Origin of the sequence: Janthinobacterium sp. FW305-128 (assembly GCF_020858135.1) — a bacterium.
Classification (GTDB): domain Bacteria; phylum Pseudomonadota; class Gammaproteobacteria; order Burkholderiales; family Burkholderiaceae_D; genus Janthinobacterium.
Genome location: NZ_JACYMK010000011.1, coordinates 1 through 230,686, shown reverse-complemented (window position 1 = coordinate 230,686; position 230,686 = coordinate 1). Strand labels below are relative to the sequence as shown.

193 protein-coding genes, 15 tRNA genes and 1 pseudogene (1 of these 209 cut by a window edge) are annotated in these 230,686 nt (G+C 63.3%); 80 read left to right on the top strand and 129 right to left on the bottom strand.

Annotated elements, in window-relative coordinates; all coding sequences use genetic code 11:
• From IGS60_RS22405 to IGS60_RS22385, 6 genes are all read left to right on the top strand, one after another.
• On the top strand, positions 1-91 hold the final stretch of the coding sequence (locus IGS60_RS22405) for a ribonucleoside triphosphate reductase (RefSeq protein ID WP_099408749.1). Its footprint begins 1,658 nt before the window's first position; 91 of the gene's 1,749 nt are visible here — the last part of the coding sequence; its start codon lies beyond the left edge, outside the window; it ends in the stop codon at positions 89-91.
• The gene (nrdD, locus tag IGS60_RS28410) at positions 88-285 is read left to right on the top strand and encodes an anaerobic ribonucleoside-triphosphate reductase (RefSeq protein WP_070218300.1); all 198 of its coding nucleotides are present in this window, start codon (positions 88-90) and stop codon (positions 283-285) included. Before IGS60_RS22405 ends, nrdD begins: the two co-directional genes overlap by 4 nt.
• Positions 278-982, top strand: a complete 705-nt coding sequence (locus IGS60_RS22400; RefSeq protein ID WP_230506243.1) for an anaerobic ribonucleoside-triphosphate reductase activating protein — start codon at positions 278-280, stop codon at positions 980-982. The genes nrdD and IGS60_RS22400 overlap by 8 nt, the downstream gene beginning before the upstream one ends.
• Before the next feature lie 148 nt (positions 983-1,130).
• Positions 1,131-5,186, top strand: coding sequence for a Pls/PosA family non-ribosomal peptide synthetase (locus IGS60_RS22395; protein WP_230506242.1), 4,056 nt, complete (start codon positions 1,131-1,133; stop codon positions 5,184-5,186).
• A gap of 21 nt (positions 5,187-5,207) precedes the next feature.
• Complete coding sequence (locus IGS60_RS22390) at positions 5,208-5,723, top strand: 4'-phosphopantetheinyl transferase superfamily protein (protein ID WP_230506241.1); 516 nt, start codon at positions 5,208-5,210, stop codon at positions 5,721-5,723.
• 198 nt (positions 5,724-5,921) lie between these two features.
• Entirely contained in the window at positions 5,922-6,830 is a 909-nt protein-coding gene (locus tag IGS60_RS22385) for a LysR family transcriptional regulator (RefSeq protein ID WP_070289800.1), read from the top strand.
• Here IGS60_RS22385 and IGS60_RS22380 read toward each other — a convergent pair.
• Positions 6,827-7,504: a phosphoribosylanthranilate isomerase gene (locus IGS60_RS22380; RefSeq protein WP_230506240.1), complete on the bottom strand. Its 678-nt coding sequence runs from the start codon at positions 7,502-7,504 to the stop codon at positions 6,827-6,829. The two genes, IGS60_RS22385 and IGS60_RS22380, sit on opposite strands and share 4 nt — an antisense overlap.
• Before the next feature lie 126 nt (positions 7,505-7,630).
• Here IGS60_RS22380 and IGS60_RS22375 point away from each other — a divergent pair, with 126 nt between their 5' ends.
• On the top strand, positions 7,631-7,858 hold the full coding sequence (locus IGS60_RS22375; protein WP_070218305.1) for a hypothetical protein: 228 nt from the start codon (positions 7,631-7,633) through the stop codon (positions 7,856-7,858).
• Positions 7,859-7,931: 73 nt separating this feature from the next.
• On the top strand, positions 7,932-8,345 hold the full coding sequence (locus tag IGS60_RS22370) for a hypothetical protein (RefSeq protein ID WP_070218306.1): 414 nt from the start codon (positions 7,932-7,934) through the stop codon (positions 8,343-8,345).
• A gap of 80 nt (positions 8,346-8,425) precedes the next feature.
• Here IGS60_RS22370 and IGS60_RS22365 read toward each other — a convergent pair whose 3' ends face one another.
• The 7 genes from IGS60_RS22365 to IGS60_RS22335 form a co-directional block, all read right to left on the bottom strand.
• Positions 8,426-9,460: an RNA methyltransferase gene (locus IGS60_RS22365; RefSeq protein ID WP_230506239.1), complete on the bottom strand. Its 1,035-nt coding sequence runs from the start codon at positions 9,458-9,460 to the stop codon at positions 8,426-8,428.
• Between the two features lie 68 nt (positions 9,461-9,528).
• Complete coding sequence (locus IGS60_RS22360; RefSeq protein WP_070218308.1) at positions 9,529-9,870, bottom strand: zinc ribbon domain-containing protein YjdM; 342 nt, start codon at positions 9,868-9,870, stop codon at positions 9,529-9,531.
• Between the two features lie 91 nt (positions 9,871-9,961).
• Positions 9,962-10,933 carry a CDF family Co(II)/Ni(II) efflux transporter DmeF gene (gene dmeF, locus IGS60_RS22355; protein WP_230506238.1) on the bottom strand — a complete coding sequence of 324 codons (972 nt, stop codon included), beginning with the start codon at positions 10,931-10,933 and terminating at the stop codon, positions 9,962-9,964.
• A 10-nt stretch (positions 10,934-10,943) separates the two neighbouring features.
• Entirely contained in the window at positions 10,944-11,219 is a 276-nt protein-coding gene (locus tag IGS60_RS22350) for a metal/formaldehyde-sensitive transcriptional repressor (RefSeq protein WP_070218310.1), read from the bottom strand.
• Between the two features lie 76 nt (positions 11,220-11,295).
• Entirely contained in the window at positions 11,296-12,120 is an 825-nt protein-coding gene (locus IGS60_RS22345; RefSeq protein WP_070289813.1) for a TlpA disulfide reductase family protein, read from the bottom strand.
• 70 nt (positions 12,121-12,190) lie between these two features.
• On the bottom strand, positions 12,191-12,730 hold the full coding sequence (locus IGS60_RS22340; RefSeq protein ID WP_230506280.1) for a DUF2325 domain-containing protein: 540 nt from the start codon (positions 12,728-12,730) through the stop codon (positions 12,191-12,193).
• Positions 12,731-13,004: 274 nt separating this feature from the next.
• Entirely contained in the window at positions 13,005-13,610 is a 606-nt protein-coding gene (locus tag IGS60_RS22335) for a hypothetical protein (RefSeq protein ID WP_230506237.1), read from the bottom strand.
• Between the two features lie 278 nt (positions 13,611-13,888).
• On the opposite strand from IGS60_RS22335, the gene IGS60_RS22330 reads away from it, so the two are divergent.
• The 3 genes from IGS60_RS22330 to IGS60_RS22320 are packed head-to-tail and all read left to right on the top strand — an operon-like array spanning position 13,889 to position 16,750.
• Positions 13,889-14,752, top strand: coding sequence for a PoNe immunity protein domain-containing protein (locus IGS60_RS22330; RefSeq protein ID WP_230506236.1), 864 nt, complete (start codon positions 13,889-13,891; stop codon positions 14,750-14,752).
• A 16-nt stretch (positions 14,753-14,768) separates the two neighbouring features.
• On the top strand, positions 14,769-15,644 hold the full coding sequence (locus tag IGS60_RS22325; RefSeq protein ID WP_230506235.1) for a PoNe immunity protein domain-containing protein: 876 nt from the start codon (positions 14,769-14,771) through the stop codon (positions 15,642-15,644).
• On the top strand, positions 15,641-16,750 hold the full coding sequence (locus IGS60_RS22320) for a hypothetical protein (RefSeq protein WP_230506234.1): 1,110 nt from the start codon (positions 15,641-15,643) through the stop codon (positions 16,748-16,750). The genes IGS60_RS22325 and IGS60_RS22320 overlap by 4 nt, the downstream gene beginning before the upstream one ends.
• A gap of 57 nt (positions 16,751-16,807) precedes the next feature.
• Here IGS60_RS22320 and IGS60_RS22315 read toward each other — a convergent pair whose 3' ends face one another.
• From IGS60_RS22315 to cysS (IGS60_RS22285), 7 genes are all read right to left on the bottom strand, one after another.
• Positions 16,808-18,412 (bottom strand): methyl-accepting chemotaxis protein, encoded by a 1,605-nt coding sequence (locus IGS60_RS22315; RefSeq protein WP_230506233.1) that lies wholly within the window; start codon positions 18,410-18,412, stop codon positions 16,808-16,810.
• Between the two features lie 378 nt (positions 18,413-18,790).
• Positions 18,791-18,883: transfer RNA gene (locus IGS60_RS22310), tRNA-Ser, on the bottom strand.
• Positions 18,884-18,993: 110 nt separating this feature from the next.
• Positions 18,994-20,241, bottom strand: coding sequence for an aspartate kinase (locus IGS60_RS22305; protein ID WP_070221317.1), 1,248 nt, complete (start codon positions 20,239-20,241; stop codon positions 18,994-18,996).
• A gap of 196 nt (positions 20,242-20,437) precedes the next feature.
• Positions 20,438-21,856, bottom strand: a complete 1,419-nt coding sequence (gene tilS / locus IGS60_RS22300; RefSeq protein ID WP_230506232.1) for a tRNA lysidine(34) synthetase TilS — start codon at positions 21,854-21,856, stop codon at positions 20,438-20,440.
• 206 nt (positions 21,857-22,062) lie between these two features.
• On the bottom strand, positions 22,063-23,037 hold the full coding sequence (locus IGS60_RS22295) for an acetyl-CoA carboxylase carboxyltransferase subunit alpha (protein ID WP_034784047.1): 975 nt from the start codon (positions 23,035-23,037) through the stop codon (positions 22,063-22,065).
• A gap of 54 nt (positions 23,038-23,091) precedes the next feature.
• Positions 23,092-23,805, bottom strand: coding sequence for a DNA-3-methyladenine glycosylase (locus IGS60_RS22290; protein WP_070221359.1), 714 nt, complete (start codon positions 23,803-23,805; stop codon positions 23,092-23,094).
• On the bottom strand, positions 23,805-25,199 hold the full coding sequence (cysS, locus tag IGS60_RS22285; RefSeq protein ID WP_070221315.1) for a cysteine--tRNA ligase: 1,395 nt from the start codon (positions 25,197-25,199) through the stop codon (positions 23,805-23,807). The genes IGS60_RS22290 and cysS (IGS60_RS22285) overlap by 1 nt, the downstream gene beginning before the upstream one ends.
• A 278-nt stretch (positions 25,200-25,477) precedes the next feature.
• Here cysS (IGS60_RS22285) and IGS60_RS22280 point away from each other — a divergent pair, with 278 nt between their 5' ends.
• The 7 genes from IGS60_RS22280 (at position 25,478) to IGS60_RS22250 (ending at position 30,678) form a co-directional block, all read left to right on the top strand.
• Positions 25,478-26,107: a peptidylprolyl isomerase gene (locus IGS60_RS22280; protein ID WP_175444739.1), complete on the top strand. Its 630-nt coding sequence runs from the start codon at positions 25,478-25,480 to the stop codon at positions 26,105-26,107.
• Positions 26,108-26,180: 73 nt separating this feature from the next.
• Entirely contained in the window at positions 26,181-26,672 is a 492-nt protein-coding gene (locus tag IGS60_RS22275) for a peptidylprolyl isomerase (RefSeq protein WP_070289832.1), read from the top strand.
• Between the two features lie 86 nt (positions 26,673-26,758).
• The gene (locus IGS60_RS22270) at positions 26,759-27,514 is read left to right on the top strand and encodes a UDP-2,3-diacylglucosamine diphosphatase (RefSeq protein WP_230506231.1); all 756 of its coding nucleotides are present in this window, start codon (positions 26,759-26,761) and stop codon (positions 27,512-27,514) included.
• Positions 27,515-27,583: 69 nt separating this feature from the next.
• Complete coding sequence (locus tag IGS60_RS22265) at positions 27,584-28,300, top strand: DUF72 domain-containing protein (RefSeq protein ID WP_230506230.1); 717 nt, start codon at positions 27,584-27,586, stop codon at positions 28,298-28,300.
• A gap of 130 nt (positions 28,301-28,430) precedes the next feature.
• Entirely contained in the window at positions 28,431-28,811 is a 381-nt protein-coding gene (locus IGS60_RS22260) for a GntR family transcriptional regulator (protein ID WP_070289838.1), read from the top strand.
• Entirely contained in the window at positions 28,808-29,680 is an 873-nt protein-coding gene (locus tag IGS60_RS22255; RefSeq protein ID WP_230506229.1) for an ABC transporter ATP-binding protein, read from the top strand. Before IGS60_RS22260 ends, IGS60_RS22255 begins: the two co-directional genes overlap by 4 nt.
• Complete coding sequence (locus tag IGS60_RS22250) at positions 29,677-30,678, top strand: hypothetical protein (protein ID WP_230506228.1); 1,002 nt, start codon at positions 29,677-29,679, stop codon at positions 30,676-30,678. Before IGS60_RS22255 ends, IGS60_RS22250 begins: the two co-directional genes overlap by 4 nt.
• 88 nt (positions 30,679-30,766) lie before the next feature.
• Here the strand turns inward: IGS60_RS22250 and udk are convergent, their stop codons facing one another.
• The 6 genes from udk to rnr all read right to left on the bottom strand — a co-directional run bounded on the left by udk (position 30,767) and on the right by rnr (position 36,935).
• A complete protein-coding gene (udk, locus tag IGS60_RS22245) occupies positions 30,767-31,408 on the bottom strand; it encodes a uridine kinase (protein ID WP_070221308.1) in 642 nt (213 codons plus the stop codon).
• 48 nt (positions 31,409-31,456) lie between these two features.
• The gene (locus tag IGS60_RS22240; RefSeq protein ID WP_230506227.1) at positions 31,457-31,960 is read right to left on the bottom strand and encodes a DUF2199 domain-containing protein; all 504 of its coding nucleotides are present in this window, start codon (positions 31,958-31,960) and stop codon (positions 31,457-31,459) included.
• Between the two features lie 13 nt (positions 31,961-31,973).
• Positions 31,974-32,672 carry a YceH family protein gene (locus tag IGS60_RS22235; RefSeq protein WP_070221306.1) on the bottom strand — a complete coding sequence of 233 codons (699 nt, stop codon included), beginning with the start codon at positions 32,670-32,672 and terminating at the stop codon, positions 31,974-31,976.
• A 10-nt stretch (positions 32,673-32,682) separates the two neighbouring features.
• A complete protein-coding gene (gene cysE, locus IGS60_RS22230; RefSeq protein ID WP_034784004.1) occupies positions 32,683-33,432 on the bottom strand; it encodes a serine O-acetyltransferase in 750 nt (249 codons plus the stop codon).
• A gap of 194 nt (positions 33,433-33,626) precedes the next feature.
• Positions 33,627-34,370: a 23S rRNA (guanosine(2251)-2'-O)-methyltransferase RlmB gene (gene rlmB, locus IGS60_RS22225; RefSeq protein WP_058048541.1), complete on the bottom strand. Its 744-nt coding sequence runs from the start codon at positions 34,368-34,370 to the stop codon at positions 33,627-33,629.
• Positions 34,371-34,385: 15 nt separating this feature from the next.
• Positions 34,386-36,935, bottom strand: a complete 2,550-nt coding sequence (gene rnr, locus IGS60_RS22220) for a ribonuclease R (RefSeq protein ID WP_230506226.1) — start codon at positions 36,933-36,935, stop codon at positions 34,386-34,388.
• Positions 36,936-37,343: 408 nt separating this feature from the next.
• Here rnr and IGS60_RS22215 point away from each other — a divergent pair.
• The 5 genes from IGS60_RS22215 to IGS60_RS22195 all read left to right on the top strand — a co-directional run bounded on the left by IGS60_RS22215 (position 37,344) and on the right by IGS60_RS22195 (position 39,382).
• Positions 37,344-37,428: transfer RNA gene (locus IGS60_RS22215), tRNA-Leu, on the top strand.
• 190 nt (positions 37,429-37,618) lie between these two features.
• A tRNA-Leu gene (locus IGS60_RS22210) sits at positions 37,619-37,703 on the top strand.
• Between the two features lie 182 nt (positions 37,704-37,885).
• Complete coding sequence (locus tag IGS60_RS22205) at positions 37,886-38,950, top strand: NF038122 family metalloprotease (RefSeq protein ID WP_230506225.1); 1,065 nt, start codon at positions 37,886-37,888, stop codon at positions 38,948-38,950.
• A 187-nt stretch (positions 38,951-39,137) separates the two neighbouring features.
• Positions 39,138-39,222: transfer RNA gene (locus tag IGS60_RS22200), tRNA-Leu, on the top strand.
• Between the two features lie 75 nt (positions 39,223-39,297).
• A tRNA-Leu gene (locus tag IGS60_RS22195) sits at positions 39,298-39,382 on the top strand.
• Positions 39,383-39,475: 93 nt separating this feature from the next.
• Here IGS60_RS22195 and IGS60_RS22190 read toward each other — a convergent pair.
• Positions 39,476-40,327 carry an SDR family oxidoreductase gene (locus IGS60_RS22190; protein ID WP_230506224.1) on the bottom strand — a complete coding sequence of 284 codons (852 nt, stop codon included), beginning with the start codon at positions 40,325-40,327 and terminating at the stop codon, positions 39,476-39,478.
• Between the two features lie 114 nt (positions 40,328-40,441).
• On the opposite strand from IGS60_RS22190, the gene IGS60_RS22185 reads away from it, so the two are divergent.
• The 4 genes from IGS60_RS22185 to phaP all read left to right on the top strand — a co-directional run bounded on the left by IGS60_RS22185 (position 40,442) and on the right by phaP (position 44,151).
• The gene (locus IGS60_RS22185) at positions 40,442-40,870 is read left to right on the top strand and encodes a helix-turn-helix domain-containing protein (RefSeq protein WP_070218077.1); all 429 of its coding nucleotides are present in this window, start codon (positions 40,442-40,444) and stop codon (positions 40,868-40,870) included.
• A 91-nt stretch (positions 40,871-40,961) separates the two neighbouring features.
• Positions 40,962-43,202 (top strand): ATP-binding protein, encoded by a 2,241-nt coding sequence (locus IGS60_RS22180; protein ID WP_070310502.1) that lies wholly within the window; start codon positions 40,962-40,964, stop codon positions 43,200-43,202.
• A 47-nt stretch (positions 43,203-43,249) separates the two neighbouring features.
• Complete coding sequence (locus IGS60_RS22175; protein ID WP_070310501.1) at positions 43,250-43,444, top strand: hypothetical protein; 195 nt, start codon at positions 43,250-43,252, stop codon at positions 43,442-43,444.
• Between the two features lie 107 nt (positions 43,445-43,551).
• Complete coding sequence (phaP, locus tag IGS60_RS22170; RefSeq protein ID WP_070310500.1) at positions 43,552-44,151, top strand: TIGR01841 family phasin; 600 nt, start codon at positions 43,552-43,554, stop codon at positions 44,149-44,151.
• Positions 44,152-44,321: 170 nt separating this feature from the next.
• Here the strand turns inward: phaP and IGS60_RS22165 are convergent, their stop codons facing one another.
• Complete coding sequence (locus IGS60_RS22165) at positions 44,322-45,551, bottom strand: MFS transporter (protein WP_230506223.1); 1,230 nt, start codon at positions 45,549-45,551, stop codon at positions 44,322-44,324.
• 157 nt (positions 45,552-45,708) lie between these two features.
• Here IGS60_RS22165 and IGS60_RS22160 point away from each other — a divergent pair, with 157 nt between their 5' ends.
• From IGS60_RS22160 to IGS60_RS22150, 3 genes are all read left to right on the top strand, one after another.
• Complete coding sequence (locus IGS60_RS22160) at positions 45,709-46,413, top strand: SMI1/KNR4 family protein (RefSeq protein WP_230506222.1); 705 nt, start codon at positions 45,709-45,711, stop codon at positions 46,411-46,413.
• Between the two features lie 95 nt (positions 46,414-46,508).
• On the top strand, positions 46,509-48,161 hold the full coding sequence (locus IGS60_RS22155; protein WP_230506221.1) for a VRR-NUC domain-containing protein: 1,653 nt from the start codon (positions 46,509-46,511) through the stop codon (positions 48,159-48,161).
• Positions 48,158-50,422 carry an ATP-dependent DNA helicase gene (locus tag IGS60_RS22150; RefSeq protein ID WP_230506220.1) on the top strand — a complete coding sequence of 755 codons (2,265 nt, stop codon included), beginning with the start codon at positions 48,158-48,160 and terminating at the stop codon, positions 50,420-50,422. Before IGS60_RS22155 ends, IGS60_RS22150 begins: the two co-directional genes overlap by 4 nt.
• Here the strand turns inward: IGS60_RS22150 and IGS60_RS22145 are convergent.
• The 14 genes from IGS60_RS22145 to pstS form a co-directional block, all read right to left on the bottom strand.
• Positions 50,408-51,136 (bottom strand): LytTR family DNA-binding domain-containing protein, encoded by a 729-nt coding sequence (locus IGS60_RS22145; protein ID WP_230506279.1) that lies wholly within the window; start codon positions 51,134-51,136, stop codon positions 50,408-50,410. The genes IGS60_RS22150 and IGS60_RS22145 overlap by 15 nt on opposite strands.
• 11 nt (positions 51,137-51,147) lie before the next feature.
• Positions 51,148-52,224: a sensor histidine kinase gene (locus tag IGS60_RS22140; RefSeq protein ID WP_230506219.1), complete on the bottom strand. Its 1,077-nt coding sequence runs from the start codon at positions 52,222-52,224 to the stop codon at positions 51,148-51,150.
• A gap of 6 nt (positions 52,225-52,230) precedes the next feature.
• Positions 52,231-53,052, bottom strand: coding sequence for a DUF5668 domain-containing protein (locus tag IGS60_RS22135; RefSeq protein WP_230506218.1), 822 nt, complete (start codon positions 53,050-53,052; stop codon positions 52,231-52,233).
• Complete coding sequence (locus tag IGS60_RS22130) at positions 53,042-53,425, bottom strand: DUF5668 domain-containing protein (RefSeq protein ID WP_070218057.1); 384 nt, start codon at positions 53,423-53,425, stop codon at positions 53,042-53,044. The genes IGS60_RS22135 and IGS60_RS22130 overlap by 11 nt, the downstream gene beginning before the upstream one ends.
• Positions 53,426-53,817: 392 nt before the next feature.
• Entirely contained in the window at positions 53,818-54,732 is a 915-nt protein-coding gene (locus IGS60_RS22125) for an NAD-dependent epimerase/dehydratase family protein (RefSeq protein WP_070290775.1), read from the bottom strand.
• 228 nt (positions 54,733-54,960) lie between these two features.
• Positions 54,961-56,907: a UvrD-helicase domain-containing protein gene (locus IGS60_RS22120; protein ID WP_230506217.1), complete on the bottom strand. Its 1,947-nt coding sequence runs from the start codon at positions 56,905-56,907 to the stop codon at positions 54,961-54,963.
• A 33-nt stretch (positions 56,908-56,940) separates the two neighbouring features.
• Positions 56,941-58,137, bottom strand: coding sequence for a selenoneine synthase SenA (gene senA / locus IGS60_RS22115; protein WP_227742142.1), 1,197 nt, complete (start codon positions 58,135-58,137; stop codon positions 56,941-56,943).
• A gap of 76 nt (positions 58,138-58,213) precedes the next feature.
• The gene (phoR, locus tag IGS60_RS22110) at positions 58,214-59,530 is read right to left on the bottom strand and encodes a phosphate regulon sensor histidine kinase PhoR (protein WP_070218053.1); all 1,317 of its coding nucleotides are present in this window, start codon (positions 59,528-59,530) and stop codon (positions 58,214-58,216) included.
• 11 nt (positions 59,531-59,541) lie between these two features.
• A complete protein-coding gene (locus IGS60_RS22105) occupies positions 59,542-60,231 on the bottom strand; it encodes a response regulator (protein WP_034755074.1) in 690 nt (229 codons plus the stop codon).
• A 5-nt stretch (positions 60,232-60,236) separates the two neighbouring features.
• Positions 60,237-60,947: a phosphate signaling complex protein PhoU gene (gene phoU, locus IGS60_RS22100; protein WP_070218051.1), complete on the bottom strand. Its 711-nt coding sequence runs from the start codon at positions 60,945-60,947 to the stop codon at positions 60,237-60,239.
• A gap of 48 nt (positions 60,948-60,995) precedes the next feature.
• Entirely contained in the window at positions 60,996-61,790 is a 795-nt protein-coding gene (gene pstB / locus IGS60_RS22095) for a phosphate ABC transporter ATP-binding protein PstB (RefSeq protein ID WP_034755069.1), read from the bottom strand.
• Positions 61,791-61,816: 26 nt separating this feature from the next.
• On the bottom strand, positions 61,817-62,713 hold the full coding sequence (gene pstA, locus IGS60_RS22090) for a phosphate ABC transporter permease PstA (RefSeq protein WP_070218049.1): 897 nt from the start codon (positions 62,711-62,713) through the stop codon (positions 61,817-61,819).
• Positions 62,710-63,681 (bottom strand): phosphate ABC transporter permease subunit PstC, encoded by a 972-nt coding sequence (gene pstC, locus IGS60_RS22085; protein ID WP_227742171.1) that lies wholly within the window; start codon positions 63,679-63,681, stop codon positions 62,710-62,712. The genes pstA and pstC overlap by 4 nt, the downstream gene beginning before the upstream one ends.
• A 344-nt stretch (positions 63,682-64,025) precedes the next feature.
• On the bottom strand, positions 64,026-65,075 hold the full coding sequence (pstS, locus tag IGS60_RS22080; RefSeq protein ID WP_230506216.1) for a phosphate ABC transporter substrate-binding protein PstS: 1,050 nt from the start codon (positions 65,073-65,075) through the stop codon (positions 64,026-64,028).
• A 282-nt stretch (positions 65,076-65,357) separates the two neighbouring features.
• Between pstS and ppk1 the strand changes: the two genes are divergently transcribed.
• The 3 genes from ppk1 (at position 65,358) to IGS60_RS28405 (ending at position 68,876) form a co-directional block, all read left to right on the top strand.
• Positions 65,358-67,451: a polyphosphate kinase 1 gene (gene ppk1 / locus IGS60_RS22075; RefSeq protein WP_230506215.1), complete on the top strand. Its 2,094-nt coding sequence runs from the start codon at positions 65,358-65,360 to the stop codon at positions 67,449-67,451.
• A gap of 25 nt (positions 67,452-67,476) precedes the next feature.
• Positions 67,477-67,935 carry a phosphohistidine phosphatase SixA gene (sixA, locus tag IGS60_RS22070; RefSeq protein WP_070290771.1) on the top strand — a complete coding sequence of 153 codons (459 nt, stop codon included), beginning with the start codon at positions 67,477-67,479 and terminating at the stop codon, positions 67,933-67,935.
• Between the two features lie 812 nt (positions 67,936-68,747).
• Positions 68,748-68,876, top strand: coding sequence for a hypothetical protein (locus IGS60_RS28405; protein ID WP_256267160.1), 129 nt, complete (start codon positions 68,748-68,750; stop codon positions 68,874-68,876).
• A gap of 96 nt (positions 68,877-68,972) precedes the next feature.
• On the opposite strand, the gene IGS60_RS22065 is transcribed toward IGS60_RS28405, so the two are convergent.
• From IGS60_RS22065 to IGS60_RS22025, 9 genes are all read right to left on the bottom strand, one after another.
• Positions 68,973-70,088 (bottom strand): polyamine ABC transporter substrate-binding protein, encoded by a 1,116-nt coding sequence (locus IGS60_RS22065; protein ID WP_230506214.1) that lies wholly within the window; start codon positions 70,086-70,088, stop codon positions 68,973-68,975.
• Positions 70,089-70,412: 324 nt separating this feature from the next.
• Complete coding sequence (gene clpB / locus IGS60_RS22060) at positions 70,413-73,019, bottom strand: ATP-dependent chaperone ClpB (protein ID WP_230506213.1); 2,607 nt, start codon at positions 73,017-73,019, stop codon at positions 70,413-70,415.
• Between the two features lie 121 nt (positions 73,020-73,140).
• On the bottom strand, positions 73,141-73,614 hold the full coding sequence (moaE, locus tag IGS60_RS22055; protein ID WP_070290768.1) for a molybdopterin synthase catalytic subunit MoaE: 474 nt from the start codon (positions 73,612-73,614) through the stop codon (positions 73,141-73,143).
• Positions 73,611-76,223: a DUF349 domain-containing protein gene (locus IGS60_RS22050; protein ID WP_230506212.1), complete on the bottom strand. Its 2,613-nt coding sequence runs from the start codon at positions 76,221-76,223 to the stop codon at positions 73,611-73,613. The genes moaE and IGS60_RS22050 overlap by 4 nt, the downstream gene beginning before the upstream one ends.
• Before the next feature lie 147 nt (positions 76,224-76,370).
• Entirely contained in the window at positions 76,371-77,036 is a 666-nt protein-coding gene (locus IGS60_RS22045) for a hypothetical protein (protein ID WP_230506211.1), read from the bottom strand.
• 116 nt (positions 77,037-77,152) lie between these two features.
• The gene (locus IGS60_RS22040) at positions 77,153-79,819 is read right to left on the bottom strand and encodes a bifunctional acetate--CoA ligase family protein/GNAT family N-acetyltransferase (RefSeq protein ID WP_070290766.1); all 2,667 of its coding nucleotides are present in this window, start codon (positions 79,817-79,819) and stop codon (positions 77,153-77,155) included.
• A 113-nt stretch (positions 79,820-79,932) separates the two neighbouring features.
• Positions 79,933-80,925, bottom strand: coding sequence for a DUF2804 domain-containing protein (locus tag IGS60_RS22035; RefSeq protein ID WP_230506210.1), 993 nt, complete (start codon positions 80,923-80,925; stop codon positions 79,933-79,935).
• Positions 80,922-82,205: a winged helix-turn-helix domain-containing protein gene (locus IGS60_RS22030; RefSeq protein ID WP_230506209.1), complete on the bottom strand. Its 1,284-nt coding sequence runs from the start codon at positions 82,203-82,205 to the stop codon at positions 80,922-80,924. The genes IGS60_RS22035 and IGS60_RS22030 overlap by 4 nt, the downstream gene beginning before the upstream one ends.
• A 73-nt stretch (positions 82,206-82,278) precedes the next feature.
• On the bottom strand, positions 82,279-83,643 hold the full coding sequence (locus tag IGS60_RS22025) for an ATP-binding protein (RefSeq protein WP_230506208.1): 1,365 nt from the start codon (positions 83,641-83,643) through the stop codon (positions 82,279-82,281).
• A gap of 166 nt (positions 83,644-83,809) precedes the next feature.
• Between IGS60_RS22025 and IGS60_RS22020 the strand changes: the two genes are divergently transcribed.
• Positions 83,810-85,954, top strand: coding sequence for a TonB-dependent receptor (locus IGS60_RS22020; RefSeq protein ID WP_230506207.1), 2,145 nt, complete (start codon positions 83,810-83,812; stop codon positions 85,952-85,954).
• A 30-nt stretch (positions 85,955-85,984) separates the two neighbouring features.
• Here IGS60_RS22020 and IGS60_RS22015 read toward each other — a convergent pair whose 3' ends face one another.
• Together IGS60_RS22015 and IGS60_RS22010 are read right to left on the bottom strand one after the other, a co-directional pair.
• Entirely contained in the window at positions 85,985-86,653 is a 669-nt protein-coding gene (locus IGS60_RS22015; RefSeq protein WP_070221401.1) for a response regulator, read from the bottom strand.
• An 18-nt stretch (positions 86,654-86,671) separates the two neighbouring features.
• Positions 86,672-87,043, bottom strand: coding sequence for a YajD family HNH nuclease (locus IGS60_RS22010; RefSeq protein WP_034755042.1), 372 nt, complete (start codon positions 87,041-87,043; stop codon positions 86,672-86,674).
• A gap of 273 nt (positions 87,044-87,316) precedes the next feature.
• On the opposite strand from IGS60_RS22010, the gene IGS60_RS22005 reads away from it, so the two are divergent.
• The 4 genes from IGS60_RS22005 to IGS60_RS21990 all read left to right on the top strand — a co-directional run bounded on the left by IGS60_RS22005 (position 87,317) and on the right by IGS60_RS21990 (position 96,232).
• Positions 87,317-90,337: a PAS domain-containing protein gene (locus IGS60_RS22005; RefSeq protein ID WP_230506206.1), complete on the top strand. Its 3,021-nt coding sequence runs from the start codon at positions 87,317-87,319 to the stop codon at positions 90,335-90,337.
• A gap of 171 nt (positions 90,338-90,508) precedes the next feature.
• Positions 90,509-91,735, top strand: coding sequence for an exonuclease SbcCD subunit D C-terminal domain-containing protein (locus IGS60_RS22000; protein ID WP_230506205.1), 1,227 nt, complete (start codon positions 90,509-90,511; stop codon positions 91,733-91,735).
• 57 nt (positions 91,736-91,792) lie between these two features.
• Positions 91,793-92,434: a hypothetical protein gene (locus tag IGS60_RS21995; RefSeq protein WP_070290759.1), complete on the top strand. Its 642-nt coding sequence runs from the start codon at positions 91,793-91,795 to the stop codon at positions 92,432-92,434.
• Between the two features lie 39 nt (positions 92,435-92,473).
• Positions 92,474-96,232 (top strand): AAA family ATPase, encoded by a 3,759-nt coding sequence (locus tag IGS60_RS21990; protein ID WP_230506204.1) that lies wholly within the window; start codon positions 92,474-92,476, stop codon positions 96,230-96,232.
• Between the two features lie 4 nt (positions 96,233-96,236).
• On the opposite strand, the gene IGS60_RS21985 is transcribed toward IGS60_RS21990, so the two are convergent.
• Entirely contained in the window at positions 96,237-96,404 is a 168-nt protein-coding gene (locus IGS60_RS21985; RefSeq protein WP_162835746.1) for a hypothetical protein, read from the bottom strand.
• A 178-nt stretch (positions 96,405-96,582) separates the two neighbouring features.
• Here IGS60_RS21985 and IGS60_RS21980 point away from each other — a divergent pair, with 178 nt between their 5' ends.
• The 5 genes from IGS60_RS21980 (at position 96,583) to IGS60_RS21960 (ending at position 99,305) form a co-directional block, all read left to right on the top strand.
• Entirely contained in the window at positions 96,583-96,792 is a 210-nt protein-coding gene (locus IGS60_RS21980; RefSeq protein WP_034755039.1) for a hypothetical protein, read from the top strand.
• A 61-nt stretch (positions 96,793-96,853) separates the two neighbouring features.
• Complete coding sequence (locus IGS60_RS21975; RefSeq protein ID WP_230506203.1) at positions 96,854-97,714, top strand: hypothetical protein; 861 nt, start codon at positions 96,854-96,856, stop codon at positions 97,712-97,714.
• A gap of 58 nt (positions 97,715-97,772) precedes the next feature.
• A complete protein-coding gene (locus IGS60_RS21970) occupies positions 97,773-98,951 on the top strand; it encodes a class I SAM-dependent methyltransferase (RefSeq protein ID WP_230506202.1) in 1,179 nt (392 codons plus the stop codon).
• Between the two features lie 56 nt (positions 98,952-99,007).
• A tRNA-Met gene (locus IGS60_RS21965) sits at positions 99,008-99,084 on the top strand.
• Between the two features lie 144 nt (positions 99,085-99,228).
• Positions 99,229-99,305: transfer RNA gene (locus tag IGS60_RS21960), tRNA-Met, on the top strand.
• A 70-nt stretch (positions 99,306-99,375) separates the two neighbouring features.
• Here IGS60_RS21960 and IGS60_RS21955 read toward each other — a convergent pair.
• The gene (locus tag IGS60_RS21955) at positions 99,376-99,990 is read right to left on the bottom strand and encodes a hypothetical protein (RefSeq protein ID WP_139143036.1); all 615 of its coding nucleotides are present in this window, start codon (positions 99,988-99,990) and stop codon (positions 99,376-99,378) included.
• Positions 99,991-100,268: 278 nt separating this feature from the next.
• On the opposite strand from IGS60_RS21955, the gene IGS60_RS21950 reads away from it, so the two are divergent.
• The 6 genes from IGS60_RS21950 (at position 100,269) to dbpA (ending at position 108,160) form a co-directional block, all read left to right on the top strand.
• A complete protein-coding gene (locus IGS60_RS21950; RefSeq protein ID WP_230506201.1) occupies positions 100,269-100,787 on the top strand; it encodes a sigma-70 family RNA polymerase sigma factor in 519 nt (172 codons plus the stop codon).
• A gap of 1 nt (position 100,788) precedes the next feature.
• Positions 100,789-101,796: a FecR domain-containing protein gene (locus IGS60_RS21945; RefSeq protein WP_230506200.1), complete on the top strand. Its 1,008-nt coding sequence runs from the start codon at positions 100,789-100,791 to the stop codon at positions 101,794-101,796.
• A 102-nt stretch (positions 101,797-101,898) separates the two neighbouring features.
• Complete coding sequence (locus tag IGS60_RS21940) at positions 101,899-104,400, top strand: TonB-dependent receptor (protein ID WP_230506199.1); 2,502 nt, start codon at positions 101,899-101,901, stop codon at positions 104,398-104,400.
• A 116-nt stretch (positions 104,401-104,516) separates the two neighbouring features.
• Positions 104,517-106,181: an acid phosphatase gene (locus IGS60_RS21935; protein ID WP_070223819.1), complete on the top strand. Its 1,665-nt coding sequence runs from the start codon at positions 104,517-104,519 to the stop codon at positions 106,179-106,181.
• Positions 106,182-106,386: 205 nt separating this feature from the next.
• Positions 106,387-106,623 carry a hypothetical protein gene (locus IGS60_RS21930; RefSeq protein ID WP_099408811.1) on the top strand — a complete coding sequence of 79 codons (237 nt, stop codon included), beginning with the start codon at positions 106,387-106,389 and terminating at the stop codon, positions 106,621-106,623.
• 112 nt (positions 106,624-106,735) lie between these two features.
• Positions 106,736-108,160, top strand: a complete 1,425-nt coding sequence (dbpA, locus tag IGS60_RS21925; protein WP_230506198.1) for an ATP-dependent RNA helicase DbpA — start codon at positions 106,736-106,738, stop codon at positions 108,158-108,160.
• Here the strand turns inward: dbpA and IGS60_RS21920 are convergent.
• The 4 genes from IGS60_RS21920 to IGS60_RS21905 all read right to left on the bottom strand — a co-directional run bounded on the left by IGS60_RS21920 (position 108,147) and on the right by IGS60_RS21905 (position 112,067).
• Positions 108,147-108,689 carry a hypothetical protein gene (locus IGS60_RS21920; protein WP_230506197.1) on the bottom strand — a complete coding sequence of 181 codons (543 nt, stop codon included), beginning with the start codon at positions 108,687-108,689 and terminating at the stop codon, positions 108,147-108,149. The two genes, dbpA and IGS60_RS21920, sit on opposite strands and share 14 nt — an antisense overlap.
• Positions 108,682-109,260 (bottom strand): hypothetical protein, encoded by a 579-nt coding sequence (locus IGS60_RS21915; protein ID WP_230506196.1) that lies wholly within the window; start codon positions 109,258-109,260, stop codon positions 108,682-108,684. The genes IGS60_RS21920 and IGS60_RS21915 overlap by 8 nt, the downstream gene beginning before the upstream one ends.
• A 42-nt stretch (positions 109,261-109,302) precedes the next feature.
• Positions 109,303-110,679, bottom strand: coding sequence for a cysteine--tRNA ligase (gene cysS / locus IGS60_RS21910; RefSeq protein WP_230506195.1), 1,377 nt, complete (start codon positions 110,677-110,679; stop codon positions 109,303-109,305).
• 236 nt (positions 110,680-110,915) lie between these two features.
• Positions 110,916-112,067, bottom strand: a complete 1,152-nt coding sequence (locus IGS60_RS21905; RefSeq protein WP_070223830.1) for an MFS transporter — start codon at positions 112,065-112,067, stop codon at positions 110,916-110,918.
• A gap of 228 nt (positions 112,068-112,295) precedes the next feature.
• Between IGS60_RS21905 and IGS60_RS21900 the strand changes: the two genes are divergently transcribed.
• Complete coding sequence (locus IGS60_RS21900; RefSeq protein WP_070289885.1) at positions 112,296-113,123, top strand: helix-turn-helix domain-containing protein; 828 nt, start codon at positions 112,296-112,298, stop codon at positions 113,121-113,123.
• A gap of 153 nt (positions 113,124-113,276) precedes the next feature.
• Here the strand turns inward: IGS60_RS21900 and aqpZ are convergent, their stop codons facing one another.
• The 12 genes from aqpZ to lhgO all read right to left on the bottom strand — a co-directional run bounded on the left by aqpZ (position 113,277) and on the right by lhgO (position 122,206).
• Positions 113,277-113,966, bottom strand: a complete 690-nt coding sequence (gene aqpZ, locus IGS60_RS21895) for an aquaporin Z (RefSeq protein WP_070223703.1) — start codon at positions 113,964-113,966, stop codon at positions 113,277-113,279.
• Between the two features lie 214 nt (positions 113,967-114,180).
• Positions 114,181-114,591 (bottom strand): GNAT family N-acetyltransferase, encoded by a 411-nt coding sequence (locus IGS60_RS21890; protein ID WP_230506194.1) that lies wholly within the window; start codon positions 114,589-114,591, stop codon positions 114,181-114,183.
• A complete protein-coding gene (locus IGS60_RS21885) occupies positions 114,591-115,049 on the bottom strand; it encodes an Ivy family c-type lysozyme inhibitor (protein WP_162995609.1) in 459 nt (152 codons plus the stop codon). The genes IGS60_RS21890 and IGS60_RS21885 overlap by 1 nt, the downstream gene beginning before the upstream one ends.
• Positions 115,050-115,114: 65 nt before the next feature.
• Positions 115,115-115,525 carry a hypothetical protein gene (locus IGS60_RS21880; protein ID WP_070223698.1) on the bottom strand — a complete coding sequence of 137 codons (411 nt, stop codon included), beginning with the start codon at positions 115,523-115,525 and terminating at the stop codon, positions 115,115-115,117.
• A gap of 35 nt (positions 115,526-115,560) precedes the next feature.
• On the bottom strand, positions 115,561-116,700 hold the full coding sequence (locus IGS60_RS21875; RefSeq protein WP_070289890.1) for an amidase family protein: 1,140 nt from the start codon (positions 116,698-116,700) through the stop codon (positions 115,561-115,563).
• Between the two features lie 158 nt (positions 116,701-116,858).
• Complete coding sequence (locus IGS60_RS21870) at positions 116,859-117,434, bottom strand: elongation factor P (protein ID WP_070223695.1); 576 nt, start codon at positions 117,432-117,434, stop codon at positions 116,859-116,861.
• A gap of 135 nt (positions 117,435-117,569) precedes the next feature.
• On the bottom strand, positions 117,570-118,739 hold the full coding sequence (gene earP, locus IGS60_RS21865; RefSeq protein WP_230506193.1) for an elongation factor P maturation arginine rhamnosyltransferase EarP: 1,170 nt from the start codon (positions 118,737-118,739) through the stop codon (positions 117,570-117,572).
• Between the two features lie 95 nt (positions 118,740-118,834).
• A tRNA-Glu gene (locus tag IGS60_RS21860) sits at positions 118,835-118,910 on the bottom strand.
• A 70-nt stretch (positions 118,911-118,980) separates the two neighbouring features.
• Positions 118,981-119,056 (bottom strand) — tRNA-Glu (locus IGS60_RS21855).
• A 122-nt stretch (positions 119,057-119,178) separates the two neighbouring features.
• Positions 119,179-119,254 (bottom strand) — tRNA-Glu (locus IGS60_RS21850).
• A 328-nt stretch (positions 119,255-119,582) separates the two neighbouring features.
• Positions 119,583-120,896: an MFS transporter gene (locus IGS60_RS21845; RefSeq protein ID WP_227742140.1), complete on the bottom strand. Its 1,314-nt coding sequence runs from the start codon at positions 120,894-120,896 to the stop codon at positions 119,583-119,585.
• Positions 120,897-121,000: 104 nt separating this feature from the next.
• The gene (lhgO, locus tag IGS60_RS21840) at positions 121,001-122,206 is read right to left on the bottom strand and encodes an L-2-hydroxyglutarate oxidase (RefSeq protein WP_070290416.1); all 1,206 of its coding nucleotides are present in this window, start codon (positions 122,204-122,206) and stop codon (positions 121,001-121,003) included.
• Between the two features lie 204 nt (positions 122,207-122,410).
• Here lhgO and IGS60_RS21835 point away from each other — a divergent pair, with 204 nt between their 5' ends.
• The gene (locus IGS60_RS21835) at positions 122,411-123,346 is read left to right on the top strand and encodes a LysR family transcriptional regulator (RefSeq protein WP_230506278.1); all 936 of its coding nucleotides are present in this window, start codon (positions 122,411-122,413) and stop codon (positions 123,344-123,346) included.
• Positions 123,347-123,765: 419 nt separating this feature from the next.
• Here the strand turns inward: IGS60_RS21835 and IGS60_RS21830 are convergent.
• The 7 genes from IGS60_RS21830 to IGS60_RS21800 form a co-directional block, all read right to left on the bottom strand.
• Positions 123,766-123,841 (bottom strand) — tRNA-Ala (locus tag IGS60_RS21830).
• A gap of 46 nt (positions 123,842-123,887) precedes the next feature.
• A tRNA-Glu gene (locus tag IGS60_RS21825) sits at positions 123,888-123,963 on the bottom strand.
• Between the two features lie 37 nt (positions 123,964-124,000).
• Positions 124,001-124,076, bottom strand: a tRNA-Ala gene (locus IGS60_RS21820).
• A gap of 134 nt (positions 124,077-124,210) precedes the next feature.
• Positions 124,211-124,286: transfer RNA gene (locus IGS60_RS21815), tRNA-Glu, on the bottom strand.
• 54 nt (positions 124,287-124,340) lie between these two features.
• A tRNA-Ala gene (locus IGS60_RS21810) sits at positions 124,341-124,416 on the bottom strand.
• A 124-nt stretch (positions 124,417-124,540) separates the two neighbouring features.
• Complete coding sequence (gene gltX, locus IGS60_RS21805; RefSeq protein WP_070219742.1) at positions 124,541-125,947, bottom strand: glutamate--tRNA ligase; 1,407 nt, start codon at positions 125,945-125,947, stop codon at positions 124,541-124,543.
• A gap of 70 nt (positions 125,948-126,017) precedes the next feature.
• Positions 126,018-126,929 carry a LysR family transcriptional regulator gene (locus IGS60_RS21800; protein WP_230506192.1) on the bottom strand — a complete coding sequence of 304 codons (912 nt, stop codon included), beginning with the start codon at positions 126,927-126,929 and terminating at the stop codon, positions 126,018-126,020.
• A 144-nt stretch (positions 126,930-127,073) separates the two neighbouring features.
• Between IGS60_RS21800 and lysA the strand changes: the two genes are divergently transcribed.
• Both lysA and IGS60_RS21790 read left to right on the top strand, forming a co-directional pair.
• The gene (gene lysA, locus IGS60_RS21795; protein WP_230506191.1) at positions 127,074-128,324 is read left to right on the top strand and encodes a diaminopimelate decarboxylase; all 1,251 of its coding nucleotides are present in this window, start codon (positions 127,074-127,076) and stop codon (positions 128,322-128,324) included.
• A gap of 63 nt (positions 128,325-128,387) precedes the next feature.
• Positions 128,388-129,953, top strand: a complete 1,566-nt coding sequence (locus IGS60_RS21790) for a phospholipase D family protein (protein ID WP_230506190.1) — start codon at positions 128,388-128,390, stop codon at positions 129,951-129,953.
• Between the two features lie 122 nt (positions 129,954-130,075).
• Here IGS60_RS21790 and IGS60_RS21785 read toward each other — a convergent pair whose 3' ends face one another.
• The 3 genes from IGS60_RS21785 to apbC all read right to left on the bottom strand — a co-directional run bounded on the left by IGS60_RS21785 (position 130,076) and on the right by apbC (position 133,608).
• Complete coding sequence (locus IGS60_RS21785) at positions 130,076-131,755, bottom strand: alkaline phosphatase family protein (protein ID WP_230506189.1); 1,680 nt, start codon at positions 131,753-131,755, stop codon at positions 130,076-130,078.
• A gap of 137 nt (positions 131,756-131,892) precedes the next feature.
• Positions 131,893-132,300, bottom strand: a complete 408-nt coding sequence (locus IGS60_RS21780) for a DUF4399 domain-containing protein (RefSeq protein WP_070312351.1) — start codon at positions 132,298-132,300, stop codon at positions 131,893-131,895.
• A gap of 219 nt (positions 132,301-132,519) precedes the next feature.
• Complete coding sequence (apbC, locus tag IGS60_RS21775) at positions 132,520-133,608, bottom strand: iron-sulfur cluster carrier protein ApbC (protein WP_070219730.1); 1,089 nt, start codon at positions 133,606-133,608, stop codon at positions 132,520-132,522.
• A gap of 160 nt (positions 133,609-133,768) precedes the next feature.
• On the opposite strand from apbC, the gene metG reads away from it, so the two are divergent.
• The 5 genes from metG (at position 133,769) to panC (ending at position 138,585) form a co-directional block, all read left to right on the top strand.
• Positions 133,769-135,925, top strand: coding sequence for a methionine--tRNA ligase (metG, locus tag IGS60_RS21770; RefSeq protein WP_230506188.1), 2,157 nt, complete (start codon positions 133,769-133,771; stop codon positions 135,923-135,925).
• 19 nt (positions 135,926-135,944) lie between these two features.
• Positions 135,945-136,424 carry a GNAT family N-acetyltransferase gene (locus IGS60_RS21765; protein ID WP_070219744.1) on the top strand — a complete coding sequence of 160 codons (480 nt, stop codon included), beginning with the start codon at positions 135,945-135,947 and terminating at the stop codon, positions 136,422-136,424.
• A 107-nt stretch (positions 136,425-136,531) separates the two neighbouring features.
• A complete protein-coding gene (locus IGS60_RS21760; protein WP_034778041.1) occupies positions 136,532-136,741 on the top strand; it encodes a DUF3460 family protein in 210 nt (69 codons plus the stop codon).
• Positions 136,742-136,758: 17 nt separating this feature from the next.
• Positions 136,759-137,691, top strand: a complete 933-nt coding sequence (locus IGS60_RS21755; protein WP_230506187.1) for a ScpA family protein — start codon at positions 136,759-136,761, stop codon at positions 137,689-137,691.
• A 54-nt stretch (positions 137,692-137,745) separates the two neighbouring features.
• On the top strand, positions 137,746-138,585 hold the full coding sequence (gene panC / locus IGS60_RS21750; RefSeq protein ID WP_070219724.1) for a pantoate--beta-alanine ligase: 840 nt from the start codon (positions 137,746-137,748) through the stop codon (positions 138,583-138,585).
• Between the two features lie 161 nt (positions 138,586-138,746).
• On the opposite strand, the gene IGS60_RS21745 is transcribed toward panC, so the two are convergent.
• A complete protein-coding gene (locus IGS60_RS21745; protein ID WP_141750004.1) occupies positions 138,747-139,199 on the bottom strand; it encodes a hypothetical protein in 453 nt (150 codons plus the stop codon).
• 281 nt (positions 139,200-139,480) lie between these two features.
• Between IGS60_RS21745 and IGS60_RS21740 the strand changes: the two genes are divergently transcribed.
• Positions 139,481-140,233, top strand: coding sequence for a glucose 1-dehydrogenase (locus tag IGS60_RS21740; RefSeq protein WP_230506186.1), 753 nt, complete (start codon positions 139,481-139,483; stop codon positions 140,231-140,233).
• Positions 140,234-140,396: 163 nt separating this feature from the next.
• Here IGS60_RS21740 and IGS60_RS21735 read toward each other — a convergent pair whose 3' ends face one another.
• Positions 140,397-141,191, bottom strand: a complete 795-nt coding sequence (locus tag IGS60_RS21735) for a hypothetical protein (protein ID WP_230506185.1) — start codon at positions 141,189-141,191, stop codon at positions 140,397-140,399.
• A 445-nt stretch (positions 141,192-141,636) separates the two neighbouring features.
• Here IGS60_RS21735 and IGS60_RS28400 point away from each other — a divergent pair, with 445 nt between their 5' ends.
• A complete protein-coding gene (locus tag IGS60_RS28400; protein WP_268994162.1) occupies positions 141,637-141,765 on the top strand; it encodes a hypothetical protein in 129 nt (42 codons plus the stop codon).
• Positions 141,766-141,876: 111 nt separating this feature from the next.
• Here IGS60_RS28400 and cheY read toward each other — a convergent pair whose 3' ends face one another.
• The 14 genes from cheY to flhD form a co-directional block, all read right to left on the bottom strand.
• On the bottom strand, positions 141,877-142,275 hold the full coding sequence (cheY, locus tag IGS60_RS21730; protein ID WP_026132837.1) for a chemotaxis response regulator CheY: 399 nt from the start codon (positions 142,273-142,275) through the stop codon (positions 141,877-141,879).
• 147 nt (positions 142,276-142,422) lie between these two features.
• Positions 142,423-143,493 (bottom strand): chemotaxis response regulator protein-glutamate methylesterase, encoded by a 1,071-nt coding sequence (locus IGS60_RS21725; RefSeq protein ID WP_035826603.1) that lies wholly within the window; start codon positions 143,491-143,493, stop codon positions 142,423-142,425.
• Positions 143,494-143,601: 108 nt separating this feature from the next.
• A complete protein-coding gene (cheD, locus tag IGS60_RS21720; RefSeq protein ID WP_034758343.1) occupies positions 143,602-144,210 on the bottom strand; it encodes a chemoreceptor glutamine deamidase CheD in 609 nt (202 codons plus the stop codon).
• 9 nt (positions 144,211-144,219) lie between these two features.
• Positions 144,220-145,092 (bottom strand): CheR family methyltransferase, encoded by an 873-nt coding sequence (locus IGS60_RS21715; protein ID WP_070219720.1) that lies wholly within the window; start codon positions 145,090-145,092, stop codon positions 144,220-144,222.
• Between the two features lie 71 nt (positions 145,093-145,163).
• Positions 145,164-146,885, bottom strand: a complete 1,722-nt coding sequence (locus tag IGS60_RS21710) for a methyl-accepting chemotaxis protein (RefSeq protein ID WP_230506184.1) — start codon at positions 146,883-146,885, stop codon at positions 145,164-145,166.
• A 318-nt stretch (positions 146,886-147,203) separates the two neighbouring features.
• The gene (locus IGS60_RS21705) at positions 147,204-147,710 is read right to left on the bottom strand and encodes a chemotaxis protein CheW (RefSeq protein ID WP_034758356.1); all 507 of its coding nucleotides are present in this window, start codon (positions 147,708-147,710) and stop codon (positions 147,204-147,206) included.
• 30 nt (positions 147,711-147,740) lie between these two features.
• On the bottom strand, positions 147,741-149,942 hold the full coding sequence (gene cheA, locus IGS60_RS21700; RefSeq protein WP_230506183.1) for a chemotaxis protein CheA: 2,202 nt from the start codon (positions 149,940-149,942) through the stop codon (positions 147,741-147,743).
• Between the two features lie 43 nt (positions 149,943-149,985).
• Complete coding sequence (locus IGS60_RS21695) at positions 149,986-150,351, bottom strand: response regulator (protein WP_034758362.1); 366 nt, start codon at positions 150,349-150,351, stop codon at positions 149,986-149,988.
• Positions 150,352-150,434: 83 nt separating this feature from the next.
• Positions 150,435-150,983, bottom strand: a complete 549-nt coding sequence (locus IGS60_RS21690; protein ID WP_070219714.1) for a chemotaxis protein — start codon at positions 150,981-150,983, stop codon at positions 150,435-150,437.
• Positions 150,984-151,029: 46 nt separating this feature from the next.
• Positions 151,030-152,007: a flagellar motor protein MotB gene (gene motB, locus IGS60_RS21685; RefSeq protein ID WP_046684787.1), complete on the bottom strand. Its 978-nt coding sequence runs from the start codon at positions 152,005-152,007 to the stop codon at positions 151,030-151,032.
• 58 nt (positions 152,008-152,065) lie between these two features.
• The gene (motA, locus tag IGS60_RS21680) at positions 152,066-152,926 is read right to left on the bottom strand and encodes a flagellar motor stator protein MotA (protein ID WP_070219712.1); all 861 of its coding nucleotides are present in this window, start codon (positions 152,924-152,926) and stop codon (positions 152,066-152,068) included.
• 218 nt (positions 152,927-153,144) lie between these two features.
• A complete protein-coding gene (locus tag IGS60_RS21675; RefSeq protein ID WP_070288863.1) occupies positions 153,145-153,906 on the bottom strand; it encodes a class I SAM-dependent methyltransferase in 762 nt (253 codons plus the stop codon).
• A gap of 105 nt (positions 153,907-154,011) precedes the next feature.
• Entirely contained in the window at positions 154,012-154,572 is a 561-nt protein-coding gene (gene flhC / locus IGS60_RS21670) for a flagellar transcriptional regulator FlhC (RefSeq protein ID WP_070219809.1), read from the bottom strand.
• 108 nt (positions 154,573-154,680) lie between these two features.
• The gene (gene flhD / locus IGS60_RS21665) at positions 154,681-154,998 is read right to left on the bottom strand and encodes a flagellar transcriptional regulator FlhD (RefSeq protein WP_010396649.1); all 318 of its coding nucleotides are present in this window, start codon (positions 154,996-154,998) and stop codon (positions 154,681-154,683) included.
• A 606-nt stretch (positions 154,999-155,604) separates the two neighbouring features.
• Here flhD and kynU point away from each other — a divergent pair.
• The 5 genes from kynU (at position 155,605) to IGS60_RS21640 (ending at position 161,511) form a co-directional block, all read left to right on the top strand.
• Complete coding sequence (gene kynU, locus IGS60_RS21660) at positions 155,605-156,855, top strand: kynureninase (protein WP_230506182.1); 1,251 nt, start codon at positions 155,605-155,607, stop codon at positions 156,853-156,855.
• Between the two features lie 20 nt (positions 156,856-156,875).
• A complete protein-coding gene (kynA, locus tag IGS60_RS21655; RefSeq protein WP_070312344.1) occupies positions 156,876-157,748 on the top strand; it encodes a tryptophan 2,3-dioxygenase in 873 nt (290 codons plus the stop codon).
• 14 nt (positions 157,749-157,762) lie between these two features.
• A complete protein-coding gene (locus IGS60_RS21650) occupies positions 157,763-158,308 on the top strand; it encodes an alpha/beta hydrolase (protein WP_070219811.1) in 546 nt (181 codons plus the stop codon).
• Positions 158,309-158,377: 69 nt separating this feature from the next.
• Positions 158,378-160,483 carry a toxin-antitoxin system YwqK family antitoxin gene (locus tag IGS60_RS21645; protein ID WP_230506181.1) on the top strand — a complete coding sequence of 702 codons (2,106 nt, stop codon included), beginning with the start codon at positions 158,378-158,380 and terminating at the stop codon, positions 160,481-160,483.
• A gap of 2 nt (positions 160,484-160,485) precedes the next feature.
• Positions 160,486-161,511: a hypothetical protein gene (locus IGS60_RS21640; RefSeq protein ID WP_230506180.1), complete on the top strand. Its 1,026-nt coding sequence runs from the start codon at positions 160,486-160,488 to the stop codon at positions 161,509-161,511.
• A gap of 14 nt (positions 161,512-161,525) precedes the next feature.
• Here IGS60_RS21640 and IGS60_RS21635 read toward each other — a convergent pair whose 3' ends face one another.
• Positions 161,526-162,563 carry a hypothetical protein gene (locus tag IGS60_RS21635; RefSeq protein ID WP_230506179.1) on the bottom strand — a complete coding sequence of 346 codons (1,038 nt, stop codon included), beginning with the start codon at positions 162,561-162,563 and terminating at the stop codon, positions 161,526-161,528.
• A gap of 143 nt (positions 162,564-162,706) precedes the next feature.
• Here IGS60_RS21635 and IGS60_RS21630 point away from each other — a divergent pair, with 143 nt between their 5' ends.
• Positions 162,707-163,438, top strand: a complete 732-nt coding sequence (locus tag IGS60_RS21630; protein WP_230506178.1) for an alpha/beta fold hydrolase — start codon at positions 162,707-162,709, stop codon at positions 163,436-163,438.
• Here the strand turns inward: IGS60_RS21630 and IGS60_RS21625 are convergent.
• The gene (locus tag IGS60_RS21625) at positions 163,415-163,780 is read right to left on the bottom strand and encodes a hypothetical protein (protein ID WP_230506177.1); all 366 of its coding nucleotides are present in this window, start codon (positions 163,778-163,780) and stop codon (positions 163,415-163,417) included. The two genes, IGS60_RS21630 and IGS60_RS21625, sit on opposite strands and share 24 nt — an antisense overlap.
• Before the next feature lie 167 nt (positions 163,781-163,947).
• On the opposite strand from IGS60_RS21625, the pseudogene IGS60_RS21620 reads away from it, so the two are divergent.
• The 4 genes and pseudogenes from IGS60_RS21620 to IGS60_RS21605 form a co-directional block, all read left to right on the top strand.
• Positions 163,948-165,042 (top strand): annotated as a pseudogene (locus IGS60_RS21620) (alkene reductase); the annotation flags it as partial.
• 21 nt (positions 165,043-165,063) lie between these two features.
• Positions 165,064-165,609, top strand: a complete 546-nt coding sequence (locus IGS60_RS28395; protein WP_268994174.1) for an OsmC family protein — start codon at positions 165,064-165,066, stop codon at positions 165,607-165,609.
• Positions 165,610-165,672: 63 nt separating this feature from the next.
• Positions 165,673-166,005, top strand: coding sequence for a carboxymuconolactone decarboxylase family protein (locus tag IGS60_RS21610; protein WP_121668995.1), 333 nt, complete (start codon positions 165,673-165,675; stop codon positions 166,003-166,005).
• 61 nt (positions 166,006-166,066) lie between these two features.
• Positions 166,067-166,768, top strand: coding sequence for a DsbA family oxidoreductase (locus tag IGS60_RS21605; protein WP_121668994.1), 702 nt, complete (start codon positions 166,067-166,069; stop codon positions 166,766-166,768).
• Here the strand turns inward: IGS60_RS21605 and IGS60_RS21600 are convergent.
• Positions 166,765-167,394 (bottom strand): TetR/AcrR family transcriptional regulator, encoded by a 630-nt coding sequence (locus IGS60_RS21600; protein WP_230506176.1) that lies wholly within the window; start codon positions 167,392-167,394, stop codon positions 166,765-166,767. The two genes, IGS60_RS21605 and IGS60_RS21600, sit on opposite strands and share 4 nt — an antisense overlap.
• Positions 167,395-167,474: 80 nt before the next feature.
• Between IGS60_RS21600 and IGS60_RS21595 the strand changes: the two genes are divergently transcribed.
• On the top strand, positions 167,475-167,891 hold the full coding sequence (locus tag IGS60_RS21595) for a hypothetical protein (RefSeq protein ID WP_162995607.1): 417 nt from the start codon (positions 167,475-167,477) through the stop codon (positions 167,889-167,891).
• A 15-nt stretch (positions 167,892-167,906) separates the two neighbouring features.
• Here IGS60_RS21595 and IGS60_RS21590 read toward each other — a convergent pair whose 3' ends face one another.
• From IGS60_RS21590 to IGS60_RS21580, 3 genes are all read right to left on the bottom strand, one after another.
• Positions 167,907-168,470 (bottom strand): TetR/AcrR family transcriptional regulator, encoded by a 564-nt coding sequence (locus IGS60_RS21590; protein ID WP_121668991.1) that lies wholly within the window; start codon positions 168,468-168,470, stop codon positions 167,907-167,909.
• Positions 168,471-168,687: 217 nt separating this feature from the next.
• Complete coding sequence (gene htpG / locus IGS60_RS21585; protein WP_230506175.1) at positions 168,688-170,607, bottom strand: molecular chaperone HtpG; 1,920 nt, start codon at positions 170,605-170,607, stop codon at positions 168,688-168,690.
• A gap of 89 nt (positions 170,608-170,696) precedes the next feature.
• Positions 170,697-172,115: a PLP-dependent aminotransferase family protein gene (locus IGS60_RS21580; RefSeq protein ID WP_230506174.1), complete on the bottom strand. Its 1,419-nt coding sequence runs from the start codon at positions 172,113-172,115 to the stop codon at positions 170,697-170,699.
• Positions 172,116-172,256: 141 nt separating this feature from the next.
• On the opposite strand from IGS60_RS21580, the gene IGS60_RS21575 reads away from it, so the two are divergent.
• The 3 genes from IGS60_RS21575 (at position 172,257) to IGS60_RS21565 (ending at position 176,191) form a co-directional block, all read left to right on the top strand.
• Positions 172,257-173,171, top strand: a complete 915-nt coding sequence (locus IGS60_RS21575; protein ID WP_230506173.1) for a DMT family transporter — start codon at positions 172,257-172,259, stop codon at positions 173,169-173,171.
• A gap of 176 nt (positions 173,172-173,347) precedes the next feature.
• Positions 173,348-174,541, top strand: a complete 1,194-nt coding sequence (locus IGS60_RS21570) for a PLP-dependent aminotransferase family protein (protein WP_070288853.1) — start codon at positions 173,348-173,350, stop codon at positions 174,539-174,541.
• A gap of 291 nt (positions 174,542-174,832) precedes the next feature.
• A complete protein-coding gene (locus IGS60_RS21565) occupies positions 174,833-176,191 on the top strand; it encodes a diguanylate cyclase (protein ID WP_230506172.1) in 1,359 nt (452 codons plus the stop codon).
• Positions 176,192-176,307: 116 nt separating this feature from the next.
• On the opposite strand, the gene IGS60_RS21560 is transcribed toward IGS60_RS21565, so the two are convergent.
• From IGS60_RS21560 to IGS60_RS21540, 5 genes are all read right to left on the bottom strand, one after another.
• A complete protein-coding gene (locus IGS60_RS21560; protein ID WP_230506171.1) occupies positions 176,308-178,569 on the bottom strand; it encodes a TonB-dependent hemoglobin/transferrin/lactoferrin family receptor in 2,262 nt (753 codons plus the stop codon).
• Positions 178,570-178,810: 241 nt separating this feature from the next.
• On the bottom strand, positions 178,811-180,388 hold the full coding sequence (locus IGS60_RS21555; protein WP_230506170.1) for an FGGY-family carbohydrate kinase: 1,578 nt from the start codon (positions 180,386-180,388) through the stop codon (positions 178,811-178,813).
• Between the two features lie 3 nt (positions 180,389-180,391).
• Positions 180,392-180,820 (bottom strand): hypothetical protein, encoded by a 429-nt coding sequence (locus IGS60_RS21550; protein ID WP_070312332.1) that lies wholly within the window; start codon positions 180,818-180,820, stop codon positions 180,392-180,394.
• The gene (locus IGS60_RS21545; RefSeq protein ID WP_230506169.1) at positions 180,744-182,312 is read right to left on the bottom strand and encodes a glycerol-3-phosphate dehydrogenase/oxidase; all 1,569 of its coding nucleotides are present in this window, start codon (positions 182,310-182,312) and stop codon (positions 180,744-180,746) included. The genes IGS60_RS21550 and IGS60_RS21545 overlap by 77 nt, the downstream gene beginning before the upstream one ends.
• Positions 182,309-183,919 carry an FAD-binding oxidoreductase gene (locus IGS60_RS21540; RefSeq protein ID WP_230506168.1) on the bottom strand — a complete coding sequence of 537 codons (1,611 nt, stop codon included), beginning with the start codon at positions 183,917-183,919 and terminating at the stop codon, positions 182,309-182,311. Before IGS60_RS21540 ends, IGS60_RS21545 begins: the two co-directional genes overlap by 4 nt.
• A gap of 139 nt (positions 183,920-184,058) precedes the next feature.
• Here IGS60_RS21540 and IGS60_RS21535 point away from each other — a divergent pair, with 139 nt between their 5' ends.
• The 3 genes from IGS60_RS21535 to IGS60_RS21525 all read left to right on the top strand — a co-directional run bounded on the left by IGS60_RS21535 (position 184,059) and on the right by IGS60_RS21525 (position 187,018).
• The gene (locus tag IGS60_RS21535; protein WP_230506167.1) at positions 184,059-185,147 is read left to right on the top strand and encodes an AraC family transcriptional regulator; all 1,089 of its coding nucleotides are present in this window, start codon (positions 184,059-184,061) and stop codon (positions 185,145-185,147) included.
• 71 nt (positions 185,148-185,218) lie between these two features.
• A complete protein-coding gene (locus IGS60_RS21530; RefSeq protein ID WP_230506166.1) occupies positions 185,219-186,001 on the top strand; it encodes a 3-hydroxybutyrate dehydrogenase in 783 nt (260 codons plus the stop codon).
• A 129-nt stretch (positions 186,002-186,130) separates the two neighbouring features.
• Positions 186,131-187,018, top strand: a complete 888-nt coding sequence (locus IGS60_RS21525) for a DUF2071 domain-containing protein (RefSeq protein WP_230506165.1) — start codon at positions 186,131-186,133, stop codon at positions 187,016-187,018.
• Here IGS60_RS21525 and IGS60_RS21520 read toward each other — a convergent pair.
• The 4 genes from IGS60_RS21520 to IGS60_RS21505 all read right to left on the bottom strand — a co-directional run bounded on the left by IGS60_RS21520 (position 186,990) and on the right by IGS60_RS21505 (position 191,394).
• Entirely contained in the window at positions 186,990-188,591 is a 1,602-nt protein-coding gene (locus IGS60_RS21520; protein WP_230506164.1) for a PAS domain-containing methyl-accepting chemotaxis protein, read from the bottom strand. The genes IGS60_RS21525 and IGS60_RS21520 overlap by 29 nt on opposite strands.
• A gap of 145 nt (positions 188,592-188,736) precedes the next feature.
• Entirely contained in the window at positions 188,737-189,993 is a 1,257-nt protein-coding gene (locus tag IGS60_RS21515; protein WP_230506163.1) for an HD-GYP domain-containing protein, read from the bottom strand.
• 377 nt (positions 189,994-190,370) lie between these two features.
• Positions 190,371-190,967 carry a hypothetical protein gene (locus IGS60_RS21510; RefSeq protein ID WP_230506162.1) on the bottom strand — a complete coding sequence of 199 codons (597 nt, stop codon included), beginning with the start codon at positions 190,965-190,967 and terminating at the stop codon, positions 190,371-190,373.
• 61 nt (positions 190,968-191,028) lie between these two features.
• On the bottom strand, positions 191,029-191,394 hold the full coding sequence (locus IGS60_RS21505; protein ID WP_230506161.1) for a helix-turn-helix domain-containing protein: 366 nt from the start codon (positions 191,392-191,394) through the stop codon (positions 191,029-191,031).
• Positions 191,395-191,506: 112 nt separating this feature from the next.
• On the opposite strand from IGS60_RS21505, the gene IGS60_RS21500 reads away from it, so the two are divergent.
• On the top strand, positions 191,507-192,214 hold the full coding sequence (locus IGS60_RS21500; protein WP_230506160.1) for a glutathione S-transferase family protein: 708 nt from the start codon (positions 191,507-191,509) through the stop codon (positions 192,212-192,214).
• Between the two features lie 118 nt (positions 192,215-192,332).
• Positions 192,333-194,423, top strand: coding sequence for a S9 family peptidase (locus IGS60_RS21495; RefSeq protein WP_230506159.1), 2,091 nt, complete (start codon positions 192,333-192,335; stop codon positions 194,421-194,423).
• A gap of 102 nt (positions 194,424-194,525) precedes the next feature.
• Here the strand turns inward: IGS60_RS21495 and IGS60_RS21490 are convergent, their stop codons facing one another.
• From IGS60_RS21490 to IGS60_RS21455, 8 genes are all read right to left on the bottom strand, one after another.
• Complete coding sequence (locus tag IGS60_RS21490; RefSeq protein WP_230506158.1) at positions 194,526-196,580, bottom strand: esterase-like activity of phytase family protein; 2,055 nt, start codon at positions 196,578-196,580, stop codon at positions 194,526-194,528.
• A gap of 71 nt (positions 196,581-196,651) precedes the next feature.
• Positions 196,652-197,578 (bottom strand): AraC family transcriptional regulator, encoded by a 927-nt coding sequence (locus IGS60_RS21485; RefSeq protein WP_230506157.1) that lies wholly within the window; start codon positions 197,576-197,578, stop codon positions 196,652-196,654.
• A gap of 55 nt (positions 197,579-197,633) precedes the next feature.
• Positions 197,634-198,539, bottom strand: coding sequence for an AraC family transcriptional regulator (locus IGS60_RS21480; RefSeq protein WP_070312312.1), 906 nt, complete (start codon positions 198,537-198,539; stop codon positions 197,634-197,636).
• A 15-nt stretch (positions 198,540-198,554) separates the two neighbouring features.
• Positions 198,555-200,030 carry a mannitol dehydrogenase family protein gene (locus IGS60_RS21475; RefSeq protein WP_230506156.1) on the bottom strand — a complete coding sequence of 492 codons (1,476 nt, stop codon included), beginning with the start codon at positions 200,028-200,030 and terminating at the stop codon, positions 198,555-198,557.
• The gene (locus IGS60_RS21470) at positions 200,030-201,079 is read right to left on the bottom strand and encodes an ABC transporter ATP-binding protein (protein ID WP_230506155.1); all 1,050 of its coding nucleotides are present in this window, start codon (positions 201,077-201,079) and stop codon (positions 200,030-200,032) included. The genes IGS60_RS21475 and IGS60_RS21470 overlap by 1 nt, the downstream gene beginning before the upstream one ends.
• Before the next feature lie 18 nt (positions 201,080-201,097).
• The gene (locus IGS60_RS21465) at positions 201,098-201,916 is read right to left on the bottom strand and encodes a carbohydrate ABC transporter permease (RefSeq protein ID WP_070219870.1); all 819 of its coding nucleotides are present in this window, start codon (positions 201,914-201,916) and stop codon (positions 201,098-201,100) included.
• A 10-nt stretch (positions 201,917-201,926) separates the two neighbouring features.
• A complete protein-coding gene (locus IGS60_RS21460; RefSeq protein WP_230506154.1) occupies positions 201,927-202,787 on the bottom strand; it encodes a carbohydrate ABC transporter permease in 861 nt (286 codons plus the stop codon).
• Positions 202,788-202,913: 126 nt separating this feature from the next.
• A complete protein-coding gene (locus tag IGS60_RS21455) occupies positions 202,914-204,119 on the bottom strand; it encodes a sugar ABC transporter substrate-binding protein (RefSeq protein WP_230506276.1) in 1,206 nt (401 codons plus the stop codon).
• 416 nt (positions 204,120-204,535) lie between these two features.
• Here IGS60_RS21455 and IGS60_RS21450 point away from each other — a divergent pair, with 416 nt between their 5' ends.
• Positions 204,536-205,804: a carbohydrate porin gene (locus tag IGS60_RS21450; protein WP_070308472.1), complete on the top strand. Its 1,269-nt coding sequence runs from the start codon at positions 204,536-204,538 to the stop codon at positions 205,802-205,804.
• Between the two features lie 109 nt (positions 205,805-205,913).
• Here the strand turns inward: IGS60_RS21450 and IGS60_RS21445 are convergent, their stop codons facing one another.
• The 14 genes from IGS60_RS21445 to IGS60_RS21375 form a co-directional block, all read right to left on the bottom strand.
• Positions 205,914-208,304, bottom strand: coding sequence for a glycosyl hydrolase family 18 protein (locus IGS60_RS21445; protein WP_306798513.1), 2,391 nt, complete (start codon positions 208,302-208,304; stop codon positions 205,914-205,916).
• 102 nt (positions 208,305-208,406) lie between these two features.
• Positions 208,407-209,870 carry a glycoside hydrolase family 19 protein gene (locus IGS60_RS21435; RefSeq protein WP_230506153.1) on the bottom strand — a complete coding sequence of 488 codons (1,464 nt, stop codon included), beginning with the start codon at positions 209,868-209,870 and terminating at the stop codon, positions 208,407-208,409.
• Between the two features lie 290 nt (positions 209,871-210,160).
• Positions 210,161-211,003, bottom strand: a complete 843-nt coding sequence (locus IGS60_RS21430; protein ID WP_070312010.1) for a sulfotransferase — start codon at positions 211,001-211,003, stop codon at positions 210,161-210,163.
• Between the two features lie 153 nt (positions 211,004-211,156).
• Positions 211,157-218,923 carry a YDG domain-containing protein gene (locus tag IGS60_RS21425; protein WP_230506152.1) on the bottom strand — a complete coding sequence of 2,589 codons (7,767 nt, stop codon included), beginning with the start codon at positions 218,921-218,923 and terminating at the stop codon, positions 211,157-211,159.
• 32 nt (positions 218,924-218,955) lie between these two features.
• Positions 218,956-220,614 carry a ShlB/FhaC/HecB family hemolysin secretion/activation protein gene (locus IGS60_RS21420; RefSeq protein WP_230506151.1) on the bottom strand — a complete coding sequence of 553 codons (1,659 nt, stop codon included), beginning with the start codon at positions 220,612-220,614 and terminating at the stop codon, positions 218,956-218,958.
• Positions 220,615-221,259: 645 nt separating this feature from the next.
• Positions 221,260-221,877 (bottom strand): c-type cytochrome, encoded by a 618-nt coding sequence (locus tag IGS60_RS21415; RefSeq protein ID WP_230506150.1) that lies wholly within the window; start codon positions 221,875-221,877, stop codon positions 221,260-221,262.
• 10 nt (positions 221,878-221,887) lie between these two features.
• The gene (locus IGS60_RS21410) at positions 221,888-223,120 is read right to left on the bottom strand and encodes a molybdopterin-dependent oxidoreductase (protein ID WP_230506149.1); all 1,233 of its coding nucleotides are present in this window, start codon (positions 223,118-223,120) and stop codon (positions 221,888-221,890) included.
• Entirely contained in the window at positions 223,113-224,546 is a 1,434-nt protein-coding gene (locus IGS60_RS21405; RefSeq protein WP_070219219.1) for an amino acid permease, read from the bottom strand. Before IGS60_RS21405 ends, IGS60_RS21410 begins: the two co-directional genes overlap by 8 nt.
• A gap of 292 nt (positions 224,547-224,838) precedes the next feature.
• Positions 224,839-225,633: an ABC transporter permease subunit gene (locus tag IGS60_RS21400; protein WP_070219225.1), complete on the bottom strand. Its 795-nt coding sequence runs from the start codon at positions 225,631-225,633 to the stop codon at positions 224,839-224,841.
• Positions 225,634-225,712: 79 nt separating this feature from the next.
• Positions 225,713-226,528, bottom strand: coding sequence for a taurine ABC transporter ATP-binding protein (locus IGS60_RS21395; protein ID WP_070219220.1), 816 nt, complete (start codon positions 226,526-226,528; stop codon positions 225,713-225,715).
• A 71-nt stretch (positions 226,529-226,599) separates the two neighbouring features.
• A complete protein-coding gene (gene tauA, locus IGS60_RS21390) occupies positions 226,600-227,661 on the bottom strand; it encodes a taurine ABC transporter substrate-binding protein (RefSeq protein ID WP_070290386.1) in 1,062 nt (353 codons plus the stop codon).
• Positions 227,662-227,775: 114 nt separating this feature from the next.
• On the bottom strand, positions 227,776-229,215 hold the full coding sequence (locus IGS60_RS21385) for an FAD-binding oxidoreductase (protein ID WP_230506148.1): 1,440 nt from the start codon (positions 229,213-229,215) through the stop codon (positions 227,776-227,778).
• Positions 229,216-229,240: 25 nt separating this feature from the next.
• On the bottom strand, positions 229,241-229,648 hold the full coding sequence (locus IGS60_RS21380; protein WP_070219222.1) for a nuclear transport factor 2 family protein: 408 nt from the start codon (positions 229,646-229,648) through the stop codon (positions 229,241-229,243).
• Positions 229,649-229,942: 294 nt separating this feature from the next.
• A partial coding sequence (locus tag IGS60_RS21375; protein ID WP_230506147.1) for a thiamine pyrophosphate-dependent enzyme occupies positions 229,943-230,686 on the bottom strand: 744 nt, incomplete at its 5' end.

Genomic DNA, 230,686 nt, shown 5'->3' with positions numbered 1-230,686 from the left:
CGGGAAACATGAATTCTGCCCCACCTGCGACGCGGAGCTGATCGCCCGCAAGCAGGCCCACATTGCTCCATCACTTGAGGAAACGCCATGAATGCACGTCCCGACTTCACTCCCGCCATCACCCTGCTCGACAGCGAACGCCAGCGCTGCGAAATCTGGACGCGCGTGATGGGCTATCACCGCCCCGTCGCCTCGTTCAACATCGGCAAGCAGGGCGAATTCCACGAGCGCCAGTATTTTACGGAAGCGAGCGCCCGGGTTGGCCAGCCGGCCTGCCATGGCTGAGTTGAAAGTGGGCGGCCTGACGCCCTTTTCCGCCACCGACTACCCGGGCAAGCTGGCTGCCGTGGTGTTCGTGCAGGGCTGCCCCTGGCGTTGCGGCTATTGCCACAATCCGCATTTGCAGGCGCGCACGCCCGAAGGCGCCATGCCGTGGCAGGACGTACTGACCTGGCTGCGGCGCCGCGTGGGCCTCGTCGACGCCGTCGTCTTCAGCGGCGGCGAGGCATGCATGGACCCGGCGCTGGCGCGCGCCATGCTGGACGTCAGGGCGCTGGGTTTCGGCATCGGCCTGCACACGGCCTGCATCTATCCGCAGCGCCTGCAGGAAGTGCTGCCCCTGGTCGACTGGGTCGGCTTCGACATCAAGGCGCCGTTTGCCGACTATCGTCATGTGACCCGCGTGGAGGGCAGCGGCGACCCGGCGCGCGCCTGCCTGGACGCCATCCTCGCCAGCGGCGTCGCCTACGAATGCCGCACCACCACCCATCCGGACTTGCTGCCGGACGCACAGCTGCTGTCCCTGGCCGCCGCCCTGGCCGCGAAAGGCGTCGATAACTACGTGCTGCAGCAGTTCCGCGCCGAAGGCTGCGCGGACGCGGCGCTGTCCGGCCGCCCCCTGCACGGCTATCCGGCGGCGGCTACTGTGGCGCAAATCGGCGCCATGTTTCCCCGTTTTACATTCCGTAATCATGGCAGTTGATCGTGCAGCCACATAATTATTGAAAGTCCCGCAAAATTCCCCGTTCTGCAACGCTGAAATGTCTTGCGTGCTGTAATGTATCAACTGTGCCGCGCACCATGCGCAGCCCGTCAGATTCCTCACACCGCATTACAGATAAGCGTCATCCATGAACGATTTCACCGCAGTCAGCCCAGGCATCCCTTCCACCCACGCCGACATCCTGTACGGCCCGCCGCGACCGGATCTGCTGCGCGAGGAAGTGCTGGCCGACCTGCTGGAAGCGACGGCGCGCCGCTGTCCCGAACAAATCGCCCTGATCGATGGCGCGCGCCGCATCACGTATGCCGAACTCGATGCGCAGGCGGGCCTGGCGGCGTCGCGCCTGATGGCGGCCGGCGTCAAGCCCGGCGACATCGTGGGACTGTGGCTGCCGCGCGGCGCGCATCTGCTGCTGATGCAGGCGGCCATCGCCAAGGCGGGAGCCGCCTGGCTGCCCGTCGATGAAGACACGCCCGTCGAACGCCTGCAGGTGTGCCTCGATGACGCCAATGGCTTTGGTGTCGTCAGCTGCGCGCAGTTCGCGCCGCGCCTGGAGCAGGCTGGCGTCGAGCGTCCCGTGTGGACCGCGGAAAGCCTGCTGGCGCCCGCCGCGCCGGGCGAACTGCTGCCCGCGCGCGGCACAGTCTTGCCCGAACACCCCGCGTACGTGATCTACACGTCCGGCTCCACGGGCAAGCCCAAGGGCATATTGATCAATCAGCGCAGCATCTGCCACTTCCTGCGCAGCGAAAACGCCGTGCTGGAAGTGACGCAAAGCGACACCGTCTACCAGGGCTTTTCCGTCGCCTTCGACATGTCGTTCGAGGAAATCTGGATCGCCTACCTGGTGGGCGCCACCCTGTGGCTGGGTCCCAAGGAGATCTCGGGCGACCCGGAAGCCTTGCCGCGCGCGCTGGCCGCCAACCACGTCACCGTTCTCCATGCCGTGCCTACCCTGCTGGCCCTGTTCGCCGAAGAAGTACCGAGCCTGCGCCTGATCAACCTGGGCGGCGAGATGTGCCCCGAGTCCCTGGTCGAGCGCTGGTCGCGCCCGGGCCGCGCCATGTTCAACACCTATGGCCCGACAGAGGCGACCGTCTCGTGCAGCCTGGCGCGGCTGCGCCCCGGCGAACCCGTCACCATCGGCACGCCGCTGCCCAACTACGGCTTGCTGGTGCTGCAGGTGGCCGAGCACGGAGAAAACCGCCCATTGACATTGCTGGCGCGCGGCGAAACGGGGGAACTGTGCATCATCGGCCCCGGCCTGGCCGAGGGCTACCTGGGCCGGCCCGATCTGACGGTGGAAAAATTCCTGCCCAACCCGTGGGCGACCAGCGACGATGACGCGCGCCTGTACCGCACGGGCGACCTGGCCCGCATCGATGCGGACGGCCAGGTGCTGTGCCTGGGCCGCGCCGATGACCAGGTGAAGATACGCGGCTTCCGCGTGGAGCTGGGCGAGATCGAAGCCGTGCTGGCGCAGCAGCCGGGCGTGGGCACGGTGGCCGTCCTGCTGCGCAAGGATGACGGCATCGACCAGCTGGTGGCCTACATCGTCGGCAGCGACGAGGCGCCCGGCGACGCCCTGGCGGCGAAAACCCTGCGCGCGGCCCTGAACCTGCATTTGCCGCCCTACATGGTGCCGGGCCGTTTTGAATTGCTGCCGCTGATGCCGCGCCTCACCTCGGGCAAGATCGACAGGAAGGCCTTGAAAGCCATGCCATTATCCGCGCCGCAGGCCGGCGAGGCGGGGATCTCGGACGTGCCGGAAACGCCGGCCGAAGCGGCCCTGTTCGCGGCCCTGGCCAAGCTGTTCCCCGGTCAGGCCATCTTGCGCCAGCTGGACTTCTTCAGCGACCTCGGCGGCCACTCCTTCCTGGCCGCCCGCCTGGCATCCGCCCTGCGCGCCGATCCGGCCTACGCCCACATGACGGTACGCGACATTTACCAGAACCGGCAGATCGGCAAGATCGCCGCCGTGCTGAACGAAGCGCCCGCGCTGGCCACGCCGGAAGCGGATTGGACGCCGCCGTCGGCCTGGAAGCGCTGGGTCTGCGGCGCGGCGCAGGCGGCGGCCGTGCCGGGCCTCGTCACCCTGCGCATGGCGCAGTGGATGGCGCCGTTCTTCACCTACCACTTCTTCACGGGCGACACGGGCGACACCGTGCCGCGCGCCATCGCCGCCTCGATCGGCGTGTTCTTGCTCGCGACCCTGGCCGAATTTGCCATTGCGATTGCCGGCAAGTGGCTGATCGCCGGGCGTCTGAAACCGGGCAGCTATCCGCTGTGGGGCGTCACCTATTACCGCTGGTGGCTGGCCGACCGCCTGGTCGAATCGGCGCCCGCGTATCTGCTCAGCGGCTCATCCCTGAACAGCTGGTGGCTGCGCGCGCTGGGCGCGAAAGTGGGCAAGGAAGTCGTCATCGGCTCGATGACCCTGCGCGCGCCCGACTTGCTGTCCATCGGCGACAACGTCAGCGTGGGCAATGCCGTCAACTTTGAAAACGCCCGCGTGGAACGGGGCCGTTTGCTGCTGGGGCAGATCAGCATCGGCGACGATGCCTGCATCAGCTCTTACGCTATCCTGGAAGGCAATACGCAAGTGGGCGCCTTCGGTCACCTCGAGGGCCAGTCGGCACTGGCCGACGGCGCTTCGGTGCCGGCAGGGCGCGTCTGGACGGGGTCGCCCGCGCGCGACATCGGCCCCTATGACCGGGCCAGCCAGCCGCCGCGCCCTGCCGTCTCGCGCCTGCGCCTGACGGGCGAAACCCTGTTCTTCTGCTTCGGCATGGTCCTCATCGCCGTGCTGTTCTTCATGCCCGTCTTCCCCAGCTTCGTGCTGATCGACTGGTTCGACGAGCGCGAAATGATGCCGTGGCTGCAGGGGCGCGACGTGACGACCCAGCTGGCCCGCTACTTCCTGCTGGCCTTCCCCGCCAGCGCCGTGCTGATCGTGCTCACGGCCCTGCTGTCGGCCGCCATCCGCTGGGGCGCGCTGCCGCGCCTGAAGCCGGGCAGCTCGCCCGTGCACAGCAATATCTATTGCGCCAAGTGGCTGGTCAGCCATATCCAGGAATCGAGCCTGAACGTCCTGCACGGCATCTACGCCACCGTGTACGCGCCCTACTGGTACCGCCTGCTGGGCGCCAAGGTCGGCAAGGGCGCGGAGATTTCCACGGCGCTGGGCGTCGTGCCCGACATGCTGACCCTGGGCGACGACACCTTCATCGCCGACGCCGTCATGCTGGGCGATGAGCAGATCGACGGCGGCTGGATGACCATGCGCCCCACCGTCGTCTCGCACCGCAGCTTCGTCGGCAACGGCAGCTATATCCCGGACGGCACCGTGCTGCCCGAACATGTGCTGATCGGCGTGCACACGCACGCGCCGCGCAATGAGCAGATGCACAGCGGCGATACCTGGCTCGGTTCCCCGCCCATGCATTTGCCCGCGCGCGAACAGGTCAGCGGCTTTGCCGAGCACCTGACGTTCAAGCCGTCGCTGCTGCGCCGCCTGGGACGCAGCCTGATCGAAGCGTTCCGCATCGTCGCGCCGCACGCCGTGGTGATTGCCGTCGGCTACACGCTGGTGCTGGACGTGATGCCGATCGCGGGCGCAGGGCGCTGGGGCGAAGTGGTGGGCGACCTGGCCATCGCCGGCCTGGCCTACGGCATCGGCAATTTTTTGGTGGTCGTACTGTTCAAGTGGCTGCTGCTGGGACGCTACCGCAAACATGCGGCGCCCATGTGGACGCCTTTCGTGTGGATTTCGGAAGGCGTCACGAACCTGTATGAAGGCATCGCCGTGCCCAACTTCATGCGCTACCTGCGCGGCACGCCGTGGCTGCCGCTGGCCTTCCGCCTGTTCGGCTGCAAGATCGGCCGCGGCGTCTACATGGATACGACGGACATCACGGAATTCGACTGCGTGCACATCGGCGACTACAGCGAATTGAATGCGCTCACCTGCCCGCAAACGCATCTGTTCGAAGACCGCGTGATGAAGATCGACCACGTGGAGATCGGCCAGCGCGTCTACATGGGGCCGCGCAGCTCCGTGCTGTACAGCGCCAAGGTGGGCGACAATGCGCGCCTGGGACCGCTGACCTTGGTGATGAAGGGCGAGCACATCCCCGCCGGCAGCAACTGGGCGGGATGTCCGGCCGCGCCTTTGCGTAGCTGATTGCAGCTGATGGATTTTACGGTGCTTTGGGCGGACGACGGCGTGCTGGCGATCGGCATCGTGCCGCCGCCATCCCGCGTGGAAGCGCGCGCGCACCTGCGCCAGGCCGTGCGCGAAGCGGCGGCGCAGTGGCAAAACCTGGACATCGGGGCGATTACAGTGGAATCGACGCCGGGCGCCCCTCCCCGTTTGCTGCTGGCAGGACGCGCGGCCGGCCTGTCGTTCAGCCATGACGAGGGACTGTCGCTGGCAGCCATCGGCCTGCACGGTCCCGTTGGCATCGACGTGATGCGCGTGCAGGACATTGCCGACTGGTTCCATCTGGCACGCGACTATTTGGGGCCGCAAGTGGCAGCTAAGCTGGCCGACTGCCCTGCCGATCAGCGCCCGCGGCGCCTGGCGCAGGCATGGACGGCGCGCGAGGCGGCGCTCAAGTGCGCGGGCAAGCAGTTGGCGGAGTGGGATGGGGCCGCACCGGCCTGCCGCCTGAAAACGCTGGCGTTGTCGGCACCGTATGTGGCGACGCTGGCATATTAGTCCTCCTTGCCCTCGGCCGCGCCGCCGATCTGGACGAAAATCAGTTTTACGATAATACTGACGAGCAGTCCCAGCACCCCGATCAATTCCAGCATGGTCTTTCCTTTGCAGTGACAGCAGACCAGGCCACTGTAGCGCGAACGCCGGGGCCAGGCCAATATCAAATCAGGCAGTCTCCGATCTCGAAAAGGCATACGATTGATTTCCATCAGACAGTTCCGCTACTTTGTCGAAGTCGTCGATGCGGGCAGCTACTCGCGCGCGGCGGAAAAGCTGTATATCGCGCAGTCGGCCCTGAGCCGGCAAATCAAGGAGCTCGAGGGCGAGGTGCAAGCCCTGCTGCTCACGCGCGACGCGCGCCATATCGAGCTGACGCCCGCGGGACAGCTGTTTTATGAACGCGCCAGGCGCATCCTCGACGACATCGAGGAAACCGTGCGCCAGACGCGCCACGTGGGACAAGGCGCGCAAGGCATCATCCGCCTGCTGCATTCGAGTTCCGTCACTCTCACGCCCGCCATCGGCGCCGTGCTGAACCGGCTGCTGGCGCAATTCCCCGGCGTTTCGCTCGACGTGTCGAAAGGCTCGTCGGAAAACCAGGCGTTTGATATCGAAGAAGGCCGCGCCGACCTGGGCCTCGTGCGCCTGCCCACCCTGCGCAAGCACGCCAACATCGTCGTGCGCGAACTGTACGCGGAAAAACTGGTGGTGGCCGTGTCGGCGATGTCGCCGCTGGCGGCGCTGGAGCGCACGACGATCGCCGCCCTGCGCGACGAAGCGTTCGTCTCTATCCCGCACAAGGACCGGGGGGGCCTGAGCTACCTGGTGGCGGGCCTGTGCCTGGCGCAGGGCTTCTTCCCGAAGGCGGCGCGCGCCCTGTCGCGCAAGACGTCGCAGCTGAACCTGATCGAGGCCAATATGGGCATCGCCATCGTCCCCGACAGCATGCGCCTGGTGGCGCCGCCCGGCGTGCGTTTTATCGCCCTGCCGGACGAGGAATCGCACTCCGTCGTGGGCCTGATCTCGCCGCGCGCAGCCAGCGGCATGGTGGCCGCGTTTACGGAAGCGTTCGTGCGCGAGATGAACGCATCGGCAACTACGGCTTAGCCTTCCGCATACAGCGCCGCATCCGCGTCGCGCACGGCCGCCATCAGCAAGGCCAGCTTCATGACATCGAGCTGGCCGTCCGTGCGCACGCGCGAGCACAGGTCGATGCCGTAGGGGCGTACCTGGCGCAGCGCCTCCATCACGTTGTTCGCATCGAGGCCGCCGGCCAGGAAGACGGGACGGGGGCTGGCGCGCACGAAGCGCGCACTGACGGACCAGTCGTGCGTGCGGCCCGTGCCGCCCAGTTCCGGCACAGCCGCGCCGGGGCGTCCCGAATCGAGCAAAAAAGCGTGGACATGGGGCGCGTAGGCGGGGATCAGCGCCAACGCCTCCGGTCCCTCCACGTGGATCACCTGCACGCGCCGCACGTGCGGCAGCAAGCGCGCCAGCTGCGCCACTTCGCCGGGATCGATATGGCCGACGATCTGCACGGTGGACGGCTGCGTGGCGCGCACGTGTTCGGCGATGGCTGCCGCCGTCGTCTCGGACGTCAGCAGGAAGGTGGCCACGGGAGGCGGCGTCCAGGCGGCGATCTGCGCGATGCGCGCGTCGGGAATCGGGCCGGGGCCGGACGGCATGACGGCCACCAGGCCCAGCGCGTCGGCGCCGGCGGCAATGGCCAGTTGCGCTTCGTCGATGGAAGCGATGCAGCAGATCTTGATGCGGGTTCTCATGGCCTTGCGTGTTCAAATGGGATGAGCAACATTACAACACAGGGCGGCACACGCGCCAAGACACGCGGTCAAGGCCGCGCACGATTGTGTGCCAGAATGGGGACCTGCCCACATCCAGAGGAATCCATGGCCGACTACAAAAACCCCAGCTACGTGGCGCGCTCCATGCACCCGCGTTTCGATGAACTGACCTCGCCAGGCGAAGCCGTGCCGTATTCGGGCATCTACCGCTGCGACGGCTGCGCGCACGAGATCGTCTCGACGGAAGGCCACGTCATGCCGCCGCAAAACCACCACCAGCACAGCAGCGAGCAAGGCGCCATCCGCTGGCGCCTGATCGTCAGCCCCCGCTGATTGACATGCGCCAGGCGGGGGACGATACTTGATTGATCCCGGATCGCCATTGGAACGTCACTGGAACACCAGCATGCGCATCGTCGATTTTGAAGTCCGCAAGGAGTGCCCGCCGCAGCTGTGCGACTGCGAGCGCGAGCGCCTGCTCGACGATCCGCAGGCGGACCTGTCCATCCTGCGCCTGAACCTGACGGAAGAAAAGCGCCTGCTGGCGCACATCGAGGGCATCGCCACGTATGCACAGCTGCAGAAGCTGCAGCGGCTGTTGAAGAGCAACCTGGGCGTGGAATTGCAGATCGTGCCGGGCAGCGGCGAAGTGCGCACCGTGCGCGGCTTCCAGATCCGCCTGCTGGAGCGGCCCGGCCTGTGCCGCAAGACGCGCGCCGCCATTCCCGCCGCCGTGCGCCGCTGCCTGGCCGCGCATCCCGAGATCGCGTTTGCGATATTGAATGAAAACGATTTGCTCGGTGGGATGCGGGGCGAGTAGGTCGGATTAGCGGGCACCGCGTAATCCGACATCATTGTTGGCGTATGGGCGAATGTCGGATTACGCTCCGCTAATCCGACCTACGCCGTCACGCTGGCACGGATGGGAATGACCTTGCCCTTCGCTTCGCGCGCCCGCAACTGCCCGCAGCCGCCCTCCACGTCCTGCCCGGCCGAATCGCGCAATTTGGTCAGCACGCCGCGCGCGTGCAGGGCGGCGGCGATGGCCCGCGCCTTGTCCCAGCTGGGACGCCTGAACGGCAAGTCATCGATGGTGTTATACGGGATCATGTTGAGCACCGCGTACTTGCCCTGCAAGAGCGCGACGATGCCGTCCATCTCGTCGTCGCCATCGTTGACGCCCTCCATCAGCGTCCACTGGTACTGCACAGGGTAGCCGGTCAGGCGCGCATACGCTTCGCCGAAGTCCACCAGCTCGCGCGGGGTGAGCCTGGGTGCGCGCGGCAGCAGCTGGTCGCGCAGCGCCGGCTTCGTCGTGTGCAGCGACAGGGCCAGCGCCGGCTTGACGCGCCCCTGCGGCAGGCGTTCGAAGGCACGCGGGTCGCCCACGGTGGAAAACACGAGGTTCTTGTGGCCGATATTGCCCTCCGTGCCCAGCAGCTCGATCGCTTCCATCACATTGTTCAGGTTATGCGCCGGTTCGCCCATGCCCATGAAGACGACTTTTTTCACCGGGCGCAAGGTGCGCGCCAGCACCACCTGGGCGACGATCTCGCCGCTGGTGACTTGCCGGATCAATCCGTCACGGCCCGTCATGCAGAACTGGCAGCCGACGGCGCAACCGACCTGGCTCGACACGCACAGGCCGTCGCGCGGCAGCAGCACGCTTTCCACCGTCTGGCCGTCGTGCAGCCCAACCAGCAGGCGCGCGGAACCGTCGGCACCCGGATGGGTGCTGAGCAGTTTCAGCATGCCCTGCAGTTCGAGGTCGAGCGCAGGCAAGGCGTCGCGCACGGGCAGCGGCAAAAAGTCTTCGGCGCGGCGCCGGCCCTGGTCGTGCGGCTGGCCCTGTATCCAGTCGCGCAGCACGCGCTGTTCGTGCAGGGGCTTGGCGCCCAGGGCGCGCAGGCGCTGGCGGAGATGGTCGATTTGCATGGGGTCTGAAATAAAAAACGGCGCGCCGGCAACAATGCGAGGCGCGCCGCGAATGGCAAGGAAAAGTCCTACACTTTCTTGACGAATTCCGTCTTCAAGCTCATGGAACCGAAGCCGTCGATCTTGCAGTCGATGTCGTGGTCGCTGTCGACCAAACGGATGTTCTTGACCTTCGTGCCCATCTTGACGACACCGCCGCCGCCCTTCAATTTCAAGTCCTTGATGACGCTGACCGTGTCGCCGTCCTGCAGGATATTGCCGGCCGAATCGCGGTACACACGGGCACCCTCTTCCACGGCTTCGCCAGCCGTGGCCGACCATTCATGCGCGCACTCAGGGCAGATCAACTGGCTGCCGTCTTCGTACGTGAATTCGGATTGGCATTGCGGGCATGGTGGTAATGTGCTCATTTTCTTCTCTGTCTGGTGAACAGCGCGTGCTGTAAAAGCCGACATTATACGGCCTACGCCCCGCATCAACGGGCTTTTTTCCCCATCATTATCAAGGCCGGCGAATAATCTCGATGGTGCTGTGGACGATTTCCTCGTGGATGCCGATGCGCGCGCGCAGTTCGGCGGCCGTCAATGCGGCGTCGCGGCTGACGACGGACAAGGCGCACGAATACAGCTGCTTGCCGACTCGCCACACGTGCAGGTCGACGATGCGCGGCGTGTCGCCGGCGCTTTCCATTTCCACCGCTTCGCGGATTTCATCCACCACGGGGTGGTCCATCTCGCGGTCCAGCAAGACCTTGCCCGTGTCCAGCATCAGCTTTTTCGCCCACAGCGCCACCAGCACGGCGCCCGCGATACCCATCACGGGATCGAGCCACTGCCAGCCGTAAGCCCACGCGCCGGCCAGCGCCACGATGGCCAGCACGGACGTGGCGGCGTCGGCCAGCACGTGGATGTAGGCGGCCTTCATGTTCAGGTCTTCGCCATGGCCATGGTGGTCGTGGTGCCCATGATGGTCATGGTGATCGTGGCCATCATGGTGGTCATGGTCGTGGTGCCCGCCGAGGATCAGCGCGCACACGAGGTTGACCGCCAGGCCGAAGGCCGCCACCGCCATCGCCTGCGGATAGTGGATGGGCTGCGGCGAGAACAGGCGCTCGACGGAAGCGGCCACCATCAGCACAGCCACGCCCAGCAGCAGGATGGCGCTCGTATAGCCGGCCAGCACCTCGATCTTCCACGTGCCGAAGGCAAAGCGGGGGTCGCGCGCATAGCGGCGCGCCGCCGCATACGCAAATGCGGCCAGGCCGATGGCCAGCGCGTGCGAACTCATATGCCATCCATCGGCCAGCAGGGCCATGGAGTTGTACCACCAGCCGGCGACGATTTCCAGCACCATGGTGGCCAAGGTGATCCACATGACGATGCGCGCGCGGCATTCCGCCTTGTCGCTGGCGGCACCGAAGACGTGTTCGTGCTGCCAGGCGGAGAGGTCTTCGCTGAGGGATTGCGTTTTCATGACGTTCTCCTTATTTGAGGTAGGTGCGCAGGATGCCCGCGATGTCGTCGGCGCCCCTGGCCCGCTCTTCGCCGGAGAGATCGGGACTGGCCACGTGCTCGCGCAAATGCTCTTCGATGACTTCGGCCATCAGGCCATTGACGGCGCCGCGCACGGCGGCGATCAGCTGCAGCACTTCGCCGCAGTCGCGGCCCTCTTCCAGTCCCCGCTCCAGGCCTTCCACCTGGCCGCGGATGCGCTTGACGCGATTGAGCAGCCTGGTCTTGTTGTGTGCCGTGTGGCCCATGATTCACTCCGATAAATACTATAGGGGGGTATACTATCAGAAAGCGCCATGGCTGAGTCAACAAGGCATACCCGCCTCAGGGAACGGGTGCGATCTTCTGCAGCTTGCTGGCCAGCGAAGCGTCGGACAATTCACCCAGATGGGTGTCGGCAAGACGCCCCTGCGCGTCATAGAACAGGGTGGTGGGCAGGGCCGAGGAACCGGCCGCCTTGCCCAGCGCCGCTCCGCTGTCGAGCACCACATTGCGCAGGGTCGTGCCGCTCCTGTCCAGGAAAGCGCTGGCCGCCGCCGCATCCTCGCGCTGGTTCGCGTACACGAAGACGATATCGGCGCGCGCCTGCTGTGCGGCGGCCAGCACGGGCATCTCGCGCCGGCATGGCGGGCACCAGCTGGCCCACAAGTTGACCACCATGGGCTTGCCACCGGCCAGCGCCGCCAGGCTGGTGGAGGTGCCGTCGAGCGCATGCAGGGCCACGGCCGGCAAGGCCGCCGGCTTGTCGTACGCCAGCCCCAGCCCTGCGCTCAACACGCCCCAGGCCAGCGCACCGCAGGCCACGCTGATGGCCAGCGGCCGGCGCATGAGCGCCATGGCTGGACGCCGGCAGCGCCACGCGGCGATGGCCAGCGCGGCCGCGATGCCAGCCGGCGCCAGGAAGCCGCCGTCGCGGATATTGAGGATGGACGCGGGCGCGGCCAGATACTGTTCGTGCCAGCGCAGCACGAACGCCACGCGCGCCCCCAGCAGGCCGGCGATCAGCATGTCGGAAACGAGGGGGCCGGCGTCCGGCAGCCGGCGGTGCTTCCGCAGCCACCACGCCGCGCCGTAGGCGACGCACAGGGAAACGAACAACAGGACCAGGCCCGTGGGCAGGGCCAGGGGACCGATTTGCAGGGACAGCATGGGCGCTCGCTATGACATCGAATGGATGTCCATTCTGCCCCATGCGGATTAAGCAGGCGTTAATCCGGCATCAAAAATCGGCCAGCGCCTCCTTGCGCACGAAATGCATGGCTTGCGGCTGGTCCACCAGCACGCACTGCTTGCCCGTGCGCTTGCAATGGTCATGCACGCGCCAGTAGGCATCGTGGCTGACGCAGCCCGTCTGGCAAATCACCAGGTCGGCCGCCACCAGACCGGCTTCCAGCGCCGCCGCGTCGTCGGCGCCGTCATCGCCGCCAGCGTGATGCAGGAAGCGCCCGCCGGCCTGCTCGATGGCCAGCTGCGCCACGTTGGCGCCAGCCGCGTGCTGTCCCGGCGCCAGACTTGAATAAGTGCCCACATACAGCACGGCTTTTTCGCGCACGTCGGCCTGCAAGGATGGCGCCGGCAGCCACTGCAGGCGCAGCAGCTCGCGCATCAGGTCCTGCACCCGCTCGCTGAGCCACTCGACCCGGCGGGCCAGCCGGGCTCGCGTCGGCAAGCCCGGCACGCTGGCCGCCAGTTCGGCCAGTTCATCGCGCGCCAGCGCCAGCCTGGAATCGCGGATCACCACCTGCGCCCGCGCGCGCATCAATTCCGACTCCAGCTGCGCGATGCGGGCCGCCTGCGCCGCCAGCTGCGCACTGCAACGCGCCTGCGCCCGCCCATATTCGCCCATCAGTACGCGATGCTCGTGCGCGATCGCGTCCTCGTTGCCATACACACTGCCCATCATGCCCTCCTTCACTACCCGTGGCGCCATGGCGCCAGCCCATTGCACCCCCATAGCGCTGAATTATAAATGAGAATCATTATTATTTGTGTATGCACGTGCACGCAGCAGGGATATGCGAAGGCGACCGGCTTCACGCGGCCGGCGGGCAGGACAGCATGCGTTTCCAGACATCGCCCTGCACTTGCCGCACCTGCCGCAGGGCATCGGGGCCGCGATAAATATCCAGCGTGCTCGGCCACGCGATATCGATGAACAACTGCCGTGCCGGATCGATCAGCAGCGACTGCCCCACATAGTTTCCCTTGATCTCGCCCTTGTTGACGGCCAGCAGGCGCGCGCCGCCCGCAAGCGCCCGCTCGTCCAGCGCTACGCCGCTGCGCTCGGCCACGTCGCGCAGCCAGCGCTCGCGCCAGCGCGCCTGCTCCGCGAACTGTCCCTGCGGCGGCCGGTCCAGCTTGACGACAGCCGCCACGGGACCGCCTGTGCCCGCCTGCAGCGAAAAGCCCATGCGTTCCTGCAGTTCGACCGTGTAGGCCTCCCCCTTGACGTCGATCTGGTAGCGCCCCGCCCCGTCCTGTACCAGCAGGTCGGCCTGATGGTAGGCAGGTTTGACGCAATTGGCGTACTGATAGGCGAGCACATCGAGGAATGGTGGTGCGGCCGGGGTGGACGCCGCCATGGCGGGCGACAGGCTGGCCCATAAGGCCGCTGCGGCCGCGTATTTGATCTTGCTCATGCTTGCTCCGGTTCACGTAAAAGACGATGACGGCCGAAAAATACCTGCGGCACGCCATCGAGCCGCTCATGGTAGCTATTTTGAATATTTCTTTCTGGCACAAGATTCAATTGAATCGCGCTTGTTGAATCACTATTTCTATTATGTAATCTTGCAAACAAGTCATTACATCAACTACCAGTACGTTTCCCTGATCACACGGAGTCCCAGGCAATGTCCGCATTTTTCCATGTAAACGCATCTTCCTTACGCGTCGATCACGACGGCAGCCAGACAAGATGAACAATCGCCCATTCACCGAGCGGCGCCGCCAGCAATTTCTGGATGAAGAACTGTATGTCAAAACGCGCAGCAATCAATTTGCGCTGATTGCAGGAGGACTGGAAAACAAAAAGGTCGCCGACTCAGCGCAGGAAAATGCTTCCGTCCATCATTTTTTGTATTTAGAAGAACTCTGGATCTGGATGCTCGACTATACGGCTGGCGAGCCGATTGATGCGCTGGCGCCGCGCATCGCGGGCATCGTGGATAAGTTTGAAGAATGGAATGCGGTCGACCAACTCTATCAGCAGGATGCGGCGCTTGAGTTTCCAGAGTTTGGACCCTACGAATATGAGGGAGCACCAGAGTTTTACATCCTGTCCGACTATGAGGACACCTTGCAGCTGCTCAGCATTGCCATCCTCCTGCGCGATCACCGTTCGGTGCTGCGCATCATCCACGTGCTGCGCAGCCACCGTGGCCGCGATGGCCTGTTCGAGCAATTGATCGACGGATATGTGGAGGATGGACAAGCACTCGACGCCTGCATCATCGCCAGGCCCTATGACACCCTGCTGCAAGTGTTCTATGAGGAGGATGAGGACGCTACCTTGGCCCTGCTCCAGAAATACCTGAAACAGTGGTATCCGGCCATGCGACATCATCCGCGCTGGTACAACGAGCATCTCAATATCAGCGAGGAAGGCTATGCCGGCTACTACGGCTACTGGGCATTCGAAGCGGGAGCGACGGTTTTCCTGCTCGACCTGGACGATAGCCAGGCCGCGCATCTGGTGTACCCCAGGGATCTGGTCGACTATGCGCGACGGCTACGCAAGGAAGGCCGCTACACCAGCGAAGTTACATGGCCGCAACCATAATCAGCAAGGGGCAAGGATGCAGACGCTGAACGAGCGGAATTTTTTGGCCCGGCGCAGGGAAGCGCGGCTGTCCTATGCCATCTACCTTGAAAGCAAGGAAAGCCAGGATGAGTGCTACGACATGGTGGCAGCCGGCTTGCAACAGCCGGCGCACGTGCTGCAACATATTCCACCAGAAAATTTCATGACGGCCACGCGCCAGCGGGCCTGGGATGGCGTCGACCAGCTAGCCCTCGCCTACAGCGCCGGTCACGCGCTGGATGAGTTGCGCGCCGCGTACTCCACGATACTCGCTTACTGGCTGGCGTTTGCCCGCTATGACATGGCATTTGACGCTCAGGCCGACGAAGCCGAACAGGGATTTCCCCACTTCGCCCTGCCCGGCGACGGCTACGAGCAGGTCAACCGCATGGTCTGCCTAGGCATTTTGCTGGGCTGCGGCAGTTTGCTGCCCCGGCTGGCGCCCGTCATCGATTTCAATAACCATGAAAAGGATGGCTTGCTGGAGCGGCTGCTGGCATGCTTCGTCGCCGGCAGGGATGCAGCCTGGCCAAAGTGCACGCGCCATCTGCCCTACGTCAATACACTCAAGATATTCGCGGCAGAAAAAGATGCCCGTCCTGCGCTGATGCACGCTTATCTGCAGCAATGGTATGCAGCCAGCTGCCGCGAGCCCTATTACGACAGCCACCGGCGCGACACCTCGTTCTGGGGCTACTGGTCCTGGGAAGCGGCCGCCATCACCTGCGTGCTCGATATCGATGACAGCGGCTATCGCGGCGCGCCCTTCTATCCGGCCGACCTCGTGGCGTTCTGCCGGATGAAAGGGATCGCCCCCGGCGCCACTGCGGCAACGCAGGACACGCAGCAACAACGACTGGACGAAGCATGAAAACCAGCACTGCCATCGCCACCGGCATCGCCATCGTTGCCGGACTCTGCTTTGCCATGCCCACGCTGTGGCGTGTCGCCACCAATCCCTTTCCGGGCATTTATTCCATCATCGACCCCGTCACTGGCGAGACCAAGGATGTCCTGAAAGTAAAATCGCTGCTGGGCGAGTATGTGGTACTCGCGCGCTTTGGCGGCCATGGTCCATGGACGGGCCCCATCTACGCCAAAGTCATGGGCAACGGCGACAGCTACGCGTCACCGCCACTGTTTCAGCAAGACCGCATGGTCAGCGCACTATCGCTGGACGAGATCGGCTACCTCTACCACACGCCGGGCAACAGCGACTCGCGCGTCGGCCCGTCCGATACCGGCTATATCAGCAGTATCGCGAGCTTCGGCATTACCCCCCTGTTCCACCGGCCCCTGCTTGCGGGCGGCAACGAGCGCGGTGAGCGGGGCTTGCACGCGTACACGCCCGGCGCCGGTGAGCGCAAGGTATCGGTCAGTACCTTGAACTACAGTCCGCGCATGATACAGGTGGGCATCAGTTTCGTCGGCGATCCCGACAACGCTGTCGATACCGATCCACTGAGTCCTTACATGAGCAGCGCCGCCAGCTGCTGCTTCTACCTGCCGGCGCAGGCCGCAGCGCCGTTGCAGGTCAAGCTCGAATATCGCTGGCTGCCCAAGGGCAAGCCTGAAGTGCTGGCCGTGACCTTGCCAGCCAACAGCGACGCCGACGAACTGCTGATACTGGTGCAGGCGGATGGAACAATGGGCGTGGAATTTCGCGCCCCCGGCAAGGACCTGGATCTGACGCCCGAGGGCGTCAGATCCATCAATGGCAAGCCGTATCCGCTGCCACCGGCCGCCGAGCGCAAGGCGCGCCTGGCTGCGGAACTGGCGCGAAGAAAACGCTTCTTGAAAGATATGTACAGGCTGCGGGACAAAGGCACGGGCGAATCTGTCGAGATGGCATATCAGCTACGCTACCTGATCGACGAGTACGAGAAAACCATCACTTATCTGGAAACGTTTTCCGCATGCACCGGCAGCCTGGCGACGTGCGACAAACAAGCCACGGCAGCGGCGCGCGCGCCATAGCGCAGCCACGCCCAGGAAACGCCAAGCTGAACGGCGTCCTGACCGCCAGCCAGCCTGTCAGCGGCCCGGTTGCGCGGGCGCCGCCAGCGCGCTGGCAGCGCCGCCCGCATCGAGCTTGAACACCCCCACTTCCCGCACCAGGCTGGCCGCCTGCTCTTCCAGGCTGCCGGCGGCGGCCGCCGCTTCCTCGACCAGGGCGGCATTCTGCTGCGTGACCTCATCCATCTGCGTGATGGCCTGGTTGACCTGTTCGATGCCCAGGCTCTGCTCCTGGCTGGCGGCGGCGATTTCGCTCATCAAGTCGACCACCTGCTTCACGGATGCCACGATCTTGTCCATCGTGGCGCCCGCCTCGTCCACCAGCTTGCTGCCCGCGTCGACGCGCTCGACCGAATCGCCGATCATGGCCTTGATTTCGCGCGCGGCACTGGCCGAACGTTGCGCCAGGCTGCGCACTTCGCTGGCGACGACGGCGAAGCCGCGTCCCTGCTCGCCCGCCCTGGCAGCCTCTACCGCTGCGTTCAAGGCCAGGATATTCGTCTGGAAAGCGATACTGTCGATCACGTCGACGATATCGACGATCTTGCGCGAGCTGGCATTGATGGCGCCCATGGTATCGACCACGCGCCCGACCACCTGTCCACCCTGCACGGCAAATTCCGACGCCGACACCACCAGCTGATTGGCCTGCCGCGCATTGTCGGCATTCTGCTTTACCGTGCTGGTCAGCTCCTTCATCGCGGAAGCCGTTTCTTCCAGCGAACTGGCTTGCGCCTCCGTGCGCGACGACAGATCGAAATTGCCGGCCGCGATTTCGCGCGAAGCAATAGTGATGCTTTGCGTGCTGCTGCGCACCTGGCCCACGGTGTGCGACAGGCTGCCATTCATCGCTTCGAGGGCCTGCAGCAATTGACCAGGCTCGTCGGAAAAGCGCTTGTCGACACGATTGCTCAAGTCGCCGGCCGCCACCCTCTGCGCGGCCAGCAACGCCTCCTGCAAGGGGCCGGTAATGCTGCGGCTGATCAGCACGGCGCCGGCGATGCTGACGCCCAGCGATGCCAGCAGCAAGCCCGCCAGCAGCACGGTTGCCGAGCGTGCCTTGTCGGCCGATTCGGTCTCGAACGCGGCCGAGCGCTTGCTGGTCATGTCCACCACGCGGTTGATGGCCGCCAGATGGCTGTCGTAGCTGGCGGCCATGGCCGCCATGGCAGTGGCCACGCCCGCCTTGTCCTGCCCCTGCAGCGCCGGGACGAAGCGCGTGAATGCCGTCTCATAGAATGCCACGGCAGGGGCATGCGCCTGCGTCAGCAAGGCTTCGGCGATATCGTGATCGAGATCCTGGGTACGCCAGAACTGATGGCGCGTGTCGTACTCGGCCTTCAAGGTTTTCAGGCGTTCGACCAGCTTGTCTTGCGCGCTTCTATCTTCGGACGCCATCAGCTGGAAGGCGACCAGATACGATTCGAGGATGTATTCCGGCGGCGGCAGCACGTCGGCCACCAGGTCCTTGCCCTGTACGATGCGGTGATATACGGGGCCGTTGACCTTCAGTTCGTGCAGCACGCGCAGCGACCAGCCGCCATACACGATCAGGCCCAGCGAAAAGATGGCGACCAACAAGGCCAGCCGGCGCGACAGTTTGACTTGGCGAAGCAGCTGCATGTGCGTACCCCCTCGTTTATCCGGACCATGCCTCAATGCTGCCGGCATAGGCCGCGCCGGCCAGTATGAAATTTCTGCGCGGCATTTGTGGATTATGCAACTTTTTAAGGGGATTGGGCTGAATGCGGTGAAAAAGAATCTCTTGCTGAGCAAAGGCTGGCGCAGGCGCCCGCAGAGGCCGGCGCATGCGCTTGCCGCTACTGCCTGAGATGAGGGGACGGCGTTGGCCGCTGCGCGGCCAACGGGGCCGCGCGGGGCGCGGCAGATGGGCGATTCGGAGAGCCTGCGCGCCCTTCAGGGCGCTCCGTCTTCGAATCCCACCGTTCCGTCCAGACAAATAAAAAAGCCTCCCGCAGGGGAGGCTTTTTTATTTGATTCTGGCGGAGACGGTGGGATTCGAACCCACGATACAGGTATAAGCCGTATGCATCCTTAGCAGGGATGTGCCTTCGGCCACTCGGCCACGTCTCCTAGCTGATTACTCAACTATGTCTCTGTAGCTAACTGCGCTGCAGCGACGAACGTCATAATATCGATTGCCCCCCCTTTGGTCAAGGGCGTGGGGCAATATTTTTGGATATTTAAGCTTTTTCCAGCTCGAACGCTTTATGCAGCGCGCGCACGGCCAGTTCCATGTACTTTTCATCGATCAGCACGGAGATCTTGATCTCGGAAGTGGAGATCATCATGATGTTGATGCCCTCTTCCGACAAGGTACGGAACATTTGCGATGCGACGCCCACGTGGCTGCGCATGCCCACGCCGACGACGGACAGTTTCGACACTTTCGCGTCGCCCGTGATGCTGGCCGCACCCAGTGCTTCGCGGTTCGCTTCCAGCACGGCCAGCGCGCGCGTGTATTCGCCGCGCGAGACGGTGAAGGTGAAGTCCGTTTTACCGTCGACCGACTGATTCTGTATGATCATGTCGACTTCGATATTCGCGTCCGCCACCGGTCCCAGGATGTGGTACGCCACGCCTGGACGGTCGGGCACGCCGAGCACGGTGATTTTGGCTTCATCGCGGTTGAAGGCGATGCCGGAGATGACTGCTTGTTCCATGTTTGTATCTTCCTCAAACGAAATCAGGGTGCCTGAATTGGCTTCTATTTCCAGCGGCAACATCGGGTCGGTCAGCGACGACAGCACGCGCGTGGGCACGCGGTAGTTGCCGGCGAATTCCACCGAACGCGTTTGCAGCACTTTGGAACCCAGCGAAGCCAGTTCCAGCATTTCTTCAAAGGTGATGGTCTTCAGGCGGCGCGCCTCGGAAACCACGCGCGGGTCGGTCGTGTAGACGCCGTCGACGTCCGTGAAGATCAGGCATTCGGACGCCTTCATGGCGGCGGCGATCGCCACGGCCGAGGTATCGGAACCGCCGCGGCCCAGGGTCGCGATGTTGTCGTGTTCGTCGACGCCCTGGAAACCGGTAATGATGACGATCTTGCCCGCATCGAGGTCGCGTTTGACTTTTTCGTCATCGATCGACTGGATGCGTGCCTTGGTAAAGGCGGAATCGGTCTTGATCGCGACTTGCCAGCCAGCATAAGATACGGCTTGTTTGCCGATCGCCAGCAGTGCCATCGACAATAGGCCGACGGACACCTGTTCGCCTGTCGAGGCGATCATGTCAAGTTCACGGGGATCGGGTTGATCCATGATTTCCTTGGCCAGTCCAATCAGGCGGTTGGTTTCGCCCGACATGGCGGATGGCACCACCACGATTTGATGCCCGGCGTCGTGCCACTTGGCAACGCGCTTGGCGACATTCTTGATACGGTCAGTCGAGCCCATCGACGTACCGCCATATTTGTGGACGATTAAAGCCATAAGAGTGAAGTTTCCGCTCAAGAAGAATAAAAAAGGAGGGCTTTACTCTACATGCCGCAATGCAAAATAACAAGCTAAAAAGCGCATTAGCTCATACCAATTGTACATATGGAAATAACCAATCCATACAGTCCAGCTGGCTGGAGCAGCCACTTGGCGATCACCGCGAGAGTGGCCGTGGAGGCTGCCCCTGCGCTCAGCAGGAGAGCCAGCGCAAAGTCACGCGAGGACGGTCCAGCAGACTCAGACAATGGCAGTCGAGGCCGATACCGGCCGCGTACAGCAATTGTTGCGCCGCACAGACAAGCGGCAGGCGCTCACGCTCCCAGGCGGGCACGTCGAACGCCTGGTAATGGTATTTCAAGCTCTTGGTGGGACGGTTCAAGGCCAGCTTCAGGCGCTCGCCCCCCTGGCGAAAATCGATGGTCAGTGTCTGTGCTTGCAGCCAGGCAATATCGATACCCCGGCCGCCGTCTTCCACCGCATCGAAATGCAGCACGCCGCCATACGCGGGGAACGCCAGGCTCGCTTCGCCCTGCCAGCTAAATTGCTGGCCGGCCTTTTCCAGGCCGGGAATACCCGCGTCGTCACGCTCGCGCATGCCGGCAAGGTCATTCAGCTTGGGCGTCAGGTACAGCCGGTCGCGATGGCGCCGCACGTGGCATTCGGGATGCGTGACCAGCAATTGCGCATCGGGCCGCGCTTCCAGCAATTGCGCCAGCATTTCCGCCAGCCATGCCGTCGACGGCATGCGCAAGCCGCGCGTGCCGAACCAGTGGCGCAGCAGGTTGTAGCAGCGGTCCGCGCTCAGCGCGCGCAATTTCGCCAGTTCGATGCAGTCGCCATCGAGGCACATTGCCAAATCCTGCGTCGCCAGCTCCGTCAGCAGGCGCTGCGCCGATTGCGCGTGCTGGGCGCTGCGGGCGAAGCGTTCCTGGAAACCGGGAAAGGCCTGCGCCAGCACGGGCATCACCTGGTGCCGCAGGGCATTACGGGCAAAGCGGGGATCGTCGTTCGACTCGTCGTGGATGTGCGCGATCGCATGCTTCGCCACGTACGCTTCGAGTTGTTTGCGCGACACGGAAAGCAGCGGGCGCGCCATCACCAGGTCCGGATTGCCCAGCAGCTCGGGCGCGCCGTTGGCGCCATCCATACCGGACAGGCCTGCCGTGCCCGAGCCGCGCAGCAATTGCAGCAGCACCGTTTCCGCCTGGTCATCCTGGTGATGGGCCGTCAGCAGCAGGCGCACGCCGTGCGCGGCGCACAATTCACCCAGGGCCGCGTAACGGCGCTTGCGGGCCGCCTCTTCCGTGCCCGTCTTCGCATTCTTTTCCAAGGTGACCTTGCGTGCCTCGAAGGCGATACCCATGCCGGCGCACAACTGCGCGCAGTGGGCCAGCCAGGCATCCGCGTTCGGGCTCAGGCCATGGTGCACGTGAAACGCGTGCAAGGCCACGCCGTGCTCTTGCGCCCAGGCATGCGCCAGGTGCAGCAGGGCCGCGGAATCGAGGCCGCCGCTCAGGGCGATGCCGACGGTGCTGCCGGGTGCAGGTGCGCAGGCGTCCAGCGCGCGGGCGAAGATGTCGGGCACGGTGGCGGTTTGTTGCTTTTTCATTCGGACTCCGGGAATGCAAAGAGGGACAGGCGGCTAAACGGATGGTGTCGTTTAGCGGACTGTCCCTGGTAACTCTTGATATTTTGTCGGATTACGTCTTGTCGGATTACGTCTTGTCGGCTTACGTCTTGTCGGCTTACGCTGCGCTAAGCCGACCTACGCCGACCTACGCCGACCCACGTCGACCGGAGCCGACTTGCGCTGGCTTACTCGCTCGGCGTGGTTTCCTTGAACTTGCCGTAGCTCAGCAGTTTTTCGTGGCGCGCGGCCAGCAAGTCCTTGGTTTTCATGCCCTGGAACTGGCGCAGGGTGTCGGCCAGTGCGCGTTTGAGCAAGGTGGCCATCTGTTTCGGATCGCGGTGGGCGCCGCCCAGCGGTTCGTTGATGATCTTGTCGATCAGGCCCATGGCTTTCAGGCGGTGGGCAGTCAGACCCAGCGCTTCGGCCGCGTCGGAGGCGCGCTCGGCGCTCTTCCACAGGATCGAGGCGCAGCCTTCCGGCGAAATCACGGCGTAGGTCGAGTATTGCAGCATCAGCACGGCGTCGCCCACGGCGATGGCCAGTGCGCCGCCGGAACCGCCTTCACCGATGATGGTGGCGATCAGCGGCACTTTCAGTTCAGCCATCACGTACAGGTTGTGGCCGATGGCTTCCGACTGGCCGCGCTCTTCCGCGTCGATGCCGGGGAAGGCGCCTGGCGTGTCGACGAAGGTGAAGATGGGCAGGTTGAACTTTTCCGCCACTTTCATCAGGCGCATGGCCTTGCGGTAGCCTTCCGGTTTCGGCATGCCGAAATTGCGCATGGCGCGCTCTTTCGTGTCGCGGCCCTTCTGGTGGCCGATGACCATGCACGGCTGACCGTTGAAGCGGGCCAGGCCGCCGACGACGGACAGATCGTCCGCGTAGCTGCGGTCGCCATGCAATTCGTGGAAATCGGTAAAGATTTCATTCACGTAATCCATGGTGTAGGGGCGTTGCGGGTGGCGCGCGATCTGCGCCACTTGCCAAGGGGTCAGCTTGGCGTAGATATCCTTGGTCAGCTGCTGGCTCTTCTTGGCCAGGCGGTCGATCTCTTCCGAGATGTCGACGGCCGAATCGTCTTGCACGAAGCGCAACTCTTCGATCTTGGAATCGAGTTCCGCGATCGGCTGTTCAAAATTGAGGAAAGTCGTTTTAGTCATTGTACCTCCAGGTTTTACCGGCCACGGCGCCAGGGCGCGCGGCGTCATCTATGTTTATTTTACCGTACCGGCTGGTGCGCCGGGGGCTGTATCGGATGCGGCAGGGGCGGCTGCAGGGTCGAGACTGCGCCACAAATACCACGTCGCCACGGTGCGCCACGGTTCCCAATTGGCAGAAACTTCGCGCGCATCGCTGCGGGAAACGGGTTCGCCGGAGAAATAATTGACGCTGATGCCCTGGATCAAACCAGGGTCGTCAAGCGGCAAGACATTCGGCCGGAGCAGATTAAATATCAGAAACATCTCGGCTGTCCAGCGGCCGATGCCGCGGATCTGCACCAGTTCGGCGATGACGGCTTCGTCATCCATCTGGTCCCACTGGCTCGCGTGCACGCGCTTGGCCTTGAAATGGTCGGCCAGGTCGAGGATGTATTCGGTCTTGCGTTTGGACAAACCGCAGGCGGACAATTGCTCGGCGCCTGCCTTCAATACTTGCGAAGGCGTGCATTTCGGGCAAGCCAGCAGCAGCTTTTTCCAGGCGGCATCAGCCGCCTTGGGCGTGATCTGCTGGCCCACCAGCGAACGGGCCAGGGTGGTAAACGGGTCGCTGTGGCCGACCAGGTGCAGGTCGCCAAATTGCGGGATGAGTTTTTTCATGATGCGGTCGCGCTTCATCAGCTCGATCTTCGCCTCTTCCCAGTAGTGCGGCACCTGGATCACCTGCGCAGCGATTACTGGCGCTTCCCCGTTTTCCCTGGACGTCGCCATCATGCGCGGCGCCAGTTGGTCGAGCCGTCAGGCTTGTCTTCAAGAATGATGCCTGCGGCCAGCAAGTCGGCGCGGATCTTGTCGGACTGGGCAAAGTCGCGCGCCTTTTTCGCCGCACTGCGCGCCGCAATCGCCGCTTCGATGCCGGCCGCCTCGTCCTGGCCGCCGGCGGCGCCGACGGTCGCCTGCAGGAATTGCTGCGGCGTGCGTTCCAGCAAGCCGAATACGCCCGCCAGGCCCTTCAATTGACGCGCCAGGGCGGGCGATTTGCTCTTGTTGACTTCCGTTGCCAGGTCGAACAGGGCCGCCACGGCCAGCGGCGTATTGAAATCGTCGTCCATCGCTTCGCGCACGCGCACGGCATGGGCTTCGTTCCAGTCGATGGCGCCCTCTTCCACCGCCACGTCGGCCAGCGCCGTGTACAGGCGCGTCAGCGACAGGCGCGCATCATCGAGGTGCACGTCCGAGTAATTCAGGGGGCTGCGGTAATGCGCGCGCAGGATGAAGAAGCGGATCACTTCGGCATCGAACTTTTGCAGCACTTCGCGGATGGTGAAGAAATTGCCGAGCGACTTGGACATTTTTTCATTGTCCAGGCGCACGAAACCGTTATGTATCCAGTAATTGACGCTGGTGTGGCCGAACGCGCCTTCGGATTGGGCGATCTCGTTTTCGTGGTGCGGGAATTGCAAGTCCGCGCCGCCGCCATGGATGTCGAATTGTTCACCGAGCAAGGCGCAGGACATGGCCGAGCACTCTATATGCCAGCCCGGGCGGCCCTTGCCCCACTTCGAATCCCATTTGACTTCTTCCGGCTCGGACTCCTTCGACGACTTCCACAGCACGAAGTCGAGCGGATCGCGCTTGCCCGTGTTGACGTCGACACGCTCGCCCGCGCGCAGGTCGTCGAGCGACTTGCCCGACAGCTTGCCGTAGTGGGGGAAATTGCGCACGGCGTAATTGACGTCGCCGTCGGCCCCCTGGTAGGCCAGGTCCTTCGCTTCGAGCTGCTCGATCAGGCGCAGCATCTGCGGCACGTACTCGGTGGCGCGCGGCGTGTGGTCGGGCGTCAAAATGCCCAGCGCGGCCGTGTCTTCATCCATGTACTGGGTGAAACGCGTCGTCAGCTGGGAAATCGTCTCGCCGTTTTCCACGGCGCGGCGGATGATCTTGTCGTCGATGTCCGTAATGTTGCGCACATAGGTGACGTCGAAACCGGACGCCTTCAGCCAGCGGTAGATGACGTCGAAGGCCATCATCATGCGCGCATGGCCGATATGGCAATAATCGTAGATGGTCATGCCGCAGACGTACATGCGTACCTTGCCCGCTTCCATCGGGACGAATACCTGCTTCTCGCGAGCCAGGGTGTTGTAAATCTTTAGATTGCTCATCGTACTTTGCAAGTGAAGCGGCCGCCAGCCTGGCAAAACGACAGACAGGCGCGGACACCGGGGGTGCCGCGCCACTGAACTGCCGTGTGCGCCGAAAACTGTCGACCCGCTATATTGTTGTTCTTGTTTGTTAGAATTGGGGCGTTAGCGGTCAAGTATAACATTGATAAAAACCATACTGGCCCGATATGAATCAGGTTTTTACGATGTTCAACCGAATTTTCAGCTCTTTACAATTAAAGCAAGTTTAGAGAAAAATAACGATCAAGGACGCCTTCATGCAAGAAACCAAATCAAAACGCCTGTCTTTCCTGGCCCGCTTTTGCACCCTGTTTGCCGGCCTGACGCTGGGCAGCGCCGTCGTGGCGGCCGCTCCGGCGACCGCCCTCGACCCCACGCCCCATGTGGCCCTGAAAACCAGCATGGGCGAAATCGTGCTGGAACTGAATCAGGAAAAAGCGCCGCAAAGCGTGGCCAATTTCTTGCAGTATGTCAAAAGCGGTTATTACAAGGGCACGGTGTTTCACCGCGTCATCGACGGCTTCATGATACAGGGCGGCGGCTTCGACAAGAACATGAAGCAGAAAGCCACCAAGGCGCCGATCAAGAATGAAGCGCAAAACGGCTTGCAAAACGTCACCTACAGCATCGCCATGGCGCGCACGGGCGATCCGCATTCGGCCACCGCGCAATTCTTTATCAACGTGAACGACAACGGCGCGCTCGACTACCCTGGCCGCGACGGCTTCGGCTACACGGTGTTCGGCAAAGTCATCAAAGGCATGGACGTGGTCGACAAGATCAAGGCCGTGCCCGTGGCAGACAAGGGACCGCACCAGAACGTGCCCGTCACCCCCGTGGTGATCGAATCGGCGACTTTACTCAAGTCCGCGCCCGCAAAACTGTAAAATAGCGTTTTTGCGGCGCCGGCCTGCCTGGCGCCGCTGAATCAATTATTCATCCAATTTATTAAGGATCATCATGACCTCCGTCATCATCACCACCAATCTGGGCAAGATCACCGCTGAACTGGACGCCGAAAAAGCGCCGAAAACGGTTGCCAACTTCCTGGCCTACATGCAAGCCGGCCACTACGACAACACGATCTTCCACCGCGTCATCGACGGCTTCATGATCCAGGGCGGCGGTTTCGAGCCAGGCATGAAACAGAAGCCTGCCGACACCACCGTGGAAAACGAAGCCAAGAACGGCCTGAAAAACGATACCTACACCCTGGCCATGGCCCGCACGTCGGACCCGCACTCGGCATCGGCCCAGTTCTTCATCAACATCAAGAACAACAGCTTCCTCGACTACCCAGGCCAGGACGGCTGGGGTTACGCCGTGTTCGGTAAAGTTACCGACGGCAAGGAAGTCGTCGACGCCATCCGCGCCGTGAAAACCTCGCGCGCCGGCATGTTCGCCGACGTGCCAGTGACCGACGTCATCATCGAGAAGGTTGAAGCCGCGTAATTCGGCTCTGGCATCATGAATCACAGGCATTGCCGCGTTGGCGCCTCTCCATCTACATCACTTTTTGGGAGCGTTGAACGATGACAATGCCTGCCGCCCTCTTTATTTCCGACCTGCATCTGCAGAGTTCGCACCCGCGCACCAGCGCGGCGTTTCTTTCTTTCCTGGAACACCATGCGCAATATGCGCAAGCGCTGTATCTATTAGGCGACCTGTTCGAATACTGGGCCGGCGACGATGACCTGGAAGACCCGTTCAATGCGCGCATGACGGCCGCCATCCGCGCCGTCAGCGATGCCGGCGTGCATGTCTACTGGATCGCCGGCAACCGCGACTTTCTTGTCGGCTCCGGCTTTGCCGCCGCCGCCGGCGCCACCCTGCTCAGCGAACCGCACGTGGCCACGATTGCCGGCCGGCGCATCGTCTTGCTGCATGGCGACGCCGAATGCACGAAAGACGTCAAGTACATGGAGTTTCGCGCCATGGTGCGCCAGCCCGCCTGGCAAAAACAGTTCCTGTCCATGCCGCTGGCGCAGCGCAAGGCCATCATCGATGGTTTGCGCCAGAGCAGCCGCGAGCACAATGGCGAAAAATCCATGGACATCATGGATGTCACCCCCGATGCTGTCGCGCAAGTATTTGCCGAACACGCGAGCACCGTCATGATCCACGGCCATACACACCGCCCTGCCGTGCACCAGGTCGACAATACCTTGCGCTATGTCCTGCCCGACTGGGAATGCGACGTGACGCCGCCACAACAGCCGCGCGGCGGCTGGATCGCCATCGATACGCGCGGCAACATCACGCGCCATGACCTGAACGGCGAGATCATCGACTAGGCTTGCGCCGACGGCCGCACGGGCGTTTGTCCGATAGCCGCGCCCGCCTGGCCTTGCTGTAATGGCGCCATGCACACTGTTCACATCGGCACGGCCGGCTGGAGCATTTCCAGCGCCGCCGCCAGCCGCTTTCCCCTCGATGGCAGCCACCTGCAGCGTTATGCCCAGGTGCTGGACTGCGTGGAAATCAACAGCTCGTTCTACCGTCCGCACCAGCCGTCAACCTACGCACGCTGGGCCGCCAGCGTGCCCGAGCATTTCCGCTTCAGCGTGAAATTACCGCGAAGCATCACACACGAACGGCGCTTGCGCGACTGTGCGGCCGAACTCGACCGTTTTGCGGGAGAAGTCATGCAACTGGGGAATAAACTGGGCTGCGTGCTGGTGCAGCTGCCGCCCAGCCTGCGTTTCGAGGCCGACGTGGCCAGCGCATTTTTCCATGCGCTGCGCCAGCGCTTCGACGGCATGCTCGCCTGCGAAGCGCGCCACCCCAGCTGGTTCGAGGCGGGCGCGACCGAACTATTGACGCTGCAAGGCATCACGCGCGTGCGGGCCGATCCGCCTGCGGGACAGCCGGGGCCGCACATACCGACGACCAGCGTGGCCTACCTGCGCCTGCACGGCAGCCCAAAGATTTATTACTCGGACTACCCGGGCGACTACCTGGCGGCGCAGGCCGCCGACTTGCACACATCGGCGCAGGCGGGCAGCTGGTGCATCTTCGACAACACGGCGGCCGGCGCAGCCCTGTTCAATGCGCTGGACCTGCATGCGCGGCTGGCCTGAAAATACGTGTTGATTTTTTGAGACTTAGTGTTATAGTTAACTACAACACCGATCAACTACATCACGGAGCTTCGATGCCTACAGCATTTTTCACGCGCCGCACGGCCCCGCCCTTGTGGGAGCGCATCCCATGAGCACGGAATGGAATGACAATAGCCCCATCTACCGCCAGCTCAAGGCCAGGGTGGTGGGCATGATGCTCGATGGCGTGCTGCAGTCCGGCGACGCCCTGCCGTCGGTACGCCAGGTGGCGGCCGATTATCAATTGAACCCCATCACGGTTTCGCGCGCCTATCAGGAACTGGTCGACGATGCCCTGGTGGAAAAACGCAGAGGACTCGGTATGTATGTCTTGGAAGGCGCCCGCGACAAATTGCTGGCCAGTGAACGCGAGCGCTTCATGCGCGAAGAATGGCCGGCGATGCTGGAACGCATCACGCAACTGGACCTTAACCTCGAGCAACTACTGCAGGCGAGCCGCGACAGTGGCGCACACGGAGAGAGCGCATGAATGCATTGAACAAGGACAGCCTCATCAGCGCCCGCGGCCTGCGCAAGCAGTATGGCAAACAGGTCGCCATCGACGGCATCAGCTTCGATATCGCGCCGGGGCGCATCGTCGGCTTGATCGGGCCGAACGGTTCCGGCAAGACCACCACGCTGAAAGCCATCCTGGGCCTGACGGGCTTCGAAGGCCAGCTGTCGGTGCTGGGACGCGATCCGCGCCTGCAGCGCGACGCGCTGATGGACGACGTATGCTTCATCGCCGACGTGGCCATCCTGCCGGGCTGGCTGCGCGTGGCCGACGCCATCGATTTCGTTGCCGGCGTGCATCCACGTTTCGACCGCAGCAAGGCCGAGCGCTATCTGGCCCACACCAAGCTGGCGCCGAAGATGAAGGTCAAGGCCATGTCGAAAGGCATGGTGGTGCAGCTGCACCTGGCGCTGGTGATGGCCATCGACGCCAAACTGCTGGTGCTCGACGAGCCGACCCTGGGGCTGGACATTCTGTACCGCAAGCAGTTCTACCAGAACCTGCTGCAAGACTATTTCGATGAAAACAAGACCATCGTCATCACCACGCACCAGATCGAGGAAGTGGAACACATCCTGAGCGACCTGATGTTTATTCGCGACGGCAAGATCGTGCTGGCATCGAGCATGGAAGAGGTGGGCGAGCGCTACATCGAGGTGATGGTGGGCCCGCAGCACGTCAATCCGGCGCGCGCGCTGCAGCCGATCAGCGAACGCAGCGTGTTCGGCAAGTCGGTGATGCTGTTCGACGGCGTCGCCCGCACCCAGCTGGCGGCCCTGGGCGAAGTCCGCACGCCCAGCCTGGCTGACCTGTTTGTCGCGACCATGAAAGGATCGTACCAATGAGTATTTCCCCTGCAAACAAGATGCAATGGCTGATCCGGCGTGAATTGTGGGAACACAAGGGCATGCTGGTTTGGACGCCCGCCCTGATCGGCGTCGTCATGACCGTACTGGGCGCCCTGGTGACGATAGCCACCATCGCCAAGACCAAGATGCGCACGGCGCTGATCGTCAATGGCGAAGAAGTGTCCTGGAGCACGGTCTTCAATACCCGCACCTTCGGCCCGCGCCGCACGGAAATCATCGACGCCGTCGCCAACAACTACACGTACGCGGCCGCGCCGCTGTTCCTGGCACTGGGCTTTCTCGTGTTTTTCTATTGCCTGAGCGCCCTGCATGAAGACCGCCGCGACCGCAGCGTGCTGTTCTGGAAATCGCTGCCCATCTCGGATGCCCAGACGGTGCTGTCGAAAGCGGCCATCGCCCTGCTCGTCGCGCCGCTGATCGTGGCCGCCGCCGCCAGCCTGACCTCGCTGCTCCTGGTGCTGATCCTGAGCGGCGTGCTGGCGGTCAACGGCATCCATGTGTTCGCCGAACTGCTCGCCACGCCCGGCCTGTATCTGGGACCGCTGCGCGTATTCGGCTTGCTGCCCGTGTATTGCCTGTGGGCCTTGCCGACGGTCGGATGGCTGCTGATGGTGTCGAGCTGGGCCAAGTCGAAAGTCTTCCTGTGGGCCGTCGGCGTGCCGCTGCTGCTGCTCATCCTGGCCGTCTGGGCCGGCAAGCTGACGCAGACGGAAAGCGGCGTCGACTGGATACAGATGAACGTCATCGGACGCGCCCTGCTGGGCACCCTCCCCGGCAGCTGGTATCTGTTCGAGCCGGACCTGCTGCCGCAGATGCACGCGCTGGCAGAGGGGGGATCGCACGCGACGCGCACTGATGTGTTCAGCAACTCCTGGTCCAGCCTGGCCTCGCCAGCCGTGTGGCTGGGTGCGGCGGCAGGCGCGGCGCTGATTTACGCCGCCATCCGCCTGCGCCGCTGGCGCGAGGAAGGCTGAGCCCCCTCTTCCATGGGCGGATTTGGGCGGCGCCCTGCACGCGTAACGCGTATGCCGGCCCGGCATACGCGCAGCGGACCGGCGGGGATCAGGCCCGCGTCAACCGGCCGATCACGCTGGCCACCTTGGCCGTGATCATGTCGACCGCGGGACCGTTGGCGCCGTGCGGCAAGATCACATCGGCATTGCGCTTGGTCGGTTCGATGAATTGCTTGTGCATCGGGCGTACCGTTTCCAGATACTGCTCGATGACGCTTTCCACGGAACGGCCGCGTTCCGTGATATCGCGTTGCATGCGGCGGATGAAGCGCACGTCGGAAGCCGTGTCGACAAAGATCTTCAGTGACATCATGTTGCGCAAGTCTTCGTCATACAAGGCAAACAGGCCTTCGATCACGATCACCGGCGCCGGCTTGACGGGAATGGTCCTGTTGGAGCGGTTGTGCAGCGTGAAGTCGTACTCCGGCATCTCGATCGCTTCGCCATTGCGCAAGGCCTGGATGTGCTGCACCAGCAATGGCCACTCGAACGCCTGCGGATGGTCGTAATTCTGCTGGCGCCGGACTTCAGGGGAGAGATGGGTTTGGTCGCAGTAATAGTCGTCCTGCATCACGACCGAGACCATGTCGGCACCGAACGACGCCAGCACCTGCTGTGATACGGTTGACTTGCCACTGCCGCTTCCGCCAGCGACACCAATAACAAACGGTTGGAAGGAAATATTATTCATGCCGAATGATACCGGAAACGCGGGCGGACTGACAGGGAGCGGCTCCTGTCACGCGTCATGCACGAGCCGCACATACAGCTCGGCCACCCGCTCGGCCGTGATGCCGTCGCGCTGTTCCACCGCCAGCGGATGGCCGGTCGGCTCCAGCTCGAGGTACGGACGCATGCCGTCGTCGCGCAGGTGTACACGGGTTTTCAGGTTCAGGGTAGCCGGATACACGGGCAGCTGCGTGCTGAGCCAGCCGAAGAAGGGGCCGATGTGCGTGCGCCTGGCGTCATTGAAACAGGCATCCCACGCATCGAAGCTCTCGCTGCTCAGCGACACCCACACGCCCCAGCTGAATGGTTCATCCGAGCCATGCACGGGGATGTCGATGGTGGCGCGCACGAAGCAGTGTTTTTCGTCGACGATGCAGGCGTCACTGTCGAGCTGGCAGCGCGTTTCGCGCTCGGCGGGCGCCATCTGCTCAACCAGCCACGGCGCGTCGGCGCCGAAGCTGGGCATGCCCGTGTGGGTCTCGCCGCAGGCGCGGCACAGGAAGGAAAAACGCATGCGTGAAGGCTGCTTATTCGAATTGCTTGCGGAACGCCTCGAACTGCGCCGCCAGGCCATCGAAGTCGCTGCGCAATTGCAGCACTTCCTGTTCCAGCTGGGCCACCCTGCTGCCCTGCTGCGGCGCGCTGACGGCACCAGCGTAACCTGCCGCCGTCTCGATCTGCGCCAGCGCTTCCTCGCCGCCCAGCAAATGGCCGTAGCGCGGCTCCTTGGCGCCGGGTGCGACGGCCAGCTTGGCCACCAGCGGCGGATATTTGTCGATCAAAAACTGCAGGCCGGATTCCACCTCGGCGACGGACTTGAATTCATGTACGCGGCCGCTGCGGCTGCGGATTTCGCCCGCCGTCTGCAAGCCGCGCAGCATCAGGATCGTCAGGATGGCCAGCTTGTCCTGTTCCAGCGACCACTTGATGCGCATACGGTGTTCGTACTTGGCGACCCGCGCGCCGGCCTGCGTGATGCCGTTGACGAACTTGCGCTGCATCAGGCGCTGCAGCACGTCGTAGACGGTTTCTTCGGACAGGGCCATGACGGGGTCGCGGCTCGACAGCTGGTTGCAGCCGTTCGTCAGCGCGTTGAGCGAGAGCGGGTAGCTGTCCGGCGTCAACGCTTCCTTTTCAGCCAGCACAGCCAGCACGCGGATCTCGAAGGGGTCGAGCAGATTCGGATTGTCATTGCTTTTTTCGCCTGCCGTCACATCAGTATTCATGCCTGTATCCTTAATCAACCAGCTTGTTCATTTGCTCGGAATCGAATTTATCACACTCGGGCACGCCCTGGCAGCAGATGCCCGCCGCCTTCAGGGTGGCGAGGATGGTTTCGATGCGCTGCTCCTGCGCCACGGCGTGCGTGATCAGGCCTTGCAGGGCTTTCGACAGCGGATCGTCGCCGTTGGGCGTGACGCCGTACGCGGCAAACAAATGCGCCGTGCTGCCTTCGCGCAAGGCGCTGACATCCTTTTGCACGATGTGCGCGGGGTTGCCGACGGCCGTCGCGCCGGACGGCACGGGTTTCAATAGCACCGCGTTCGAGCCCACCTTGGCGTATTCGCCCACCGTGAAGCTCCCCAGCACCTGCGCGCCGGCGCCGACGATGACGCCGCGCTCCAGGGTCGGATGACGCTTGGCGCCGCTGTGCAGCGAAGTGCCGCCCAAGGTGACCCCCTGGTAAATGGTGCAGTCGTCGCCGACGACGGCCGTCTCGCCGATCACCACGCCGAAACCATGGTCGATGAAGACGCGCCGGCCGATGACGGCGCCCGGATGGATCTCGATGCCCGTGATGATGCGGGCGATATACGAAATGAAGCGCCCCACCCATTTCATGTGCCGCGTCCAGCACCAGTGCGCCCAGCCGTGCATGACGATGGCGTGCAGGCCCGGATAACAGGTCAGCACCTCCCAGCCATTGCGGGCGGCCGGGTCACGTTCAATGATGCTGTTGATATCTTCGCGCAGGTGGTGGAACATAATGAAAATGGATAAGGTGGAATGCAAATGGTAGCGTATTCGGCGACGTGCTGCCGGAGAGGCAGATAAACAACCGCCGCCTCAAGGGCGGCGGCTGATTTTCTGGAAGCGCTACAAAACGTTCAGGGCAAGGCGCATTGCCGAAGACAGTACGAATGTACGGCGAGGCAATGCAACGCCGCCATGGACGTTTTTTAGGCTTCCAGCGCGATGCGCTGGCGGCGGGCTTCGTAGAGGCACACACCGGAAGCCACGGACACGTTCAGGCTCTCGACGGAGCCGAACATCGGGATGCTGACGAGGATGTCGCATGTATCGCGCGTCAAGCGGCGCATGCCTTCGCCTTCGGAACCCATGACGAGGGCCGTCGGGCCCGTGAAATCGGCTTCGTACAAGCCTTTTTCGCCATCGTCCGAGGTACCGATCAGCCAGATGCCGCGGTCCTTCAGTTCGCGCATGGTGCGCGCCAGGTTCGTCACCGTGATGTACGGGACGGTTTCGGCGGCGCCGCTGGCAACCTTGGCGGCCGTGGCATTCAAGCCCACGGCGCGGTCCTTCGGCACGATGACGGCATGCGCGCCGACACCGTCGGCCACGCGCAGGCAGGCGCCCAGGTTGTGCGGGTCAGTGATGCCGTCGAGAATCAACAGCAGCGGCGGGCCATCGATGGCGTCCAGCAACTCGTCGAGATTGCGCGCCAGCGACAGCTGCGACGCAAACGCGATCACGCCCTGATGGCGGCGCGTGCCGACGATTTTATCGAGACGCGACGAATCGACGGGCATGACGCGCACGTTGGCCGCCTTGGCGGCGGCGATCATGTCCTTCATGCGGCCGTCGACGCGGCTGGCATCGACGAAAATTTCTTCCACGGACGACGCTTCATGACGCAGACGCGAAGTGACGGCGTGGAAGCCGAAAATCATTTTATTCTTCATTTGTTATCGTTTCTTTTATCGCTTGTTCTTGCTTGATTTTGATACAGTTTTTGCTGCTCGTGGTGCCGCCGCAGCGGGTGCCGCGGCTGGTTTCTTGCTGCGCTTCGGCGCGGCGGCCTTGGGGGCTGCTGCTTGCGGCGCTGCCTTGGTTTGCGCCTTGGCGGCAGGTTTGGCGCCATTGGCACGGCCGCCGGAACCATTGCCGGATTTGCCGCCGTTGTTGCCGCTGGCCTTGATTTCATGGCGCTGCTCGGTCGCGGGACCGGGCTTGACCATCGACTTCTTTTCGCCCTTGCGCTTGCCGCCAGACTGCTTGGCCGGCGCTTCGTCGCCCGCCAGTTCCGCATCGGTCACCAGACGCAGGTCGATCTTGCGCGTTTCCAGGTCGACACGCGCCACTTGCACCGTCAAACGGTCGGTCAGCTGGTAGCGCTTGCCCGTGCGTTCGCCGCGCAATTCATGGCGCGCATCGTCGTACTGGAAGTAATCGGTACCGAGCTCGGTGACGTGCACCAGGCCTTCGACAAACAGGGTGTCGAGTTGCACGAACACGCCGAAGGTGGTCACGCCGGTGATGGTGCCGGTGAACTCCTCGCCCAATTTGTCTTGCATGAAGTAGCACTTGAGCCAGGCTTCCACGTCGCGCGACGCTTCATCGGCGCGGCGCTCGTTGGCCGAGCAATGCACGCCCAGCGCGTCCCAGATGGTCAGGTCCGTCTTCTTCGGCTTGCCGTCGGCCTTGTCCTTCGCCTGCTGCTTGCGCGTGGCGTTCGACACATTCGTGTTCAGCACGACCTTATCGGACAGTTTCGGCTCGTATTTCTTGCCTTGCAGAATCGCCTTGATGGCGCGGTGCGTCAGCAGGTCGGGATAGCGGCGGATCGGGCTGGTGAAGTGGGCATACGCCTCGTAGGCCAGGCCGAAGTGGCCGATATTGTCCGGGCTGTAGACGGCTTGCTGCATCGAGCGCAGCAGCATCGTCTGCAGCAGGGCCGCGTCGGGACGCTGCTTGATCTGCTGCATCAGGGTCTGGTAATCGGATGCCGACGGCGTGTCGCCGCCCGTCAGGTTCAAGCCAACCTGTTTCAGGAAAGTACGCACTTGCGTGAGCTTTTCCTTGGTCGGGCTGGCGTGGATGCGGTAGGTGCCTGGATGCTTGTTACGCAGCAACAAATCGGCTGCGCAGACGTTGGCCGCCAGCATGCACTCTTCGATGATCTTGTGCGCTTCGTTGCGCGTGCGGGGGATGATCTTTTCGATCTTGCCCGCGCTGTTGCAGACGATATACGTTTCCGTCGTCTCGAAGTCGATGGCGCCCCGCTCCGTGCGTGCTTTCAGCAAGGCGCGGTAGACGGCTTCCAGGTTCTGCAGGTGCGGCAGGATGTCCGCGCGGCGTGCCGCTTCGGGTCCCTTGGTGTTGCCCAGCACGGCAGCGACTTCGTCATACGTGAGGCGCGCGGCCGAATGGATCACGGCTGGGTAGAACTGGTAAGCCTTCAGTTCACCCTTGTCGCTGACGACCGCGTCGCAGACGAGGGTCAAACGGTCGACGGCCGGGTTCAGCGAGCACAGGCCATTCGACAGTTTTTCCGGCAGCATCGGGATCACGCGGCGCGGGAAGTAGACGGACGTGCTGCGTTCGAGCGCGTCGATATCGAGCGCGTCGTTCGGTTTCACGTAATGGCTGACGTCGGCAATCGCCACGATCAGGCGGAAGCAGTTGGCGCGGCCGACCTTGACGGGTTCGCAATACACGGCATCGTCAAAATCGCGCGCGTCTTCGCCGTCGATGGTGACGAGCGGCACGTCGCGCAGGTCGACGCGGTCTTTCAGGTCGGCGGCGCGCACTTCGAACGGCAGTTTTTCAGCTTGCTTGAGGGCGGCGGCGGAAAAGATGTGCGGCACGTTGAATTTACGCACGGCAATTTCAATTTCCATGCCGGGATCATCCAGGGCACCGAGCACTTCGACGATCTTGCCGACCGGCTGCTTGAAGCGCATCGGTTGCTCGGTCAGCTCGACGCTGACGATCTGGCCGGCCTTCGCCTTGCCCACCGAACCGGTGACGAGAATGTCCTGGCCGATGCGCTGGTCTTCCGGCGCCACGACCCAGGTGCCGTTTTCCTGGATCAGGCGGCCGATGACGTGGGTATTGGCGCGCTGCGTGACTTCAACGATCGTGCCTTCCGGGCGGCCGCGGCGGTCCGTGCCGACGATGCGGGCCATGACCTTGTCGCCATGCAGAACTTTCTGCATTTCTTTCTCTGGCAGGAACAGGTCGGCGCTGGCGTCGTCGGGAATGACGAAACCGAAGCCGTCGCGGTGGCTCATGACGCGACCGGCGACAAGCGCGCTCTGGTCGGCCAGGCTGAAAACACCGCTGGCGTCAGACTTGAGCTGGCCGTCGCGCTCCATCGCCTTCAGGCGACGGACCAGGACATCCATGGAATCGGCATGCACTTGCAGCGTTTTCCCGAGAGACTGCGGGTCGAGAGGCGCGTTGACGCTGCGGAATATGCCGAGAATGTCCTCCCGGCTGGGGATGGTGTGGGTATTTTGGCTCAAAAGTATTTCTATAGTTGTTATTGACAGTGATCAAACGGAAGACAAAGACCGATGACATCACCGTCAATATTGACACGGTGATGTGCGGTAGTGTACCGGAGGACGCCTTGGTTTGCCTAACGCACAGCGTAGCGGAAACCGAACAAGTGCCCCGCCGATGAAAAAAAGGAGAAAAGCTGCGCAATGCATTTGACTTCGGCAAATATTGCTCTATAATCTCGGTCTCTTGCAGCAACAAACCTTCACGGGAATGCAGTTGCAGGAAAGCGGTACAGGGTTGATGTGCAGTATGGAGCGAAAGCTCATCTGGCGCAAAACTCTTCAAGTCGCTATAATAGCAGAATTGCTGTAAAGTTATTTTGCAACAAGTACTCGAGCAGTAAAGTAATAAGTCACAGCAGCATCAGTGCCCACGTGGCGGAATTGGTAGACGCGCATGGTTCAGGTCCATGTGCCTTCGGGTGTAGGGGTTCGAGTCCCTTCGTGGGCACCATTACCTAATTCGCAAAAAAGCCGCAAACTTTCACGAGTTTGCGGCTTTTTTCATTGCAGCTCCCCTGCCGGAGTCTGCCCCGCATTTATTTACCACTTTCCATATTTTTTCATTGACCTCCACGCTGGCAGCCTCTATGATCCTGCCTTCTCTGCAGAACACGCAAAGAAAGCAGCAAAGCAGCATCAGTGCCCACGTGGCGGAATTGGTAGACGCGCATGGTTCAGGTCCATGTGCCTTCGGGTGTAGGGGTTCGAGTCCCTTCGTGGGCACCATTACCAAAATTCGCAAAAGAGCCGCAAACTTTCACGAGTTTGCGGCTTTTTTCATTTCCAGCCCCAGCAAACCCTGTCGGCATTCTTGACAGTTGACGGCTGCGCACGCGCCAAGTCCTTGATTTTACGAGTGAGCACGCTTCTTGCCTGCACGATGGCATCGCCATTGCCGGAGCGCCGCCATGAAAAGCCTCGTCGCCGTCCTCGCCTTGATGTTACCTATCAGCACTATCGCCTCGCCCCTGTTCAATCTGCAATACGTACCCGGCACTTCGCTGCAGGCGCAGCAGGGATTCCAGGCGGCGGCCGCGCGCTGGTCGCGCGTCCTGAAAGACAATGTCACCATCGAGTTGACGGTGGGCTTCAATTCGCTGGGCGGCAACATCCTGGGGCAAACGGGCTCGTCGGAAGCGTTTTACCGCTACAGCGACTTTCGCGGCGCCCTGGCCGCCGACGCCACGTCCACCATCGACCAGCGGGCGCTGACGCACCTGCCAACGGGCGACAGCTTCGGCATGCTGATCAACCGCACGGCCAACAGCCCCAACGGACCCGGCAGCGCCCTGCCCTATCTCGACAACAATGGCGACGCCAACAATCAGTATTTATCCCTGAGCAATGCCGAAGCCAAGGCCGTCGGCCTGGCGCCGCCGCCGCAATCGCTGGACGGCTGCATCGGCAATTGCGACGGCTTCATCCAGTTCAACAGCGATTTCAACTTCGATTTCGATCCCGGCAATGGCATCGGCGCCCACAGCATCGACTTCATCGGCGTGGCCATGCATGAAATCGGCCACGCACTGGGCTTTCTCAGCGGCGTGGATATCCTCGACTACAACTCGCCGCCGCTGGGCGGCCCCTATGACGACACGGAATTTACCTACGTCTCGGGACTGGACCTGTTCCGCTACTCGGCAGAAAGCGCCGCGGCCGGCGTGATCGACTTGACGGCCGACAACCGCGACAAGTATTTCTCGCTCGATGGCGGCGCGACGCGCGGTCCGCTGTTTGCCAACGGCAGCTTTCACGGCGACGGCGACCAGGCCAGCCACTGGCGCGACAATTTAGACCTGGGCATCATGGACCCGGCGGTGGCATACGGCGAATTATTGCGCCTGCGCTGGGACGACTTGATCGCCCTCGACGCCATCGGCTGGGATATCGCCCCGAACGCCATCCCGGCGCCGAGCACCTTCCCGCTGTTATGTCTGGCACTGATGCTGCTGGCATGGCAGCAACGACGCTGACTACGCTAAAAAAACAGGCAGCTTTACGCCATTTCTCATAGGGAAAACCCTTTTTTCAGCGGAAAAGGGGATTTCTTGAAGAAAAGAGCAAAATGTTCATTGACCGAATCGCCGCCAACCCTTATTATTTTGTCCGTCGCTGCAGAACACGCAGCAGACAGCAAGCAGCAGCAAAACGCAGCACAATGCCCACGTGGCGGAATTGGTAGACGCGCATGGTTCAGGTCCATGTGCCTTCGGGTGTAGGGGTTCGAGTCCCTTCGTGGGCACCACCAGCAACGAGTTGTTTTCGTTGTAGTCCGCAGTACAGTAGTGAGATACAGCAGTAAGCAACAAGCAGCATCAGTGCCCACGTGGCGGAATTGGTAGACGCGCATGGTTCAGGTCCATGTGCCTTCGGGTGTAGGGGTTCGAGTCCCTTCGTGGGCACCATTACCTAATTCGCAAAAAAGCCGCAAACTTTCACGAGTTTGCGGCTTTTTTCATTGCAGAACGCCATGTGTTGCCATGGCGCCCTCCCTCCCCTTATTTGCCCAGCGCCGCCTTCACGGCGTCAAGCAGCGTCGTCGTCGGACGGCCTGTCAGCGCGCTCAATTGCTTGCCATGGTCTTCCAGGCCGCCCTTGGCCGCGCCCGCGTCGGAATCGGCCAGCAACTCGGCAAACCCTTCCGGCACGCCCACGCCCACCAGCGCCGCCTTGAAGTCCGCCTGCGGCAAATCCTTGTAGACGATCGCCTTGCCCGACTGGCGCGCCACTTCGGCCGCATACTCGGCCAGGGTAAAACCGTTGTCGCCAGCCAGTTCATAGATCGCTTGCGGCTGGTCCGCCGTCAGCACGGCAGCTGCGGCCGCCGCATAATCAGCGCGCGCAGCGGACGAGAAGCGGCCGTTTTGCGCCGCGCCCAGCACGACGCCATGCTCGAGCACGGGCGCCAGGTGCTCCGTATGGTTTTCCAGATACCAGCCGTTGCGCAGGAACGTGTACGGCAGGCCGGACGCGCGGATGGCCGCTTCCGTGATCACGTGCTCGGCGGCCAGGCCCAGCGGCGACGTATCGGCGCGCAAGACACTGGTATAGGCCAGCAGGGAAACGCCGGCGCGCCTGGCCGCATCGATGACGTTCTGGTGCTGCTGCGCGCGCTGGCCCACTTCGCTCGACGAAATCAGCAAGATTTTCGTTGCACCCTTGAAGGCCGCATCAAGGCTGGCGCCGTCGTTGTAATCGGCCTGGCGTACCTGCACGCCCCGGGCGGCCAGGCCGGCGGCCTTGGCCGGGTTGCGCACGGCGGCAATGATGTTGGCTGCGGGGACGGATGCGAGCAGGCTGGCGATGACGTGCTGGCCCAGATTGCCTGTGGCGCCGGTGATGACGATCATGATTTCTCCTTGGAGGGTGGCTGGTAAAACCCTATAATAGGACTATTACTTACTTATTGTAAGTACGTACCTTTTGGTAAGTATGGATTACCCTCACATTGAAGACCAACTATCATGCCCACAGACACTCCCGGCGCCAGCCTGCGCGCCGCCCTCGCCCGCCAGAACCAGGAGGCGCACCTGCTGGCGGCCACCTGCCCGTCGCGCGCCGTGCTCAGCCACCTGACCAGCCGCTGGGCCGTGCTGGTGCTGGTACTGCTGCTGAGCGGCACGCGGCGCTTTAGCGAACTGCGCCGCGAAGTGGGCGGCGTCAGCGAAAAAATGCTGGCGCAAACCCTGGAAGCGCTGGCGGGCGACGGCTTCGTACTGCGCCAGGCGTATCTGGTGATCCCGCCCAAGGTGGAATACAGCCTCACGCCGCTGGGGCGCGAGGCGGCCGAACGCCTGGCCGTGCTGGTCGACTGGATCGAAGACAATTACCCGCGCATCGAACAGGCGCGCGCGGCCCTGGATGCGGCACCGCCAGCGCAAAATGCGGCTTGAGCAGATTGCTTTTGATCATCAAGAATTATCGTTTACTCCTACTTGCCTTGATGTAATACTAGGCCCATGAACCGCGTAAGGGCGCGACACCATGAATCAGTTGATTTCTTCCATCACCGACCGGGCCAATGTACTGCTGGTCAGCAATTCGCCGAACGAAGTGCGCGAACTGCTGTATGTGCTGGACCGGCATAACCTGGGCACGGGGCTGGCGGGCGATATCGACGAAGGCGTGGAACTGGCGGCAGGCGGCACGGACCTGATCCTGCTCGACGCGGCTCTGGCGGGCTCGAATATCGGCGCCACCTGCATGCGTCTGCGCAATGCGGGCGGACGCCACAGCGTACCCCTGCTGCTGATGTCGGCCACGCCCAGCGCCGAGGAGCAGGGCCGCAGCGTGGGCGCCGGCGCTTCCGACTACATCAAGATGCCCTTCAATGCGCGCGACGTGGCGGAAAAAATTCTCATGGAACTGGCCTTGCACAAGGCCGAAGCTTCCGCGCCGCATGCCGCCACGCCGCCGCGCCCCGTGCATCCGCAAACGCTGGAAGTCAATTACCACTCGATATTGGCCGGTTCACCCGACGCCGTGCTGCTGTTCGATATCGACAACGAGCTGCTGATCGACGCCAACCACCTGGCCGAAGAACTGTTCGGCATGCCGCTGGCCGAGTTGCTGCAAGGCGGCATGGAGCCGCTGTTCCCCAAACATCAGAGCGATGGCCGCGCCTCGCCGCAGCTGCTGGAAGAAAAGATCCGCGATACCCTGCAAGGCAAGATCGTCGTCTTCCGCGCCAGCTGCTGCCACCGCGACAGCCACCCGATCGCCTGCGAAATCCGCCTGATGCGCCTGTCCGTGCCGGGCCGCCAGCTCGTGCATGCGCGCATCATCGACTTGACCGAACGCAACCTCGCCGAAGCGATGCGCTCGGGTCAGAGCGCCCTGCTGGAAATGGTCGCCAAGGGCGCGCCCCTGATCCCCACGCTGAACCAGCTGCTGCTCTTGATCGAAGGCCAGTCGCGCGGCGTGCTGTGCTCCATCATGCTGCTCGACGACGACGGCACCCACATGCACAGCGCGGCCGGCCCCAGCCTGCCGGCCGAGTACATGGCCCTGCTAGAAGGCGTGGCCATCGGCCCCGGCGTGGGCTCCTGCGGCACCGCCATGTTCCTGCGCGAACAGGTGGTGGTCAGCGACATCATGCGCGATCCGCTGTGGGCGCCCTACCGCGAGCTGGCCGCGCCGTTCGGCTTGCGCGCGTGCTGGTCGCAACCCATTTTCGGCCAGGATGGCGCCGTGCTCGGTTCCTTCGCCATGTACTACCGCGAAGTACGCCAGCCCGATGCGCGCGACCTGGAACTGATCGACACGGCCACCGACCTGGCCGGTATCGCGATTGGCCGGATGCGCCATGAACGCGAGCTGCAACGCCACCGCACCCACCTGGAAGAGCTGGTGGCCGAACGCACGGCGGCCCTGACGCAGGCCAAGGAACATTCGGAGCAGACGAACCGCGAGTTGGCCGCCGCGCTGGAAAACCTGTCCATCACGCAGGAAGAACTGGTGCGCCGCGACAAGTTGGCCGCGCTCGGTGCGCTCGTCGCCGGCATCGCGCATGAACTCAATACGCCGATCGGCAACGGTCTGGTCGTGGCTACCACCATGGCCGAACGCACGCGCGAAATCCAGGCCAGCTTTCTCGATGGCCTGCGCCGCTCCGAACTGGGCGCCTACCTGACCCAGGCCAGCGAGGCGGACGCCATCATGCTGCGCAACCTGCAGCGCGCGGCCGACCTCGTTTCGAGCTTCAAGCAGATCGCCGTCGACCGCGCCAGTTCGCAACGCCGCCACTTCCTGCTGCGCCAGTTCGTAGCCGAGCTGATGCTGCCCCTGTGCACGCAGCTCAAGGCCGCCGGCCTGAGCCTGACGCAGGACGTGCCGGAGGGCCTGGCGATGGACAGCTATCCCGGTCCGCTGGGCCAGGTGCTGAGCAACCTGCTGGAAAACTGCCTGCGCCACGCCTTCGAGGGCCGCAGCGGCGGCACCATAAACGTCAGGGCGCGCGGCAGCGACGACGGGAAGACGATCACCATGTCCATCGCCGACACGGGCGTGGGCATCGCCGCCGACGACCTCGTGCACGTCTACGACCCTTTCTTCACGACCAAGCTCGGTTCCGGTGGTTCGGGCCTGGGCTTGCATGTGGCGCACAACATCGTCACGGGCGTGCTGGGCGGGCATATCGACGCCACCAGCAGCATCGGCGACGCCAGCGGCACCACCTTCACCCTGCAGCTGCCCGCCGTGGCGCCGCAATCGCCCGCCCCCTGAACGGCAGGCACGCTACAATGCCGGCAGGCTTTTCTTTCGGAGTACTTATGAAATACCTGATCGCCACGGCTCTGCTGGCCGCCTGCGCGTACGCCTCTGCCGGACCGGCGCCCTGGTACAAATGGCGCAGCAAGATCGACGGCACCCTGTCGTGCGCCCAGTCCACCCTCGGATTTGGCTGGGAACTGGCCTCGGGACCGTACAAAGATAGCCGTTGCGAAAAACCGGCGCTTGTTAAATAATGGGGCCATGACCACACGGGGCACCGGCTTGAGATCAAGCGATGGCAATGCGGCGTCGAAAGAGTATGGAACGATAAGAACGTATCTATTCAAACCGAGGAGACCACATGTTTACGAATCCCGAACAATTCGCATCGGCCACCAAGGCCCTGTTTGAATTCCAGCTGATGACCTTCAACACCCTCACTTCCAAGGCCGTGCAAGGCGTGGAACAGGTGCTGGCATTGAACATGGCCACCGCCAAGTCCGGCATCGAGGATGGCCTTGCCGCCGGCAAGGAAATCAGCCAGGCCAAGGATCCGAAGGCCGCCATGGCCGCCGCCGCCGCCCAGCTGCAACCGGGCGTGGCCGGCGCAAAAGCGTATAAACAGCAACTCGACGACATCATCAAGGAAATCCACACGGAATTCACCACGGCCGCCGAAGCCCATGTGGCCGAAGCGAAAAGCAATCTGAGCGCCCTGATCTACGACGTCACGAAAAACGTGCCGCCAGGCTCGGAAAACGCCGTCGCCATCGTCAAGGCCGCCATCGACAACGCCTTCCTCGGCTACGAGCAAGTGACCAAGGCCACGAAACAGGCCGTGAAGACCGTGGAAGAGCAGATCGCCAAGGCCAGCGCGCAAGTGGCGCAGGCCACGGAAAAAGCCACGGCCGCACCTGAAAAAGCAGCACCGGCGGCCAAACCGAAGGCTGCCAAAAAGTAAGCCGTAGGTCGGATTAGCGCGGCAAGGCCGCGCGTAATCCGACGCACTGCTGGCGCTCATGGTGATGTCGGATTACGCGCTTGCGCGCTAATCCGACCTACCCGACCTACAAGAATTCACCGGCAGGGTCCGGTATTCGCCCCCTCCCACACCCCAGAAATAGCCTGAGCCTAGCTGCAGAAATCCTGGCGAGCCTTCGCCTCGACGGTTCCGGCCAGCTGGCGGCGCCAGGCCGCCATGCGCCATGCGGCCCAGGCGGCGGACAAGGCGCCCGCGACGAGGATCAGGCGCGTGTCGATCAGGGTCAGCACGGAGCCGCTGAGGGCCACGACGATGTTGGCGATGCAAAAGGTGGTGGCCAGCAAGCCCATCACGGCGCCCTGTCCGTGCGCACTGAAGCGCTCGGCGCACCAGCCCTGTATCACCGTGTTGTACAGCGCATTCGGAATGCCGAACAGCACGATGGCGGCGATGCCCACCCAGATATTGCCCATCGCCAAAATCCCCACGGCCAGCGCCACGCCGCAGGCATACCAGCAGGCGCGCAGCAGCGGCGCATGGCGGCTGGGACCGCCCGCCAGCAAGGACGTGACCGTCATCGTGCCGCACAGGCCCACATTCACCCAGGCAATCTCCTGCGCATGATAATGGGCCGTCTCGACCAGCCACAGCGGATAGAACTCATAAAAACTGGCCACGCCGCAGGTGAACGCCAGTTGCACGATGAACAGGGTGCGCAGCTCCTCATGGCGCAGCAAATTGAGCGAATGGCGGTCGCGCGCCACTTGCCACCACGACGTCGTCAATAGCGAGGGCGTTTCGCGCGGCAAGCCGACGGCCACCAGCACGGCGACGAGCATCAGCGCGGCGGCGGCGATCCAGAACGGCACCGTCACGCCCCAATGCAAGGTGGCGCCCGCCAGGATCGGGCCCACCAGCCAGCCCAGGTAAAACGCGCCGTTCAGCCACGACATGGCGCGCAGGCGCAGCGGTCCCGTCAGCTGGTCCGCCAGCATGGCGCGCGCCACGGCGCCATTACCCTCCAGCAAACCCGTGATGAAACGGGCGACGATGAACAGCGGATAGGACTGGATCACCAGTGCCCAGGCCGTGATCGCGTGGCCGATGGCGGCGCCCACGGCCGTGCGCATCAGCAAGGGGCGGCGGCCGTAGCGGTCCGACAGGGGCCCCAGCAGGGCCGAGCCGATCAGCAAACCCAGCGGGTTGATGGTCAGCGCCAGGCCGAACAGCAATTTGGACGGCAAGCCGAGGAAATTGTTGAAGGCATTGGGCGCCTCGGCCGCGAACAGGGGCGGCAGGATCGGGTATGGCAAGGAGGCGCCGATGGTCGACAGCAGCGCCAGCAAACAGGCGGCGGAAATCAAGATGATGTTTTTCATGCGGGCTCAGCGAATTTTAGTCTGGCAAGCATACGTTGACCATGCCACACAAGCAAACTTAAATATCTATTAATCATGCTCATCCTTGCCGCCGTGAAGCGTGCCAGGCATCGCCTCGACTATCATGCCGCCATGACCCACGTTGAACAGGACAAACATGACACTGTCAGAAATTGAAAGCAAACACGGCTTTATCTATCCTGCGCTGTACCGGCAGCTCGAGCGCGACGGCATGCTCGCCGTGGGTGAATATGGGCCCGACTGGTACAAGCTGGTCTATCCCACCTTGACGGAGCGCCCTACCCTGCTGTTGCATGCCGATGATTTCGAATTGCTCAACATCAAGGCCGTGGCCGAAGAGGCGGACACCTTGCGCGACGCGGACGATTACCGGCAGATCGATCCCGCCTTCCGCTTCATCCCGTTCGCGCAAACGGGCGCGGGCGACCACTACTGCTTTTTCGCCTACGGCCAGCAGGACGGCGACATGCCCGTCGTGCTGCTGTGGCATGACCAGAATGAAGCGCAGTACCTGGCGAAAAACCTGCAGGATTTCGTGTTCCACATGTTGTTGAACAGCATGGCGGATCAGGATACCTATAACGAGGTCACCGACGAGGCATTCAGGGAACAGCTGGCCAACACCCTGGGCACGCATGCGCGCTACCTGACGGCGCGGCAAGCCGACGTGCTGCAAACCTTGCTGGCCAGGGACATCCTCGATTACGAGGTGGCGTTGCCGAAAGGACGCAAGCAGGCGCACCGGGGCTTGCTGACCGACATCGAACTGGCCAGCCTGCGCGCCGAACTGATTCCCTACGAAAAGTTTGATACCTGTTTTGCCTACAGCGCGGCTGGCTGAGCATAAAATCGCTGGGCAAGCGGCGGCTGAAGGTTTAAACTGTATATAAACACAGTAAAACCGATCATCTTGCATCTTGCCCTATTGCCATCCCCATGTTGAGAGTCCTGGAAAATCCCCTGTACTATCTGGATAATTTCCAGGACGTGCTGAGCTGGATCAGCGCCCGTTACGCCGATCTGCTGAGCCCTGAAGAAACGCGCTTCATCGCCGACTTCGGCGCACTGCCGCAGCCGTCGCGCGCCCTGTTCGTGCGCCTCGTCATGCGCAAAGGCTGCCTGTTTCGCGCCAGTAAGCTCAAGTATCCGGAAATCGGCGACACGCGCGCGGCCGCCCTGCCCTTGCTGGCCCTGGCATGGGTGGAAGCCGATCCCGTCATTGCGCTCGACGAGCTGTTCGACTTGCTGCTGAAAGCGGAAATCGCCCAGGCTTTCGATCTCGCCCCGTCCCTGAAGGCGGCGCGCAAGGCCGAGCAGCTGGAGGTCTTGCGCGAACAGCATGGGGAACACAGACCGTTTTCCGACTGGCATCCGGCCTGCAGCGACGTGCTGTACCGCATCGGTTTGCAGCCCCTGTGCGACCGCCTGCGCCTGATTTACTTTGGCAACTATCATCAGGACTGGTCGGAATTCGTGCTGTCCGACCTGGGCGTGTATCAATATGAAAGAGTGGAATTTTCGCCCGAGTCGCGCGGTTTTCGCACGCGCCAGGATATCGAGCACTATGAAGTGCTGCACCAGTGCCGGGAACGCTACAACGACAGCGCACCGGCGGACGAAGTGCTGCAGGAACTGGCGGCGCTGCCATTGCCAGAAGACAATACCTGGCTGGCCAGCCGGCGCGACAAGCTGCGTTTCCAGATCGCCCAGCACCTGGAAAAATGCCAGGACTGGCCGGCCGCCTACCGCGCCTATGCCGATTGCCGCTATCCGGGCGCCCGGGGCCGCGCCATCCGCGTGCTGGAAAAAGACGAGCAGCCGCAAGCGGCCTATGAACGCCTGATGATTGCCCTGGCGGCGCCGGAAAGCGAGGCGGAACAACAATTGCTGCTGCGCATGGCCCCCCGCTTGCGGCGCAAGCTGGGCCATGCGAAGCAGGCGGCCAGCGCCCCCGCCGCCGTGGACCGCATCGACCTGCTGCTGCCGTATCCAAGCGAGGCGTACTACGTGGAAGGCGTGGTGCGGCAGCACCTGATGCAGGACGAGGCCCCCGTGTACTACGTGGAAAATACCCTGATCAACTCGCTGTTCGGCCTGCTGTGCTGGCCCGCCATCTTCAAGGCCATGCCGGGCGCTTTCTTCCACCCGTTTCACCGTGGCCCGGCCGACTTGCACAGCGCCGATTTTTACCAGCGCCGCAGTACGGACTTCGCCGCCTGCCTGGCGCAACTGGACGACGACAGCTACCACGCCACCATCCGCGCCACCTTTGCCGCGAAGCACGGCATCGTTTCGCCCTTCGTCAGCTGGGAGGCGCTGGACGACGGCTTGCTGGACCTGGCGCTGGCCTGCATGCCCGCCGCGCACCTGAAGAAGGCGTTCGAGCGCATCTTGCTCGATATCAAAAGCAACCGCAGCGGCTTGCCTGATCTGATCCAGTTCTGGCCGGCGGAACGGCGCTACCGCATGATCGAAGTCAAGGGTCCGGGCGACCGCCTGCAAGACAACCAGCTGCGCTGGATCGCGTATTGCGCCCAGCACGCCATGCCCGTCAGCGTGTGCTACCTGCAATGGCAGGCGGCGGCATGAACGCCAGGAGGTACACGATCGCCGTGCGCGCCCTGTGCGAATTCACGGCCAAGGTGGGCGACCTGGACTTGCGTTTCACGCCCTCGCCCACGGCCCAGGAAGGCATGGCCGGCCATGCCACCGTCACGGGCCGGCGCGACGACGACTACCAGCGCGAAATCAGCGTGTGCGGCGACTTCGGCCCCCTGCACGTGCGGGGCCGCGCCGATGGCTACGATCCGGCGCGCCGGCAGCTGGAAGAAATCAAGACCTACCGGGGCGATCTCGACGCCATGCCCGCCAACCACCGCCAGCTGCACTGGGCGCAGGCGCGCATCTACGGCCATTTGCTGTGCCAGCAGCTGAACTTGCCCATGCTGCGCGTGGCGCTCGTGTATTTCGACATCGCCAGCCAGAAGGAAACGCTCATGCACGAAGAGTGTACGGCCGAGGCGCTGCGCATTTTCTTCGAGCAGCATTGCGCGCTGTTCCTCGACTGGGCCGAGCAGGAAATGGCGCACCGCGCCAGCCGCGACGCGCAGCTCACGGCCATGGCCTTTCCCCACGCGAACTTCCGCCCGGGACAGCGGCAATTGGCCGAGGCCATGTACAAGGCCAGCAGCCGCGGCTGCGGCTTGCTGGCGCAGGCGCCGACCGGCATCGGCAAGACGGTGGGCAGCCTGTTTCCCATGTTGAAAGCGACGGCCGCGCATGGCCTCGACAAACTGTTTTTCCTGGCTGCCAAGGTGCCGGGCCGGCAAATGGCGCTCGACGCCTGCGCCATCCTCAAGGAGAGCGCGCCGCTGCTGCCCTTGCGCGTGCTGGAACTGAGCGCCAAGACCAGCGCCTGCGAACATCCCGACAAGGCTTGTCACGGAGAATCATGTCCGCTGGCCAAGGGTTTTTACGACCGCCTGCCGCTGGCGCGCGAGGTGGCGCTGGCCAGCGGTTTGATATTGGACAAGGAAGCCGTGCGCGCCGTCGCCTTGCAGCAGGGTATTTGCCCGTATTACCTGGGCATGGAATTGGCACGCTGGAGCGACGTCGTCATCGGCGACTACAATTATTATTTCGACCTCAGCGCCATGCTGTATGGCATGACATTGGCCCACGACTGGAAAGTCAATGTGCTGGTCGACGAAGCGCACAATATGGTGTCGCGCGCGCGCAGCATGTATTCGGCCGAACTGGCGCAGATCGACCTGAAAATGCTGCGCAAGTTCGCGCCCGAAGGGCTGAAAAAGCCGCTGGACCGCCTCTCGCGCCAGTGGACGGCCTTGTTGAAAGAGCAGGATGGCGATTACCTCGTGCATGCGGCCTTGCCCGATAAATTCTTTGGCGCCCTGCAAGGCGTGGCCACGGCCATCGGCGACTACATGGCCGAGCATGCTACCGCGCTCGATGAAGACTTGCAGCGCTTCTATTTCGACGTGCTGCTGATCAACCGCCTGGCGGAAAGTTTCGGCGAGCACTCGCTGTTCGACGTCAGCAAGACGGAGACGGGTTCCACCGTCTGCATTCGCAACATCGTGCCGGCCCCCTTTTTGAAAGAGCGCTTCGCGGCCAGCCACAGCACGGCCCTGTTTTCCGCCACCCTGAGCCCGTGGAATTACTACAGCGATACCTTGGGCATGCCGGCCGACACGGCCTGGGTCGACGTGGAATCGCCATTCCAGGCGGAACAACTGTCCGTGCGCGTGGCCGATACCATTTCCACGCGCTACCAGCACCGCGCCGCCTCGCTGCTGCCCATTGCCCAATTGATGGCAAAGCAATACGCGGAAACGCCGGGCAACTACCTGGCCTTCTTCAGCAGCTTCGATTACATGGAAAAGACGGCCACCCTGTTCGCCCAGCATTACCCCGACGTGCCCATCTGGCAGCAGCCGCGCCGCATGGATGACGGTGCACGCGCGCAATTTCTGGGCAGCTTCGGCCTGGAAACACGCGGCATCGGCTTTGCCGTGCTCGGCGGCGCCTTCGGCGAAGGCATCGACCTGCCCGGTGCCCGGCTGATCGGCGCCTTCATCGCCACCTTGGGTTTGCCACAGATCAATCCCGTCAACGAGCAGATCCGCCAGCGCATGGGCGACATCTTCGGCGCCGGCTACGACTACACGTATCTGTATCCGGGCATGCAGAAGGTGGTGCAGGCGGCAGGCAGGGTCATCCGCACGCAGTCGGACAAGGGCGTCGTGTACCTGATCGACGACCGTTTTTCACGCCCGGAAATACGGCAACTCTTGCCCACGTGGTGGGATGTACAGCTAGCCAACCAGTAACTTCAGCTTCTGATACCCCGCCTTGCTCACGGGTATCCTCGTCTCGTCGCGCAGAATGGCCACGTGGCTGTCCTTGGTGGCCGCCTCGATGCGGCGGATGCCGTCGATATTGAGCAGGTACGAGCGGTGCACGCGCAGGAACTTGGCGGGATCGAGCTGGGTTTCCAGTTCCGCCAAGGTCTGGCTTTTCAGGTAGGACTTGCCCTCGGAACGGATGCTGATGTAATCGTCCTGCGCCTCGATATAGTCGATCCGGGCGCTGGCGATCACGTGGACCTTGGCGCCGTCGCGTATCAGCACGCGGTCCAGGGGCGCGGCGCGCGCGGCCGCCTCGCGCGCCAGCGTTTGCACAGTTTCGGGCAAACTGCGGTTGGCGCGCGCATGGGCCAGCGCCTGCTCGAAGCGCTGTTCGCTGAACGGTTTGAGCAGATAATCGAGCGCATGGCATTCGAACGCTTTCAAGGCGTACTGGTCGTAGGCCGTGACAAAGATCAACTTTGTCTTCGCGCCGATCAGCTCGGCCACTTCGAAACCGTCCAGGCGCGGCATCTGGATGTCGAGGAATACCAGTTCCGGTTCCAGTTCCGCGATGGCCTTGACGGCGTCGAAGCCATTGGCGCACTCGGCCACGATGTCGATATCGTCGTGGCGCGCCAGGTATTCGCGCAGCACGCTGCGCGCCAGTAATTCATCATCGACGATGGCCACCCGCATTCTTGCCTGCATCATGCTTCCTCCGTGCCGCCGGTCTGCGCCGGCATCGATAAGGTTACTTCAAACGTCGCGCCGTGCCGCGCCCAGTGCACGCAGGCCTCGTGGCCATACGCGCCGGCCAGGCGCTGGCGCACATTTTCCAGGCCCACGCCATTGCCGCGGGCTGGCCCCTGATCCGCATCAACAGGATTGCGCACGGCAATCTGCAACAGGCTGCCCGCGCGCCGGACTTCGATGGCGATCAGGCCGCCCTCCGTCAAGCCGCAGATGCCGTGTTTGACGGCATTTTCCACTAGCGGCTGTATCAGCATGGGCGGCAGCAAACACGCCAGCGCGGCAGTGTCGATGCTTTCCGCCACTTGCAGGCGTTCGCCGAAGCGCACTTGCTCGATGGCGAGAAAGTGGCGGATCAGCACCAGCTCCTCTTGCACGGTAATGTGCTTGTGCGCTTCCAGGCTCAGGCTCTGGCGAAAGAAACTGGCCAGCTGCACCGTCATCTGGCGCGCGCCCGCCGCATCGATAGACGTCAGGGCGCTGATGGAGTTCAGGCTGTTGAACAGGAAATGCGGATCGATTTGCGTGCGCAGCATGCGCAGTTGCGCTTCTTGCGCCATCAGCTGCGCTTCCAGGCCCCGTTGCTCGGCCATGCTGGCGCGCACGAATTCGAGCAGCAGATAATGCACGGCGGCGGCCAGGCAATACAGCAGCGCGCCCAGGCCGAAGAACAGGGCCAGCAGCGACTGCGTCAAGTCCACGCCCAGCCAGCGCACATCCGGCAACAGGCTGACGCTGTTCAGAAATTGCAGCAGGGTTGCCCACAGCAAGCCCGCGAACAGCGCCGCCACGCCCATCACGCCGGCAATGGCGAGCGGATGGCGCGCGTGCAAGGGGTAGGCGCGGCACAGGTAAAACGCGGAAAAGCCCGAACCGATCGCATACACGAGCGTGGCGGGCACCACCAGCAGGACGGCATTGAGCCAAGGCGCGTGCGCCACCCTGGCCAGGAGGGAGGCCAGGGCCAGGCCCAGCGCGATGCAGACCAGGAACACCACCACGGCGCCACGCCGCTTCGACAAGGGTCCGGACATGTGCGCCTAGTTGCGGATTTCCAGGCCGCCCATGATGGCGTAACCCGTCACGTACAGGCGCTTGTTCTGGTTTGGCGGCACGATGGTCTTTTCCTCGAAGCCGCCAAGGATGGGCGTGCCCTGCAGCACGACGCTCCAGTCGGGCGGAATCTTGATGGTGACGCCGCCGCACAGGGCAAACACGTTGAGCACGGCTTCGCCGTCGATCGATGCCTGGCGCAAGTCGATTTCGCAGCCGGCCATGATGACATTGATATCGCCGCCCCTGAAGCGCTGCGACGACACGCGCCGCACGTAGCCGCCGAGGATGGCCGTCACTTCGATGATGCTGTCGTCGTCGGCCTGGCCGCCCGTGCCGGGTGCTGCAGTGGCATCGGCATCGGCGGGTTCCTTGTCGAGCGACACGGCGCCATTCCTGGGCTGGACGAAGGCATCAGGCGCAGCGCTGCCATCGGGCGGCGCGGCAAAATGCCGGCGGCGCTGCCGCTGCTGTGCGCCAGGCAAGGATTTCGACACCACGGCCACGCCGGCGGCGATGATGAGCAGCGGCCACAGCATGCTCCAGTTGATATAAAACAAGCCCATGGCTTTCAGGGTCCAGCTCAAGCCCAGCAAGACCATCACGCCGCCGAGTATGTAGCCGGAGCGGTTATGGCTTTGCGATATTTTCAGCAAGCCGAAAATGATCAGGATGGTGGGCCAGAAGCGGAAGGTGTAGCGCACATTGATGAAGCCCAGGTTATCGAGCAGGAACAGCAGCCCCAGGACGATGACGATGACGCCCAGCACGATCTGCGATGGCGAGTGCAGCGGCGGTCTATTTTTCATGCTCGGACTCCCGATAGGCAATAAAATGTTTGTTCAACAGCGGCTCCAGCACGAGGCCCACGCCCCAGGCGATCAGCAAGGCTGGCCAGCTATTGTAGAAATTCAAGTTCCACAGTTCTTCATACGACACATACCACCAGGCGGCGAAGAAGATCAGCCACAAGCCGCTCAATACCTGCTTGGCGGACACGGGCGCGACCAGCTTGTTAAGGCCGAAGACGACCAGTATCAGCGGCCAATAATGCCATAGTGCATAGTAATCATGGAGATGGATCACATCGAGCCGGTCCAGCAGGATCACGGCGCCGATGGCGATCAGCAGCACGCCCCACAACAGCTGGGTACGGCGGTAGTACGCTGGTTCAGGTTTCACGGTCGCCCCTTGAAGTGAATTGATCGTAAAGATACGCGGATTTCAGCCGCGCGAAAACAGCGCTTCGGCGAATGGCGGACGGGCAGCGGTGAATGGCGCGGCGGCGGGAATAACGGGCAAAAAACAGGCAAAAAAAAGACCGGCTAGGCCGGCCTTGAAGGGGTTCGCAGTTCACACCGCGACCTGGAGTTGCAGTGCATGGCCGCCTGGCGCAAGCGCGCCGGCAGCGGAAATCTGGTGCCGATCCTTGAGGCGACCGGCTGACCTGCTGGAAGATCGAACATGCCGCCAACTTCACGGCAGTGCGTCTCAACCAAGCAAAGGCATCATACTCCCGATCGGGCAAAAGCACCGTTCGCTAGCGCACACAGATGCGGATTTGCTGAGCTGCATCAAGCAGCCGTGGCGTGCGGCGAACGCAGCATGTCGTTCCCGATCCATTCCAGCACGGACGGCCCCTGCGGCTGCCAGCCCAGCAGCTTGCGCGACCGTTCCCCGCGCACGCGGCTGTTGGAACCAAGGCCGTACGACGCCATCTCATAGCCCCATTCGGCAATGGCTTCCGGCAGCGGCCAGTCCTGCGCGGGACCCAGGTCCAGTGCCTGGGCGATGGCGGCCGTCATGTCGCGGAAGGCCGCTTCGCCCGACTCGACAAAGTAAAAGGTGCCGGCGGGCGACTTTTCCAGCGCCAGCAGATACAGGCTGACGACGTCGTCGATGTGCACGTTGGACCAGATATTGCGGCCCGGCCCCACGTGGCGCACGATGCCGCTCTTGCGCGCCTGTTTCAATAAGCGCGGCAATTGCACGCTGTCGCGCGGCAAGGCGCCGTGGCCGTAGATCAAGGTGTTGCACAACACGCTGGCGCGCACGCCCTTGTTTGCGCTGGCCAGCACCAGCTCATCGATGGCGACCCGAGCCGCCTTGTCGGCCGTGGGCGCCGGCAGCTTGTCTTCGTAATAAATCTGTTCCGTGCCCTCGCCGCCCGACGCGTCGCCCACGATGGACGAGCCGCTGGTATGGAGGAAAGGCTTGTTGCTGACGGCCAGCGCTTCAATGATCGCTTCCACGGCGCCCCGGTGGTCGCTGCTGGCCGCATTGATGACGGCGTCCGCCGCCTTCGCTTGCTCGATGATCAGCTCGCGGTCGTTCAAGGTACCGACGATACCCTGCACGCCGATAGTGGCCAGCTCGGCCACCTGCTCCGGCTTGCGCACGAGGCCCGTGACCTGATGGCCGGCGCGCACGAGGCCCGCCGCGATGGAACTGCCGATGAAACCTGCCGCACCTGTCAAAAATACTTTCATACAGTGGACGCCAAACAAAACCTACTGCGCGTCGCGCTTTGCGGCCTGCGATGCTCACCGTGCTCCAGCACGGTTGCGCTTCTTAGCCACAAATCATCGCCGCTCGCTACGGTTTTGTTAGGCGTCGTTCCTCCTTGGTTAGCTTTGTTAATTCAGATCAAAAGCGATCACATGAACAAAGTATGCGCGCTTTCGTCTTTCGCAAAAAGCGGCCGCGCGGCAAAAGATTTATGACTTGGACGCAACAATCTTCTGCTTGAGCTGCAGGGCGGCGATGTAGCGGCTCCGGTAGACGGGGTCTTCCGGCGTCAGCAAGCTGAGCCTGTCGCGTGCGCGCGTGGCGGCCACATAAAAACGGTTCTCTTCTTCCAGCGGATCAGTCTTGCTGCGCGGGAATTCGTCGACGGCCAGGTAAGGCAGGATCACGTGGTTGTATTCGAGGCCCTTGATCTGGTCGATGCAGGCGATGACCAGCTTGGCCTTGCCAGTCGAGACCGTCACGGCGTCTTCCATCTCGCCCAGCCAGCCGGCGAAGCCGCCCAGCGCCACGCCCGCTTCGCGGCACACGGCGATAAAGCCGTGCAGGGAACGGGCGACGACCCGCGCCTGGGCCGGGTCGACATAGATGCGGCGCGCCGTCTGTTCCAGCTGCATCAGGCCAAAGATGTGCTGCAGCGCGTCGCCGGCCAGGGCGTCGGGGGGCAGCGCGCGCAGGTAGTCGACGGCGGCCAGGGTCAGCGCCGCCTTGTCCTGGTTCTGCGACTTGGCCAGCTGGTTCGTCAAGAAGCCTTCCAGCAAGTCCGGGTAGTTGGCCACATCGGCCTTGGCTTGCTGCAATTCCGCGCGTGTAAACGGGATTTCCGCGAAGGCCACCAGGGCTTCGAGGATTTCGCCGCGGCGCGGGCCGCTCTTGATCGCGTGCAAATCCTTGCGGGCGATGGCGACCATGCCGCGCAGCATCAGCACTTCCAGGCTCAGCAGATAACTGTTCATGTCCACCAGGCCATACGCGATGCCGCTCTGGAACAGGGCCGTTTCCACGCGGATCGCCTGGTCGCGGTCGCGCAGCAAGATGGCCGTCGTGCCCGCATGCGCGTGTTCGAGCGCGGCGATCAGCTGGGCGCTGCACGCTTGCGGCTGCGCATGGTCATACTCGAGCAGTTCAATGTGGGTGGCGCGCGACAGGGCCGACACGCTGGGCTTGTTTTTCAGCACGCCCACGGCCTGCGCCAGTTGCGGGCCGTAGCGGTAGGACGCCGTCAGCGGCAGGCGCTGCAAGGCGGGAAATTCCTGCTCGAAGCGCTGGCGCAGGAAGCGGTGGTCAGCGCCTGACCACGTGTAGATCACTTGATCCTTGTCGCCGGCGCCACAGAAAAAGGCGTTGCCGCGGCGTATCAGCATGGTCAGCAGGCGGAACGACGCCTCGTTCAAGTCGTGCAATTCATCGGCCACGATGATCTGGAAGGCCGGCAATTGCTGGCGCAGCGGCTCGTCGCCGTCGAGCATGCGCACGAGGTCGTAGGTGGCGTCGAAGGGCGCGCGGAACTGGATATCGCCCGTGTCGGCGCCGCGCAAGCCTTCGTATTCGCGCAGCCACAGATAATGCGTGCGCGACATGCCCAGCATTTCCAGGTTGTCATCGAGCGAGTTGCTCTCGAAGTCGGGATTCTGGAAATCCAGGCGCGCCTTGGTGCGCAATTGCAGTTTCAGGAATTCGGCGATGGCGCCATTCGTCGTGTTGATTTCCAGCGGATAGCGGTGAGCGTATTTCTCGGAGACCACTTCCAGCGCTTCCCAGGCCACGGGGCGCAGCTCTTCATCGCTGCGCATGGAGGCCACTTGCATGTTTTCCAGCTGCAACAGCACCTTGGCGGCAAAGGCGTCGAAGGTGTCGACCGTCAGGCGCTTGACGACACCGAGCGGCACGCCCACTTCCAGCAGGCGCTGGCGCAGGGCCACGCGCGCCGCTTCCGTGAAGACGAGGGCCAGCATGCGTTCGGGCGCGCGGCCCCGGTGCAGGGCTTCGGCCAGGCGCAGGGCCAGGGTCGTCGTCTTGGCCGCGCCGGCATTGGCGTCGATCAAGACCACTTTCTTTTGCGCCGTCTGGATGGCGACCTGCTCCGGCGTGGGCGTGATGCGTTTGGGAATGAACTGCGGGGCGTTATCTGTACTCAAGGGTATCCTGAAATGATGTCTGTTCTCGGCGCGCTACCAGGCGCAGGTGCGCAAGCCGGCAAAGATGTCGCCCCGTTCGGGCGCATGGAAGGCGCGCATGCGGGCCGAATGCAGGCGCGGCGGCGTGGCGAAGGAGGCGCCGCGCAGTACCTGGTGCTGCATGAAATACGGCGCCGAATATTCGCGCCAGGCATCCACCGCAAAGCCCGGATACGGCTCGAACGGCGTCGCCGTCCACTCCCACACCTGGCCCCAGTGAAAGCGCGGGTGGCCGGACAGCGCAGCATACTCCCATTCCGCCTCGGTCGCCAGGCGGCGCCCCGCCCAGGCGCAATAGGCCTGCGCTTCATACAGGTTGATGTGGCGCACGGCTTCGTTCGGCGGCAAGGTCGTGCGCTGCCCGAAACGCATGGTGCGCCACTGCGTCGCTTCGCGCAGCCAGTACAGCGGCGACGAGCGCTCCTGCCGCATCAGCCAGGCGCTGCCGGCCGCGCTCCAGAACTGGCGGTTCTGGTAACCGCCATCGGCGACAAAATCGGCAAACTGGGCATTGGATACGGCGCAGGCATCGATGGAAAACGGCGCCACGTAGCAGCTGTGGGGCGGCGATTCATTGTCGAAGGCAAATCCGGCACCGCGCGGCGAACCCAGTGCGATGGTACCGCCAGGGAGAGCGATCTGGCCCGCTCCGGGCGGCAAGGCCGGGCTGGCCGCCAGGGATTCGGGTGCTTCCAGGCCCAGCCATTGCAGGCCGGCCAGCATTTCCTCGCCACACAAGTCTTCATGGGCCAGGGCCAGCCGGTACGGCGCCAGGGCGCTGTCGACATTGGCTTCGCGCGACAGTTTATCGAGGACCCTGTCGAGTACTTCGTGGCAATACGTTTTGACGGCGCCAGGACTGGGCAGTTCCAGCGTCCAGCGCGCGCGCTGCTGCACCATGTTGGCGTCGAACAAGTCGTCGCCGCGCGTCAGCAGGGAGTTATAAATGGCATCGGCCGGATGGCTGGACGCCGCTTCGCGCAGGATGAACCACTCGGCAAACCAGGCGATCTGCGCCAGTTGCCATAAAGGCGGATTGAGGCGCGGATGACGGGGCAGGCCCGCCACCACGTCCAGGCCGGCAGTGACGTAACAGTCGAACAGGGAAAGGGTGTCCTGGCGCGCGGCCAGCAGCGACTGGGCCAGTTGCTGCGCGCCGGCTTGGCGAAAAGAGGCGTTGATTAAAGTCATAGCCAGATTGTAACGACTTATGCCAACTTTGCACTAGTCGCACGGGAAACAGGCAGGGGATGCTCCCCTCCCCGGCCTACTTGACCAGCAACTCGCCCTGCAGCGGCGTGACGACGGATTTGGGCATGCTGACGATAAAACTGCTGCCCTTGTCGGCCACGGACTGGATGGCCAGGGTACCGCCGTGGCGCAGCAGCACGTGCTTGACGATGGCCAGGCCCAGACCCGTACCCTGCGTTTCGCGCGAGCGGCTCTTGTCGACGCGGTAGAAACGTTCCGTCAGGCGCGAAATATGTTCCTGGCTGATGCCGATGCCCGTGTCTTGCGCGATGAATTGCGGTCCGGCCGGGCCATCCTGCCAGCGCAGGGTGATGGTGCCGCCGGCCGGCGTGTAGCGCACGGCGTTCGAGGCCAGGTTGCCGAAGGCGCTGTACAGTTCATCGTAGCTGCCCAGCACGTCGGGGCCGTCGCATTCCATGGTCACTTCATGCTTGCCGGCCGACAAGCCCTTTGCGTCGCGCAAGACTTGCTGCATGAGCTTTTTGATGTCCACGGGCTCGGGGCGCAGCGGATAGTCGACCGATTCCAGGCGCGACAGGGTCAGCATGTCCTCGATCAGATGCTGCATGCGGTGGCCCTGCTCCGTCATCAGCTTGAGGTGGGCGGCGCGCGTGGCGGCATCGAGGTCCAGCTCGGCGGAAGCGATTTCCAGGAAGCCGACGATAACCGTCAGCGGCGTGCGCAATTCGTGCGAGGCGTTGGCGATGAAGTCGCGGCGCATCATTTCGATGCGTTCCGTCTCCGTCACATCGTGCGTGACGAGGATCTGGCGGCGGTTCTCGAACGGGATGATTTGCACGATCAGCTTGCGGTTGCGGAAGGTAATCGTCAGCGGCTGGTCGTAGCGGCCCAGGATGATGTAATCCATGAACTCGGGGCTGCGGATCAAATTCGTCACGCGCATGCCCTTGTCGCGCTCGTGCGTGAGGCCCAGGTGTTTCTCGGCGGCAGGATTGCACCATTCAAGGAACAGCACGTCGTCCATGATGACTACGCCGTCCGGCAACAGATGCATGGCCTGGCGGAAACGCGCCAGCCATTCCGTCAGCTCGGCCTGGTTTTTCTCGTCATCGCGGCGCATGCGGTACAGGCGCGCGAAGATGCTGGTCCAGGCGCCCCAGCCGTCGGGCAGCTTGGCGCTTTGCGGATTGTCCAGCCAGTTACTCAGCTGGAACAGATACGACAGCTGCACGAACACCATCATGGCCATCAGCACGAAGGCGATGCCCAGCGCATACGTGGCGCCGAACAGATACCAGACGACGGCCACGCCCAGCAGCGCCAGCACCATGCGCAGGGCGGCCGGTACCCAGAACAGCAATTTCGGATTCATAGAGTGAGGCTTTACTTTTCAGACAACATGTAGCCGACGCTGCGCACCGTCTTGATCAGGCTTTCCGCCTCTTTCAAGGCTTTGCGCAAGCGCAATACGTGGACATCGACCGTGCGTTCCTCGATCACCACATGGTCGCCCCACACCTTGTCGAGCAGCTGGCTGCGCGAAAACACGCGCTCCGGATGGGCCAGCAGGAATTTCAGCAGCTTGTATTCGGCATGGCCAATATCGATCTTCTGTTCATCCATCATGACGGTGCAGCTGACGGGGTCCAGGGCCACGTTGCCGGCGCGCATGGGCGCCTGCGCGTGTTCCGGACTCTTGCGTCGCAACAGCGCTTTGGCGCGGGCCAGCAGCTCGCGCGGCGAGAACGGCTTGGTGACGTAATCGTCGGCCCCGCTGTTCAGTCCGGCCAGCTTGTCTTCTTCCATGCTCTTGGCGGTGAGCATGATGACGGGGATGGCGGCGAAATTGCGGTCGGCGCGGATGCGCGACAGCAGGCGCAAACCCGTCTGGTCCGGCAGCATCCAGTCCAGCAGGATCAGATGCGGCGTGCGGTGCTGGATGAATTCCCAAGCATCGGCGACGTTTTGTACGGAACAGCAATTCCAGCCGGATTCGCGCAGCGAATAGGTCACCAGTTCAACGATGGCCGGCTCATCTTCAACAATCAATACCGTGGTTTTATCAGATGCCATAAAGCTTACTCAGGGAGCTCCTCGGAAATGGCGGGAGCAGCCACCTTGGTGTGGCGGATGTCCTTGCCTTCAACCACGTAAATCACGTATTCGGCGATGTTTTTCGCATGGTCGCCGATCCGTTCGATGGCCTTGGCCACCCACAGGGTATCGAGCGCCGCCGAAATCGTGCGCGGGTCTTCCATCATAAAGGTAATCAGGTTGCGCATGATAGACCGAAACTCATGGTCGATGATGGCGTCTTGTGCAATTAATTGTAATGCCTGCTTGCCATCGTTGCGCGCGAAGGCGTCCAGCGCGTCGTGCAGCATGTCGGTGGCCGTGTTGGCGATGCCGCGCACCATCTCGTAATGGTTGACGACGGCGTTGCCCCGCTTGTGCAAGTTCTTCGCCACGCGGGCGATCTTGGTCGCCTCGTCGCCTACGCGCTCGAGGTCGGTAATCACCTTGATGGTGGCCATGATGGTGCGCAAGTCGTTGGCGGCCGGCTGGCGGCGCACAATCAGATGGCTGCAGGCGTCGTCCAGCGACACTTCCAGCTGGTTGACGACGTCGTCTTCGCGCATCACGCGGTCGGCGCGTTCCGGGTTGCCGATGCGAAAGCATGTCATCGCGTCGAGGAACTGGGTTTCAACGATGCCGCCCATCAGGAGCACTTTCGAGCGGATCGCTTCGAGTTCGTTGTCGTATTGCTTGGATGAATGTTCGCCTATCATGCTGTCTCTCCGTATTCAGTAGTCTTGTATATCGTTATTCTGGGCGGATCAGCCGAAGCGGCCCGTGATGTAATCCTGCGTTTCCTTGCGGGCCGGATTCATGAAAATCTGGTCCGTTTCGCCGAACTCCACCAGCTCGCCCAGATACATATACGCCGTGTAGTCGGAGCAGCGCGCCGCCTGCTGCATATTGTGCGTCACGATGGCGATCGTGTAATCCTGTTTCAGTTCGCTGATCAGCTCTTCCACCTTCGAGGTCGAGATCGGGTCCAGCGCCGAGGTCGGCTCGTCGAGCAGCAAGACGTCCGGTTTCACGGCCACGCCGCGCGCAATGCACAGGCGCTGCTGCTGGCCGCCCGACAGCGACAGGCCGCTTTTCGTCAGCTTGTCCTTGACTTCGCCCCACAGCGCGGCCTTCTTCAGGGCCCACTCGACGCGCTCGTCCATTTCGCCCTTCGACAGGTCTTCATACAGGCGCACGCCGAAGGCGATGTTGTCGTAGACGGACATGGGGAACGGCGTGGGCTTCTGGAATACCATGCCGACCTTGGCGCGCAGCATGTTGACGTCCTGGTCGGCGTCGAGCACGTTGCGGCCGCGGTACAGGATGGAGCCTTCCGCGCGCTGGCCCGGATACAGGTCGTACATGCGGTTCAGGGTGCGCAGCAGGGTCGACTTGCCGCAACCGGACGGGCCGATGAAGGCCGTGACCTTCTTCTCGTGAATGTCCAGGTTGACGTTATGCAAGCTTTGCGTTTTGCCGTAAAAAAAGTTCAGGCCCGAAATCTCGATGGTTTTTTTCTTTGGTGCCAAGTCTTGGGCTGGATTCATTTGCGTATTCATATGGGTTCGCTTCGCTCGGTATCTGTTTAATGTGGGACTTTTTGGCTGAACACGGTGCGCGACAGGATATTCAGGGCCAGCACGCTGAAGGTGATCAGCAGTGCGCCGCCCCAGGCCAGCGAGCGCCAGTTGTCGTACGGGCTCATTGCAAACGATGCGATGACGGACGGCAAGTTGGCCATCGGCGCATTCATGTTAAAGCTTTGGAACTGGTTATTCAGGGCCGTGAACAGCAGCGGTGCCGTTTCACCGGCGATGCGGGCCAAGGCCAGCAGTACGCCGGTGATCACGCCAGCCTTCACGGCGCGCAAGCGCACCAGGGTGGCGACCTTCCAGCGCGGCGCACCCAGGGCAAATGCCGCTTCCAGCAGGCTGTTCGGCACCAGGCGCAGCATATTGTCCGTCGTGCGCACCACCACGGGCACGGCGATCAGGGACAAGGCGATGGCACCGGCGTAACCGGAGAAGTGTTTCACGTGCGCCACGTACAGCGCATACACGAACAGGCCGATGACGATGGACGGTGCCGACAGCATGATGTCGGTGACGAAACGCGTCACTTGCGCCAGCTTGTTTTCTTCGCCGTATTCGGCCAGGTAGATGCCGGCCAGAATGCCGATCGGGGTACTGACGACGGTGGCCAGGCCCACCATCAGGGCGCTGCCGACGATGGCATTGATCAGACCGCCGCCTTCGCTGCCGGGAGCCGGCGTCGTTTGCGTGAACAGATCGACGGACAGCGCGCCGAAACCCTTGATCACCAGGGTGAACAAAATCCACACGAGCACGGCCAGGCCCAGGGCCATGGCGGCCACCGACAGGGCGATGCCGACGCGGTGCATCAGCAGGCGCTTGCGGTAGACGGGGTTCATGGCCGGCTTGGCCGGAACGTCGAGGGTGCTAACTTGGCTGAGTTGGCTCATTTCGTGCCTTCCTTGCGGGACATGCCAGCCAGCATCAGCTTGGCGGCGGATAAGACGATAAAGGTGATGACAAACAGGATCAGGGCCAGCGAGAACAGCGACGATACGTGCAACGCCGATTGCGCTTCGCCGAATTCGTTCGCCAGCAGCGAGGTGATGCTGTTACCGGCGGCAAACAGCGACCACGACAGTTTATTCGCGTTGCCGATGACGAAGGTCACGGCCATGGTCTCGCCCAGCGCGCGGCCAAGGCCCAGCATGACGCCGCCGACGACGCCGGTCTTGGTGTATGGCAAGACGATCTTGCGCACCACTTCCCAGCGCGTGCAGCCCAGGCCGTAGGCGGATTCCTTCAGCACGGCAGGGACGATTTCAAACACGTCGCGCATCACGGAAGCGATGAAGGGGATGATCATGATGGCCAGCACCAGGCCGGCCGTCAACAGGCCGATGCCCATCATGGGGCCGCTGAACAGCTGGCCGATGACGGGCACGTTGCCCAGCGTGGCTTTCAGCAGGGGCTGGACGTGGTCGGCGAACAGGGGCGCGAAGACGAACAGGCCCCAGATGCCGTAGATGATCGATGGCACGCCGGCCAGCAGCTCGACAGCCGTGCCCAGCGGGCGGCGCAGCCAGGCCGGGCAGATTTCCGTGAGGAACAGGGCGATGCCGAAGCTGACGGGAAAGGCGATCAGCAAGGCGATGACGGACGTCACCAGGGTGCCGATGATGGGGATCAGGGCGCCGTACTGGTCATTGACGGGGTCCCATTCCGCGGACACGATGAAATGCAGGCCGAAGGTCTTGAAGGCCGGTATCGATTCCATGATCAGCGAAATGATGATGCCGACCAGGACGATCAGCACCGACAGGGCGAACAGCATCGTCACCTTGTGGAACATGAAATCCTGGAAGCGCTGCTTGCGCATGGTGGAAAGCATTTGCGCGTGACTGATGGAATCGGTCATGGTGCCGCCTGGCAGGGGGATCGTGGAGGAGGTAGATTGTGCGCTCATATTGTGCCAGATGTGGGTGGTACTGCCGGTGCTGCTGTTTTAATACGCCTGTCAAAACCTACTGCGCGTCGGGATTTACGGCCTGCGATGCTCACTGTACCTTCGTACAGTTGCGCTTCTCGACCGCAACTCCCTTCCGCTCGCTACGGTTTTGTCAGGCGTCGTTGCTTTTATTCTTTCAGCTACTTTTATTCTTTTAGCCAGGACCGTCTGCAAGGGCTTGCGGGCGGTCCTGGCTAACTCCCTGCCCCGCCATACTGCCGGCGGGGCAAGGATGAATGACTCAGGCTATGCGATTAGTAGATCGACTTGCCCGATGCATCTTTCAAATTGGCTTTCCACGATTCCTGCACCAGTTTCACGACCGATGCCGGCATCGGCACGTAGTCCAGTTCGACGGCAGCAGGGCCGCCGTTCTTGTAGGCCCAGTCGAAGAATTTCAGGACTTCTTTTGCCTTGGCTGGGTCAGCCTGGACTTTGTGCATCAGGATGAACGACACGCCCGTGATAGGCCAGCTGTTCTTGCCAGCCTGGTCGGTCAGGACCACGCCGAAGCCTGGGGTTTGCGTCCAGGGTGCCGAAGCGGCGGCGGCCTTGAAGTTTTCGTCGTCAGGCTGCAGGAAGTTGCCGTCCTTGTTTTGCAGCTGGGTGTGCGACATCTTGTTTTTCTTGGCGTAAGCCCACTCGACGTAGCCGATCGAACCCTTGATGCGCTGTACGTTGGCGGCGACGCCTTCGTTACCCTTGCCGCCCACGCCCACGGCCCATTTCACGGCCGAGCCAGCGCCGATTTTCGATTTGAATTCCGGATTGGTTTTCGACAGGAAGTCGGTGAACAGGAACGAGGTGCCCGAACCGTCGGCGCGGTGCACCACGGTGATTTCCGAGTCAGGCAGCTTGACGCCACTGTTCAGTGCGGCGATTTCAGGCGCGCTCCACTTGGTGATCTTGCCCAGGTAGATGTCGGCAACGACTTTACCCGTCATTTTCAGCTGGCCTGGGGCCACGCCGTCCAGGTTGACGATGGTGACCACGCCGCCCATGATGGCCGGGAACTGCATCAGGCCCGCTTCTTCCAGCTCTTCCGCCTTCAAAGGCATGTCCGAAGCGCCGAATTCGACAGTCTTGGCCTTGATTTGCTTGATGCCGGCGCCGGAACCGACGGACTGGTAGTTCAGGCCGTTGCCCGTGTTGGCTTTGTACGTTTCAGCCCATTTGGCGTAGATCGGGTACGGGAAGGTTGCACCAGCACCTGTCATATCTGCCGCCATGACGGAAGCGGAAGAAAATGCCATCGCTGCCGAAGCACCCACGACGATAAATTTGAACATTTGCTTCATTTGCATATCAAGTCCTCAGGGTTGTTAGGGCTCAAAGTCCCGGTTGAATGCTGCGCAGTCTAGCAAGCGAATATGACAGGTTTATGACATGGGCAAAAAATCCTGAAATAATTGGCTACGCCCCGGGAACCGCCCTTTTCGGCGCGAAAAATGACAGGGCGGGCGACGCTTTATGACAGCTTATGTCACGCTTACGTCATATTTCATGATTACACTCACAACGCGTCATACGCGATGAAATACGGATGAAATACGGCTAGAATTAACTATCTGCAAAGACAAAAGAATATGAAACCTGAACTGCACACGGAAGTGACCAAATCGGGCATCCTGCTTGACCGCGAACTGTCGCAACTGACTTTCAACCGGCGCGTGATGGCCCAGGCGGAAGACCCGAACATTCCGCTGCTCGAGCGCCTGCGCTACCTGTGCATCGTCAGCAGCAACATGGATGAGTTCTTCGAAGTGCGCGTGGCCAGCCTGTTGGCGGCCGGCAGCATCGGCGGTTCGCTGGCCGGCCACCCTGCCCTGGCGGCCAATCTGGAGCGCATCGGCAAGGAATGCCATGCGCTGGTGGAACGCCAGTACGAGATATTAAATAGCGAAGTCTTGCCGGCCCTGCGCGAAGCGGGCGTGCATTTGCTGCGCGACAACGACCGCAACGATGCGCAGCGCGCCTGGGTCAAGCAGTATTTCGACCGTGAAGTGCGCCCCCTGCTGACCCCTATCGGCCTGGACCCGGCCCACCCGTTCCCGCAAGTGGTGAATAAAAGTCTCAATTTCATCGTCTCGCTGAGCGGCAAGGATGCGTTCGGCCGCGGCACGGCCATCGCCATCGTCAAGGCGCCCCGTGTCTTGCCGCGCGTCATCAAGCTGCCGGACGACATTTCCGGCGACGGCGTGTCCTTCTGCCTGTTGTCTTCCGTGATTCATGCGCATATCTCGGATTTGTTCGCCGGGCGCGAAGTAATTGCCTATTCGCAATTTCGCGTCACGCGCGACAGCGACCTGTGGGTGGACGAGGACGAAGTCAAGAATCTGCGCCAGGCGTTAAAAGGCGAACTCGTGGGGCGCCAGTTCGGCACCTCGGTGCGCCTGGAAGTGGCGCGCAATTGCCCGCCAGAATTATCACAGTTCCTGCTCGACCAGTTTAATCTGGATCAAAGCCGCCTCTACCGCGTCAACGGCCCCGTGAACCTCGTGCGCCTGTCGGAAATGATCGACCACGTCAAGCAGCCCGAGCTGCGCTTCCCGCCGTTCTTCCCGGGCCTCGCGCACAAGGCCATCGGCAACGACATCTTTGCCGCACTGACCAAGCATGACATCCTGCTGCACCACCCGTATCAATCGTTCCAGACGGTGATCGACTTCATCCGCAGCGCCGCCTACGATCCGTCCGTCGTCGCCATCAAGCAGACGATCTACCGCACGGGCATGAACTCGGACCTGATGGAGTCCTTGATCACGGCGGCGAAGATGGGCAAAGAGGTAACAGTCATCGTGGAATTGATGGCGCGTTTCGACGAAGAAGCCAATATCAACTGGGCCGACAAGCTGGAACAGGCTGGCGCGCAAGTCGTGTACGGCGTGGTGGGCCTGAAAACCCACGCCAAGGTGGCGCTCGTCATCCGCCGCGAAGAAGGCGCGCTGCGCTTCTACGCCCACTTGGGCACCGGCAACTACCACCCCACGACCACCAAGCTGTACACGGATTTCGGCTTGCTGACGGCGAACCAGGACCTGGCCGTGGAAGTCAATGAGGTGTTCATCCACCTGACCAGCCTGACCAAGCCGCACAATCTGAACCATTTGTGGCTGGCGCCGTTCGGCCTGCAAAGCGAAATCATCAAGGCCATCCGCAACGAGGCGAAGATCGCCCGTTCCGGCCGGCGCGGGCGCATTATCGTGAAAGTCAACGCGCTCGTCGATGAATCCGTGATCCGCGCCCTGTATACGGCCTCGACCGATGGCGTGAAGATCGACCTGATCGTGCGCGGCGCCTGCACCCTGAAACCGGGCGTGCCGGGCTTGTCGGAAAACATCAAGGTGCGCTCCGTGATCGGCCGCTTCCTCGAGCACAGCCGCATTTACTATTTCCGCAACGACCTGGCGCACGATGTCTACCTGGCCAGCGCCGACTGGATGAGCCGTAACCTGTTCCGCAGGGTGGAAGTGGCCTTCCCCGTGCTGGACCGGGCGCTGAAACGGCGCGTGATCGCCGAGGGCTTGAATCCGTATTTGAAGGATAATACCAATGCATGGGAGCTGGAGCCGACGGGCCATTATGCGCGCCGCAAGCCGCGCGGCAAGCAGATGCCGTTCAGCGCCCAGCAATACCTGATGCACACACTGGGCACGCCGGGCGCGGAGGTCGGCGAATAGGCAACTCTACACACAGGAGTACAGCATGGATCTCATCTTGTGGCGACACGCAGAAGCCGAGCCGGGCCTCCCCGACCTCGAACGCGCCCTGACCGTCAAAGGCCAGAAACAGGCGCGCCGCATGGGGGAATGGCTGGCCTCGCAACTACCGGAAAATTGCCGCATCCTCGTCAGCCCCGCCCTGCGTACCCTGCAAACGGCGGAGGCGCTGGGGCGCAAGTTCAAGCTGATGCCGGAACTGGCACCGGGCGCCGAGGCGGAAGACATCCTGAAGGCGGCCAACTGGCCCGGCGGCAAGGAAACCGTGCTCATCGTCGGCCACCAACCCACCCTGGGCCAGGCGGCCGCCCTGCTGCTGACGGGTGAGGAGCAGGAATGGGAAATGCGCAAGGCCAGCGCGTGGTGGTTCTCCCAGCGCGAGCCAGGTGACCCTGTCAGCGTCTATTTGAAGGCCGTGATGGCGCATGATCTGGTCGTGAAATAGTAAAACAGGGAAATGCGCAAGGCCAGCGCAGGATGGACAGGTTCTCCCAGCGCGAACCAGGTGACCCCGTCAGCGTCTATTTGAAAGCCGTGATGGCGCATGATCTGGTGGTGAAATAGTAAAACAGGGAAATGCGCAAGGCCAGCGCAGGATGGACAGGTTCTCCCAGCGCGAGCCAGGTGACCCCGTCAGTGTCTATTTGAAAGCCTTGATGGCGCATGATCTGGTGGTGAAATAAAATACTGAAACAGGGAAATGCGCAAGGCCAGCGCAGGATGGACAGGTTCTTCCAGCCCGAGCCAGGCGCCCCCGTCAGCGTCTATTTGAAAGCCGTGATGGCGCATGATCTGGTGGTGAAATAGTGAAACAGGGAAATGCGCAAGGCCAGCGCAGGATGGACAGGTTCTCCCAGCGCGAGCCAGGTGACCCTGTCAGCGTCTATCCCAAGGCCGTGATGGCGCATGATCTGGTGGTGAAATAAAATACTGAAACAGAGAAATGCGCAAGGCCAGCGCAGGATGGACAGGTTCTCCCAGCGCGAGCCAGGTGACCCTGTCAGCGTCTATTTGAAGGCCGTGATGGCGCATGATCTGGTCGTGAAATAGGCCACGGGGTCAGACCCGCCGGGTCTGACCCCAGATTGAAATGCGCAAAAAGTGCGCTGGGACAAATACTGGTGGAGTTCACAACTCAGCAGCCTTGTAAAGCGCTGCCGATCTGCTAGAGTTTAATTGCATCAACTACGTGCTGGAGCGCTGCTCCGGCACATTGAGCAACCCAGCGGACGGCCGTCCAACGGCGGCTGAAAGACCATGTTAATCACCTTCCTCGTTTTTCTCTTCATCGCCATCTTCGCCGCCATCATCGGCTTTGTCGCCTTTGAACTGGTCGAAGAAATGCGCGGCAGCCACCATAAGCTGATGGACCGCTATCACGAGTAGCGTTCACCTCGGCACTATCGCATGGCGCCAGCGACGGCCAACAGGCCCGTCCCTCGCGCCATCCTTGTTTTTACGCTCCCGTCTTACGCTCCCGTATTACACTCCCGTCTTGAACTTCGTATAAATACGCGTCATCAAGCGGCGAATATCGGCCGTGGTCGCTTCAGGCGCCGCCATGCGCTGCTTGTCGGCGTCCGACAGGAAGATGGCCTTGTTCTCGCCGATGTCCTTGCGTACATATTTGATGCTGGCCGGATTCGGATTCGCGTAAAAGACCTTGTTGCTCAGGCTGGCATGCACTTGCGGACGCAGGATGTAGTTGATGAACAGGTGCGCATTGTTCGGATGCGGCGCGTCGGCGGGAATGGCCATAGTGTCGAACATCAGGGCGGCCGTCTTCGGCACCAGCACCTGGATCACGTTGCCATTCTTCGCGTCAATGGCGCGCTGGCGCGCGATATTGATGTCGCCCGACCAGCCCAGCGCCACGCAGACGGAACCGTTGGCCATGTCATTGATGTAGCCTGAGGAGCTGAACAACGTTACGTAGGGGCGGATCGCCTGCAGCACCTTGCCCGCTTCCTGGTAGTCGGCGGCCGTTTTCGAGTACGCGGGCTTGCCCAGGTATTGCAGGGCGGCCGGCAGCACTTCCGACGGCGAGTCGAGGAAGGACACGCCGCACGATTTCAGCTTCGATGCATATTTCGGGTCGAAGATCAGGTCCCACGCGTTGTCGGGCATGGGCATGCCGCCCAGCGCGGCCTTGACCTTGTTGACGTTGATGCCCACCGTCGTGTAGCCCCACAGCCAATCGACCAGATAGTCGTTGTTCGGGTCGATCTTCGACAATTTCGCCTGCAGGTTCGGATCGAGGTTGCCCAGGTTGGTCAGCTTGCTCTTGTCGAGCTTGCGCAGCAGGCCCGCATCGATCTGCAGCCGCGCCCACTGGGCCGTCGGCACGACGATGTCGTAGCCGGACTTGCCCGCCACCAGTTTCGCATTGAGGATTTCGTTATTGTCGAAAACGTCGTAGCGTACCTTGATGCCCGTTTCCTTCTCAAAATTCTTGATCGTATCGTCGCCGATATAGTCCGACCAGTTGTAGATGTTCAGGACCTTCTCTTCCTGGGCGTGCGCAGGCAAGGCCAGCACGGCCGCCGCCAAGGTCAGTCCCAGTCCAATGCGCCGCCCTGCTTGCCATGTGTTTGCCATCGTACCGCCTCCGAAAATTAGTCAGAAAATAGTGACGATGATAGCAAGAAGGGCGGCATCAGGTCTAGCCTGATACCGCCCTGCCTGAGGACGTCTAACAAAACCTACTGCGCGTCGCGCTTTGCGGCCTGCGATGCTCACCGTACTAGAGTACGGTTGCGCTTCTCTGCCACAAATCACTGCCGCTCGCTACGGTTTTGTTAGACGTCGCAAATCGTCGCACATCTTCCTCACTGCAAATGCCGTAAAACTGGGGTCAGACCCGACGGGGGAAGCTGCCCCAATGGGGTAGCTTCCAATCCCGCAGGGACTGACCAGCCAACATTACACCTTGTCCAGCCCCACCTGCGCCCCTGTAAACACCAGGTTGCCGTTCTGGGCGTCGATGCGGATCTCGTCTTTCGGGCCGAAGCGGCCTTCGAGGATCAGCTTCGACAGCGGATTTTCGATCTGCTGCTGGATCGCCCGTTTCAAAGGACGGGCGCCATACACCGGGTCGTAGCCCGCTTCGGCGATTTGCTGCAGCGCGGCGTCCGTCAGGCTCAACTGCATGTCCATGCGTTCCAGGCGTTCTTCGAGGATCTTCAGCTGGATCTTCGCGATCGCGCCGATGTTTTTCTCGTCGAGGCCGTGGAACACGACAATTTCGTCGATACGGTTGACGAACTCGGGACGGAAGTGCGAGCGTACCTCGGCCATCACGGCCAGCTTCACGACACCGGGATCATCGCTTTCCATGGCCTGGATTTTATGCGAACCCAGGTTCGAGGTCATGATGATGACGGTATTCTTGAAGTCCACCGTGCGGCCCTGGCCGTCCGTCATGCGTCCGTCGTCGAGCACTTGCAGCAGCACGTTGAAGACGTCGGCATGCGCTTTTTCCACTTCGTCGAGCAGGATCACGCTGTACGGCTTGCGGCGCACGGCTTCCGTCAGGTAGCCGCCCTCGTCGTAGCCCACGTAGCCGGGTGGCGCGCCGATCAGACGGGCCACGGAATGCTTCTCCATGAACTCGCTCATGTCGATGCGGATCATCGATTCCTCCGTATCGAACAGGAAGGTCGCCAGCGCCTTGCTCAGCTCGGTCTTGCCCACGCCCGTCGGTCCCAGGAACATGAAGGAACCATAGGGACGGTTCGGATCGGAGAGGCCGGCGCGCGAGCGGCGGATGGCGTCAGCCACGGCCGTGATCGCTTCATCCTGGCCCACGACGCGCTCATGCAGCTTCTCTTCGATGTGCAGCAGCTTGTCGCGTTCGCCCTGCATCATGCGCGATACGGGTATCCCCGTCGCGCGCGACACCACTTCGGCGATTTCCTCGGCGCCCACTTCCGTGCGCAGCAGTTTCGGCTGATCGGGGTCGAGTTTCGGGATGCCGCTGTCGGCCTGCTTGAGCTGGGCTTCCAGCTGTGGCAGCTTGCCATACTGCAATTCCGACACTTTCTGCCAGTTGCTCTCGCGCGTGGCCTGCTCCATCTGCAGCTTGACCTGCTCGATTTCTTCCTTGATGTGCGTACTGCCTTGCACCACGGCTTTTTCCGCCTTCAGGATTTCTTCGAAGTCATTGTATTCACGCTGCAGCTTGAGGATTTCTTCCTCGATCAGGCCCAAGCGGCGCAGCGACGCTTCGTCTTTTTCCTTCTTGACGGCTTCGCGCTCGATCTTCAGCTGGATCAGACGGCGTTCCAGCTTGTCCATCACTTCCGGCTTCGAGTCGATCTCGATCTTGATCTTCGCCGCCGCCTCGTCGATCAGGTCGATGGCCTTGTCGGGCAGGAAGCGGTCCGTGATGTAGCGGTGCGACAATTCCGCCGCGGCAATGATGGCCGCGTCCGTGATTTCCACCTTGTGATGCAGCGCGTACTTATCCTGCAAGCCGCGCAGGATGGCGATCGTCGCCTCCACGGTCGGCTCGTCGACGAGCACTTTCTGGAAGCGGCGTTCCAGCGCGGCATCCTTTTCGATGTATTTGCGGTATTCGTCGAGCGTGGTGGCGCCCACGCAGTGCAGCTCGCCGCGCGCCAGTGCCGGTTTGAGCATATTACCGGCATCCATCGCGCCGTCGGCCTTGCCCGCGCCCACCATGGTGTGCATCTCGTCGATGAAGACGATGGTTTGCCCTTCATCCATGGCCAGTTCCTTGAGCACGGACTTCAGGCGCTCTTCGAACTCGCCGCGGAACTTGGCACCGGCAACCAGGGCGGCCATGTCCAGCGCCAGCACGCGCTTGCCTTTCAGCGATTCAGGCACTTCGCCATTGACGATGCGCTGCGCCAGGCCTTCGACGATGGCCGTCTTGCCCACGCCCGGCTCGCCGATCAGCACGGGATTGTTCTTGCTGCGGCGCTGCAGGATCTGGATGGTGCGGCGGATTTCATCGTCGCGGCCGATCACGGGATCGAGCTTGCCCTTGCGCGCCCGCTCGGTCAGGTCCAAGGTGTATTTTTTCAAGGCTTCGCGCTGGCCTTCGGCTTCCTGCGAATCGACCTTGTTGCCGCCGCGTACGGCGTCGATGGCCGCTTCCAGGGCCTTGCGGGTCAGGCCGTTTTCGCGCGCCAGCTTGCCGCAGTCGGACTTGTCGTCCGTCATGGCCAGCAAGACCATTTCGCTGGACACGAACTGGTCGCCCGCCTTCTGCGATTCCTTGTCGGCCAGGTTCAGCAAGGCCACGAATTCGCGGCTGACCTGCACGTCGCCGCCCGTGCCGGACACCTTCGGCAAGCGTTCGATGGACGCGCCCAGGGCCTTGGACAGGCCGCCCACGTTGACGCCGGCACGCTGCAAGAGCGAGCGGGCGCCGCCGTCGTCCTGGTTCAACAGGGCCGTCAGCAGGTGGACTGGTTCGATATAGGGATTGTCGTTGCCCACGGCCAAGCTTTGCGCGTCGGCCAGGGCTTCCTGTAACTTGGTAGTCAGTTTATCTTGTCGCATGAAAAGCGCTCCCGGTTAATTAGTTGTTAACCAAATTGGGGTGAGGCAGTACTTTTCAAGCATACACAAAGCAGAAAACTGATGCATTTTGGCAAATGCTAGCGTGCGCGGCGCGTTCGCTTCAAATGGCGCTTGCTTTTGCGGCCCACTTGTCCAGGGCCGTCTCGTCGCTGTCGCGCGCATCGACCCAACGCGCCCCTTCGGGCGTGTCTTCCTTCTTCCAGAACGGCGCTTCCGTCTTCAGGTAGTCGATGATGAATTCGCAGGCGGCAAACGCCTCGCCCCGGTGGGCGGACGACACGGCCACCAGCACGATCTGCTCCTGCGGCAGCAAGGGCCCCACGCGGTGGATCACCAGCGCGCCGGACAGGGGCCAGCGGCCCCGCGCCTGCTCCACGATGGCTGCAATGGACTTTTCCGTCATGCCCGGATAGTGCTCGAGCTCCATCGCGGCCACGTCCAGCCCTTCGTTCATGTCGCGCACCGTGCCGACGAAGCCGACGACGGCGCCCACCTTGGGGTTGCCTGCGCGCAATTGTGCAATTTCTTGACTCAAGTCAAAATCGGCTTGCTGGATGCGGACGGATGTACTCATTTCGCGTTGCCTCCGATGCGGCGCAGCAGGGTTTCGATGCGGCTGGCCGTGCGCGCATCGGTGGTGGCGGCGATCGCGCACAGCTGCATCAGCTGCGACACTTGCGTGAGCGGCTTCTGGCCCGATTTGAGCGACGATTGCAGCACTTCCACCTGCATTTTCAGGCGGTCGCGGGCAAATTCGGCGCCGCTGTCGACGCCGGCGACGATTTCCAGGCGCAGGACTTCACCGAGCAGGCGCTCCTGATTGGCCTGCAATTGCTGCACGTAGGCCGCGCTGCCCTCGCCCAGCGCGGCCTGAGCGGCGGCAAAGCGCTGCTGCAGGCTGCGTTCGTACTGGGCGTCGAGCGGCGGCAAGGCGCTCCAGCGCTCGCTCCACGCTTGCGCGTCGGCGCCGGCACCGCCATCGGCCAGTGCGGCTTCCAGCGATTGCACCAGGCGCAGCTTGTCGCGCAGGGCGTTGGCTTGCGCCGCGCCAGCCCGTTCGGCGATGGCGTCCGCCTGCGCTTGCACGCCGGCGACCGCCGCCTGGTAGCGCTGTTCGATCTTCGCTTCGCTGGCGCGCGGCACAGGACCCGTGGCGTTCCAGGCGGCGCGCGTGTCGCGCAGCAAGTGGTTGATGAAGGCCGTGCGGGCCTTGTCGTCGCCCTCGGGCACGACGGCCGTTTCCAGCGCGGCGCACAGCGCTTCGCGCGCATGCAGGTGTTCGCGGCGCTCGTGGTCGGCCGCGTGGGCCGTTTCCTTGCGCCTGGCGAAGATATCGTCGCAGGCGGCACGGAAACGCTGCCACAGCGCCTGTTCCGCGCGGCGTTCCAGCGGCAGGGCTTTCGCCAGCTCCTGCCATTTGTCCTGCAAGGCTTTGAGCATGTCGACCGTGTTGCGCTCCGATGGCTTGAGCAGGCCCACTTCCACGATCAATTGCTCGCGGCGGGCCGTCTCGATCTGGCGCTGCGTGTCCAGCGGCTTGGACAGGGCGTCCAGCGCGGCGCCGAACTCCGTATCCAGGCGTTTCTTTTCCTTGCGATCGATCGTGCCCAGGCGCGTCCACGCCTGGCGCAAGCGCTGCGAGGCGGAAGCGACATGTTTCCAGTCGGTACTCTCTTCGGCCGCCAGGGCCGCCGTTTCCGCGATCAGTTCCTGGGCCTTGGCCGCATTGCCGTGGCGCTCTTCCGCCAGTTGCTTGAAATGCTGGGCCGCGGGCGCATACGCCACGCTGCAGGCGGCGTCGAAACGCTCCCACAGCGATTTCGGTGCGGGGCCGGACAAGGTGTCGAGCGACTTCCAGCGCTCGCGCAGGCTGCCCACTTTCTTGGCCAGTTCGGTCATCGGCAATTGTTGCGCTGGCAATTCCTCGCCCGCCTTGACCAGTTCCTCGCGCGAGACATTGCCGCCCCAGCGCGCCCAGTCGGCCAGGCGCTTGAACTCGCCGCGCACATGGGCCAGGCGATCCGCTTGCGCAGGCGTCAAACGGCCGTGCTTGCTATCGCGCAAGGTCTTGTCATGTTCGGAAGCCACGTGCAGCAAGCCATCCTGCAGCGCCGCTTCCATGGCGTCGAGCACCTTGAAGAACTGCTCCGTCGCTTCCTTCGACACGGGCGCGTGTTCCTGGCGCGGCTTGCGCGGCGCCGGTTCCGCATGCGCTGGCGCGTCCACGGCTGCGGCAGGGACGAGCGGCGCCGGGGCGCTGGCCAGCAGGGCCGCAAATTGCTGCTGCAGGCTGTCGGACAATGGCGACTCGGGCAGGCGCGGCAAGGCTTGCCACGCGCGTTTCAAGGTGTCTGCATCGAGCGTGGCGGCGTCCTGCGCCTGCCATGCGGCCAGCGCAAGCTGGCGCGCGTCGAACACGGCCTGGTGCTGCTGCAGCGCCTGCAAGGCGGACTGCACCTGCTCGCGCGCCTCGATGAAATCGCTCTCCAGGTGTTTCGGCAAGGAAGCGCGTTCGGGCGATTGCGCATGCTGCGCATGTTCCGCGTCGAGGCGGGCCAGCGCCTGGGCCAGCTCGCCGGCGGACTGGCCACTGGCAGCCAAGGCGCGCGCGGCGGCGACGGTGTCGATCACGGCGCGCTGCAACACCACTTGCGCTTCCAGGCGGGCGGCCAGCGCGGCGCGCGCGGCGGCAAAGGCGCTCTCCAGCTCCGGCGTGGCCTTGATGACTTGCCATTGGCGGTCCAGCTCGGCTACCTGGTTCGGGCTCAGCTTGTCATCGTTCAACAGGCGCTGCGCCGTGGCGATGCTGGCCTGGGCGCGTTGCGTCTCGGCAGCCTGATGACGAATCAGGTCGATGCGGCCCTGCATCAGCTTGGCAACGCGGCGGTCCGTGTTGCGCATGGCATGGTGGACTTTTTCCAGCAGGGGCAAGCTATGGACGTGTTCGGCCGCGATCAGGCGGGCATCGGCAAATTCGCTGGACACGATGAATTCACAGGCGGCGGCTTCGTCGCCCGCCACGGCATGGGCACGCGCAACCTGTTCGGCGCGGCGCGATGCGCTCTGCGCCGAGGCGGCGGCCTGTTCTGCCACGACAGGATCGGGGACGGCAGTCTTGCTGGCAGAACGCTTGAAGAGAAATTCGAACATGACGGGTTTCGCGTGGATCAAAACCACCATCATAACAAAGCCCGGGGTATTGCATCGGACAGGGCTGAACAAGTTATCAAATGACTAAAATGAATCTTTTCCCTATGACGGCGCCATGTGCCCGGCGATAAAACCACCCTGGCACAGGCGGGCCTGCCGGGGTGTGCGCTCGCTACCCGTTCAAGCCTGCGCGCGCAGCGGCGGTGACGTTGCAAGCTGCGCCGCCGCGCCGCCGGCCTCGGCGTTTTTCCCGCCGGTGGCAGGCGTGCCCGGCGCCGGCAAGGATGTCGGCAAAGGCGCCGGCAAAACAAAGGGCAGCACCTGCGCCTTGCCACGGCGCGCCTCCTGCGCGCGCGCGTCGTGGGCGAGGAACTGGTAGGCGATGGCAAACCACGCTTCGCCCACGATGACCTTGCGCGCCAGCGCGAACAGTTCGCGCTCTTCTTTTTCCAGGCGCTGCAGCAAGGCCGCGCAAAAGGCATCGATGGCCGCGCACAGCTGCTCGGCCTGCAATTCGGAATGGTCGATGGCGGCGCCCGCGCGCTGCTGCACCGCATTGATGCTTTCCAGCGCCACGTGGTTCAAGCCATTGATTTCATTGAGCAAGCCGTCGGCATGCGGTGCGGCCTGGCGAATGGCGGGCACCAGATACATTTCCACCTTGCGCCAGTAGCCGCCCTGGTACAGCCGGCTCAGCCAGTCGCCCGCATACTGCAGCTGCGCCAGGCTGAGTCTGCTCTGGTGACGCAGCTGCACATGCATGTACTTTTGAAAGGCCAGCAGGCTCATGCGGATGCTGGCCTGTTCCACTGACAGGGAAACCAATATATATGTTGCCGTAAGCATGCACTCACTCCCGAAAATGCGCTGGATGTCTGATCCTGGAAGTGAAAGTGTAAAGACTACCGACAGCGATGGGCTTGATCCTGCACAAACCCGCAGCGGGCCAGCCGCGCTTTCTTTTACGGCGCGCGCAAGCCGATATGCAGGTTGACGACGCCGGGCTCTTCCGATGGCGTGACTTCGCCGCCAAAGCTTTTCACCAGCCGCTGCATGCCCTTGTTGCGCGCCATCGCCTCGCCCACCAGCGCTTCCGTGCCCCGGCTGCGGAAGTAGTCGACGAGCTTCTCGAACAGGATGTGGCCCAGGCCCTTGCCCTTCAGGGCCGAACGCACGGCGATGGCGAAATCGGCGTGGATATTGTCCGGGTCGGCCACGGCGCGCACCACGCCCAGGGTTTCCGGCTTGCCGTCCGGCCCCGTGTGCGTGGCGATGAAGGCCATGGCGCGGTCGTAATCGATCTGCGTCAGGCGCGCCAGCTGCGACACGGGCAGCTCGCGCATGGAGGTAAAAAAGCGCAGGCGCACGTCGTCCGGGTCCAGCGCGTGGAACAAATCCATGTGCTGCGGCGCGTCCTCGGGGCGGATGGGGCGCAGCAGGATCGATTGATCCATCCACGTCACCTGCTCTTCCAGCTCCTGCGGATACGGGCGGATGGCCAGGCGGTCGCGCTGCTGGCCCGGCTGCAGGCGGATGCGGGCGTCGAGGGCGATCACGCCGTCCGCGTCGGCCACCAGCGGATTGATGTCGAGTTCGGCCAGCTCGCCGATGTCGGCCACCAGCTCGGCCACCTGGATCAGCGTGTAGCAGATGGCGTCGATGTCGGCCGGCGGCTGGTTGCGGTATCCGGCCAGCAATTTCGACACGCGCGTGCGCGCCAGCATGTCGCGCGCCAGCACCATGTTCAGCGGCGGCAGGCCGATCGCGTGGTCGGCCGTCACTTCCACGGCGATGCCACCCTGCCCCACCAGGATCACGGGGCCGAAGGCGGCGTCCGTCGTGACGCCGACGATCAATTCATGCGATTGCGGCCGGCGCGCCATCTGCTGCACCGTAAAACCGTCGATCAGCGCGTCGGGCCGCATGCGGCGCACGCGCTTGAGCATGGCGGCGGCGGCCGTGCGCAGGATGTCGGGCGTGTCGAGGTCGAGCGCCACGCCGCCCACGTCGGATTTATGGGCGATGTCGGGCGAATGGATCTTCAGCGCGACGGGATAGCCGATGTCGGCCGCCACGGCCAGCGCCTCTTCCACGTCGGCCGCCATGCGCGTGGTGGCGACGGGAATGCCGTAGGCGGCCAAAATCTCCTTCGAGCGGCATTCGCCGAGCACCGTCTGGCCGGCCGCCAGCGCAGCGGCGACGATTTCGCGCACCCTGGCGCGGCGCGGCGTGGCCGACATGGGCAGCTGCGCCGGCACCTGCATCAGGGTTTCCTGGTTGCGCCGGTACTGCACGATCTGCATGAAGCCATGCACGGCCTTTTCCGGCGTGTCATAGGTGGGAATGCCGGCGCGATTGAAAACCTGGCGCGCGGGCGCCACGGTGGTGCCGCCCAGGAGGCACGACAGCACCGTGCGCGAGGTGGCCTTGATCAGCGGCGTGACGGCTTCGGCGATGTCGATCGACGAGACCATGGCCGTGGGTGCGTGCAGCAGCAGCAAGGCGTCTGCCTGCGGCTCGTCGAGCAGCGGCTTGATGGCGTCGGCATAGCGCTGGACGGCCGCGTCGCCGGGCAGGCCGACGGGGTTGTCGTGCGACCACCCGCGTGGCAGCGCCTTTTCCAGCGCGATCACGGTGTCCGGCGACAGCTCGGCCAGCTTGCCGCCGCTGCTCACCAGCGCATCGGTGGCCATCACGCCCAGGCCGCCGCCGTTGCACAAAATCGCCAGGCGCTCGCCGCGCTGCGAGCGGATGTGCGTGAGCGTTTCCACGGCGTCGAACAGTTCTTCGGCCGAATACACGCGCAGCATGCCGGCGCGGCGGATGGCCGCGTCGTAGACGGCGTCGGAACCGGCCAGCGCGCCCGTATGCCAGGCCGCCATGGCCGCGCCTTCCGCCTCGCGCCCCGCCTTCAGCACGATGACGGGCTTGCTGCGCGCGGCCGCCCGCGCCGCCGACATGAATTTACGCGCAGCCTGGATGTCTTCCATGTACAGCAGGATGGCGGCCGTGTCGATGTCGCCGGCCAGGTAGTCGAGCAGGTCGCCGAAATCGATGTCGTAGCTGGCGCCGAGCGAAATGAACTTGGAAAAGCCCACGCCATGCGCGTTGGCCCAATCGAGCACGCCCGACACCAGCGCGCCCGATTGCGACACGAAGGCGATCTTGCCGCTCGTCGCACCGACGTGGGCGAAGCTGGCGTTCAAGCCCAGTTTGGGCACCAGCAACCCCATGCTGTTGGGACCGAGGATGCGCAGCAAATGCGGCTTGGCCGCCTTCAGCATGGCCAGGCGCAGCGACTGCTCGCGCACGGGATCGAGGCCCGACGTCATGACGATGGCCGCGCGCGTGCCCAGCGCGCCCAGTTCGCGGATCAGCGCCGTGATGGTGGCGGGCGGCGTGCAGATGATGGCCAGGTCCGGCGCCTTGGGCAGGTGCCCCAGCTTGCGATAGCATTTCAGGCCCATCAGCTCGTCGTACTTGGGGTTGACGGGCCAAATCTCTCCCTGGTAGCCGCCGCCCAGCAGGTTGTACAGGGCGATGGCGCCCAGCTTGCGTTCGCGCGCCGTGGCGCCGATCAGGGCCACCGAGGCCGGCTTGAACAGCTTGTCGAGATTACGGATACTCATGTTCTGGCCTCATGGATTGCCGGAGCGGGATGCCGGAGCGGCTGCGCCAGTGTATAGGATGCGTTGCCAAAAAAACTTGACCTTGTCACGCGTTTCGCAAAAAAATAGTGCATCTACCAGCGCGAGCGGTGGCTTTCCGTCACGCCCGCCAGCTGCGCCACGATGCGCTTGGGCGAGTCCGCGCTGGTGCGCACCCAGCCGCTGAACGTGCCGATGGGCTGGATGTAGCGGCTGGCGGCGATCCACAGGTTTTTATCCTCGCGCCGCGCCCCTTCCGGCTTGAAGTGCAGGTCCAGCAGATCGTCGTCCGTCCATACGTGCCACGGCGCCAGCGGGTTGTCGGGATTGAAGTCGAAATGCGCGCGGCCCAGCGGATACAGCTGGCCATCGAGCCACAGCGCGTTTTCATGCGCGCCGAAATAGCCGGCCTGCAGGTTGAAACCGAGGTCCAGGCTGTGCGCCGAAGCCCAGCGCCATTCCGTCTCGCGCGCCAGCAAGCCGTTCGAATAATCGAAGCTGGCCACGCCGTCATCGAGGCTGTAGCCGACGGCGCCGCAGCGCACGCTGCCCCACAAGGGCAAGCCGCCCGACTTTTGCGTCGCATGCACGCTGCCGCCCTCGCCCACGGGGCCGATGGCCAGCAAGGTGGGCGCCACGGGCGGGCCGCATTCCGCGTCGATGCCGAAATGGCCGCAATCGAGCCGCAAGCGGTAGCGCTGCTGCGGCTGCGCCTCGATGCTGATTTTCTGCGACAAAAAACGGAAACGGCTGGAAGCACCCGCATGCGGCGCCAGCGTGGCGCACAGGCCGGGAATGCCATCCTGCGAAAAACTGGCCACGATCTTGCCCTTGTGGCGGTCGAAGGCATAGGCGAAGGCCGTGCTGGTCCAGCCCAGGTCGACGATGGCCACGCCGCAAAACACGGCCGGCGTCGACAGGGCCACGTAATGCCAGCGCTTGTGGTGGAACAGGCGCCAGAGGCCGCCGCGCGCGTACGGCGGCGCCAGCGAGGCCCAGTCGAAGGCGTCCAGCTGGCCCGTGTAGCGGCCGAAACGGGGCTGGCCGTCGGCGTCGAGCAGTTCGGGCGGAGCCTGCGGCAGCATCATGCGGCCCGCCTTTCCGCTTGGCCGCCATCCCGCAGGGCCTCGGCCAGCTGCGCGCCGAAGGCTGCCGGCTGCGCCTGCGCGATGTCAATCTGCGGACAGGCATGCCAGAGCGCCAGGCGCCGCACGGCGCCGGCCACGTCCTGCACCAGGCGGGGACTGGGGCGCACGCCGTCTTCCAGCGCCAGCGACTTGATCTCGAAGCGCCCCTGCGCGCGGTGCGCCTTGGCATCCAGGCGTCCCACGAGCGCGCCACGGCGCAGGATCGGCAAAGTAAAATAGCCATAGCGGCGCTTTTCAGCCGGCGTGTAGCATTCGAGCCGGTAGTCGAAATCGAACAGTTCCAGCGCGCGGCGCCGGTCCCATACGACGGGGTCGAACGGCGACAGGATCGTCGTCAAGGTGGGCGCCAGCTTGCCGGCGGCGGCCGCGCGCAGCAACTCCCCATGCTCGGCATGCACGTAGACGGCGTCGCTCCAGCCGGCCACCGCGCAGCGCAGCAGCGCGCCCTCGTCGACCAGCGCCTGCAGATCGTGCGCCAGGCTGGCGCGCGCCTGTTTGGTGCGAAAATAATCGCTGATCCAGCCGGCCCGCGCCAGGCCCAGCGCCTTCACGCTGGCCAGCAGCAAACGGCGGCGCACCTCGTCCTCGGGCGGCAGCAAGCCGTCGTGCCAGCCTGGCAGCACCCGTTCGGCCAGGTCATAATAGCGCTGGAACTGATGCCGCTTGGCGATCATCAGCACGCCCGACGTAAACAGTACTTCGAGCGAGCGCTTTTCCGGCTTCCAGCTCCACCAGCCGCCCGCCTGGCCATCCGTGCGCTCGAAGTCCGCCGAACGCGCGGCGCCGTTGGCGCGGATATGGTCGAGCACCGAAGCGACGGCGTCGCCCTGCTCGGCCATCCATTTGACGGAATACTTCCAGCCCATGGCGGCGGGATCCAGCATGCGGTGGCGGTACAAGCCATAGTCTTCGATGGGCACGAAGCACGCTTCATGCGCCCAGTACTCGAACAGCGCGCCCTCGGCCAGCAACTGCTCGAGCCACGGCTGCGGATAGTCGCCCAGCCGGCTCCACAGCACCAGGTAGGGGCTGCGCGCCACCACGTGGATGGTGTCGATCTGCAGCACGCCCATCTGGCGGATGGCGGCCAGCACGTCGGCCTTCACGGCTTTTTTACGCCGCACCTGCAGCAAACCCTGCGCGGCCAGGTGCAGGGCGCGCGCGGCGGCCAGCGAGAGCGGGGGGACGTCGGAAGGCGGGTGCTTGTCTGGTCTGTGCATAACAGAAAGATACCGCATTCTGCCCACGCATTGTGCGTTTTATCGCTATCGGATCGCGCAGCCTTCAGCCTCGCTATGCGGCGGGAAACACCAGCGTCACCGCCAGCCCCCTGCCCTGCAAGCCGGCGCCCAGGACGATGGCCGCGCCATGCCGCTCGGCGATGCGGCGCACGATGGACAGGCCCAGCCCGCTGCCGGGCAGCTGGGTCGCACTTTCCACCTGCACCAGGCGCACAAAACGTTCGAACGCGCGCTCATGCATGTCTTCCGCGATGCCCGGTCCCGTATCGGCCACGCGCACATAGCTGCGCCCGTCTTCCACGCCGCAGCTGATCTCGACGGCGCCCGGCGCCGGCGTGTAGCGCAGCGCATTGTCGACCAGGTTACGCAGCAGCATCTGCAGGCTGTCCGCATGCAGCGCGCACGGTGCCGGCGCAAGGTTCACGGCCAGCGACAGCCGGTACGGCGCGGCCAGCGCCTGCCACTGCGCGGCCTGCTGCGCCAGCAGCTGCGCCAGGTCGCCCGGCGCCAGCGCCACCTGGGCTTGCGCCTGCGGATCGAGCCGGGCCAGCGCCAGCAGCTGGTTGACGAGGCGCGTGGCGCGCTCCACGCTGGCGCCCAGGGCGGCGATGAATTCCTCGCGCTCGTCCGCGCTGCGGGCCCGCTGCAGCACTTGCAGATTCGTCTTGATGGCGGCCAGCGGCGTGCGCAGTTCGTGCGCCGCATCGGCCGTGAAGCGCTGCTCGTTGTCGCGGCTGTGCCGCACCCTGCCGAACAGGCGGTTAATTTCCAGCAGCAGCGGATGCAGTTCGTCCGGCGCGCCAGCGAGCCCGACGTCGGCCAGTTCATCGGGCGTGCGCGCCGACACTTCATCGGCGCACGCTTGCAGCACGCGAAACACGCGGTGGACGGCCCACCAGATGGCGACGGTGGCCAGCGCCACCAGCAGCAGGCCGAACAGCGCAACGCGGTAAAAGAAGCCGCGGCTGATGTCGTCGCGGTGGCTGGTCGGCTCGGCCACCAGCAGTTGCAAAGTGCGCTGCGGGTCCCACAGCGAGAACAGACGCCAGCGCTGGCCACCTATCGTGGTCCACGACAGGCCATCGGGCGCGCTGCGCGACAGGGCGATGTCGGACGCCGCATCGTTGCGGTACAGCACGCGCTGCTGCGCGTCGCGCACCTTGAACAGCAAATACTGGTGGGGATTGTGCTGGCCGCGCAGGGGCAGGTCGATGGGCCCCGTCAAGCCGTGTTCGCGCACGTCCTTTGCCACCAGCGACAGCAGCAGATGTCCCGTCTCGGTCAGCGACTGGTCGAACAATTCCTGGCTTTCGCGGCGCGCTTCCACATACACGATGGCGGCGCTGCCCACCCACAGGGCCAAGGTCAGGCCCAGCAAGACCGTCAGCAGGGTGCGCCGCAGCGACCAGGTTTGCACGCCGCGGCCGGCAGTTAAGAATCTCTTAAGAACTTCTGCGCAAGATCCGGAGCGAAATATTTTCTGGGTAGCCATGGCCGTAATTGTAAATGATTCTTATTTCTTTCATGATTCCCATTCCCTCGCCGATACAGCGCAATTATTCATTCACCCTTCAGGAGTTTGCATGTCCAACCGCACCCGCCGCGCGCCCCTGCCGCGTCCCACCACCCTGGCCTTGACCCTGGCCGCCCTGTCCTGCCTGCCGGCTCACGCCCAGACGGGCACGCCGGCCAGCATGCCGGAAGTGGTCGTGTCCGCCTCCGGTTTCGAGCAGGACATCAAACAGGCGCCCGCGTCGATCACCGTGCTGACGCGCGACGACCTGTCGAAGGAACGCTTCGGCAACCTGACGCAGGCGCTGGAAAGCGTGGAAGGCATCGACGTGGGCGCGGCGGGCGACAAGACGGGCGGCATGAACATCAGCATCCGCGGCATGCCCAGCGACTACACCCTGGTGCTGATCGACGGACGTCGCCAGAATGCGGCCGGCAACGTCACGCCGAACGGCTTCGGCGGCACGCAGACGAGCTTCATGCCGCCACTGGCCGCCATCGAGCGCATCGAGATCATCCGCGGCCCCATGTCGACCCTGTACGGCTCGGACGCCATGGGCGGCGTGATCAACATCATCACGCGCAAGGTGGGCAAGCAGTGGATGGGTTCCGTCTCGGCCGACTACACCGCGCAGCAGGAATCGGACTTCGGCGACGTGAAAAGCGGCCGCTTCTACCTGAGCGGGCCCATCGCCACCGACCTGCTGGGCCTGTCCCTGCGCGGCAGCAAGCAGCGCCGCGACGCGGCCGACATCCGCTACAGCAACGCTGCCGGTGCGGAGGTCACCCCGAATATGGGCGCCAATCCCGTGCGCGCGGACATCGCCAACTTCGGCGCGCGCCTGGCCTTCACGCCAAACCGTTACCACACTGTCATCCTCGACGCGGACGCGGGCCGCCAGACCTACGACAATTCGAAACAGCAGCTGGGCACCGTCGGCTTGCAGGGCGGCTACGGCCCGGAACAGAAATACCAGCGCGACCAGTGGACCCTGTCGCACACGGGCCGCTTCGGCTTCGGCACGCTCGACAGCAGCTACATGGTTAACAAGACGGAAACCCTGGGCCGCACGATTCCGCCAGGCACGCCCGGTGCCGTGGCCGGCAGCGCGCGCACCCTGGAAGTGGAAAGCCAGGTGTTCGACACCAAATTGGTCCTGCCTTTGGGCAAGCACATGGCGACCGTCGGCGCGCAATGGTGGAAGGCGGACATGACGGACGGCGTGGCGCCAAAGAAGTTCGAATTCACGCAAAAAGCCCTGTTCGTGGAAGACGAATGGCAAGTGCTGGAAAATATCGCCCTGACCTTCGGCGCCCGTTATGACGACCACAGCATCTTCGGCGGCCAGACCAGCCCCCGCGCCTATGCCGTGTGGAACGCGACGCCGAGCTGGACCGTCAAGGGCGGCGTCAGCAAGGGCTACAAGACGCCGCGCGTGGAACAATTGTCCCCAGGCATCAACGGTTTCGGCGGCCAGGGCACGATCCCCCTCGTCGGCAGCCCGGACCTGAAGCCGGAAACGAGCACGACAACGGAAATCGGCGCCTACTTCGACAACCTGGCCGGCTGGACCGCCAGCGGCTCGCTGTTCAACAATGCATTCAAGGACAAGATCACGACGGGCACGGGCCTCGTCAACTGCAGCTACCGTCCATCGCCGAACCGTCCCGGCTGCGTCAGCTTCGGCAACTGGCCCAACGTCGATGCGTTTGGCCAGTCGGTCAACGTGGATGAGGCCGTCACACGCGGTGTCGAGCTGAACACGCGCTTCCCGCTGGGAAAAAGCTTGTCGGCCAGCGCCAACTACACGTACACGGAAAGCGAACAGAAGAGCGGCAGCAATGCGGGCAAGCCGCTGAGCGACACGCCCAGGCACGCCGTCAACGCGCGCCTGAGCTGGGATATTTCGCGCGAGTGGAACGGCTGGCTGCGCGCCGAATACCGCAGCGAGCGCTTCCGCGATCCGGGCACCTCGGCTTCCACGCGCGCCGCCAAGGCCGCGCTGGGCGACTACCAGGGCTACGCCATGCTGCACCTGGGCACCAGTTACCAGCTGAGCAAGCGCGTGACCCTGAACGCGGCCGTGTACAACCTGCTCAACAAGGACTTCATCGACTACCAGCCTTACCGCGCACCGGCCTTGAACTACGCGAACCGCTATGTCAACAGCCTGGACGGCCGCCGTCTGTGGCTGTCGGCCACCGTCGATTTCTGATCAAGGGAGGCGGCCTCCCGGCCGCCTTCGTCAGGCCGCTTTGGGCTTGTCGATGCAATAACCGACCGCGTGCACGGTGCGTATCAAGTCCCGCCCCAGCTTCTTGCGCAGGTGGTGGATGTGCACTTGCACGGCGTTGCTTTCCACTTCATCGCCCCAGCTGTAAAGGTTTTTCTCCAGCTGTTCCCGGCTCAGCACGCGGCCGCCATGTTCCAGCAGCAGTTGCAGGATGCGGAATTCCTTCACGGTTAACATCACGGGCACGCCCCCTTGCGTCACCTGCCGGTCCGCGATATCGAGCGCCAGGTCGCCGTGCACGAGGTGCTCGCGCAGGCGGCCCGCGGCACGCCGGCAGGCGCTGCGGATGCGCGCGGCCAGCTCGTCGAGGTCGAACGGTTTGACGATGAAGTCGTCGGCGCCCGCATCGAGGCCGGCGATGCGCTCGCCCACCTGGTCGCGCGCCGTGACGACCAGCACGGCGCCGCTGTAGCCATTGTCGCGCAGCATGCCCAGCGCCTGCATGCCGTCCTGCCCCGGCAAGCCCAGATCGAGCAGGATGCAGCCGTAGTCGTGCAGGCGCACGGCCGTGTGCGCGTGTTCGGCGCTCGTGACCCAGTCGACGGCGTAGCCGCCCTGTTCCAGGCCGATTTGCGTGGCGCGGCCCAGCTGCGGGTCGTCTTCGGTCAGCAGGATGCGCATGGAGAAGCGGCGATCCGCTCAGTCCTTTTTCTTGATCAGGCCGGCCAGCGCGGCAAACGGATTGTGCGTGGCGGGCGCCACCTCGGCCGACAGCAGGCCTGCGCCACGGTCCGCTTCCAGGTAGCGCGAGTGCTCATTGTCGTGACAATACAGGCACAGCAGTTCCCAGTTGCTGCCGTCGGGCGGATTGTTGTCGTGGTTGTGGTCGCGGTGGTGCACCGTCAGTTGCTGCACGTTGGCGCGCGTAAATTCGCGCATGCAGCGGCCGCAGACCCACGGATACATCTTCAGCGAGCGCTCGCGGTAGCCGCTCTCGCGCTGGTCGGCGGCGCGGCGCGCTTCGGCCACGATCTTGTCCAGTCTTGCCGCGTCGGGCTTTTTACTCTGCATGACAACTTTCGATATGGGAGGAAGAAGCATCCATTTTAATGAGGATGGGGGCGCAATTGTACTTTTTCTGCCACGGCGCCAGCCCGTGCCGCCCCCGGCGTGCTTTTTTTAGCGTGCGCGGCACCACAGGTTCTTGATTTAACGCAAAATAAGCCCAGCGACAGACCACGAACAGACGCTAGGGCAGCAGGCAGCGCGCAGGTCAGCATATTTCGGCTATGATGCGCGCCACGCCGCCCTTCACCTTTCCATGACCCTAGCCTGCAAGCGCCCGTGATAGCGATAACAAGACCCCTGCAACGCCTTGCCCGCCGCCTGTACCGTCTCAGCCTGGTACCCCTGTTCGCGCTTATCTTGCTGCTGGCGCTGTGGGCGGCCGTCTTGTACCAGGTGGGCCAGGAACGGGCCAGCGCCGTGCGCGACGCCGTGGCCGTCAGCCAGTCGCTGGCCCGTACCCTGGCCGACCACACCAGTTTCACCTTGCGCCAGACCGATCACGCCACGCAATTGTTCAAGCTCAAATACGAGGAAACGGACGGCGCCCTGCGCCTCAATGAATTCACGCGCCGCCAGGGCTTGCTCGACAGCGTGCTGCCATCGAAGCTGGAACTGCCGATCGCGCTCGTCGACGCGCGCGGCGACGTGATCGACAGCGCCAACGCGTATCTGCCGGAAAACCTGGCCAGCCAGGCATTTTTCAAGGCGCTGGCCGCCAATGCGTCCGACACGGCCCTGGTCGACACGCCCATGCTCGACGCGGGCAGCAAGCACTGGACCATCCGCCTGGCGCGCCGCCTGAACGATGGCCAGGGCCGCTTTGCGGGCGCCATCGTCATCCACGTCGACCCTACGTATTTTGTCGACGACTACGACCGCCTGAACCTCGACGAGCATGGCGCGCTGATGCTGGTGGCGCGCGACAGCGGCCTGACGGTGGGGCGCATCGGCGAGCAATTGATCCTCAGCGACCGCATCGACTTCCGCATGCCGGGCCCGCCGCGGCACGCGCCCGAGGAACTGCTGATCGAACCGCCCGTCGATGCGACGGCGCGCATCTACAGCTACCGCGAGCTGCCGCGCTACCCGCTGCTGGCGGTGGTGGGCGTCAGCCAGGCCGTCGCCCTGACGCGCTTCGAACACCGCCGCCTGGCGTATATCGGCGCCCTGCTCGCCGCCAGCGTGCTCATCGCCGGCTTTACGGCGCTGCTGATGCGCCAGAGCGCGCGCCTGCGCCGCAGCATCCGCCAGGCCAAGGAAACACAGGCGCTGCTGCGCGCGGCGCACCAGGCCAGCCTCGATGCCGTGCTGCTGCTCAAAGCCTGGCGCCCCGCGCCGGGCAAGCCGGTGGAAGATTTCACCTTTGCCGACATCAACGAGCGGGCCGCCGATATGCTGGGCAAGCCGCGCTCCGAACTGCTGGGTCAGCGCGTGCTGCCGCGCGTGCCGCTGCTGCGCGGCGAGCGCTTTTTCAAGCGCTTCGTGCTGGTGATGGAAACGGGCCAGCCGCTGGAGGATGAATTCGAGCTGAAACTGGCATCCGGCGGCACGCGCTGGCTGCGCCACCAGGTGGTGCCGATCGCCGACGGCGTGGCCGTCACCTCGCGCGACATCAGCGCGCGCAAGCACGACGAGCTGGCGCTGCAGGACAACCGCAGCTTCCTGCAGTCGCTGATCGACCACCTGCCCGTGCTGGTCTACGTGAAAAGCGCGCGCCCGGAAAACTTCGGCCGGATGGAAGTGTGGAACAAGGCGGCCGAGGACATCACGGGCCACCTGGCCGCCGACGTCATCGGCAAGACCGATTGCCAGGCCTTTCCGCCCGACTTCGGCCTGCACGATGCCGAGGACGACCGCGCCATCCTGGCCGAGCGCGGTGTCATCGACCATACGGAAAAGCCGCTGCGCCTGCGTGACGGCAGCCTGCGCTACCTGCGCTCCGTCTCCGTGCCCGTATTTGACGAGCGCCATCAGGTCGAGCATATCCTGTGCATCGCCGAGGATATCTCGCAGCGCCGCCAGCAGGAACTGGAACTGCGCCAGAAACAGGCCGAACTGGCCGCCGTCAACGACGCCTCTCCGCTCGGGCTGGTGCGCCTGGACCGCCAGCGCCGCTGCACCTACGTCAACCGCACCTTCGAAGCCATCACGGGCCTGCCGCGCGCCGCCGCGCTGGGCGCCGGCTGGACCAGCGCCCTGCACCCGGACGACTATCCGCTGATGCACGTGGCGCTGGAACAGCTCACGCGCAGCCACGCGCCATTCCAGTCCACCCTGCGCTGCCTGCAGCGCGACGGCAGGCTGGTCTGGGTCTCCGTCAAAATTGCCCCCATCCTCATCGACGGCCAGATCGACGGCTACGTGGGCAGCCTGGACGACATCACCACCTTGCGCGAATCGGAAGTGGCGCTGCTGGAAAGCGAAGCGCGGCTGCGCACCATCGCCGACACCTTGCCGGCCATGATCGCCTACATCGACGCCGACCAGGTCTACCGCTTCCTGAACATCGCCTATGAACGCGAATTCGGCCTGACGGGGCGGCAGGCGCTGGGCAAGAGCGTGCGCGACACGGTGGGCGAGGCGCGCTACGGCACGGTGGCGCCGTATATCGAAAGAGTACTGGCCGGCGAAACCTTGAGCTTCGAGGAAGAAGACGAGAAGGAAGGCATCGAGCGCTGCATGGAAGTGATCTACATCCCGCAGATCGGCGAAGACAGGCTGCAGGTGGTGGGCTTTCACGTGATGCGCCAGGATATCACCGTGCAAAAGCGCGAAAAACAGCGGCTGCTGAAGCTGTCCCAGGTCGATGCATTGACAGGGTTGTCGAACCGCGCCGGCTTCCAGCAAAAGCTCAGCGACGCCATGCACGCGAGCCGCCGGCAGCAGCACCTGATGGCCGTCATGTACATGGATATCGACCGCTTCAAGCCCGTCAACGACACGCACGGCCATGGCACGGGCGACGCCCTGCTGCGCGCCTTCGCCCAGCGCCTGACGCAGACCATGCGCGCCACCGACATCATCGCCCGCCTGGGCGGCGACGAATTCACCATCATCATGGAACAGATCGCCCGGCCCGACGACGCGGCCGTGCTGGCGGAAAAAATCGTCGCCGCCATGCGGCAGCCGTTCGAACTCGACGGCATCACCGTGCGCATTTCCGCCAGCATCGGCCTGGCCTTCTACCGCGACGAAGACATTTCCCCCGCCGTGCTGCTGCAGCGGGCCGACGTGCTGCTGTACCAGGCCAAGCAGGATGGGCGTAATACCTACAGGGCCGGCGCGCTGACGACTTGAGCACCTGAGAAAACGTCCATGGCTGCGTTGCAGTGCCTTGCCCTGAACGTTTTTCAGGCACTCTGGATGTATCGATAAAAATCGAAAACGCTCTTCGAAATTCGTTCAATTCTCCAGTACCTGCCTCATTTCAGCTATATTGGCGCCTGTCTTCCCTACCCTTGCCACACCATGCGCCTGCTGCACACTTCCGACTGGCATCTGGGCCAGACCCTGCACAATTTTGAAAGGGGTTACGAACACCAGCGCTTCCTCGACTGGCTGCTCGACACGCTCGTGATGGAGCAGGTCGACGTGCTGCTGGTGGCGGGCGACGTGTTCGACAACGCCAACCCGTCCGCCGCCTCGCAAAAGCAGTTATATGTCTTCCTGCAGCAGGCGCGCGCGCGCCTGCCCGCGCTGCAACTGGTCGTCGTCGCCGGCAACCACGATTCGGCGGGACGTCTGGAAGCACCCGGCCCCCTGCTGGCCGCGCATGGCACGCGCGTGATCGGCCATGTGCTGCGCGGCGACGATGACCAGATCGACCTGGAACGCCTGCTGCTGCCGCTTACCGGCAACGATGGGCAAGTGCAAGCCTGGTGCCTGGCCGTACCGTTCCTGCGCCCCGGCGACGTGCCGAAACTGCCGGCCGGCGACACCCAGGACGCCTACCTGGGCGGCATCGCCCTGCTGTACCGCCAGCTGGCGGACCTGGCGCTGGCGCGCCGCCAGCCCGGGCAAGCCATCATCGCCATGGGCCACTGCCACATGGTGGGCGGCGAAATGTCGAACGATTCCGAACGCCGCATCGTCATCGGCGGCACGGAAATGCTGCCATCGGGGATTTTCGATACGTCCATCGCGTATGCGGCGCTGGGCCATCTGCACAAGGCGCAGGCCGTGGGCGGCCAGGAGCACATCCGCTACTGCGGCAGCCCGATACCGCTGTCGTTCGCCGAAGTGAACTACCGCCACCAGGTGCTGTGCCTCGACATCGACGGCGAGCAGTTACGCGAGGTGCGCGCCATCGCCGTGCCGCGCGCCGTGCCCCTGCTGCGCGTGCCCGCCGCACCGGCGCCCATAGCCGAAGTGCTGGAACAGCTGGCCGCCCTCGACGTGCCGGACGCTCCGGCCGAGGCGCAGCCGTTCCTGGAAGTGCGCGTGCGCCTCGAGGCGCCCGAACCGGGCCTGCGCACGCGCATCGAAACGGCGCTCGACGGCAAGAGCGTGCGCCTGGCGAAGATCGAAACGTCGAGCGCCGCGCGCAGCAGCGCGCCCGAGAACATGACGCTCGACCAATTGGGCCAGCTGCAGCCCGACGACATCTTCCGCCGCCTGTACCAGCAAAAATACGCGAAGGAAGCGCCGCCCGAACTCCTCTCGGCCCTGGCCGAATTGCTGCTTCCCGGCGCCTGACGTCCAGGGGCATTACGCCCACCATCCATTCTCCCACGGTACCATTTGAAAGGTTTTATGAAGAAAATCCGTCATTTCCCCCTGCTGGGCGTTTCGTTGCTCATATCGCTTGCCGGTTGCGGCCCAAGCGCCGAGTACCCGCCCCCGATGCCGGCCGAAAAGACAGCAGCGTCGCAACTGTCGAAACCCATCATGCTCAAGGACCTGAGCACCGGCATCAAGGCGGGGAAATCGGTGGCCGATGGCTATCTGGGTAAATGGAGCTATTTCGGCAAACCGCGCGTCGTCACCACCGAGCAGCTGGCTGACGGCACAGTGACGGCCATCACGGTCTTGCTGGAAGGGTCTGACTCATACCAGCTCCAGAAAGAGCTTGAGGAAAAATACAGCAAGGAAGAAGGGCATCCCGTCACATTCAGCTGCAACCGGGCGTACCGCCGCCTCCCCGCACTCGACAACTTGAGAATCGTCGATGAAAACTGCATTGTGTATCATGCCGATCAAATATTGCGCATTCATTCCCTCTCTCCGTATGACACAGAGATGATCAACAAATTGTGGTCCGCCAGAGCCCTGTTCTTCACCACCAAACTGACGCTGGTCGATGCCGGCCTTGAAACCAAACGCGAAGCCGCCATAGCGGCGGCGTCCGCCGAAAAGCACGCGGCCGAAGAAGCCAAGGCGAAAAAAGATCTGTAAGCGCACCCGTCGGGCGACTGCATCAGCATAAAGAACAGCATGAAAATCCTGAAAATCAGCGGCAAGAACCTGGCTTCGCTGGCCGGCGAATTTGAAGTCGACTTCCAGCAGGAACCGCTGGCGTCTTCCGGCCTGTTCGCCATCAGCGGCCCCACGGGCGCGGGCAAGAGCACCCTGCTCGACGCCTTATGCCTGGCCCTGTACGACGCCACGCCGCGCCTGCTGAAGGTACTGGGCCGGGGCAGCGCCCTGCCCGACGTGGGCAAGGAAACCGTCAACGCGCAGGATACGCGCACCCTGCTGCGCCGCGGCACGCCGGACGGTTACGCGCAGGTGGACTTCGTCGGCAACGACGGCGGTCACTACCGCGCGCGCTGGAGCGTGCGCCGCTCGCGTACCAAAGCGGAAGGGGCGCTGCAGGCGACCGCCATGAGCTTGCACCAGCTGCCCGCGCTGCAGCCCATCGGCGGCACCAAGACGGAAGTTAAGGAAGAGATCGAAAAACGCATCGGCCTGTCCTTCGACCAGTTCACGCGCGCCGTGCTGCTGGCGCAAAACGAGTTTTCCACCTTCCTCAAGACGGAAGACAATGAACGGGGCGAATTGCTGGAAACCCTGACGGGCAGCAGCATCTATACCGATATTTCCATGCGCGCCTTCGAGCGGGCGAAAAAGGAAAAGCAGGTGCTCGAACGGCTGGGCGAAAAGCTGGCCGACCAGCGGCCGCTGTCGCCGGAAGAGCGCAGCGAGACCGAAGCGTCAAGCGGCGCGGCCGAAACCGCCCTGCAAACCATCGACCTGCGCAAGGCCGTGCTGGAATTGCAGCAGCGCTGGCACCAGGAGACGCACAAGCTGCAAACCCAGGTGGCGGCCGCGCAGGAAGCGCTGGACAGCGCCGATGCCGAACGGGCCGCCGCGGAGGAACGCCGCGCGGCGCTGGCGCAGTGGGAATTGCTGCAGCCGGCGCGGCCCCTGATCGACGACGTGGCGCGCCTGGCCGGCGAGATCGCCGGCACGGGCGCCGCGCTGGAAGCGTCGCGCGCGCAGGCGGCGCAAGCCGTGGCCAGCGAAGCGCAGCTGGCGCAGGCCGTGCAGCAGGCGGCAGCGGCCTTGCTGGCCACGGAAGCGGCGCAGCGCGATGCCGCGCCCCTGCTCGACCAGGCCAAGGCGCTCGACGCAGGCATGGCGGCGCACATGCCCGCGCATCGCCAGGCGCAAGATGGGGCCCTGGCCGCCGACCAGGCCAACGAGGCGGCGCGCGCCGCGCTGCACGCGCTGCAGCAGCGCCAGCATGCCGCGCAAGCGGAACAGGAAGCGGGCCGCCAGTGGCTGGCAGCGCACCAGCAGTGGCAGGCGCTGGCGCAATCGTGGCAGTTGTGGGATCAATTATTTGCCCAGGCCGGCCAGGCGGCCGCGCAAGCCGATGCGGCCGACGCCAGCATGGCCGAGTCAAGACAGCGGCTGCGCCAGGCCTTTGACGCCACGCAGGCGGCGCAAGCGGCGCTGGCCAGCGCCGCTGCCGTGCTGACGGCGCGCGATGTCGAACGGCGCGCGGCGCTGGCGGCCGTGCAAGCCATCGATGGCCAGGGGCTGCAGGAACAGCGCGGCCAGCTCGAGACGCACGCGCGCACGTTGACCAGCGCGGAAAAGACCTGGAGCGAACTGGCGCGCCAGCAGCAGGCGCTGGCGCACTGGCAAGCGAGGGCGGCCCAGCTGGCGCAGGCCGCGCAGACGGAAAACATGGCGTTGGCGGCGGAAGCGGCGCAAACGGCGCTGCTGGAAGCGCGCCTGGCGCAGGCGGAAAAATCCTTGAAAGGCGCGGAGGCGGCATGCGCGGCCAGCGTGGAGCAGCTGCGGGCCAATTTGCACGACGGGCAGCCCTGCCCTGTCTGCGGCGCGCCGGAACACCCGTACAGCCACGCCGACCACGCCTTGCAGGCGATGCTGGCCAGCTTGCAGGATGAGGTGCTGGCCTGCCGCGCGCAGGCGCGCGGCAATCTGGAGCGGCTGGCCACGCACAAGGCGGCCCTGGCCGCGACGGCACGCGAGCAGGCGCAAACGGAGGCCGAACTGGCGGCCCTGCCGCCCGCCATCGACAGCTTGCTCGCGCAGTGGCAGCCGCACGCGGACACATTGGAACTGCCGCCGGCAAATGAGCGCGCGGACTGGTTCGCGCGGCAGCTGGCGGCCAATACGGCCGGCTTGCAGGCACTGGCGCAGCAGGAGGCGGCGCTGCGCCAGGCCGGCGTACGGCGCGAACAGGCGCAGGCGGCGCATGAACTGGCGTCAAACGACCATGCGCGCTGCACAAGCACCGTCGCCGAGACGCAGGCGCGGCTGGCGCAGCTGCAAGCGCAGCAAGCGGGCAACGCCGACAAGGGCGAGACGGCGCGCGCCGCGCTCGACGCCTTGCTGGCGCAGCTCGATGGCGCGTTCGCCGACGCCGACGGCGCCGAGGACTGGAAAGACAGCTGGCGCGCCGGCCCGGCCGCCTTCCGCGCCGCGCGTGAAACGGAAAGCCGGCAATGGCTGAAACAGCAGGCGGACCAGGACCACCGCGGCCACGCGCTGGCGACCCTGGCCGCGCAGCTGGAAGCGGCACAGCTGGCCGCCGCCAAGGCGCAGCAAGCGGCGCAGGAAGCCCACGCCGTCTTTGCCGCCGCCGACAAGCAGCGCACGGCAATGCAGGCGGAACGCCACGCGCTATGGCAGGGCCGGAGCGTGGCCGAGGTCGAGCGCACACTGGCAGGCGCCATCGCGGCAGCCAAAGAGCTGCTGACGCAGCAGCAAACGGCGGCGCAATCGGCCAGCCAGCAGCGCACGCGCCTGGAAGAAGCGTGCGCGCAGCTGTCGCAGCGGCTGGCTGCCCTGCGTGAACAGGAACACGGCGCCAGCGCCGCCCTTAACGGCTGGCTGCGCCAGTTCCAGGATGCCCATCCGGCCCGTGCGCCCGCCGACATGGACGCCTTGCGCGCGCATCTGGCCATCGCACCGGACGCCATGCGCGCCGAACGCGACGCCCTGCAAGCGATCGCCGACCGCCACACGGCGGCCGTTTCCGTGCTGGCCGAGCGCCGGCAGCAGTTGGCGGCGCATGTGCAGCAGCCGCCGGAGGCCCTGGAAATGGACGAGGCGGCGCTGCAGGATGCGCTCGACGCGCTGCTGCTGGAACGCCAGGCGGCCAACCAGGAAGCGACACGGCTGCGCCTGGCCATCGCGCAGGACGATGCGCGGCGCCACAGCGCGCAAGCGATGCTGGCGCAAATCGAGGCGCAAGCCGTCATCGAGCGGCGCTGGGCCAACCTGAATGAACTGATCGGTTCGGCCGACGGCAAGAAATTCCGCAACTACGCGCAGCAATTCACCCTGGAAGTGCTGCTCGGCTATGCCAACGCGCACCTGAACCAGCTGGCGCGCCGCTATCAGCTCGAACGCATCGACAACCCGAACAATCCGTCGCTGGGCCTGATGGTGCGCGACCAGGACATGGGCGGCGAACTGCGCTCCGTGCATTCGCTGTCGGGCGGCGAATCGTTCCTCGTCTCGCTGGCCCTGGCGCTGGGCCTGGCCTCGCTGTCCTCGAACCGCGTGCGCGTCGAATCGCTGTTCATCGACGAGGGCTTCGGCAGCCTCGATACGGAAACCCTGCGCGTGGCCATGGATGCGCTCGACGGCCTGCAAGCGATGGGCCGCAAGGTGGGCGTCATCTCGCACGTGCAGGAAATGACGGAGCGCATCGCCACCCGTATCCTCGTGCAGCCCGGTTCAGGCGGTAAGAGCGTGGTGACGGTGCACTAGGTCGCTAGCGGCTGGCCGGCTCCCGGCACAGCCTGAGCATATCCCAGCCCAGTTCGCGGCGGATCTGCTCGGGGTCGGGCGGGGGGCGGCGCTGTTCCAGCTCCGCTTTCAGCCACTTCCTGACCAGCTCCTTGGCGGGCTGTACAGGCTTTTCCTTGTCATGCTTGTCCATGGTGCTACCTCTTCAATGGCGGTCAGACGACCTCCTATATACGCTCAACGCCATGGCACGGATTCAGTTGACCTGCGCGTGGCGCAGATGCAACAACGTGTAACGATGGACGGAGTGCGTTAAAATCGCCGCCTTCGCGTAACTACCCGCTACGCCCCGCAACAGTTCAAGGAGCCCCATGAAAGCCGCCCGCAGCCTCACCTTCAAGTGCGTCAAATGTCACAAATCCATGCAGGTTTACCTGCAAAAAGTCTCCGCCTGCTCGCATATCCAGCCCTACCAGGGCATTTGCGCATGCGGCGAACTCAAGCGCCACGCCACGGGCCAGGCCGATGCCGTCAAGTCTTACCTGGAGTCGGCGGACGGTAGCTGGTCGCACCACCACTAATGGTTAAAGTCTGGGCGATTGTTGCCGTTAAATACGGTACACAGCCCATATAGAACCGACCATGTCCCAGCTTCCCGCCCTCGCCAGCCGTCAACCCGCCTCGACTACGCTGGCTGGCCAGCAACCGTCCCGCACGGGCAGCAGCGCCACGGGCCTGGCCGGCTCGCCCCTGATGCAGCGCACGGCGCAAGACGTGGTCGCGCTGTCGAAGAATGGCCTGGACCTGTCGGCCAAGGGGCTGTCGCAACGGACCGATGCGCTGGGCAACGCCACCGTCGACGTGGCGCAGGATTTTCTCTCCAACATGACGCGCCAGCTGTTCGGCGACGGCGCCAGCATCTCCTTCGATTCGGTCGATTTGCAAGCCGGTTCCAGCTTCAGCAGTGCTGGCGCCAGCGTCTCGGGCGCAGGCGCCAGCAGCCGCGCGGCCGCCTTCAGCCTCGATGAAAACGCGCATTTCATCGGCAAGGGCAAGATCACGACGGCCGATGGGCAAACCTTCGACTTCGAAGTGGAAGTGCAATATCAATCGAACATCAGCGCGGGCGTCCTTGAGCAAACGCAAGGCGAAACGCCGGAAGCCACATCCTCCGAAGACGGCGCCCTGCCCGCCAAAGAGTTGCCCGCCACGCACTTCGGCGGCAATCTGCACGACCTGTTCAAGCTGCTGGGCCAGCAATTGCAAAGCAACATTTTTAATAACAACATCAACAGCAACGCCGATGTCGCCAGCGCCAGCGGCAAGGATGGCGACCTGGCAGGCAGCCTGAGCTTGCGTTTGCTCAAGCTGGTGCAGCCGGACGCGGCGGTCAAAGCCGACCAGAAAGCCGTGGAAACGACGCCGGAAGACCAGGCACGCGCCCGCGCGCTGGCACTCGCCTATGGCACGGACACTGCTAACGGCACTGCCAGCGACGTATAATGGAAGACGGCCTGCGCAGGCGACCATGCCGCGCGCCCCCTTCTATCGATTGAAATCCATGTCCGACACTTCTTCCCCTACCGTTCATCCGCAGATCCACTGGAGCGAAAACGGCGCCGAGCATTCGGCCCGCTGGCGCTCGGAAAGCGGCATGCCGCCGCCCAAGCGCGTCGTCATCGCCGATGACCGCACGACGGCCGACCAGGCTTACCGCCTGGCCTGCGAAGGCACGGCCATGCTGTGGCGCGGCGACTTCCAGAACGCGCGCCAGCTGCTGCAGGCGCTGGCGCGGCGCGCCGACCACAAGAACGACAAACCGAGCAAAAAGGCCAAGGCCGCCAAACTGGCGAAACCCGAACCATCGGCCACGGAAGCGTTCCATCTGCACCGCCAGGCGCAGTCGCAGCGCGCCCGCACCCTGGCCATGCTGCTGCTGCCTTTTGACGCCGACTACACGATTCCGCTGCGCCGCGCTCCGGACGTGAAACTGGCTTGCAATGAAGCGTATGGCCGCGGCGAGGAAGCGTTCGTCGCCTCGCTGCGCGAACTGCTGGGCCTGATCGGCGCGCACGAATGGCGCCGCACGGGCGTGGAACTGCCGGCCCTGGGCCAGCGTATCCACCCGCATTACGGCGTGTTCGCGCCCATCCGCGGCGAATACGTTGGCCTGGTGGCGGAAGCGCCGCTGCCCACGCGCGCCAGCCTGGCCTTCGACATCGGCACCGGCACGGGCGTGCTGGCCGCCGTGCTGGCGCAGCGCGGCGTCAACCGCATCGTCGCCACCGACCAGGACCCGCGCGCCCTGTCCTGCGCACGCGAAAACCTGGCCCGCCTCGACTTGATCGACAAGGTCGAGGTGGTGCAGGCCGACCTGTTCCCCGCCGGACGCGCCCCGCTGGTGGTGTGCAATCCGCCATGGCTGCCGGCCCGCCCAAGCTCGCCGATCGAATACGCCGTCTATGATCCGGACAGCCGCATGCTGCGCGGCTTCCTTTCCGGCTTGGCCGACCACCTGGAACCGGCCGGCGAAGGCTGGCTGATCCTGTCGGACCTGGCCGAGCACCTGGGCCTGCGCCCGCGCGCGCAATTGCTCGAATGGATAGAGCAGGCAGGCTTGAAGGTCGTCGGCCGCCTGGACGTGAAACCCACGCACCCGCGCGCGCAGGACGCCACCGACAGCCTGCACGCGGCACGCTCGCAGGAAATCACCTCGCTGTGGCGCCTGGCGGCGGCGTAATCGAGGGTCTGAAACCCGGCCATTGCGCATTGCAGCAAACCCCGCTATAATTCGCCTGCGGGGTGGAGCAGTCTGGCAGCTCGTCGGGCTCATAACCCGAAGGTCACAGGTTCAAATCCTGTCCCCGCAACCAGATACCGAAAAGCCGCTGATTCTTGCAAGAGAATCAGCGGCTTTTTCCATTGCGGCGCAGTATCTCAATGGCCATCCTGCAAGCCAAATATCCTTCATTTCCATCCGCTCTTTCGCAATGCAGCAAACTCGGTTATAATTCGCCTGCGGGGTGGAGCAGTCTGGCAGCTCGTCGGGCTCATAACCCGAAGGTCACAGGTTCAAATCCTGTCCCCGCAACCAATACATAAAAAACCGCTGATGCCTGCAAGGGAGTCAGCGGTTTTTTTCATTCCGGGCCGGGCCCATGCTGTTACGCGGTGACGCTGGCCCTGATCTGCCTGGCCGCCGCATGCAGGCTGGCCGCCACCCGTTCCAGCTTGTCGGCGCCCGCCGTTTCAGCCAGGGCGGCAAAGGCGCTGATATGAAACGTGGCCACCATGGCGGGCGACACTTCCAGCTCCAGCGCGGTCTTGCTCAATTCCGTCGACGCCTCGAGATAAGGCTCGCTGCCCGCCTCGAACGCCTGCTTCGTTTCCAGCAATTCCTGTCCGCCCTCGGCCTTGGCCAAACATGCATCGACCTTTTGCTGGAAAGCAGGCAAGGTATCGCGCACGGGGCCGGCGTCGGGCGCCGCTTCCGGCTCCGGCGCCACTGGCGCAGGCGCAGCGGCGGCCGGCTTGTTCGCCGCCGGCATGTCGCGCATCGTCAGCCAGCGCTCGACGGCGAGAAAATCGGCAAACGGCTCGCCCACCTTGGGGTTCATCAGCCAGACTTCGCCCGTGCGCCAGTCGATCCGGGCACCGCGCTCGTTTCTCGCCAACAGAATATCCTTGCCGCCATCGGCATTCGACACCCGGCCGATGTCGATCCAGTTCATCACTTCCGCCTGGCGCGACATCGCGTTGACCCGATGGAAATAGGCCAACCATAAAAATCTGGCGACCAGAAGAACCAGGACACCGCCAACCATCCACATCATTTTTTTTGCTCCGCTCCACATGGCCAACCCCATTTTCTCACATGAAAGCTTGCGCCAAGGAAACTTTTACATCTGCCGTGCGCAGGCGCAAAGCCCGCGCCACGCGCGGCCCGGGCGCGCAGTCGCATTTCAGCAACGCCGCGTTTTCCTGATTGCCTGGTGCGCGCCGCTGCGCTATCATGAGAACAATTCTCATTTAGATTAAGATATTCCATCCCGTCCGCATGCTGTCCGCCCCTTCCCCGCCGTCCGAATTCCAGGCCCTGTACGCCGAGCACCACTCGTGGCTGCTGTACTGGCTGAAGCGCCGCCTGCACGATGCGGGGCTGGCGGGCGACCTGGCGCAGGATACCTTCCTCAAGATCTTCGTTGCGCGCAGCAGTGCCGGGATCGCGCAGCCGCGCCCCTTCCTGGCTACCATCGCCAAGCGCCTGCTGGCCAACCACTGCCGGCGCGAAGAACTCGAACGCGCCTACCTCGACGCCCTGCTGCACCAGCCGCAAGCGAGTACACCGTCGCCGGAAGCGATGTCCATCCTGCTCGAATCGCTGCAGCTGGTCGACCGCGCGCTGGACCGGCTCTCCGCCAAGGCCAGGGCCGCCTTCCTGCTGGCCCACCTGGACGGCATGAGCTATGCCGAGATCGCCGCCGAACTGGGCACCACCACGCATTCCGTCAAAAAATACCTGAGCAAGGCCAACTTGCTGTGCTTTTTTGCCGTGCCCGATTTTGCCGCGCCCTGACATGCGCGGCGCCACCGTCTACGCCCAGGGCCAGCCCATCGACCTGGCCGTCGCCATGCAAGCGGCCGAATGGCTGACCACCCTGATGAGCGGTGAAACGACGCCGGCGGAAAAAACGGCCTGGCAGCAGTGGCGCCAGGCGCACCCGGACCATGAACGGGCATGGCGTCACATCGAAAGCGTCAGCGGCGGCTTGCGCGAACTCGATGGGCCAGCCAGCCGCCAGGCGCTGCTGCAAAGTCCCCTCTCGCGTTCCGTCTCGCGACGCGGCAGCCTGCGGCTGCTGGCGTGGGTATCGGCCATCGGCATCACGGGCTGGTTCGGCGCGCGCTCGGAATATGCGCCCGGCATGGCCCGCGCCGCGCTGGCCGACCTGTCCACCGGCGTGGGCGAACGCCGCGAGCTGACCCTGGCCGACGGCAGCCGCCTGCATTTGAACAGCGGCAGCGCCGTCAACATCCGCTACACGGACACGCAACGGCTGCTGCAACTGGTGCGGGGCGAAGTCTTCATCGCCACCGCCCGCGAAACGGGCCGGCCTTACCGCCCCTTCCTCGTCGAAACGGCGCACGGCCAGGCGCAGGCGCTGGGCACGCGCTACTCGGTGCGCCAGGCCGAGGGCAGCACGCTGGTCGCCGTCGAGGAAGGCGCCGTGCGGCTGATGCCGCGCCAGGGCGATGGCAGTCTCGTGATCCAGGCCGGCCAGGGCGGCGGCATGACCGCGCGCAGCATCGTGCCCGCGCACGCCGTCTCGCCCGACATCTGGGCCTGGCGGCAGGGCTTGCTGCTGGCCGACGCCATGCCGCTGCGCGACTTCCTGCATGAGTTGAGCCGCTACCGCCACGGCTTGCTGGGCTGCGACGACGCGGTGGCCGGCCTGCGCATCTCCGGCGTCTTCCCGCTGGCCGACCTGGACGCCGTGCTGCTGTCGCTGCCCGATTCCCTGCCGGTGGACGTGCGCCTGCGCACGCGCTATTGGGTGCAGGTGGAAGCGCGGCGGCAGCGCTGAACATGTATTTTGACGCCAGCGCAAAAAAAAGGTACCCGTTTTCGATTCTCGCGTGACCTGTGTAGGCAACGTTCTTTTTGACGACTACACCACAAGGTAACCATGTCCCAAGCTATCTCTTCCAGGCCGCGCATCAAGCGCATGGCATATGCCATCCAGCTCGTCTTCATCGGTTCGGCCCTGCTGCTGAACGTCCAGGCGCCAGCCCTGGCGCAGGAAAGCGCGGCCGCCGCTGCGGCCAGTCTCGACTTCCAGGTGCCGGCCGGCGACCTGGCGGCGGCGCTGCGCCAGGTCGCCAGCCAGTCCAGGGTCATCCTCAGCTTCACGCCGGACCAGACGCGCGGCAAGACGTCGGCGGGCTTGAGCGGCCGCCACGACGTGCTGGCCGCCCTGAACGGCGTGCTGCGCGGCACGGGCCTGAAGGCCGAGCGCAGCGCCAATGGCAGCTACGTGCTGCGCCCGGCCCAGGCCCAGGCGGATTCCGGCGCGGAGGCCATCGCCATGATGCCGGAAGTATCGGTCAAGGCGCAGCAGGACGCCACCGAAGGCTCGGGCGCGTATGTCTCCACCCTGCCGATCGCCACGGCCACGCCGCTGGGCCTGTCGATCAGGGAAACGCCGCAGTCGGTCAGCGTCATCACGCAGCAGCGCATGCAGGACCAGGGCTTGAGCACGATCGCGCAAGTGATGGCGCAAACGCCGGGCATCACCCTGTTCTCGCTGGGCAGCGAGCGCACGGGCTTTACCTCGCGCGGCTATTCGATCACCAATTACCAGCTCGACGGCATCAGCACGCATTCGGAAAACCTGGGCCTCGACGCGATACCGTCGCAAAGCCTGGCCGACATGGCGCTGTACGACCGCATCGAAGTGCTGCGCGGCGCCTCGGGCCTGATGACGGGCGCGGGCGACGCGTCGGGCGCCATCAACATGGTGCGCAAGAAACCGACGGCGCAGTTCCAGGCCGCCGTCGAGGGCGAGCTGGGCTCCTACGATGAACGGCGCGCCATGGCCGACATCTCGGGTCCGCTGGACGAGGCGCGCACGGTGCGCGGCCGCCTGGTGACCGTGTACGAGGAAGGCGACAGCATCATCGACGGCTACAGCCGCGACAAGAAAGTGGTCTACGGCGTGGTCGAGGCGGACCTGTCCAGCGACACGAAGCTGACGGCCGGCGTGACGCACCAGCGCAAGCGCTCGGACGGTTCCCTCTCCTACCTGGGCTTCCCCCTGTTCTACAGCAATGGCGCCATGACGGACCTGCCCCGCTCCTTCAGCCCGGCGGCCAGGTCGAATCGCTTCAACACCAATTCAACCGACATCTTCGCCACCTTGGAACACGCGCTGACAAACGACTGGAAGCTGAAAATCTCGGCCAACCGCGTGCAGTCGTCGCAGGAGGAGCGCGCCGTCTACATGAACGTGAGCGCCGGCTTCCCCGACCAGGCCACGGGCGATGGCCTGGGCCTGAGCGCCGACTACCGCGATTACCAGCTGAAGGTCAACAGCGTGGACGTCAACGTGCGCGGGTCGTTCAGCGCCTTCGGCCGCCAGCACGAACTGGTGCTGGGCATGGACTACAGCCAATTCCAGAGCAAGACGGACGGGCGCTTCGACTGGAGCATCCAGGGCAGCGGCGTCAACCTGTACCGCTGGAATCGCCTGGCAACGCCCGTGTTTGGCGATACGTACGTCACCTACGACAGCACGCGCCGCCAGGCCAGCGCGTATGCCGCCACGCGCCTCAACCTGTCCGAGCGCCTGAAACTGATCGCCGGCGCCAAGGTGCTGCGCTACAGCGAGAACTACATCTCGGACGCGCCTTCCGTGCCGTTTTACAGCGCGTCGCCAGCCTCGGAAAGCCGCGTCTTCACGCCGTATGGCGGCCTGGTGTTCGACATCGACGCCACGCACAGCGCCTACGCCAGCTATTCCACCATCTACCAGCCGCAAGCCCAGCAAGACCGCTACGGCAAGCTGCTGGCGCCGCGCGAGGGCAAGACCTTTGAAGCGGGCATCAAGAGCGGCTGGTTCGATGGCCGCCTGAACACGGCCGCCGCGCTGTACCAGATCCGCCAGAGCAACCTGGCCGAATCGGACCCCGGCTACACCGTCCCTGGCACGAACAATCCCGCCAACCGCACCATCAAGGGCGCCAAGACCCAGGGCGTGGATCTGGAAGCGACGGGCGCGCTGACGCCGGACTGGAACATCTCGGCTGCGTGGTCCTACAGCCAGACGGAAAACAATACCGGCAAGGCGATCCTGACCACCTTCCCGCGCCACCTGGTGAAACTGTGGACCACTTACCGCCTGCCCGGCGAGTTCAATCGCCTGACGGTGGGCGGCGGCGTGAACTGGCAAAGCCGCGTGTATTCCGACATCGACGCGTGGCAGATCAACAGTACCCTGCACTGGGAACAGAAGGCGTACTCGGTGGCCAGCCTGATGGCGCGCTACGACGTCAACGACAAGCTCTCTGCCACCGTGAACGTGGCCAACCTGTTCGACAAGCAGTACACGGCTTCCGTGTCGGACTGGTGGTACTCGGGCATGTATGGCCCGGCGCGCAAGGTAGCACTGAAGGTGCGCTACCAGTTCTAGGGCAGGCCGAATATTTCACAGGGGCGCAGGGCCGGTGATACAATTTTCCCGCTTCACGGGCGTTGCCGGCCATTGCCGCCAACGCCCGTGCCCATAGAGACACCCAAGGAGAATGTGTGAAGGACCTCGCCCCCGCCCTGCCAGCCGATCCGGCCGACCAACCCGCCAATCCCTCGCGCCGGCGCATTTTCCAGGCTGCGTCCGCAGTCGGCCTGGCCGCCAGCCTGCCGGCGCTGGCCGACGCCGCACCAGCCAGGAAGACCATCGCCAAGGGTTCGCTCGACGCGAAACTCAAGGCGCACGTCAAGAACGTGGTCGTGATCTACCTGGAAAACCGCAGCTTCAACAACCTGTTCGCCAACTTCCCCGGTACCAGCGCACCCCTGTCCGCCGTCACGGCGGAACAGGCGCAGCAGCTGGACCGCGACGGCAAGCCGCTGGCAACCCTGCCGAAGATCTGGGGCGGCCTGGTGCCGAATCAGCAAAATATCGGCGGCATCGATTACCTGATCAAGGAAGAGCAGATTTCCGGCCTGCCCAACGCTCCCTACAAACTGAGCGACGCGTCCGGCAAGCCCCTGCCCGAGAGCATCATCACGCGCGACCTCGTGCACCGCTTCTATAACAACCAGATGCAGATCAATGGCGGCAAGAACGACGGCTTCGCCGCGTGGGCCGACAGCGGCGGCCTGGTGATGGGCCACTATGGCGAAACGTCGAAAAACCTGAACCTGTGGCAGATCGCCGAGCAGTACACCTTGTGCGACAACTTCTTCATGGCGGCCTTCGGCGGCTCCTACATGAACCACCAGTTCCTCGTCACGGGCCGCGCCAACGAATACTTCAATGCTGCCGAGACGGCAGCGAAGAAAAAGATCGCCGTGCTGGCCGACGGCCCGCAAGGCGTGCGCCTGGCCCTGTCTCCCGAGTGCCCCGCCTCGGCGCTGGACGGCAAGCCGAAATACGTGAACGACGGCGCCATCACGCCGGACGGCTATGCCGTCAACACCATGGCGCCGCCCTACCAGCCCAGCTACATTCGCCCTGCCTTCGACGGCGACCCGCTGCACGCCGACCCGGCCGACGCGAATACCCTGCCGCCGCAAACCTACGACACCATCGGCGACCTGCTGTCGCGCAAGGGCGTCAGCTGGGCATGGTATGGCGGCGGCTGGCAAGCGGCGCTCGACCACAAGGGCGGCGGCAGTAAACCAAATTTCCAGTTCCACCACCAGCCGCTGAACTACTTCAAGCAGTTCGCGCCCGGCACGGCGGCGCGCGCCGAACACCTGCGCGACGGCGGCACGGGCGACAGCCCGATCTCGAACAAATTCCTCGCCGCCGCCGTGGCGGGCAAGCTGCCGGCCGTGACCTTCTACAAGCCGCAGGGCAATCTGAACCTGCATGCGGGCTATTCGGACATCGAATCGGGCGACCAGCACGTGGCCAACGTCATCCAGCATCTGAAGGAATCGCCGCAGTGGAAGGACATGATCGTGGTGATCACGTTCGATGAGAACGGCGGCTGGTGGGATCACGTGGCGCCGCCAAAGGGCGACCGCTGGGGCCCGGGCACGCGCATTCCCGCCATCGTCGTCTCGCCGTACGCGAAAAAAGGCGCCGTCGACCACAGTTTCTACGACACGACGTCGATCCTGCGTTTGATCACGCGCCTGCACGACCTGCCGCTGCTCGAAGGCCTGAAAGTGCGCAACGACGCGTTTGCAGCACGGGGAGCCCTACCTCCCGGTGACCTGACGGGCGCCCTGAGCTTCCGTTAAGCCCCACACGGTGCGGCACGCCTGTGATACACTGCGTGCCGCACTTAAATCCGCAGGTCTGCTTTTCCTGCCGATGATATTCACAATGAGCCCGACTCCAGTAGCCGGGCTTTTGTTTTGTGGATGAAGTGAAAGCGTATTGACATAGGCGGGCAGCACCTTGCCCGCCCCTTGGCCTTCGCAGGCCAGGGACAGAGGTTAGCAAATGAGAGATAAAAAAGACAACGCCACCATCGACTTGCCCGGTTTCGGCCCGCCGCCAGCGCTCGAGGCGCCAGAGCCGGCGCCGGAGCCGCAGCGACGCGCGCGCGCGCGCAAGGCGGCGCTGAAGCAGGTGCAGCTCGAATTGCTGGAGCCGACCGACGCCACGGGCCTGCCCGTATGGACGCGCGACGCCGGCCTCGATCTGACCGGTTTGCCCATCTGGGCGCCAGATAATTAGTACCCCACGCCGGCGGCCGTTCGCCGCCGGCTTCCACACCACCATCCGCACAAGGGCGTAGAACGCCTGTAGACTGTGCCCATTCACCCGCTTTTTACCGGCTCCGCCCTTTATGAACACCACATCCGCCACCACTTCTTTTTCCAGCCTGCCGCTGACGCCCGCCTTTTTGGCCAACCTCGATTCGCTCGGCTACCACGAGATGACCACCATCCAGGCGCAAAGCCTGCCGGCGGTGCTCGATGGCCGCGACCTGATCGCGCAAGCGAAAACGGGCAGCGGCAAGACGGCCGCCTTCGGCATCGGCATCCTGCACAAGCTCAATCCGGCCTGGTTTGCCGTGCAAGGCCTGGTGCTGTGCCCCACGCGCGAACTGGCCGACCAGGTGGCCAATGAGCTGCGCCGCCTGGCCCGCGCGGCCGGCAACATCAAGATCCTGACTCTGACGGGCGGCGCGCCGATGCGCCCGCAAATCGCCTCGCTGGAACACGGCGCTCACATCGTCGTCGGCACGCCGGGCCGTCTGCGCGACCATCTGGGCCGCGGCACCATCAACCTGAATCACGTGCAGACCCTGGTGCTCGATGAAGCGGACCGCATGACGGACATGGGCTTTTATGAGGAAATCGCCGGCATCGTCAGCGCCTGCCCGGCGCGCCGCCAGACCCTGCTGTTCTCGGCCACGTACCCGGAAGACATCCGCCGCGCCACAGCATCGTTCCTCGTCAATCCGCTGGAAGTGACGGTCGAAGCGCAGCACGACAACGACAAGATCGAGCAGCGCTTCTATGAAATCGGCTTCGACGAGCGCAACAGCGCCGTCGGCAAGCTGTTAAAACACTTCAAGCCGGAGTCCACCCTGGCCTTCTGCAACACCAAGGTGCATTGCCGCGAACTGGCCGAAGAATTGCGCCAGCAAGGCTTTTCCGCGCTGGCCCTGTACGGCGAGCTGGAACAGCGCGAGCGCGATGAAATCCTCGTGCTGTTCGCCAACCGCAGCTGCTCCGTGCTGGTGGCCACCGACGTCGCCGCGCGCGGCCTCGATATTTCCGACCTGGGCGCCGTGATCAACGTCGATGTCTCGAAGGACACGGAAGTGCACATCCACCGCATCGGCCGCACGGGCCGCGGCAGCAAGAAGGGCCTGGCCCTGTCGCTGTGCGCGCCGAACGAGAAGAAATGGGTCAAGCTGATCGAGCAATACCAGAACAGCGCCGCCGAATGGCACGACCTGAAGGAACTGAACGAGGACGATGGCGCAGAAGCGCTGCCGGCGCCGATGGTCACCCTGTGCATCATGGGCGGCAAGAAGGACAAGCTGCGTCCGGGCGACTTGCTGGGCGCATTAACGGGCGATGCTGGCCTGACCAAGGAGCAGGTGGGCAAGATCAACGTGTTCGAGTTCATGACCTACGTGGCGCTCGACCGCAAGGTGGCAGAAGCTGCCTTCAAGCGCCTGAACGCGGGCAATACCCTGGGCCGCGACTTCGGCAACATCAAGGGCCGCAGCTTCAAGATGCGCTTTATCGAGGCGTAAGGCCTTGCAAGGTACGCAGGGCCGCCATGGTCCTGCGTCCCGGGTAGCTGCCCCACACGGGATACTGCCCGCGGTAATAGCAATTCCAGTAACTGACGTTGCGCCGCTCCAGCGTATCGAGATATGCTGGATTCTCCCGCAGGTAGCGCGCCAGTGCATCGGCATTCCAGGCCGGCAGCGCCGCGCCAATTGCCTCGATAATCTCCAGCACATATTCGCCGCACAGGTGCACGACGAAGGGCACCGTCCACGCCCGTTCCTGCAGCAGCAACTGCCTTGCACACGCTTCGCGCAGATGGCCGTCATGGTGGCGCGTGCCCAGGCACAGGGCGATCACGCCCGCGTCGCCGGGCAGCCGCGTACAGGCCAGCAGCGGCTCGCGGTCATAATAGGTGCGCGCCGGGATCAGCAAGGCCTCGCCATCCTGGCGCACGGCAAATGGCGGGTGTGTCCGGCCGCTCCCCAGCGCGGGCAGCAGCTGCGCCACGGTGCCGGCCAAGGCCGCGGGAAAGGCATCCGCTTCAGCCATCGCGCCCCTCCCGGCACACCTTGCGCACGCCCAGTGCGGGTTTATCCATCTTTTCAAAGATCACGTTCGAATACCAGTCGGCCGGGTCGCCGTCCGTGGGCTTGCCCAGCGAAATATAGTAGCCGCCGTGGGTAAACAGGGCCGTGGTTTCCTTGCCTGGCGTGGCGCGCTGCAGGAAGGCCGGCCAGACCGCCTTGTCGACTGGCACAAAACGCGCGGCCAGCAGCGCCAGCAAACGCGCATGCGTAGCCGGCGCATACGGGAACAGATACAGGTATTCGACCAGTTCGCCGCCATCGGCCAGGCGCGTGACGGCGGCGGTCGCGGCATCGGCCGTCCCCTCGTCGCCGCCAAAGCGGCACAAGATGCCACCGCTGTAGGCGAAGTCGATGACGGTCGCCGGCGCGCACGCCTGCCGTTCGCGGTCGATGCCGACGGGCGGCAGCGCGCGCACTTGCGCCAGCAGCGCTTCGCCGGACGTGGCCAGCACGGGAAAGCCCGGACACTCGCTGGCCGCGCGGGCGGCAGAAAAGGCCAGGCAACAACTCAACAACAGCAAACGACGCTTCACGGCATCTCCAGTTTCATCAGGCGGCCATTATGCAGGACATCTTCACAAAGGCCGCGCCTGTTGCCCCTGCGGCGTATCGTCGATGTCGTAGCCGGCCGCGCGCGCCAGTTCGCGCAAGCGGTCCGCCTCGGCCCACTGGCGCTGCGCGCGGGCGTGGGCCCGTTCCGCCAGCCACGCCAGCACCGGCTGCGGCACTTCCACCTGCGCCGGCTGCCAGGCCAGCAGATCGAGCCCCAGCGCCGCGTCGAAGCTGGCCATGGTGGCCTTTTTCACGCCATCGGGCAGCGCGCTTTTCAGCAGCTCCCAGGCCACGGCCAGCGCGCGCGGATAATTCAGGTCATCGTTGATGCAGGTCCTAAAACGCGCCAGCCATGTCGCGTCGGCCTCGCCGCCTGCATCCCCCAGGCCATGCACGGCCACGCGCAGGCGCGCCAGGCCGCTGCTGGCGGCGCGCAAGGCTTCATCCGTAAAATTGAGGCTGCTGCGGTAGTGGGCGCCCAGGCACAGGTAGCGGTAGGCCAGCGGATCGATGCCCTGCTCCGCCAGGCTTTGCAGGCGCAGGAAGTCGCCCGAGGATTTGGACATCTTCGCATCCTGCGTCTTGAGGAAGGCGCCATGCAGCCAGAAGTTGGCCAGGCGCGTGCCATGGCGCGCTTCCGTTTGCGCGATCTCGTTGCTGTGGTGGACGGCCACGTGGTCTTCGCCGCCGCAATGGATGTCGAAATACGCGCCCAGGTGCTTTTCCGCCATGGCCGAGCATTCGATGTGCCAGCCGGGGAAACCCAGGCCCCAGGGACTGTCCCACTCCATCTGCCGCTGTCCCGGCACGCCGCTGAACTTCCACAGCGCGAAGTCGCAGATATCGCGCTTCTGTCCCAAGTCCACCCGCTTCCCCGCCTGCAGGCCGTCGCGCTTCAGGCGCGCCAGCTTGCCGTAACTGTCCTGGCGCGTCGTATCGAAATAGATGCCGTCGTCCGTGCGGTAGGTATAGCCCTTCGCTTCCAGGTCGAGGATGAAAGCGACCTGCTCCGCGATGTGGTCGGTGGCGCGGCACCAGACGGTGGGCGGCAGGATATTGAGCTGGCGCAGATCGTCCTCGAACGCGCGGGTAAATTCAAGGGCGATGTCCCAGGCCGACTTGCCGCTGCGGGCGCTGCGCGCTTCGATCTTGTCGTCGCCGCTGTCCGCGTCCGACGTCAAATGGCCCACGTCCGTGATGTTCATCACGTGGCGCACCTGCAAGCCGTTGAACGCGAGCGCGCGGCGCAAGCCGTCGACGAACAGGTAGGTGCGCAGGTTGCCGATGTGCGCGTAATCGTAGACGGTGGGGCCGCAGGCGTACAGGCCTGCCTGGCCCGGGGCGATGGGTTCAAACGGGCGCAGGCTGCGCGCATAGGTATCGTACAGATGAAGTGTCATGCGGGGCTTTCATTAACGCTGCGGAAAAAGAAAATGGCCACAGGTTTTTCAACACTGTGGCCATCGAATGAGGAGTAAAACGTCAGCGGCGCGCAGCCGCATCCTCACGGGGCCAGGCGCACGGACACAGCGCAGCAGCGGCGCCGGATACAGAAACTGGAGTGAGGATGAAAGTGATCATGGGACGAATATCGCATGTACGCGGGCGGGCCGTCAAGCCCTCCCGCGTCACCCGCTTATTTTTTCGCCTGCTCGATCTGTGGCAGCAGCACCGTCAGGATGCCCAGCAGCGGCAGATAGGAGCAGATTTTATACACATAGGCGATGCCGGAGATATCAGCCAGGTGGCCCATGGCGGCGGCCGCGATGCCGGACACGCCGAACATCAGGCCAAAGAAGATGCCTGCGATCATGCCTACCTTGCCCGGCACCAGTTCCTGCGCGAAAACGACGATGGCGGAAAACGCGGACGAAATCACGAAGCCGATGATCACCGTCAGGACGGCCGTCCAGAACAGGTCGACATACGGCAACAGCAGGGTGAACGGCGCGGCGCCCAGGATGGAAATCCAGATCACGCGCTTGCGGCCGATGCGGTCGCCGATGGGGCCGCCCATGAAGGTGCCGGCCGCCACGGCGGCGAGGAAGAGGAACAGGTAGAGCTGGGCATCGCCGAGCGACAGGTGGAATTTGTCGATCAGGTAAAACGTGTAATAGCTCGACAGGCTGGCCATGTAGATGTACTTCGAGAACACCAGCAGCGCCAGCACGCCCAGCGCGCCAATCACCTTGTTGCGCGACAAGTTCGGACCATGGCCGCCCGCCTTCGGCTTGAAGCTGGCCAGGTGGCCGCTATACCAGTGGCTGACCTTGTACAGCACGCCGATGGCCAGCACGGCCAGCAAGCTGAACCAGGCGACATTGCCGTGGCCACGGTTCACGATGACGGCGGCCGCCAGCAGCGGTCCCAGGGCGGAACCGACATTGCCGCCCACCTGGAACAGGGACTGGGCAAAGCCGTAGCGCCCGCCCGAGGCCATGCGCGCCACGCGCGACGCTTCCGGGTGGAAAGTCGAGGAACCGACGCCGATCAGGCCGGCGGCGAGCAGCAGGGTCGGAAAGGTCGAGACGACGGACAGCATCAGCACGCCGGCAAGGGTAAAGCACATGCCGACCGGCAGCAGGAATGGCAGCGGACGGCGGTCCGTATACAAGCCGATCCAGGGCTGCAGCAACGATGCCGTGCACTGGAACGTCAGGGTTATAAGGCCGACCTGGGTAAAACTGAGTGAAAACTCGGCTTTCAGCATCGGATAAATCGACGGCAATAATGCCTGGATCAAGTCATTGAGCAAATGCACGAAGGCGACGGCGCCCAGGATGTGCATGGCCAGACTGGATTGTTGTTGGGAACTATGAAGCGAGGGAGCCGCCGGCACGGACTTGGCCAATGGCGGGGCAGTTGTGGTTGTATGCATGTGTCTTCCGCAATAATCGGGCACGGCGGGCGGCCCGGCAAAGAAGCCAGTATAGTATGGTCACTGAACTGATAACTTCCAATAATCGTCGCCCAAGTGACAACTGAGTGACAATCAGGCGACAAGCCAACGACCGACATGTACACCCACCCACCCGCCCAGACCCACCCCGATGGCGTGCCGTTCAGCCGCAGCACCAGCTCGCACGACTACCAGCATGTACCGCGCCCGGTGACGGCCATGTCCAGGCAATATGCGGCCGGCGACTACACGGCGCCGCACAGCCACGTGCGGGCGCAACTGCTGTATGCGACGGAAGGCGTGATGCGCGTCTCCACCGAACATGGCGTGTGGATCTTGCCGCCCCGGCGCGCCCTGCTGATCCCCGTGGGCGTCGTGCATGAAGTCCATATCTTGAGCGAATTGAGCATGCGCACCGTGTACATCGACGCGCAGGTGGCGGCCCCGTATGGCGCCGATTGCAAGGTGCTGGAAGTGAGCCGGCTGCTGCGCGAGCTGATCCTGGCCTTGCTGGCCGAACCGATCGAATATGCGCTGGCGGGGCGCGGCGACTGGCTGGCGCATTTGATCCTGTCGGAACTGGCGACGGCCGACACCGTGCCCCTCGCCATCCCCTGGCCCCGCGACCGGCGCCTGGTGGCCGTGTGCACGGCCATCATGAGCGCGCCCGGCAGCCGGCGCAGCATCGAGGACTGGGCCCAGGATGCGGGCGCCAGCGCGCGCACCCTGATCCGTTTATTCCCGAAGGAAACGGGCTTGCACTACCGCCAATGGCTGCAGCAAGTCCACCTGGCCGAGGCATTCTGCCGCCTGGACCGGGGCGAAGGCGTGGCCGCCATCGCCTACGCGCTGGGCTACGCCAGCCCCAGCGCCTTCAGCGCCATGTTCCGCCGCATCCTGGGCCGCACGCCGCAGCACTACCTGAGCGAGTGGCGCGCCGCGTAGGTCGGCTTAGCGTGGAAGCCGACAAGCTACTTGATTGCTCACCGGCAGCCGCCAAACCAGCGTCGTAGGTCGGCTTAGTGCGGCGCAGCCGCGCGTAAGCCGACAAGCTAAGCTGCCGGCATTGTCGGCTTACGCCCTGTGGGCTAAGCCGGCCTACTCTTTTTCGCCCGCAATCAGACGGTAGGCCAGCGCCCCGAGCAAGGCGCCGATGATAGGGGCCAGCCAGAACAGCCACAGCTGGCTCGTCGCCCAATCGCCCACGTACAGGGCCACGCCCGTGCTGCGGGCCGGGTTGACCGAGGTATTGGTGACGGGGATGCTGATCAGGTGGATCAGGGTCAGCGCGAGGCCGATCGGCAACGGGGCGAAGCCGGCCGGGGCGCGCTTGTCAGTGGCGCCCAGGATGACGATCAGGAAGAACATCGTCAGCACGATTTCAATGACCAGCGCCGACAGCATCGAATAACCGCCCGGCGAATGGGCGCCGAAGCCGTTCGAGGCAAAGCCCTTGCTGACGTCGAAACCGGCCTGGCCGCTGGCGATCACGTACAGTACGCCGCCGGCCACGATGGCGCCCAGCACTTGCGCGATGATGTAAGGCAGTAACTGGCTGGCGGGAAAGCGGCCGCCGGCCCACAGGCCGATCGAGACGGCAGGATTCAGGTGGCAACCCGAGATGTGGCCGATGGCGTAAGCCATGGTCAGCACCGTCAGGCCAAACGCCAGCGCTACGCCGGCAAAGCCGATGCCAAGGCCGGGAAAGGCGGCGGCCAGCACGGCGCTGCCGCAACCGCCCAGTACCAGCCAGAACGTGCCGAGAAATTCGGCGCCATATTGTTTCATGATGTATTCCTTTAAAGTGACGAGAAAACGTGCCAGGGACGACCAATCGGACCGCTCACCACCTTTGCCCCGCCCAAGGGCGACGGCAAAGCACAGCACCAGCAACGCACGCTGCAGAGCGCGCATAATGACACGACGTCATTATCAATGCAACATTATTGCGTACAATAATGCTAATAGTTCTCTTGACACCTAAAGGTTGTTTTGATAATTCTCATGGCGCGGGGCGGCGCATGTACTTTTCCGGCGCCTCCAGCGGCGCAAAGCCAAAGCCCGCATACAGGCCATGCGCGTCATCGGTGCCCAGCATCCAGGCAACATCGCGCAAGCGCGCATCGCCGAGCACGGCGGCCACCATCTGCCTGCCGTAGCCGCGCCCCTGGTAGGGCGGCAGCACGAACACGTCGCGCAGGTAGGCAAAATCCGTGTAGTCGGTGATGACCCTGGCGAACGCCACTTGCTGGCCATCCACATAGCCGCCGAAACACAGCGCATTGTCGATGCCCTTGCGCACCGTTTCGATCGCCACGCCGCGCTTCCAGTAAGACTGCTCGCTCAGGTAGCGGTGGATCATGGGCACGTCCAGCTCGCCACGCTCGCTGGAAATGCGTAGCGGCGCGTGCATCAGTTCTTGTACAGCAAGTCGGCTTCGGCGATGCTGGGCTCGCCGAAATACACGGTGCGCAAGCCGCCCTTGGCATCGCTGCCCATGTACACGCCCGTCATGCTGCGCGCGACGGGGTCGTACAAAATGGAATAGCGGTGGCCGCAATTGTGCGGTTCGCAGACGCTGCTCAGCAGGCGTGCCTTGCCGTCAATCTCGACGGGCTTGAGCGGGCTGGCCACGCCATCGGGCACCCAGCGCTGCCGCTTCAGGCCCGCCTTTTTCAAGCCCTCATTGAAGGCCTTGCGAAAGGCGTAGTCCGCCTTGTAGACATCGGGGAAATACGGACAGGTATGGCCGCCGTCGCAGCTTTGCGCCTGCTCGATCAGCGACAGTCTGGGCGTACGCGCTTGTGCCGGCACGGCGGCCAGCGCCACGGTGGCGCCCAGGAATACGGGTAAAAGCAAACGTACAGACATGCAAACTCCTAAAAGCATAATGTAATGCCGGAAGCATAACAGAATGGCATGCTTGTGCGCGCGCCTCAGGGAGAACAGCGGATGCCGACCACGCCGTTGACCTTGCCTTCCGGCCAGCCCGTCTCGCGCCAGCGGTACACGCCGGGCGCGACGATGATCAACTGCCATTCCACCAGCTTGCCAGCGGCATTGAGGCGGGTCTCATTGTCATAGCGCAACGTCAGGCTGCGCTCCGTTTCCGCCACCACCGTCGCGGCAAAGCGGTTGGTTTCGCCCAGCTTGCTTTTCCACGTGCGGTCGTTGAAGATCGCCAGCCGCTGATGATCGTCAGACAACTGCATGCGCGTAAAGTGCCGCGCTTCTTCGCACACACTATTCGTATTCACGCTGTCGGACCAGCTGCCGGACAGTTGCTCGGCATCAAAAGGAGTCGGGGTGGCGGCCACGGCCGCACTCAGCAGCAAGCTTGCAAGCATAGTTTATCGAAAGAAAACGAAAGGAATCATCATGGTCAACGCAGCGCCAGGGTGATGCTCGATGGCAGTGCGGGCGTGCGCCGGTGCAAAGTCGCCTGCTCGTAGGCATACGCCATTGCAATGAGCGCCATGTCGCCGTGGGCTGGGCCGATGAAGGACAAGCCGACCGGCAAGCCCCCGACCATGCCGGCAGGCACCGTAATATGCGGCAAGTCGGACTGCGGCGATACGCCATGGCAGGTCGGCCCCACCAGCGCATCGAGCGCATGCGAACGCAGCAGCGCTTCAATGCCGCCAGACCCGGACGCGGGCGGCGGCTCGATCAGTTCGGCGCCCTGTTCGCGCAACACCAGCAGCGCCTGCTCGATCACGGCATCGGTCCCGGCGCACAGGCCGAACAGGCTGCGCGCCACGCCGATGCGGCGCCCTTGCAAGCCGGCAAGGTCGAGCGTCAAGCCATCGGCCAGGCGCTCGCCCGTCAGGGCGGCGAGCAGCCAGGCCGCCTCGCGCACGCTGGGCGCCATCGGCCCTGCCGTGGCTGGCTCACCGCCCTGCCCGCCAGCGGTCCTGCCGGTGGGCTTGATGGCGACCAGGCCGCAGTTTGAAGCAGGCGCGACGATGGAGCCGTCCGCTGCGCTGTCGACGGCCAGGATGGTCAGGCCGGCCCAGCTGGCACTGGCATGCGGCACGCTGACGGCGGCCCACTGGCGCAAATTGCTTTTGCCGATGATGACGGCGCCGGCCGCGCGCAAGCGCGCCGCCACAAAGGAATCGCAGCTGGCATGCGTGGCCAGGGGTGCCTGCGTGCGCGTCTTCATGCGGTCGCCCGTGGCGATATTGTCGCGCAAGACGACGGGAATGCCATGCAAGGGGCCGCGCACCTTGTGCACCTGCCGCTCGCGGTCCATTTCCAGCGCAATTTTCAGCGCGTCGGGATTGATTTCAATGCCGGGATAGGCGCGCGCGCCGATGCTGCACAGGGAGCGGATGCGCGCGAGGTACTGCGACGTCAGCGCATGGGAACTGAGTTTGCCTGCCTGCATCATCTGCTGTTGCGGCAAGACCCCTGCGTCGAGCAAATGGGCCATGGGACTGGCGGGCGCCGTGGCACGGGCCAATACGGGGCGCGACACGCCCCGGGACGCGCCACTGCGTAACATCTGACTGCGCTGCATCGTATCTCCAGGAAACCTCAGTGTTTCTAACGCAATAATGTGCTAGCCATAGCATAGCAGTCCTTGCAACTCAATTGTTGTTGAAAGGAATTATTTTTCAAGCAAAAAAAAACGCCGCCCGAAGGCAGCGTTTCTTGATGGTCAAGCACTGGCGCGTATCAGTTGCGCACGACACGCTTGTATTCGTTGGTACGGGTATCGATTTCGATGACGTCGTCCTGTGCCACGAACAGCGGCACTTGCACGGTGTGGCGGTGCGCGTCGATGGCGTTTTCGATCTTGGCTTCTTTCAGGACGTTGCCCGACGTGTTGCCCTTGACCGCAGGCTCCGAGTACACCACTTGACGGGCGATGGTCGTCGGCAGTTCAACGGAGATAGCCTTGCCGTCGTAGAAAATGGCTTCGCATTCCATGCCATCTTTCAGGTAATGCAGTGCATCGCCCAGGTTTTCTTCTTCGATTTCGTACTGGTTGTACTCGGTGTCCATGAAAACGAACAGCGGGTCGGCGAAGTACGAATACGTCACTGGCTTTTTATCCAGAACAACCACGTCGAACTTGTCGTCGCCGCGGAACACGTTTTCCATCGGGGTGTTCGTCAGAAGATTTTTCATCTTCCATTTGTAGGTGAAGCCCGTGCGGCTCGAACCGTTGACATCAGAACGCAACACGATCATTGGCTTGCTGTCGACCATGATGATATTGCCAACACGAATTTCTTTTGCGGGTTTCATAGGAATGTACGTAAAAAGTGGGTTGCATGAAGACCATCTGCCGCCTGTGCGCCATCAGCGCCGCAAGCTTGCGTTTGATCGGTTAAAAATACGTTAGAAATAACCGGGCATTTTACCTTAATTTTGGGCAAGCGCCTATCTCGTCGCGCCGGCGAACGCCAGCAAGTTACTTGCCAGATCGCCATGCGCCTGCATCTGCCGCTGCCAGGCTTGCGCGCGCGCGCGGATGCGCGGCAGATCGGCCTGCAATGCGGGCCACAGCTGCGCCCACGGCAAGGCGTCCGCGCTGGCGCCATTCCAGGCCAGCGCCGCCTGCACCAGGCTGTCAATGGCGCCGTCCGCATCGACCGCATAGCGCTGCAGGAAGGCGCGCAATTTCACGTGATGCAAGTTTTCGTCCTGCAAGTAGATATGCCAGAGAAACGGCTGGCCCGCCCATTGCGCGCGCACGAAGGAATCCTCGCCACGCACCAGGTTCACGTCGCAAGCCCACAGCAGGCGGTCGTAATCGTCCTGCGGCACGAAAGGCAGCACGCGCACGGTGAGCGCACCGCGCGTGCGCGCCGCACCAGGCAGCGCCGCATCGTCGCCGATAAACGCTTGAACGGCATCGAACGCGACGCCTTCCGGCACCAGGCATACCACAGCTTGCTCACCCGCCTGCCAGGCCGCGAACAGCTCGGCGACGGGCGCGGACGGATAGCAGAATAGCGATACTTTCACGGCGCACATTTGCGCCGCCGTGACGCCGATCTGCCCGAGGAATGCCGCCATGGCGGACGCATCGGACTGGAACGCCAGCCTTTTTTCATCGAGCGCCGCTTCGCGCAGCAAGCCGCCCGTCTTATCGGTAAAACCGGGAAAGAAGAAATGCTTGATCATGCCGTGGCGCGGCGACGTCAGCGCATGGCAGCCCTCGACCCACTCTTCCGCCGTCAATCCCTCCAGATTCAGCCACACGGGCTGCGGCGAACAGTGGGCCATGGCGGCGATATAGCCGGGCGGAATGTCGCAGGCAAAAAACTCGATGACGATATCGGCGACGTCGGCGGGTGCAAACGCGCCATCCTGGCCGCGCCAGTGGCGGACCGTGACGCCGGACACGTGCTGCGTTTCGGCCGCCACGTCGATTTCGGGGCAGATGCGCCGGAAACTGGATAAATCATCGACCCACAGGGTGACGGCGACGCCGTGCTCGCCGTTCAACTGCCGCGCCAAGCGCCAGCAAATGCCGATATCGCCGTAGTTGTCGACGACTTTGCAGAAGATGGCGAGAGATGGTGCGCGATCGGTAGGTAGTGGCATAGTCAAGGGGAAGAGAAAAACGTGGGCATGGCAGCCAATAACAAAAAAGCCGCGCTGTTACCAGGCGGCTTTTTTGTTGGCTGATTCAGCCGGTCTGGCGTCCCCAAGGGGATTCGAACCCCTGTACTCACCGTGAAAGGGTGATGTCCTAGGCCTCTAGACGATGGGGACAGAAAATCTGTCCTGGATGCGCTGCGTTGCATCCCGACCTGTTACTTTACTTGCTGACTGCGTGCGAATCTGGCGTCCCCAAGGGGATTCGAACCCCTGTACTCACCGTGAAAGGGTGATGTCCTAGGCCTCTAGACGATGGGGACAGAAATCTGTCCTGAATGCATTACTTCACATCCTGACCCGGTACTGCAGCAATCGCAGAAACAAAAAAAGCCTGACTTGTCAGGCCCGTTCAGCACTGCACTCTTGCTTTACAACTAAATCCTGGCGTCCCCAAGGGGATTCGAACCCCTGTACTCACCGTGAAAGGGTGATGTCCTAGGCCTCTAGACGATGGGGACCTGTGCTGGCTTTACTCTCAGCGGACTCTTCGTTGAAGGCTTTGCTTAACCCCTCAAAAAAGCGTGCGCGAAGTATAGCACGGGGCCGCTCACAAAATCAACCGCAGGCGCATCTTATTTTCCATGGAGGAAACCGCTCCCGGCGGCGATTGTGCAATGTGCAATCGATCGGCTGCGCGGGCGAGGTACAGGTCCTCGGCAGCAGCAGCCAGACAAGCAAAAGGAAAGCCTCTTGCCCCCCCCCTTCGTTTGTACTGGCCCAAACCCGCGTCATACAAGGGGTGGGCGGCGGGAGGAGCTGAGCAAGCCTGGCCCGCCGCCTTGACCATCAGTTCTTGTAATGGCTGAAGCGATAACCTTGGTCGAAGTATGCTGCCAATGCGACGATCGCTCCGGAGCACGTGAGCATCAAGGCCACTGCGCTCGTGTCACGAGTCGCAGACTGGGCAACCATTGATAACGCCCACAACGGGGCAATACCGCCGGCAATGGCAGTGCCGATTTCACGCCCCGAACCGACTCCCGTCGAGCGGTTTTGCACGGCAAACTGGCGACTGAGGAAAGAGCCCTGTGGGGCGAACATCATCGGCGCCAGCACCCCGGTGCCGACGATCAGCGCCAGGTAAATCAGCCTGTTCTCGCCGCTGTCGAGCAACTGCATGAACGGATACGCGAACAATGCTGACAGCAGGCCGCCGACGATCAGCAGCTTCTTGCTGCTGAACTTGTCACACAGATAGCCGAAGAGCGGGACGGTAAAGATTGCGACCAGACTGGCCAGTGTCACCGATAGCGATGTCACGCTGGCCGAAATGCCTTTGAACTGGGTCAGGTAGGCCAGCGAGAAGGTCTTGAAGACATAGCTCAGTGCGTTGTAACCGATGGCGACAAAGAAGACGACGCCCAGGCCCTTGAGATTGGTTTTCCACAATTCGCGGAACGGCCTCTTCTGGCGATGGCTTTCCTCGAAGTGGTGATACTCTGGCGTTTCCGGCAGACTCCCACGCACCCAGAGCCCAACCAGTACCAGTACGAAACTGAGGATGAAGGGAATGCGCCAACCGCCGGCAAGCAAAAACTTGTCGCCATTGACGGTCAGCAGATAAACGGTCAGCGACGACAGCAACAGGCCAAGGTTCAGCCCCAATGCAGGCCACGCACCTTGTCGTCCCTTCTTGTTGTCGGCCGCATGTTCGTAGGAAGTTACCGCCGCCCCCGCCAGTTCAGCACCGGCGCCCAGGCCCTGCACAATGCGGATCAGCACCAGGCACAGGGGCGCCCAAACGCCGATGCTGGCGTAGGAAGGAACCAGGCCAATGGCGGTCGTGCACAAGCCCATCATACAGAAAGTAACGAACAACATTTTCTTGCGCCCATAGCGGTCGCCGAAGTAGCCGAAGAATAGCCCCCCGATCGGTCGCGCCACAAAGCCGATGGCGAAGGTGGCAAAGGCTTGCAGCGATGCATTCGCCGGGTCCGAGGTATCGAAGAAGACCTTGCTGAAGACAATCGACGCCATCGTCGCGTAAAGATAAAAGTCATACCACTCCAGCATTGAGCCGACGATGGTCGCTGCCGCCACTTTGCGCAAACGACTTTTTGTCTGTGCAGGGGTTTCCTGTTCCGTTTTTTGAATGTTCAAAATGTCTCCTTCATGAATTAATTTTTTTATTTTTCGCCTAGAGCGTTCGAGTTGGGGCTGGCTGTGGGAGCGACAGACAACCGTACGTTGTCCGCTACGCAAACTCAGCGCCTCATCACTTCACGCACAATGTATTCAGCAATGGCTAGCGACGATGTCGCCCCTGGTGACGGTGCATTGCGGATGTGGGTAATGTTGCCGTGTTGGCGAATCACGAAATCGTCAACCAGCGCACCATTGGCCTCCATTGCCTGGGCACGGATCCCACGCACCGCCGGAACAATACCGACCGAGGCAAGCGTCGGCACATAGCGCGCCGCCTCGCGGACAAAGCTCGCCTCGCTGACCACAGTCTTCAATTCCCGAAGCGTCGCCGGCAGGTTACGGGCAGCAAACTTCCAAAAGCCGGGGTAGCTGGCAAAATTGAAGATGTCGGCCAGGTTCATGCTGCGGCCGTCATAGTTCTCGCGACCGAAGGATATGAAAGCATTCGGGCCGATCGTCATCTGTCCGTCGATACGCTTTGTGAAATGCACCCCGAGGAAAGGAAAGCGCGGGTCCGGCACCGGGTAGATCAAGCCTTTGACATGCGACTTGAAAGCCTCGTCGATCACGTAATACTGGCCGAAGAACGGTACGATGCGTGGCGTGTCCTGATCGCCCGAACGCTCTGCCAGGCGATCTGACTGCAAACCCGCGCAGGCAATTGCCTGATCGAATACCGTATCGAAGACCTCTCCGTCTGCAAGTTCGACCCGTACTTCGCCGCCTTGCTCCAGCAGGCGCTCAACCGGCGAATTCAGACAAATGCGCCCGCCACGTTCCCTGATTTCATCGGCGATTCGGGCCGCAATTTGACCGTAACTGACAATCGCCGTTTTCGGTGAATGCAAGGCGCCCAGACCGATGCAGTTGGGCTCGATTTCGCGCAGCTCATTTGAGCCGATCAGCCGCACGCCAGGCACACCGTTGGCCTGCGCTTTCCGATAAATCGCCTCCAGGCGAGGCAACTCTTCCTCTTGTAGCGCGACGACAACTTTGCCGCACTCGTCGTAGGGGATCGCATTGTCGCGGCAATAGTTGCCAATCAATTCGCCCCCGCGCCTGCAAAGTCGTGCCTTGAGCCCCCCCGGCTCATAGTACAGACCGGCATGGACCACACCCGAATTGTGGCTGGACTGATGACTGGCGACACTCGCCTCCTTTTCGAACAGCACCACCGTGGCGTCGGGAAAATCCAACAATAACTGACGTGCGACTGCGAGGCCATTTATCCCCCCGCCGATAACTGCATAACGCTTCTTGTTCATTGCGCCTCTCAAAAAAATAGCAAACTCGTCATTTCACTGCTACATGCATCACTTTGGCGAAGGGCGAGGGCCTGCATAAGCCGCCCGCCCAACGCCTGGCACCGACGCGATTTGCCCTGTCAAGCATTTTTGATCAAGCACAATTTAGATAAAAGCGAAAAATTATGTACAATTAATTTCGAAAAAAGAGAACAAGTGATGTCCATGACCTTAAAGCAACTCGAAGCGTTCTACTGGGCCGCCACCTGCGCCAACTTTGCGATTGCCGCCGAACGCCTGCATTTGTCCGTATCGTCTCTCTCCAAGCGCATTTCAGAACTGGAGGAAGCGCTTGGCATCAATCTGTTCGACCGGAGTGGCCACCGCGCCGTACTCAGCGATGCAGGCCAGGCATTGCTGCCACGCGCGCTGGCGCTGCTCGATGACGCCGCCGCAATACGTACCGCCTTCACACCCTCTGCCGGGCTAGTTGGCCGTTGCACCTTTGGTGTTGGCGAACTCAGCGCGCTGACCTGGCTACCGCAGTTCATTGCGCAAGTCCGGGCACTGCATCCCAAATTGACGCTCGAACCCTATGTCGACGTGGGCTCAGTTCTGGAAAGCCGTGTCGCCAAGGGCGAGCTCGATTTTGCGATCATTGCCGGACGCTCATCGCACCACGGCATCCTGTCGCAACCAGTCAGCCAAGCACAATTCATCTGGCTTGCCGCGCCAACCCTGGCCATATCTGACAGCCCGCCTGGCTTACGTGGTGCCGCCGATTTACTTGACGCTGGACAGCCCATCGTTGCCTTACCGCCATCAGCTGGCACCACGCGACTGATTGATGACTGGCTACTGGCTCACGGCATCGCTGCCGTTGAGCGTATAAGTTGCAATAATTGGGGGGCCATTGCCGGCATGCTGATTGCCTCTGTCGGGATCGGCATACTGCCCACTGGCTGGAGTCAAAAGCTGGTTGACCAGGGTCTGCTGCTCCCGCTCGCCGCCGCCGAAATGCCAGCACCGGTAATCTATTCTTTTCAGTGGCGGCGCGGAGACAACCGCCCACTGCTCGACCAGCTACGCGGGCTTTCCACCCAATATGTCGACTTCACTGCCGATCTATCGCGACCGCTGGGCAGCATAACGGAACGCTGATAACTGCCGGCCATGCGCCGCCCGCTGGCCACCTCGTCCGCTCGAGGCGACTTTGATTATCATGTGATTTCTGCGCTGTTGGTGGAGGCGGCATGGATACGGATGCTGGCTTCAGAAGATGGTGCTGTCGGATTACGCTACGCTAATCCGACCTACGCCACACTCCCCTGTCGGGTATGGCGGAAAAGAGTCCGGAAATAAAAAAAGCCGCTCGAGGCGACTTTGATTATCACGTGATTTCTGCGCTGTTGGTGGAGGCGGCATGGATACGGATGCTGGCTTCAGAAGATGGTGCTGTCGGATTACGCTACGCTAATCCGACCTACGCCACACTCCCCTGTCGGGTATGGCGGGAAGTGTCGCGGAAATAAAAAAAGCCGCTCGAGGCGACTTTGATTATCACGTGATTTCTGCGCTGTTGGTGGAGGTAAGCGGGATCGAACCGCTGACCTCTTGCATGCCATGCAAGCGCTCTCCCAGCTGAGCTATACCCCCCGGGCGCAGAAACACTGCTACTTCTTACTACAACACCAGACTGAACTGGCGTCCCCAAGGGGATTCGAACCCCTGTACTCACCGTGAAAGGGTGATGTCCTAGGCCTCTAGACGATGGGGACCAAGGAACTACAGTTTACTACCTTACTTCTGCGCTGTTGGTGGAGGTAAGCGGGATCGAACCGCTGACCTCTTGCATGCCATGCAAGCGCTCTCCCAGCTGAGCTATACCCCCCGGGCGCAGAAATAATAAAAGCCGCACTTGGCGACTTTGTTCCACTACTTGCTTTCCATCCAGATTCCGTTTTTTACGGGCCTGAACTTACAACAATCAGTACAAACAACTGCCACTACTATACCACAACTACCTGGCGTCCCCAAGGGGATTCGAACCCCTGTACTCACCGTGAAAGGGTGATGTCCTAGGCCTCTAGACGATGGGGACCGCGGAACTTCCAAACAACATCTGCACCACTTCACCAAGCAACATCATTGCTGCTGGTGGAGGTAAGCGGGATCGAACCGCTGACCTCTTGCATGCCATGCAAGCGCTCTCCCAGCTGAGCTATACCCCCGTTGGTGCAGAAACAAGAGTATAGCAAAGAAGTTTCACTCTGCAAATACCCTTTTTCGTCTATGAGTAACTTTTCATAGGGGCGGTTTCCGCACTGCGTTTACACGGTCAATTCAGCGCGGCGATTACAGCCACTTTGCCAGGCGCGCCAGCACGGTGTCGCGGCCGAACATGACCACCACCTGATCGATGGCCGGCGTCTGCAGCTGGCCCGTCAGAATCAGGCGCAAAGGCATGGCCAGCAGCGGCATCTTGATGGTGTTGGCGGCCAGCACTTCCTTGATCATGGCGGCCACGGCTTCCTTGCTCCACTCCACCGTGGCGATGCGCTCGGCAAACTGCGCCAGCACGGGCTTGATGGCATCCGTGATGTGCTGCGCTGCCAGTTCCGCTTCCGGCTGCGGCTCGCGGAAGAACAGCATCGAAGCGTCAGCCAGTTCATTGACCGTGTTGGCGCGCTCTTTCATCATGCCCAGCACTTGCGCCAGATCCGGCGCGCCTTCGAAGACGGCGCCGGCGGCGACCATGTGCGGACGCGCCAGGTCGGCCAGGCGGGTATTGTCGGCCTGCTTGATGTATTGGTTATTGAGCCACTTGAGCTTTTCCAGGTCGAACTGCGCGGCCGACTTGGTCAGGTGCTCGAGGTTGAACCATTCGCAGAACTGCGCCACCGAGAAGACTTCATCGTCGCCATGGCTCCAGCCCAGGCGCGCCAGGTAATTCAGCATCGATTCAGGCAGGAAGCCCTGCGCCGGATAATCCATCACGCTGACGGCATCGCGGCGCTTCGACATCTTCTGGCCGTCCGAACCCAAAATCATCGGCAGGTGGCCGTACAACGGCAGCGGTGCACCGATGGCGCGCAGGATGTTGATCTGACGCGGGGTGTTGTTGACATGGTCGTCGCCGCGCAGCACGTGGCTGATCTGCATGTCCCAGTCATCGACGGCCACGCAGAAGTTATAGGTTGGCGTGCCGTCCGGGCGGGCGATCACCAAGTCGTCCAGCTCGCGGTTCGAGATCGTGATCGTGCCCTTGACCACATCGTCCCACGTCACGTCGCCATCGAGCGGATTCTTGAAGCGCACGACGGGCTTGCGGTCCGCCGGCACGGCAGGCAGTGTCTTGCCCGGTTCCGGGCGCCAGGTGCCGTCGTAGCGCGGCTTTTCGCCGGCGGCGCGCATGCGCTCGCGCATCGCTTCGACTTCTTCCGGCGACGAGTAGCAATGGTAGGCCGTGCCTTCTGCCAGCATCTGCGCCACCACTTCGCGGTAGCGGTCCATGCGCTGCATCTGGTAGAACGGGCCTTCGTCGTGGTCCAAGCCCAGCCACTTCATGCCTTCGATGATGGCTTGCACGGCTTCCGGCGTGGAACGCTCCACGTCCGTGTCTTCGATGCGCAACACGAAAGTGCCGCCGAAGTGACGGGCATACGCCCAGCTGTATAAAGCGGTGCGGGCGCCGCCCAGGTGCAGATAGCCGGTCGGGCTGGGAGCGAAACGGGTACGGACGGGAGTAGCGTTTGTGGTCATCGAAGTAATCAGGCTTGAATAAGTAAAACGCCATTTTACTCTGTTGACCGCCGCCGCTCCACAAGCGCCGTCACAGCTGCAGCAAGCGCCTTTTCACCTCGTCCGCCTGCGCATGCAGCGCCTGCTCGAACAGCGCCACCAGCTGCGACAGGGGCCGGTGCAAAGGTTTCACGAGATTCACCGTGAACGGCAGGGATACGGCAAAGCGCCGGATCTGCAAGCCCTGCCCCGCATAGTCGAGCGCCGTGAGCGGATTGACGATGGCCAGCCCCACGCCTTCGCGCACCATGGCGCACACGGAAGCGGCGCTGTGCGTGTCGAGCGCCATGCGCCGCTCCACGCCCGCTTGCGCGAAGATGGCGTCGATCTGCTGGCGGTAAGGGTCGACGGCGGCCAGGCTGATGAAAGGCTGGCCCGCGAAGTCCGCCGGCTGCAGCACGGCCTTGCCAGCGAGCGCATGGCCGTCAGGCAGCACGCATACTTCGTCGACGGACATCAAGGTATCGAGCGCGGTGCCCGGCGGCGCATTGCACACTTCCGTCAGGCCGATGTCGTGGCGCTGCGCCGACAGCCACTCTTCCAGCAGCGGCGACTCCTGCGGCGTGATGCTGATGCTCACCTTGGGAAAATCGGCGACGAAGCGCTTGCACGCCTGCGGCAACAAGGATTGGGAAAACACGGGCAGGCAGGCGATCGACAACTGCCCCTGGTCGAACTGGCGCAGAGCCGCCGCCGTGCTGACGATGCGCTCCAGGCCGAAATACGCGCGCTGCACCTCCTCGAACAGCTGCAGCGCCTGGGCCGTCGGGCGCAGACGCCCCCGTTCGCGCTCGAACAGGGTCAAGCCCGTCAAATGTTCGAGGCGCGCCAGCTCGCGGCTGACGGTGGGCTGCGAGGTGTGCAGCATGGCGGCGGCGGCCGTCACGCTGCCCGTCGTCATGATGGCGCGAAAAACCTCGATGTGGCGCAATGAGATAGTCATACCCATATCATAAATGAATAAGGTCACCTCAAATGGATATTTTATGTTTACACAGAAAAGCCGCATCATTGTCAGCATCGTAGGTCGGATTAGCGCAAGGCGCGTAATCCGACACCCCTCCATAAAATGACAAAGACCACCGCCATGAAACCAGTGCCAGACGCCACCCTCGCCCAACTCGCCCAGGAACACGGCACGCCCCTATGGGTGTATGACGCGGCCACCATCCGCGCGCGCATCGCGCAGCTGGCGCAATTTGACACCGTGCGCTTCGCGCAAAAGGCCAACTCGAACATCCATCTGCTCACCTTGATGCGCGAAGCGGGCGTGCACGTGGACGCCGTCTCGCTGGGCGAGATCGAGCGCGCGCTGCAGGCAGGCTTCACGCCGGCGCAAACGAACGGCGCGGCCGGCGTGGTGTTCACCTGCGACCTGTTCGACCGTGCCACCCTGGCACGCGTGGCGGCGGCAAAAATTGAAGTCAATTGCGGCTCCGTCGACATGCTGCGCCAGCTGGGCCCCGTGTCGCCCGGCCACCGCGTCTGGCTGCGCATCAATCCCGGCTATGGGCATGGCCACAGCAACAAGACGAATACGGGCGGCGAAAACAGCAAGCACGGCATCTGGTACGAAGAGCTGCCGGAGGCGCTGGCCGTCATTCGCGCCCACGGACTACACCTGGTGGGCCTGCACATGCACATCGGCTCGGGCGTCGATTACAGCCACCTGGAAACCGTCTGCGGCACCATGGTCGACCTGGTCAAGAACATGGGCCACGACATCGAAGCCATTTCCACGGGCGGCGGCCTGTCCGTGCCCTACCGCGAAGGCGAGCAACCAGTCGACACGGACCACTACTTCCAGCTGTGGGATGCGGCGCGCAAGCAGATCGAGGCGCACCTGGGCCATCGCGTGCACCTGGAAATCGAACCTGGCCGCTTCCTCGTGGCCGATGCGGGCTTGCTGGTGGCCGAAGTGCGCGCCACCAAGCAAATGGGCGGCAAGCACTTCACCTTGCTCGATACGGGTTTCAATGAACTGATGCGCCCCGCCATGTACGGCAGCTACCATGAAATGTCGGTGATCGCGCACAACGGCCGCGCTCTCGATGAGCAGCACGCCACCGTCGTCGGCGGCCCCCTGTGCGAATCGGGCGACGTCTTCACCCAGCGCGATGGCGGCGTGGTGGAAACCCGGCAGTTGCCGGCAGCGCAGGTGGGCGACTACGTGGTCTTCGAAGGCGCGGGCGCGTATGGCGCGTCGATGTCGTCGAACTACAACAGCCGTCCGCATGCGGCCGAATACCTGGTCGATGGCGCCGATGATCAACACCCGTCGCGCCTGATCCGCCGCCGCCAGACGGTGGCCGAGCTGATCGCGCTGGAACAACTGTAAATCCTCGCCCGCGTGCGGGCATGCGCATCTGCTAACATCGGGGCAACTCGATGAAAGCCCGCCATGCCCGCCCAAGCACTTCCCTTCCGCAGCGCCACCCGGCTGCTTCTGCCGCTGCTGCTGTCCGCCGTCCTCGCCGGCTGCGCTTCCCTGCCCTCGCTGGATGGCCGCATCCCCTCCAGCGTCATCGCCGACACACAGCACACCCAATTGGCCACGGCCATTGCGCCCATGGTGGCGCAGCATCCCGGCGTGTCCGGCATCTATCCGCTGGTCGACGGGCGCGACGCCTTTGCCGCGCGCGCCCTGCTGGCCGCCGCCGCCCAGCGCAGCCTGGACGTGCAGTACTACATCTGGCACAAGGACATCACGGGCACCCTGCTGTTCGATGCCTTGCGCCAGGCGGCCGAACGGGGCGTGCGCGTGCGCCTGCTGCTCGACGATAACAACACGGCGGGCCTGGACCAGACCCTGTCCATGCTGGGCAAGCAGCGGAACCTGGAAATCCGCCTGTTCAATCCCTTCGTGCCCCGCGCGCCGCGCGCGCTGGCCTTCGCCACCGATTTTTCGCGCCTCAACCGGCGCATGCACAACAAATCGTTCACGGCCGACAACCACGCCACCATCGTGGGCGGGCGCAATGTGGGCGATGAATACTTCGGCGCGGCCGGCGATGTGCTGTTCGCCGACCTGGACGTGCTGGCCATCGGCCCCGTCGTCGGCGAGGTCTCGCAGGATTTCGACCGTTACTGGAACAGCGCCTCGGCCTACCCGGCCGCACTGCTGCTGACCAGCCCTGTCGATGGCGACGCGGCCACCATCGCCGCCGAGGCGGACCGCATCGACGACACCAGGGCGGCCGAAGAATACGTGCAGGCGCTGCGCACCTCGCCCTTCGTCAAGCAAATGATGGAACGTACCCTGCCCTTCGAATGGGCAAGGACGCGCATGGTCAGCGACGACCCGGCCAAGGTGCTGGACCAGGCCAGGCCCGGCACGCGCGTGGCGGAAAACCTGCAAAACCTGCTCGGTGTGCCGGAAAAGGAAGTGGATCTGGTATCGCCGTATTTCGTGCCCGGCAAGTCCGGCACGCAAGCCTTTGCCGACCTGGCGAAAAAAGGCGTGGGCGTGCGCATCCTGACGAACGCGCTGGAAGCGACCGACGTGGCGGCCGTGCATGCGGGTTATGCAAAATGGCGTAAACCGCTGCTGGAAGCGGGCGTGCTGCTGTATGAATCACGCCGCTCGTGGGAAGCCGGCGACGCGCGCGAACAGCCGGGCCGCTTCGGCAGCTCCGCATCGAGCCTGCATGCGAAGACCTTTGCCGTCGACGACCGGCGCATCTTTGTCGGCTCGTTCAATTTCGATCCGCGCTCGATCGAATTGAATACGGAAATGGGCCTCGTCATCGACAGCCCCGCGCTGGCCAGCCAGCTGGGGCTAGCCATGCGCGCCACCATCCCGCAGCGCGCCTACCAGGTGCTGCTTGGCGACGACGGCGCGCTGTACTGGATCGCCCGCGACGCCAGCGGCGCCGCCACGCGCTACGACACGGAACCGGGCACCAGCGTGTGGAAGCGCATGGGAGTGGCGATTCTGTCGGTGCTGCCGATAGACTGGCTGCTGTAAGCGGTTTGCCGACGATGCTGTCGGATGACGCGTGGCTGCGCCCCGCGTCATCCGACCTACAAGGTCATCGTAGGTCGGGTTAGCGCAAAGCGCGTAAGCCGACAAGCGCGCAGCACCGCCCTTTACCGCACCGCTTCCGTCAACACCCGCCCTTCCGACGCCGACGGCTGGCGTATGCGCAGCAGATGCGCCAGGGTCGGGGCGATATCGACCACTTCCGCGTACTGGCCATAGGCGCCCGGCTTGATCCAGCGGGGGCCGAACACCATCAGCGGCACGTTGGTGTCATACGTGTACGGCGTGCCGTGCGAAGTGCCGCCGCTGCCCTTGCCGAAATACCAGGCCGGTTTTGTGACGACCATCAGGTCGCCCGACAGCTGGCGGTTCCAGGCGCGGCGCATCAGGGTGTCCATGCGCGTGGCCACGGCGCCTGTTTCCATCTGCGTGCGCGTGTAGACTTGCGCCAGGCCGTCCTGCTGCAGCAGGAAGCGGGCCGCTGCGTCTTCCAGCGCAGCGCGATGGACGCCGCCCTTTTCCGCCAGCGCGTAATCGAGGTAGATATTCGGCAGCGACGACGTCGTCACCAGCTTATCGATGCCCAGGCTTGTCGCCAGGTGCTGATTCAGGCTTGCGACCAGCTTGTCGCCGTCGATGCGCTTGGCCGTAAAGCCGCCGCGCGCTTCCGTAAATTCCGGCACGTTGGCAAAGCCATGGTCTGCCGTCAGCACCACCAGCACGTTGTCCATGCCGACTTTTTTATCGAGATCAAGAAAGAAGCCGGCCAGCATGCGGTCCAGGCGCTGCAGGTGGTCGTGCGACATCTTGCTTTCCGGGCCGTAGGCATGGTTCACGTAGTCGTGCGCGGACAGGCTCACGCCCAGGATGTCGGGCACGCCAGCCGGATTGCGGCCCAGGTTCTCGCCATCGACGGCGGCGCGGGCAAATTCCAGGGTCAGTTCATCGAGGAAGGGACCGGACTTCAAGCGGCTGTAGTACTCGCCGTCGAGCTTGCCGCTGTCGCTGTAATAGGCGAACGGGAAGGTGTTGCGCGTGCCCGGCTTGGCCGCCACCACATCATCGCGCGCATCGTTGACATAAGCCCCGTCGGCCAGCAGCGGCGTCCAGCTCTTGCCGTAATAACGGTCCTGCGGCCTGGCCGCCTGGTAGCGCTGCACCCATTGCGGATGCTGCTGCATGTAATAGGTGCTGCTGGCGAAATTGCCCGTCTTTTCCATGTACATATAGGCCGTGCCCGTTTTCCCGGCCAGCAGGATGGCGCCGCGGTCCTTGCCCGACACGGTGACGACCTTGGCCTTGTCGCCCGTGGCATAGCGCAGCTCGTCACCGAGGGTGCTCACGCGCAGCTTGGTCGGCGCGGTGCCGTCGTCCGGCTTCGTCTCTTCGCCGATGTAATGGAAATTGCCATCCTCGGTGCAATACACGGACTTTTTCGTGACGGGATCGATCCAGTTATTGCCGATCACGCCATGCTGGTAAGGATAGGCGCCCGACAGCACGGCCGAGTGGCCGATGGCGGTAACCGTGATGCCATGCGCCTGGTGCGCATCGCTGAACCACGCGCCCTGCTCCAGCAGGCGGCGGAAACCGCCCTGGCCGAACTGGTCGCGGTAGCGGGTTACCTGCTCCTGCGGCAAACCGTCGACCACCAGCACCACGACCAGCTTCGGCTGCGCCGCAGCCGAGGGTACGGCCTTGGCCGCATATGCCTGGCAAGCCGCCACGCTCGTCACCAGCAGCAGCGCCTGCGCTAGCTGCCGGGAAAGGGAGAAATGTTTCGTCATATCCACTCATCAAAAGTTAGGCCACCGGGCAGCATACGCCGACTATATGACACAACAATGACAAGAAGCAACAATATGAAAAGGCCGGGCCCCATCGCTGGAACCCGGCCTGTGCCGCAACAGACAATATATCTGACTTACTTGACCGTCACTTTGATGCTTTTGCTTAACTCCGGCCCATACGACTGGTGCGCGCCATTGGCGAACTGCATGGTGAGCGTGTACTGGCCCGGCGGCAAGGTGACGTCCGTTTCCGTTTGACCTTTACCGAAATGCAAATGCTTGTCATCCATGGGTATCATCTCGCCCGCCTTCATCGGCCCTGTATTGATGAGCAAATGATGGTGGCCCGTCTTGGCCGTCATGTCGCCGGCCGGCTTGACGTCCATGCCGCTGACGGCAAATTTCACTTTGAACGGGCTCGTCACCGTCGCACCATCGGCTGGCTCGACGAAGGAAACGGATTGGGCGAAGGCGCTGGCGGCCAGCAGGCTGCCGGCAAGCAGGACTGCGGCCTGGCGCAGGAATACGGTAGTCAATTGCATGATGTCTCCACTTGTTAATAACAACACGGACTGCATGAAACCATATTCCTGGCGGTCATGGCGCCGGGGACGAGTTAAGCCAATGGTGCCACTGGTGGCCTTGAAAACCGTAGCGAGCAAGCTCAATGTCGGGTTGAGTAACGCAACCGTACTTTAGTACGGTGAGTAACGCCGACCCGAAAGTGAGCTGCGCAGTAGGTTTGCAAGGCCACCCAGCCACTAGTCGTTCTTGATGACGATGCTAGGGAACTTGCTGGTCATATCCTTCGCCTTTTCCGCCACCTTGATGGCGATGGTGCGGGCGATCTGCTTGTAGATCACGGCGACGGGGCCTTCCGGCTCGGCCACGACGGTGGGCGTGCCCGAATCCGTCTGCTGGCGAATCGCCATGGTCAGCGGCAAGGCGCCGAGGAATTCCACGCCGAAGTCCGCGCACATCTTCGCGCCGCCGCCGGCACCGAAGATTTCTTCCGCATGGCCGCAGTTCGAGCAGATGTGCGTGCTCATGTTTTCCACCACGCCGAGGATCGGAATGCCGACCTTCTCGAACATTTTGAGACCCTTGCGCGCGTCCAGCAGCGCGATGTCCTGCGGCGTCGTGACGATCACGGCGCCCGTGACGGGCACTTTCTGCGACAGGGTCAATTGAATGTCGCCCGTGCCTGGCGGCATGTCGACGATCAGATAATCGAGGTCGCGCCAGTTGGTCTGGTCCAGCAATTGCTGCAAGGCTTGCGTGACCATGGGGCCGCGCCACACCATCGGCTCGTCCGGATCGATCATGAAGCCGATCGACGACACTTGCAGGCCGTGGTTTTCCATCGGCTCCATGCTCTTGCCGTCCAGCGTCTTCGGCTGGCCGCTGATGCCCAGCATCATCGGCTGCGACGGGCCATAGATATCGGCGTCCAGCATGCCGACGGTGGCGCCTTCGGCCGCCAGGGCCAGGGCCAGGTTGACGGCCGTGGTCGATTTGCCAACACCACCCTTGCCGGAAGCGACGGCAATGATGTTTTTCACGTTGCTCATCGGCTTCAAGCCGCGCTGCACCGTGTGCGAAATGATTTTCGACGACACGCCCACGCTGACGTTGCCCACGCCCGGCAGCACGCGCAGGGCGGCCAGCACGGATTTGCGGATCAGGTCGATCTGGCTCTTGGCGGGGTAGCCCAGTTCGATGTCGAGCGAAATGTCGCTGCCATCGACCTTCAGATTCTTGACGGTTTTGCTGGAAACGAAATCTTTATGTGTATTTGGATCAATAACCTGGGCCAGCGCGGCCTTGACGTCTTCTACTGTGATGCTCATGTAAATCTCCGTGTGTACTACATATGTGCAATACGCGCAGTCTAGCGCAAATTTGCATGGCGCGATGGCGGCAAAAGCATCACTTGCCGGCGCTGCATCTGCTCATATTGCCTTTCCGCTGTTAAAATGTCCTATTATCCATCCCAAAAGTGCATCAATCATGACTCGCAAGCTGTTCGTCACCACTGCCCTGCCTTACGCAAACGCCGCTTTTCACATTGGCCACATCATGGAATACATCCAGGCCGATATCTGGGTCCGGTTCCAGCGAATGCAACGCGATGGCGCAGCCGGCCGTGAAGTGCACTTTGTGGGCGCCGATGATACGCATGGCACGCCCATCATGATCGCCGCCGAAAAGGAAGGCATCACGCCGCAGCAATTCGTCGCCAACATCGCCGCCGGCCGCGCCCAGTACCTCGATGGCTTCCATATCGCCTTCGACAACTGGTATTCGACCGATTCGCCGGAAAACGTCGACCTGTCGCAATCGATCTACCGCAAGCTGCGCGATACGGGCCTGATCGTCACGAAAACCGTCGACCGCTTCTTCGACCCGGTCAAGGGCATGTTTCTGGCCGACCGCAACATCAAGGGCGAATGCCCGAAATGCGGCGCCAAGAACCAGTACGGCGACAATTGCGAAGTGTGCGGCGCGGCCTACCAGCCGACCGACCTGGTCAACCCGTTCTCCGTGTTCACCAACGCGACGCCCGTGATGAAGCCGTCGGAGCAGTATTTCTTCAAGCTGTCCGACCCGCGCTGCTTCGAATTCCTCAAGGATTGGCTCAACACGCCAGGCCGCCTGCAGCCTGAAATGGTCAACAAGGTCAGCGAATGGCTGGGCGAGGCGGGCGAAAAGCTGGCCGACTGGGATATCTCGCGCGACGCGCCCTACTTCGGCATCCCGATTCCCGATGCGCCGGGCAAGTTCTTCTATGTGTGGATGGACGCGCCCGTCGGCTACCTGGCCAGCCTGAAAAACTATTGCGACAAGAAAGGCATCGATTTCGACGCCTTCCTGAACGACCCGACGACGGAACAGATCCATTTCATCGGCAAGGACATCGTTTCCTTCCACCTGCTGTTCTGGCCTGCCATGCTGAAATTTGCCAATCACCCGGTGATCGACAAACTGAAAGTCAATGTGCACGGCTTCCTGACGGTTAACAACGAAAAGATGTCGAAGTCGCGCGGCACCGGTATTTCGCCGCTGCGCTACCTGGACCTGGGCATGAACCCGGAATGGCTGCGCTACTACATCGCCTTCAAGCTGAACTCGAAAGTGGAAGACCTGGACTTCAACGGCGAAGATTTCGTCGCCCGCGTGAACAGCGACCTGATCGGCAAATACGTGAACATCGCCAGCCGCTGCGCCGGCTTCATCGCCAAGCGCTTTGACGGCAAGCTGGCATCCACGCTGTCGGAAGGCGCGCAAAGCTGGATCAACCGCGCGCTGACGGTGGACGTCAACGGCGTCATCGTCGAGCGCCAGGCCAGCATCGCCGCGCACTTCGAGAACCGCGAATTCGGCAAGGCCTTGCGCGAGATCATGGAAATCGCCGACATCACGAACCAGTATGTCGATGAAAACAAGCCGTGGATCCTCGCCAAGGATGCCGACAAGACGGCCGAACTGCACGACGTGTGCACCACGGCCCTGATCCTGTTCCGCCAGTTGACGATTCTGCTGTCGCCGGTCCTGCCGGGCGTGGCGAAGAACGTGGCATCGTTCCTCAACGACGCCGAGTTCACCTGGGCCGATACACAGGTGTTCGGCGACGCCGTCTCGAACAGCATGCTGGGCCGTACCATCGGCGCCTACAGCCACTTGATGACACGCATGGATGCAAAGATGATCGAAGCGCTGTTTGACGCGCCGCAAGCTGCCGCCGCCATCGCGGCGCCCGCTGGCGACGCCGCGAACGACGCCGCGGCCCCTGCTGCCGCCGCTGCCGCCATCGAGGAACTGGCGCCCGAGATCAAGATCGACGACTTCCTCAAGGTCGACCTGCGCATCGCCAAAATCGTCAATTGCGAACTGGTCGACGGCTCGGACAAGCTGCTGCGCCTGACCCTGGATGCGGGCGAAGGCCGCTTGCGCAATGTCTTCTCGGGCATCCGCTCGGCGTACCAGCCGGAAGAACTGATCGGCAAGCTGACGGTGCTGGTGGCCAACCTGGCGCCGCGCAAGATGAAGTTCGGCATTTCCGAAGGCATGGTCATGGCTGCCTCTGCCGCCGACGAAAAGGCCAATCCGGGCATCTACATCCTGAACCCGTGGCCGGGCGCCGAACCTGGCATGCGCATCCGTTAAGCCACCACAAGGACCGATGATGAATATCGTGGTGCGCGAAGCAACAAATGCCGATGCACAACTGATGGCCGAGCTGACCCGCGCCGCGTGGGCCGGCAAGGTGGCGGCCTCGTCCAGCGGGCACCACGAGACGGCACAGCAGGTGGAAGCGCAATTGCGCCACGGCGGCGGTTTTCTGTTGCTGATCGACGACATTCCAGCCGGCTCGCTGCGCTGGATGCCGCTCGACAGCGACCCCGCCATCTGGAAGATTTCACGCATGGGCGTGCTGCCCGCCTACCGGGGCAGCCACGTCTCGCAGCACTTGCTCGAAGCCATCATTCATCACGGCCTGTCGTGCCAGGCCGAGGAATTGCGCCTGGCCGTGCGGCGCGACCAGCGCAAGCTGATCGATTTTTATGCGGCCTTCGAATTCGAGCTGGCCGAAGAACTGGAATATTCGCACGCCAACCCCGCCGAACCGGCGCCGATGGTGATGCGGCGCCTGCTGCGTTATTGATTTTTAGCAATTTCGCCCCGGACTTGCCGATACAACAACCCGCCAAGCGGCACGGCGCGGTAAAATACGGCCGGCTGACCTTACCCATAAGACACTCAGAAGAGAATATGAAACTGCCTGCAAAACACAACAACTACGTATCCGACCACACCTTGTTCATCGCCGAACTGAAGGCCAAGAACCCTGGCATGGAAGCGGGCCAGCAAGCGGGCCGCGCCCTGCTGTGGGACAAGCCGGCCGTCAGCATCGATGAGCAGGAACGCCAGCTGGCGTCGGCCGTCAAGCAACAGGCTTACGTTTACCAGAACAAGAACTAAGATCTGGAACCGGCACGATGTTGCCTGAAGAGTCTGCAGTCACGCCGGAAGCCGACGCTTCCGGTGCCGGCGCAGTCATCGAGTCGCCCGCACCTGTCGCCGATGGCGACGGCAGCGGTGACCCTGCAGCATCTGCAACGACGGTAACGGAGGCGGCGCCCGCCGCTGACCCGCTGGGCATCGCCCGCCTGTATGGCGAGCCCATGATGCGCATGCCGACGGATCTGTACATTCCGCCGGACGCGCTGGAAATCTTCCTCGAAGCCTTCGAAGGCCCGCTCGACTTGCTGCTCTACCTGATCCGCAAGCAAAACTTCAACATTCTCGATATTCCGATGGCGCAGGTGACCCTGCAATATCTGAAATATGTCGACCAGATCCGCGTGCGCAACCTGGAACTGGCCGCCGAGTATCTGCTGATGGCGGCCATGCTGATCGAGATCAAGTCGCGCATGCTCTTACCTTCGCGCAAGAGCGACGTCGAGGAAGATGGCGGCGACCCCCGTGCCGAACTGGTGCGCCGCCTGCTCGAGTACGAGCAGATCAAGCTGGCCGCCTACGACCTGAACGCCATCCCACAGTTCGAGCGCGATTTCGTGCGCACGCAGATTTTCATCGAGCAAAGCCTGACGCCCACCTGGCCCGACGTGGAACCGGTGGACCTGCAGCAGGCGTGGCTCGACGTGCTGAAGCGCGCCAAGCTGACCCAGCATCACCGCATCAGCCGCCAGGAACTGTCCGTGCGCGAGCACATGTCGAGCATTTTGCGCCATTTGCAATCGTCGCGCTTCCTCGAATTCAGCGATCTGTTCGACATTGCCGGCGGCGTGCCCGTGGTGGTGGTCAACTTCGTGGCCTTGCTGGAACTGGCCAAGGAAACCCTGATCGAAATCACGCAGGCAGAACCGTTTGCCCCCATCTACGTCCGGCTGGCCTATTCGCCCGCCTGACCCCTTCCCTTTGTCACTGACCACCGTACAACGGGGTTTTAGCGAAAGCAATCCATGAAAATTATTTCCGACATTGAAGAATTGCGCGACCAGCTCAGCGGACAGCTGCGCACGGCGTTCGTCCCCACCATGGGCAACCTGCATGAAGGCCATCTGTCGCTGATGCGCCTGGCGCGCAAGCATGGCGACCCCGTCGTCGCCTCGATCTTCGTGAACCGGCTGCAATTCGGGCCGAACGAGGATTTCGAGAAATATCCGCGCACCATGGCGGCCGACATCGCCAAGCTGGAAAAGGAAGGCGTGTACGTGCTGTTCGCGCCGACGGAAAAGGAACTGTACCCGGAGCCGCAGGAATACCGCGTGCGCCCGCCCGATGACCTGGGCAATACCCTGGAAGGCGAATTCCGCCCCGGCTTCTTCGAAGGCGTGTGCACGGTCGTCACCAAGCTGTTTTCGTGCGTGGGTCCGCGCGTGGCCGTGTTCGGCAAGAAGGATTACCAGCAACTGATGATCATCCGCAACATGGCGCGCCAGTTCGCCCTGCCGACGGAAATCATCGCCGCCGAAACCTACCGCGCCGACGACGGCCTGGCCCTGTCCTCGCGCAATATGTACCTGTCGGAAAGCGAACGGGCGGAAGCGCCGGAACTGTTCAAGGGCCTCAATTTCGTGGCTGAGGAAGTGCGCAAGGGCAACCTGGCCGTGGGCGAACTGGAACAGGCCAGCATGCAGCTATTGAACAGCCGCGGCTGGAAATCGGACTACATCGCCGTGCGCAAGCGCGCCAACCTGCAGGCGCCGAGCGCCGCCGAACTGGCCGCGGGCGAACCGCTGGTGGTGCTGGCCGCCGCCAAGCTGGGGCAGACCAGACTCATCGACAACCTGGAAATTTAACATACAACAAAACCTGCTGCGCGTCGCGATTTGCGGCCTGCGATGCTCACTGCGCTAAAGCACAGCTCCGCTTCTCGGCCACAACTCTCTGCCGCTCGCTACGGTTTTGTCAGATGTTTTAAATGCAGTCACAGCGGGGCCATTCGGCCCCGTTGCTTTACCTACTTCTCCATCCCTACCAGCTTGAGCTCGGCAAACAGCGGCTTGTTGCTGCCGCGTGCCGCTTGCAACATGTCATAGCTTGCCGCGTCGAGCACGATTTCCTCGCCCGCCCACAGCTTGCGCTGGTTCGCAGGCAGCCTCAGGCTGCGCAGGATGGCCCGCACCTGGGCCGGATCGGCCGCCAGCAGGCGGATTGCGCGCGCATGGCGCTGCGTGCCCGTGAGGATCGGCAAGCCGCCCTCGGAGCCGTGCTGGCTCAGGCTGACATAATCCTGGCCACCCACGCGGTGCAGATAGGCATGCCGGCCATCCGCTTCGGCAGGCGACTGCGCGGGCGGCTCCTGCATTTCGACAGACGCGACAGGCGCAACGGCGGTTTGTTCAAGGCTCACGCCACAGGCCGCCAACAGGGCCGTGCTCAGGGCGAAAAATAATACGGGTGCTCGGCGCATCGTGCGCTCCTTCTTGTCGGGGTCGGGGACAAAGGGGGAATACTGCAGCGATCATGGGCCAAATCATTTGACGTGTAAAGTTAACTATTGGAAATATTTCATTCCTTTGCGCAATTACTTGCAGTTAGTGCGAGCACGCTCGTCCATACCAGCGAGGCCAACAATCATTGCTAATGGAATTTGTACATTGAAATCAATATCGCCATCTTTATCCATGTATCGATAAAGATCACAATGTCTGCACTGGCCCATGCGGGCCTCCACCACGATAGGAGAACACCATGAACACAGCATCCCATTCCGCCAAGGTCGCCATCGTCACGGGCGCCTCGCGCGGCATCGGCGCGGCCATCGCCCGCCGCCTGGCGCGCGACGGCATGCAGGTCGTCGTCAATTACGCCAGCGACAAGGAGGCGGCGGACGCGCTGGTGGCGGCCATCGCGGCCGAAGGCGACGCCGCCATCGCCGTCAAGGCCAACGTGGCCGATGCGGGCGACGTGCAAGCCTTGTTCGATGCGGCCGAGACGGCCTTCGGCGGCGTCGACGTGCTGGTCAACAACGCCGGCATCATGCCTCCCGCGCTGCCGGCCCTGGCCGACACGGACGACGCCACCTTCGACAGCCTGTTCGCCATCAACGTCAAGGGCAGCTTCAACACCATGCGCCAAGCGGCGACGCGCTTGCGCCACGGCGGCAGCGTGATCAACTTCTCGACCAGCGTGATCGGGCTGGCCCTGCCCGGCTATGCCGTCTACGGCGCCAGCAAGGCGGCCATCGAGACGATGACGGCTATCTTCGCCAAGGAATTGCGCGGCAAGAACATCACCGTCAACGCCGTCGCCCCCGGCCCCACGGCCACGGCCCTGTTCTTGAACGGCAAGACGGAAGAAACGATAGAACGCATGAGCAAGATGGCGCCCCTCGAACGCCTGGGCACGCCGGAAGACATCGCCGCCGCCGTGGCCTTCCTGGCGGGTCCTGATAGCCGCTGGGTCAACGGCCAGACCCTGCGCGCGAATGGCGGCCTGGTGTAGCACCAGTCAAACCCTGCTGCACATTGCGTGCTTCAGCTACAGTTTAATGCTGCGGCCTAGCATCTCCATTGAGATAATGCGACCAATACAAGGCGTTGGAATATCGCATATGGGGATGCAATTCTTGAACAGAAACTTGTTTTGCATTTGCTCAAACGATCCTCTATTGAGGGCATATCATGCTGCTGCCAGGTTGAGCGACTGCCAAACAACTGTTCAATTGTTTGCTGATCAATTGAGCGGTACACACATCGTCTTTGCTTGCAAACCAGCGGTTTCCTACTTCATCCGATCTGCGCACACCGCTGGCCAGTCTCAATTTACTCGTAAATTCATAAATCCCATGCCTCGACACTGGACTCCATGAGGACTCAAACGGAAAGCGAACTTCTTGCACGTGCCGCTCTGGGGGAAGGAATATCTTATGAAAGAGACGCATGTTCGCCAAAATTTCATATGTTTGATATACCCGAATAATGCGCGCTTCAGGATCTAATTCGGGCAGGCATGAGCACGCACGAATCCGGTCAGCGCGTGAAATTGAGGGATCCGCGAAGCCGGTAACAGAAGAGGAGGCAAAAACGATGGCTTGCTCTACGCGGCCAGGAAATGCATACAGCAGATGCTGCGCCAAACTACCTCCCAATGAGTGCCCCGTGGTCACATACCGGGGTGAAGGAGCACTTTCTGCCAGCGCCTTCTGGTCAAAGTAACGCATGATTTCGGTAAAGTGTGTACGTGCCCGAGATAGCTGATTATCAGCATTAAAGGCACGACTAAACCACCAGGAATTACCATATAACCAGTCGCCTTTGCCGTTAGTGCCGCGAAATGCAATCACAACATGCTCTTGATTGTCGAATTTACGGTGCCATACATGAAACATCAGACCAGTAGAGTCTTCACATCCAAACTTGACGGGACTGCCGGCATCTCGCATGCCGACTGCCGTTTCCATCTGCCACGCACTCGATCTATCGCTTGCAGACGTGAGCCAACCGAGGAGCTCAGCTGACTGCAAATCGGACACACCCGTCCTGCTTTCCTTATTCGGGCAATCCACGCCAGCTTTGTAAGCATATGCCGACATAATCGCATACGGTAGAAATCTGGCAGCCGCTGCCGCAGGGTCTGCCAGCATCACTCGGTAATGCGAGGTTCGTAGCCTGGCCGAGCCTTGCTCATTGTTTCCCAATACATTATTTGGACAGTCCTCAACCGCGAAGTGCGTACACCCGACTAGCAAAAAAGGAACGAGGGCGCATGCACAATAGCAAATACGAAATCGTTGATCGTACACTTCGACCTCCAGGTGGAAACCGCCATGGATAATCTTAGCTGGGAACCATGCTTATAATGGTCAATCTCGCTGCCATTCGATCTTTGTCAAATCAGGAAAGGCAGTGTTGAAAGCATGCGGTATTAAACTAATGATGGTTCCAAAAGTATCGCATGTGGTCACGCAGGCAGGCATTCACCTTGCCCACGACATCGGCATCGACAACCTGCTGGCCACCCATGTTCAGGTTTAAGCGGGTAAGCACGAGGACGAAAAAAAACGCTGCCGGTTTGCACGGGCAGCGTTTTTTACATGGCAGCACCGCCCCGCAAAACGCGGCGGCCGGCCCGGTCGGGCAGTGCGCTTAAGCGCCGGCTTTTTCCAGCTTCTCGAAAATCTTGTTCAGCTTTTCATCGAGGGTCGCTGCCGTGAACGGCTTGACGACATAACCGCTGGCGCCAGCTTGCGCGGCGGCGATGATGTTTTCCTTCTTCGCTTCGGCGGTGACCATCAGCACGGGCAGCTTGGCCAGTGCGGGATCGGCGCGGATATGCTGCAGCATCGTCAGGCCATCCATGTTCGGCATGTTCCAGTCCGACACGACGAAATCGAACGATTCCGCGCGCAGCTTGGCCAGGCCCATCACGCCGTCTTCCGCCTCATCGACGTTGGCATAACCCAGTTCCTTCAACAGATTCCGGACAATGCGGCGCATCGTCGAAAAATCGTCAACGACTAAAAATTTCATCTTTGGATCAGCCATGAATAACTCCGTTGTTTCTGTAGCGGTTTGTTAATAATATCGACATGAATGCCGACATTATGGTCGACACTACGGCAGCAAGTTGTAGGATAGCATTTTCGTTGCTTTTAGGCGAACAAACTTGCCTCAGATCATATAAAACGTGGCTTACACGCGCAAAGCACGCATACCATGCGCCGCCAGGTGTCCCAGTACCATGCCAGGCAGCGCCGTCAGAGCACCGACCTCATGCGTAGCGCCGACAGCGATCGCCTCGCGCGGCATGCCGAACACCACGCAACTGGCTTCGTCCTGCGCAAAATTATACGCTCCTGCGGCCTTCATCTCCAACATGCCTTGTGCGCCGTCCTTGCCCATGCCCGTGAGGATCACGCCGACGGCATTTTTACCCGCCGATTGCGCGGCCGAACGGAACAGCACATCGACCGACGGACGGTGGCGGTTGACCGGTTCACCCTGGTCGATCTTGGTCATGTAGTTGGCGCCGCTGCGCGTCAGGGTCAGGTGCGAATGGCCGGGCGCGATGTAGGCGTGGCCAGGCAGCACGCGTTCGCCGCCCGCCGCTTCCTGCACCGAGATTTTGCACAGCGAATCGAGGCGGCGCGCGAACGAACGCGTAAAGCCTTCCGGCATGTGCTGCGTGATCAGGATGCCGGGACAATCGGACGGCATCTGCATGAGAAATTCGCGGATCGCTTCCGTGCCGCCCGTCGAGGCGCCCACGATGATCAGCTTTTCGCTCGACGTCAATGGGCTGCGCAGCGCAGGCAGCGGCGCGGCCACCTTGTCGCCGGCCGACGGCAGGGTGCGCGCGCGGATGCGCGCCTTCGAGGCGGCGCGGATCTTGTCGGCGATCATGTCCGTGTACTCGCGCATGCCGCTCTGGATGGAAATCTTCGGCTTGGTGACGAAATCGACGGCGCCCAGCTCCAGCGCGCGCATGGTGATTTCCGAACCGCGCTCGGTCAGCGACGACACCATCAGCACCGGCATCGGGCGCAAGCGCATCAGCTTTTCCAGGAAGTCCAGGCCGTCCATCTTCGGCATCTCGACATCGAGGGTCAGCACGTCGGGGTTGGTCTGCTTGATCATCTCGCGCGCCACCAGCGGATCGGGCGCCGCGCCCACCACTTCCATGTCGGGCTGGCTGTTTACGATTTCCGTCATGACGCTGCGAATCAGCGCCGAATCATCCACGATCAATACTTTGATCTTCATAGTTATCCTTCCAGGCCTTGCGGCCCTTGTTTCTTATTAAATTAGTACCCGGACCACACTGCCGCAAGCCGCACAACGCGGTGCGCAGCAGGTTTGGTCCGATATGTATCAGAACAGCTCGACCTCGCCGCCCACCGGCGCGACCTTGAGGCGGCTGGCGTAATCGAGTTCGCGGCGTACCAGCGTATCGTTATGCGTCTGCATCAGCTTTTTCACCAGCACCTTGCCGCTGCGGGGGAAAAAATACACCTTGCGCGGGTGGATGTCGTTGAGGTCTTCCGCCACCACGCGCATCTTTTCCGCCTTCAGATAATTAATGACGAAAGCCGCGTTGCGCTCACCGACGTTGATCGCCGTGAAGCCGCGCAGCACGGCGCCGCCGCCGAACACTTTCGCTTCCATGTTCTCGCGCCGCGCGCCCGCCTTCAGCAAATCGTTGATCAGGATTTCCATGGCGTAGGTGCCATACCGCATCGACGCGGAAATCGGGCTGTTCGGATCGCTGCCGCCATCGGGCAGCATGAAGTGGTTCATGCCTCCCAGGCCCGTGACACGGTCGCGGATGCAGGCCGAGACGCAGGAGCCGAGCACGGTGACGATCAGCATGTCCTTGTTGGTAAAGTAATACTCACCAGGCAAGATCTTGGCGGCGTCACAGTTGAACGTCCTGTCGTAATAGACGTTAGTGGCGAATTGCTCTTTGGATTCCAGGCTCATATTTCACTCTCATGTACGATGCGACGGTGCCTTGGGCGCGGCGCCCCGAGGCTGGTCGAGCTCATAGACTGTTTTACCGCGCAGCTTCAGTGAATCCGACACGTACAGAAAATTCTCCGAATGGCCCGCGAACAGCAGGGCATCGGGTTTCATCAACGGCACAAAGCGCGAGAGGATCTTGCGCTGCGTCGCCTTGTCAAAATAAATCATCACGTTACGGCAAAAGATGACGTCGAACTGGCCCGTCAATGGCCAGCCGTCGGCCAGCAGGTTGAGCGGCTTGAAGGTGATCATCTGGCGCAGTTCAGGACGCACCCGCACCTGCCCTTCGCGGTCGCCCTTGCCGCGCAAGAAAAAGCGCCGCGCACGGTCGGCCGGCATCTTGTCGAGCCGGTCCAGGTTGTAGACGCCATTGGCGGCCGTGGCCAGCACATTCGTGTCGATGTCCGTGGCGATGATGGTGACGGGCGGCGTGAGCGTATTGAACGCCTCGCACACCGTCATGGCGATCGAATACGGCTCCTCGCCGGTGGAACTGGCCGAACACCAGATAGTGATCGGCCCGCTCAGTTTTTTCACATGCTCGGCCAGCAGCGGGAAGTGATGCGCCTCGCGGAAGAACGACGTCAGGTTGGTCGTCAGCGCATTCGTGAACGCTTCCCACTCGTCGCCCATGCGGCCCGCTTCCAGGTCGTCCAGGTAGCGGACGAACGAGGAGATGCCGGTCGCGCGCAGCCGCCTGGCCAGGCGGCTGTAGACCATCTCCTGCTTGCTGTCGGCCAGCGCGATGCCGGCCCGCTTGTAAATCATGGCGCGGACCCGTTCGAAGTCCTTGCCAGTGAAATCAAATTCCTTGACCGAATCCGTTTTAGTTTGCGGCATTTTGTTTTTACCTCTCTATGACTACTCTGACCAATGCCTTTGCAAGTATAACTAGCGGGACCGGGTTGGCGTCAGAACTCTTCCCAATCGTCGCCGCCGGCCGCCGCCAGCTTTTTCGCGGGCGGTGGCGTGCCGGCCTGCGCCGCCGTTGCCACCCGCCGTGTAGTTGCCGCCACGCCAGGCGCCGGCCGTGCCGCCGCCTTGACCACGGGCGCGGACGCGGGCATGGCTGCCGGCGCCGCGCTCTCGCCGTCCAGCTTGAAGATGCTGACGGCGTCGGCCAGTTTCTGCGCCTGGTCCTGCATGCTTTCGGCGGCCGCCGCCGCTTCCTCGACCAGCGCCGCATTTTGCTGCGTCATCTGGTCCATCTGCGCGATGGCCTGGTTCACTTCCTCGATGCCGTGGCTCTGCTCCTGCGTCGCCGCCGTGATCTCGCCCATGATGTCGGCCACCTGCCGGATCGACGTGACGATCAGACCCATTGTCTGCCCCGCCTCGTCCACCAGGCGGCTGCCGGCATCGACCTTGTCGACCGAGTCGCCGATCAAGCCCTTGATTTCCTTCGCCGCGCCGGCCGATCGTTGCGCCAGATTGCGCACTTCCGACGCCACTACCGCAAAACCGCGTCCCTGCTCGCCTGCGCGCGCCGCTTCGACGGCCGCATTCAGCGCCAGGATATTCGTCTGGAACGCAATGCCGTCGATGACGCCGATGATGTCGACGATCTTGCGCGAACTGTCCTTGATGGAACCCATGGTATCGACCACTTGCGACACCACCTTGCCGCCCTGCTCCGCCACCGACGACGCCGACACTGCCAGCTGGTTGGCCTGGCGCGCGTTGTCCGCGTTCTGCTTCACGGTCGACGTCAGCTCTTCCATCGACGACGCCGTCTCTTCGAGCGAACTGGCCTGCGTTTCCGTGCGCGCCGACAGGTCCGCATTGCCGCTGGCGATCTCGCGCGACGCCACGGTGATGGTGTCCGTCCCGGTGCGCACGTCGCTGACCGTCTGCACCAGGCTCTCGTTCATGTCCTTGAGCGCCTGCTGCAGCGCGCTCGTTTCATCCTTGCCTTCGACCACCACGCGTGCTGTCAGCTCGCCGGCCGCCACCTTCTGCGCCACGGCCACTGCGCCGGACAATGGCACCGTGATCGAGCGCGTGATGAAGATGGCGCACCAGGCGCCGATCGCCACGGCCGCGCCGCCCAGGATGAACAGTACCATCATCAGGCGCGCATCGGCCGCCAGCGAGTCATCCATGAAGCTTTGCTGCGCCACGTGCTGCAAGTCGAGCAGCTTGTTGATATCGGCCAGGGTCGTCTTGTTCAAGGGATCGATGCGGGTGGCGATCACCTTCGCCGCGCCCTCGCTGTTAAACGCCAGCACCTGTCCCATCGCTTCCTTGAAGGCGGCATCGACTTCGCCGTCGATCTTGGCGATATTGGCCAGCAGCGCCTTCTCGCCATCGGACAGGCCCAGGGTGGCCAGCTTGCCGCGGGCGCCGTCGTACAGCTTGCGCTGCTCGCGCACCTTGCCCTCTTCCGCCTGCATCAGGCTCACATCGCCCTGCAGGCCGATATTGCGCATGGCGATACCGGTTTCCAGCATCGCGCTTTTCATCTGCGACGCCTGCGTATTCTTTTCGCTTGCCAGCTCCAGCCCCGTGAGCAGCTGGGCCTTGTTACGGTAATTCAGTGCATTCGCCGAAACGATCACCACCACCAGGATGGCGAGAATGCTGCCGAAACCTATCCCCAGCCGGGTGCCTATCTTGAAATCGCGCAAACTCATTACAGTCTCCAATATTTATGTGAACGGCGCCCGTTCAACCGGACGGCGCCGTGTTGTGGCCGGGTCTCTGTCGGACCTTGCAGCCTGCCGGCGCGCCTCTGGCAAGTAACCCCCAATAAATTATTATGATTTCTGACTTCCATAACCGGCGCTGTGCGGTGTTGCCCGCAGCTAGCAGTGCTCGCACTGCGTCGCTGCGGGCGCCTTGCACAGCATCCGGTTCTGTTCGTCATAAATTCACAATAATTTCCAGAGGATTACTTTCCCGCGCCGGTACATGCATATCTGTAGTGATTCTTTGCGTGGTAAAACTGCCGCTTAAGCCGCCAGCTTGTCGATCAGGCCCATCTCGCTGCTCGACATCAGCTTATCGATGTCGACCAGGATCAGCATGCGCTCGTCGATGGTGCCCAGGCCGATCATGTAGTCGGTCGAGAAGGCTGTGCCCATTTCCGGCGCCGGCTTGACCTGCTCCGGCGTCAGGGTGGTGACGTCGGAAACGCTGTCGACCACCATGCCGACGATACGGCCGCCGATGTTCAGGATGATCACCACCGTGAACTGGTCGTACACGGGCGTGCCCAGGTTGAACTTGATGCGCATGTCGACCACCGGGATGATGATGCCGCGCAGGTTGATCACGCCCTTGATGAATTCAGGCGCGTTGGCGATGCGGGTGACCGCTTCGTAACCACGAATCTCCTGGACCTTCAGGATATCGATGCCGTACTCTTCGGAGCCCAGGGTGAAGGCCAGGAATTCACGGCCGGCGATGTCCTTGCCGTCGCCCGCATTGCTTCCGGATGTTTGTTGAGTATCTGACATGGTGCGTTTTCCTATCTTTATCTATCGGTATTACGAAAAAATGGACTCGTCGGCCAGCTGGCGAGAGGAACGGATGAGGGCGGCGACATCGAGAATCAGCGACACGCCGCCATCACCCAGGATGGTGGCGCCGGAAATGCCCACCACCTTGCGGTAATTCGATTCGAGGTTTTTCACCACGACCTGCTGCTGCCCCACCAGGTCGTCGACAAACAGGGCCGCCTTGCGTCCTTCCGTCTCGAGGATCACGCAGATGCCTTCCGAGGGACTGGTAAAGCGCGGCGCGATGTCGAACATCTGGTACAGCGGAATCAAGGGCAGATATTCGCCGCGCACTTTCACCACCTGCCCCTTGCCGCTGATGTCCTTGATGTCCTCAACGGCTGGCTGCAGCGATTCGATGACAAAGCCCAGCGGTAAAATATACACCTCGTCGCCAACGCGGATCGACATGCCGTCCAGGATGGCCAGGGTCAGCGGCAGCGAAATGGAAATCGTCGTGCCGAAACCCTTGGCCGAACGGATGTCGACGACGCCGCCCATGGCGCTGATATTGCGCTTGACGACATCCATGCCCACGCCGCGGCCCGACACGTCGGTGACCGCTTCGGCGGTGGAAAAGCCGGGTGCGAAAATCAGCTGCCACACGTCGGCGTCGCTCATCGACTCGGACACGTCCAGGCCCTGCTGCGCAGCCTTGGCCAGGATGCGCTCGCGGTTCAATCCCGCGCCGTCATCGGATACTTCGATGATGATGTTGCCGCCCTGGTGGCTGGCCGAGAGGAACAGACGTCCCGCCTCGGTCTTGCCGGCGGCCACGCGGGCGGCCGGCATTTCCACGCCATGGTCGATACTGTTGCGCACCAGGTGCGTGAGCGGATCGACGATGCGCTCGATGAGGCCCTTGTCCAGTTCCGTGGCGGCGCCATTGGTGATGAAGTCGACCTTCTTGCCCAGTTTCGTCGCCAGGTCGCGCACCATGCGCGGGAAGCGCGAGAAGACGAAATCCATCGGCATCATGCGGATCGACATCACCGCTTCCTGCAAGTCGCGCGTGTTGCGCGTCAGGTGGCTGACGCTGTCGAGCAGTTTTTCATGCAGCATCGGATCGAGCGCGCTGGCGCGCTGCTCGATCATCGCCTGCGTGATCACCAGTTCGCCCACCAGATTGATCAGCTGGTCGACTTTTTCGATCGAGACGCGGATCGACGACGATTCGGCGCCGGCCTTGTCGCCCTCTTTCTTGGCCGGTTTCTTTTCCTGCTCCGCTTCGGCCACGGCGTTCGCCACGGCCGGCGCGGCGGCAGCGCTGGCGTTGCCCGCCTTGGCCGCGTCTGCGCGAATCTGTTCGAGGGGCTGGAAGAATCCGTAACCCTGTTCGGCGTCGCTCTGCACGCCGGCGGCGGCGCGGATATCCTCGATCGGCTGGAAGAAGCCGTAACCGGGATCGGCCGCGCCCGGCGCGCCAGGAGTGCCTGGCAGCGGGTCGAAGAAACCGTAACCTTGCGCCTTTTCCTGCGCCGCGCGGGCCGCTTCGGCCTCGCCTGGCGCCAGTGGCGGCGCCTGCGTGATCACCATGTCGTCGGGATTGAGCACGAACGAGCAGATGGCCAGGATATCGTCCAGGCTTTCATGCGTCGTCACTTCCAGCACTTTGCGCGCGTCGGGCAGGCTCGTTACGGCGACGTCGCCCAGCAAGCCCAGTTCGGCCGCCAGCGCATCGACTTCGCGCGGCTCCATGGCCGGCAGTTCCAGGCGGATGCGGTGGCCGCCGGCATGGCTGACGGCGGCCTTTTCCGCCGTGTGGAAGGCCGGCGCGACGGGCGTGAGCGCGGCCACGGGCACGTCCTGCGAGAACGACTGCAGCATCATGCGCACGTTGGCCACGGCATCCTGGTCGACGGCGCTGCCCAGGCGATGGCCGTCGAGCTGCATCTTGAGGATGTCCTTGGCCGCCAAAAAGGCGTCGACGTGTTCCGCCGTCAGGGCCATCTGGCCCTGGCGGATGCGGTCGAGCAGCGACTCGAGGATGTGCGTCACCTCGCTCATGTCGGAGAGGCCGAACGTCGATGCGCCGCCCTTGATCGAGTGGGCGGTGCGGAAAATGGCATTCAGATCTTCGGCGTCGGGCGCCGCAATATCAACGGCCAGCAGCAGCCGTTCTTTTTCAGCCAGCAGTTCTTCGGCCTCATCGAAAAAGACCTGAAAAAACTGGCTAATATCGATGGTCATAGGGTGACTCCGTCAATTGCATCATTGCGCTGCGCGGCTGGCATCAGCCGATCACCTTCTTGACCACTTCGATCAGGCGTTGCGGATCGAACGGCTTGACCAGCCAGCCATTGGCGCCGGCGGCACGGCCTTTCGATTTCATCTCGTCCGACGACTCCGTCGTCAGCATCAGGATGGGCACCTTCTGGTAGGTCGGCAATTCACGCAGCAGCTTGATCAGTTCCAGGCCATCCATACGCGGCATGTTCTGGTCCGTCAATACCAGGTCTACGGTTTGCAGCTTGGCTTTTTCCAGTCCGTCCTGGCCGTCCACGGCCTCCACCACCTGGTAACCGGCGGCTTTCAGGCTGAACGCCACCATCTGGCGCAATGAGCTGGAATCGTCCACTGCAAGTATCGTTTTGGCCATCTTTGCTCCCACTTATTCCGGGCATCCTGCCCGAGTATTTGATTAATCAATCCATGCGACCACAAGCGCTCCGCACTGGCATGCTAGAACAGCTCGATGTCGCCGCTTTCCAAATGCTGTTGACTGACAGCCTTGCGCAGCACGCTGCGCAACTCCAGGCTTTGAATCGCCAGCGCCATGCTGACCCGACCCAGCAAGGCGACAATTTCTTCATTGTCGCTCTCCGGCAACATCTCCGCGCCATGCTCGCCCAGGGTCCCGAGGAACTCGCGCAAGCCCGTCACGCGCTTCAGGGTGCGCTCGATCAGCTGGCTGGTCATGTCCTGAAACTGCATGCTGGTGATGGCGGCATTCACATAGCCCCCCACCTCATCCTGCAACGCCAGCAGTTTTTCGCGCTGCTGCTCGGCCGGAATACCGCCGTCGAGCAGCAGCGCGATAGTGTCTTGCTGCGCAGCGACGGCTGCGTGTATCGCCATGAAATTGAAGGACAGCTTCTCGATCGCCTCTTCCAGCAAGATGCCGGTCTGCACCAGGTCGGTTTCCACCTCCGTCAAGTGCTTGCGGCCATGGTCCGACACGCCAGACAGCAGGCGTTTTACATGCGAGCCAAGTATTTTCTTTCTTGTCATAAAGGTCTCATTGTTTCAATACACCACGCGTCGACAGCCTTGCGTGTTATTTTTTCGCCGCTGCCGGGGCCGGGACTGGCGCCGCCGCGGGCGGCGCACCGGCAGCCAGCCCTGAAGCGACAGCGGCGGAAGCGGCATCGGTCACCGGCAGCTCGATCGCCGAACCATCGCGCAAGACATTTTCCTCCGTGCGCTTGTTCATGACGATGATGCTGATGCGCCGGTTGATCGGATTGAAGGGATCGAGCTTGTCCAGGTGGGCGGCCGAGCCCAGTCCCACCACGCGCAAGACTTTTTCTTCCTTCATGCCGCCGATCACCAGTTCGCGCCGCGACGCATTCGCGCGGTCGGCCGACAATTCCCAGTTGCTGTAGCCTGCATCGCTCATATAGGGCGTCGAATCCGTATGGCCGGACAGGCCGATGCGGTTCGGCACTTCATTGAGCACGGAGCCGATGGCGTGCAGGATTTCCTTGGTGTACGGTTGCAGGTTCGCATTGGCGAGCGCAAACATCGGACGGTTCTGCTCGTCGACGATCTGGATGCGCAAGCCTTCGCTGGTAATATCGAGCAGCAGCTGGTTCTTGTATTTTTTCAGCAGGGGATTGGCGTCGATGGTCGCTTCGATGCGCGCCTTGAGCGCCTGCAGGCGCTTGCCTTCCTCGCGTTCGAGCGCCGCCTTGGCGGAATTGAGGTCGAACGATTTGCGCTGCTGCTCTTCCTGCGCCTTGCGCACCTGCCCATCCTGGCGCGACAGGTCCTGGCCGCCGCCCTGGATCACGGAATTGCTTTCGCCGCTGCCGGAGCCGCCCGCCATGGCCACTTTCAACGGCGTCTTGAAGAATTCGGAAATGCCGTTCAAGTCGCCCTTCGAGGTGGAGCCGAGCAGCCACATCAGCAGGAAGAAGGCCATCATGGCCGTGACAAAGTCGGCGTAGGCGATTTTCCACGCCCCGCCATGGTGTCCGCCAGCCGTCTTCTTGATACGTTTGACGATAATCGGGCGCATGCCTTCATCGGCCATGGCGTCCCCCTTCCGTGTGCTGCAAATGACTCATGGTGTCCAGGCGTATATTCACTGCTTACTTCGTTTTCGATTTCTTGATGTGGTCTTCCAGCTCATTGAACGTCGGGCGCTCGGTCGAGAACAGCACCTTGCGGCCGAACTCCACGGCCAGCGCCGGCGCATAGCCGTTCAGGCTGGCCAGCAGCGTCACTTTCACGCACTGGAACATCTTGCTCGACTCTTCCAGCTTCTGCTCCAGCAGGCTGGCCAGCGGACCGACGAAACCATAGGCCAGCAAGATGCCGAGGAAGGTGCCGACCAGCGCGTGCGCGATCAGCATGCCCAGCTCGGCCGGCGGTATACCCACCGACTCCATCGTGTGCACCACGCCCATCACGGCGGCGACGATACCGAACGCGGGCAAGCCGTCGCCCACCTTGGCGATCACATGGGCCGGCACGGCGCCTTCGTGATGGTGCGTCTCGATTTCGTTGTCCATCAGGTTTTCAATCTGGAAGGCATCCATATTGCCCGATACCATCAGGCGCAGGTAATCGGTCATGAATTCGACGATGTGGTGGTCGGCCAGCACCGCCGGATACTTGGAAAACAGCGGGCTCTCTTCCGGCTTGTCGATATCGCCTTCAATCGACATCAAGCCTTCCTTGCGCACCTTGCTGAGCACTTCAAACAACAGCGACATCAGTTCCATGTACAGGTCTTTGGTATAGCGCGATCCCTTGAACAGGCTGGGCAAGGCGGCGATCGTTGCCTTGATGGCCTTGTTATTGTTACCAACAAGGAAGGCGCCCAGGGCGGCGCCGCCGATCATCAGCAACTCCAGCGGCTGGAACAGCGCCGCCAGATGGCCGCCGGCCATTGCGAAGCCGCCAAAGACCGAGGCGCAGACGATGATGTATCCGATTATGACTAACAAGTGCCCTGACTCCCAATAATGGCCGCGGCTGTATGCGCGGCATGTTCAAACCTGTTCCTGTCTTTTGGCGGCTGCGCCGCCGGTAAAGACTGCGGCAAAAAAGCAACCGGAAGTTAATTGAAATGTGCTGCTTTTCAATGCAAATCCGAGAAAATGCCGTGTGGAACTACAATAACGTGAGATTGCCCCACGGGCAAGCAAATAACGCAGACAATTGCTTAAAAGCACCATATGTAAAGCAAAGGACCACCCTCTGTGGCGGCGATGGTCTTATCGGGCTCGCGTGCCGCAATCCGGAATTCGTAACTAAGAAGCATGCTACCGGGCAACATTTCCTTTTCCGCCTTATTCCACAGGGCCGCCATCGCCGCCGGCGACAGGTAGGCAAACACGGCATCGTAGCGGCCGAAGTCGAGCGCTTCGTAATCGCCGCGCAGGAAGCGCGCGCGGCTGCCCGCCATCCGCGCGCGCAAGCGGCTGGCCAGCCAGGGCAGCGGCGCCAGCTCGATGCCGGAAAACTGCCCGTCGGGCCGGCGCCGCGCCAGGTCCAGCACCAGGCCGCCCAGGCCGCTGCCTATATCGACCAGGCGCACGCCGGGACGGTCCGCGATCAGCTCGGCCACGGCCTGCCACACCTTCGGCCCCGACGGATAAAACGGCACTTGCGTGCGGAACGTGGACCAGTACAGGCTCAACAGGAAAACAAAGGCCGCCAGGAACACGGCCGGAGGCCAGTCAAGCAGGCTGGCGCCCAGCAAGGCGGGCGCAAACAGCAGGCCGATGGCGCACCACCAGCGGGCCAGGCCCGCGCGCCAGGTAATAAGCGCCGCCAGCACGCCCTGCACCAGCGCCACGGCCGGCAGCGACATGGCCACGCCCGCGCGCGCCAAGCCATATACCAATAGCAACATCAAGGGAAAGGCCAGCACCTGGATCAGGATGGCCTTGAGCGCGGGCGCGCGCAGGATTTGTTGCAGCATGGGGTAGTCAGAGAAGGAAAACGCCAGTGTAAGCGATGACGACATGAAAAAGCCGGAGTGCGGTCAGGCGACCGGCTCCGGCTTATTTACTGTCTTATGCAGGGCTCAGACAACCGCGCCCGGCGCAACAGCGGCCGCTTCATCGCGCGCCTTCTTGGTCTTGCCGGCGCGCGAAGGCATGTGGCACAGGCCGCACACATAATCGGCGTTCAGGTCGAGGCAATTGACGACAAACTTGCCGCCGCACTTGCCGCAGGGCGCCATGTCCAGCATCTTGCTGCTGAAAAAGCGCACGAGGGTCCAGGCCCGCGTCAGCGACAGCAGGGGCTCTTCGCCCGCTTCGGGCGGCATCTGTTCCAGATACAGCTTATACGCCTTCATCACGGCTTCGATGCCCGTGGCGCCCGCGTGGTCGACGAGGAATTTATGGATGTTGATGAACAGCGAGGAATGGATATTCGGTTGCCAGGTGAGGAACCAGTCGGTGGAAAACGGCAGCATGCCCTTGGGCGGCGAGACGCCCTTCAATTCCTTGTACAGATTCAGCAGGCGCTCGCGCGACAGCGAGACTTCCGTCTCCAGCAGTTGCAGGCGTGCGCCCAGCTGTATCAATTCGATGGCCAGCTGGATTTCCTGCGCTTCCGATACGACACTTTTCTTGGCCATGCTGTGTACTCCGCGACTGACTGATACTGACTAACTGATACTGACTGAAAGGTTGCCGGCAAAATGTTCAGGGCAATGCAACGCCGCCATGGACGTTTGATGGCAACCTTAAGCGATTTCTTCGACGCCTTGGCCGGCCATGAGGATGGCAGCGTGCGACTGGGCCAGCGAGCGGTCTTTATTGTAGTTCGTCAGCATGCCCAGGATGGCGCTGTCGTCAAAGCGGAAGCGGGCCAGCATCATGTTGCCGCCAGCGAGCTTGAGGATCTGCGCATTGCTCATGCCTTCGATCAGTTCGGCGATGTCGGCGGCGATGCCCAAACGGAAGATGGCCGTTACCTTGTCCGCACGAATCATTTGCTGGGCCAGCATCAGGTAGCTCAGGTTAGCGTCGCGAATCTCAGCCATCATGTCGTTAGCAGTCATTTCCATCTCCTCAATCCGTTGAATTCAGCTGGCGTTGTGTGTTGCCAGTGAGATACATTCTGCAGGAGCAACATTAAATGCAACAGAGGCGTAGCGCTGTATTTTTGGTCGGGCAATAGCGGATGGGATCGTAGGTGTTTGTCTGACAAACACTGCTCGATCATGGTCGCACGCCAGCAACGGCGCGGATGTGGGAGGTTGGCTCTGCGGCGGGTTTACCCGACTTTGGGCCTGTAAAAAATATCACTTTTTTACAACAACTTGATCGGAATCAAGCCTGTCTACCTAGATAACGGCCGCCTTGGCAGGAACTTTAGGGCTTTTTCGAAAAATATTTCAAAGACCCGCATTCTTTTTTGGCCGGTTTGACACCGTTCATGTAATCGTTGACGGCGGCGTCTGGCGAAACTTTAGGGTGATTTGGAAATATTTTTAAAAATCGTGATTTTTTTCGTTGACGCCCCACAGGCAGGCTCTTTTCACGCTGCAGCCAGGGTGGAAATTCCGCTTTCCGGCGCGGATTTGCTACACTGCCTGCTCCCGCACAATACTTTAAGCTTCAAACAATATTGCGCCATTGAGATAAGTATCAACATGAAAGCCACCATGATTTCTCGACATGACTGCAGCGCGCGCGACCTCGACGATCCCCTGGCGCCCCTGCGCCAGCAATTCGACTTGCCGCAAGGCGTGATTTACCTCGACGGCAATTCCCTGGGCGCGCGGCCGAAAGCGGCGCTGGCCCGCGCCCAGCACGTCATCACGGCCGAATGGGGCACGGACCTGATCCGCAGCTGGAATACGGCCGGCTGGTTCGACCTGCCCAAGCGCCTGGGCGACCGCCTGGCCCCGCTGCTCGGCGCGCAGACTGGCGAAGTGGTGATCACCGACACCACCTCCGTCAACTTGTTCAAGGCCCTGGCCGCCGCCCTGCAGATGCAGGCCAGCGATCCCGCGCAGGCCTCGCGGCGCATCATCGTCAGCGAACGCAGCAACTTCCCCACCGACCTGTACATGGCGCAAGGCCTGGCCGCCTGGCTCGACCGCGGTTACCAGCTGCGCCTGGTCGACAGTCCGGATGAACTGGCGCAAGCCATCGATGCCGATTGCGCCGTCGCCATGCTCACGCACGTCAATTACCGCACCGGCTACCAGCACGACATGGCCGCCATCAGCATCCATTGCCACGCGCAAGGCGCGCTGGCGCTGTGGGACCTGGCCCATTCGGCCGGCGCTGTGCCGCTGGACCTGAACGGCGCCGGCGCCGACCTGGCCGTCGGCTGCACCTATAAATACCTGAACGGCGGCCCCGGCTCGCCCGCCTTCATCTGGGTGCCGGAAAAGCACCAGGCGCGCTTCCGCCAGCCCTTGTCCGGCTGGTGGGGCCACGCCACGCCGTTTGCCATGGACCCGGGCTACACGCCGGCCGACGGCATCGCGCGCGCCCTGTGCGGCACGCAGCCGATTGTCTCGCTGGCACTCGTCGAATGCGGCCTCGATATCTTTGCGCAAACGAACATGGAAGCCATCCGCCGCAAGTCGCTGGCCCTGACGGATGTGTTCATCGCGCTGGTGGAACAGCGCTGCGCCAGCCATCCGCTGGGCCTCGTCACGCCGCGCGAGCATGCACGGCGCGGCAGCCAGGTCAGCTTCACGCACCCGCACGGCTATGCCGTGATGCAGGCGCTTATCGCTCGCGGCGTAATCGGCGACTACCGCGAGCCGGCCATCATGCGCTTCGGCTTCACGCCCCTGTACACGAGCTTTGCCGACGTGTGGGACGCGGTGGAAATCCTGCGCGACATCCTCGATACCCAAGACTACGACATCGCCGCCAAGCGCGATGCCGTCACCTGACCCCGGACCAAGAGAACACCATGAGCAAAGAAGAAAACAGCAGCGGCTGCCCCATGCATGCCGGCGGCCAGGATGCGCAGTGGCATGGCGCGCAGATGGATTTCAGCGAATCGATGAGCTACGGTAACTACCTGGCGCTGGACCGCATCCTGACGGCCCAGCATCCGCTGTCGCCGAACCACAACGAAATGCTGTTCATCGTGCAGCACCAGACCAGCGAATTGTGGATGAAGCTGATGCTGCACGAAATGCACGCCGTGCGCGCCAACCTGCAAAGCGGCGACCTGGCGCCCGCGTTTAAAATGCTGGCCCGCGTGGCGCGCATCATGGACCAGCTGGTCCATGCCTGGGACGTGCTGGCCACCATGACGCCGCCCGAATACACGGCGATCCGGCCCTACCTGGGCGCCTCGTCCGGCTTCCAGTCCTTCCAGTACCGTGAAATCGAGTTCATTTTGGGGAACAAGAACGCCGCCCTGCTCAACGTGCACACGACGGCGCCCGATACCTACACGGTGCTCGACGCCGCCCTGCGCACGCCGTCCGTCTACGACGAAGCCATCAAGCTGCTGGCGCGCAGCGGCTTGCATATCGCTCCCGAGCGCCTGGACGCCGACTGGACCCTTCCCACCGCCTCCGACGCCTCGGTCAAGGCGGCCTGGCTGGAAGTCTACCGCGACCCGTCGAAACACTGGGCCCTGTACGAACTGGCCGAAAAGCTGGTCGACCTGGAAACGGCCTTCCGCTTCTGGCGCTTCCGCCACGTGACGACGGTCGAGCGCATCATCGGCTTCAAGACGGGCACGGGCGGCACGGCGGGCGTGAGCTATTTGCGCAAGATGCTCGACGTGGTATTGTTCCCGGAACTATTCGCCCTGCGCACTGAGTTATAACTTAAGGAGCCTCGATGTCGCCTCTCGTCCTGACCCTGGCCGGCCTGTGGAATTCCGGGCCGCAGCACTGGCAAACCCATTGGGAAGCGCGCCACCCGCAATGGTCGCGCGTGCCGCACCGGGAATGGCAGACGCCGGACAAGGACGAATGGGTGGCGGAGCTCGACCGCGCCATCGCCGCCTGCGAGCGGGCGCCCGTGCTGGCCGCGCACAGCCTGGCCTGCACGCTGGTGGCCCATTGGGCGGCCAGCGGCTCGCCGCACAGGATCGCCGGCGCCTTCCTCGTCGCCCCCAGTGATGTGGAAGCGCCGTCCTACCCGTCCGGCACCACGGGGTTCTCTCCCATGCCGCTGCAAGCCTTGCCGTTTCCCAGCCTGGTAGTGGCCAGCGGCGATGATCCCTACGTCAGCTTCGCGCGGGCGCGCGCGTTTGCCGCCGCCTGGGGCAGCGACTTCACCATGATCGGCGACGCCGGCCATATCAATGGCGACGCCGGCTACGGCCCCTGGCCGGACGGCGAACAGCTGCTGCTGGACTTCTGCGCCGCGCACCAGCCCTGAACCGGGGCACGCACGCGCGCACGATAGACGCGCCCGCATTTGCCCACAAGTAAGAACGCAGGCAGAATCGTGGCCTTTCCATTGCGGCGCCCCGGCGCCAGCCTCACGATGAAACGTCCGCTCTTGCCAGTCCTCCTGCCCTTGCTGCTTTGCTCCGCCCTCGCCCACGGCGCGCCCTTCTACGAAGGCAAGACCCTCGCCCATCCCGCCATCACGGCATCGCAGGACAGCGGCCTCGACATCGCTTTTCTCAAGGAAAAAGAGGGCGTCAACGGCTATTACTGCGAGTGCACGAACAGCGCTTCGAAAACCTTCCTGCTCGACCAGTTCGGCAACGCCGTCATCCGCTCCGTCTTCTATGCGTCGCTGGACAAGGAATCGGATACCAGCGTGCAAACCATGCTGGTGCTGTTCCGCCAGGACGGCAAGAACGGCCTGCGCGCCTACCGCTACCACCGCAGCTCCGGCAAGTACCGGCGCCTCGACGGCTTGCAGCCGGCCCTGAACCGCATCGTGGCGCAAAGCGCCGCTCCCAACGCGGGCCAGGTCAAGGCCGCGCTGGCCAAGCTGGCGCCGATGGACTACAGCGTCGCGCGCGGCAAGAGCGGCAATGCGGACTTCGACGCCATCGACCATACGCAAGGCACGATCGTCGGCTACTACAGCGATGACGGCAAGCCCGTGGCGCCCGGCGGCAAGGATGCCATCACCTACAAGAAAACCTTCCTGAAAAAAGGCGAGCGTTTTCTCACCGCCAGCTACACGCTGTACAGCGACGCCGGCGCCGGCATCCTGCCAAATTACCGCCTGTGGCAAGTGACGTGGGAGACGGCGCCGCAGCAGTTCACGGGCAGCGAAGACGGTCCGTCCGTCATCTACAGCCTGGCCTGGGACGACGGCTCGGTGGTCGAGCGGGGCCAGTACGCGAAGGGCAAGCGCCAGGGACTGTGGGTGCGCGAAGGCATGCACGAAGGCAGCGAAAAAGGCCATTTCGTCAACGGGCTGCAGGAAGGCATTTGGTACTTCAATTATCCCAAACAGAGCGAGAGCGGCATGTACCGGGCCGGCAAGCGCGAAGGCCGCTGGACGGTCGTCAACTATGCCGATGAAGAGGAAGTGACGGGCTTCGATACCTACGCGGACGGCCAGCTGAACGGCCCGCACGAACGCCGCATGGGCGGCAAAGTGCGCACGCGCGGCAACTACGTCAACGGCGCGCGCCACGGCGCGTGGATCACGGAAGACGGCGACGGCAGCTTTATCGACGGCTTGCGCGACGGGCCGTGGAAGCTCAAGCTCAAGGACGGTGTCACGCAAAGCGTCACTTTCGTGAAAGGCAAAAAACAGGGCGAAGCCATCGACACGGATGCGCAAGGCGCGCTGCGCGTGCGCGACCATTACCAGGCCGGCGTGCTTGATGGCAGCCGCACGCGCTACCTGGGTCCGGCCGGCAAGGAATACGTGGTCTACACGGCCACCTACCGCAACGGCCAGCTGGACGGGCGCGAACAGGCGTTCGACGACAGCGGCAAGATCCTGCGCCTCGATACCTTGTGGGACAACGGCAAGAAGCAGGGCCTCGATGCGCGCTACTACCCGAACGGCAAGCCGGAACGCCTGGCCGTCATCGACCAGGGCAGGCTGCTCACGCACCTGCGCGAATACTATGAAGACGGCCAGCTGCTCAACGACATCCACCGCTGCACCTTCAAGGAGTACGGCAGCACGCGCGACGACGTGTGCGAGTACCACCACATGTACTACCCGGACGGCAAGCCGCAGTACTACTATGCCTTCCAGTACGGCCAGCGCCAGGAAGGCTATTCGAACTACCCGAACGGCAAGCGCAAGGATGAACTGCTGGTCGACCGCGCCGCCGACACCTCCGTCGTCAACGCATACTATGAAAGCGGCCAGCTCAAATGCACGGAGCCGCGCAGCGGCCACAGCACGCGCACGGTGAATGGCCAGACCATGATCAGCTACGCTTCTGCCGACCGCGATGGCGACAATATCTGCTACCACCCGAACGGCAAGGTGGCCAGCATCTACACCTTCCGCAAGCGCGTGCTCGTCGAGTGCGGCAAGCGCTACGACGACACGGGCAAGCAGACGTTCCCGGGACCGGAAGGCTGCCCTCCTCCCAGGAAAGTCGACTACCCGATAGGACTGTGACAATGACGCAAGCAAGACAGCCGCAGTGCATCCAGAACCCCGAGCGCATCGATGCCGGGGCGATCCGCGCCGCCATCGCGGGCGGCCAAGAGGTGCTGGTGCAGTTCAATACCCTGGGCGAGCCAACGCCGCTGCTGGCCGACCTCGACGCCCTGGCCGCCACTTGCGGCACGGCGCTGACCATCCGCATCTACGGCTACGACCCGAGGGTGTTCGATACCCGCATCCTGCGCGCGCTGCCGCATGTGGCCAGCCTGTCCATCGACTGCCACCGCAACGCCCTGTATCTGGAAACCCTGGGCGAGCTGCGCCACCTGAAGCGCCTGAGCCTGGGCGTGTACGAACTAGGGCAAGCCGACATCCTGCAGCTGGACAATTTGCGCGCCCTCGAATACCTGAACCTGGGCGAATCTGCCAGGAACAATATCGACCTGGCGCCCCTGCGCCAGTATGCGCACCTGGCCAGCCTCATCATCGAAGGCCACAGCCAGCATATCGAGACCCTGGCCAGCCTGCCGGCGCTGCATGACCTGTCGCTGTACCGCATCAAGAACACCGTGCCGCTGGATTTCATCTCGGAGATGAGCCGCCTGGACAGGCTGCTGCTGCAATTGGGCGGCCGCGAATCGCTCGCCCACATCGAGGCGCCGCTGTTGAGGAAACTGGAAGTGATACGCGTGCGCGGTCTGGAAACGCTGGGCGATATCGGCCGTTTCCCGCTGCTGCAGGCGCTATGGGTGGAAGACCAGATCAAGCTGCGGCAGATCGCGCTGGGGCCCAATCCCTTGCTCGAACGCCTGAACCTGCACACCTGCAAGACGCTCGACAGCCTGCCCGGCCTGGCCGCCTTGCCCGCCCTGCGCCAGTTGTCGGCATCCGGGACCATGCTCGACATCGACGCGTTGCTGGCGCATGGATTGCCCGCGTCCCTGACGCATGCGCGCCTGCGCACCGGCAGGAAAACGCGCGATGACGCCATCGCCGCGCAGCTGGCGGAGCTAGGCTACACCTCAGCGCCCTATTGTTAAAAGCGGCGCTGAAATCAGCGGCCCGCCGCCAGCCTGCGCTGCCACAGCGCCACGTCGATCATCACGCCGTCCGCGCCCGTATTGCGGATGTAGACGCGGTAGCTGCCCTGCCCCATGTCGCCATCGAGGTAGGCCGTGCGCTCGTTGCGCTGCAGCCTGGCGCCCTTGGCCAGCTGGCGGTAGCGCTCGACCACCGTGTCGAAACTGGCATAGCTGCGCAGCGCCACTTCCAGGTCGCGCGGCGGACGGCCTTCCGCATGGTCCAGCACATTGTTCTGCTTCTTGCCCTTGAGCGTGAGCGGATAGGCAAACACGCCGGCGCCGGCCGACGTCAGCACCGTGGATTTATCGAGCAGCAGCGGCAGCAGCGCCGGCGGATACGCGGGCGGCAGCTGGGCGCGGTTCCAGCCCGGCAGGGCCGGCTGCGCCAGCACGTATTCGACGCTGGCGATCTTCTGCCCGTCGGCGCCCGCTTCCTTGTCGCCCGCGATCAGCGCCAGCATGGGCGGCAATTGCCGGGCCCAGGCCAGCAGGGGTGCAGCGTCGCCAACCAGCATGCCCTTGCGGTGGAACACCGTCAGCACGGCATTCGGATCGGGATTGCAGACTTTCGCCAGCGGCTGGCCCTCGAGGCGGCAATGCCCGTTCACCAGGCCAAAGGCGATGATGACGCCGCGTTTGTCGAGCAGCATGGCGCCCCGTTCGCGGCCCTGCTTGCGGTCATTCATCGACGCCAGCAACTGGCGGCCATCGGCCAGCACGGCGCGCGTGGCGTCGCGCTTTTCGCTGATCGCTTCGAGCGCCTGTGCCAGCAGCAGTTCATCGTTTTCCGTGTAGCTGCCGCGCGCGTAACCGAAGAAATCGAACAGGGCCGCGCGCACTTGCGGGTCTTCGCTCAGGCGCGGCAAGGGACCGCCGGCCAGCAGGGACGACAGGCTTTTCCCCGCCGGTGCCAAGGGCGCCGCCGTGGCGCGGGCAGGCTGGGAAAGGAGGCAGGCCGCCGCCAGCAAGGCGCCGCCCAGGGTGCGGTAATTCGAAAAGATGATATGCATGATTCTGTCTGTCGGGGGATTTGGCCGCTACCAGTGGCCACTGGCCACGCATGGCGCGCCGGCGATTCTAGCATGATGCCAGTGCCCATGCCGTGCGGCAGGCGGACGGCAGGTGCGCCGGTGCGGCTGTTATGATGGCAGCAATGACGACACCAACCCACGCCTCGACACTGCTTGTCCTCCTGCCCGGCATGGATGGCACGGCCCGGCTCTTCCACCGTTTTGACGCCGCCTTGCGCGCGCAGAGCGCCATCGACACCCAGGCCATCGCCTACCCGGCCGCGCCGCTCGATTACGCGGCGCTGGAAGCATTCGTGCGCGCGCGCTTGCCGCAGGACCGCCCTTTCATCGTGCTGGCAGAATCGTTTTCGGGACCGCTGGGGTCAGCTTTGCGCGCCGATCCGCCGCCCGGCATGCAAGCCCTGATCCTGTGCTGTTCGTTCGTGCGCAATCCGCGCCCGATGCTCGCGCCGCTGCGCCACCTGCTCGGCCTGGTGCCCTTTGGCACCCTGCCCGGCTTCGCCCTGCGCCAGGCGCTGCTGGCGCCCCACTCCACGCCGCAGCTGCAGAATGAACTGGCAGCGGCGCTGGCGCAAGTGCCGCCCAGCGTACTGCGCCAGCGCCTGCGCGCCGTGCTGGAAACCGACGCCTCGCGCAGCTTCGCGCGCGGCAGCCTGCCCGTGCTGTATCTGCGCGCCCGCCACGATCGCCTGGTGCCGCCGGCGAACGCCGTGCAGATACTGCGGCAGGCAGCGGGCGCGCAACTGGTCGACATCGCCGCGCCGCACATGCTGTTGCAGGCGGCGCCGGAAGCGGCCGCCGGCGCCGTCGCCGCTTTCATTGCGGGCCTGTCAGCCGCGCAAATATCTGCTTAAACGCGCACTGGCCAGCACGGCCAGCCAGCTCAAGCCGCCCGACAGCACGCTGAAGTAGATGGCCCGCAGCGGATGCTGGGGCAGCAGATACGCGAGCACGGCCGCGCCCAGCAAGGCGCACAGCGCAGGCTTCCACCTGCCGGGCGGCAGCAGCGCCAGCAGCAGATTCGTGCCCGCATACACGTAAAACACGAGCAGCAGGGCCAAGCCGCCCGCCACGCCGCGCGAGCCGAGGCTGCCAAACAGCTGCGTGTACAGGTAAAACCCCAGCCAGCTCAACACAATAAACAGCAGGCAGCCCAGCGCGTGCGCGCCCAGGCCCGCCATCAGGCGGTTTTTCATGGCAATCATCCGTATCGTCCCGTGCAAAGCCGCATCATAGCGATTTTTGCCGGCAATGCGACCGGTTGACTTGCCTACCTACTAGATGGTAGACTTATTTCACACCCGGTATTTCACCCGGCAATCCTTCCGCGCCACGGCGCATTCGACCATTTGCGAGGCATCACATGCATCAACTGTTCACCCCTTATGACCTGTCCGGCATTTCCCTGGCCAACCGCGTCGTCATGGCGCCGATGACGCGCACGCGCACGCTCGAAAACAATCCCGATGCGCTCACCGCGCTGTATTACGCCCAGCGTGCCTCGGCCGGCCTGATCGTCACCGAAGGCTTGCCCGTCTCCGATGAAGGCCGCGGCTATTTGTACACGCCCGGCATCTACAGCAGCACGCAGGGCCAGGGCTGGCGCCAGGTCACCGATGCCGTGCATGCCAAGGGCGGCAAGATCTTCGCCCAGCTGTGGCACGTGGGCCGCATGTCACATGTATCTATCCAGCCGGGCAACGCGGCGCCCGTCGGCCCCAGCGACGTGGCGGCGGAAAACACCACCGTCTACGCCTGGATCGAACCGGGCAAGGCCGGACCGGTGCTGCCCAGCGTGCCGCGCGCGCTGAGCGTCGACGAGATCGCCCGCGTCACCGCCGACTTCGTGCATGCGGCAAAAGTCGCTATCGACGCTGGCTTTGACGGGATCGAGATCATGGCCGCCAACGGCTTCCTGTTCGACCAGTTCCTCAGCAGCGCCGTCAATACGCGCACCGACCAGTACGGCGGCGGCATCGCCAACCGCCAGCGCTTTTTGCTCGAGACCATAGACGCGCTGTCGGCCGCCATCGGCAGCGGCAAGGTCGGCGTACGCATCTCACCATTCGGCCGCCTGTACGACATGCGCGCCTATGCCGATGAAGCGCAGGTGTGGAGCAGCGTTGCGCAGGCACTCGATACGAGGAAGCTGGCCTATGTGCACCTGAACTACCAGCCGACCATCACGGCGGCGGAAGTGCCAGCCGGCTTTGGTGCGCAATTCCGCCAGGACTATCACGGCACCCTGATCGGCGCGGGCGGCTTCACGCAGGAACTGGCGCGCAGCGAACTGGAAAAAGGCGACCTCGATCTGATCGCCTTCGGCATGCCATTCATCTCCAACCCGGATCTGGTGGAGCGCATGCAAAACAACTGGCCTCTGGCCGACAGCGACCGCTCGACCTATTACGGCGCCAGCGGCGCCCCGTCCCACGGTTATACCGACTATCCCGCGTATGGCGCGGCGCCTGCCAGCAATATGCTCAATGGCATCAACGTGGCAGCATTGCAGCAATTCGCCCAGGGCGTGGCAGGGCATCCCGACAAGGGCGAGGTGCGTTTCAACGTCAAGACCCGCTGGCAACACCAGACGCGCAGCGTGGCCACCGTCAGCCACTATGTGCTGGGCGGTGAAAAGCATGCGCGCCATTTCGAGATCGCCTCGGACGAACCGCATGAATTGCTGGGCCAAAACACGGCGCCCAATCCGCAAGAGCTGCTGATGGCCGCCCTCAACGCCTGCCTGTCAGTCGGTTACGCAGCCAATGCGGCGGCCATGGGCATCACCGTGCACAGCCTGGAAATCGAAACGGACGGCAAGCTGGACCTGCGTGGCTTCCTCGGCCTGGACGAGAGCGTCAATCCCGGCTACGACGAAGTCAGCTACGTGGTGCGGCTGCGCACGGATGCCTCGCGCGAGCGCGTCGAGGCGCTGCACCAGGCCGTCACCAAAACGTCGGTCAACCTGGCCAATTTCTCGAAGGCCATCCGCATGCGGCCCACCCTGGAAGTAATCGAGGCCTGATACCCATCCCGGGAATCATCTAGCCACCAACCCGCGCGCAAGCGCCTACATAGCGAGGAAATCATGGAAGACTGGAAACAAGCTCGGCAAGACATCAACACGCGTGCGATGCAATTGAACGCACTGACGCCCGACACCATGAAAGGCATCGCCGCACTGGGCGGCGCCGGCGACAAGACCAACCATCTCGACGCGAAAACGCGGGAACTGATCTCGCTGGCAGTGGCCGTCACCACGCGCTGCGACGGCTGCATCGCCTTCCACGCTGCCGCCGCCAAGAAGCTGGGCGTGACCGTGGAAGAAATTGCCGAGGCGCTCGGCGTGGCGATCAACCTCAATGCGGGCGCCGCCGTTGTCTACAGCACCCACGTGCTGGACGCGTTCGACAAGGCTTGATACCGCCGCATCAGCCGGCCTGGCATGCGTGCACGCCGAGCCGGCCACTCAAGGAGCAACCATGAAAAACAACACACAAGCGCTGGTCGTCGACATCTGGTCCGATTTCGTCTGCCCCTGGTGCTGGATCGCCAAGCGCCGATTCGAGAAGGCCCTTGCCGCTTTCGAACACAGGGACGCCGTGCAGGTCAGGCTGCGCGCCTACCGCATCGCACCGAACCATCAGGCCGAACCGATCAAGGCAGCCTTGCTGAAAAAATTTCGCGATCCGATGGCCGCCGAGGGCATGCTGTATTCGGTGCAGTCGCATGGAGCGGCCGAAGGCCTGGACTACCGCTTCGACACCATGCTGTTTGGCGACACCATGGACGCGCACATGCTCGTCAAGGCCGTCAGCGACGAGGCTTTGCAACAGCGCCTGGTCGAAGTGCTGTATGAGCAGAGTATTTCGCACGGAAAATCGCTGTTCGACCACGATTCCCTCGCCCTGCTCGCGGCGCAGGCGGGCGTGCCTGCCGAGGCGGTGCAGCGCGCGTGGTCGACACCGCAATTGCGCCAGCAGGTGCAGGACGATGAGCGCAGCGCATCGCGCATCGCTTCCGGCGTGCCGCTGTTCGTCTTTGGCAATGGAGCGCACATTTCCGGCGCGCAGCCGCCAGAAGTATTCCTGCAGGCGCTGGAGAACCTCCATGCGCAATCCCGGGAGAACCTGGCCGCATCGGCCGGGGAGATGTGTGGCCTGGACGGCTGCATCCTCCCTTAAGCGCTGGCGGCAGCTTCCCTGGCAGGTCCCGCCGTGTCCAGGTAGCCATGGACCGCGCGCCCCAGGCGCCGGGCAAGCGACGCCATATCGGTTTCTCCCCGCAGCGACGCGGCGTCGATGATGCCGCGGCATAGCGCAATCACGTCGGCGGCGGCCATATCAGCATCGGCGACGCCATGACGCGCCAGCAGCCCCGCGAGCTGGCCGGCAAGCGCCTGCCGCAAGGCCTCGTCCTCATGCTGCAAGGATGGCGACGATGGAGCCGATTCCAGCGCGAGGGCAAGCGCGGGGCGCCTGAACTGGTGCGCCAGACCGGCCATCACACCCTGTTCTATCGCGAGCGGCAGTTCCCCCTCCAGCGCCATGGCTAGACCCACGTCGCGCAGCAGCATCGCGCGTTCGCGGCGTACCAGTTCGGCCAGCAGCGGCTCTTTCGACGGGAAGTACTGGTACAGGGAGCCGATGCTGACGCCGGACAGCTCGGCAACATGATTCGTCGTCAACGCGGCCCAGCCCCGCACCTCAATAATGCGAGCAGCCGCCTCCACCATCGCCGCGACGGTGGCGGCCGATCTGGCCTGGGACGGCCGCTTGCGGGGCTCCGCATGCGCTGCAGTTTTTGCCATGAATGCGAGTAGCGAAAGTGGGTAGTAAAACTTATTCTAAACGTTCCGCAAACAACCGTCTTTGCCGATACGAGAACGCCATGAACACCTATACATTCCTGATGATACTGCACGTCGTCGCCGCCATCGCCTTCATCGGCCCGATGATGCTGACGCCGCGCCTGCTGAACCTGATGCGCGATGCCGCCGGCCGCGATACATTACATAAACTCCATCAACAGATCGCCGTCGCAGGCTGGATAGTGCTTGCCGGCGGGCTGGTCCTGCTGTACCAGCAACAGTGGGCCTGGCTGCACATGGGCTGGATGCGGCTGTCCCTCACGCTTTTTATCGGCGCGCAAGCCATCGACCATTTCTGGGCGGACAAGGTGGAAGAGAAGGTGGAACAGGGATACGTGCAGGCGGGCGCCAGACTGCGGATCTGGCTGTGCCTCAAGCTGGCCGTATTTTTGACCATCTGCGCGCTCATGGTCGCCAAACCCGCCCTGTTTGCCTGAGCGGGCTGGCCCGCGCTACGCCAGATTGTCGAGCATGTAATGGAAAGCGGCCAGCGGATCGGTCGAAGGCCCCAGGGCCCAGCCGATAAAACTGGCGCCCTCCAATGCGCTGAGCAGCATGAAGGCATAGTCACGCGGCGGCTTCCGCAAAGTCCAGCCGTGCAGCTGCGCCGCCTGCACGAGATTGCTTTCCATCCAGTCCAGCTGCTGCGCCATCAGTTGCCGGCCCAAGGCCTGCAGCGATTCGGGCAGCGCCGCCATTTCGGCCGCGAGCGCGCCGCACAGCGGCAGCAAATGGTCGTTGGCGCTGGCCAGGAACAGCCCGCCGAACTCGCGCAGGCGTTCGACCGGATCGGCATGCGCGGCATCGATCGCCTGCAGCTTTTCCGTAAACACGTCGATATATTGCGTGATCAAGGCCACGCCGAGGTTTTCCTTGGTGGGGAAATGATGGTGAATACTGGCCTTGCGTATGCCGATTTCTTCGGACAAATCGGCATAACTGAAAGCGGCGTAGCCTTTCGAACGCAGGTGGATTTCTGCGCTTTTCAAAAGGGCGTCGCGGGTACTCACTGACATGACAGGCTCCTGCATCAACGGCCATGCCGGCCATTGACGAATTAAATTCAACAAGGGGCAATTATGCCTGAAGTCGCCGCGGCCAGGGCTTGAGGCATGCGCATGAAAAAAGCCGGCCCTTCCACGAGGAAAGGGCCGGCTTCAGTACATCGGTCACCGCCGCCGTGTCGGATTACGCTGCGCTAATCCGACCTACGTTTTAGGCATGCGGTGGCGATTACTTCGCCGTATTGAGCAGCAACTCGTTCAGGCGCTTGACGAAACTGGCCGGGTCGGCCAGCGAACCGCCTTCGGCCAGCATGGCCTGGTCGAACAGGATGTTGGCCCAGTCGCCGAACTTGCCGCCTTCCGCGTCTTCGTATTTCAGACGCGTCACCAGCGGGTGGTTGGGGTTGATTTCCAAAATCGGCTTCGATTCCGGCGCGCTCTGGCCAGCCGCCTTCAGCATGCGCAGCAGGTTGCCCGACAATTCGTTTTCATCGGCCACCAGGCAGGCTGGCGAATCGGTCAGACGGAACGTCACGCGCACGTCCTTGGCCTTGTCGGCCAGCACGGTCTTCATCTTGCCCACCAGGTCGGCGTATGAAGTTTCCGTTTCTTCGTGCTCTTTCTTTTCCGCCTCGTCTTCCAGCGCGCCCAGGTCCAGGCCGCCCTTGGCGACGGAGACCAGTTCCTTGCCTTCGAAATCCTGCAGGAAGGACAGCATCCATTCATCGACGCGGTCCGTCAGCAGCAGCACTTCGACGCCCTTCTTGCGGAAGATTTCCAGGTGCGGGCTGTTCTTGGCGGCGGCGTAGTTGTCGGCCGTGACGTAATAGATCTTGTCCTGGCCTTCCTTCATGCGCGCCACGTAGTCGGCGAACGAAGTGACTTGCTCGTCGCTGTCGTTGGCCGTCGAGGCAAAGCGCAGCAGCTTGGCCAGGCGTTCCTTGTTGGCCGCGTCCTCGCCGATGCCCTCTTTCAGCACCTGGCCGAATTCCTTCCAGAAGACGGCGTACTTGTCCTTCTTGTCCTGCTCGTCCGCGTTCGCCAGTTCTTCCAGCATGCCCAGCACGCGCTTGGTCGAGCCTTCGCGGATCACCTTGACGTCGCGCGATTCCTGCAGGATTTCGCGCGACACGTTCAGCGGCAGGTCGGCCGAGTCGATCACCCCGCGCACGAAGCGCAGGTAGGTCGGCATCAGCTGCTCGGCATCGTCCATGATGAAGACGCGCTTGACGTACAGCTTGATGCCGCCGCGCTTGTTGCGGTCCCACATGTCGAACGGCGCCTTGGCCGGGATGTACAGCAGCTGCGTGTATTCGCTGCGGCCTTCCACGCGGTTATGCGTGTGCGTGAGCGGCGACTGGAAGTCGTGCGACACGTGCTTGTAGAATTCGTCGTACTGTTCCGGCGTGATGTCGGCCTTGTTGCGGGCCCACAGGGCGCTGGCCTGGTTGACGGTTTCGAATTCGTCCTTCAGGACGGTTTCTTTTTTCTCGTCGTCCCACTCTTCCTTCTGCATCACGATCGGCAGCGAGATATGGTCCGAGTATTTGCGGATGATGGACTTGATCTTCCAGCTCGACAGCAATTCGTCCTCGCCTTCGCGCAGGTGCAGGATGATGTCCGTGCCGCGCGACGGCTTGTCGATCGATTCGATGCTGTAATCGCCTTCGCCCGCCGACTCCCAGCGCACGCCTTCGGAAGCGTCCACGCCGGCGCGGCGCGTTTCGACGGTGATCTTGTCGGCGACGATGAAGCCGGAATAGAAGCCCACGCCGAACTGGCCGATCAGGGCCGCGTCCTGCTGCTGGTCGCCCGACAGCTTGCCGAAGAATTCCTTGGTGCCCGACTTGGCGATGGTGCCCAGGTGCGAGATCGCCTCGTCGCGGGTCATGCCGATGCCGTTGTCGGAAATGGTGATGGTGCGCGCATCCTTGTCGAAGCTGACCTTGATCTTCAATTCGTGATCGTTGCCGTACAGGGCGTCGTTATCGATCGCTTCGAAGCGCAATTTGTCGGCCGCGTCGGACGCGTTCGAGATCAATTCGCGCAGGAAGATTTCCTTGTTCGAGTACAGGGAATGGATCATCAGGTGCAGCATTTGCTTCACTTCGGTCTGAAAACCCAGGGTTTGCTTTTCGGAGACAGCCATTTTTACCTCATAGTCTTGTGGATGGGACGGATTCTACGGAGTTGGGGATGGTACAAGCGATTTCAAGAGCCCCCGGCAAATGTGCAGTTTTAGCCCAGCGCGCGCGCGAAAAAATCCCAGACGCGCTCGTCCTGCACCGTGGCCAGGTTCAGGCGCATGCGGGTCGACGGCAGCTGGCGCGGCGAAAACAGGCTGCCCGGCCCCAGCACCAGGCCTTCGGCCAGCGCCTTTTCGGCCAGCACATTCGTGTCGCAGCCCGCATCGGCCCAGATGAACATGCCGGCTGGCGCGGGATCGAAACGCAGGCCGGCCCGCTCGGCGCGGCGGTACGTGCCCTCGCGCACCTTGTCGAGCCGCGCGCGCAGCCGTTCCGCATGCTTGCGGTACAGACCTTGCGAGAGGATTTTATACACCACGCGCTCGCCGATGTCGCTGGTGGTCAGGGTGGCGAGCATCTTGCGGTCGGCCAGGCGCTGCGCCCATTCCGGCGAGGTGGCGATGAAGCCCACGCGCAGGTTGGCCGACAGGCTCTTGGAAAAGCCGCCCAGGTAAATCACGCGGCGCAGCTGGTCCAGCGCGGCCAGGCGGGTGGCCGGCTGCACCTCGCCGCCGGGATGCATGTCGCAATAGATATCGTCTTCGACGACGAGGAAATCGTGCTGTTCGGCCAGGCGCAGCACCTGAAACGCCTTGGCCGCCGACAGCGACGTCGAGCTGGGGTTGTGCAGCACCGAATTGATCACGTACAGCTTAGGACGGTGCAGGGCCGCCAGCTCGGCCAGCACGGCGATATCGGGGCCGTCACCCAGGCGCGGGATGCCGATGACGTGCATGCCCATGGCGGCAAAGGCGCCGAACATCAGCCAATACGCGGGATCGTCGACGAAAATAGTGTCGCCGGGGCGGGCAAACTCGCGCGCCACCAGGTCCAGCGCCTGCATCACGCCCACCGTGGTGACGATCTGCTCGGGCGGACAGGCGATTTCCAGGCCCGCCAGTTTCAGCTGCAACTGCTGGCGCAGCGGCAAAAAACCCTGCGGCGATCCGTAACCGAGCAGCAGGCTGCCCGGCTGGCGGCTGACGTCGCGCAGGGCGCGCGCCACCAGGTCGCCATCGAGCCACTCGGCGGGCAGCATGCCGGTGCCGGGCGCGGGGATGACCGGCGTCTGGCGGAACATGTTTCGGATCAGCCAGACGACATCCATCGGCTGCGCCGCAGTGTCCTGCGCGCCAGGGGGCGGCGCCGGCGTGTTCAGCGGCGAGCGCTCGCGCACGAAAAAGCCGGCGCCGCGCCGCGATTCCAGGTAGCCGCGCGCCACCAGCTTGTCGTAGCTGGCCACCACCGTGGCGCACGACACCTCCAGGCTGGCGGCGCACTGGCGGATCGAGGGCATGCGCGCGCCGCCGCGCAGCAGCTTGTCGTCGATGCGCGCCGCCAGCGAGCGCGCGATCTGGTCGATCAGGGTTTCGCCCGAGGCGCGCGACAGCAAAGGAAGTGTATTGCTCATATGGCCATGACAGTATGTGAAATTATGCGTGAAAGTGTATTTGTACTGTATTGCTATTGCACCCTAGGATAGCAGTACGGCAGAAATTAATCCACGCCTGCCGCGCACCCCGCACACCTATCAGCCAGTATCAGGAAAAACATGCCATCGACTACCAGTACCGCCCCCGCCAGCCATCCTCCCCGCCTCGGCGCCGACCGCAAAGGCCTGCTGCTGGGCCTCATCGCCGTCGCCCTCTTCAGCCTGACCCTGCCTTTTACGCGCATGGCCGTCGCCGAACTCGATCCCACCTTTGTCGCCCTGGGCCGCGCCCTGGTGGCGGCCGGCCTGGCCGGCCTGTGGCTGTGGCACCAGCGCGCGCCGTTGCCGCGCCGCGAACAATGGCTGCCGCTGGCGCTTGTGTCGCTGGGCTGCGTGCTGGGCTTTCCCTGGCTGACGTCGATCGCCATGCGCAGCCTGCCCGCCTCGCACGGCGCCGTGCTGGTGGGCATCCTGCCGCTGGCCACTGCCGTATTTGCCGTGCTGCGCGGCAAGGAGCGCCCTTCCGCAGGGTTCTGGCTGATGGCCCTGCTCGGCACGCTATTGGTGGTGGCGTTCGCGCTGCGCCAGGGCGGCGGCAGCTTCCACCTGGCCGACTGGCTGATCTTTGCCGCCGTGCTGCTGGCCGCACTCGGCTATGCCGAAGGCGGGCGCCTGGCGCAAACGATGCCGGGCCAGCATGTGATTTCCTGGGCGCTGCTGCTGGCCGTTCCTTTTGTCTTGCCCGTGACGCTGTGGAACGCCTGGCCGCAACGCGCGCTGATGGCGCAGGCCAGCGGCGTGGCCTGGCTGGGTTTTGCCTACATCTCCGTGTTCTCCATGTTTATCGGCTTCTTTTTCTGGTACCGTGGCATGGCGCTGGGCGGCGTGGCGCGCGTGGGACAGACGCAGCTGCTGCAGCCTTTCCTCTCCCTGGTGGGCGCGGCCGTGCTGCTGAATGAGCCATTGACGGGCGAAAGCCTGCTGTTTGCCGGCGCCGTGATCGCCGTCGTGGGCATCGGACGCAAGCTGAAGTAAGCTTCCCTGACGCCCATTTGCAACGCCGTTGCGCGTGCGCATGGGCACGGCGGCGTGCAAGCCGTACAATACCGCAGCACCATGGCGACGCCTATCCGGCGCCGCTTGCGCACGCACCGCCACAAGCGGGCCAACAAATCCAGCCGGCGCAGCTCGGCATCTTCTGTGAGACTCGTATGAAAATTGAAAATCCGAATCCGATCCAATGGCGCTTTGCCGAACGCGCGGAACAGCTGCAAAGCTCGTTCATCCGCGAAATCCTGAAGATCACGCAGCGTCCCGAGATCATCTCGTTTGCCGGCGGCCTGCCCTCGCCCGCCACCTTCCCCGTGGAAGAAATGAAGACCGCCTTCGACAAGGTCCTGTCGAACAATGGCAAGGTGGCCCTGCAATACGGCCCCACCGACGGCTACCTGCCGCTGCGCCAGTGGATCGCCGACTCGCTCTCCGGCAATGGCAGCACCATCCTGCCCGAGCAAGTGCTGATGACGTCCGGCTCGCAGCAGGCGCTGGACTTGCTGGGCAAGGTGCTGATCGACGAAGGCAGCCGCGTGCTGGTGGAAACCCCCAGCTACCTGGGCGCCCTGCAGGCGTTTTCCGTCTACCGTCCCGAATTCGTGTCCGTCGATACCGATGACGAAGGCCTGGTGCCGTCGTCGATCGATCCCGTCGCCGATGGCGCGCGCCTGTTGTACGCGCTGCCGAACTTCCAGAACCCGACGGGCCGCAGCCTGTCCGTGGCGCGCCGCGTGGAACTGGTGGAAACCTGCGCCCGCCACGGCCTGCCGCTGATCGAGGATGATCCGTACGGCGCCCTGAGCTACAGCGGCGAGCCGTATCCGAAGATGATCAACATGAATCCGGACGGCGTCATCTACATGGGCTCGTTTTCGAAAGTGCTCACGCCCGGCATCCGCCTCGGCTACGTGGTGGCGCCGATGCCGCTGGTACGCCGCCTGGAACTGGCCAAGCAGGCGGCCGACCTGCACACCTCGCAGCTGACGCAGATGGTCGTGCATGAAGTGATCAAGGATGGTTTCCTGGAGCGGCATATCCCCAGCATCCGCAGCCTGTACGGCAACCAGTGCCAGGCCATGCTGTCGGCGCTGGAAGAGCACTTCCCGGCCGGCGTCACCTGGACGAAGCCGGAAGGCGGCATGTTCATCTGGGTCACCCTGCCGAAACACATCGATGCGATGAAACTGCTCGATGAAGCCATCGCCAACAAGGTCGCCTTCGTGCCGGGCGCGCCGTTCTATGCCAACACGCCGGACACGCACACCTTGCGCCTGTCGTTCGTGACGGTGCCGCCGGAACGCATCCGCGAAGGCATCGCCATCCTGGGCAAACTGATCGCCGCAAAAATGTAATCGCACTCTCCACGCCCCGCAACTGCGGGGCGTGCCCCCCCGCTGCCCCGGCGCCACCGAGCACGCATCTTTGCCGTTTAAAAACAGCTTTCACGATAGCAACTGCGTTTATTTATTTTTAAAGATAGCATAAAAATAATATTTTCACGCCTCGCGCAGCATCGATTTTTTCACCCAAAAAATTGGCGAGGCGGTATGATTTGACCGCTGCATCAGATTTGAGCCCGGTCAGCATCACCGAAAATGCAGCAAACGCTGGCAGCGCAGAGTACATCGAGAAGGCCGGAAGCAATGAGTCCAGGCAGTGTGGAGTATTCCCAGCGGCATGAAGCCGCCATTTTGATTGTCGACGATGCGCCGGCCAACCTTGAGCTGCTGCGCAAGCTGATGAGCGAACAGGGTTATCAAACCTATGTTGCCACGTCCGGCGAGCGGGCGCTGGCGATCGCCCAACGCGCCCAGCCCGACCTGATCCTGCTCGACGTGATGATGCCGGACATGGACGGCATCGAGACGTGCCGCCGCCTCAAGCAGCATCCGCTGACGCAGCGCATCCCCGTCATCTTCATGAGCGCCAGGACGGAAACGGAAGACGTGGTGGCCGGTTTCGACTGCGGCGCCGTCGATTACATCAGCAAGCCGCTGCGCATGGCCGAAGTGCGCGCGCGCGTGCGCGCCCAGCTGCAAATCCGCAGCAACAATGAAACCCAGCAGGAACAGGCCGAGCGCCTGCGCACCATCGTCAACAACATGGCCGAGGGCTTGCTGATCATCGAGGCGAACGGGCGCATCCAGTACACCAACCCGGCCTGCGACCAATACCTGGGCTACCGCGAAAACGAACTGGCCGGGCGCTTCATCGGCGAGCTGCTCAGCCCCCTCGTGACGCAGGAATACCTCGACTACTTCGCCATGCACGCGGCCAATCCGGAAAAGGCGCACAACCACGGTACGCGCGAAGTGGCGATCCGCCACCGCAACGGCGCGGCGCTGAGCATGGACCTGACCCTGACGCCCATGTATCTGCGCCAGCCCCTGTATATCGGCCTGCTCCACGACATCACGCACCACAAGCAGTCGGAAGACGCGCTGCAGCGCGCCGCCTATCTCGATCCGCTGACCCAAATAGCCAACCGCCGGCATTTCGACAGCTTCCTGGAAAAAGAGTGGCAGCGCGCCGTGCGCGGCGGCGGCGCCCTGTCGCTGGTGGTGCTCGACGTCGACCACTTCAAGCTGTACAACGACAGCCTGGGCCACCCGGCCGGTGACAGCTGCCTGCAGCAGGTGGCGCAAGCCATCGATGCGCATGCCAGCCGCTCCGGCGACCTGGCGGCGCGCTACGGCGGCGAGGAATTCGTCCTGCTGTTTGCCGATACGGACGCGGCCAGCGCCCTGCACCTGGCCGAGGCCATCCGCGCCAGCATCGAAGCGCTGCGACTGCCGCATCCGCGCTCCAGCACCTCGCCGTGGATCACCGTCAGCATCGGCGTGGCGACCATCCGCCCGCACCAGCTGGACGACCGCGAAGCGCTGTTCGTCGCCGCCGACCGCGCCCTGTACGTGGCCAAGGAAGCGGGCCGCAACCAGGTCCGCGCCACGCACTCGGGCAGCACGGCATGGGAAACGGTCAAGGCGATCATTTTACGTTGACGGTTGAAGTTGGAAGTTGGAAGTTCAACGGAACATGCAACGGACCGGGAGTAGGCCCAAGTCACAAAAAAAGGCACTCCGGGCCCGCGTCTCCGGCCCGCCGTTCTCAAAGCGAATCAAAATTTTCTCGACACGCTCAACTTCGCATTACGCCCCACACCGGTGACCGCTTCGCTCAGGTAGGGCATGTAATTGCGGTTGAAGACATTATCGACCGTCAGCCGCACCTCCGTGCCGCGCCACACGCCCTGCCTGCCATTCCATGACGCGAACAGGGTATGCAGCGCATAGCCTTTCGACGGCGGCAGGCGGTACACGTTCCCCACCGGCAGGACGCGCTCCTGCTTCGCCACGAAGCGGCCCTGCCAGCCCATGCTGGCGCCCAGGTCGGGCATGCGCCAGCCCAGGCCCGCCATCAATTTATCGGGCGCGATGGTCGACACGGGTTCGCCCCGGCCCCACGGGTCGCGCTGGGAACCGGTGCGCGTGCCGCGCTGCTTCGACAGCGAGGCGCTGGCAAACAGGCGCGGCGAATTGTAATAGGACTCCACTTCCACGCCCTGCGTATGGAAACCGGCCAGGTTGCGGTAGTCGGACAGCGCCGGCGGCACCTTGCCCGAGCCCGGCTCGTAGCCTTCGACCAGCACGCCCAGGCGCGGGCCGATATTGTCGCTGACACGGTTGCGGTAGACCGTCAGGCGCAACTGCGCGTCGTCGCGCTCCATGAACACGTTCTGGCGGTGCAGCATGGCGCCCGCGCGCACGGCCGTCACGCGCTCGACAGCCAGGTCGCGGCTGGTGCCCGGCGTCGATGAACCGAGCCTGGACGACACATAGTATTCGTTCGAATACATCTCGTCGATCGTGGGCGCGCGCCAGGTCCGGCTCAAGTCGCCGAACAAGGCCAGCGTGCCGGACGCCTTCCAGAACAGGCCCAGACGGGGCGACCAGTCCTCGTGCGCCTTTTCGCTGAAGTCGTGGCCGGCCGCCGCCAGCGGACTGTTGTAGCGCGGCGCCTTGTTCGGCACGCCCTCGGAGACGACCCGGTCGTGGCGCAAGGCCGCCGTCAGCGTCAGGTCGCCATACGTCATCGCATCCTGCAGATACAGGCCCGTCGTTTCCTGGCGCCCGGCCGGCATGTAGTAGGGCTGGAAGTAGCCGTAGTTGTAGCTGGGGTCCTTCAACGCCGTCGACGACGGGTAGTACATCAGGGTGTCGCGCACATTCTTGTGCCATTGCAGGCCCGTTTGCAGCACGTGCGACACGGCGCCCGTCGCAAACACGCTTTCGTTGCGCACTTCCGCGATGCGGTCCACGTACGAGGCCCAGCTCTCGTTGCCCAGGGAGCCCAGGTAGGAACCCGGCGAAGCCGATGGCAGGCGCTTGTCATGCTGGTCCGTGTGCGAATAGCCGGCGCTGGCCGTCAGCTTGATCCATGGATTATCTTGCGGCGCGTACTGCCACTTCACGGAATAGGTGTCGTCGTCCTGGTCGCGGTAGACGGCCTTGCGCTGCCACGCCTCTTCCAGTCCATATTTTTTGATTTCCGCCTCGGTCGGCGTGGGCACGTCCTCGCCCATGGCGGCGAACGGGCCCCAGCCCGAACTGCCGCTCTTCATCGCCGTCAGGGTCAGCAGCTGCTCCGGCGTCAGCCGGATATTCAGCTTGGCCAGGCTCGATGGCGCGTCGATGGCGGAAAAGCGGAATGGCTTGCCGTCAGGCTTGCGCAAATCGTCGGACTTGCGCCGCGTGGTGAAGGCCATCGCGTCGAAGCGGCCGTCTTCGGTGCGGCCGTAGACGGCCACGGTGGCGTCGTTTTCTGCATTGTTCGAGTGGCGCGAGTACTTGAGCATGGCGCCCACGCTCTCGCCGCCTTCGAGCAAGTCCTGCGCATCCTTGGTCTCGGCCGTGATGACGCCGCCGAAGCCGCCATTGCCGTACAAGCTCGTATGCGCGCCCTTGTTCACTTCGATCTGCTTGATCAGTTCCGGCTCGATGAAGATGGAACCCTGGCGGTATTTTTCAAAACCCTTGGGCACGCCGTCGAGGATGACTTTTACGTCCTGCACTTTGTTGAAGCCCCAGATATTGAGGCTCTGGCCGCTGGGACGGGCCGTACCGGCCAGGTCCACGCCGGGCAAGGTGTCGAGCAAGGATGCGACATTGTCGGCCTGCTGGCGTTCGATGTCGGCGCTGGTGATATACGAGCGTCCGGCCGTGCCGGCGCTGATGGCGTCGCCAAACACGCTGATGGCCGGCATCTGTACCGCATCGGCCTTGTCCGCCTTCGCTGCCGCCCACGCATGGCCGTGCGCGCCGCCCAATGCCAGCGCCAGCGCGGCGGCCAGCGGGGTCAATCGTTGTTTGCTGCTCTTCATCGCTATCCTTGCCTGGGTTTGCTTGATGCTTGTGGAATGAAAAACGCTGGGCAGAGGACAGGCGGTGCACGATCAAGCGGCGGCGTTGACGGAAGCGTTGCGGCGGAACCCTGCCCGCGCGGACACGCCGCCGGCGCATGGCCGGCGGCGCACTGCAGTCACCGGGATACGTTGCCTTGGTGAAATGCGGAACACATCATATACTGGATGAGAATGATTCGCAATAGCATTGAAGACGTAGTTACTCCGGATAGCCGGTGATGTCGGCAATCTCGCGATACAGCGGTTGCAGCCGCGCATACATCTTGCTGTACACGCGCCGGTACAGCTGCTCATAGATTTTGCGGTGCTCGGGATGGGGCTGGAAGACCTTGCCCCTGCGCGTCATCGCTTGCACGGCGGCGGGAAAGTCCGCATGCCAGCCCAGGCCCACGCTAGCGGCGATGGCCGCGCCCAGGCCAGAGCTTTCATACACGTGGGCGCGCGCGGCCGGCAAGCCGAAGATGTCGGCCGTCAGCTGCATGGCCGCATCGCTTTGCGAGCCGCCGCCCGCGATGCGCAGCTCCGTGATGGCGATGCCGCTGCGCCGCTCGATGCGCTCCTTGCCTTCGCGCAGCGCATACGCGAGGCCTTCGAGGATGGCGCGGTAGATGTGCGCGCGCGTGTGCACATCGCCAAAGCCGATCATGGCGCCCTTCGCTTCCGGCCCCGGCACCTTGATGCCGGGACTCCAGTACGGCTGCAGCATCAGACCCATGGAGCCGGGCGGCACGGCCTCGACCAGGCGGTCGAACAGCGCTTCGGCGGACAAGCCCGTGCCATCCTCGGCGGCCGCCGCCCGTTCGCGGTCGCCGAACTGCTCCTTGAACCAGTTGACCATCCAGTAGCCGCGGAAAATCTGCACTTCCGTGCTGTAGGCGCCGGGCATGGCGGCCGGGTACGGCGGAATAAAACGCGTCACTTCCACGTATTTGCGGCTGGTCGTGTTGATGGTGGCCGTGGTGCCGTAGCTCAGGCACGCCACGTGCGGTTCGACGCAGCCGGCGCCCAGCACTTCGCACGCCTTGTCGGCGGCCGCCGCCAGCAAGGGCGTGCCCTCCGGGATGCCCGTCGCCGCGGCGGCCGACGCCGTGATAGCGCCCATGCGCGTGCCCGGCGTCACCAGTTCCGGCAGCATCGAGCGTCGTATCGCCAGCGCCTGCCACTTCCAGTCGAAGCGCCCGGCCCAGGCATGGCGCTTGTAGTCGAACGGGATGTAGGCCACCTGCGAGCCCGTCGAATCGATATATTTTCCGCACAGGCGGTGATTCAGAAAGCCCGACAGCAGCAGGAATTTGTGCGTGCGGCGCCAGATGTCGGGCTGGTGCGCCGCGATCCAGTTGATCTCGGCCTCGCGACGGAAGTACGTGATCGTGCCGTCGAGGCGCGTGGCGCGGAAGGCGGCGCGCCACCACGGCGCCAGCGGGGGAATGTCGCGCGTGCTGCGCTGGTCCAGCCAGGTGATGGCGGGGCGCAGCGGCGCGCCGTGTTCGTCCACGTTGACCACCGTGCCGCGCTGCGTCGTCACCGCCACGCCAGCCACCGAGGACTGATTGATGTCCGTGCTGCGCCAGAGTTGCTGGCACGCTGCGCACACGGCTTGCCAGTAACCGTCGGCGTCATGCTCGGCCCAGCCGGGGTGGTCCGAGTAATACGCTTCGAGGAACACTTGCGCCTTCGCCGCCAGCGTCCCCTCCCGGTCGAACAGCAGCGCGCGCACGCTTTGCGTGCCATTGTCGATGGCAAGAATGTACGGCCCCTGGCCGGAGACGCTGGTCATCGCTTATGCCAGGCTGGCCAGCGCGGCGCGCAGCGCCTGCAGCAGCGCCTGCGGATCTTTTTCAGGCTGCGCGCTGAAGACGGGCGCTTCCCAGTCCTGGCCGCGCACGGCCACCACGCGCAAGCGCCCCTGTTCGCTCCAGGCCGGATACCAGCCCACGTCGACGATGTCGCCATTCGCGCACGTGATTTGCAGCAGGTCTTCGCCCAGGTCGTCGACGAGGGTATCGATGGGCTGGCGCAAGTCCAGCGGCGACAGGCTGTCGTAGGTGATGCGCGCGTCGCCCAGCGCCAGGGGCTGGCCAAACAGGGTCGTGTCGATGATGTTCTCCTCTTGTTTATTTTTTATGGTTTTTTCAATCGCCCTGCGGCACGCTGTAATGGCGGCGCCACAGGGCCAGGTAGCGCCGCTGTTCTTCCTCCCAGCGCGCATCGTCCCAGCCCAGTTCATGCTGACAGATGGCGCGCAGGCGCGGCATGATAGCAAGCGCGCCGCCGGCCAGCTGCAAACCGAGGCGCGTGCGCCGCAGCAGCAAGTCGTCCAGGTGCTGCACGTCTTCCATGCGCGCGCCCCAGCGCAGCTGCGCCCACAGCGTCTGCGTACCGGGAATCGGCTCGAGTTCGCCGTCCCGCGCCGCATCGCACAGGGCCTGCGCCCCCGCGCCATGACGGCCCAGCAGGCGTTCGCGCTGCTCGCCGTCGAGCAGCAAGGCCTTGCCCGACAAGGGCGGCGTGGCGTCGAAAATCGGCAGCGGACGCAAATCCGCCTGCCAGCCCGGCAGCAGCGGCGCGGCGCGCCGCAAGGCATCGAGGGCAATCACGCGGAACGTCGTCAGCTTGCCGCCCGCCACCGTCAGCAAGCCGTTTTCCAGCCATAGCGCATGTTCGCGCGCTTCCTTCGACGGGTCAAGCCGGCCGCTGTCGATCACGGGGCGCACGCCGGCAAACGTGGCCAGCACGTCGTCTTCGCCCAGCGCCAGCTGCGGAAACTGCCAGCGCAGCGCCGCCAGCAGGTAATCGAGTTCGCCGCGCGTAATGGCCGGCTCCAGCTCCAAGCTGGCGCCGTGGTCGACATCGGTGGTGCCCACCAGGGTCACGCCCTCCCACGGATAGGCGAAGACGGGGCGGCCATCGTGCGGGTGCATCAGGCTGACGGCTTGCGCCAGCGGCAAGCGCCAGGCCGGCAGCAGCAGATGGCTGCCGCGCAGGGGCCGCAGTTTCGGCGGCGCTCCCACCTGGCCGCGCAAGCCGTCGGCCCAGGCGCCCGTGGCGCTGATCACCAGGCGCGCGCGCACGGTGCATGCCATGCCATCGAGCGCATCGTTCAAGGTGGCGCCGGTGACCTTGCCATCTTCGCGCAGCAGCGATGCCACGCCCAGGTAATTGACGGCCACGCCGCCATGACGCCGTGCCTCCTGCAGCACGCGCAGCACCAGGCGCGCGTCGTCCGTCTTGGCGTCCTGGTACAGCATGCCGCCCCGCAGCCCGTCGCGCCGGACGTGCGGCGCCAGCATGGCAAAGTCAGACGCATCGACATAGCGGCGCGCGCGCTTGCCCGCCATCACGTCGTAGATGGCCAGGCCCAGCATGAACTGGCGCCGCCCCGGCTTCCTGCCCGCGTAGTCGCCGAAGGCGAAGCCTTGCGGCTCGACCAGCCCGGCCGCATCCGCCAGCAAGGCTACCCGCTCGTGCACCGACTCGCGCGTCATGGCGAACTGTCCCTGCTTCAGGTAGCGCAAGCCGCCGTGCACCAGCTTTGATGACCGGCTCGACGTGCCCCAGGCGAAATCGCGCTGTTCCACCAGCAGCGCCTTCAAGCCGCGCCGCGCCGCTTCCAGCAGGATGCCGGCGCCCGTGATGCCGCCGCCGACGATCAGCACATCCCACTCGCGCGCCAGGACGCCAGGCAGATCCGCCCTGTTCACGATGGGCCTCCGGCCTCGGGCAGCAGTTTGCCGGGATTCATCATGGCCTGCGGGTCGAACTGGCGCAGCAGCGCACGCATGGCGGCGATGCCCAGCTCTCCCTTTTCGGCCATCAGCCACGGCGCGTGGTCCGTGCCCACGCCATGCTGGTGGCTGATGGTGCCGCCGTTGGCGACGATGGCGGCGCCGGCCGCGTCTTTCAAACTGCGCCAGCGCGCCATGTTGTCTTCATACGTGGACGCCAAGCGATACACATACGTGGTGTAGACGCTGGCGCCCTGCGCATACACGTGCGACAAATGCGTGTACGCGTGCACCTGCTCGCCGTGCTGCGCCAGCGCGCGGGCGCCCGCCTGCTCCAGCGCCGCCATCATGGGCGCCACGCGTGGCCAGTCGACAGCCGTTTCCACCGTGTCGATGACATAGCCGTGTTCCCACGCGCCGTTGCGCAGGTAGACGTTGCGAAAGCGTCCCTGCTTCCACTTGTCGCCCATGTGGCGCCCCACATGCACGCCCCCGTGCCGCCGCGCCAGCGCCAGCGCCCCGCGCAGGGCCGCGCGCGCCGGTTTCTCGTCGCCGCTGACGCCCAGCATCAGCATGCACTTGCCTTCGCCGCAGCCGCGCAGCGACAGGTAGCGTTCCAGCAGTCCCACGAGTTTTTTATGGCCGGCCAGGGTCAGCATGGTTTGCGTTTCGACCGCGTTCGACAGGCGCAGCATGCACAAGGACAGGCGCGACTGGGCCAGCGTCCGCACGGCCGCCTGCGCCTGGCCCCAGTCGGCGAAAAACACGGCGTGGAACGCCTCATACGGCGGCAACGGCGAGACGCGCACGGTGGCCTGCGTCACGATGCCCAGCCGCCCTTCGGAGCCGAGCACCATTTCGCGCAGGTCGATGCCGGCCGCCGAGGCGGGAAACGTGGGGATGCTCAAGGTCCCGGACGGGGTTTCCACCTCGCCGCCCGCGAACAGCTGCTCGATGCGGCCATAGCGCAGCGATTGCTGGCCCGACGAGCGCGTGGCGATCCAGCCTCCCAACGTGGAATACTCGAACGACTGCGGATAATGGCCCAGGGTGTAGCCCTGCGCGCGCAGCTGCGCCTCCAGGTCGGGGCCATACACGCCCGCGCCGAACGTGGCCAGCTGCGCCTCGCGGTCCAGGTGGCCCAGCGCGCACAGGCGCACGAGACTGATCGACAGCACGGGGCGCGGCCCCGCCGCCACCGTCAAATGCCCGGCCACGCTGGTGCCGCCGCCATGGGGAATGACGGTCACGCACGCCTGACGCGCATACGCGAGCAGTTGGCGCACCTGCAGCGCGCTGTCGGGAAAGGCCACGCCGTCGGGCACCGCGCCGATGCGGCCGTGGCGTAATTTAAACCAGTCGGGCAGACTTTGACCGAGCGCATGACGCACGCGCGTGGCAGGCCGGGTGTCGATCAGCGGATGCGGCGCCAGGCGCGAGGCCGGCACCTGCGCGCAGGCGTCATCGAAGCTGGCGTCGGCTATGCCGCTGCCTGGCCCCAGGCGCTCGCGCAGGAATGCCAGCGCATCCTCGTTCAGCGCATACACGATGCTTTCATCTCCCCAGCCATTCCAGCGTTGCATGGACATCCCCTGTATTCGGCCAGTTGCGCGCCACGGCGGCTTGCTATACTGTTCTTGCCTGATTTTCTTGCTAGATCAATAGCATATGCCGCCACAGACGAAGGGTATTGGTTTTTCATGACAATCGCATTGTTCCATCATGACAAGCACTGACGGCCGGGTCGCCGGCGCCTATCTGCTGCCGCTGCTGGAAGCGGCCGGCGCCCACGGCATCGATAGCGTCACCCTGGCGCAGGCCGCCGGCGTGGCGCCGCACGGCCTGGAAGCCTCCGCGCCTGGCATGGGCTTGGCCGCGCGCGACTACGTGCGTCTGCTCGATGCGGGCGCGCTGCTGGCGGGCGACGCGCATTTCGGCCTGCACGTGGGCCAGCGCGTGCGCATGGGCACGTACAGCGCGTATGGCTTGATCTTGCTCAGTTGCAGCAACGTGGGCCAGGCGCTGGAACAGACGGCCCGCTATGAACGGCTGGCGCACGACCTGGGCCGCTCGACCCTGCAGCGCGACGGCGCCATCGCACATTACCGCTGGGCCAGCAACTATCCGGGCGCCAGCCGGCACCTGGTCGACAGCGTCTTTGCCGGCGTCAAGGTGTGCGGCGACTGGCTGGCGGGCATGCCGCTGCCGCCGGCCCGGCTGGCCTTTACCCACGATGGCGGCGGCGACTTGCTGCGCCATGCGGCGCACCGCGACGAATACGTGCGCGTGCTGGGCAGCCTGCCCGCCTTCAATGCCCCCGCCAACACGGCCACCTTCGACGCGCAATTGCTGGACTGGCCCGTGCCGAACGCGGACGTCAGCCTGTATCCCGTGCTGTGCCGGCATGCGGAACAATTGCTGGCGCAGCGCGAGGCCGAAGCGGACACGGGCGCCGGCATCGATGCGCAGGTGCACGCGGCCATCGTGGGAGGCTTGCGTCAGGGTTCGGCGCGGCTGGCCACCGTTGCCGCAGCACTGGCCGTCACGCCGCGCACCCTGCAGCGCAAGCTGGCCGACGCGGGCACCAGCTTCCAGGCCGTGCTGGATCAGGCCCGCTATGGCCTGGCGCGCGACTATCTGCGCGAGCCGGACCTGTCGCTGGTCGACATCGCCTTCCTGCTCGGCTACCAGGAACAAAGCGCGTTCAACCACGCGTTCCGCACCTGGTCGGGCACCAATCCCGGCGCCTGGCGCCTGCAGCAATTACAGGAAAAGCAAGCCGGCTTACAGGCGTGCGCGGGCCATGCCTGACGCGTTTTCTGGCTATACTGGCATAGTCAGGTTTTCCACGATCACTCCAACCCGCAATGCAAAGGATTAATATGCAACTCAAAGACAAAGTCGCACTGATTACCGGCGCCGCCAGCGGCATCGGCAAGGAAATGGCCATCGAATACGCAAAACAGGGCGCCAAGGTCGTCATCGCCGACCTGGCCCTGGAAGCGGCCAGCAAGACGGCCGAGGAAATCAAGCAATCGGGCGGCCAGGCGTTTGCCGTCGCCATGGATGTCTCCAGCGAAGAACAGGTCGACCAGGGCGTGGCCGATGCCGTGGCCCACTTCGGCGGCATCGATGTGCTGATCAGCAATGCGGGCATCCAGATCATCAGCCCCGTCGTCGACTACCCGTTCGACCAATGGAAAAAGATGCTGGCCATTCACATGGACGGCGCCTTCCTCACCACGCGCGCCTGCATGCGCGAAATGATCAAGGCGGGCCGCGGCGGCGCCATCATCTACATGGGTTCCGTGCACTCGCACGAAGGCTCGCCGTTCAAGAGCGCCTACGTGGCGGCCAAGCACGGCTTGCTGGGCCTGGCCAAGGTGGTTGCCAAGGAAGGCGCGAAGGACGGCATCCGCGCCAACGTCATCTGCCCCGGCTTCGTGCGCACGCCGCTGGTCGACAAGCAAATCCCCGAACAGGCGGCCCAGCTGAACATCAGCGAGGAAGATGTGATCAAGAAAGTGATGTTGAAAGACACCATCGACGGCGAATTCACCACCACGCAGGACGTGGCGCAAACGGCCATCTTCCTGGCCGCCTTCCCGTCGAACGCCCTGAGCGGCCAGTCGATCGTGGTCAGCCACGGCTGGCACATGCAGTAATAGTGACGCCCGCCCACATCGGCTGCGCGGCGCCCTGTGCGGCCTGCGATGCTCGCTGTGCTCCAGCACAGCTGCGCGTCTCGGCCACACATCGCTGCCGCTCGCGATGATGTGGACGGGCGCTGTTGCGTGAGTGTTACCCCTCAGTTTTTCCTCGAAAGTTCTCAATTGCAAGACAACACTTACCGCCACCCGCGCGCGGGCTGGCCGGGGCGCGTGTTTGCCGCGCTCGCCAACTGCACGCATTTCGCCGAACTGCGCCAGGCCGTCATGTCGCGCCTGCCCTTCCTGACCCTGCACAGCGACGTGCGCGACGTCGTCTACGTAAGCTGGCTGGTCGATGCCGCTGCGGCGCAGACATTATTGCCGCCGGGCGTGGCCCTGTGGCAGCGCGACGGCAAGACGCCGTTCACCGTGCTGACGTACCGCCACGGGCATTTCGGCCCTGCACTGCTCGGCCCGCTGCGCCGTCTGCTGCCGTCTCCCCTGCAAAGCAACTGGCGCCTGTACCTGGAGCGCACGCCAGCGGGCGCGCCGGATGTGCCTTGCGTGTATTTTTTGAAAAACATCATGGCCAGCCTGCCGCATGCGCTGGGCACGCGGCTGTTCAGCGATATCCTGCCGACGCACCTGGCCGCCGGCATGACGCTGGACGTCACGGCCACGCAGGCGCACTGCAGCATCGCCAGCGGCGCCGGCAGCGCCCCGGCACTGGACGTGCAAGCGGACATCACGGCGGCGCATGGCCTCGATGCCGAATGGCAGCAACTGTTCGGCAACTGGCGCGACGCCGTCGCTTTCCTCGCGTGCCAGGATGGGGCCATCGCGCACGTGCCGCGCAACGGCAAGCTGGTCTTCGGCGAAATCGACTTGCCCGTTGATGTGGATCAAGTGCAAGCGCTGACAGCCTTGCGCGCCGACTGCGGCTTGCTGGGGCAGTTGCCGCCCGTATCGAAGCCGTTTGCCTTCCTCGTGCCCAAGGTTGCCTTCAAGGCGTTGTCGGAACGCCTGCTGTAGCACCCCGGCGTTCCAGCTTGAACAGGGCCATCGCCTGTTCCAGCTGCAAGGTCTGGCCCTGCAGCGATGCGGAGGCGGCCGCCGATTCCTCGACCAGCGCCGCGTTCTGTTGCGTCACTTCATCCATTTGCGTGACGGCCATGTTGACCTGGCCGATGCCATGGCTTTGCTCGCGCGAGGCCGAGGCGATCTCTTCCATGATGCCGTGCACGCCCTGCACGGCGCCCAGCATTTCGGCGCTGCTGACGCCCGCCTGCTGCGCCAGCTTCGCGCCCGCCTGCACTTGCTCCAGCGACGCCGTGATCAATTGCTTGATTTCCGTGGCGGCCGCCGCGCTGCGATGGGCCAGGCTGCGCACTTCGCCCGCCACGACGGCAAAACCGCGCCCCTGGTCGCCCGCGCGCGCCGCTTCGACGGCCGCGTTCAAGGCCAGAATATTCGTCTGGAAAGCGATGCCTTCGATAATGCCCGTGATGTCGCCGATCTTCTTCGACGAGACGTTAATGCCCTCCATCATGCGGACCATCTGCCCGACGATTTCGCCGCCGCGCCCTGCCAGGCCGTGGACCTTGCCCGCCATGTCGCTGGCCTGCACGGCGTTGCCGCTATTTTGCTGCACCGTGGCCGCCAGCTGCTCCATGCTCGACGCCGTCTGCTGCAGGGCCGAGGCCTGCGCTTCCGTGCGGCCGGACAAATCCATATTGCCGGCGGCGATTTCCTGGCTGGCCATGCTGATGCGCAGGAAATTGCCGCGCACGTCGCCAACGATGGAATGCAGGTTCACGCGCAGTTGGCGCAAGGAACGCAGCAACTGTCCCATCTCGTCGCGCCGCGTGGTGTCGAGCTCGCCCGTCAGGTCGCCGCCCGCCATCACGTCGCAGGCCTGGCGCGCCCGCTGCAGCGGTTGCAGCACGGCGCGGTGCAAGCTGTGCCAGAAATACAGGGTCGCGCACAAAGCCAGCGCGGACAGGCCCGTCAGCCAGCCGTGGGCCGCAGCCGGCAACGCGCCCACATTCCACGCCAGTTGCAGCAGTAATACCAGGCTCAGCAAGCCCAGGTTCCAGCCGATGCGCTGGGCCAGCGGCAGGTCGCGCAAGCGCGCCAGTCTGGCCAGCCAGCCCGTGCGCACGGCCGCGCCCTGGCTGATGACGATGCCGTCGGCCTGCCCCGCCTTGATGCGCGCATACAGGGCGGACGCCTGCGCCACTTGCTGGCGCGTCGGCTTGGTGCGCACGGACATGTAGCCGACGGCCACGCCGTCTTCGACCACCGGCGTCACGTTCGCCAGCACCCAGTAATAATCGCCGCTCTTGCAGCGGTTTTTCACCATGCCGCTCCACGAGCGTCCCGAGCGGATGGTCGCCCAGAAATCGGCGAACGCTTCGGCCGGCATGTCCGGATGCCGGAGGATGTTTTGCGGCGCGCCGATCAATTCTTCCGCGCTGTAACCGCTGACGGCGATGAAATACGGGTTGGCATAGGTGATATTGCCTTGCAAGTCAGTAGTCGAGACGATGGTCTCGCTATCGCTCAGTGTGATCTCGGTATCGCTGACGGGAAGATTGAGTCGCATGGTCACATCCTCAAAAGTAGCCCGTACGGTGACGGGTTTGCGGACAAGGAACGGTCGCCAGCCAGCAAAGCGGGCACGGCACTGGCACCATTATTTTAATATTTTATTATTAACAAAATGCACTTTATTACGGCCCTGCCGGCCGTCATGCCACGGCAGGTTCGCCGGCCCAGTAACGGTCGATGTCCTGCAGGCGCCACTGGGCTGCGCTTTCCGTGGAAACGATGCGCTCCTGGCAGCCCGGCGCGGCCAGATCGAGCAGAGTCGGGACGATGCAGGTGCCGGCGCGGATGGAAAAAAACACGCGCACGGTGGGCTGGGTCAGCGGCTTGCCCGGCGACTGTCCCACCACCACGGCCAGGCGCTCCGACTGCAGCCGCACCAGGGTGCCCAGCGGATAGATGCCCAGGCATTTGACGAAGGCGGCAAACAGTTGCGCGTCCAGGTGCCCGCCGCGCCAGCCTGCCATGCGGCGCAGCGAATCGGCCGGGCACCAGCCCTGCTTGTACGGCCGGTTCGAGGTGATCGCGTCGTACACGTCGCAGATGGCGCCCATGCGCGCAAACAGGCTGATTTCCTCGCCGCGCAGCCCCTTGGGGTAGCCGCTGCCATCGAGTTTTTCATGGTGGTGCAGGCACACGTCGAGCGCCACCGGGTCGATCTCGCCCACTTCCTGCAGCATGCGGTGGCCGGCGGCCGGATGGGCGCGCACGGAGGAAAATTCCGCTTCGCTCAGGCTGCCCGGCTTGTTGAGGATGGCGGACGGCACGGCCATCTTGCCGATATCGTGCAGCAAACCCGCCAGGCCGGCCGAGCGCACCTGCTCGGGCGCCAGGCCCAGCTCCCTGGCCAGCGCCGTCATCAGCGCGCACACGGCCACCGAGTGCATATACGTGTAATTGTCGGCGGATTTCAGGCGCGCCAGGCCCAGCAGGACGTCGCCGCCGCGCTGCATCGAGGCGGCAATATCGTCGACCAGTTCGTAAGCTTGCGCCGCGGACAAGGCCTTGCCCATGCGCACCTCGTCGAACATCGTCTGCACGGCCTGGCGCGAGCGTTCGATCTGGCGCCGGGCGCGCGCCAGTTCCTCCTCGCGCGAGCGGGGCGGGCCCGGATCGGCGACGGTTTTGCTTGCGGGCACCGTCGCTGGCGCGGCCGCGGGAGCGCCTGCCGCGGCCGGCGGCGCGGCAGAAGGCACGGCGGGCGGCGCGACTTGCGGCGCCTGCCCGCGCGTCGTGTCGATCCACACTTCGCACAGGCGTGCCGAGCGGATACGCTCGAGGTCAGCCGGCGACTCCAGCAAGAAAGAACGCGTCCAGAAAGGGGTATCGAGCCAGGAACGGCCCAGACGTTCGACATACATTCCCAGCATCAGTTCGCTACTCGTTATTTTTTTCAGCACGGCGGTTCTCCAGACATTCAGATCGCAGCATTTACTTGCGCATTATCAATATCATACGCCAAAAATAACGATTACACCAAATATATTGCTTTATATGGCATAATCACAACATAAATAAAAATAATCACCAATTCTATCATTTTCATTTCGTAAAATATTGAATCAACAAATATATCAATTCAACCATATTGCCTACGCTAAACTGTATGTCTGGTGCTGATGAGGGATGCGATATGCCTGCCGGCGGCCGCGTGGGCCGCCACGCAGGCTGGACGTGCAGGAGGGAAGTGCGTGAGCGCCAGACGCCCCGAAGTGGGGCTGGCGCTATGCAGAAAGGAATGTCAGGCCGCTGGGCGAGCGGGCTGGCGGCCGGCAGCTTAGCGCGGCACGTAGCGCCAGCCGGCGTTTTCCAGCATGAAGGTCAGTTCCGTCTTGATGCCTTCCGGGCGGCTCGGCACGCTCAATTGCGTATCGCACACAAGGTAGCCCGTCTTGCGCTTGACGTCGCACTCGTTGACGGCCTTGACCTGCATGGTGCTTTGCGCTTCCTGCATCTGCACGTCCTTGGCCGCCTCCGGATTGCGCGCCACTTCTTCCTTGGCCCAGGCGCGTATCATCGCTTGCGCCTCGGCCGGCGACGGTCCCGCAAACTTGGCGTCCTTGCGCTCGACGCCGACCCAGGTGCCGTTATCGTTACGTAGCGGCAAGACCATAAAACCGTCGCGCATGCCGGCGCTCATGCCGACCAGGCACACCACCTCGCCCGGCACTTCCTGCGACTCCTGGCAACCCTGCAGGCTGGTGGCCTTGACGGGAATGGGAACCGGTATCGACGATTGCATCCTGGCTTGCGTGTTGGCCACGCCCGCCTGCACGGCGGCCTGGATGTGTTCGAGCGTGGGCATGGTAGCGGCCTGGGCCGGCAAGGCGGCGAACAGGGCGGCGGCGGTCAGGGCGAGGGTAGTCAGGCGCATGGGTGTCAAAAGTAGTGATCAAAGGCCGGCAGTCTAGCACTTTGCATAAAAACAGCTGTTTCTATACAGACATGTCCCCTACCTCGGGCGCGAGAAAGGCACCGCCCCCGTCCGCCTGTCCGCGCAGGCGCAGGCCGATGGCGCGCAGCATCTCGACCAGCTCGCGCAGGCGCAGGCCCTCGTCCGTCAGTTGATACTCGACCTTGACGGGCACTTCCGCATAGATCGTGCGCGTCAGCAAGCCCGCCTCTTCCAGCGCGCGCAAGTCCAGGGTCAGCATGCGCTGCGAGATATTCGGCACGGCGCGGCGGATTTCGCTGAAGCGCTTCGGCCCCGCCATCAGATAGCTGAGCAGCACCACTCTCCAGCGCCCGCCCAGCAAACGCATGGCTTCTTCCACTGCGCAGCCGGAGACATTGTCCTTCATGGCGATCCCTATCTGGTATAAAAAATGTACCTATACCACATTATTCTGCCTTCTTCCAAATAGTAACTATCGCGATTAGACTGCCCTTCCCTCACCTGAATGGAACTCCAGCATGGAAACCACCCTGATCTACAGCGTGCCGTTCGGCTGCTCGTTTGCCGCCATCGCCGCCCTCGAATGGAGCGGCTTGCCGTATCGCCTGGCCCGCGTGGAAGCGCGCGACCCGGCCAGCAAGCAGCATCCGGCCTTTCTCGCCATCAATCCCCTGGGCCAGACGCCGGCCCTGCTCACGCACGCGGGCACGCCGCTACTGGAAAGCATGGCGATCCTGCTGCATATCGCCGCCCGCGCGCCGGACAGCGGCCTGGGCTTTGCGCAGGGCACGCCCGCCTGCGACCGCCTGAACAGCGCGCTGTCGTTTCTGCACACGACCTTCCACGCGGCCTTCATGCCCGCCTTCCAGGCCAGCCGCGCGGCAGAAAACGATGCGCGCGCGGCCGTCTGGCGCGAAATGGCCGTCGAGAAGGTCAACAAAAGCCTGGCGCACCTGGAACGCCTGCTTGAAGGCCGCGCCTGGCTCGCTTCCGATACCGCGCCGACGATTGCCGACGCCTACCTGGCCGCCACGGCGCGCTGGGCCGAACCGCTGCAGCTGGCGCGGCTAAGCGACTATCCGCACGTGGCGCGCGTGCTGGCGGCGCTGGAACAGGACCCCGGCATCCGCTTTGCCCATGCCATCGAGGCGGGCTTGCCGGCCGCCAGCCAGGGCGGTTTCCTGGGCCACGTGGCACTCGACCAACTGGCAGTTCCGGCCGGCTAACCGGCGGTCAACTCCCGCAGCGGGCGCGTCTTTATTGCTATGATGTCGGGCTGCCGGCGGTACAGCCGGCCACGTCAATACCATATCGATAACGTCGTCATCAGAATCGGGAGTTTGAATGAGTTTACGTCTGCTGCTCTTGGGAGCATTCAGTGCCGCCATGGCCACCACCGCCGTTGCTGCGGAATCGGCGCCGGCCGCGCCGCGCGGTTTCACCGTGGAAGACATGGTCGCCATGGAACGGGTGGGCAGCCCCGTGCTGTCGCCGGACGCCACGCGCGTCGTCTACACGGTGCGCACGACCAACCTGGAGAAAAACCGCGGCAACACGCAGCTGTGGATGATCGACCTGCGCGCGCCGAACGCGGCGCCGCGCCAGCTCACGCGCGGCGACGCCAGCGCCAGCGCCCCGCAATGGTCGCCGAACGGCGACGCCATCTACTTCCTGTCCGGCCGTTCCGGCTCCTCGCAAGTGTGGCAGCTGCCCCTGAACGGCGGCGAAGCGGCCAAGGTCACCGACCTGGCGCTGGACGTCGATACCTACCGCCTGTCGCCGCAGGGCGACCGCCTGGCCTTCAGCATGGGCGTCTTCCTCGATTGCGCGGACATCGCCTGCACCAGGAAGCGCCTCGATGAAAAAGCGAAAAACAAGGCCAGCGGCATGGTCTACGACCAGATGTTCGTGCGCCACTGGGATACCTGGGCCGATGGCCGCCGCAATGCGCTGTATTCGGCACCGATCGACGCGACCGGCAAGGTCAGCGCCGCGCCCGTGAGCCTGAGCGGCACCCTCGATGGCGACGCGCCATCGAAGCCATTCGGCGACAACGGCGAATACCACTTCAGCCCGGACGGCAAGACGGTGGCCTTCTCCGTGCGCGTGGCCGGCCGCACGGAATCGTGGTCGACCAACTTCGACGTCTACACGATTCCTGCCGCCGGCGGCCAGGCGCCGCGCAACCTCACGGCCGACAATCCGGCCTGGGATGCGAAAGCCACCTACTCGCCGGACGGCCGCACCCTGGCCTACGTCGCCATGACCAAGCCTGGCTTCGAAGCGGACCGTTTTCATTTGGTGCTGATGGACGTTGCCACGGGCAAGAAACGCACCGTGGCCGACGACTGGGACCGTTCCGTGGCCGATTTCCGCTGGACGCCGGACGGCAAGGCCTTCCTCGTCGCCGCCGATGACGTGGGCCAGCACCGTCTGTTCCACATCGACGCGGCCAGCGGCAAGGTCAACGCGCTGACGGGCAAAGGCGCCGTGGGCGACTTCGACGTGCGCGGCAATACCATCGTGCTGACGCAAGCGAACCTGGCCTCGGGCGCGCAGCTGTACACGCGCAAGCTCGACGCCAAGTCCGAATCGGCACCGATGGTCCAGCTGACGAAACAGAATGCGGCAGCGCTGGCCAACGTGCGCTTCGGCGAATATGAGCAGTTCTCGTTCGCGGGCGCGGATGGCGAAACCGTCTACGGCCACGTCATGAAGCCATGGAACGCCAAGGCAGGCGAAAAATATCCGGTGGCCTTCCTCGTGCACGGCGGCCCGCAAGGCAGCTTCGGCAACAGCTGGAGCTACCGCTGGAATCCGCAAGTGTATGCGGGCGCCGGCTACGCCACCGTCTTCATCGACTTCCACGGTTCCACCGGCTATGGCCAGAAATTCACGGATGCCATCAGCGGCGACTGGGGCGGCAAGCCGCTGGTCGACCTGCAGAAGGGTCTGGAAGCGGCCACCAAGAAGTTCCCGTGGCTGGACCGCGAGCGCAGCTGCGCGCTGGGCGCGTCGTACGGCGGCTACATGATGAACTGGATCGCCGGTAACTGGCCGGACGGTTTCAAATGCCTGGTCAACCACGACGGTGTGTTCGACAACCGCGGCATGGCATACGCGACGGAAGAACTGTGGTTCACCGAGTGGGAAAACGGCGGTACCTATTACGATGCGCCAGCCAAGTACGAGCAGTTCAACCCCGTCAACTTCGTGAAGAACTGGAAGACGCCGATGCTGGTGGTGCAGGGCGACCTGGACTTCCGCATCCCTACGGCGCAAGGCCTGGGTACCTTCACGGCGCTGCAACGCCGCGGCATCCCAAGCAAGCTGCTGGTCTTCCCCGACGAAAACCACTGGGTGCTGAAGCCGGCGAATTCGCTGCTGTGGCATCACACGGTGCTCGATTGGCTCAACACTTATACAAAAAAGTAAACCAAAAAGCAAAATCTGGGGTCAGACCCGTCGGGTCTGACCCCAGCTCTACGCTAGCCGTACAGCTCACGCCTGCGGCTTTTTTACGTCCGTCAAACTACATCAATACGTATTGAGCGCCTTGGCGAACTTCACGATCCACAAACGGCTAGGACGCTCGCGGTCGTCGCCGCGCGCCACGCGGATGGTGTTGGCGGCATTGCAGCCGGCCACGCTGCTCGTGACGATGGTGCCATTGGCATCGACCGTGCACTTGGTCACGTCGGCGTCCGCCACTTCCACGCCATTCGCGTCGAAGACCTTGGTTTTCAGGCCGAAGTCATTGTCGTTGGCCAGCGCGATGGTGGAGTCGTCGATCAAGGTCAGGCCTTCGGCCTTTTCCGCCGCCCAGCCGATGGCGTTCAAGTCCAGCAGCAGCGTTTTCTTCAGCGGCGTGACAGCGGCCCAGTCGGCGCCATTGACGGCGGCGCCGCCCATGCTGCTCTTCTCCAGGTCGGACGTCGTCGCGTTGAAGGCGGCGGCCGCGATGTCGGTGGCGCCCTTCAGTTCGACCAGCATCAGCTTGTTGAAGACCTTGCCCGACGGTGCGGCGCCCTGCTCGATGACGAGGAACTTGCCGCCGCCCAGCGCCACCATGTCGCCCAGCTTGGCGTTGCCCGTGCGGCCATCCTGGTAGTCGGCCGCGTTGAGCGGATACGCATACATCTTGCCGCTGGTGCCCGTCACCGGGTCGAATTCGATCCAGCGCGTGAAGCGGGCAAAGCGCTCGACCTGTTCATTCTTCTTCGTCACAGAATATGGTGCCGTGCCGTCGGACAGAGGGCTTTGCAGGAAGGCGTACAGCTTGTCGTTGCTCGTATCTAAGGTCATGCCTTCCATGCCGCGGTTCGCGCGGCGCTTGGCGAACAGCGCCGGCAAGCCCTTGCCCGGCTCGTACTTGGCCTGGATGATACCGGTGGCCGCATCGATCTTGACGATGAAGGGACCGTATTCGTCGGACACCCACAGCGCATTGCGCTTGGCATCGACGACGATGGCTTCCGAATCGAGGCCGCCCGCATTGAAGACGGCCTTGCCGGTCGCGTCGAACTTCATCGCATCCATGACGGGCATCTCGGCAGAATTGCCGACCGCGCCCACGGGCACGGGCAAGCCCGAGCTGTTGACGGTGGCCGACACCTTGATCGGCGTCGACGAACCCAGCACGGCGCCGTTCTTGCCGACTGTGATCACGCCGAACGAAGGCGTAAAACTGGGAGACGGGAAGATCTTGCTGCCGATGGTGCCCTTGCCCGATGGATCGGGCACCAGCGGGCCGTCGCCGTTCGGGCCGCGGTCCGTCAAGCCATAGAATTCCAGGTCGCCGGCCGCGTTCTTGCCCTTGTAGGCCAGGCCGGAACCGTACGACGGCAGGAAGCCGTTCGGGAATTCTCCCTTGATTTTCGCATTCGCGCCTTCGTACGGCACGTAGAATTTGTCGGCCGCCTGGATCTGGTAGCGCGTCACCGTCACTTTCACTTCGCCGACAGGATTGGCCTGTGTCAGCGCCTCGTTGACGGGCGCGCCCGCTTTCGAGGCCAGCGTGTCTTCAAAATGCTCGCGCACGAGGGCGCGGCGTTCGGCATCGACCGTGCGGCCGGCGAATTTCCCGCCCACGCTGGCCAGGTGCGCGGCCAGGGCCGTGTTGAAGACGGCCGGAGCGGTGGCAAAGTCCAGTGTCTTGCCGGCCAGCGCGGCCTTCACTTCCGCCGTCAGCTTGATGCCGTTCGACGGATCGCTGTCGTCGTCGAGCAGTTGCAGCGCCAGCAGGCGGTTGACGACCTTGTCATCCGCCACATTCGTGCTGGCGGCCAGCGCCAGCGGCGTGACGACGGCGCCGCATGGGGCCGAACCGAGGGCCAGGCCGCTCACGCTGAAGGCTACCGTCTCGCCCGGGTTGCAAATGAATTCGCCCTTGGCATTGGTGCTGGCCTTGGGGGCGCTGCCGGCCACATAATCGAGTCCTTCCACCGCGCCGTCGAGGAACACACCCGTCTGCGCCACGGGCTTGGAAGGCTCCGCCGGCGGATTATCGCTGCCGCCGCAAGCGGCCAGGGCCAGGCCGGCGGCGATGGCCAGCAGGGTCAGTTTCGGGGTCGACGTTACAGCAGTATTCATGCATTCCTCGGCTAAGGTGGGGTTGAAGCCGTGGAGAGTAACTGCTCAAAGTGACAAGCCCATGACAGCCGTCACGCCAGTGGCGTATCCGCAACAGGTCCGCCGATGCCGCCGAAGCGGCCATCGGCCTGGCGCCGGAATTCCTTGGGCGTGACGCCCTTCACCTGCAGGAAGCGGCGGTTGAAGTTGGCCACGTTCTGGAAACCCACGTCGTAGCAGACGTTCGACACGTATTGGTCGGTGTCCATCAGCAGCTGGCACGCCTTGTTGATGCGCAGCCGGCTGACGAAATCCGTAAAGCTGTTGCCCGTCGCCTTGCGGAAGAAGCGCGAGAATTTACTCAGCGACATGCCCACCTGCTCGGCCAGCATTTCCGCCGAAATCGGCTCGCGGTAATTGTCCGTGATGTAGTTGAGGACGGAATTGACCTTGGCCAGGGTGGCGTCATCGTCATAGGAACGCAGCGAGGCGCTCGACAGCAAACGGTAGTTGGCCGTGCGCGCCAGCTTGCTCATTAATTGCACGAATTCGGCGAAGCGCTCGGCCCCATGCGTGGCGCGGATGCGCGCCAGGTGCTGTTCGGCCTCGTGGCCCATGTCGAAAAACTCCACGCCATAGCTGGAGCGTTCGAGCAGCGGCAGCAGTTCGCGCAATTCGGGAATCACGCGCGCGGCGCCGGCCAGCGGCGCATGGGCGAACTGCACGATCATGTCGCGCAGGGGCACGCCGCCATCCGGCATCACGTTGGAAATCCAGTTGTGCGGCAGGCGCGGGCCCGTCAGCACCAGGTGGCCGGGCGAGAATTCGCCGATATAGTCGCCCACGAACAGGCGCCCGCTGGTGGCGACGATCAGGTGCAGCTCATACTCTTCATGGCAGTGCCAGCGCACGCGCGAGCTGGGATAGCCATGTTCCAGGTAATTGATGATGCCGTCGTAGCTTTCGCGTTCCAGCTCGGGCGCCTTGCGCTCGCTGTCCTTGTGCCATAGGTGTTCCATGCTTGTCTCTCTCAGGCTGTCCCCGCCCGTGCCATCGAATGTACCTCAAAAAGCTTCACTCGCCAAAACGGCCCAGCGCCTGCTGGCGAAACTCCTTCGGCGTCATGCCCTTCAATTCCAGGAAGCGCCGGTTGAAATTGGCCACATTGTTAAAACCCGCCTCGTAGCAGATGTTGCTCACATAGCGCTCCGTCTCCATCAGCAGCTGGCACGCCTTGTTGATGCGCAGGCGGTTGACGAAGTCCGTGAAGCTGTTGCCCGTGGCGCTGCGAAAGAAGCGCGAAAAGGTCCGCTCGGGCATGTCCACCTGCTCGGCCAGCTGTTTCAGCGAGAACTGGCTGCTGTAATTGTGCACGATGAAGTTGATGGCCGAGCTGATGCGCGCCAGCGCCACGTCGTCGTCGCTCGACTGCATGGGCACCGTCGACAGCAGCTGGTAGTCGCTGGTCTGCGCCAGCTCTCCCAGCAGGGTGAGAAATTCGATGAAGCGCGGCAGGCCGCTCGTGTCGCGGATGCGCCGGAAGCGCCGCAGCGACTGCTCGCTGACGCCAAAGAATTCCACGCCATGCAGGGCGCGCTGCAGCAGCGGGAAGATGCCCTTCAATTCGGGAATGGCGGCCGCCATCGACGCCAGCGGCGCATGGCCGAACTGGATCACCATGTCGCGCAGGGCCACGCCCTCGGCCGGCGTGTCGAGCGAGACCCAGTTGTGCGGCACGCGCGGCCCCGTCAGCACCAGGTGGCCAGGCGTGAACTGGCCGATATAGTCGCCGACAAAGACCTTGCCGCTGCTCTCGACGATCAGGTGCAGTTCGTACTCGTCGTGGTAATGCCAGCGCACCAGCGCATTCGGAAAGCCGTGCTCGAGGTAGCGGATGAAGCCGAAACTGCCTTTCGGCTCGAAGCCTGGCGTGGCGTCGCGCTGCTGTTCCAGCTCCATCTGCGGCAACGACGGTGGCATGACGCGCCCTCCCCGTCAGGCGACGATCTGTTCCAGCGCCGCGCGCGCGCCCAGCCCATACAGGCTGGCCAGCGACTGCCCCACCGCCTGCGTGAACGCGGGTGCGTCGGACAGGTCGCCAAACAGCTCGCGCAAGGACAGCAGCGCCGCGGCGTCCGCCTTTCCCTGCAGCGCCAGCGCGCGCAGGCGCACCGCGTACGGGTCGTTCAAGGGCATCTCGCGCCCCGCTTCGTCGTGGCCTTCCAGGTAGCGGAACCAGCACGCCACGGTAAACGCCAGCAGCTTGATGGCGCCGCCCCGGGCCAGCGCTTCGCGCACGGACGGCAGCACGAATTTCGGGATCCGCGCCGAGCCTTCCGTGCCGATGCGCGCCAGCTGGTCGCGCACGGCCGGATTCGAAAAGCGCTCGATCAGGGTGTCCTTGTATTGCGCCAGATCGATGCCTTCCACGCTATCGAGCAAAGGCGTGACCTCGTCATCCATCATGCGCCGCACGAGCGCGCGGATGCCCGCATCCTCCATCGCTTCATGCGCAAACGTGTAGCCGAGCTGCATGCCGATGTAGCACAGGGCCTGGTGGCTGGCATTCAACAAGCGCAGCTTCATCTTTTCATACGGCAGCACGTCGTGCGTCATCTGCGCACCCACCAATTCCCAGGCCGGCCGGCCCTGCGGGAATTCGTCTTCGATGACCCACTGGCGGAACGGTTCGCACACGACGGGCCAGGCGTCGACGATGCCGAAGCTGTCGCGCACCAGCGCCCGGTGTTCATCGGTGGTGGCCGGCGTGATGCGGTCGACCATGCTGTTGGGGAAGCTGCCATGCGTGGCCAGCCAGCGCGCCAGTTCTGCATCGCGCAAGGCGACAAAGGCCAGCAGCATCTTGCGCGTCACATCGCCATTGTTTTGCAGGTTATCGCAGGACATGATGGTAAATGGCGCCAGTCCCCGCTGGCGGCGCAGTGCCAGCGCGGCGGCCAGGTAGCCGAACGAGCAGCGCGGCGCCTCCGGGTGCGCCAGTTCCTGCACGATGTCGGGGTGCTGCGCATCGAATTCGCCCGTGCCCTGGTTGACGTAATAGCCGCCTTCGGTGATGGTCAGCGCGACGATGCGCGTGCCGGGGTCGGCCAGCTTTTCCAGCACGGCTTGCGGCTCGTCGGGCGCATACAGGTAGTCGCCGATGCAGCCGATGATGCGCGCGCTATCACCGGCCGCGCTGCGCTCGACCACCGTATATAAACCGTCCTGCGACCGCATGGCGTCGCGCATGGCCGCATCATGCGCGAGCAAGCCCACGCCGCAGTATCCCCATTCTGCGTTGCCGGGCAAGGCCAGCAAATCGTCGAGGTACACGGCCTGGTGGGCGCGAAAAAAACCGCCCACGCCGATATGCACGATGCCGGGCACGAGCGCCTCGCGCGCATACGCGGGCACGGCGACGTTCGCCGGCAGCTTGGCCAGGTTCGATTGCTTCAATGCGATCGCTTCCATTACAGCACCCCTTTCGCCGCCGCGTAGGTCTTGCCGGCGCGGTCGAAATAATGGACGAAGCCCGGCTCGAACGTCAGATGCGTCTGCTGGCCCGGCTGCAGGCTGCTGCGCTCCGCGCCGCGCGACACCACCTGCACATTGTTCGGCAGGCGCACATAGGTCAGCGTTTCCACGCCCAAGGACTCCACCAGGTCGACGGTGACGGGCACGCTGCCCGGCTGCGCCGCGCCCAGGTGCACGTGCTCGGGGCGGATGCCGACAAAGCCGTCCGCCTGCGCCGCGCTGCCCGCCTGCGCCAGCAGCTGCGGCGCCGCATCGGCGGGCACCACGTTCATGCTGGGCGTGCCGATGAATTGCGCGACGAAGCGGTTGGCGGGACGGTCATACAGTTCCAATGGCGAGCCATGCTGCTCGATCTGGCCGTCGCGCAGCACCACCACGCGGTCGGCCAGGGTCATCGCCTCGACCTGGTCGTGCGTGACATAGATGGTGGTGGCGCCCAGCTCGCGGTGCAGCTTGGCGATCTCGATGCGCGTCTGCACGCGCAGGGCCGCATCGAGGTTCGACAGCGGCTCGTCGAACAGGAACACTTTCGGATCGCGCACGATGGCGCGGCCGATGGCCACCCGCTGGCGCTGGCCGCCCGACAATTCCTTCGGCGTGCGCTCCAGGTAACGCCCAAGGTCGAGGATGGCGGCCGCCTTGTCGACTTTTTCGCGGATGATGGCCGGATCGACGCCGGCCAGTTTCAGCGCGAACGACATGTTCTGGAACACCGTCATGTGCGGATACAGCGCGTACGACTGGAATACCATCGCCAGGTCGCGCTTGGACGATGGCAGCGCCGTAATGTCGCGCCCGTCGAGCGACAGCTTGCCGCCGTCGATCGGTTCCAGGCCCGCGATCAGGCGCAGCAGGGTGGATTTGCCGCAGCCGGACGGCCCCACGAAGACGACGAACTCGCCCTGCCGGATCTCCAGGTCGATGCCCTTGATGGCGCGGTGCTCGCCAAAGAATTTCTCGATATTGCTCAGTTGAAGGTAAGCCATGATGTCATCCAATAGTGTTTACTTAACAGCGCCGAAGGTCATACCCTGGACCAATTGTTTCTGGCAGAACCAGCCCAGTGCCATGATGGGCGCGATGGCCATCAGGGAAGCGGCCGACAATTTGGCCCAGAACAGACCTTCCGGGCTCGAATACGAGGCGATGAGCCAGGCCAGGGTGCCCGCGTTGGAGGCGCCCAGGTTCAGCGACCAGAACGATTCATTCCACGACCACACCATGCAGACCAGCGCCGTGGAAGCGATGCCGCCCACGGACAGGGGCAGCACGACGTGACGGAATTCATCCCACACGGTGGCGCCGTCCATGCGCGAGGCCTCGAGGATTTCGCGCGGCAGCTCCTTCATGCTCGTGTACAGCAGCCAGATCATGATGGGCAGGTTCATCAGCATGAACATGATGGTCAGGCCGATGCGCGTATCGAGCAGGCCGAAGTACTGGTAGCAGATATAGATGGGCATCAGCGCGCCCACGCCGGGCATGTAGCGCGAACTGAGCATGAATTTCAGCAAGCCGATGGTGCCGCCCGTGGGAAAGAAGGCCATCGAATACGCGGCCGGGATGGCGATCAAGAGGCCGATGGCCGTCGATACCACGCTGGTAAACAGCGAGTTCCACGCGTAGCCGAAGTAATTGTCGCGCGCCAGCACTTCACGGAAGCTGTCCAGGGTCGGCGTGAAAAACAGCAGGGGCGGCGTGGAAATGGCTTGCCCTTCCGTCTTGAAGGCCATCAGACCCAACCAAAAGATGGGAAAGAACAGCAGCAGCGCGCACAGCCAGGCGGCGGCCGTGCGGCCATACAGATTGAGTTTGCTATGCATCAAGGTCTCCTTATTTCGACAGATTCTTGCCGATGACGCGCATCAGGAAGAAGGCGGCGATGTTGGCGATGAGCACGGCGAACAGGGCGCCGGCGGAAGCCGCTCCCACGTCATACGACAGCAGTGCCTGCTGATAGATCATGAAGGTGATGGTGGTCGTGTCGAAGCCGGGACCGCCGCCCGTGGTGGTAAAGATTTCCGCAAAGATCGACAGCAAGAAAATCATCTCGATCATCAGCACCACCGAGACGGCGCGGCCCAGGTGGGGAATGTAGAGATAGCGCAGTTGCTGCACATAGGTGGCGCCATCCATGCGGGCCGCCTCCAGCTGTTCGCGGTCCATCGATTGCAGGGCCGTCATGAAGATCAGGCAGGCAAACGGCAGCCATTGCCAGGAGACCATCATGATGATGGAAAACAGGGGGTGGGCCGACAGCCAGTCAACGGGCGTGGCGCCAAAGAAGAGACTGATCTGCGCAAACAGGCCGTAGATCGGGTTGAGCAGCATGTTCTTCCACATCAGGGCATTGACGGCCGGCATGACGAGAAACGGCGAAATCAGCAGCACGCGCACGATGGCGCGCCCCGGGAACGCTTCATTGATCAGCAAGCCCAGCGCCGTGCCCAGCAACACCGTGATCAGCATGACGGAAAACAGCAAGGTGAACGTGTTCTGCAAAGCCGGCAGGAACGAGGCATCGGTAAAGAAAAAGTGGAAATTGGCCAGACCATGGAAAGGATGGCCGCTCGGATCGAGCATGGAATAGCGCACGAACGCGTAATACAGGGTGATCAACAACGGGATCACGGAAATGACGGAGACGGCAAGCACGGCCGGCGTCAGCAAAGTCCGGGGGATAATGCGTTTCATAGGATACTCTTGGGACGTGAGGGAATGATCATCAACAGAAATCCGGGGTCAGACCCGTCGGGTCTGACCCCAGTTTTAAGCCACCAATCTCTTCGCCTGTTGATAAACCAGACGGCAAGAAAGGTCTTACCTGTAGTACCCGCCCTTGCGCATCTCACGCTCAGCCGTCTGCTGCGACAACTCCAGCGCCTGGTCCACCGTCACCTTGCCCAGCAGCGCTGCCGCCATCTGCTGGCCGGCGGCCACGCCGATCACCTGGAATTCGGGAATCGACGCGAATTGCACGCCCACGTACGGCGACGGCGGCAAGGTGCTTTGCACGGCGCGTGTGGTGGCCAGGGCCTTGCCTTCGGCGGCGGCAAATTTCGCCACTTTCTGGAACTCGGGGCTCGCATACGTCGACTTGCGCGTGCCCGTCGGCACGTTCGCCCAGCTCGTTTCCTTGGCCACCAGTTTCACGTAATCGGGCGAGGTGGCCCAGTTGATGAAGCGCTGCGCCTCGTTCGGATGCTTCGAGCTCGACGGGATGGCCAGCGACCAGATCCACAGCCAGTTGGCACCCCGCTCCGTCACGCCGACGGGCGACTGGGCGAACGCCACCTTGTCGGCCACCTTGCTTTGCTTCGGATCGGTGATGAAGGAGGCGGCGATCGTCGCGTCGATCCAGATGCCGCACTTGCCCTGGTTGAACAGCGCGAGGTTTTCATTGAAGCTGTTGGCCGCCGCGCCCGGCGGGCCGTATTTCTTCATCAGGTCGACATACATGGTGACCGCGTCCTTCCACGGCTTGCTGGTAAATTGCGGCTTCCATTGCATGTCGAACAGCTGGCCGCCGTAGGAATTGGCCATGGTGGTGATCAGCGCCATGTTGTCGCCCCAGCCCGGCTTGCCGCGCAGGCAGATGCCGTACACGCCGTTGGCCGGATCGTGCAGCTTGGCCGCCACGTCGCGCAACTGGTTCCAGCTGGGGCGGTCTTCGATCGTCACGCCCGCCTTTTTGACCAGGTCGCTGCGGTACATGATCATCGAGCTTTCGCCATAGAACGGCGACGCGTACAGCTTGCCGTCGCCGGAGAGGCCTTCGCGGATGGCGGGCAGCAGATCGTCGATATCGTATTTGGCGTCCGGCTTGATCGGGATCAACCAGTTTTTCTTGCCCCAGATGGGCGTTTCATACAGGCCGATGGTCATCACGTCGAACTGGCCGCCCTTGGTGGCGATATCGGTGGTCATGCGCTGGCGCAAGACACCCTCTTCCAGGGTCACCCACTTGAGCTTGATGTCGGGATTGGCTTGCTCGAAGAACTTGCTGAGCTTTTGCATTTCGATCATGTGGCCGTTGTTGACGGTGGCGATGACGAGGTCGGTTGCGGCAAAAGCGGACGAGCTGAGGCAGAGCGCGCCGGCGCACAGCGCGGCAATGGCGGAACGTTTCATTATGTGTCTCCAGTGTTTTTTGTCGTTGGCAATGCTCAGGTACTTAGCACCACGACCACAATGTAGCACCGGACTTTGATACTTTCTGATACTCCAAAACCGCAATTCGATACTCTTTTGCACCCCCTCCATGCACCAGAGTATCGATATTGAGTAAAAACAACACTTTGAAAGAAAGTATCGGTACTTGTTCGATTTGTATCAGGGTGGTTAAAAAAGCGCTGCTAGACTTGGTTTTCGGCATTAGACCGTGTGCGGTGACCGGCCTTTCGGGGCGCCACCGCTACCACCAACATTCTTCTGGAGACCGCATGAATCGCACTGCATTGAAAACTTTACCTGCCCTGCTCCTGGCCATTGCCAGCGCTTCCGCCATGGCCGACCCCATGTACCCAAGCGACGCCGAAGGCTTCCATGGCTACTTGCGCGCCGGCGCTGGCAGCAACACCTCGGGCGGCGGCGGTTCGCAAGGCTGCTTCGGTCTGGGCGGCAATACCATGAAATATCGTCTGGGCAATGAGTGCGACGCCTACACGGAATTCGGCTACACCAAGTCCGTCGCCCAGTCCGGCGGCGTGAACTACCTGGCCACCATCTGGGTCAACGCCTACGCGCCCAACTCGGATTTCGGCGACAACAAACTGGGCATCGTCAAGGCCTATGTCGAAGCACAGGGACTCGATTTCCTGAACGGCGGCACGGCCTGGATCGGCAAGCGCTTCTACTACCGTCCTGACATCCACATGCTGGACTTGCAGTACATCAACATGAACGGCACGGGCGCCGGCCTGGACCGTATTCCTGCCGGCCCCGGTAAATTCTCGTACGCTTTCTTCAAGGACAACGACATCAACACCGTGTCGAAGACCGGCGTCGTCAGCACCAAATCGGCCGTGCGCCAGAACTTCATCTACGGCGAGATTCCCGTCAATGAAAACGGCACCCTGGACCTGGCCGCGACCTACATCATCGGCGAAGGCAAGGACAACGACGCTTACGGCCAGAAGCACAATGGCTGGCAATTGTCGGCCTTCCACCGTCAAGCGAAAGTGTTCGGCGGCGGCAATACCTTCGGCGTGCAGTACGGCGTCGGTCCTGGCACCGGCAAGGGCGCGCAGTTCGGCGCGTCGGGCGACACCAATTTCGGTTCGGACGTGAAACGCACGCGCATCTTCAATGACATGGCGATCCAGCCGATGGCCAACTTCGGCATGGAATTTGTCGCCCTGTGGCAAAAAGACGAATCGAACGCCAACGGTTCCTCGACCTGGACCTCGGTCGGCGTGCGTCCCGTGTACGCGTTCACCAACAACTTCAAGCTGGTGGGCGAACTGGGCACGGACCGCGTGACGCAAGCGGGCGGCCTGCCGGCCAAGCGCCTGACCAAGCTGACCATCGCCCCGACGATCTCGGCCGGCCCTGGCCTGTGGTCGCGCCCTGAACTGCGCGCTTTCGTGACCTACGGCAAATGGAACGATGCGGCCACCGCCTCGGTCAATGCGTCGAACAACGGCGGCCCGATCTACAACAACAATACCAGCGGCACGTCATACGGTTTCCAGGTAGAGACGTGGTTTTAAGCTGAAACAACCCAGAAGCAAAGGCTGGGGTCAGACCCGACGGGTCTGACCCCGAAAAAAGGGCGGAACCGCGGTTCCGCCCTTCTCTGTTTACCCTGCCGGATTCAACTTACGGCAAGGCCACCGGCAGTTCCGGATACTCCTGCGTCAAGGCATACTTGGTGCCGCCCACGGTGACCGTGTAGTTGGCCGGTCCCGAGATCGGCAGGCGGTAGTTCAGGGTCAGCGCCACGGAGCCGCCCGGCGCCAGCGATTGCCAGGCGGGAATCGCAAAGCGGGCCCGGTTGTAGTTCTTCGTGAAGCCGCCGATATTGTTCGGCCCCGTGTAGCCGGCATTGATCACCGTCAAGCCGAAGCCGGACTGGTCGCTCATGTCCGACGGCGCCGACACGGGATAGTCGAACTCCACCACGGTGCCGCCCGGCAGGGTCGACGTGGTGTTGTTCTTCACCGTCATCACCGGGTTGATGGGGAAGTTGTTGTCGCCCAGCTTCCAGCCGCCCAGGGTGATGCTGACGTTGGCCGCCGTGCCCGGCATGGCGATTTCGGCGCGCTTGTTGCCGTACGCGCCAGCCGTGCGGAATGCCTGGTACAGCACGTCCGTCAAGGTGGTGCCCATGAAGTACTCGCCCTTGCCGCCATTACGCGTGGCATCCCAGGCATAGTCGCCCGCCATTTCCCAGATCATCACGCCGCCGATATTGTTGTTGACGATGTACTGGGCCTTGGCCGCGATCGACTGCGTGGTTTCCGTCGAAATGAAGACTTTCTTGGTCGCATTCCACAGCCACGGCGCCACCATGGTGCTGCTGTAGTACGGCACATACGTGCCTACCAGCGCCTTGTCCGTGACTTTATACGCGTCCAGGTAGCTTGGAACGATACCGTTTTGCAAGTTCAACGCATGCCAGATGGGATTGCCGCCGCCTGGCGTGGGCTTGCCTTGTGTATCGAGGTCGTACCACACGTTGTCGATGCCCGTGGCGCCCGTGCCGCACGTCTTGGTGCCGGCGCAGGTGACGGTGGAGCTGATCAGCGGCGTCGTGCCCCACAAGCCATTGGTGCCGCCCGTCACATCCTTCCAGCCCCGCGTGTAGAACGGCACGCCGATATTGATGCGGCCCGCCTGCATGGCGCCCCGGTAGTAGCGGTAGGCCCAGTCCGTGTTCAGGTAGCCGATGTTCTGGAACTGGTAGGCGTTACCGGCACGCAATTCGCCATCGTTGCCATCGTCAAACAGCGCCGCGTTCGGTCCCACGTACTGATTCCACGCACCGTGCAAGTCATAGCTCATCAGGCTGGCGTAATCGAGATATTTCAATCCCGACATGTTTTCCTCGCCCCGCAAGACCCAGCCCGAGGCGGAACCAGCGATGGTGAGCAGATAGTATTTATTGTCCTGCACGGCCGCTTCGTCGAGCTTCTGGCGCAGCACTTTCAGCAGCACGTTGTAGCTCGTCATCAGCCCGGCCAGCCGCGGTTTCGAGACGGCGAAGTCGTTCGGATTACCCGCTTCATTGTTGGTGGTCGGGTGTTCGTAATCGACGTCGACGCCATCGAAGAAGTTGTACTGGCGCACGAAGGCCACCATCGAGTCGGCCAGGGTGTTGATGCCGGCCGTGTTGATGCTGCCGTCCGCGTTCGTCGTGGCCGTGTAGAAGCCGCCGCTGCCGGCCCAGCCGCCCACGGAGATCATCAGTTTCACGCTCGGATACTTCTTCTTGTATTGGGCCAGCAAGTTGAAATGGCCCTTGTACGGCAGGGACGGGTCCATGGCCGCGGCCGGCACGTTCGGCCAGGTGAGGCCCGTATCGGGATTGGCCGCGCCACTGCCGATGGCGATCTTCGACGTGGCCGGATCGACGGAAGCGAACGCATAGTTCAGGTGGGTGATCTTGTCCCAGGGCAGGTTATTCACCAGGTAAGTCGGGCTGCCATCGACACCCGTGCGCCAGCTGGCGAAATAGCCGACGATGCGCCGGTTCAAGCCATTGCCCAGCACTTCGCGCCCATTCGCGTCATATACCTTGCAATACGGCACATTCGGCACGGCCGAAATCAGGCCGTCCGGACGGCAAGCCGTGGGGGTTGGCGTGGGGGTTGGCGTGGGGGTTGGCGTGGGAGTCGGCGTTGGGGTCGGAGTCGGAGTCGGAGTCGGTGTCGGTGTCGGTGTCGGTGTCGGTGTCGGTGTCGGCGTCGGCGTCGGCGTCGGGGTCGGGGTTGGTGTCGGAGTTGGCGTTGGCGTATCGATCACGGCCCATGGACCCCACTGGTCGGCGGTGCTGGGGACATTGCCTTGCGTCCACCATTTGGCCTTGTAGGTGACACCCTGGTACGTCACGCACTGGCCGCCCGTGTAGACGGTGGCGGCATCCCAGACGGCGCACGCTTCCACGGCGGCGAGCAAGGTGTTTGGCGTGGCGGTCGTGCCTTCCTGGCCCCCGCCGCAAGCGACGAGCACGCCGCTGAGCAGGGCCATCAATAATGCATTCGATTTCATGTTGTATTGGTCTCCGTTATGGTTTTACATCGAGAGCTGTTGCAGGCCCCTCGAGGGGCTCTTGTCAACTGTTATCCCTGGCCGGCTTTCCTGCCTTTACTGCTACTGCAACTTCACATTCCAGTTGGCTTCCACGCATTTCACGTAGTTCCCCGCCAGCAAGGCGCTGTACGGGGTTTGATAGCTGACCAGCTGGCATTGGTTCTCGCCACCGGCGCTCCAGTTCTTTTCCCAGTAGATGTTGTAGGCAGCGGAACTGGCCGGGGTGAAGCGTTGCATGTTGGCGCAGGACAGCTGCTCGCCGGAATAATCCCAGCCCATGTCGGCGGCAAACTGCTTGTAGTAATCGATACGGTTTTGCGCGGCCTGCTTTTCCGTGCCCTGCCCGCATTCGGCGTTGATGATCATGATGGTGGTGGCAAAGTTATTGCCCGCGCCTGCCGTCGTATCGGCCGCGTTCGGCACCCAGGTGCCGTCGAGCACGTGCAGCATCGATGGTTTCGGCGGTTGCGGATAGACAAAGAAGAACGTGGCCGACGCCAGGTTCAGCCAGGTCGAGGCGACAAGGTCGGGATTTTTCAGCAGCACGGACTGGTCGCCGTCATGCATCGCTTGCGAGAACGGGCCGTAGTTGTAGTTGTACGACAGCTGCTTGGCGCCGCGGCCGAAATACTTCTTGAAGCTGCCGTCGGCATTCTTGCCGCACGTCCATACCTTGTTGAAGACGGGATCGGCGCACTCGACGTTGTAGCCGCAGCCGGCGCCCGTCTCGTCGCAGCCCAGTTCGCGCAAATACTTCAAGCCCTGGCGCCATTGCGGCAGCGGGCTGCTGGCGTTATGGTCGCCCGTTTCCTGCCCGAAATGGGCGAACATGGTGGCCAGGCTGTGGCGGCAGATGGCGTCCGCATTGCGCCCGTCGCTGTAGTCGTCGCACACGGCGGGAAACTTGGCCACCGCTTGCAGGAAGCGCTGGTAGGTATAGCTTGTATCGCGCGCGGCAAAATAATAATCCCACTTCGCCGCCGGCAGCAGACGTTCGACGCGCTTGACGTTGAGCGGATTGCCGGCCAGTCCAGGCTGGACGGCTTCGACGGCCGCATTGCCCAGCGTGCGGATCGACGCCTTGACTTTGCGGAAGAAATCGTTGTTCGTCAGCGCCGCCTCGTTCGCCTCGGCCTGGGCCTTGGTGGGGATGCCTGGCGTGGGAGTAGGCGTGGGTGTAGGCGTTGGCGTTGGCGTTGGCGTTGGCGTCGGCGTCGGCGTCGGCGTCGGGGTGGGCGTCGGCGTGGTGGTATCGAGACGCCACGGTCCCCACTGGTCGTTGTTCGGCGCCGTACCCTGCACCCACCATTTGGCCCGGTACACCTTGCCGTCGTAGACGGCGCACTGGCCCGCCGTGTAGACGGCGCTGGCGCTCCAGGCTGCGCAACTGTCGCTGGCGGCCGTGGCGGCCAGCAGGGTCGATGGGGGTTCGGTGGTGGAATTGCCGCCGCAAGCGAGCAGCGCGCTGCCCAGCAGGCCAGCCATCAAGGGCGAGGCCAGCCGGCTAATTTGCCGTGTCTTCACAATGTCTCCTGAACGTTATACGAAAACTATCGAAGTAGCTTTTTATGTTGTACGTAAAGAAAGCACAGCGAAGCGTCGGCTTTCTGCACCAAGAATGCGACGCCGAAAATTGGTAGTCAAGTGGTTTTATAAAACGGTGTTTTTTACAATACCAGTGACTTCAGGCGGCGCGGCCACGGTGCGGCAAGCGAAGAGTGGGAAGAGAGAAAAAAGGCGTTTTCAAGACAACTGCCGGCAATACCGCGCCGGCAGCACTGCGGCAAGTGGTATTGGCACTGCCGCAGGTGTTTTCAGGCCGATGGCGTTGCCGCACGTTGGTGTTGCGGATAATACAGGTCGTAAAACCAGCCATAGGCGCTTTCGATCTGCGCCTGGATGCGCGGCGGAATCGCATGCTGCCCGGGCGCGCTGATCGTCGCCTGCTGGCGGTGCGTGTATTTCATGCGGTAGTGGCTGTCGCTTTCCTGGATGCCCACGGCAAGATCGTGCGGATCGATCTGGAACGGTGCCAGGCCCAGCCACGCGTACAGGTGCGACATGCATTCCACGGGCCGCGCCATCAAGTCTTCGAAGCGCACGAAATACAGCTTCTGCTGCACTTCGGCAGGCAAGTCCAGCACGGCATGCAGGGAACTCAGGGGAGCACCGATGGTGCGGTCCTTGGCAAACAGCATGTCGGCCCGGCCCAGGCGGTCGAAATCGGCCAGATGGTCGACAAAATCGAGCAGAATGGTGCGCTGGTGCTGCGCTTCGATGGAGCCGTAGACCTGGCCCAGTTCACGCACGCAGACGATGATCTTCGCTTCCGGCGCCAGCTGCAGCAGCATTTCCACGCAATGCAGCCAGGCGCGGTTCTTGTCGACCACGCCCTGCTTGCCGCAATCGCGGTACCAGCCGCGCAGAAAGCCCTGCATGGCCGTTTTCAGGTGGCCGTAGCTGGCGTCGAAGGTACTGTCGAGCTGCGACAGGAAAAAAGCATCATCGCTGACCATGCGCCGCATGCCCAGCAAAGCGTTGCACAGGGGCGAGCTATTGCCTTCGCAATGCAAGTCGGGATGCTGCGCCAGCAGCTGGCACAGCAAGGTGGAACCGGCGCGTGGCAAGCCTGCCACGCCGATGAAATGGGATGTCATGCGATTGTACTTTCTGTTCAGCGCTGCGCCTCTGACGGAAAACAAGGATGATGCAGCCATTGTAAAAGTGTTGCGACGATGCGAAGGCATGAAAATGCCGCCTCGAAACACGAAGCGGCACTCCGGCGCCGGCATATGGTGACGCGGCGGACCTTACTGGCTGTCCTGGCGCGTACCGACGGAAACCTCAACCGGCAAGCGCAAGCCGCTGTCCACCACGCTCAGGCGCAGGCCTGGCAAGACATTGCTGACGACGTTGCCGGCCAGTTGCACCAGCGGTGCGCTGCCCGAGCCACCCTTCTCTCCCTCGCGCGGCGCATCCTGCGCGGCGGCAGGCTTGCCTGGCGCCGTCTCGCCGCTGACGATCATGTCGGCCTGCACCATATTGCCCTGCGACGGCGCCACGGCAACAGCCGCGATCACGTTCGCAACGGCGCTTTGCAGCGCTTCCGTCGGATTGACTTTCAGCACACCGTCCACATAATTCAGGGCGTAATTGGTCGACGCCTGGCCCGAGGCCGAGACCAGATAATTGCCTGCCGCGGAAGCCGTCGTCGCCGGCGTGCCGAAGGCGAGCTGACCGCTCACTTCGGCGGCCAGCGTGTCGCCGCCGAGCAAACCGCTGTAGCTGGCGCTGAAGTCGGGATTGGCGCGTCCCTGGTCTTTTGCCGCATTGTCGACTTTCACCGTCAGCAGTGCCTGCGAGATCGTGGCCGTGGTGCTGGCCGTGGTGTTGACTACGTAATTGCCCGCATCCGCCCCGCTCAGGCGTATGCCCGCCACCGTCACCGTCTTGCCCGCGCCCGCATTCTTGTCGCTGAAACTGGCGCCATTGCTGGCAATATTGAGCTGATCATTGCCGATACGGTTGTCGCGCAAGGAAACGACGGCGTTCGTGCTGGCGTCGTACACCTTGTTGATGCCGGTGGCGCTGACCGTCAGGGCCGCCGGCGTGATATCGGCCGTGGTGCTGGCCAGGCTGCTGGCCAATACGTAATTGCCCGCATCGGCGCCGGCTAGGCCCAGACCGCTGATATTCACGGTCTTGCCCGTTGCCGCATTCTTGTCGCTGAACGCGCCAAGGACGGGGCCACCAGCCAGGCTCAGGACGTCGCCGGCCACCATGCCATTGAAGCTGGCGCCCGCCAGATTCAGGCTGGCCGCCGTGCCGCCGTCATACACCTTGTTTGCCGCCACGATGCCGGAAATGGCGCTGATGGACGCCGGCGTGATGCTGGCCGTGCCACTGGCAACCGTGCTGGCAAGGTTGTAATTGTCCGCATCGGCGCCGCCGAGCGTGATGCCGCTGACCGCCACCGTCTTGCCCGTGCCCGCATTCTTGTCGCTGAAGGCGCCGTTGCCGGCCACGGTCAGGCTGTCGCCGTTCACCATGCCATTGAAGGTCGCCGCGCCGTTGAGCGTGGCCATGGCCGAGCCATCATAGGTCTTGTTGTTGACACCCACGTTCGTCACGCCGCTGATGGTCGCCTTGCTGATGTCGGCGTTCACGTTGGCGGGACTGCTGAAGGCATAATTGCTGGCCAGGCCGGTGCCATCCTGCAAGCTGGCGCCGCTGATGGTCACCACCTTGCCGGTACCGGCATTCTTGTCGCTAAAGCTGCCGACACCGCCGCTGAAGCCCAGCGTCTCATCCGCGACCATGCCGGTCAGGGTGCCGCCCGACAAGACTGCCGCTGTCGTGCCATCGTAGACTTTATTGCCTGCAGTCACACCGGAGAGCGTGACGGCCTTGGGCGTGATACTGGCCGTGGCGCTGGCCGTATTGTTGAGGAAGTCATAATTGACCAGATCGCTGCCGGACAAGGTGATATTCGTGATATTGACGGCCTTGTTGCTGCCCACGTTTTTATCCGTGAATGCACCGCTCGCGCTGAACAATTGCACATCGTCGCCGGCAATCTTGCCGTTGATCACCGCCTGGCCGGGACTGAGGCTGACGTTGAGGTTGCCGTTATAGATCTTGTCCAGGGCGCTCAAACCGCTGATGCTGGAAATCGTTGCCTTCGCGATATCGCCCGTCATGCCGTTTGGCGTACTCAGCGTGTAGTTGCCGGCCAGGCCGCTGCCGTCACTCAAGCTCACGCCGCCCACCGTAATGGCCTTGCCCGTGCCCGCGTTCTTGTCGCTGTAGCTTGCCCCCTGGACAGTGAAGGCCAGGGTTTCCGAATTGACCAGGCCATTCAGGGTGCCGCCGGTCAGGTTCGCACTGGCTGTGCCGTCGTAGACTTTATTGTTGCCGGTCAAGCCCGTCAGCGTCAGCGCCTTGGCGCTGATATTGGCACTGCTGCTGGCCGTGTCGCTGGCCAGGTTGTAATTGCCTGCGTCCGTGCCGCCCAGCACGATGCCGCTGACATTGACCGTCTTGCCATTGCCCGCGTTCTTGTCGCTGAAGGAGGCGGTCGCGTTCGATACCGTCAGGTTGTCGCCGCCGGCCATGCCGCTGAAAGCGGCGCCAGCCGTATTCAGGCTGACGGCCGTGCTGCCGTCATACACTTTATTTCCGGCAACGATACCGGTCACGCCGCTGAGGGTGGCCTTGCTGATATCGGCGCTGCCGCTGGCCGTGGTGCCGGTCAAATTGTAGTTGCCGGCATCCGTGCCGCCCAGCACGATGCCGCTGATGCTGACCGTCTTGCCTGTGCCCGCGTTCTTGTCGGCAAAACTGCCGCTGGCGCCCGACACGCTCAGACTGTCGCCACCGATCATGCCCGCAAACGTGGCGCCCGCCGTGTTCAAGCTGGCCGTGGCGGTGCCGTCATACACTTTATTTCCAGCAACAATGCCGCTCACGCCGCTGATGGTGGCCTTGCTGATATTGGCCGTGCTGCTGGCCGTGGCGTTGGTAAAATCATAATTTCCAGCGTCCGTGCCGCCCAGGACCATGCCGCTGATATTGACCGTCTTGCCTGTGCCCGCGTTCTTGTCGGCAAAACTGCCGCTGGCGCCCGAGACCGTCAGGTTGTCGCCGCCCACCATCCCCGTGAACGACGCCCCAGCCATGTTCAGGCTGGCGGCCACACCGCCGTCGTACACTTTATTTCCGGCAACGATACCGGTCACGCCGCTGATGGTGGCCTTGCTGATATCGGCGCTGCTGCTGGCCGTGGTGCCGGTCAAATTGTAGTTGCCGGCATCCGTGCCGCCCAGCACGATGCCGCTGATGCTGACCGTCTTGCCTGTGCCTGCATTCTTGTCAGCAAAACTGCCGATGGCGCCCGACACGCTCAGGCTGTCGCCACCGATCATGCCCGCAAACGTGGCGCCCGCCGCATCCAGGCTGGCGGCCGTGCTGCCGTCATACACTTTATTTCCAGCAACAATGCCGCTCACGCCGCTGATGGTGGCCTTGCTGATGTTGGCTGTGCTGCTGGCCAAAGTATTGGTGAAATTATAATTACCAGCATCCGTGCCGCCCAGGACCATGCCGCTGATATTGACCGTCTTGCCTGTGCCCGCGTTCTTGTCGACAAAACTGCCGCTGGCGCCCGAGACCGTCAGGTTGTCGCCGCCCACCATCCCCGTGAACGACGCCCCAGCCATGTTCAGGCTGGCGGCCACGCCGCCGTCGTACACCTTATTTCCGGCAACGATACCGGTCACGCCGCTGATGGTGGCCTTGCTGATATCGGCTGTGCCGCTGGCCGTGGTGCCGGTCAAATTGTAGTTGCCGGCATCCGTGCCGCCCAGCACGATGCCGCTGATGCTGACCGTCTTGCCTGTGCCCGCGTTCTTGTCGGCAAAACTGCCGCTGGCGCCCGACACACTCAGGCTGTCGCCACCGATCATGCCCGCGAACGTGGCGCCCGCCGTGTTCAGGCTGGCCGTGGCAGTGCCGTCATATACTTTATTTCCAGCAACAATGCCGCTCACGCCGCTGATGGTGGCCTTGCTGATATTGCCCGTCAAGCCGTTCACGGGCACCAGCGCATAGTTGCCGCCGGCGCTGCCGCCCAGGGCCGCGTTGACTGTCACGGCGATGCCGTTGCCGGCATTCTTGCTGGCAAACGTGCCATTCACGGTCGAACTGACATTGGCCAGGTCGCCCGCCAGCACGCCGTTCAGGGTGCCGCTGATGGCGGCCACGGTGGTGCCGTCGTACACTTTGTCGCCCACCGCCGCGCCGCTCAGGGTGACGGACTTGGGCGTGATCAACAAGCCGCCATCGATATAGCTGATGGCGTAGCCGGACTGGCCGCCCGAAGCGTACAGGCCGCTGGCCGACACGCCATAGGTGCCCGCATTGACGGCGCCGGCGGCATTGCCCGCATACACGACCGTACCGAGCAGGTTGGCGCCATCCACCGTGTTCGAGTAGGTGACGCTATTGCTGCCGCCTGCGTAGGCCACGCCGTCATACACCTTGCTGTCGTAGGAAACGCGCACGGCGATCTGCTTCATGAACGAGCGCAGGAAAGGCGCGCTCTGGCCGTCGTAGACCACCCACATCTGCGCCAGTTCCCAGCCAGCGCCCGTGTAATTCGACAGGTTTTTCAGCTGCGCCGTCGTCATGGCGGTACCGCCCATGCTGTTCGCCTGGCCGCTGGCCGTCGTGTCCCAATAGCTGCCCGCGGCGCTGCCCGTACTGGCGCCCACCAGGCCGCCCACACTGCTGGAACCGCTCACGCTGCCGTTCGCATAACTGTTGGCGATGCTGCCGCCATTGCTGCCGACGAGGCCGCCGACGATGCTGGTGCCGCCCACGGCCCCGCTGGCATAGCTGTCCGCCACCGTGCCCGTATTGCTGCCCACCAGGCCGCCTCCGGTGGACGTGCTCGTCACGCCGCTGGTGGCAAAGCTGCCGCTGATCGTGCCGGCATTGCTGCCGGCCAGGGCGCCCACATTCGTGCCGCCCGCTACGCTGCCGCCGGACAAGCCCACATTCGCCACCACCCCGCCGCTGCCGATGGCGCCGAACAGGCCCACGTTGTTCACGCCCGCCTTGGCAATGGTCAGGCTGGAAATGATATGGCCGGTGCCGTCGAGGCTGCCCGTGAAGGCCGAACCTGCCGTGCCGACGGGGATGAAGCCAGTGGTTCCCCAGATATCCTGGCCATTGGCCGCCGTCGTGGCGGCGCTGAAGCTGCTGCCCAGCGTGTAGCTGGCTGTCTTGTTCATCGCCATCAATTGCAGCTGGTGCGCCGAATTGATGGTATTTGACCACTCCGACGCCAGCATGGGGCGCGTGCCGGCAGCGCCATTGAGGGTGCCGTCGGCGCTGACCGCCACCCAATTATTGCCGGTGGCGCCGCCCGTGGCCGTGAAATTGAACCCCACATAATTACTCGATACCAGCATCTGCGCCGTGCTCAGCCCTTGCGCATTCGAGGTGGCGCCATTGAAGCTTCGGCCGATGCCATTCAGGCCGGAATTGATCGTGCTGTCAAAATAGGCGCGGTTGACGCTACCGCCGTTGTGCTCGCCGACGATGGCGCCCACGCTGGCGCCGCCGCCCGTCACCTTGCCGGTGGTATAGACATTCGTGATGGTGCCGCCCACGTTGTAACCGACCACGCCGCCGGCCAGCCCGGTGGTCTGCACGTCGCCCGTCGCATAGCTGTTGCTCAAGGTTCCACGCAACAGGCCCACCAGGCCGCCGACATAGCCGCCGGTGGAGGTGACCTTGCCCGTCGCGTAGCTATTGCTGATGGTCGCGCTGCCGCTGTTATTGGTCCCCACCAGGCCGCCGGCACTGCCCGAGGCGTTCATCGCGCCGGTCGCGTAACTATTGCTGATACTGCCATTATTAAAGCTGACCAGGCCGCCTCCATAGTTGGCTCCTGCGTTCACGGTGCCCGTCGCATAGCTATCGCTGATCGCACCGGAGTTGGTGACCACCAGCCCGGCCGCCACGTAGCGCGTGGAGCTGGTGGTGGCGGAGCTGGAACTGTTCTTGATCAAGCCGCCTACGGCGTTGAGGCCCACAAAGCCGCCTGCCGCGCCGTAGCCGCCCGGCCCGGGATCGCCCGCGGAGACGACCGTGCCGGAGACGCGGCTATTGCTGATCGTTCCGGCATTGATGCCCACCAGGCCGCCCAGATTGACATAACCGGAGCCGCTCACGGCACCAATGCTATACACATTATCGATCTTGCCGCTGTTGACGGCAGCCAGTGCGCCTATGCCCGCATAGGTGCTGCTATAGTTGGCGGCCGATCCGGCAACGCTGACGCCGCTAAAACCCATATTGCGCACGGCAGCGGCAGCGCCGATATTGCCGAACATCCCGACAGGCACTTCAGGGCGGTTGATCGTCAATCCCACGATTTCATGGCCCAGGCCATCGAGCGTGCCCGTGAAAGGCGCCGCATCGCTGCCGATGGGCGCAAATCCCTTGCCGCCATCCCAGCCGGAGGTGCCGCGCGCATCGATATTGCTGCCCAGCACGTACTTGCCGGACAAATTGCCCTGCATGCCCTGCACGTCGCTGCCAGTGGTGCTGTTGAAGGCGCCCAGGCTGTTGATCACCTGATACACGGTCACGCTGCCATTGCTGCCCAGCTTGGTGCTGAAGTTATTGCCCGATGGCAAATCCACTTCGGCCTTGACGTTGTACGTCGACAGATTGCCGGCGGCGACCCCGCTCTGGCCGTATTCGAGCGCCAGGCTGGCCGTGCCTGCGCCGCGCATGGCCTTGTTGATGTTGATGTTGTTCTGTGCCGTCAGGGTCAGCTTGTTGGCGGTCCAGTTGATGTTGTCGTTGACGTTGATGTTGCCCTGCGTGCCGCTGCCGCCCGACACGCTCTGGATTTGCACATTGCCCGATTTCAAGGAGTTGCTCAGGAAAGCGCCCGTCATGTCGCCGCCGGAAACGGCGATATTGAAGTCGGTCGGGTCGATCAGCCAGGTGCCGGCCAGGCCCTTGCTCGATGCCGTCGTCACCTTCAGCGCATCGTCGATCTTCACGTGCGCGGCCGACGTATCGATGAAGCCGCCATTGCCGCCGTCGGACGCGCTGGCGTCCAGGGTGCCGGCCGCGTTCACCGTGCCGCTTTGCATGTCACCCAGCAACTTGATCGTGCCGCCGCGCGTGGCTATCGTGTGCGCCTCGATCACGCCCGTGTTGTTGACGGCGGTTTTCAGCAAGTCGCCCGCCGCCTGCGCCGTGAGCACCACGCTGCCGCCGTCGGCCTGGATCAGGCCGCCATTGTTGACCAAAGCGCCCACGGCGCCTGCGTTGACGGCCACATTGAGCAAGCCGTCACCGGCCACGTCCAGGGTGATCGCCTTGCCCGCCGCCAGGGCTACCGAACCCAGACGTGCCTGGATCGTGCCTTCATTCGAGACGTGCGCGCCCAGCAGGGCCACATAGCCGCCCGGCGCGCTGATGCTGCCCTGGTTCAGGACTTTCCCCGTGCCATTGCCGGAAAACTGGTACTTGCCCGCCATGAAGTCGGCGTTGCTGATGTCCAGGGTGGACGCCACCAGCCCGGCCGTGTTCACGGACGCGCCCTGGCCGAACAGGATGCCGTTCGGATTGACGATGAACACCTTGCCGTTGGCCGACAAGTTGCCCAGGATGGTAGTACCGTCGCCGCCCAGCACGCGGTTCAGGGCCACCGCGTTGCTGTTGGGCTGCTGGAACTGCACCGATTCGCCCTTGCCGATATTGAAACTGGCCCAGTTGATCACGGCGTTCTGGCTGCCCTGCCTGATCACCGTGGCGCCCGGTGCGCCATTGATCGTTGCCTGGCCCGCCACCACCGTGCCGCCCGCCGGCCCCGCCAGCGCCAAGGAGCCATAACCGAGCATCAGCGCCGCCGCCATGCCGGTCAAGGCAAAATGCGCCCCGCCCCCGCTGCATCCGGGCAGCGAGCGCTTGCCGGCGGATTTGACGTTTTCGGAAACGGCGGCGTAGGCGCCGGTGGCCTGGTTCCAGATGGAGCGGTAGATGCGGTTCATGGCAGTGTCCTGATTCTATTAACTTGTCTTAATTAGAAGTATTTAATGGCTTGCAGCCAGAAACGGCCTGCCGCATCCGGTGCGGAAGTCGCCTTGGCATTGCCCAGCTTGTGCGCGTAATACGCCTTCAGGACGAGCGCATTGGCGCCCGTCCACGTCACGCCCACGCCGGCGCCGCTCAGGGTGCGGCGGTTCTCACCCGCGCCCCAGGCGTCGCGGTTCAGCTTGACGGTGCCCGTGTCGGCAAAGGCCAGCACCTGCAGCTGGCCGGGAAACGCCGTGAACGCCGTGATGTTTTGGCGCAATTCCACATTCAGCACATAGCCCTGGTCGCCATACGCCTCGCCGCCCGGATAGGCGCGCACGCCGCCCACGCCGCCGATGCCCATCTTTTCGGAAACATCGAGGTTTTTCGAGGCTGCCTGGCCGCTGATCACGCCGAACAAGCTGGTCTCGCCGCCCAGGCTTTGCACGCGCGCCGCATTGAAGGCAAGCTTGTTGAAGTGGCCGTTGCTTTTCACCGTCAGCTGATCGATCAGCAAGGCCACCGGCGTCTCGATATCGATCTTGCCCGTGGTGTAGGTCACCGAATACGTGCTCACGCCACCGCCGCCCCAGCCGTCCTTGCCATCGCCATTCAGGTTCAGCATCCACACCTTGGCTGTCTTGTCGTTGACGCTGCCCGTCGATTCCGTCCTGTCCTGGAATGTCTTGTCGTCGTAGCTCACTTGCGCATACAGATTGTTGCTGCGCGAGCGGATCAGCGGATAACTGGCATACGCGCTGGCGATCTTCGCCGTTCCCTTGGCGTCGAGCACGGCAAATTCCTTGCCCAGCTTGTAATCCATATACGTGTAGGCGCCGCCCAGGCGCAACAGGCCAGCCTGTCCCTGATAGGCCAGGCGGCCGTAGTTCAAGCCATCGGCCGAAGTGAAGGCGCGCACGGTGGCCACGTCGCCTATGCCGGCCAGCTCGTTGATGTTCAGGGTGGCGCCGATGCGGTTGCGGCCTGTGTAGCGGTTGCCCTGGTTATCCAGGTCGATGCTGCCGTTGAAACGCGAACCGGGCTGCACGTCGACGATCAGGTCGGACGCGCCCAAGGACGCCCCCGGCGCCAGGGTCGAGCTCACCTGCACGCCCGGCAAGTCCGACAGCAGCAGCAAGCGCCGCTCCAGCGGCGGCGTGGCGATCACTTGCCCGTCGAGCCCGGCCAGTATCGTGCCGGCCAGGCCGTCGGACAGCGTGCTCTGATTGCGCAGCTGCACCTGACCATAACGGCCCGGCAGCACGTCGATGGCGACGACGCCATCCTCGATATCCTGCGCCGGCAGATAGGCCTGCGCAAGAAAATAGCCATGGTTCTGGTAATAACTGGCAATTTTTGACGCCATGGCGCGCAATTCGCCCAGGGTCAGCTCGTTGCCGGGCACGAAGCCCGTGGCGGCGACCAGTTCGCTTTCGGCAAAGACGGGCGGTGCCGTGATCCGCAGGCGCTGTACGGTGATGCGCGTGGTATCGCCCACCGTCGTGGCCGGCACATTGCCCTGCTGTACGCGGATGGCTGGCGGCGCTTTCGGCAGCTGGGGCGCGGCGGGAATCTGCTGCAGCTGGCTGCCTGCGCCCGGAGGATCGACGGCCCAGGCGGTCTGGATCAGCGCCAGCAAGGTCAATGGAAGTAATGTGGTGTTCAAGGTCATCCTTTCAGGCGGCGCGCCCGCGCCAGGCAAGCCGCTGGCGGCTGTGCTGACGGGGAATACAAGAGCTGCAAAGGACGTATTGTTTTAGCATCATTGTCAAATACAATGACAACAAAAAAATAAATTCCCCTCAGCAACATTGACCCATTTTAGCCCGTCATCAGGCGAGAAAATACCTATCTGATGAGCTCTTTCACCACATTGGTGCGGTCTCGACAGGGATGCCCTTAAAATTCGCAAAACACCGTGAAAATGCGCCTTTCCGGCAAGAAATTCGTTGTCATAACACAACAAAATTGCATCGCTGTCACTATCGACATGCTATTCCATGAGCGCACCATGGATGAGAAATGAACAAGAGATTGGCATTATCACAATATAAAACAATGTTATTTTTTACATATGTGCATGTTCATCTGATGACACACTTTTTTGCTGCAAATTAACATGTCACATTCTTGCAAAAAATAGATAATCAATGAATAAATATTAGGAATGGAAACTTATTTATGGCGGCCACGCGGGGAGCGGGCGGCGCATATGATCGCGGCGAGGAAAACCGGCGTGGCAGGCATCGGCCACGCCGGATGCCGGCGGAAAGGAAGAGAAGATCAGCGACGCGGCCGCGCTGGCCGGGTCTTATCTGGACAGCACATATTTGGCCAGCGTGGCCGCATCGGCTACGCTGAGCTGGCTGAATGGCGGCATGGGCACGGGGCCCCATTTGCCGGCCCCGCCATTGCGGATGTTGGCCGCCACGGCAGCGACGCTGTCCTTGCCCTTGTATCGGGCGGCCACTTCCGCAAAGCCGGGGCCGACCACCTTCTGGTCGAGGGCGTGGCATGCCATGCAGCCGTTCGCCGCCAGCAAGGTTTTCACATCCTTGCCGCTGGCGGCAGGAACAGCGGCTGCGACGGGTTTCGTTGCGGCGGCAGGCGCAGCGGCGTCCCGCTCCGCGCCATAGGTTTTCACCAGGTAATCGACCATGGCCGGCATGTCCGCGTCGTCAAACTGGGCGCCGAACGGCTTTTTCATCTTCTTGACGGTCGCCTCCCAGTAAGCGCGCGGCGAAGCGGGCGGCTGGCTCGATGCATACTGGGCCGCGTGGCAGGTCATGCAGTTGCGCTGCACCAGCTGGTAGCCGGGCAATTCGCTGGGTTTATAGGCCGCCGTTTCGGGCGGCAGCTGGATTTCCAGCGCGCCAGCGCTGCCGGCAAGCATCAAGGCCACGGTGGTGGCAAGTGTTCTGATCAGCATCCGGTTCTCCTCACACTGCCTGAATGCGCGTGGTTTCCACCACGTTGCGCATATAACCCATGGGATTCCACAGGGCTTTCATCGGCTGGCTCTGGCCGATGCGGTTGACGGCGCGCACCATCAGCACATGCTTGCCCTTGCGCGGCGCCTTCATCACCATCGTCCACTCGCGAAACGAGAAACGTCCCAGGTCCTTGCCCAGCGTTGCTTCCTGCCACGTCTGGCCGCCGTCCACCGACACGGTCACCTCGCTGATGCCCTGCCCGCCATCGAAGGCGATGCCGCGCAAGGCCAGGTCGCGCCCCGCCTTCACTTGCGCGCCATCCTGCACGCTGGTGATGAAGGAGCGCACGTTGAGGCGGCTGATCGGCGTCGTCTTGCCCACCGGTGTCCCCGGCTCGATGAAACCGGAACCGTTGTCGGGGATACGGTAGCCCGTGCTCATCCAGAAGCCGTCAAACGGCTTGTCGAGCACGGTGATGTTGCTCAGATGCTTGACCCAGTAAGTGCCATAGAAGCCCGGCACGATCAGGCGCAGCGGATAGCCGTTGAGGAACGGGATGTCTTCGCCATTCATGGCCCAGGCCAGCAGGACGTCGCCCGCCATGATGTGCTCGACGGACAAGGCTTTCTGGAAGTCGGGGCCGTCGCCCACGGGCGGCGTTTCCAGGCCGTTGAAGGCCACCTGCACGGCACTGGCCGCGATGCCGGCCTTTTCCAGCACGGTTTTCAGGGGGACGCCCGTCCAGCGGGCATTGCCCATGGCGCCATTGCCCAGCTGCCCGCCATTCGCGCGCGGGGCGAAGAAGCCGCGGCTGTTGCCCGAACATTGCGTCACGGCCACCACGTCGACGGGGTCGGCCAGCTGTTTCAGTTCCGCCAGCGACAGCTCGAGCGGCGTCTTGACGAGGCCGGCGATGCGCAGCCGGTAGCTGCCGCCATCGATGCTGGTGGGCAGGCCGCTCCAGTGATAGCGCACGAAGAACGCGTCGTTGGGCGTGATCGCGCCTTCGTTGAACACGCTGAACGGCGTTTCCAGCTGGGGCGGTCGGCTGGTCAGCAGGATCAGCGGGCGCTTTTGCGGGAAGGCCACCAGTTCGCGCTCGCCGTTTTCAAACGGCAAAGTAAGGGAAGCGGAGGCAGCCAAGGCTGACCCAGGCCCCGCCACGGCGGCGGCGCCCAGGGCGGCCGTCGTGCGCAGGAAGCGGCGCCGGTTGGCGGGCAACAAAGTCGTATCAGACATGTTTGAGCTCCACTTTGGTGTCGGCCGCTTCGCCGCCGTTACGGTCATCGTTGACCAGTTTCTTGATGTAGTACATGACGCTCATGATGGCCACGCTCAACAGGCCGAACCAGAACGACACGCGCTGCTCCGTATCGGATGACACGCTCATGGCGCCGAGGATCACCAGCATGGCGAAGATGGTGAAATACGTCAGGTAGGGGAACAGCCACATGCGCACCTTGATGCGTTCCGGGCATTCGCGTTCCAGGCGGCGGCGCAAACGCAATTGAGATATCGCAATGAGCAAGTACACGAACAGGATCAGGATGCCGTAGGAGTTGACGATGAAGGGGAAGACCAGGTCGGCCGATACATACGAGACGGCAATGGCGAAATAGGCAAACAAGGTGCTGAACAGGATGGCGCGAATCGGTACGCCGTTCTTGCTCAGCTTGACCAGGCCCGTGGGTGCATCGCCACGGCGCGTCAGCGCGAAGATCATGCGCGACGAGGCGTACAGGCTGGAGTTCAGGGCCGACAGCACGGCCGTCAGGATGATGGCGTTCATGATGTGGGCCGCGTACGGGATGTTCATGACGGTCAGGGCGCTGACGAAAGGCGTGGCGATGGCCGGCGAATCCCAGGGCACGATGCAGACGACGACGAACATGGAACCCACATAAAACATCAGCACGCGCATGACGACGGAATTGGTGGCGCGGGCGATGGCCTTGGCCGGGTCCGACGTTTCGGCGGCCGCGATGGTGACGATCTCGGCGCCCGAATAAAAGGCCGTGGCAGCGACGGCGCCGCTGAGCACGGGGCCCCAGCCGTGCGGCATGAAGCCGCCATGGCTGGTCAAAAAGCCCAGGCTTGGGATGCTGTTAGGCAAGCTGCCCGTGATGAACAGGGCGCCGACGAACAGGAAGACGACGATGGCGACCACCTTGATCGAGGCGAACCAGAACTCGAATTCGCCAAACGCTTTCACCGAGAACAGGTTGAGCACCGTCATCGACACGAGCAACACCAGGCTGATGGCCCACGAAGGCACGTCGGGCAGCCAGAAGTTGACCAGCTTGGCGCCGGCGATGGCTTCCAGCGCCACCACGACGACCCAGAAATACCAGTACATCCAGCCGCTCATGAAGCCGAGGAATTTCGACACCTTCGGCTTGTCGTCGAAGGCCAGGCGCGCATATTCGTAAAAGGAGCCGACCACGGGCAGGGACGAAGCCAGCTCGCCCAGCATGCGCATGATCAGGACGACCAGGCCGCCCGTGAGCAGGAAGGATAGGATGGCGGCCGGGCCGGCAGCCTTGGCGATGACGCCGCTGCCGACAAAGAGGCCGGCGCCGATCACGCCGCCGATGGCGATCATGCTCATGTGGCGTTGCTTCAGCGAGTGCTGCAAGCCGGTACTGTTATGCGATTCGCTAATCATGTTTTTGTCTCCTGAAAATCTCTGAAGCCCGGTGCGCCCTCGCCTGCTGCGGCCGGTTCCTGCCGCGCGGCTTTGTTTTATTTGGGCAACACCGTCAAGCAGCATCGATACATCATCAAATCAGTCTGGTTGGCTGCATGCCATAAGTCAATCTGGAAATGCAGCGGCCCGGCGCGGCGCCCAAGGGGCTGGCGCGCTGGAGGATACGTACGGGGTATGGCTCAGTTATTGCTGGTTAAAAAATAGGAGCGGCGGCAACACTTGTGGCATTAGCGCCACTCCCGGGAACGTCTTACACCTTGCCCTTCCATGGCACGAGGGTACGTTCGAGGTAGCGCATCATCAAATCAAACAGGAAAGCGAAGAAGCCGATCACGATGATGCCCATGATCACGACATCACTGGCGAGGAACTCGGAGGCGCTCAGCACCATGTAGCCGAGGCCGCGCGTGGCCGCCACCATCTCACCGGCCACCAGGGTGGTCCAGCCCACGCCGATGCCGATGCGCATGCCGGTGAGGATTTCCGGAATCGCGGCGCGCAGGATCACGTGCACGATGACCTGAAAACGGGTGGCGCCCATCGAATAGGCCGCGTGGATTTGCTCCAGTGACACGGAGCTGACGCCGGCGCGGGCTGCGATCGCCATCGGCGCGAAGATGGCCAGGAAGATCAGGTAGACCTTCGAAAACTCGCCGATGCCGAACCAGATGATAACCAGTGGCAAGTAAGCGAGGGGCGGCAGCGGACGGTAGAACTCGATCAAGGGATCGAAGATGCCGCGCGCCACGCGGTTCACGCCCATCATCACGCCGACGGGGATGGCAAACAGGCAAGCCAGGCCAAAGGCGCCGAACACGCGCACCAGACTGGCGACCGTGTGTTCCCACAGGGTGGCGCCGCCGAAACCGGTGGTGGCCGCCATGATGAATTTTTCATAGACAGCTTGCGGCGACGGCAAGAACAGCGGTTTCACGAGGCCGCTGGCCGTCACGCCAAACCACAGCAAGAGCACGGCGATGACGGTAACGGTGGCGATGCGGCTGGAATTGCCCTGCCCCGGCGCACCGAACGCTTCGCCAGGCATGGCGCAGCGGGGAGCGAACAGGCGGCCAAAAAAGCCGGCGCGCTTGGCGGTGGTGGGAGGAAATCCCGCGACGGATGGGCTATGCATGGGACACCTCCAGCTCTTTATTGACGGCGCGCTCGTCGCCATAAATGATGTTGAGCACGGTTTCGCGCATCTTGATGAAGTCCGGGCTCGATTTCACGGCGCGCGCATCGCGGCATTCGAGGAAGCGCTTGTTGAAATCGAGTTCATACGTGTGCGTGATACGGCCCGGACGGGGCGACATGACGATCAGCCGGTTCGCCAGGAACAGCGCCTCGTCGACGCTGTGGGTAATGAAGAAGAACATGGTGCTGGACTTGGCCCAGATATCGAGCAGCAATTCCTGGATGGTTTCGCGGGTCAGCGCATCGAGCGCCGCCATCGGTTCATCCATCAGCAGCATGGCGGGATTGCTGGTCAGGGCGCGGGCGATGCCCACGCGCTGTTGCATGCCGCCCGACAGCTGATAAATCATATTGTCGTGAAAGTCCTTCAAGCCGACCAGCGCCAGGTTCTTGGCCGCCTGTTCGCGCCGCACGGCTTTCGGCACGCCTTGCAGCTTGAGGCCGAATTCCACGTTTTCCATCACGTTCAGCCATGGCAGCAAGGCGTGTTTCTGGAACACGACGCCACGGTCGGCGCCCGGCCCTTCCACTTTATTGTCCCCGAGCATGATTTCCCCCTTGGATGGGGCGATAAAACCTGCCATCAGGCTCAGCAAGGTTGTCTTGCCGCAACCGGAAGCACCGAGCGCGACGACGAAGTCGCCGCTATTGATGGTGAGATTGATATTATTTAAGGCATGTACGCGTTCACCGGCCGTCTTGCCCGGATAAATCACGCTGACATCCTTGACGTACAGATTTTCCATCGTGTCCCCACAGTTCTGTTCAACGCACTCTGTTCAGTCAGCGCGCCCGCAGGCGCGCCATCGCACAACGTTTACTTCAGCAGGCCGGCGGCCTGTGCATACCTGGGTGTCACATATTTGGCGTAATCGGGAGCCAGGCTGTCGATCTTGCCTTCAGCTTTCAGGAATTGCGCCGTGGCCAGCAAGGCTTGCGCCACGCCGCCCTTCGCGCCGCCACCGAGCCAGGCCGGCGAGGCCTGTTCCTGCAGCGATGGATAGGCGTACAGGGCCACGGAAGCGGCCACGTCCTTGGCAGCCGCGCCCGAATGCTTGACGTTGGCTTTCACTTGCGGGGAATCGATGGTCCACGCCTTCGGATTGGCGCGGTAATCGGCGTCGGCAGCGGCCATCACCTTGACGAACTTGGCCATGAAATCGGCGTTCGCCTCGCCCCAGGCGCGCTCGACGGCCATGCCGTCAAACGTGGCCTTGCCCTTCTTGCTCAGTTCGCCGGAGGTCACCAGCACCTTGCCGTTTTGCTTGAGTTTGCTCAAGGCCGGGTCCCACACGAAGGCGGCATCGATGTCGCCCCGTTCCCAGGCGGCGGCGATCTGATTCGGCTGCATGTTGAGCAATTTCACTTCCGTGGGCTTGATGCCCCACGTTTCCAGCGCGAACATGGTGTGGAAGTGCGTGGTGGACACGAAAGGCACGGCGATCTTCTTGCCGCGCAAGTCGGTGGGCTTGCTGATGCCGGCGCCATTGCGGGCCACCATCGCTTCGGCTTCGTTGATGTCGTCGATGATCCAGAACAGCTGCAGGTCGACACCGCGGCTGACGGCCGCCGTCAAGGGGCTGGAACCGATGACGCCGATCTGCACGTCGCCGGACGCCATGCCGGTGGCTACCTTGGCGCCCGAGTCGAACTTGCGCCAGTTGATTTTATAGCCGGTGGTTTTTTCCACTTCGCCGCTGGCGATCGCCACGAGGAAGGGACCGTTGATTTCCTGGTAGGCAATCGTTACTTCCTTGCCTTGCGCGAAGGCCGTGCCGCTCGATGCGACCGCCACGCCCAGCACCAGGGTGCCGAGAACGGCGCGGCGCAGCGTTGAAAAAACCGTTTTGCTCGCGTTTTTGCTCGTGTATGTGTTCATGTCTCACTCCAAGTTATTGTTATGTGTGAACGTTCGGGCAATCTCATCCCTTGCGGGAGGCGCCGCTGTTTGCTCTTTGTCAACCATGCGGCGGCTTAGTACGGCTACTGCTATTTAAAACACTTCATCCTTCAAGTGATACCAGCGGTACAGGAAACGCTGGCCCAGGCGGCGGAACGGGGCGAACGCTTGCGACTCGACCAGTTCCATCATGTTGGGATACGGCAATTTCGAATTGAAGATCGGCAAGCCCGTGTCGCTGGCCTTGCCCGCGATGCGTTCGGCCATGCGACGGCCCGCCTGCGCCGAGTACATGACGCCGTTGCCGCCGTAACCGAGTGAATAGAAAATCGATTGCTTGGGGTCCGGTTGCACGATGCGCGGCATCATGTCGTGGCTGACGTCGACCCAGCCCCACCATGAGTAATCGATGGGAATACCGGTCAGCGCGGGGAACTTGCGGTGCAGATCGTTGATCAAAAACTGTTTATATCTGTCGTCCGGCGCGTCGGCGCCCGTGATGGCACTGCGGCTGCCGATCTGCACGCGGTTGTCCGGCATCAAGCGGTAGTAGTGGCGCAGGATGCGCGTATCCGTGATCACCTGGTGGGTGCGGAAGTTGCACGCCTCGATTTCCGCCGGGGTCAACGGGCGCGTGACGATGGAATTCGACAGGATCGGCAGCAAGCGGTTCTTCACTTGCGGATGCAGATGGGGCGAGGTGTAGCCGCCCGTGGCCACGGCCACGGAACGGGCCCTCACCACGCCGCCCGGCGTTTGCAGGTAATGCACGCCATTGCGCGTTTCCCAGCCCATCACGGGGCTGGACGGGTGTACCTTGGCGCCCAGCGCACGGGCCTTGCGCAGGTAGCCGAAGGCCAGCTTGCCCGCGTGGATACCGATGCCTTCCGGCTCGTGCAGCGCGCCGGCCGCTTCCTTGTCGTCGACGAATTCGCGCTTGACGGTGTCGGCGTCGAGGATCCGGGCGTCGTACTTGAAGATCTCGCGCATGACCTTGGCTTCTTTTTCCAGCGCGGGCATGGCTTTCGCTTTGTGGGCGATGTACAGGTGGCCGCCCGGCTGCGGGTCGCAATCGATGTCGGCCGTGATCTTCTTGAAGGTTTCCATCGCGTCGCACACTTCCGTGTGCAATTTGAGGGCCGTGTCCATGCCGTAACGGGCGATCCACTGCGAGCGCTTCAGGCGGCCCGTCGTGCATTGCGCCTGGCCGCCGTTGCGCGTGCTGCAGCCCCAGCTGACCCGGTTCGCTTCCAGCACGGTAGCCTTGATGCCGTGTTCCTGGGCAAGGAAGATGGCGCAGGAGAGACCGGTAAAACCCGAGCCGATGATGGCCACGTCGACGTCGATGTCATGCGTGATGGGGCCGTCGTCGGCGGGCGGCTCGCCGGCCGTGCCGATCCAGTAGGTGGGCGCGTAGGCATTGCCGTGGCCGGGGCGCTGGGCCACCAGCGGATCGAAGGCGGGATCGTAGGGCGTGCGGGCGGCGGTGCTGTTGCCCAGTACGTCAGATGGAGTGTCGACAGGTTTGTTCATGATCATTCCCGGTGAACGTACTGGCTTAAGCTTTGACGACGGGTGGGCGATCCTTGCGGAAGGCGTTCTTCACGGCGATCTTGCCGTCGCGGAAAGTGAAGATGTCGACCATGCGCGCCTCGATGCGCGTGCCGTCCGCCTTGGTGCCGGCAAAGGTCGATTCCGTCACGCCGCGCTGGCCGCTGACGAAGTGCTCCGGGTTGAGCCAGGCGGCGTCGGGAAAGGTTTGCCAGGCCAGCTCGAAACCGGCGCGCACGGCGTCGCGGCCGACAAAACTCTTGCCCAGCAAGTCAGGGCCGGCCACGGCGTGAAATTCGCAGTCGTCGGCCATGGCGGCCATCAGGGCCTCGATATCGTGGCGGTTCCAGGCATCGCCGAAGGCTTGCAGGAAGTCGGTGGTGACGGCGTCGGTGTGCGGTACAGGGTGGTTCATGGTGGTCTCCGTAAATCGTTTTTGATACGCTACGTTCCGTTTTTTGTCTTTTATTGAATTTAAGCCTTAAGCATGGCCTTGTCAAATCAAATAATTCAATTACCGGGACGCTTTGTCTTCTTTATTGAAATTATGATGTTTTCGTGACAATCTGTGAGAATTTGGTCACAACGCTTTGTCGGATTACGCCGGGCTTTGCCCGGCTAATCCGACCTACGCCAGCACCACGCGTAAATTGCGTAGGTTGGGTAGGTTGGATTAGCCCAACGGGCGTAATCCAACAACCTCAACGCATCAAACGTAGTCTTTATATTTATCCAGATGACGAATTGGTTTACTCAGCGCATCGCGGCGGAACGGGTCGCCCAGCTCGCGCGTGCACATGATTTCGATGATGGTCGTCTTGCCTTCATTCATCTGCATGTCGATCGCCTTCTTCAATGCCGGTCCCACGTCTTCCAGCTTGTCGACCGTGATGCCTTCGGCGCCCATGGCGCGCGCAATCTCGGCAAAGCTCTGGTTGTCCAGCTCGCCGGCAACGAAGCGGCGGTTGTAGAAATCGACCTGGTTCTTCTTTTCCGCGCCCCACTGGCGGTTGTGGAATACCACGGCGGTGACGGGAATGTTGTGGCGCACGCAGGTCATCGTTTCCATCAAACTCATGCCCCAGGCGCCGTCGCCCGCATACGACACGGCCGGACGGTGGGGAGCCGCCACCTTGGCGCCGATGATGGTCGGGAACGCATAACCGCAGTTGCCAAAGCTCATCGCCGCAAAGAAGCTGCGCGGCTTTTCGAAGCGCAAGTAACTATTCGCTACCGAGTTGATGTTGCCGATGTCGGTCGACACCATCACGTCTTCCGGCATGGCTTTCTCCAGCTCGCGCAAGACCTGGCGCGGGTGCAAATAATTGCCCGGCTCTTTCTTCTGCTCTTCGATCATGTCCAGGCTGTACGCATCTTTTTCATGGGTCCAGTTCGTCAATTCCTCTTCCCACGCGGCCTTCTCCGCTTGCACGGTGGCGTACCGCTCGTCGCG

What these genes read in the sequence shown, in the direction of transcription:
- tauA (WP_070290386.1), bottom strand. Translation starts at nt 227,661, where the DNA reads ATGAACACATACACGAGCAAAAACGCGAGCAAAACGGTTTTTTCAACG.
- IGS60_RS21930 (WP_099408811.1), top strand. Translation starts at nt 106,387, where the DNA reads ATGAGAGATAAAAAAGACAACGCCACCATCGACTTGCCCGGTTTCGGC.
- IGS60_RS21690 (WP_070219714.1), bottom strand. Translation starts at nt 150,983, where the DNA reads ATGACAAGAAAGAAAATACTTGGCTCGCATGTAAAACGCCTGCTGTCT.
- IGS60_RS22145 (WP_230506279.1), bottom strand. Translation starts at nt 51,136, where the DNA reads ATGCGGGTGGCCATCGTCGATGATGAATTACTGGCGCGCAGCGTGCTG.
- IGS60_RS21630 (WP_230506178.1), top strand. Translation starts at nt 162,707, where the DNA reads ATGACGACACCAACCCACGCCTCGACACTGCTTGTCCTCCTGCCCGGC.
- cheA (WP_230506183.1), bottom strand. Translation starts at nt 149,942, where the DNA reads ATGACCATCGATATTAGCCAGTTTTTTCAGGTCTTTTTCGATGAGGCC.
- ppk1 (WP_230506215.1), top strand. Translation starts at nt 65,358, where the DNA reads ATGAAACCTGAACTGCACACGGAAGTGACCAAATCGGGCATCCTGCTT.
- IGS60_RS21385 (WP_230506148.1), bottom strand. Translation starts at nt 229,215, where the DNA reads ATGAACAAACCTGTCGACACTCCATCTGACGTACTGGGCAACAGCACC.
- IGS60_RS21430 (WP_070312010.1), bottom strand. Translation starts at nt 211,003, where the DNA reads ATGACATCCCATTTCATCGGCGTGGCAGGCTTGCCACGCGCCGGTTCC.
- IGS60_RS21975 (WP_230506203.1), top strand. Translation starts at nt 96,854, where the DNA reads ATGTCCCAGCTTCCCGCCCTCGCCAGCCGTCAACCCGCCTCGACTACG.
- IGS60_RS21745 (WP_141750004.1), bottom strand. Translation starts at nt 139,199, where the DNA reads ATGCGCCGAGCACCCGTATTATTTTTCGCCCTGAGCACGGCCCTGTTG.
- IGS60_RS22065 (WP_230506214.1), bottom strand. Translation starts at nt 70,088, where the DNA reads ATGGCAAACACATGGCAAGCAGGGCGGCGCATTGGACTGGGACTGACC.
- phaP (WP_070310500.1), top strand. Translation starts at nt 43,552, where the DNA reads ATGTTTACGAATCCCGAACAATTCGCATCGGCCACCAAGGCCCTGTTT.
- IGS60_RS28395 (WP_268994174.1), top strand. Translation starts at nt 165,064, where the DNA reads ATGCTCAATGGCATCAACGTGGCAGCATTGCAGCAATTCGCCCAGGGC.
- phoR (WP_070218053.1), bottom strand. Translation starts at nt 59,530, where the DNA reads ATGAATCCGAAATTGCTGTTCTGGGTACCGGCCGCCCTGCGCATGGTG.
- IGS60_RS22180 (WP_070310502.1), top strand. Translation starts at nt 40,962, where the DNA reads ATGAATCAGTTGATTTCTTCCATCACCGACCGGGCCAATGTACTGCTG.
- IGS60_RS21735 (WP_230506185.1), bottom strand. Translation starts at nt 141,191, where the DNA reads ATGGAAACGGCAGTCGGCATGCGAGATGCCGGCAGTCCCGTCAAGTTT.
- IGS60_RS21380 (WP_070219222.1), bottom strand. Translation starts at nt 229,648, where the DNA reads ATGAACCACCCTGTACCGCACACCGACGCCGTCACCACCGACTTCCTG.
- IGS60_RS21610 (WP_121668995.1), top strand. Translation starts at nt 165,673, where the DNA reads ATGGAAGACTGGAAACAAGCTCGGCAAGACATCAACACGCGTGCGATG.
- IGS60_RS21905 (WP_070223830.1), bottom strand. Translation starts at nt 112,067, where the DNA reads ATGCACATCCTGGGCGCCGTCGCCTTCGTGCATTTGCTCAATGACTTG.
- IGS60_RS22035 (WP_230506210.1), bottom strand. Translation starts at nt 80,925, where the DNA reads ATGATGCTGCCGCAGGCTCCGCCCGAACTGCTCGACGCCGACGGCCAG.
- IGS60_RS22260 (WP_070289838.1), top strand. Translation starts at nt 28,431, where the DNA reads ATGAGCACGGAATGGAATGACAATAGCCCCATCTACCGCCAGCTCAAG.
- IGS60_RS21455 (WP_230506276.1), bottom strand. Translation starts at nt 204,119, where the DNA reads ATGATCGAAATGCAAAAGCTCAGCAAGTTCTTCGAGCAAGCCAATCCC.
- metG (WP_230506188.1), top strand. Translation starts at nt 133,769, where the DNA reads ATGACTCGCAAGCTGTTCGTCACCACTGCCCTGCCTTACGCAAACGCC.
- IGS60_RS22315 (WP_230506233.1), bottom strand. Translation starts at nt 18,412, where the DNA reads ATGCAGCTGCTTCGCCAAGTCAAACTGTCGCGCCGGCTGGCCTTGTTG.
- IGS60_RS22280 (WP_175444739.1), top strand. Translation starts at nt 25,478, where the DNA reads ATGCAAGAAACCAAATCAAAACGCCTGTCTTTCCTGGCCCGCTTTTGC.
- IGS60_RS21900 (WP_070289885.1), top strand. Translation starts at nt 112,296, where the DNA reads ATGTACACCCACCCACCCGCCCAGACCCACCCCGATGGCGTGCCGTTC.
- IGS60_RS21995 (WP_070290759.1), top strand. Translation starts at nt 91,793, where the DNA reads ATGAAGAAAATCCGTCATTTCCCCCTGCTGGGCGTTTCGTTGCTCATA.
- IGS60_RS22325 (WP_230506235.1), top strand. Translation starts at nt 14,769, where the DNA reads ATGCAGACGCTGAACGAGCGGAATTTTTTGGCCCGGCGCAGGGAAGCG.
- IGS60_RS22295 (WP_034784047.1), bottom strand. Translation starts at nt 23,037, where the DNA reads ATGACTAAAACGACTTTCCTCAATTTTGAACAGCCGATCGCGGAACTC.
- IGS60_RS21990 (WP_230506204.1), top strand. Translation starts at nt 92,474, where the DNA reads ATGAAAATCCTGAAAATCAGCGGCAAGAACCTGGCTTCGCTGGCCGGC.
- pstS (WP_230506216.1), bottom strand. Translation starts at nt 65,075, where the DNA reads ATGCAAATGAAGCAAATGTTCAAATTTATCGTCGTGGGTGCTTCGGCA.
- IGS60_RS21550 (WP_070312332.1), bottom strand. Translation starts at nt 180,820, where the DNA reads ATGCGCGCTGGGAGGAAGAACAGCGGCGCTACCTGGCCCTGTGGCGCC.
- IGS60_RS22040 (WP_070290766.1), bottom strand. Translation starts at nt 79,819, where the DNA reads ATGAGTATCCGTAATCTCGACAAGCTGTTCAAGCCGGCCTCGGTGGCC.
- IGS60_RS28405 (WP_256267160.1), top strand. Translation starts at nt 68,748, where the DNA reads ATGTTAATCACCTTCCTCGTTTTTCTCTTCATCGCCATCTTCGCCGCC.
- IGS60_RS22380 (WP_230506240.1), bottom strand. Translation starts at nt 7,504, where the DNA reads ATGAGAACCCGCATCAAGATCTGCTGCATCGCTTCCATCGACGAAGCG.
- IGS60_RS21595 (WP_162995607.1), top strand. Translation starts at nt 167,475, where the DNA reads ATGAACACCTATACATTCCTGATGATACTGCACGTCGTCGCCGCCATC.
- panC (WP_070219724.1), top strand. Translation starts at nt 137,746, where the DNA reads ATGAAAATTATTTCCGACATTGAAGAATTGCGCGACCAGCTCAGCGGA.
- IGS60_RS22030 (WP_230506209.1), bottom strand. Translation starts at nt 82,205, where the DNA reads ATGCACAGACCAGACAAGCACCCGCCTTCCGACGTCCCCCCGCTCTCG.
- IGS60_RS22255 (WP_230506229.1), top strand. Translation starts at nt 28,808, where the DNA reads ATGAATGCATTGAACAAGGACAGCCTCATCAGCGCCCGCGGCCTGCGC.
- IGS60_RS21530 (WP_230506166.1), top strand. Translation starts at nt 185,219, where the DNA reads ATGCAACTCAAAGACAAAGTCGCACTGATTACCGGCGCCGCCAGCGGC.
- IGS60_RS21575 (WP_230506173.1), top strand. Translation starts at nt 172,257, where the DNA reads ATGCCATCGACTACCAGTACCGCCCCCGCCAGCCATCCTCCCCGCCTC.
- IGS60_RS21980 (WP_034755039.1), top strand. Translation starts at nt 96,583, where the DNA reads ATGAAAGCCGCCCGCAGCCTCACCTTCAAGTGCGTCAAATGTCACAAA.
- IGS60_RS21465 (WP_070219870.1), bottom strand. Translation starts at nt 201,916, where the DNA reads ATGCATAGCAAACTCAATCTGTATGGCCGCACGGCCGCCGCCTGGCTG.
- IGS60_RS21475 (WP_230506156.1), bottom strand. Translation starts at nt 200,030, where the DNA reads ATGGAAGCGATCGCATTGAAGCAATCGAACCTGGCCAAGCTGCCGGCG.
- cheD (WP_034758343.1), bottom strand. Translation starts at nt 144,210, where the DNA reads ATGAGCCTGGAATCCAAAGAGCAATTCGCCACTAACGTCTATTACGAC.
- IGS60_RS21560 (WP_230506171.1), bottom strand. Translation starts at nt 178,569, where the DNA reads ATGAAGAGCAGCAAACAACGATTGACCCCGCTGGCCGCCGCGCTGGCG.
- IGS60_RS22305 (WP_070221317.1), bottom strand. Translation starts at nt 20,241, where the DNA reads ATGGCTTTAATCGTCCACAAATATGGCGGTACGTCGATGGGCTCGACT.
- earP (WP_230506193.1), bottom strand. Translation starts at nt 118,739, where the DNA reads ATGCCACTACCTACCGATCGCGCACCATCTCTCGCCATCTTCTGCAAA.
- IGS60_RS21635 (WP_230506179.1), bottom strand. Translation starts at nt 162,563, where the DNA reads ATGCATATCATCTTTTCGAATTACCGCACCCTGGGCGGCGCCTTGCTG.
- IGS60_RS22000 (WP_230506205.1), top strand. Translation starts at nt 90,509, where the DNA reads ATGCGCCTGCTGCACACTTCCGACTGGCATCTGGGCCAGACCCTGCAC.
- pstB (WP_034755069.1), bottom strand. Translation starts at nt 61,790, where the DNA reads ATGAATACGCAAATGAATCCAGCCCAAGACTTGGCACCAAAGAAAAAA.
- IGS60_RS22290 (WP_070221359.1), bottom strand. Translation starts at nt 23,805, where the DNA reads ATGGCGACGTCCAGGGAAAACGGGGAAGCGCCAGTAATCGCTGCGCAG.
- IGS60_RS22010 (WP_034755042.1), bottom strand. Translation starts at nt 87,043, where the DNA reads ATGCAGAGTAAAAAGCCCGACGCGGCAAGACTGGACAAGATCGTGGCC.
- IGS60_RS22365 (WP_230506239.1), bottom strand. Translation starts at nt 9,460, where the DNA reads ATGCAAATCGACCATCTCCGCCAGCGCCTGCGCGCCCTGGGCGCCAAG.
- IGS60_RS22250 (WP_230506228.1), top strand. Translation starts at nt 29,677, where the DNA reads ATGAGTATTTCCCCTGCAAACAAGATGCAATGGCTGATCCGGCGTGAA.
- IGS60_RS21765 (WP_070219744.1), top strand. Translation starts at nt 135,945, where the DNA reads ATGAATATCGTGGTGCGCGAAGCAACAAATGCCGATGCACAACTGATG.
- IGS60_RS21425 (WP_230506152.1), bottom strand. Translation starts at nt 218,923, where the DNA reads ATGAACCGCATCTACCGCTCCATCTGGAACCAGGCCACCGGCGCCTAC.
- IGS60_RS22190 (WP_230506224.1), bottom strand. Translation starts at nt 40,327, where the DNA reads ATGATCGTCATCACCGGCGCCACAGGCAATCTGGGCCAGCACGTCATC.
- IGS60_RS22240 (WP_230506227.1), bottom strand. Translation starts at nt 31,960, where the DNA reads ATGCGTTTTTCCTTCCTGTGCCGCGCCTGCGGCGAGACCCACACGGGC.
- IGS60_RS22370 (WP_070218306.1), top strand. Translation starts at nt 7,932, where the DNA reads ATGCGCATCGTCGATTTTGAAGTCCGCAAGGAGTGCCCGCCGCAGCTG.
- gltX (WP_070219742.1), bottom strand. Translation starts at nt 125,947, where the DNA reads ATGACCACAAACGCTACTCCCGTCCGTACCCGTTTCGCTCCCAGCCCG.
- IGS60_RS21875 (WP_070289890.1), bottom strand. Translation starts at nt 116,700, where the DNA reads ATGCAGCGCAGTCAGATGTTACGCAGTGGCGCGTCCCGGGGCGTGTCG.
- IGS60_RS21940 (WP_230506199.1), top strand. Translation starts at nt 101,899, where the DNA reads ATGTCCCAAGCTATCTCTTCCAGGCCGCGCATCAAGCGCATGGCATAT.
- IGS60_RS21470 (WP_230506155.1), bottom strand. Translation starts at nt 201,079, where the DNA reads ATGGCTTACCTTCAACTGAGCAATATCGAGAAATTCTTTGGCGAGCAC.
- IGS60_RS22160 (WP_230506222.1), top strand. Translation starts at nt 45,709, where the DNA reads ATGACACTGTCAGAAATTGAAAGCAAACACGGCTTTATCTATCCTGCG.
- IGS60_RS22105 (WP_034755074.1), bottom strand. Translation starts at nt 60,231, where the DNA reads ATGGCATCTGATAAAACCACGGTATTGATTGTTGAAGATGAGCCGGCC.
- IGS60_RS21555 (WP_230506170.1), bottom strand. Translation starts at nt 180,388, where the DNA reads ATGACCAGCGTCTCCGGCCAGGGGCCGTACATTCTTGCCATCGACAAT.
- IGS60_RS21945 (WP_230506200.1), top strand. Translation starts at nt 100,789, where the DNA reads ATGCGCGGCGCCACCGTCTACGCCCAGGGCCAGCCCATCGACCTGGCC.
- IGS60_RS22400 (WP_230506243.1), top strand. Translation starts at nt 278, where the DNA reads ATGGCTGAGTTGAAAGTGGGCGGCCTGACGCCCTTTTCCGCCACCGAC.
- IGS60_RS21785 (WP_230506189.1), bottom strand. Translation starts at nt 131,755, where the DNA reads ATGACGAAACATTTCTCCCTTTCCCGGCAGCTAGCGCAGGCGCTGCTG.
- IGS60_RS21460 (WP_230506154.1), bottom strand. Translation starts at nt 202,787, where the DNA reads ATGAAACGCATTATCCCCCGGACTTTGCTGACGCCGGCCGTGCTTGCC.
- IGS60_RS22140 (WP_230506219.1), bottom strand. Translation starts at nt 52,224, where the DNA reads ATGTCCGGACCCTTGTCGAAGCGGCGTGGCGCCGTGGTGGTGTTCCTG.
- IGS60_RS21890 (WP_230506194.1), bottom strand. Translation starts at nt 114,591, where the DNA reads ATGCACGCGCCGCTACGCATTTCCAGCGAGCGTGGCGAGCTGGACGTG.
- IGS60_RS21755 (WP_230506187.1), top strand. Translation starts at nt 136,759, where the DNA reads ATGTTGCCTGAAGAGTCTGCAGTCACGCCGGAAGCCGACGCTTCCGGT.
- IGS60_RS22175 (WP_070310501.1), top strand. Translation starts at nt 43,250, where the DNA reads ATGAAATACCTGATCGCCACGGCTCTGCTGGCCGCCTGCGCGTACGCC.
- lhgO (WP_070290416.1), bottom strand. Translation starts at nt 122,206, where the DNA reads ATGAACAAGAAGCGTTATGCAGTTATCGGCGGGGGGATAAATGGCCTC.
- IGS60_RS21450 (WP_070308472.1), top strand. Translation starts at nt 204,536, where the DNA reads ATGAATCGCACTGCATTGAAAACTTTACCTGCCCTGCTCCTGGCCATT.
- pstC (WP_227742171.1), bottom strand. Translation starts at nt 63,681, where the DNA reads ATGACCGATTCCATCAGTCACGCGCAAATGCTTTCCACCATGCGCAAG.
- IGS60_RS21740 (WP_230506186.1), top strand. Translation starts at nt 139,481, where the DNA reads ATGAACACAGCATCCCATTCCGCCAAGGTCGCCATCGTCACGGGCGCC.
- IGS60_RS22395 (WP_230506242.1), top strand. Translation starts at nt 1,131, where the DNA reads ATGAACGATTTCACCGCAGTCAGCCCAGGCATCCCTTCCACCCACGCC.
- IGS60_RS21880 (WP_070223698.1), bottom strand. Translation starts at nt 115,525, where the DNA reads ATGCTTGCAAGCTTGCTGCTGAGTGCGGCCGTGGCCGCCACCCCGACT.
- IGS60_RS22155 (WP_230506221.1), top strand. Translation starts at nt 46,509, where the DNA reads ATGTTGAGAGTCCTGGAAAATCCCCTGTACTATCTGGATAATTTCCAG.
- senA (WP_227742142.1), bottom strand. Translation starts at nt 58,137, where the DNA reads ATGACTTTAATCAACGCCTCTTTTCGCCAAGCCGGCGCGCAGCAACTG.
- nrdD (WP_070218300.1), top strand. Translation starts at nt 88, where the DNA reads ATGAATGCACGTCCCGACTTCACTCCCGCCATCACCCTGCTCGACAGC.
- IGS60_RS22135 (WP_230506218.1), bottom strand. Translation starts at nt 53,052, where the DNA reads ATGAAAAATAGACCGCCGCTGCACTCGCCATCGCAGATCGTGCTGGGC.
- IGS60_RS22205 (WP_230506225.1), top strand. Translation starts at nt 37,886, where the DNA reads ATGAAAAGCCTCGTCGCCGTCCTCGCCTTGATGTTACCTATCAGCACT.
- IGS60_RS21710 (WP_230506184.1), bottom strand. Translation starts at nt 146,885, where the DNA reads ATGAGTTTGCGCGATTTCAAGATAGGCACCCGGCTGGGGATAGGTTTC.
- IGS60_RS21885 (WP_162995609.1), bottom strand. Translation starts at nt 115,049, where the DNA reads ATGTCTGTACGTTTGCTTTTACCCGTATTCCTGGGCGCCACCGTGGCG.
- IGS60_RS21650 (WP_070219811.1), top strand. Translation starts at nt 157,763, where the DNA reads ATGTCGCCTCTCGTCCTGACCCTGGCCGGCCTGTGGAATTCCGGGCCG.
- flhD (WP_010396649.1), bottom strand. Translation starts at nt 154,998, where the DNA reads ATGACTGCTAACGACATGATGGCTGAGATTCGCGACGCTAACCTGAGC.
- IGS60_RS21715 (WP_070219720.1), bottom strand. Translation starts at nt 145,092, where the DNA reads ATGCCGCAAACTAAAACGGATTCGGTCAAGGAATTTGATTTCACTGGC.
- udk (WP_070221308.1), bottom strand. Translation starts at nt 31,408, where the DNA reads ATGAATAATATTTCCTTCCAACCGTTTGTTATTGGTGTCGCTGGCGGA.
- IGS60_RS21485 (WP_230506157.1), bottom strand. Translation starts at nt 197,578, where the DNA reads ATGGAACACCTATGGCACAAGGACAGCGAGCGCAAGGCGCCCGAGCTG.
- IGS60_RS21500 (WP_230506160.1), top strand. Translation starts at nt 191,507, where the DNA reads ATGGAAACCACCCTGATCTACAGCGTGCCGTTCGGCTGCTCGTTTGCC.
- IGS60_RS22275 (WP_070289832.1), top strand. Translation starts at nt 26,181, where the DNA reads ATGACCTCCGTCATCATCACCACCAATCTGGGCAAGATCACCGCTGAA.
- dbpA (WP_230506198.1), top strand. Translation starts at nt 106,736, where the DNA reads ATGAACACCACATCCGCCACCACTTCTTTTTCCAGCCTGCCGCTGACG.
- IGS60_RS21415 (WP_230506150.1), bottom strand. Translation starts at nt 221,877, where the DNA reads ATGCTGATCAGAACACTTGCCACCACCGTGGCCTTGATGCTTGCCGGC.
- clpB (WP_230506213.1), bottom strand. Translation starts at nt 73,019, where the DNA reads ATGCGACAAGATAAACTGACTACCAAGTTACAGGAAGCCCTGGCCGAC.
- IGS60_RS21920 (WP_230506197.1), bottom strand. Translation starts at nt 108,689, where the DNA reads ATGGCTGAAGCGGATGCCTTTCCCGCGGCCTTGGCCGGCACCGTGGCG.
- IGS60_RS21725 (WP_035826603.1), bottom strand. Translation starts at nt 143,493, where the DNA reads ATGAAGATCAAAGTATTGATCGTGGATGATTCGGCGCTGATTCGCAGC.
- IGS60_RS22050 (WP_230506212.1), bottom strand. Translation starts at nt 76,223, where the DNA reads ATGATGGTGGTTTTGATCCACGCGAAACCCGTCATGTTCGAATTTCTC.
- dmeF (WP_230506238.1), bottom strand. Translation starts at nt 10,933, where the DNA reads ATGAAAACGCAATCCCTCAGCGAAGACCTCTCCGCCTGGCAGCACGAA.
- IGS60_RS21540 (WP_230506168.1), bottom strand. Translation starts at nt 183,919, where the DNA reads ATGCAACGCTGGAATGGCTGGGGAGATGAAAGCATCGTGTATGCGCTG.
- IGS60_RS21790 (WP_230506190.1), top strand. Translation starts at nt 128,388, where the DNA reads ATGCCCGCCCAAGCACTTCCCTTCCGCAGCGCCACCCGGCTGCTTCTG.
- IGS60_RS21495 (WP_230506159.1), top strand. Translation starts at nt 192,333, where the DNA reads ATGAGTTTACGTCTGCTGCTCTTGGGAGCATTCAGTGCCGCCATGGCC.
- IGS60_RS21605 (WP_121668994.1), top strand. Translation starts at nt 166,067, where the DNA reads ATGAAAAACAACACACAAGCGCTGGTCGTCGACATCTGGTCCGATTTC.
- IGS60_RS21535 (WP_230506167.1), top strand. Translation starts at nt 184,059, where the DNA reads ATGACAAGCACTGACGGCCGGGTCGCCGGCGCCTATCTGCTGCCGCTG.
- IGS60_RS21445 (WP_306798513.1), bottom strand. Translation starts at nt 208,304, where the DNA reads ATGAAATCGAATGCATTATTGATGGCCCTGCTCAGCGGCGTGCTCGTC.
- IGS60_RS22340 (WP_230506280.1), bottom strand. Translation starts at nt 12,730, where the DNA reads ATGCGCGCGCGGGCGCAGGTGGTGATCCGCGATTCCAGGCTGGCGCTG.
- IGS60_RS21570 (WP_070288853.1), top strand. Translation starts at nt 173,348, where the DNA reads ATGAAAATTGAAAATCCGAATCCGATCCAATGGCGCTTTGCCGAACGC.
- IGS60_RS21675 (WP_070288863.1), bottom strand. Translation starts at nt 153,906, where the DNA reads ATGCTGCAACAAATCCTGCGCGCGCCCGCGCTCAAGGCCATCCTGATC.
- IGS60_RS21520 (WP_230506164.1), bottom strand. Translation starts at nt 188,591, where the DNA reads ATGCGACTCAATCTTCCCGTCAGCGATACCGAGATCACACTGAGCGAT.
- IGS60_RS22125 (WP_070290775.1), bottom strand. Translation starts at nt 54,732, where the DNA reads ATGAAAGTATTTTTGACAGGTGCGGCAGGTTTCATCGGCAGTTCCATC.
- IGS60_RS21970 (WP_230506202.1), top strand. Translation starts at nt 97,773, where the DNA reads ATGTCCGACACTTCTTCCCCTACCGTTCATCCGCAGATCCACTGGAGC.
- IGS60_RS21625 (WP_230506177.1), bottom strand. Translation starts at nt 163,780, where the DNA reads ATGAAAAACCGCCTGATGGCGGGCCTGGGCGCGCACGCGCTGGGCTGC.
- IGS60_RS21410 (WP_230506149.1), bottom strand. Translation starts at nt 223,120, where the DNA reads ATGTCTGATACGACTTTGTTGCCCGCCAACCGGCGCCGCTTCCTGCGC.
- IGS60_RS21580 (WP_230506174.1), bottom strand. Translation starts at nt 172,115, where the DNA reads ATGAGCAATACACTTCCTTTGCTGTCGCGCGCCTCGGGCGAAACCCTG.
- IGS60_RS21695 (WP_034758362.1), bottom strand. Translation starts at nt 150,351, where the DNA reads ATGGCCAAAACGATACTTGCAGTGGACGATTCCAGCTCATTGCGCCAG.
- rlmB (WP_058048541.1), bottom strand. Translation starts at nt 34,370, where the DNA reads ATGAAGAATAAAATGATTTTCGGCTTCCACGCCGTCACTTCGCGTCTG.
- IGS60_RS22265 (WP_230506230.1), top strand. Translation starts at nt 27,584, where the DNA reads ATGCACACTGTTCACATCGGCACGGCCGGCTGGAGCATTTCCAGCGCC.
- IGS60_RS22045 (WP_230506211.1), bottom strand. Translation starts at nt 77,036, where the DNA reads ATGCTTACGGCAACATATATATTGGTTTCCCTGTCAGTGGAACAGGCC.
- tilS (WP_230506232.1), bottom strand. Translation starts at nt 21,856, where the DNA reads ATGAAAAAGCAACAAACCGCCACCGTGCCCGACATCTTCGCCCGCGCG.
- cysS (WP_230506195.1), bottom strand. Translation starts at nt 110,679, where the DNA reads ATGACACTTCATCTGTACGATACCTATGCGCGCAGCCTGCGCCCGTTT.
- IGS60_RS22320 (WP_230506234.1), top strand. Translation starts at nt 15,641, where the DNA reads ATGAAAACCAGCACTGCCATCGCCACCGGCATCGCCATCGTTGCCGGA.
- IGS60_RS21800 (WP_230506192.1), bottom strand. Translation starts at nt 126,929, where the DNA reads ATGACTATCTCATTGCGCCACATCGAGGTTTTTCGCGCCATCATGACG.
- IGS60_RS21870 (WP_070223695.1), bottom strand. Translation starts at nt 117,434, where the DNA reads ATGAAACCCGCAAAAGAAATTCGTGTTGGCAATATCATCATGGTCGAC.
- IGS60_RS21510 (WP_230506162.1), bottom strand. Translation starts at nt 190,967, where the DNA reads ATGCGCCTGACTACCCTCGCCCTGACCGCCGCCGCCCTGTTCGCCGCC.
- kynU (WP_230506182.1), top strand. Translation starts at nt 155,605, where the DNA reads ATGATTTCTCGACATGACTGCAGCGCGCGCGACCTCGACGATCCCCTG.
- IGS60_RS22165 (WP_230506223.1), bottom strand. Translation starts at nt 45,551, where the DNA reads ATGAAAAACATCATCTTGATTTCCGCCGCCTGTTTGCTGGCGCTGCTG.
- IGS60_RS22330 (WP_230506236.1), top strand. Translation starts at nt 13,889, where the DNA reads ATGAACAATCGCCCATTCACCGAGCGGCGCCGCCAGCAATTTCTGGAT.
- IGS60_RS22185 (WP_070218077.1), top strand. Translation starts at nt 40,442, where the DNA reads ATGCCCACAGACACTCCCGGCGCCAGCCTGCGCGCCGCCCTCGCCCGC.
- cysS (WP_070221315.1), bottom strand. Translation starts at nt 25,199, where the DNA reads ATGAGCAATCTAAAGATTTACAACACCCTGGCTCGCGAGAAGCAGGTA.
- sixA (WP_070290771.1), top strand. Translation starts at nt 67,477, where the DNA reads ATGGATCTCATCTTGTGGCGACACGCAGAAGCCGAGCCGGGCCTCCCC.
- IGS60_RS21590 (WP_121668991.1), bottom strand. Translation starts at nt 168,470, where the DNA reads ATGTCAGTGAGTACCCGCGACGCCCTTTTGAAAAGCGCAGAAATCCAC.
- IGS60_RS21950 (WP_230506201.1), top strand. Translation starts at nt 100,269, where the DNA reads ATGCTGTCCGCCCCTTCCCCGCCGTCCGAATTCCAGGCCCTGTACGCC.
- phoU (WP_070218051.1), bottom strand. Translation starts at nt 60,947, where the DNA reads ATGATAGGCGAACATTCATCCAAGCAATACGACAACGAACTCGAAGCG.
- IGS60_RS22345 (WP_070289813.1), bottom strand. Translation starts at nt 12,120, where the DNA reads ATGCTGTCCCTGCAAATCGGTCCCCTGGCCCTGCCCACGGGCCTGGTC.
- cheY (WP_026132837.1), bottom strand. Translation starts at nt 142,275, where the DNA reads ATGGCTGATCCAAAGATGAAATTTTTAGTCGTTGACGATTTTTCGACG.
- lysA (WP_230506191.1), top strand. Translation starts at nt 127,074, where the DNA reads ATGAAACCAGTGCCAGACGCCACCCTCGCCCAACTCGCCCAGGAACAC.
- moaE (WP_070290768.1), bottom strand. Translation starts at nt 73,614, where the DNA reads ATGAGTACATCCGTCCGCATCCAGCAAGCCGATTTTGACTTGAGTCAA.
- IGS60_RS22015 (WP_070221401.1), bottom strand. Translation starts at nt 86,653, where the DNA reads ATGCGCATCCTGCTGACCGAAGACGACCCGCAGCTGGGCCGCGCCACG.
- motB (WP_046684787.1), bottom strand. Translation starts at nt 152,007, where the DNA reads ATGGCCGATGAAGGCATGCGCCCGATTATCGTCAAACGTATCAAGAAG.
- IGS60_RS21600 (WP_230506176.1), bottom strand. Translation starts at nt 167,394, where the DNA reads ATGGCAAAAACTGCAGCGCATGCGGAGCCCCGCAAGCGGCCGTCCCAG.
- IGS60_RS21835 (WP_230506278.1), top strand. Translation starts at nt 122,411, where the DNA reads ATGACCTTAAAGCAACTCGAAGCGTTCTACTGGGCCGCCACCTGCGCC.
- IGS60_RS21640 (WP_230506180.1), top strand. Translation starts at nt 160,486, where the DNA reads ATGACGCAAGCAAGACAGCCGCAGTGCATCCAGAACCCCGAGCGCATC.
- kynA (WP_070312344.1), top strand. Translation starts at nt 156,876, where the DNA reads ATGAGCAAAGAAGAAAACAGCAGCGGCTGCCCCATGCATGCCGGCGGC.
- IGS60_RS21505 (WP_230506161.1), bottom strand. Translation starts at nt 191,394, where the DNA reads ATGAAGGACAATGTCTCCGGCTGCGCAGTGGAAGAAGCCATGCGTTTG.
- apbC (WP_070219730.1), bottom strand. Translation starts at nt 133,608, where the DNA reads ATGAGCATCACAGTAGAAGACGTCAAGGCCGCGCTGGCCCAGGTTATT.
- IGS60_RS21780 (WP_070312351.1), bottom strand. Translation starts at nt 132,300, where the DNA reads ATGCAATTGACTACCGTATTCCTGCGCCAGGCCGCAGTCCTGCTTGCC.
- IGS60_RS22235 (WP_070221306.1), bottom strand. Translation starts at nt 32,672, where the DNA reads ATGAATACTGATGTGACGGCAGGCGAAAAAAGCAATGACAATCCGAAT.
- IGS60_RS22375 (WP_070218305.1), top strand. Translation starts at nt 7,631, where the DNA reads ATGGCCGACTACAAAAACCCCAGCTACGTGGCGCGCTCCATGCACCCG.
- IGS60_RS22020 (WP_230506207.1), top strand. Translation starts at nt 83,810, where the DNA reads ATGTCCAACCGCACCCGCCGCGCGCCCCTGCCGCGTCCCACCACCCTG.
- cysE (WP_034784004.1), bottom strand. Translation starts at nt 33,432, where the DNA reads ATGTTCCACCACCTGCGCGAAGATATCAACAGCATCATTGAACGTGAC.
- flhC (WP_070219809.1), bottom strand. Translation starts at nt 154,572, where the DNA reads ATGGCCAAGAAAAGTGTCGTATCGGAAGCGCAGGAAATCCAGCTGGCC.
- IGS60_RS22335 (WP_230506237.1), bottom strand. Translation starts at nt 13,610, where the DNA reads ATGAGCAAGATCAAATACGCGGCCGCAGCGGCCTTATGGGCCAGCCTG.
- IGS60_RS22270 (WP_230506231.1), top strand. Translation starts at nt 26,759, where the DNA reads ATGCCTGCCGCCCTCTTTATTTCCGACCTGCATCTGCAGAGTTCGCAC.
- IGS60_RS22150 (WP_230506220.1), top strand. Translation starts at nt 48,158, where the DNA reads ATGAACGCCAGGAGGTACACGATCGCCGTGCGCGCCCTGTGCGAATTC.
- htpG (WP_230506175.1), bottom strand. Translation starts at nt 170,607, where the DNA reads ATGGCTGTCTCCGAAAAGCAAACCCTGGGTTTTCAGACCGAAGTGAAG.
- IGS60_RS22360 (WP_070218308.1), bottom strand. Translation starts at nt 9,870, where the DNA reads ATGAGCACATTACCACCATGCCCGCAATGCCAATCCGAATTCACGTAC.
- IGS60_RS21705 (WP_034758356.1), bottom strand. Translation starts at nt 147,710, where the DNA reads ATGTCAGATACTCAACAAACATCCGGAAGCAATGCGGGCGACGGCAAG.
- aqpZ (WP_070223703.1), bottom strand. Translation starts at nt 113,966, where the DNA reads ATGAAACAATATGGCGCCGAATTTCTCGGCACGTTCTGGCTGGTACTG.
- IGS60_RS21400 (WP_070219225.1), bottom strand. Translation starts at nt 225,633, where the DNA reads ATGCCTGGCGAAGCGTTCGGTGCGCCGGGGCAGGGCAATTCCAGCCGC.
- pstA (WP_070218049.1), bottom strand. Translation starts at nt 62,713, where the DNA reads ATGAGCCAACTCAGCCAAGTTAGCACCCTCGACGTTCCGGCCAAGCCG.
- IGS60_RS21395 (WP_070219220.1), bottom strand. Translation starts at nt 226,528, where the DNA reads ATGGAAAATCTGTACGTCAAGGATGTCAGCGTGATTTATCCGGGCAAG.
- IGS60_RS21565 (WP_230506172.1), top strand. Translation starts at nt 174,833, where the DNA reads ATGAGTCCAGGCAGTGTGGAGTATTCCCAGCGGCATGAAGCCGCCATT.
- IGS60_RS21985 (WP_162835746.1), bottom strand. Translation starts at nt 96,404, where the DNA reads ATGGACAAGCATGACAAGGAAAAGCCTGTACAGCCCGCCAAGGAGCTG.
- IGS60_RS21490 (WP_230506158.1), bottom strand. Translation starts at nt 196,580, where the DNA reads ATGAATACTGCTGTAACGTCGACCCCGAAACTGACCCTGCTGGCCATC.
- IGS60_RS22350 (WP_070218310.1), bottom strand. Translation starts at nt 11,219, where the DNA reads ATGGGCCACACGGCACACAACAAGACCAGGCTGCTCAATCGCGTCAAG.
- IGS60_RS21480 (WP_070312312.1), bottom strand. Translation starts at nt 198,539, where the DNA reads ATGCCACCGTCGTTGCCGCAGATGGAGCTGGAACAGCAGCGCGACGCC.
- IGS60_RS21760 (WP_034778041.1), top strand. Translation starts at nt 136,532, where the DNA reads ATGAAACTGCCTGCAAAACACAACAACTACGTATCCGACCACACCTTG.
- IGS60_RS21405 (WP_070219219.1), bottom strand. Translation starts at nt 224,546, where the DNA reads ATGATTAGCGAATCGCATAACAGTACCGGCTTGCAGCACTCGCTGAAG.